At 41.1% G+C, this 230,686-nt stretch carries 220 protein-coding genes, 1 tRNA gene, 1 other RNA gene, 2 riboswitches and 5 other annotated features (1 of these 229 cut by a window edge); of the genes, 26 read left to right on the plus strand and 196 right to left on the minus strand.

What is annotated here, in order from left to right:
* Window positions 1-255: 255 nt before the first annotated feature.
* Together JOC77_RS05650 and JOC77_RS05655 are read right to left on the minus strand one after the other, a co-directional pair.
* A complete protein-coding gene (locus tag JOC77_RS05650; protein WP_204539971.1) occupies window positions 256-1,149 on the minus strand; it encodes a deoxyribonuclease IV in 894 nt (297 codons plus the stop codon).
* A gap of 23 nt (window positions 1,150-1,172) precedes the next feature.
* On the minus strand, window positions 1,173-2,489 hold the full coding sequence (locus JOC77_RS05655; protein ID WP_204539974.1) for a DEAD/DEAH box helicase: 1,317 nt from the start codon (window positions 2,487-2,489) through the stop codon (window positions 1,173-1,175).
* A gap of 254 nt (window positions 2,490-2,743) precedes the next feature.
* Here JOC77_RS05655 and vrrA point away from each other — a divergent pair, with 254 nt between their 5' ends.
* Together vrrA and JOC77_RS05665 are read left to right on the plus strand one after the other, a co-directional pair.
* A complete protein-coding gene (vrrA, locus tag JOC77_RS05660; RefSeq protein ID WP_239558621.1) occupies window positions 2,744-3,367 on the plus strand; it encodes a VrrA/YqfQ family protein in 624 nt (207 codons plus the stop codon).
* 171 nt (window positions 3,368-3,538) lie between these two features.
* Entirely contained in the window at window positions 3,539-4,492 is a 954-nt protein-coding gene (locus JOC77_RS05665; protein ID WP_204539977.1) for a 4-hydroxy-3-methylbut-2-enyl diphosphate reductase, read from the plus strand.
* A 135-nt stretch (window positions 4,493-4,627) separates the two neighbouring features.
* Here the strand turns inward: JOC77_RS05665 and JOC77_RS05670 are convergent, their stop codons facing one another.
* The 11 genes from JOC77_RS05670 to glyQ all read right to left on the minus strand — a co-directional run bounded on the left by JOC77_RS05670 (window position 4,628) and on the right by glyQ (window position 16,568).
* A complete protein-coding gene (locus JOC77_RS05670; RefSeq protein ID WP_204539995.1) occupies window positions 4,628-5,746 on the minus strand; it encodes a Nif3-like dinuclear metal center hexameric protein in 1,119 nt (372 codons plus the stop codon).
* Entirely contained in the window at window positions 5,733-6,455 is a 723-nt protein-coding gene (locus JOC77_RS05675) for a tRNA (adenine(22)-N(1))-methyltransferase TrmK (RefSeq protein ID WP_204539998.1), read from the minus strand. Before JOC77_RS05675 ends, JOC77_RS05670 begins: the two co-directional genes overlap by 14 nt.
* 131 nt (window positions 6,456-6,586) lie before the next feature.
* Entirely contained in the window at window positions 6,587-6,952 is a 366-nt protein-coding gene (gene cccA, locus JOC77_RS05680; protein ID WP_204540001.1) for a cytochrome c550, read from the minus strand.
* Between the two features lie 209 nt (window positions 6,953-7,161).
* Entirely contained in the window at window positions 7,162-7,683 is a 522-nt protein-coding gene (locus JOC77_RS05685) for a hypothetical protein (protein ID WP_204540004.1), read from the minus strand.
* A gap of 157 nt (window positions 7,684-7,840) precedes the next feature.
* A complete protein-coding gene (gene rpoD, locus JOC77_RS05690; RefSeq protein WP_204540007.1) occupies window positions 7,841-8,974 on the minus strand; it encodes an RNA polymerase sigma factor RpoD in 1,134 nt (377 codons plus the stop codon).
* A gap of 36 nt (window positions 8,975-9,010) precedes the next feature.
* On the minus strand, window positions 9,011-10,813 hold the full coding sequence (gene dnaG, locus JOC77_RS05695) for a DNA primase (protein ID WP_204540010.1): 1,803 nt from the start codon (window positions 10,811-10,813) through the stop codon (window positions 9,011-9,013).
* A gap of 149 nt (window positions 10,814-10,962) precedes the next feature.
* Entirely contained in the window at window positions 10,963-11,439 is a 477-nt protein-coding gene (locus JOC77_RS05700; protein WP_204540013.1) for a YaiI/YqxD family protein, read from the minus strand.
* 265 nt (window positions 11,440-11,704) lie between these two features.
* A complete protein-coding gene (locus JOC77_RS05705; RefSeq protein WP_204540016.1) occupies window positions 11,705-12,517 on the minus strand; it encodes a pyruvate, water dikinase regulatory protein in 813 nt (270 codons plus the stop codon).
* A 14-nt stretch (window positions 12,518-12,531) separates the two neighbouring features.
* Window positions 12,532-13,170 carry a transcriptional regulator CcpN gene (ccpN, locus tag JOC77_RS05710; RefSeq protein ID WP_338047193.1) on the minus strand — a complete coding sequence of 213 codons (639 nt, stop codon included), beginning with the start codon at window positions 13,168-13,170 and terminating at the stop codon, window positions 12,532-12,534.
* Window positions 13,171-13,615: 445 nt separating this feature from the next.
* The gene (glyS, locus tag JOC77_RS05715) at window positions 13,616-15,688 is read right to left on the minus strand and encodes a glycine--tRNA ligase subunit beta (RefSeq protein WP_204540021.1); all 2,073 of its coding nucleotides are present in this window, start codon (window positions 15,686-15,688) and stop codon (window positions 13,616-13,618) included.
* A complete protein-coding gene (gene glyQ / locus JOC77_RS05720) occupies window positions 15,681-16,568 on the minus strand; it encodes a glycine--tRNA ligase subunit alpha (protein WP_204540024.1) in 888 nt (295 codons plus the stop codon). Before glyQ ends, glyS begins: the two co-directional genes overlap by 8 nt.
* A 46-nt stretch (window positions 16,569-16,614) precedes the next feature.
* Between glyQ and JOC77_RS05725 the strand changes: the two genes are divergently transcribed.
* Window positions 16,615-16,851, plus strand: coding sequence for a hypothetical protein (locus JOC77_RS05725; RefSeq protein WP_204540027.1), 237 nt, complete (start codon window positions 16,615-16,617; stop codon window positions 16,849-16,851).
* Between the two features lie 232 nt (window positions 16,852-17,083).
* Window positions 17,084-17,265 (minus strand) — a binding site (T-box leader).
* 72 nt (window positions 17,266-17,337) lie between these two features.
* Here the strand turns inward: JOC77_RS05725 and recO are convergent.
* The 15 genes from recO to rpsU all read right to left on the minus strand — a co-directional run bounded on the left by recO (window position 17,338) and on the right by rpsU (window position 29,185).
* On the minus strand, window positions 17,338-18,090 hold the full coding sequence (gene recO / locus JOC77_RS05730) for a DNA repair protein RecO (protein ID WP_204540030.1): 753 nt from the start codon (window positions 18,088-18,090) through the stop codon (window positions 17,338-17,340).
* A 38-nt stretch (window positions 18,091-18,128) separates the two neighbouring features.
* A complete protein-coding gene (locus JOC77_RS05735) occupies window positions 18,129-18,272 on the minus strand; it encodes a YqzL family protein (RefSeq protein ID WP_204540033.1) in 144 nt (47 codons plus the stop codon).
* 148 nt (window positions 18,273-18,420) lie between these two features.
* Entirely contained in the window at window positions 18,421-19,347 is a 927-nt protein-coding gene (gene era, locus JOC77_RS05740; protein WP_239558623.1) for a GTPase Era, read from the minus strand.
* Window positions 19,340-19,738 (minus strand): cytidine deaminase, encoded by a 399-nt coding sequence (locus JOC77_RS05745; RefSeq protein ID WP_204540036.1) that lies wholly within the window; start codon window positions 19,736-19,738, stop codon window positions 19,340-19,342. Before JOC77_RS05745 ends, era begins: the two co-directional genes overlap by 8 nt.
* 38 nt (window positions 19,739-19,776) lie before the next feature.
* Window positions 19,777-20,181, minus strand: coding sequence for a diacylglycerol kinase family protein (locus tag JOC77_RS05750; RefSeq protein WP_204540039.1), 405 nt, complete (start codon window positions 20,179-20,181; stop codon window positions 19,777-19,779).
* Complete coding sequence (ybeY, locus tag JOC77_RS05755) at window positions 20,156-20,626, minus strand: rRNA maturation RNase YbeY (RefSeq protein ID WP_204540042.1); 471 nt, start codon at window positions 20,624-20,626, stop codon at window positions 20,156-20,158. Before ybeY ends, JOC77_RS05750 begins: the two co-directional genes overlap by 26 nt.
* Window positions 20,627-20,639: 13 nt before the next feature.
* Complete coding sequence (locus JOC77_RS05760) at window positions 20,640-22,805, minus strand: HD family phosphohydrolase (protein WP_204540045.1); 2,166 nt, start codon at window positions 22,803-22,805, stop codon at window positions 20,640-20,642.
* A gap of 173 nt (window positions 22,806-22,978) precedes the next feature.
* Window positions 22,979-23,941 (minus strand): PhoH family protein, encoded by a 963-nt coding sequence (locus JOC77_RS05765; RefSeq protein WP_204540048.1) that lies wholly within the window; start codon window positions 23,939-23,941, stop codon window positions 22,979-22,981.
* A gap of 3 nt (window positions 23,942-23,944) precedes the next feature.
* Complete coding sequence (yqfD, locus tag JOC77_RS05770) at window positions 23,945-25,132, minus strand: sporulation protein YqfD (protein WP_204540051.1); 1,188 nt, start codon at window positions 25,130-25,132, stop codon at window positions 23,945-23,947.
* 15 nt (window positions 25,133-25,147) lie between these two features.
* Window positions 25,148-25,432, minus strand: coding sequence for a sporulation protein YqfC (gene yqfC, locus JOC77_RS05775; RefSeq protein WP_204540054.1), 285 nt, complete (start codon window positions 25,430-25,432; stop codon window positions 25,148-25,150).
* Window positions 25,433-25,495: 63 nt separating this feature from the next.
* Window positions 25,496-25,987 (minus strand): hypothetical protein, encoded by a 492-nt coding sequence (locus JOC77_RS05780; protein ID WP_204540058.1) that lies wholly within the window; start codon window positions 25,985-25,987, stop codon window positions 25,496-25,498.
* A 33-nt stretch (window positions 25,988-26,020) separates the two neighbouring features.
* Window positions 26,021-27,016 (minus strand): flotillin-like protein FloA, encoded by a 996-nt coding sequence (gene floA / locus JOC77_RS05785; RefSeq protein WP_204540075.1) that lies wholly within the window; start codon window positions 27,014-27,016, stop codon window positions 26,021-26,023.
* A 13-nt stretch (window positions 27,017-27,029) separates the two neighbouring features.
* Window positions 27,030-28,340 carry an NfeD family protein gene (locus tag JOC77_RS05790; protein WP_338047185.1) on the minus strand — a complete coding sequence of 437 codons (1,311 nt, stop codon included), beginning with the start codon at window positions 28,338-28,340 and terminating at the stop codon, window positions 27,030-27,032.
* Window positions 28,341-28,541: 201 nt separating this feature from the next.
* On the minus strand, window positions 28,542-28,997 hold the full coding sequence (locus JOC77_RS05795; protein ID WP_204540080.1) for a GatB/YqeY domain-containing protein: 456 nt from the start codon (window positions 28,995-28,997) through the stop codon (window positions 28,542-28,544).
* Window positions 28,998-29,011: 14 nt separating this feature from the next.
* Window positions 29,012-29,185 (minus strand): 30S ribosomal protein S21, encoded by a 174-nt coding sequence (gene rpsU / locus JOC77_RS05800; protein WP_026692851.1) that lies wholly within the window; start codon window positions 29,183-29,185, stop codon window positions 29,012-29,014.
* Between the two features lie 211 nt (window positions 29,186-29,396).
* On the opposite strand from rpsU, the gene JOC77_RS05805 reads away from it, so the two are divergent.
* The gene (locus JOC77_RS05805) at window positions 29,397-30,326 is read left to right on the plus strand and encodes a Na/Pi symporter (protein ID WP_204540085.1); all 930 of its coding nucleotides are present in this window, start codon (window positions 29,397-29,399) and stop codon (window positions 30,324-30,326) included.
* Between the two features lie 35 nt (window positions 30,327-30,361).
* On the opposite strand, the gene deoC is transcribed toward JOC77_RS05805, so the two are convergent.
* From deoC to gpr, 13 genes are all read right to left on the minus strand, one after another.
* The gene (deoC, locus tag JOC77_RS05810; RefSeq protein WP_204540090.1) at window positions 30,362-31,033 is read right to left on the minus strand and encodes a deoxyribose-phosphate aldolase; all 672 of its coding nucleotides are present in this window, start codon (window positions 31,031-31,033) and stop codon (window positions 30,362-30,364) included.
* Between the two features lie 89 nt (window positions 31,034-31,122).
* Complete coding sequence (gene mtaB / locus JOC77_RS05815; protein WP_204540105.1) at window positions 31,123-32,472, minus strand: tRNA (N(6)-L-threonylcarbamoyladenosine(37)-C(2))-methylthiotransferase MtaB; 1,350 nt, start codon at window positions 32,470-32,472, stop codon at window positions 31,123-31,125.
* 5 nt (window positions 32,473-32,477) lie between these two features.
* Complete coding sequence (locus JOC77_RS05820; RefSeq protein ID WP_204540107.1) at window positions 32,478-33,230, minus strand: 16S rRNA (uracil(1498)-N(3))-methyltransferase; 753 nt, start codon at window positions 33,228-33,230, stop codon at window positions 32,478-32,480.
* A 109-nt stretch (window positions 33,231-33,339) separates the two neighbouring features.
* The gene (gene prmA, locus JOC77_RS05825; protein WP_204540109.1) at window positions 33,340-34,275 is read right to left on the minus strand and encodes a 50S ribosomal protein L11 methyltransferase; all 936 of its coding nucleotides are present in this window, start codon (window positions 34,273-34,275) and stop codon (window positions 33,340-33,342) included.
* A 24-nt stretch (window positions 34,276-34,299) separates the two neighbouring features.
* Window positions 34,300-35,421, minus strand: coding sequence for a molecular chaperone DnaJ (gene dnaJ / locus JOC77_RS05830; RefSeq protein ID WP_204540110.1), 1,122 nt, complete (start codon window positions 35,419-35,421; stop codon window positions 34,300-34,302).
* 788 nt (window positions 35,422-36,209) lie between these two features.
* The gene (gene dnaK / locus JOC77_RS05835) at window positions 36,210-38,033 is read right to left on the minus strand and encodes a molecular chaperone DnaK (protein WP_204540119.1); all 1,824 of its coding nucleotides are present in this window, start codon (window positions 38,031-38,033) and stop codon (window positions 36,210-36,212) included.
* 35 nt (window positions 38,034-38,068) lie between these two features.
* Window positions 38,069-38,662 carry a nucleotide exchange factor GrpE gene (grpE, locus tag JOC77_RS05840; protein ID WP_204540122.1) on the minus strand — a complete coding sequence of 198 codons (594 nt, stop codon included), beginning with the start codon at window positions 38,660-38,662 and terminating at the stop codon, window positions 38,069-38,071.
* Window positions 38,663-38,804: 142 nt separating this feature from the next.
* Window positions 38,805-39,836, minus strand: a complete 1,032-nt coding sequence (gene hrcA, locus JOC77_RS05845; protein WP_204540125.1) for a heat-inducible transcriptional repressor HrcA — start codon at window positions 39,834-39,836, stop codon at window positions 38,805-38,807.
* 95 nt (window positions 39,837-39,931) lie between these two features.
* Window positions 39,932-41,068 (minus strand): radical SAM family heme chaperone HemW, encoded by a 1,137-nt coding sequence (gene hemW / locus JOC77_RS05850; RefSeq protein ID WP_204540128.1) that lies wholly within the window; start codon window positions 41,066-41,068, stop codon window positions 39,932-39,934.
* A 71-nt stretch (window positions 41,069-41,139) separates the two neighbouring features.
* A complete protein-coding gene (lepA, locus tag JOC77_RS05855; protein WP_204540131.1) occupies window positions 41,140-42,978 on the minus strand; it encodes a translation elongation factor 4 in 1,839 nt (612 codons plus the stop codon).
* Between the two features lie 407 nt (window positions 42,979-43,385).
* Window positions 43,386-43,715 (minus strand): YqxA family protein, encoded by a 330-nt coding sequence (locus JOC77_RS05860; RefSeq protein ID WP_338047186.1) that lies wholly within the window; start codon window positions 43,713-43,715, stop codon window positions 43,386-43,388.
* 27 nt (window positions 43,716-43,742) lie between these two features.
* Entirely contained in the window at window positions 43,743-44,936 is a 1,194-nt protein-coding gene (gene spoIIP, locus JOC77_RS05865) for a stage II sporulation protein P (protein WP_204540134.1), read from the minus strand.
* A gap of 67 nt (window positions 44,937-45,003) precedes the next feature.
* Window positions 45,004-46,122 carry a GPR endopeptidase gene (gene gpr, locus JOC77_RS05870; RefSeq protein ID WP_204540137.1) on the minus strand — a complete coding sequence of 373 codons (1,119 nt, stop codon included), beginning with the start codon at window positions 46,120-46,122 and terminating at the stop codon, window positions 45,004-45,006.
* Between the two features lie 271 nt (window positions 46,123-46,393).
* Here gpr and rpsT point away from each other — a divergent pair, with 271 nt between their 5' ends.
* The gene (rpsT, locus tag JOC77_RS05875) at window positions 46,394-46,660 is read left to right on the plus strand and encodes a 30S ribosomal protein S20 (protein ID WP_204540140.1); all 267 of its coding nucleotides are present in this window, start codon (window positions 46,394-46,396) and stop codon (window positions 46,658-46,660) included.
* 73 nt (window positions 46,661-46,733) lie between these two features.
* Here the strand turns inward: rpsT and holA are convergent, their stop codons facing one another.
* The gene (gene holA / locus JOC77_RS05880) at window positions 46,734-47,747 is read right to left on the minus strand and encodes a DNA polymerase III subunit delta (RefSeq protein WP_204540143.1); all 1,014 of its coding nucleotides are present in this window, start codon (window positions 47,745-47,747) and stop codon (window positions 46,734-46,736) included.
* Between the two features lie 337 nt (window positions 47,748-48,084).
* Here holA and JOC77_RS05885 point away from each other — a divergent pair, with 337 nt between their 5' ends.
* Entirely contained in the window at window positions 48,085-48,216 is a 132-nt protein-coding gene (locus JOC77_RS05885) for a YqzM family protein (RefSeq protein ID WP_204540146.1), read from the plus strand.
* Between the two features lie 126 nt (window positions 48,217-48,342).
* On the opposite strand, the gene JOC77_RS05890 is transcribed toward JOC77_RS05885, so the two are convergent.
* From JOC77_RS05890 to JOC77_RS05900, 3 genes are all read right to left on the minus strand, one after another.
* Complete coding sequence (locus JOC77_RS05890; protein ID WP_204540149.1) at window positions 48,343-50,637, minus strand: DNA internalization-related competence protein ComEC/Rec2; 2,295 nt, start codon at window positions 50,635-50,637, stop codon at window positions 48,343-48,345.
* A 21-nt stretch (window positions 50,638-50,658) separates the two neighbouring features.
* A complete protein-coding gene (locus JOC77_RS05895; RefSeq protein WP_204540152.1) occupies window positions 50,659-51,090 on the minus strand; it encodes a deoxycytidylate deaminase in 432 nt (143 codons plus the stop codon).
* 70 nt (window positions 51,091-51,160) lie between these two features.
* Entirely contained in the window at window positions 51,161-51,799 is a 639-nt protein-coding gene (locus tag JOC77_RS05900; RefSeq protein WP_204540155.1) for a helix-hairpin-helix domain-containing protein, read from the minus strand.
* Between the two features lie 93 nt (window positions 51,800-51,892).
* On the opposite strand from JOC77_RS05900, the gene comER reads away from it, so the two are divergent.
* Window positions 51,893-52,726 carry a late competence protein ComER gene (comER, locus tag JOC77_RS05905; protein ID WP_239558624.1) on the plus strand — a complete coding sequence of 278 codons (834 nt, stop codon included), beginning with the start codon at window positions 51,893-51,895 and terminating at the stop codon, window positions 52,724-52,726.
* Window positions 52,727-52,803: 77 nt separating this feature from the next.
* On the opposite strand, the gene JOC77_RS05910 is transcribed toward comER, so the two are convergent.
* From JOC77_RS05910 to JOC77_RS05945, 8 genes are read right to left on the minus strand one after another with little or no spacing between them, the layout of a single operon-like run.
* Window positions 52,804-53,553: a class I SAM-dependent DNA methyltransferase gene (locus tag JOC77_RS05910; RefSeq protein ID WP_204540157.1), complete on the minus strand. Its 750-nt coding sequence runs from the start codon at window positions 53,551-53,553 to the stop codon at window positions 52,804-52,806.
* Window positions 53,550-53,909: a ribosome silencing factor gene (gene rsfS, locus JOC77_RS05915; protein ID WP_204540159.1), complete on the minus strand. Its 360-nt coding sequence runs from the start codon at window positions 53,907-53,909 to the stop codon at window positions 53,550-53,552. The genes JOC77_RS05910 and rsfS overlap by 4 nt, the downstream gene beginning before the upstream one ends.
* Complete coding sequence (gene yqeK, locus JOC77_RS05920) at window positions 53,909-54,481, minus strand: bis(5'-nucleosyl)-tetraphosphatase (symmetrical) YqeK (RefSeq protein WP_204540161.1); 573 nt, start codon at window positions 54,479-54,481, stop codon at window positions 53,909-53,911. The genes rsfS and yqeK overlap by 1 nt, the downstream gene beginning before the upstream one ends.
* Window positions 54,471-55,040: a nicotinate-nucleotide adenylyltransferase gene (locus tag JOC77_RS05925; RefSeq protein WP_204540163.1), complete on the minus strand. Its 570-nt coding sequence runs from the start codon at window positions 55,038-55,040 to the stop codon at window positions 54,471-54,473. Before JOC77_RS05925 ends, yqeK begins: the two co-directional genes overlap by 11 nt.
* Window positions 55,041-55,044: 4 nt before the next feature.
* On the minus strand, window positions 55,045-55,338 hold the full coding sequence (gene yhbY / locus JOC77_RS05930; protein WP_204540165.1) for a ribosome assembly RNA-binding protein YhbY: 294 nt from the start codon (window positions 55,336-55,338) through the stop codon (window positions 55,045-55,047).
* A gap of 2 nt (window positions 55,339-55,340) precedes the next feature.
* On the minus strand, window positions 55,341-56,177 hold the full coding sequence (gene aroE / locus JOC77_RS05935; protein ID WP_204540167.1) for a shikimate dehydrogenase: 837 nt from the start codon (window positions 56,175-56,177) through the stop codon (window positions 55,341-55,343).
* A gap of 13 nt (window positions 56,178-56,190) precedes the next feature.
* On the minus strand, window positions 56,191-57,297 hold the full coding sequence (gene yqeH / locus JOC77_RS05940) for a ribosome biogenesis GTPase YqeH (protein WP_204540170.1): 1,107 nt from the start codon (window positions 57,295-57,297) through the stop codon (window positions 56,191-56,193).
* Between the two features lie 2 nt (window positions 57,298-57,299).
* Window positions 57,300-57,815, minus strand: a complete 516-nt coding sequence (locus JOC77_RS05945) for a YqeG family HAD IIIA-type phosphatase (RefSeq protein ID WP_204540172.1) — start codon at window positions 57,813-57,815, stop codon at window positions 57,300-57,302.
* A 478-nt stretch (window positions 57,816-58,293) separates the two neighbouring features.
* Here JOC77_RS05945 and sda point away from each other — a divergent pair, with 478 nt between their 5' ends.
* On the plus strand, window positions 58,294-58,434 hold the full coding sequence (sda, locus tag JOC77_RS05950; protein ID WP_204540175.1) for a sporulation histidine kinase inhibitor Sda: 141 nt from the start codon (window positions 58,294-58,296) through the stop codon (window positions 58,432-58,434).
* 50 nt (window positions 58,435-58,484) lie between these two features.
* On the opposite strand, the gene JOC77_RS05955 is transcribed toward sda, so the two are convergent.
* Entirely contained in the window at window positions 58,485-59,291 is an 807-nt protein-coding gene (locus JOC77_RS05955) for a phosphatidylserine decarboxylase (RefSeq protein ID WP_204540178.1), read from the minus strand.
* Window positions 59,292-59,417: 126 nt separating this feature from the next.
* Here JOC77_RS05955 and pssA point away from each other — a divergent pair, with 126 nt between their 5' ends.
* On the plus strand, window positions 59,418-59,957 hold the full coding sequence (gene pssA / locus JOC77_RS05960) for a CDP-diacylglycerol--serine O-phosphatidyltransferase (protein ID WP_204540181.1): 540 nt from the start codon (window positions 59,418-59,420) through the stop codon (window positions 59,955-59,957).
* 75 nt (window positions 59,958-60,032) lie between these two features.
* Here the strand turns inward: pssA and JOC77_RS05965 are convergent, their stop codons facing one another.
* Entirely contained in the window at window positions 60,033-61,829 is a 1,797-nt protein-coding gene (locus JOC77_RS05965; protein WP_204540184.1) for a M3 family oligoendopeptidase, read from the minus strand.
* 257 nt (window positions 61,830-62,086) lie between these two features.
* Here JOC77_RS05965 and sigK point away from each other — a divergent pair, with 257 nt between their 5' ends.
* Window positions 62,087-62,800, plus strand: coding sequence for an RNA polymerase sporulation sigma factor SigK (gene sigK / locus JOC77_RS05970; protein ID WP_204540187.1), 714 nt, complete (start codon window positions 62,087-62,089; stop codon window positions 62,798-62,800).
* Between the two features lie 60 nt (window positions 62,801-62,860).
* Here sigK and JOC77_RS05975 read toward each other — a convergent pair whose 3' ends face one another.
* The 9 genes from JOC77_RS05975 to JOC77_RS06015 all read right to left on the minus strand — a co-directional run bounded on the left by JOC77_RS05975 (window position 62,861) and on the right by JOC77_RS06015 (window position 68,861).
* Window positions 62,861-63,691 carry a GNAT family N-acetyltransferase gene (locus JOC77_RS05975; RefSeq protein WP_204540190.1) on the minus strand — a complete coding sequence of 277 codons (831 nt, stop codon included), beginning with the start codon at window positions 63,689-63,691 and terminating at the stop codon, window positions 62,861-62,863.
* Between the two features lie 121 nt (window positions 63,692-63,812).
* A complete protein-coding gene (locus JOC77_RS05980) occupies window positions 63,813-63,953 on the minus strand; it encodes a YrzI family small protein (RefSeq protein WP_204540193.1) in 141 nt (46 codons plus the stop codon).
* A 201-nt stretch (window positions 63,954-64,154) separates the two neighbouring features.
* Entirely contained in the window at window positions 64,155-64,295 is a 141-nt protein-coding gene (locus JOC77_RS05985; RefSeq protein WP_204540196.1) for a YrzI family small protein, read from the minus strand.
* Window positions 64,296-64,332: 37 nt separating this feature from the next.
* Entirely contained in the window at window positions 64,333-64,473 is a 141-nt protein-coding gene (locus JOC77_RS05990) for a YrzI family small protein (protein ID WP_204540199.1), read from the minus strand.
* Window positions 64,474-64,952: 479 nt separating this feature from the next.
* Window positions 64,953-65,210, minus strand: coding sequence for a YrhC family protein (locus tag JOC77_RS05995; RefSeq protein ID WP_204540201.1), 258 nt, complete (start codon window positions 65,208-65,210; stop codon window positions 64,953-64,955).
* Window positions 65,211-65,313: 103 nt separating this feature from the next.
* Window positions 65,314-66,447 (minus strand): bifunctional cystathionine gamma-lyase/homocysteine desulfhydrase, encoded by a 1,134-nt coding sequence (locus JOC77_RS06000; RefSeq protein ID WP_204540204.1) that lies wholly within the window; start codon window positions 66,445-66,447, stop codon window positions 65,314-65,316.
* Window positions 66,448-67,371, minus strand: a complete 924-nt coding sequence (locus JOC77_RS06005) for a PLP-dependent cysteine synthase family protein (RefSeq protein WP_204540207.1) — start codon at window positions 67,369-67,371, stop codon at window positions 66,448-66,450.
* Between the two features lie 135 nt (window positions 67,372-67,506).
* Window positions 67,507-68,205 carry a 5'-methylthioadenosine/S-adenosylhomocysteine nucleosidase gene (mtnN, locus tag JOC77_RS06010; RefSeq protein WP_204540210.1) on the minus strand — a complete coding sequence of 233 codons (699 nt, stop codon included), beginning with the start codon at window positions 68,203-68,205 and terminating at the stop codon, window positions 67,507-67,509.
* 17 nt (window positions 68,206-68,222) lie between these two features.
* On the minus strand, window positions 68,223-68,861 hold the full coding sequence (locus JOC77_RS06015; protein WP_204540213.1) for a methyltransferase domain-containing protein: 639 nt from the start codon (window positions 68,859-68,861) through the stop codon (window positions 68,223-68,225).
* Window positions 68,862-69,001: 140 nt separating this feature from the next.
* Here JOC77_RS06015 and JOC77_RS06020 point away from each other — a divergent pair, with 140 nt between their 5' ends.
* Complete coding sequence (locus tag JOC77_RS06020) at window positions 69,002-69,208, plus strand: DUF2536 family protein (RefSeq protein WP_204540215.1); 207 nt, start codon at window positions 69,002-69,004, stop codon at window positions 69,206-69,208.
* A 60-nt stretch (window positions 69,209-69,268) separates the two neighbouring features.
* Here the strand turns inward: JOC77_RS06020 and JOC77_RS06025 are convergent, their stop codons facing one another.
* The 18 genes from JOC77_RS06025 to cymR form a co-directional block, all read right to left on the minus strand.
* Complete coding sequence (locus JOC77_RS06025) at window positions 69,269-69,907, minus strand: YrrS family protein (RefSeq protein WP_204540218.1); 639 nt, start codon at window positions 69,905-69,907, stop codon at window positions 69,269-69,271.
* Window positions 69,908-70,033: 126 nt separating this feature from the next.
* A complete protein-coding gene (locus JOC77_RS06030) occupies window positions 70,034-71,746 on the minus strand; it encodes a peptidoglycan D,D-transpeptidase FtsI family protein (RefSeq protein WP_239558625.1) in 1,713 nt (570 codons plus the stop codon).
* A gap of 288 nt (window positions 71,747-72,034) precedes the next feature.
* Entirely contained in the window at window positions 72,035-72,511 is a 477-nt protein-coding gene (gene greA, locus JOC77_RS06035; protein WP_204540225.1) for a transcription elongation factor GreA, read from the minus strand.
* Between the two features lie 258 nt (window positions 72,512-72,769).
* Complete coding sequence (gene udk / locus JOC77_RS06040; RefSeq protein ID WP_338047187.1) at window positions 72,770-73,501, minus strand: uridine kinase; 732 nt, start codon at window positions 73,499-73,501, stop codon at window positions 72,770-72,772.
* An 81-nt stretch (window positions 73,502-73,582) separates the two neighbouring features.
* The gene (locus JOC77_RS06045; protein WP_204540231.1) at window positions 73,583-74,242 is read right to left on the minus strand and encodes an O-methyltransferase; all 660 of its coding nucleotides are present in this window, start codon (window positions 74,240-74,242) and stop codon (window positions 73,583-73,585) included.
* Window positions 74,243-74,390: 148 nt separating this feature from the next.
* Complete coding sequence (mltG, locus tag JOC77_RS06050) at window positions 74,391-75,521, minus strand: endolytic transglycosylase MltG (RefSeq protein WP_204540234.1); 1,131 nt, start codon at window positions 75,519-75,521, stop codon at window positions 74,391-74,393.
* Window positions 75,522-76,141: 620 nt separating this feature from the next.
* Window positions 76,142-76,429, minus strand: coding sequence for a DUF1292 domain-containing protein (locus JOC77_RS06055; RefSeq protein WP_101640564.1), 288 nt, complete (start codon window positions 76,427-76,429; stop codon window positions 76,142-76,144).
* Between the two features lie 13 nt (window positions 76,430-76,442).
* On the minus strand, window positions 76,443-76,865 hold the full coding sequence (gene ruvX, locus JOC77_RS06060; RefSeq protein WP_204540237.1) for a Holliday junction resolvase RuvX: 423 nt from the start codon (window positions 76,863-76,865) through the stop codon (window positions 76,443-76,445).
* Window position 76,866: 1 nt separating this feature from the next.
* Entirely contained in the window at window positions 76,867-77,136 is a 270-nt protein-coding gene (locus tag JOC77_RS06065) for an IreB family regulatory phosphoprotein (protein ID WP_204540239.1), read from the minus strand.
* A 343-nt stretch (window positions 77,137-77,479) separates the two neighbouring features.
* Window positions 77,480-80,113, minus strand: coding sequence for an alanine--tRNA ligase (alaS, locus tag JOC77_RS06070; RefSeq protein ID WP_204540242.1), 2,634 nt, complete (start codon window positions 80,111-80,113; stop codon window positions 77,480-77,482).
* 365 nt (window positions 80,114-80,478) lie between these two features.
* Window positions 80,479-81,570 (minus strand): AI-2E family transporter, encoded by a 1,092-nt coding sequence (locus JOC77_RS06075; protein WP_204540245.1) that lies wholly within the window; start codon window positions 81,568-81,570, stop codon window positions 80,479-80,481.
* A 331-nt stretch (window positions 81,571-81,901) separates the two neighbouring features.
* Window positions 81,902-82,096 carry a hypothetical protein gene (locus JOC77_RS06080; RefSeq protein WP_204540248.1) on the minus strand — a complete coding sequence of 65 codons (195 nt, stop codon included), beginning with the start codon at window positions 82,094-82,096 and terminating at the stop codon, window positions 81,902-81,904.
* Between the two features lie 20 nt (window positions 82,097-82,116).
* The gene (locus tag JOC77_RS06085; RefSeq protein ID WP_239558626.1) at window positions 82,117-82,575 is read right to left on the minus strand and encodes a PRC-barrel domain-containing protein; all 459 of its coding nucleotides are present in this window, start codon (window positions 82,573-82,575) and stop codon (window positions 82,117-82,119) included.
* A gap of 56 nt (window positions 82,576-82,631) precedes the next feature.
* Window positions 82,632-85,046 (minus strand): SF1B family DNA helicase RecD2, encoded by a 2,415-nt coding sequence (gene recD2 / locus JOC77_RS06090; protein ID WP_204540251.1) that lies wholly within the window; start codon window positions 85,044-85,046, stop codon window positions 82,632-82,634.
* Between the two features lie 30 nt (window positions 85,047-85,076).
* Window positions 85,077-85,748: a tetratricopeptide repeat protein gene (locus JOC77_RS06095; protein ID WP_204540254.1), complete on the minus strand. Its 672-nt coding sequence runs from the start codon at window positions 85,746-85,748 to the stop codon at window positions 85,077-85,079.
* 186 nt (window positions 85,749-85,934) lie between these two features.
* Window positions 85,935-87,050, minus strand: a complete 1,116-nt coding sequence (mnmA, locus tag JOC77_RS06100) for a tRNA 2-thiouridine(34) synthase MnmA (protein WP_204540257.1) — start codon at window positions 87,048-87,050, stop codon at window positions 85,935-85,937.
* A gap of 25 nt (window positions 87,051-87,075) precedes the next feature.
* Window positions 87,076-88,218 (minus strand): cysteine desulfurase family protein, encoded by a 1,143-nt coding sequence (locus JOC77_RS06105; protein ID WP_204540260.1) that lies wholly within the window; start codon window positions 88,216-88,218, stop codon window positions 87,076-87,078.
* A 39-nt stretch (window positions 88,219-88,257) separates the two neighbouring features.
* Window positions 88,258-88,677 (minus strand): cysteine metabolism transcriptional regulator CymR, encoded by a 420-nt coding sequence (cymR, locus tag JOC77_RS06110; RefSeq protein ID WP_204540263.1) that lies wholly within the window; start codon window positions 88,675-88,677, stop codon window positions 88,258-88,260.
* Window positions 88,678-89,269: 592 nt separating this feature from the next.
* On the opposite strand from cymR, the gene JOC77_RS06115 reads away from it, so the two are divergent.
* The gene (locus JOC77_RS06115) at window positions 89,270-90,559 is read left to right on the plus strand and encodes a replication-associated recombination protein A (RefSeq protein ID WP_204540265.1); all 1,290 of its coding nucleotides are present in this window, start codon (window positions 89,270-89,272) and stop codon (window positions 90,557-90,559) included.
* Window positions 90,560-90,609: 50 nt separating this feature from the next.
* Here JOC77_RS06115 and JOC77_RS06120 read toward each other — a convergent pair whose 3' ends face one another.
* The 5 genes from JOC77_RS06120 to JOC77_RS06140 form a co-directional block, all read right to left on the minus strand.
* Window positions 90,610-91,386 (minus strand): tRNA threonylcarbamoyladenosine dehydratase, encoded by a 777-nt coding sequence (locus JOC77_RS06120; protein WP_204540268.1) that lies wholly within the window; start codon window positions 91,384-91,386, stop codon window positions 90,610-90,612.
* Window positions 91,387-91,913: 527 nt separating this feature from the next.
* Window positions 91,914-92,099: non-coding RNA, 6S RNA (gene ssrS, locus JOC77_RS06125), on the minus strand.
* A gap of 62 nt (window positions 92,100-92,161) precedes the next feature.
* Window positions 92,162-93,937 (minus strand): aspartate--tRNA ligase, encoded by a 1,776-nt coding sequence (gene aspS / locus JOC77_RS06130; protein WP_204540271.1) that lies wholly within the window; start codon window positions 93,935-93,937, stop codon window positions 92,162-92,164.
* A 12-nt stretch (window positions 93,938-93,949) separates the two neighbouring features.
* The gene (gene hisS / locus JOC77_RS06135) at window positions 93,950-95,221 is read right to left on the minus strand and encodes a histidine--tRNA ligase (protein ID WP_204540273.1); all 1,272 of its coding nucleotides are present in this window, start codon (window positions 95,219-95,221) and stop codon (window positions 93,950-93,952) included.
* A gap of 103 nt (window positions 95,222-95,324) precedes the next feature.
* Window positions 95,325-95,561, minus strand: a binding site (T-box leader).
* 64 nt (window positions 95,562-95,625) lie between these two features.
* Window positions 95,626-95,802, minus strand: coding sequence for a hypothetical protein (locus JOC77_RS06140; RefSeq protein ID WP_204540276.1), 177 nt, complete (start codon window positions 95,800-95,802; stop codon window positions 95,626-95,628).
* A gap of 194 nt (window positions 95,803-95,996) precedes the next feature.
* Here JOC77_RS06140 and JOC77_RS06145 point away from each other — a divergent pair, with 194 nt between their 5' ends.
* Window positions 95,997-97,775, plus strand: coding sequence for an N-acetylmuramoyl-L-alanine amidase family protein (locus JOC77_RS06145; protein WP_204540278.1), 1,779 nt, complete (start codon window positions 95,997-95,999; stop codon window positions 97,773-97,775).
* A 429-nt stretch (window positions 97,776-98,204) separates the two neighbouring features.
* Here JOC77_RS06145 and dtd read toward each other — a convergent pair whose 3' ends face one another.
* The 7 genes from dtd to JOC77_RS06180 form a co-directional block, all read right to left on the minus strand.
* Window positions 98,205-98,651: a D-aminoacyl-tRNA deacylase gene (gene dtd / locus JOC77_RS06150; RefSeq protein WP_204540280.1), complete on the minus strand. Its 447-nt coding sequence runs from the start codon at window positions 98,649-98,651 to the stop codon at window positions 98,205-98,207.
* Between the two features lie 27 nt (window positions 98,652-98,678).
* Window positions 98,679-100,874, minus strand: a complete 2,196-nt coding sequence (locus JOC77_RS06155; RefSeq protein ID WP_204540283.1) for a RelA/SpoT family protein — start codon at window positions 100,872-100,874, stop codon at window positions 98,679-98,681.
* Window positions 100,875-101,147: 273 nt separating this feature from the next.
* Window positions 101,148-101,660: an adenine phosphoribosyltransferase gene (locus tag JOC77_RS06160; RefSeq protein WP_204540286.1), complete on the minus strand. Its 513-nt coding sequence runs from the start codon at window positions 101,658-101,660 to the stop codon at window positions 101,148-101,150.
* Window positions 101,651-104,014 carry a single-stranded-DNA-specific exonuclease RecJ gene (gene recJ, locus JOC77_RS06165; RefSeq protein ID WP_204540290.1) on the minus strand — a complete coding sequence of 788 codons (2,364 nt, stop codon included), beginning with the start codon at window positions 104,012-104,014 and terminating at the stop codon, window positions 101,651-101,653. The genes JOC77_RS06160 and recJ overlap by 10 nt, the downstream gene beginning before the upstream one ends.
* A gap of 75 nt (window positions 104,015-104,089) precedes the next feature.
* Complete coding sequence (locus JOC77_RS06170; protein ID WP_204540293.1) at window positions 104,090-104,410, minus strand: lipopolysaccharide assembly protein LapA domain-containing protein; 321 nt, start codon at window positions 104,408-104,410, stop codon at window positions 104,090-104,092.
* A gap of 125 nt (window positions 104,411-104,535) precedes the next feature.
* A complete protein-coding gene (secDF, locus tag JOC77_RS06175) occupies window positions 104,536-106,791 on the minus strand; it encodes a protein translocase subunit SecDF (protein WP_204540296.1) in 2,256 nt (751 codons plus the stop codon).
* A gap of 234 nt (window positions 106,792-107,025) precedes the next feature.
* Window positions 107,026-107,325, minus strand: coding sequence for a post-transcriptional regulator (locus JOC77_RS06180; protein WP_204540299.1), 300 nt, complete (start codon window positions 107,323-107,325; stop codon window positions 107,026-107,028).
* A gap of 208 nt (window positions 107,326-107,533) precedes the next feature.
* Here JOC77_RS06180 and spoVB point away from each other — a divergent pair, with 208 nt between their 5' ends.
* Both spoVB and JOC77_RS06190 read left to right on the plus strand, forming a co-directional pair.
* Entirely contained in the window at window positions 107,534-109,096 is a 1,563-nt protein-coding gene (gene spoVB / locus JOC77_RS06185) for a stage V sporulation protein B (protein WP_204540661.1), read from the plus strand.
* Window positions 109,097-109,238: 142 nt separating this feature from the next.
* Window positions 109,239-109,619 carry a TIGR04086 family membrane protein gene (locus tag JOC77_RS06190; protein WP_338047188.1) on the plus strand — a complete coding sequence of 127 codons (381 nt, stop codon included), beginning with the start codon at window positions 109,239-109,241 and terminating at the stop codon, window positions 109,617-109,619.
* A 568-nt stretch (window positions 109,620-110,187) separates the two neighbouring features.
* Here the strand turns inward: JOC77_RS06190 and yajC are convergent.
* From yajC to JOC77_RS06220, 6 genes are all read right to left on the minus strand, one after another.
* Entirely contained in the window at window positions 110,188-110,478 is a 291-nt protein-coding gene (yajC, locus tag JOC77_RS06195; RefSeq protein ID WP_204540302.1) for a preprotein translocase subunit YajC, read from the minus strand.
* 27 nt (window positions 110,479-110,505) lie between these two features.
* Window positions 110,506-111,645 carry a tRNA guanosine(34) transglycosylase Tgt gene (gene tgt / locus JOC77_RS06200; RefSeq protein ID WP_204540304.1) on the minus strand — a complete coding sequence of 380 codons (1,140 nt, stop codon included), beginning with the start codon at window positions 111,643-111,645 and terminating at the stop codon, window positions 110,506-110,508.
* Between the two features lie 33 nt (window positions 111,646-111,678).
* Window positions 111,679-112,707: a tRNA preQ1(34) S-adenosylmethionine ribosyltransferase-isomerase QueA gene (gene queA / locus JOC77_RS06205; protein WP_204540307.1), complete on the minus strand. Its 1,029-nt coding sequence runs from the start codon at window positions 112,705-112,707 to the stop codon at window positions 111,679-111,681.
* A gap of 203 nt (window positions 112,708-112,910) precedes the next feature.
* Complete coding sequence (gene ruvB, locus JOC77_RS06210; RefSeq protein ID WP_204540310.1) at window positions 112,911-113,909, minus strand: Holliday junction branch migration DNA helicase RuvB; 999 nt, start codon at window positions 113,907-113,909, stop codon at window positions 112,911-112,913.
* Window positions 113,910-113,921: 12 nt separating this feature from the next.
* On the minus strand, window positions 113,922-114,533 hold the full coding sequence (ruvA, locus tag JOC77_RS06215) for a Holliday junction branch migration protein RuvA (protein ID WP_204540313.1): 612 nt from the start codon (window positions 114,531-114,533) through the stop codon (window positions 113,922-113,924).
* A gap of 336 nt (window positions 114,534-114,869) precedes the next feature.
* Window positions 114,870-115,406 (minus strand): intercompartmental signaling factor BofC, encoded by a 537-nt coding sequence (locus JOC77_RS06220; RefSeq protein ID WP_239558627.1) that lies wholly within the window; start codon window positions 115,404-115,406, stop codon window positions 114,870-114,872.
* 176 nt (window positions 115,407-115,582) lie between these two features.
* Between JOC77_RS06220 and JOC77_RS06225 the strand changes: the two genes are divergently transcribed.
* Window positions 115,583-116,248, plus strand: coding sequence for an SIMPL domain-containing protein (locus JOC77_RS06225; RefSeq protein WP_204540317.1), 666 nt, complete (start codon window positions 115,583-115,585; stop codon window positions 116,246-116,248).
* 54 nt (window positions 116,249-116,302) lie between these two features.
* On the opposite strand, the gene JOC77_RS06230 is transcribed toward JOC77_RS06225, so the two are convergent.
* The 6 genes from JOC77_RS06230 to nadB all read right to left on the minus strand — a co-directional run bounded on the left by JOC77_RS06230 (window position 116,303) and on the right by nadB (window position 124,494).
* Window positions 116,303-116,962: a YhcN/YlaJ family sporulation lipoprotein gene (locus JOC77_RS06230; RefSeq protein WP_204540320.1), complete on the minus strand. Its 660-nt coding sequence runs from the start codon at window positions 116,960-116,962 to the stop codon at window positions 116,303-116,305.
* A 79-nt stretch (window positions 116,963-117,041) separates the two neighbouring features.
* Window positions 117,042-118,031: a phosphotransferase gene (locus JOC77_RS06235; protein ID WP_204540323.1), complete on the minus strand. Its 990-nt coding sequence runs from the start codon at window positions 118,029-118,031 to the stop codon at window positions 117,042-117,044.
* Window positions 118,021-120,552 (minus strand): SafA/ExsA family spore coat assembly protein, encoded by a 2,532-nt coding sequence (safA, locus tag JOC77_RS21565; RefSeq protein ID WP_204540326.1) that lies wholly within the window; start codon window positions 120,550-120,552, stop codon window positions 118,021-118,023. Before safA ends, JOC77_RS06235 begins: the two co-directional genes overlap by 11 nt.
* 404 nt (window positions 120,553-120,956) lie before the next feature.
* Window positions 120,957-122,063: a quinolinate synthase NadA gene (gene nadA / locus JOC77_RS06245; RefSeq protein ID WP_204540331.1), complete on the minus strand. Its 1,107-nt coding sequence runs from the start codon at window positions 122,061-122,063 to the stop codon at window positions 120,957-120,959.
* Between the two features lie 21 nt (window positions 122,064-122,084).
* Entirely contained in the window at window positions 122,085-122,921 is an 837-nt protein-coding gene (nadC, locus tag JOC77_RS06250; protein ID WP_204540336.1) for a carboxylating nicotinate-nucleotide diphosphorylase, read from the minus strand.
* Window positions 122,908-124,494: an L-aspartate oxidase gene (gene nadB, locus JOC77_RS06255; protein ID WP_204540341.1), complete on the minus strand. Its 1,587-nt coding sequence runs from the start codon at window positions 124,492-124,494 to the stop codon at window positions 122,908-122,910. The genes nadC and nadB overlap by 14 nt, the downstream gene beginning before the upstream one ends.
* A gap of 113 nt (window positions 124,495-124,607) precedes the next feature.
* Between nadB and JOC77_RS06260 the strand changes: the two genes are divergently transcribed.
* The gene (locus tag JOC77_RS06260) at window positions 124,608-125,747 is read left to right on the plus strand and encodes an IscS subfamily cysteine desulfurase (RefSeq protein WP_204540345.1); all 1,140 of its coding nucleotides are present in this window, start codon (window positions 124,608-124,610) and stop codon (window positions 125,745-125,747) included.
* Between the two features lie 56 nt (window positions 125,748-125,803).
* Window positions 125,804-126,340, plus strand: a complete 537-nt coding sequence (locus tag JOC77_RS06265; protein WP_204540349.1) for a transcription repressor NadR — start codon at window positions 125,804-125,806, stop codon at window positions 126,338-126,340.
* Between the two features lie 101 nt (window positions 126,341-126,441).
* Here the strand turns inward: JOC77_RS06265 and pheA are convergent, their stop codons facing one another.
* The 26 genes from pheA to JOC77_RS06395 form a co-directional block, all read right to left on the minus strand.
* Complete coding sequence (gene pheA / locus JOC77_RS06270) at window positions 126,442-127,326, minus strand: prephenate dehydratase (RefSeq protein WP_204540354.1); 885 nt, start codon at window positions 127,324-127,326, stop codon at window positions 126,442-126,444.
* A gap of 392 nt (window positions 127,327-127,718) precedes the next feature.
* Window positions 127,719-128,168 (minus strand): ACT domain-containing protein, encoded by a 450-nt coding sequence (locus tag JOC77_RS06275; RefSeq protein WP_204540358.1) that lies wholly within the window; start codon window positions 128,166-128,168, stop codon window positions 127,719-127,721.
* 59 nt (window positions 128,169-128,227) lie between these two features.
* Window positions 128,228-129,523, minus strand: coding sequence for a GTPase ObgE (gene obgE / locus JOC77_RS06280; RefSeq protein WP_204540363.1), 1,296 nt, complete (start codon window positions 129,521-129,523; stop codon window positions 128,228-128,230).
* 50 nt (window positions 129,524-129,573) lie between these two features.
* Window positions 129,574-130,107, minus strand: coding sequence for a Spo0B domain-containing protein (locus JOC77_RS06285; protein WP_204540368.1), 534 nt, complete (start codon window positions 130,105-130,107; stop codon window positions 129,574-129,576).
* Window positions 130,108-130,247: 140 nt separating this feature from the next.
* Window positions 130,248-130,538 (minus strand): 50S ribosomal protein L27, encoded by a 291-nt coding sequence (gene rpmA, locus JOC77_RS06290; protein ID WP_101641318.1) that lies wholly within the window; start codon window positions 130,536-130,538, stop codon window positions 130,248-130,250.
* A gap of 12 nt (window positions 130,539-130,550) precedes the next feature.
* Window positions 130,551-130,886 (minus strand): ribosomal-processing cysteine protease Prp, encoded by a 336-nt coding sequence (locus JOC77_RS06295; RefSeq protein ID WP_204540373.1) that lies wholly within the window; start codon window positions 130,884-130,886, stop codon window positions 130,551-130,553.
* Between the two features lie 10 nt (window positions 130,887-130,896).
* Complete coding sequence (gene rplU / locus JOC77_RS06300; RefSeq protein ID WP_204540376.1) at window positions 130,897-131,205, minus strand: 50S ribosomal protein L21; 309 nt, start codon at window positions 131,203-131,205, stop codon at window positions 130,897-130,899.
* A 16-nt stretch (window positions 131,206-131,221) separates the two neighbouring features.
* Window positions 131,222-131,300, minus strand: a sequence feature (ribosomal protein L21 leader region).
* Window positions 131,301-131,380: 80 nt separating this feature from the next.
* Window positions 131,381-132,859: an Rne/Rng family ribonuclease gene (locus JOC77_RS06305; protein WP_204540379.1), complete on the minus strand. Its 1,479-nt coding sequence runs from the start codon at window positions 132,857-132,859 to the stop codon at window positions 131,381-131,383.
* A gap of 64 nt (window positions 132,860-132,923) precedes the next feature.
* A complete protein-coding gene (locus JOC77_RS06310; protein ID WP_204540382.1) occupies window positions 132,924-133,790 on the minus strand; it encodes a M50 family metallopeptidase in 867 nt (288 codons plus the stop codon).
* Complete coding sequence (locus tag JOC77_RS06315) at window positions 133,783-134,541, minus strand: M23 family metallopeptidase (protein WP_204540385.1); 759 nt, start codon at window positions 134,539-134,541, stop codon at window positions 133,783-133,785. Before JOC77_RS06315 ends, JOC77_RS06310 begins: the two co-directional genes overlap by 8 nt.
* A gap of 473 nt (window positions 134,542-135,014) precedes the next feature.
* Entirely contained in the window at window positions 135,015-135,821 is an 807-nt protein-coding gene (minD, locus tag JOC77_RS06320) for a septum site-determining protein MinD (RefSeq protein WP_204540389.1), read from the minus strand.
* A 2-nt stretch (window positions 135,822-135,823) separates the two neighbouring features.
* Window positions 135,824-136,504 (minus strand): septum site-determining protein MinC, encoded by a 681-nt coding sequence (minC, locus tag JOC77_RS06325; protein ID WP_204540392.1) that lies wholly within the window; start codon window positions 136,502-136,504, stop codon window positions 135,824-135,826.
* Between the two features lie 112 nt (window positions 136,505-136,616).
* Window positions 136,617-137,129 carry a rod shape-determining protein MreD gene (gene mreD, locus JOC77_RS06330; RefSeq protein WP_204540395.1) on the minus strand — a complete coding sequence of 171 codons (513 nt, stop codon included), beginning with the start codon at window positions 137,127-137,129 and terminating at the stop codon, window positions 136,617-136,619.
* Complete coding sequence (mreC, locus tag JOC77_RS06335; protein ID WP_204540398.1) at window positions 137,126-138,007, minus strand: rod shape-determining protein MreC; 882 nt, start codon at window positions 138,005-138,007, stop codon at window positions 137,126-137,128. The genes mreD and mreC overlap by 4 nt, the downstream gene beginning before the upstream one ends.
* Before the next feature lie 116 nt (window positions 138,008-138,123).
* Window positions 138,124-139,149, minus strand: coding sequence for a rod shape-determining protein (locus tag JOC77_RS06340; protein ID WP_204540400.1), 1,026 nt, complete (start codon window positions 139,147-139,149; stop codon window positions 138,124-138,126).
* A 154-nt stretch (window positions 139,150-139,303) separates the two neighbouring features.
* A complete protein-coding gene (gene radC, locus JOC77_RS06345) occupies window positions 139,304-139,990 on the minus strand; it encodes a RadC family protein (RefSeq protein ID WP_239558628.1) in 687 nt (228 codons plus the stop codon).
* Window positions 139,991-140,050: 60 nt separating this feature from the next.
* Window positions 140,051-140,608, minus strand: coding sequence for a Maf family nucleotide pyrophosphatase (locus tag JOC77_RS06350; RefSeq protein WP_204540403.1), 558 nt, complete (start codon window positions 140,606-140,608; stop codon window positions 140,051-140,053).
* Between the two features lie 251 nt (window positions 140,609-140,859).
* Window positions 140,860-141,846 carry an SPOR domain-containing protein gene (locus JOC77_RS06355; protein WP_204540406.1) on the minus strand — a complete coding sequence of 329 codons (987 nt, stop codon included), beginning with the start codon at window positions 141,844-141,846 and terminating at the stop codon, window positions 140,860-140,862.
* 87 nt (window positions 141,847-141,933) lie between these two features.
* Window positions 141,934-142,938, minus strand: coding sequence for a LysM peptidoglycan-binding domain-containing protein (locus JOC77_RS06360; RefSeq protein ID WP_204540408.1), 1,005 nt, complete (start codon window positions 142,936-142,938; stop codon window positions 141,934-141,936).
* Window positions 142,935-143,531 carry a PilN domain-containing protein gene (locus tag JOC77_RS06365; protein WP_204540411.1) on the minus strand — a complete coding sequence of 199 codons (597 nt, stop codon included), beginning with the start codon at window positions 143,529-143,531 and terminating at the stop codon, window positions 142,935-142,937. Before JOC77_RS06365 ends, JOC77_RS06360 begins: the two co-directional genes overlap by 4 nt.
* Window positions 143,532-143,540: 9 nt before the next feature.
* On the minus strand, window positions 143,541-144,515 hold the full coding sequence (pilM, locus tag JOC77_RS06370; protein WP_204540413.1) for a type IV pilus biogenesis protein PilM: 975 nt from the start codon (window positions 144,513-144,515) through the stop codon (window positions 143,541-143,543).
* A 16-nt stretch (window positions 144,516-144,531) separates the two neighbouring features.
* The gene (locus JOC77_RS06375) at window positions 144,532-145,287 is read right to left on the minus strand and encodes a prepilin peptidase (protein WP_204540417.1); all 756 of its coding nucleotides are present in this window, start codon (window positions 145,285-145,287) and stop codon (window positions 144,532-144,534) included.
* Window positions 145,288-145,395: 108 nt separating this feature from the next.
* Window positions 145,396-145,833 (minus strand): type II secretion system protein, encoded by a 438-nt coding sequence (locus JOC77_RS06380; protein ID WP_204540419.1) that lies wholly within the window; start codon window positions 145,831-145,833, stop codon window positions 145,396-145,398.
* A gap of 153 nt (window positions 145,834-145,986) precedes the next feature.
* Window positions 145,987-146,070, minus strand: a riboswitch (cyclic di-GMP riboswitch).
* 86 nt (window positions 146,071-146,156) lie between these two features.
* Window positions 146,157-147,368, minus strand: a complete 1,212-nt coding sequence (locus JOC77_RS06385) for a type II secretion system F family protein (RefSeq protein WP_204540421.1) — start codon at window positions 147,366-147,368, stop codon at window positions 146,157-146,159.
* The gene (locus JOC77_RS06390) at window positions 147,368-148,408 is read right to left on the minus strand and encodes a type IV pilus twitching motility protein PilT (protein WP_204540424.1); all 1,041 of its coding nucleotides are present in this window, start codon (window positions 148,406-148,408) and stop codon (window positions 147,368-147,370) included. Before JOC77_RS06390 ends, JOC77_RS06385 begins: the two co-directional genes overlap by 1 nt.
* A 12-nt stretch (window positions 148,409-148,420) precedes the next feature.
* Window positions 148,421-150,064, minus strand: coding sequence for a GspE/PulE family protein (locus JOC77_RS06395; RefSeq protein ID WP_204540426.1), 1,644 nt, complete (start codon window positions 150,062-150,064; stop codon window positions 148,421-148,423).
* Between the two features lie 132 nt (window positions 150,065-150,196).
* On the opposite strand from JOC77_RS06395, the gene JOC77_RS06400 reads away from it, so the two are divergent.
* On the plus strand, window positions 150,197-151,642 hold the full coding sequence (locus tag JOC77_RS06400; protein ID WP_204540429.1) for a hypothetical protein: 1,446 nt from the start codon (window positions 150,197-150,199) through the stop codon (window positions 151,640-151,642).
* Window positions 151,643-151,665: 23 nt separating this feature from the next.
* Here JOC77_RS06400 and JOC77_RS06405 read toward each other — a convergent pair whose 3' ends face one another.
* The 10 genes from JOC77_RS06405 to JOC77_RS06450 form a co-directional block, all read right to left on the minus strand.
* Entirely contained in the window at window positions 151,666-152,178 is a 513-nt protein-coding gene (locus tag JOC77_RS06405) for a prepilin-type N-terminal cleavage/methylation domain-containing protein (protein WP_204540431.1), read from the minus strand.
* Window positions 152,175-152,606, minus strand: coding sequence for a type IV pilus modification PilV family protein (locus JOC77_RS06410; RefSeq protein WP_204540434.1), 432 nt, complete (start codon window positions 152,604-152,606; stop codon window positions 152,175-152,177). The genes JOC77_RS06405 and JOC77_RS06410 overlap by 4 nt, the downstream gene beginning before the upstream one ends.
* Window positions 152,603-153,925 carry a VanW family protein gene (locus JOC77_RS06415; protein WP_204540436.1) on the minus strand — a complete coding sequence of 441 codons (1,323 nt, stop codon included), beginning with the start codon at window positions 153,923-153,925 and terminating at the stop codon, window positions 152,603-152,605. Before JOC77_RS06415 ends, JOC77_RS06410 begins: the two co-directional genes overlap by 4 nt.
* 15 nt (window positions 153,926-153,940) lie before the next feature.
* On the minus strand, window positions 153,941-154,780 hold the full coding sequence (locus JOC77_RS06420) for a hypothetical protein (RefSeq protein WP_204540438.1): 840 nt from the start codon (window positions 154,778-154,780) through the stop codon (window positions 153,941-153,943).
* A 101-nt stretch (window positions 154,781-154,881) separates the two neighbouring features.
* On the minus strand, window positions 154,882-156,597 hold the full coding sequence (locus JOC77_RS06425) for a sensor domain-containing diguanylate cyclase (protein ID WP_204540441.1): 1,716 nt from the start codon (window positions 156,595-156,597) through the stop codon (window positions 154,882-154,884).
* 139 nt (window positions 156,598-156,736) lie between these two features.
* Window positions 156,737-158,038 (minus strand): bifunctional folylpolyglutamate synthase/dihydrofolate synthase, encoded by a 1,302-nt coding sequence (locus JOC77_RS06430; RefSeq protein ID WP_204540445.1) that lies wholly within the window; start codon window positions 158,036-158,038, stop codon window positions 156,737-156,739.
* Between the two features lie 233 nt (window positions 158,039-158,271).
* A complete protein-coding gene (locus JOC77_RS06435) occupies window positions 158,272-160,899 on the minus strand; it encodes a valine--tRNA ligase (RefSeq protein WP_377336571.1) in 2,628 nt (875 codons plus the stop codon).
* 81 nt (window positions 160,900-160,980) lie between these two features.
* Window positions 160,981-161,234, minus strand: a binding site (T-box leader).
* A 525-nt stretch (window positions 161,235-161,759) separates the two neighbouring features.
* Window positions 161,760-162,800 (minus strand): spore coat protein YsxE, encoded by a 1,041-nt coding sequence (gene ysxE, locus JOC77_RS06440; protein WP_338047189.1) that lies wholly within the window; start codon window positions 162,798-162,800, stop codon window positions 161,760-161,762.
* Window positions 162,801-163,003: 203 nt separating this feature from the next.
* Window positions 163,004-164,524, minus strand: coding sequence for a LysM peptidoglycan-binding domain-containing protein (locus JOC77_RS06445; RefSeq protein WP_204540475.1), 1,521 nt, complete (start codon window positions 164,522-164,524; stop codon window positions 163,004-163,006).
* A 275-nt stretch (window positions 164,525-164,799) separates the two neighbouring features.
* Window positions 164,800-165,273 carry a hypothetical protein gene (locus JOC77_RS06450; protein ID WP_204540477.1) on the minus strand — a complete coding sequence of 158 codons (474 nt, stop codon included), beginning with the start codon at window positions 165,271-165,273 and terminating at the stop codon, window positions 164,800-164,802.
* A 108-nt stretch (window positions 165,274-165,381) separates the two neighbouring features.
* Here JOC77_RS06450 and JOC77_RS06455 point away from each other — a divergent pair, with 108 nt between their 5' ends.
* The 3 genes from JOC77_RS06455 to JOC77_RS06465 are packed head-to-tail and all read left to right on the plus strand — an operon-like array spanning window position 165,382 to window position 167,381.
* Window positions 165,382-165,720, plus strand: coding sequence for a hypothetical protein (locus JOC77_RS06455; RefSeq protein WP_204540479.1), 339 nt, complete (start codon window positions 165,382-165,384; stop codon window positions 165,718-165,720).
* A gap of 3 nt (window positions 165,721-165,723) precedes the next feature.
* Window positions 165,724-166,971, plus strand: coding sequence for a glutathionylspermidine synthase family protein (locus JOC77_RS06460; RefSeq protein ID WP_204540481.1), 1,248 nt, complete (start codon window positions 165,724-165,726; stop codon window positions 166,969-166,971).
* Window positions 166,972-166,994: 23 nt separating this feature from the next.
* A complete protein-coding gene (locus JOC77_RS06465) occupies window positions 166,995-167,381 on the plus strand; it encodes a DUF350 domain-containing protein (RefSeq protein WP_204540677.1) in 387 nt (128 codons plus the stop codon).
* A gap of 41 nt (window positions 167,382-167,422) precedes the next feature.
* Here JOC77_RS06465 and JOC77_RS06470 read toward each other — a convergent pair whose 3' ends face one another.
* The 12 genes from JOC77_RS06470 to hemA all read right to left on the minus strand — a co-directional run bounded on the left by JOC77_RS06470 (window position 167,423) and on the right by hemA (window position 181,038).
* Entirely contained in the window at window positions 167,423-168,466 is a 1,044-nt protein-coding gene (locus JOC77_RS06470; RefSeq protein ID WP_338047190.1) for a potassium channel family protein, read from the minus strand.
* A gap of 506 nt (window positions 168,467-168,972) precedes the next feature.
* A complete protein-coding gene (locus tag JOC77_RS06475) occupies window positions 168,973-169,875 on the minus strand; it encodes an ABC transporter permease (protein WP_204540485.1) in 903 nt (300 codons plus the stop codon).
* Window positions 169,876-169,887: 12 nt separating this feature from the next.
* Window positions 169,888-170,892: an ABC transporter permease gene (locus JOC77_RS06480; protein ID WP_204540487.1), complete on the minus strand. Its 1,005-nt coding sequence runs from the start codon at window positions 170,890-170,892 to the stop codon at window positions 169,888-169,890.
* Between the two features lie 75 nt (window positions 170,893-170,967).
* Complete coding sequence (locus JOC77_RS06485) at window positions 170,968-172,572, minus strand: ABC transporter substrate-binding protein (RefSeq protein ID WP_204540489.1); 1,605 nt, start codon at window positions 172,570-172,572, stop codon at window positions 170,968-170,970.
* 48 nt (window positions 172,573-172,620) lie between these two features.
* The gene (locus JOC77_RS06490) at window positions 172,621-173,589 is read right to left on the minus strand and encodes an ABC transporter ATP-binding protein (protein WP_204540491.1); all 969 of its coding nucleotides are present in this window, start codon (window positions 173,587-173,589) and stop codon (window positions 172,621-172,623) included.
* The gene (locus JOC77_RS06495; protein WP_204540494.1) at window positions 173,570-174,574 is read right to left on the minus strand and encodes an ABC transporter ATP-binding protein; all 1,005 of its coding nucleotides are present in this window, start codon (window positions 174,572-174,574) and stop codon (window positions 173,570-173,572) included. The genes JOC77_RS06490 and JOC77_RS06495 overlap by 20 nt, the downstream gene beginning before the upstream one ends.
* 239 nt (window positions 174,575-174,813) lie before the next feature.
* The gene (gene hemL / locus JOC77_RS06500; RefSeq protein WP_204540497.1) at window positions 174,814-176,103 is read right to left on the minus strand and encodes a glutamate-1-semialdehyde 2,1-aminomutase; all 1,290 of its coding nucleotides are present in this window, start codon (window positions 176,101-176,103) and stop codon (window positions 174,814-174,816) included.
* A 34-nt stretch (window positions 176,104-176,137) separates the two neighbouring features.
* Window positions 176,138-177,127, minus strand: coding sequence for a porphobilinogen synthase (gene hemB, locus JOC77_RS06505; protein WP_204540500.1), 990 nt, complete (start codon window positions 177,125-177,127; stop codon window positions 176,138-176,140).
* A complete protein-coding gene (locus JOC77_RS06510) occupies window positions 177,127-177,903 on the minus strand; it encodes a uroporphyrinogen-III synthase (protein WP_204540502.1) in 777 nt (258 codons plus the stop codon). Before JOC77_RS06510 ends, hemB begins: the two co-directional genes overlap by 1 nt.
* Window positions 177,903-178,838: a hydroxymethylbilane synthase gene (gene hemC / locus JOC77_RS06515; protein ID WP_204540505.1), complete on the minus strand. Its 936-nt coding sequence runs from the start codon at window positions 178,836-178,838 to the stop codon at window positions 177,903-177,905. The genes JOC77_RS06510 and hemC overlap by 1 nt, the downstream gene beginning before the upstream one ends.
* Before the next feature lie 12 nt (window positions 178,839-178,850).
* Complete coding sequence (locus JOC77_RS06520) at window positions 178,851-179,684, minus strand: cytochrome C assembly family protein (RefSeq protein ID WP_204540508.1); 834 nt, start codon at window positions 179,682-179,684, stop codon at window positions 178,851-178,853.
* A 13-nt stretch (window positions 179,685-179,697) separates the two neighbouring features.
* Entirely contained in the window at window positions 179,698-181,038 is a 1,341-nt protein-coding gene (gene hemA / locus JOC77_RS06525; RefSeq protein WP_204540511.1) for a glutamyl-tRNA reductase, read from the minus strand.
* A 200-nt stretch (window positions 181,039-181,238) separates the two neighbouring features.
* Between hemA and JOC77_RS06530 the strand changes: the two genes are divergently transcribed.
* Window positions 181,239-181,727 (plus strand): LiaI-LiaF-like domain-containing protein, encoded by a 489-nt coding sequence (locus JOC77_RS06530; protein WP_204540514.1) that lies wholly within the window; start codon window positions 181,239-181,241, stop codon window positions 181,725-181,727.
* Between the two features lie 580 nt (window positions 181,728-182,307).
* Here the strand turns inward: JOC77_RS06530 and yihA are convergent.
* From yihA to JOC77_RS06655, 25 genes are all read right to left on the minus strand, one after another.
* Window positions 182,308-182,889 carry a ribosome biogenesis GTP-binding protein YihA/YsxC gene (gene yihA, locus JOC77_RS06535; protein ID WP_204540517.1) on the minus strand — a complete coding sequence of 194 codons (582 nt, stop codon included), beginning with the start codon at window positions 182,887-182,889 and terminating at the stop codon, window positions 182,308-182,310.
* Window positions 182,890-185,211, minus strand: coding sequence for an endopeptidase La (gene lon / locus JOC77_RS06540; protein WP_204540520.1), 2,322 nt, complete (start codon window positions 185,209-185,211; stop codon window positions 182,890-182,892). It abuts the gene before it with no gap.
* 337 nt (window positions 185,212-185,548) lie between these two features.
* On the minus strand, window positions 185,549-187,213 hold the full coding sequence (lonB, locus tag JOC77_RS06545; RefSeq protein WP_204540523.1) for an ATP-dependent protease LonB: 1,665 nt from the start codon (window positions 187,211-187,213) through the stop codon (window positions 185,549-185,551).
* A 475-nt stretch (window positions 187,214-187,688) separates the two neighbouring features.
* The gene (locus JOC77_RS06550; protein WP_239558631.1) at window positions 187,689-187,955 is read right to left on the minus strand and encodes a YwqI/YxiC family protein; all 267 of its coding nucleotides are present in this window, start codon (window positions 187,953-187,955) and stop codon (window positions 187,689-187,691) included.
* The gene (locus JOC77_RS06555; protein ID WP_204540526.1) at window positions 187,955-188,383 is read right to left on the minus strand and encodes a YwqH-like family protein; all 429 of its coding nucleotides are present in this window, start codon (window positions 188,381-188,383) and stop codon (window positions 187,955-187,957) included. Before JOC77_RS06555 ends, JOC77_RS06550 begins: the two co-directional genes overlap by 1 nt.
* A gap of 243 nt (window positions 188,384-188,626) precedes the next feature.
* Complete coding sequence (locus JOC77_RS06560) at window positions 188,627-189,271, minus strand: response regulator (RefSeq protein ID WP_204540529.1); 645 nt, start codon at window positions 189,269-189,271, stop codon at window positions 188,627-188,629.
* Window positions 189,268-190,404, minus strand: a complete 1,137-nt coding sequence (locus JOC77_RS06565) for a GAF domain-containing sensor histidine kinase (RefSeq protein ID WP_204540532.1) — start codon at window positions 190,402-190,404, stop codon at window positions 189,268-189,270. The genes JOC77_RS06560 and JOC77_RS06565 overlap by 4 nt, the downstream gene beginning before the upstream one ends.
* Before the next feature lie 464 nt (window positions 190,405-190,868).
* A complete protein-coding gene (gene clpX / locus JOC77_RS06570; RefSeq protein WP_204540535.1) occupies window positions 190,869-192,137 on the minus strand; it encodes an ATP-dependent protease ATP-binding subunit ClpX in 1,269 nt (422 codons plus the stop codon).
* Window positions 192,138-192,550: 413 nt separating this feature from the next.
* Window positions 192,551-193,834: a trigger factor gene (tig, locus tag JOC77_RS06575; protein ID WP_204540538.1), complete on the minus strand. Its 1,284-nt coding sequence runs from the start codon at window positions 193,832-193,834 to the stop codon at window positions 192,551-192,553.
* Between the two features lie 156 nt (window positions 193,835-193,990).
* A complete protein-coding gene (locus tag JOC77_RS06580; protein ID WP_204540541.1) occupies window positions 193,991-195,022 on the minus strand; it encodes a tetratricopeptide repeat protein in 1,032 nt (343 codons plus the stop codon).
* Between the two features lie 187 nt (window positions 195,023-195,209).
* Window positions 195,210-195,797 carry a 3-isopropylmalate dehydratase small subunit gene (gene leuD / locus JOC77_RS06585; protein WP_204540543.1) on the minus strand — a complete coding sequence of 196 codons (588 nt, stop codon included), beginning with the start codon at window positions 195,795-195,797 and terminating at the stop codon, window positions 195,210-195,212.
* 21 nt (window positions 195,798-195,818) lie between these two features.
* On the minus strand, window positions 195,819-197,246 hold the full coding sequence (gene leuC / locus JOC77_RS06590; protein ID WP_204540546.1) for a 3-isopropylmalate dehydratase large subunit: 1,428 nt from the start codon (window positions 197,244-197,246) through the stop codon (window positions 195,819-195,821).
* Between the two features lie 110 nt (window positions 197,247-197,356).
* A complete protein-coding gene (gene leuB / locus JOC77_RS06595; protein ID WP_204540549.1) occupies window positions 197,357-198,469 on the minus strand; it encodes a 3-isopropylmalate dehydrogenase in 1,113 nt (370 codons plus the stop codon).
* Window positions 198,470-198,493: 24 nt separating this feature from the next.
* The gene (locus JOC77_RS06600; protein ID WP_239558632.1) at window positions 198,494-200,029 is read right to left on the minus strand and encodes a 2-isopropylmalate synthase; all 1,536 of its coding nucleotides are present in this window, start codon (window positions 200,027-200,029) and stop codon (window positions 198,494-198,496) included.
* Complete coding sequence (gene ilvC / locus JOC77_RS06605) at window positions 200,016-201,053, minus strand: ketol-acid reductoisomerase (RefSeq protein WP_204540552.1); 1,038 nt, start codon at window positions 201,051-201,053, stop codon at window positions 200,016-200,018. The genes JOC77_RS06600 and ilvC overlap by 14 nt, the downstream gene beginning before the upstream one ends.
* 42 nt (window positions 201,054-201,095) lie before the next feature.
* Window positions 201,096-201,614: an acetolactate synthase small subunit gene (gene ilvN / locus JOC77_RS06610; RefSeq protein WP_204540555.1), complete on the minus strand. Its 519-nt coding sequence runs from the start codon at window positions 201,612-201,614 to the stop codon at window positions 201,096-201,098.
* A gap of 3 nt (window positions 201,615-201,617) precedes the next feature.
* A complete protein-coding gene (gene ilvB / locus JOC77_RS06615) occupies window positions 201,618-203,327 on the minus strand; it encodes an acetolactate synthase large subunit (RefSeq protein WP_204540558.1) in 1,710 nt (569 codons plus the stop codon).
* An 86-nt stretch (window positions 203,328-203,413) separates the two neighbouring features.
* Window positions 203,414-203,671, minus strand: a binding site (T-box leader).
* A 389-nt stretch (window positions 203,672-204,060) separates the two neighbouring features.
* Entirely contained in the window at window positions 204,061-204,387 is a 327-nt protein-coding gene (locus JOC77_RS06620; protein ID WP_204540560.1) for a hypothetical protein, read from the minus strand.
* A 206-nt stretch (window positions 204,388-204,593) separates the two neighbouring features.
* A tRNA-Arg gene (locus JOC77_RS06625) sits at window positions 204,594-204,667 on the minus strand.
* 309 nt (window positions 204,668-204,976) lie between these two features.
* The gene (locus tag JOC77_RS06630; RefSeq protein ID WP_204540687.1) at window positions 204,977-205,486 is read right to left on the minus strand and encodes a metallophosphoesterase; all 510 of its coding nucleotides are present in this window, start codon (window positions 205,484-205,486) and stop codon (window positions 204,977-204,979) included.
* Window positions 205,486-206,094 (minus strand): XTP/dITP diphosphatase, encoded by a 609-nt coding sequence (locus JOC77_RS06635; protein ID WP_204540563.1) that lies wholly within the window; start codon window positions 206,092-206,094, stop codon window positions 205,486-205,488. Before JOC77_RS06635 ends, JOC77_RS06630 begins: the two co-directional genes overlap by 1 nt.
* 6 nt (window positions 206,095-206,100) lie before the next feature.
* Window positions 206,101-206,844 carry a ribonuclease PH gene (gene rph, locus JOC77_RS06640; protein ID WP_204540566.1) on the minus strand — a complete coding sequence of 248 codons (744 nt, stop codon included), beginning with the start codon at window positions 206,842-206,844 and terminating at the stop codon, window positions 206,101-206,103.
* Window positions 206,845-206,960: 116 nt separating this feature from the next.
* Window positions 206,961-208,013: a GerMN domain-containing protein gene (locus tag JOC77_RS06645; RefSeq protein ID WP_204540570.1), complete on the minus strand. Its 1,053-nt coding sequence runs from the start codon at window positions 208,011-208,013 to the stop codon at window positions 206,961-206,963.
* Window positions 208,014-208,183: 170 nt separating this feature from the next.
* Window positions 208,184-208,984 (minus strand): glutamate racemase, encoded by an 801-nt coding sequence (gene racE / locus JOC77_RS06650; RefSeq protein WP_204540573.1) that lies wholly within the window; start codon window positions 208,982-208,984, stop codon window positions 208,184-208,186.
* A 10-nt stretch (window positions 208,985-208,994) separates the two neighbouring features.
* Entirely contained in the window at window positions 208,995-209,444 is a 450-nt protein-coding gene (locus JOC77_RS06655; RefSeq protein ID WP_204540576.1) for a MarR family winged helix-turn-helix transcriptional regulator, read from the minus strand.
* A 127-nt stretch (window positions 209,445-209,571) separates the two neighbouring features.
* Here JOC77_RS06655 and JOC77_RS06660 point away from each other — a divergent pair, with 127 nt between their 5' ends.
* Window positions 209,572-209,763 carry a hypothetical protein gene (locus tag JOC77_RS06660; RefSeq protein ID WP_204540579.1) on the plus strand — a complete coding sequence of 64 codons (192 nt, stop codon included), beginning with the start codon at window positions 209,572-209,574 and terminating at the stop codon, window positions 209,761-209,763.
* Complete coding sequence (locus tag JOC77_RS06665; protein ID WP_204540582.1) at window positions 209,760-210,077, plus strand: hypothetical protein; 318 nt, start codon at window positions 209,760-209,762, stop codon at window positions 210,075-210,077. The genes JOC77_RS06660 and JOC77_RS06665 overlap by 4 nt, the downstream gene beginning before the upstream one ends.
* Here JOC77_RS06665 and JOC77_RS06670 read toward each other — a convergent pair.
* The 5 genes from JOC77_RS06670 to JOC77_RS06690 all read right to left on the minus strand — a co-directional run bounded on the left by JOC77_RS06670 (window position 210,074) and on the right by JOC77_RS06690 (window position 214,664).
* A complete protein-coding gene (locus tag JOC77_RS06670; RefSeq protein ID WP_026693730.1) occupies window positions 210,074-210,298 on the minus strand; it encodes a helix-turn-helix domain-containing protein in 225 nt (74 codons plus the stop codon). The genes JOC77_RS06665 and JOC77_RS06670 overlap by 4 nt on opposite strands.
* A gap of 203 nt (window positions 210,299-210,501) precedes the next feature.
* Window positions 210,502-210,966 (minus strand): acyl-CoA thioesterase, encoded by a 465-nt coding sequence (locus tag JOC77_RS06675; RefSeq protein WP_204540585.1) that lies wholly within the window; start codon window positions 210,964-210,966, stop codon window positions 210,502-210,504.
* Window positions 210,967-211,457: 491 nt separating this feature from the next.
* Window positions 211,458-212,216, minus strand: coding sequence for a succinate dehydrogenase iron-sulfur subunit (gene sdhB, locus JOC77_RS06680; protein ID WP_204540588.1), 759 nt, complete (start codon window positions 212,214-212,216; stop codon window positions 211,458-211,460).
* 3 nt (window positions 212,217-212,219) lie between these two features.
* A complete protein-coding gene (gene sdhA, locus JOC77_RS06685) occupies window positions 212,220-213,977 on the minus strand; it encodes a succinate dehydrogenase flavoprotein subunit (protein WP_204540591.1) in 1,758 nt (585 codons plus the stop codon).
* A gap of 78 nt (window positions 213,978-214,055) precedes the next feature.
* Entirely contained in the window at window positions 214,056-214,664 is a 609-nt protein-coding gene (locus tag JOC77_RS06690) for a succinate dehydrogenase cytochrome b558 subunit (RefSeq protein WP_204540594.1), read from the minus strand.
* Window positions 214,665-215,025: 361 nt separating this feature from the next.
* Between JOC77_RS06690 and JOC77_RS06695 the strand changes: the two genes are divergently transcribed.
* Entirely contained in the window at window positions 215,026-215,535 is a 510-nt protein-coding gene (locus JOC77_RS06695) for a YslB family protein (protein ID WP_239558633.1), read from the plus strand.
* Window positions 215,536-215,598: 63 nt separating this feature from the next.
* Here the strand turns inward: JOC77_RS06695 and JOC77_RS06700 are convergent, their stop codons facing one another.
* From JOC77_RS06700 to JOC77_RS06755, 12 genes are all read right to left on the minus strand, one after another.
* Window positions 215,599-216,816 carry an aspartate kinase gene (locus tag JOC77_RS06700; RefSeq protein WP_204540597.1) on the minus strand — a complete coding sequence of 406 codons (1,218 nt, stop codon included), beginning with the start codon at window positions 216,814-216,816 and terminating at the stop codon, window positions 215,599-215,601.
* Between the two features lie 129 nt (window positions 216,817-216,945).
* Window positions 216,946-217,122, minus strand: a riboswitch (Lysine riboswitch).
* Between the two features lie 65 nt (window positions 217,123-217,187).
* Window positions 217,188-218,960 (minus strand): excinuclease ABC subunit UvrC, encoded by a 1,773-nt coding sequence (gene uvrC / locus JOC77_RS06705; protein WP_204540600.1) that lies wholly within the window; start codon window positions 218,958-218,960, stop codon window positions 217,188-217,190.
* Window positions 218,961-219,350: 390 nt separating this feature from the next.
* Entirely contained in the window at window positions 219,351-219,665 is a 315-nt protein-coding gene (trxA, locus tag JOC77_RS06710) for a thioredoxin (RefSeq protein ID WP_204540602.1), read from the minus strand.
* A 426-nt stretch (window positions 219,666-220,091) separates the two neighbouring features.
* Window positions 220,092-221,072, minus strand: a complete 981-nt coding sequence (locus JOC77_RS06715) for an electron transfer flavoprotein subunit alpha/FixB family protein (RefSeq protein ID WP_204540606.1) — start codon at window positions 221,070-221,072, stop codon at window positions 220,092-220,094.
* A 40-nt stretch (window positions 221,073-221,112) separates the two neighbouring features.
* The gene (locus JOC77_RS06720) at window positions 221,113-221,886 is read right to left on the minus strand and encodes an electron transfer flavoprotein subunit beta/FixA family protein (RefSeq protein WP_204540609.1); all 774 of its coding nucleotides are present in this window, start codon (window positions 221,884-221,886) and stop codon (window positions 221,113-221,115) included.
* 58 nt (window positions 221,887-221,944) lie between these two features.
* A complete protein-coding gene (locus JOC77_RS06725) occupies window positions 221,945-222,718 on the minus strand; it encodes an enoyl-CoA hydratase (RefSeq protein ID WP_204540612.1) in 774 nt (257 codons plus the stop codon).
* 121 nt (window positions 222,719-222,839) lie between these two features.
* Entirely contained in the window at window positions 222,840-223,442 is a 603-nt protein-coding gene (locus tag JOC77_RS06730) for a TetR/AcrR family transcriptional regulator C-terminal domain-containing protein (protein WP_204540614.1), read from the minus strand.
* A 156-nt stretch (window positions 223,443-223,598) separates the two neighbouring features.
* Window positions 223,599-225,296 carry a long-chain-fatty-acid--CoA ligase gene (locus JOC77_RS06735; RefSeq protein ID WP_204540618.1) on the minus strand — a complete coding sequence of 566 codons (1,698 nt, stop codon included), beginning with the start codon at window positions 225,294-225,296 and terminating at the stop codon, window positions 223,599-223,601.
* 262 nt (window positions 225,297-225,558) lie between these two features.
* Window positions 225,559-225,966, minus strand: a complete 408-nt coding sequence (locus JOC77_RS06740; RefSeq protein WP_204540621.1) for a DUF350 domain-containing protein — start codon at window positions 225,964-225,966, stop codon at window positions 225,559-225,561.
* Between the two features lie 15 nt (window positions 225,967-225,981).
* On the minus strand, window positions 225,982-228,336 hold the full coding sequence (locus tag JOC77_RS06745) for an endonuclease MutS2 (protein WP_204540624.1): 2,355 nt from the start codon (window positions 228,334-228,336) through the stop codon (window positions 225,982-225,984).
* Between the two features lie 39 nt (window positions 228,337-228,375).
* Entirely contained in the window at window positions 228,376-230,094 is a 1,719-nt protein-coding gene (gene polX, locus JOC77_RS06750; RefSeq protein WP_204540627.1) for a DNA polymerase/3'-5' exonuclease PolX, read from the minus strand.
* Window positions 230,095-230,398: 304 nt separating this feature from the next.
* Window positions 230,399-230,686 carry the 3' portion of a CvpA family protein gene (locus JOC77_RS06755; protein ID WP_204540630.1) on the minus strand. 255 nt of this gene lie beyond the right edge of the window, so only the last 288 of its 543 coding nucleotides appear in the window; the start codon falls outside the window, past its right edge — the gene reads right to left on this strand; its stop codon occupies window positions 230,399-230,401.

Below are 230,686 nucleotides of genomic sequence, written 5' to 3' on the forward strand. Positions count from 1 at the left end.
CTTTTCACACACAACTCCTATAGGGACCATGATCAACGCGTTTTATTGTAAACACTTCTTTCATAGAAAAGCAGACACCTGAAAGGCATAAGAAAAAGCGTCATCAAAAGGCTATTCTTGCCTTTTGATGACGATTGGCTTATGACCAAAGGTGTCAGGCCGCAGCTGGACACCAGGACAATTATCATACTCAAATTTTTATACTTATTCGTTTTTTTTAAAAAACTGCAGGCTCTCTTTACAGCCTGCAGTTTCTTACTGACTTAGAACTATATCTAAAAGATTATCATTAAATTCCCGGTTTTTTAACATTTCTATTTCAAACTTGTATGGCGATTTTTTATTCTTTTTATCTTCACCAACAAAAGGAGTTTCCAAGATTTTAGGTACTTCCATAAGCTGGGGGTGATGGACAATATAATTAAGAGCCTGAAAGCCAATTCGCCCAAAACCAATATTTTCGTGGCGGTCTTTTTTCATTCCCCGCTCATTTTTGCTGTCATTAATGTGAAGCACTTTTAACCGGTCAATGCCGATTATTTTATCAAATTGCTCCAGCACCCCATCAAAATCCTCGACAATATTGTAGCCGGCATCATGAGTATGGCATGTATCAAAGCATACGGAGAGCTTATCACTTAAATGAACCCCATCCATAATCATGGCAAGTTCTTCAAAGTTTTTCCCACATTCGGAACCTTTTCCAGCCATTGTTTCGAGAGCGATCTGTACCTGCTGCTCTGGGACAAGAACTTCATTTAAGCCTTCTACGATCTTTTTAATCCCCGCTTCTGTTCCAGCCCCGACATGAGCCCCTGGGTGCAGGACAATTTGTTTTGCGCCGAGAGCTTCTGTTCTTTCAATTTCAGATCTTAAAAATCGGACTCCTAAATCAAAAGTATCCGGATTTTGCGTATTTGCTATATTAATGATATAGGGGGCATGTACGACAATTTCTTCAATGCCGTTCATCTCCATATGCATTCTTCCTTCTTCAATATTAAGGTCTTCGATCTTTTTTCTCCTGGTATTTTGAGGGGCACCTGTATAAATCATAAAGGTGTTAGCGCCATAGGAAACTGCCTCTGAGCTTGCAGCAAGCAGCATCTTGGCTCCGCTCATGGATACATGAGAACCAATCTTTAACATACTTCATTCTCTCCCCTAATGCTTTATTTCTTCTTTCTTTCAATCCGTCTCTGGCGTTTTTTAATGTTTTCCATTTCGTATTGCATTTTTTTCTTATACCCCGGCTTAACCTTAGACGGTTTTTTTACAAGGCGTTTAGCAGTTTCCACGATTTCATCAGTCTGCTTCTTCCTTTTCTTTCTCTTGTTTCTGTCTTCCGTCTTGATCATCTCACCGTTTTGTAAATCAGCGTTATGGAAGGTTACTCCCATTTTTTCCAGTCTGTTCAACGCATCTTCGTTTGAAGGTTCGTAAATGGTCGCGGCAATACCAGAATAACCAGCTCTTGCCGTTCTGCCTGTACGGTGGATATAAAAATCTAAATCAGGCGGAAGTTCAAAGTTGATAACATGGCTTACCCCTTTAATATCGATGCCTCTTGCTGCAAGGTCTGTAGCCACGATATACTGATACTCCAGGTCATTAATCTGCTTCATCATTTTCTTACGTTCTCGAGGAGTCAAATCTCCGTGTATGCGGCCTACTTTCAATCCTTGTTGACTAAGGGAAATAGCAACTTCTTCAGCCTTCTTTTTCGTATTGGCAAAAATAATAGCAAGATAAGGGTTATATGCAATCAGCATGTCATGCAATAACTGATACTTATTCCGATGCTTTAAAGGAATTAGAATATGTTCGATCTGCTGAGCAGTAGCATGCTCAGGTGATACCTGCACATACTTAGGATTTTCCATATATTTCATTAAAAATGGTTTCAATTTTTCCGGGATTGTAGCCGAAAATACAAGCATCTTCGTTTTTTCTGCCATCTTTCCGGCAAATTGGTCCACATCTTCGATAAAGCCCATATCGAGCATCAAATCGGCCTCATCAACCACGAGAATCTCTGCTGAAAATACATGCAGGGCATTTTCATTAACAAGGTCTTTAATTCTTCCAGGTGTCCCAATTACAAGCTGAGGCTGTTTTTTCAGCTTATCAATTGTTCTTTGCTTGTCAGTCCCACCCATAAATAGCTTAACCGTAACAGGATGCTCCTCCGGAAAGTGTTCAGCAATTTTCACGGCCTCCAAATAAATTTGGTTGGCAAGCTCTCTTGTAGGTGCAGATATAACCGCTTGTACTTCTTCTCTGTCAGGATCAATCTTGTTCATAATCGGAAGCAGATAAGCATGTGTTTTACCTGTTCCTGTCTGCGATTGTCCAATCATGCTCCAGCCATTATTAATGGCTGGTATAACCCGCTCTTGGATCTCGGTCGGCTTGTCAAAGCCTAAGTCATTAATAGCGTCTAATATGTAGTTTTGAAAGCCAAATCTTTCAAAATTATTTTTATTCATAGTTTGTCTCCTTAATAAATCAGCATATTTCATAATTTTTCACGCAGTATACATCCTGTTATCATAATATATTTTATAAAGAAAACGCAACCCCGGGAGCAGACAGCCTTAAGATTCGGAACCCTTTTTTCTCGAGGAATGGTTTTAACCACCCCCTGCTCTCATTATTCCTCAAACCTTTTTAACTTACTTGCATATTTTAATAAGAGTTGAAGAAAAATTATATATTTCTTTGTTCAGAAAGGAGTGAATGTATGCCTCCAAGACAGCCGCAAATACCATTTGGCCCCGGACCGTACGGGCCTCATCATTATGGAATGGGTGCCCCGAGAACCCGTTACCATCACCCGCATATGCCATTTAATCCATATCAAGGCGGAACTTCCCCAGCTCGTCAGGCCCCTATCCACAATGTTAGGAAGCCTAAACGAGGAGGCGGAGGACTGATCTCTAAATTGCTTGGCAAAAAAAGCAGGGGTCCAGCCCCTCAGGCTGCCTCTCCCTTTACCCTCCCAGCTCGTGCTGCTTCAAACTCAGCAGCTCCAGGAAGCGGAGGAATAATCCAGAGCTTAACGCAGGGCGGCGGTCTTACCGGTATTTTAAATAATACTCAAAAAGTGCTGCAGACCGTTCAGCAAGTAGGTCCTATCGTTGAACAATATGGCCCTTTAGTAAAAAATCTCCCCGCGATGTGGAAGCTTTATAGAGGACTTAAATCAGCTGATACACCACCAGATTCTGACTCAGAGGCGGCAAAAACAGAACCTGAAACTGAAAAGGAATTCAGCCGCAATGACAGAGATGAGCTGCAGAAGGAACATGATGAGGACGTTAATCATGAAGAATCCGGAATCTCAAGACCCAAGATTTTCTTTTGACTAGAATGCAGCTTCCCTGCATTCTTTTTTAGTTAAGGGAACCCAAAATAGCTGCCAATTCAAGAGCTGTACATATAAGCTTGCTTTGTAATTCCACCAGAGGTCATATATAATAGAAGGGTAGATTAGGATATCAGTCCTGATGCCCGTTTGTAAGGAGGACTTTAGTCAATGAATGTTTTAAAAATATCACCTCGCGGCTATTGCTACGGCGTGGTCGATGCTATGGTTATTGCACGCAATGCCGCTTTAGATAAAACTCTGCCGCGGCCTATATATATTCTAGGAATGATAGTACACAATAAACATGTTACAGACGCTTTTGAAGAGGAAGGCATCATTACACTGGATGGCAGCAATAGAAAAGAAATACTCGAAAAAGTAGATACAGGCACTGTAATATTCACCGCTCATGGTGTATCACCTGAAGTAAGAGAAATAGCTAAGCAGCGTGGTCTTGTTACACTTGATGCCACATGTCCAGACGTGACAGCCACACATGATTTAATCAGAGAAAAAAAAGCACAGGGCTATCAGGTTATCTATATTGGCAAAAAAGGCCATCCTGAACCAGAAGGCGCTGTTGGAGTAGCACCTGAAATTGTCCACTTAATTGAAAAGCCAGAAGAAGTAGAGAATTTAAAACTTGATTCTGAAAAGCTGATTGTTACGAATCAAACCACAATGAGCCAATGGGACGTCTCCGAAATAATGGAGGCAGTTCAGAGAAAATATCCTCATTGTGAAATTCACCGTGAAATCTGTATGGCTACCCAGGTACGCCAGGAAGCGGTAGCTGAACAGGCTAAAGAAGCAGATTTGCTGATTGTTGTCGGCGATCCAAAAAGCAATAACTCTAACCGGCTCGCACAGGTTTCTCAAGAAATCGCTGGAACTAAAGCCTATCGTGTAGCAGATGTTACAGAAATCCAGGTGGAATGGCTGTTAGAAGCAGAAACTGTAGGCGTTACTTCAGGAGCTTCTACTCCGACTCCCATTACAAAGGAAGTCATTACTTATCTGGAGCAGTTTGATCGTCACGATGAATCCACATGGTCAAGGGAGCGTAAAGTTCCTTTAAACAAAATTCTGCCAAAAGTAAAAAAAGCAGCAAAGGCTCATTAATGCCCTGCTGCTTTTCTTTTATATATAGGTCCTGTGTATTGTTGCTGCAGACCATCTGAGTAACTTGAAAGAACCAACAAAAGGACCCCAAAGGTCCTTTTGTTGGTTTTACCATGATTAAACAGAAAGCCTGGATTATAAAAAGGTAAAAGGGTCAGTATGAATGGATGAAGCCAGGAACTCTGCCGCATAACCTTTTTCTTTACATAACTCAGTTAAAACGTCGGCAACACCCTTCTTCATTACTTTCTCAATGTTATGTCCAGGATCAAGCAGATTCAGCCCCATCATCCTTGCATCATGTGCTGTGTGATAATAAATATCTCCTGTTACGAAGCAATCTGCTCCATGGTACTTTGCGGCCTTAATAAATTTGTTTCCATCTCCGCCTAATACAGCCACCTTTTTAATAACAGCATCCTCGCTTCCTACAATTCTGACATGCTCAACATCAAGTGCCTTTTTTACATATTCGGCAAACTGGACAAAATTCATTTCTGTTTCCAGGGTTCCGACTCTTCCAAGCCCCAATATCTCTCCCTGAGTTTCAAGCGGATAAATATCATATGCGACTTCCTCGTATGGATGCGCACGGAACATTGCTTGAAGAACTTTTTTCTCAATTTCTGCAGGATACACGGTCTCAATTCTTACCTCTTGGACGGCTTCCAGCTTCCCTTGAGTTCCTATATGAGGATTCGTTCCTGCTTCAGGGAGGAATCTGCCAGTTCCGCTTGTACTAAAGGAACAGTGGCTGTAATTCCCTATATGACCTGCACCTGCTTTCCCCAGAGCATCAAGCAATGCTTTCTCGTCCTCTGCAGGACCATATACAACGAGCTTTTTAAGCTTTTTCTCATAAGTATCTGCCAGTACTTTTATATTCTGAAGCCTTAGGGCATTTGCCAGCAGGTCATTCACTCCGCCTTTTGCTACATCCAGGTTGGTATGGGCTGCGTATACAGCAATATCGTGTTTAATCAGTTTCTCGTAAAGTGCTCCCGAAGGCAGATCTGTTCTTAAATTTTTTAACGGCCTGAAGATAGGCGGGTGATGAGCAATAATTAGTTCGGCACCAGCTTCTATTGCTTCCTGAATGACCTCTTCCGTCACATCAAGCGCAATCAAGACTTTGGTTACAGGCTTATTCAGCCTTCCGACTTGAAGTCCTATAGGATCTCCTTCAACTGCATAGGCTTTTGGTGAAAACTGTTCAAATAACTGGATAATTTCATGCCCGTTAGCCTGCTTCATGATTTAGAATCTCCTCCACAAGGTTAATATTGTCCCGAAGTTCTGTTTTTTTAGCTGCAAGTTCTCCGCCTTGCCCGGACTTTTCAATCTGATTAAGTATTCTTCGCATATGAGCTAATTCTAAAGCCCACTTCTTTTCAAAAATGCTGTTCTTTTCCTGAATTAAAAAGGGACCCATTAAGAGCGATGCGTCTTTGTTGCAATGCTCATAAGGAATCATTGAATTTCCGGGTTCTGCTACAAGAATCTCATAAATTTTTTGATCCTCTTCCAGGATTTCCTCTTGTATAAGCTCCCAGCCATTTTCTAAAAGCCAGACACGTACATTCTTAGCTCCAATATTCGGCTGGAGTATTAATCGTTTTACACCAGAGAGCTTCTCTTTACCATGCTCTAAGATACTTGAGATCAGTGTGCCGCCCATTCCCGCAATCGTTATACAATCCACTTCATATGGTGAAATAACCTCAAGGCCATCCCCCTTGCGGACCTCAATGAAATCGTTCAGTCCAGAAGCCTGAACTTGGCTCCGTGCGGAATTTAATGGCCCCTGGCTTACCTCCCCGGCTACACCCTTTCGTATGATCCCTTTATTTAACGCATAACAAGGCAGGTAAGCATGATCTGAACCTATATCAGCGAGTGTGCTGCCAGGCGTAATATAGCCTGCTACAGCCTCTAAACGCTTTGAAAGTTTATCTATATTCACTTAAGTCATCTCACTTTTATGTAAAGTAAAACCCGCTGCCTAAAGCGAGTCCTGTGGTCTAACTATAATAACATAATTTCAGTATAGAAAAAGTCCTTTGCATATGCAAAGGACCCAATCATATATTCTTATTATTTCAAAGTTTCCAGCCATTTAGCCATTTTGTCTGCATTCTCAGCTTTAACTAAACCAGGAGGCATATTCCCTTTACCCTCAGTAATGATGGTTTTAATTTCATCATGGGAATAACGGCCTCCGACACCCTTAAGTGCGGGCCCTGCTCCGCCTTCATATTGATTTCCATGGCAGCCTGCACAAGTCTGCTTGTAGACATCCTCAGGATTTGAAGCAACTTCTTCCGTCTTCTTTTCTCCGCCGCCTTTTTTCTCATCTGCCATTTCTTTACTATTATCGAGCCCCATAAAAGATAACATAAACATAAGCCCGATACCTAAAACCATAATTAAAATAAATGGAACAATCGGATTGCGATTCACAGTTTTACCTCCCTATGTATGAACACTATCTGTCTATAATAAATCCCCACAACAATTTTTATTTTACTTGAAAATACTTTCAAGGAAAAGCCCTAATTGTATATCTTTCCTAAATTCTCAAAATTGACAAATATTTACCTGCTTGGGTGAGGACAAAGTACATCACTGCTCCATACATATCCATATTTTACATTTTTAAACTTTTACAGCTATATCATAGTATAATTTTTAATGAGAAAATAAGCAATAAAACAACTCCCCAGCACCCCAGCCAAAATAAAGTAAATCATTTTGAGCCTTTTTCCAATGTACATCCATATCAGGCAATGAATGAGCAGGATCGGATAAAATACCTTACTATGACCCGGAAATGCATATTCCGCCAGCTTTACTGTTAACAGTAAAAAAGTAAAGGCCAGGCACACCAGCGCAATTTGTAAAGGAATCTTTTCGTCACGTATTAGGAATAAAAATCCTGCTGCCAGTATCAAAAAAATAATTGTAAGGAGTATTTGCAAGTTAAAACTCAGTTCTGTAAAATAGTTTACATATAATGTTAAGCAGACACTTAAGAAGGCACTTACAAGGGGAACGGCTTTTTTGTTTTTGTTTACTGTAAGCGGTTTCTGTGAAACGCCGGCCTCTTCATCTCCCTGGTATAAGGCGAGCAAATAATCGCAGTATTGTTCAGGCAGCATTTTGTTATTTTTCCAATAATGAACTTCATTCATTATTATTTTCCTTCTCGTCTCGTTCAAAAAGAACACACCCTATAGAAGATTATCTATTTGTAGTATAATCTTTTCATTTATAGGAAGGAAACAAAATTTTTAAAATAAAAAATAGCCCACCCTTCAAAGAGTGAACTATTTCAACATAATGGTAATTCTATTCTAAGAAATCTTTCAGACGTTTGCTTCTGCTTGGATGTCTCAGCTTGCGAAGGGCTTTAGCCTCTATCTGACGGATACGCTCACGAGTTACTCCAAATACTTTGCCTACCTCTTCAAGAGTCCTTGTACGGCCATCATCCAGACCAAATCTTAATCTTAAGACGTTTTCTTCACGGTCCGTTAAGGTGTCAAGAACATCCTCAAGCTGTTCCTTCAGCAGCTCATATGCGGCATGTTCTGAAGGAGAAGTGGCGTCCTGATCTTCGATAAAGTCCCCTAAATGGGAATCATCTTCTTCACCGATTGGAGTTTCTAAAGAAACAGGCTCCTGAGCAATTTTCAGTATTTCCCGAACCTTATCAGGAGTAAGATCCATATCCTCCGCTATTTCTTCCGGCGAAGGCTCACGGCCTAGATCCTGAAGCAATTGCCTTTGAACACGGATTAGCTTATTAATAGTTTCGACCATATGAACCGGGATACGAATCGTCCGTGCCTGGTCAGCGATAGCTCTCGTTATAGCCTGGCGGATCCACCATGTAGCATAAGTACTGAACTTAAAGCCTTTACGATAGTCAAACTTTTCTACAGCTTTAATTAACCCCATGTTACCTTCCTGGATTAAGTCAAGAAACAGCATTCCACGCCCCACATAGCGTTTTGCAATGCTCACTACAAGCCGCAGGTTAGCTTCTGCCAGACGTCGCTTAGCCTCTTCATTGCCCTGTTCAATTCTATGGGCCAGCTCTATCTCTTCTTCACCGGACAGGAGGTCAACTCGGCCAATCTCTTTTAAATACATGCGAACCGGATCATTTATCTTAACTCCCGGCGGGACACTTAAATCGTTTAGGTCAAACTCTTCTTCTTTCTCAAGCTCTTTAATATTGGGATTTTCTTCATCGTCTTCCTCTTCGCTTTCAGCAATTACTTCTACTCCCTGATCGCCAAGATATTCAAAGTACTCATCCATCTGCTCCGAATCTAATTCAAAATTAGCTAAACGGTTTGCAATGACTTCATAATTAAGAGATCCTCGTTTTTTCCCGATTTCTAGTAACTGCTCTTTTACCTGTTCAAGGGTCAACTCACTATCAACTTCTCTGGAACGTGCTGATTTTTCAGACATCTGTTCCCCTCCTTCCAAAACTGTACAACGGCCTTGCTATAATAATTTCGTTAATTGAATAATTTCCATCGCAATTTTTGCAGCTTTTAAATGATCCTTTTGCAGCTCTGCTTTTTTTCGCTCTGCCTCTTTTTCTTTTATCATTAACATTTTTTGATACTTCAACACCTGATTGACACAATCTCTTATTTCCTGATCCGAAAATTCATCATTAATCGTCATCATTTCGATATCCGAAACGATTTTCCGGAGATTTACATCTGCCAGAAAAGATAAGAAACGGCTTGTATCAGATTCATGACCTTCTTCATAAAAAGCATAGAGGTACGTGATAATTTCCTGGTGCTCATCTAAATTAAAAAAATGACCATCCATTAAATCCTGTATCTTAAAAGCTATATCTTTATGCTTAAGCATATGGGCTATAAGTGTTCTTTCCGCATTATGATGTGCCGGCTTCAGCTTCTTTTCATATTGAAGGGTTACAGGTCTGTCAGTCCTTGGTGCGGCATTTCCCTTTTTATTTCCGGCAAAATAGATTTGTTTCAGCTGTTTTTCCAGAGCGTCCAGAGAAAGTGAAAATTCAGAGGCTATCTGCCGGAGATAATGATCCCTTTCCACAGCATTAGAAAGCTTAGAAATTTCCTTCAACACGGCTTCAAGATACTGAATCCGGTCTCCTTCATTATTTACATTTTTTCCTCTGCGAAGAAATTGCATCTTAAAGGATGTATAAGTCAGGCTTGCCCCTATTACTTCATGGAGGAACTTATCCGCTCCATGCTTTTTAATGTAGTCATCAGGGTCCATATTATCGGGCATAAGGGCCACCTTAATGGTAAATCCTGAATCAATAAGCAAGCCCGCTGCCCGGTTTGCTGCTTCTAATCCGGCTGAATCGGAGTCAAAGCAGATAACAGCTGTATCGGTATTTCTTCTTAAAAGCTGAATATGATGATCGGTTAATGCAGTCCCCATTGTGGCTACACCATTATCTACGCCGGCAGTGCTTGCGGAGATGCAGTCCGCAAAACCTTCAAAAAGTATGACTTGTTCCTTTTTTCGTATGGAAGGCCTGGCTTTTTGAAAATTATATAGAATCCTGCTTTTATTAAAAATTGCTGTTTCCGGGCTGTTCAAATATTTAGGATTATCGTCCCCCATTGCCCTGCCGGAAAAAGCAACTGTATTTCCTTGGTGGTCAGTAATAGGAAACATAATTCTGTTCCTAAATCTGTCAAAATAACTATTTGTTTTATCACTTTTTATGATTAATCCTGACTTTTCGAGAAGGTCCTCGGAAAATCCTCTTTTAATCAAAAATTTATAAACAAGATCCCAGCTGTCTAAAGCGTAGCCAATCTGGAATTTATTTATTGCCTCTTCAGTAAATCCCCTGCCCTGTAAATATTCCAGGGCATCTTGGCCCTCTTTTGTGTTTACTAACAAATGGTGGTAGAATTTCCTTAGAAGATCATGTGCTTCGACCATTGAACTTTCAATTGGGGATTGTCTTTTTTCACCCACATTCTGCATGTCAATATCTAAAGTAATATTTGCCCGGTCGGCAACTTTCTTCGCGGCTTCTATAAAAGAGATGCCTTCTATATCCATTACGAACGTAAAGCTGTTTCCGCCTGCCCCGCAGCCAAAGCAATGGAAGATCTGCTTGTCAGGAGAAACTGAAAAGGATGGCGATTTTTCACCGTGAAAAGGACAAAGGCCGAAATAATTTCGCCCTTGTTTTTTAAGCTGGACATATTCGCTGATAATATCAACAATATCAACAGCAGCCCGAATCTCACTAATTTTCTCTTCTGGTATACGGGTGTTTGACATTTTATCACCTATACATACACATAATTTCCATCCGGAGCGAACCAGATCAAGCAGAATGCTGAATGTGCAGGAGATTTCACCTCTTTTATCATCAGTAATTTTCTAAGAAAACTCTTAGTGATGATATGTAATTAATTCGTGAAGAATTTTTATTTTCCTGCAAGGTTCGACAACATTTTTGAAAGATTCATGAGAAAATTATCTCTATCTTCTTTTCTAAAAGGTTTTGGACCTTTTGTATATTTACCCTGCCGGCGCATTTTCCCGGCGAGATAACGCATTTCAAGCATTGAGCCTATATTGTTTTCCGTGTATTCCATTCCCCTGGGAGAGAGTACGTAAACGTTTTTTGGCAGAAGAGTACCAGCAAGCCCTATATCCCCGGTAATCACAAGATCACCTTTTTTTGCGTGGTTAAGAATATAAAGATCTGCGGCTTCTTTTTCATTTTCAACGTATACCCAATTCCCTTCAGAAGGGCTGTTCATCATGTTATTGACGGAAGTAACAAAACAAACCTCTAAATTATAGTGTTTAGCTTCCTTGGTTATTTCATCTTTAACCGGACAAGCATCAGCATCCACATAAATAATAGTACCTTTTTGTAATTCTACATTCTTCTTCATTATCCTTCTTATACAGCCTTTTCTTTTAAAAAGTATAATTCATTGTCGAAAAATTCCATCAGGTAAAACTTGACATCTCACATTTCTTAGTTTATTCCTTATTTACCAAGTCTAAACCTTAAAAATACTTTTTTATCACAGCTTTTTATTATAGTACATTTTATAGTGAAAATCTATTATTTTAACTTGTGTCAAAAATATGAATTTTTCCAGCTAAGATTCATCGTCTATATATAGTTTCAAAAAAAATAGCACATGGTATGTGCTATGCTTCTGTACCTTTTTGAATGATATTAATAATGGTGTTAGCTGTTTCTTCCACCGCTTTATTCGTTACATCAATGACTGGGCAATTTAATTTCGCTACTATTGTCTCAAAGTATGTTAACTCTTCTTTTATTCTCTCCATATTAGCATAAATGGCATGGTCATTGAGGCCGAGTGTTTTCAGGCGTTCTTTTCTGATGTTGTTCAGCTTTTCCGGGCTGATCTTTAATCCTATGCACTTATGAGGGGCAACAAGAAACAGCTCTTCAGGCGGATCTACTTCCGGAACAACTGGTACATTCGCAACCTTTAGCCTTTTATGTGCGAGGTATTGCGACAGAGGAGTCTTAGATGTTCTAGATACACCTACTAATACAATATCAGCTCTTAATATGCCTCTTGGATCACGGCCATCATCATATTTAACTGCAAATTCAATGGCTTCTACTCTCTTAAAGTAGTCCTCATCCAATTTTCTGACCATCCCAGGCTCATATAGCGGCTGTGAATCAAAGCTTTGCTGCAAATTATCCACTAAGGGGCCGATAATATCGTAGGCAAAGATATTTTCGCTCGCTGCCCTTTCTGTCATATAACTCCGGACATCTGGTTTTACAAGGGTGTACGCAATGATACCGGAGTTTATCTTAGCCAATGAAATGACTTCATCAATATTTTCATGAGTTTCTACGTATGGAATTCGTTTAATAATAATTTGATAGCCTTTAAACTGGCTTGCTGCAGCTTTCGTAACAAGTTCAGCCGTTTCCCCCACTGAATCAGAAACTACATAAATTATTTTACTGTTCATTTAGTTTCCCTCTCCTATATGCCATCGTCAGCTAGAGCAACAAAGGCTTTCGCTATATTTGTCTTCGTAATTCTTCCTGTTACTTCATAGCCCTTTTCTGTTTCTTTTACAACTGGGACGGCATCTATTTGCTTATCTATTAGTCTTTTGGCCACATCAATCAGTAAATCTTCTTTTGTGCACATAGTTACATTGGGCATGCGCGTCATTATTATATTTACCGGAATGGATGTTAGTTCCTGCTTTCCAATACTTGCTCTAAGCAAATCCTTCCGGGAGAGAACCCCCTTAAGAATAGCTTCCTTATCAACCACAAATAGAGTGCCGACATCCTCGAGGAACATTGTACAAATAGCGTCATAAACAGAAATGCTGTCGTTCACTACAACTGGGATAGACTGATAATCTTTCACAATAATTTTTTTCAGGTTATCCGTTAGCAGTTGTGTTTCACTTTTGCCCGAAAAAAAGTATCCAACCCGGGGTCTTGCATCCAAATATCCTGCCATCGTCAGGATTGCTAAATCTGGACGGAGAGTTGCCCTGGTAAGATTCAATTGGTCAGCAATGTGTTCGCCTGTTATTGGCCCATTTTGTTTTACAATCTCTAAAATGTGCTGCTGACGTTTATTAAGTTCGATTTTAAACACCACCCTAATGAAAAAGCGATTAGCACCATCCCGTAGATGTGGATGGTACAAACATCTTTTTAATGTTCCTCTCGCTTAAGCTGGATACCTGCCTTAAGCACGGCTCCTAAGCCCGCAAGATTGGATTGTCTTTTAACCCTATGTAATTCCATAAATGAGTTATACTGTTTTCTATAATTATATACTATTATCTCGAATTCACAAACTATGGATTTATAAGAAAAGCCGTTTAGTGAAATACACTAGTCGCTGGGCTGCTTCCGCCTCACAACAAGAAAAACGGAAAGCGGTGCCTCCTACACTAAACAAAACGATGAAGTGTTAACTAATTAAATACTAAGAAGATAATTCAGACAGGGACAAAGCCCTGCTTACGTCCTGCTCGTCTTATGCATTTCGGGGGTACAAGAAAAGACCGGTCATTAGGATAGACCGGCCTTTCCTGGCTTTAACCTGTGATAATTTTGTTAAACTCAGCATATTTCCGAATGACAGAGGTGATTTCAGATAATAATGCCAGGCGGTTATTCTTCACTTTCTCATCTTCCGCCATGACCATTGTATGATCGAAGTATTGCTCAATTTCTTTTTTCATGGAAACCAGCAATTCAAACTTTTCTTCTTCACTTTGTTGTTGTTCATATGAGTCTGCCACGATTTGATATTTAGTAAATAGGCTTTGCTCATATTCGTTTTCGAAAAGGCCAGGATCTGGAGTTACATTTGCAGAAGCCTTACTAGAAATATTCATCACGCGGCTTAAGGCTTCTATTGAGCCTTTAAAGGCCGGCTCGTTCTTCTTATCTTCCAATACTTGCGCTCTCTCCACCAGGCTTGAAATGGCGCCTGCATCACTTTCTAAAACAGAATCAATCAGATCGTAGCGTATGGCCTTTTCATTTAATAGATGTTTAATTCTCATCTTAAAGAAGCTCCTTAAATCTATACGTATATCTGCTCTTGATTTCTTAGCAAAGCCTTCTTCCTCAATAATGTCTAATGACATGTCAAGTAAGTCTTCTAACGGAAGATTCCACTTTGTTTTTTCCAGAACGGCTACAATACCGCTCGCCTGCCTTCTTAGAGCATATGGATCCTGCGAACCTGTAGGTATAATGCCAATTGAGAAACAGGAAGCTATGGTGTCCAGCTTTTCGGCAATAGAAAGAACGGAGCCGATCACAGAAGGCGGCACAGCGTCTTCTGCATTCCGCGGCATATAATGCTCATTAATGGCAGCCGCTACTTCTGCATCCTCACCTTTTAAACGAGCATACTTCTCACCCATAAAACCTTGTAATTCAGGGAATTCATAAACCATATGAGAAACAAGGTCAAACTTGCCAATTTCAGCCGCACGGTCTGTCTGGCTCTGTTCCTTCTCACTAAGATTTAATTCCTTAGAAATTTGAGCGGCCAGCCTTCTTACACGCTTTACTTTATCGGCTAAAGTTCCTAATTCTACCTGGTAAACAATGGTCTCGAGCTTCTTTAATGATTCCTCTATTGTTGTTTTTTGATCTTCTTTGAAGAAAAATGAAGCATCTGCAAGACGGGCACGCAATACTTTTTCATTTCCCTTTGCCACTGTATCCAGATGCTCTTTATTGCCGTTTCTTACGGTAATAAAGTAAGGAAGAAGACTGCCTTTTTTATCTTTTACTGGAAAATACCGCTGGTGCTCTTTCATAGAGGTGACCAGGACTTCTTCAGGCAGTTCAAGGAATTCTTCTTCAAATTTACCAAACAAAGCAGACGGATATTCCACTAGATTATTAACTTCTTCAAGCAAATCTTCATCAATTGGAATTTCCCAATTCTGTGTTTTTTCAATCGCTTTGATTTCAGTAATAATTAACTGTTTTCTTTCTGCAGGATCAGAAATAACAAACTGCTCCTTAAGTAATTTTTCATACTGCGCTGGGCTTTGTATCAATACGTCACTGCCAAGGAAGCGATGCCCGCGGCTTTTATTACCGGTTTTAACATCTGTAATTCCAAAAGGAATAATTTCTTCCCCAAATAGAGCAATAAGCCATTTAATAGGCCTTACAAAACGGAGATCTTCATCTGCCCATTTCATATTTTTAGGGAAATTCAAGCTAGTAATAATATCTTTGAGTTCAGGAAGAAGATCTCTTGTCGGCTTTCCTTTTATAAACTTATTCACATATACATACTCAATTCCATTAAGCTCTTTAAAGAATATATCCTCTACAGACACTCCCTGGCCCCGGGCAAATCCAACCGCTGCTTTTGACCAGTTCCCTTCACCATCTAAAGCGATTTTCTTAGCTGGTCCCTTAGCTTCCTCATTGATGTCTTTTTGAGATTCGGCTGCACCTTTTACCCAAACAGCCAGCCTACGTGGTGTAGAAAACGCAGTGAGTTCACTAAACTCTATTTGTTTCTCATTCAGCCAGGCGTTTATCTTATCTTTCAGCTGGTTCATGGAGGAAGTCACAAACCGGGCAGGCATTTCCTCAAGCCCGATTTCTAATAAGATATCTTGTTTACTCATGAGTAAGTCCCTCCTTTTTTAAAATTGGGAAACCAAGCTTTTCTCTCTCATCATAAAATGTCTTTGCGACTTTTCTAGCAAGATTTCTAACTCTCGCCAAATACCCGGTACGTTCTGTAACTGAAATGGACCCTCTTGCATCCAAGACATTAAAGGTATGCGAGCATTTTAAAACATAATCATATGCAGGATGAACGAGTCCATTTTCCATCTGGCGGTGCGCCTCTTTTTCATAGATATTAAAAAGCTGGAAGAGCATATCAGGATCAGAAGTTTCAAACGTATATTTCGAATGTTCGTATTCTGGCTGGTAGAAAATATCTTTCACTGTAAAACCATTAGTCCACTCTAAATCGAATACATTTTCTTTGTCCTGAATGTAAGATGCAAGGCGTTCTATTCCGTAAGTAATTTCTACCGAAACAGGCTTACATTCTAAACCGCCTACTTGCTGGAAATAAGTGAATTGGGTAATTTCCATCCCATCAAGCCAAACCTCCCAGCCTAAACCCGCACAACCAAGCGAAGGGTTCTCCCAGTTGTCTTCCACAAAGCGGATATCATGCTTCAGGGGATCAATGCCTAGTGCTTTCAAAGAATCAAGATAAAGCTCCTGAATGTTATCAGGAGAAGGTTTCATGATGACCTGAAATTGATGATGCTGATAAAGTCTGTTGGGATTTTCCCCATAACGTCCATCAGCCGGTCTCCTTGACGGCTCAACATATGCAACATTCCAAGGTTCTGGACCTATTGCACGGAGAAACGTGTAAGGGCTCATTGTGCCAGCCCCCTTTTCGACATCATACGCCTGCATGAGAATACAGCCTTGTTCTGACCAATGCTTTTGAAGAGTTAAAATCATGTTCTGAATATTCATATTGCACCTCCATATTTTTTAACGGATGAAAGAAAAGCGGAGAACGGTGCTTTTCAAATCCAACTATTTAAAGAGTTGGATTTTAGACCAGACAATGCTGACGGTCAGTTCATTTGAAAAGCAGCCATCCGAGCAGCATAAGACGAGGACTGCTGGAAGGCGCTCATTGCCTTCTGGCAGGGCTTGGCTTATGACGGGAGACGGGAGGATGGCAGTTCGGAGCTGGACAGACAGAAAAGCGGAGATCCGTTTTTCAAGTCTTTGGTATTTAATAGCTGGATGAGAAACTGACAATCGTTTACGATCAGTTAATATGATCGTACCCCATAATGCCTTTTATTTGGCCAGCTCCAAGCTGCAGCCCTCGAGTCATAAGCCAACCAGTCCATGAGAAGAAAATCGCTTCTCACAGCCTGCTCGTCTTATGCTTGTCGGGCGGCTCCTTCGCTCTCGCTCAGGACCGCTTTCCGCTTTTCTATTTGTACAAACAAAAAACTCCCGTTCCTATGCTTTCGCATAGGGACGAGAGTTTACCCGCGGTTCCACCCTATTTGCCGATAAATCGGCCGCTTTTGCTGGTATTCCAGCCTGCTCTGCTCGGGACTGCCTTCCCTAAAGTCTCTTTTCCCGGCTTTCACCGACCCGGGCTCGCTATAAAAGAGTAATTTCAGGTACTACTTTCCTTCAACGCATCCATATAATTAAACAAATTTTATAAGATTGCATGATAATTTGTCAATAGCTTTGTATCTTTTAAACGCTTTTATGTTTAAAACTGCTGTTTGAACTTGTCCATCTGGTCCAGGAATTTTTTTGATTTGAGCTGAAGTCCTGAGTATTCCTCGTAATACGTATGAATTACATGCTCCAGTTCTTTTTTAGTTTCGGGCTTTACCGAAATGCTGCCAAGCCTGCTTAAATCAAAATAATAAAACACTCTTAACAGTTTCACTGCTGCAGGAGATATTTTCAAATGGTAAGGATCTTTTTCAATACATCGATGGCAGATAAATCCGCCCTCACGGATTGAAAACGAAAAATTCCCTTCGGCTGAGCCGCAGCTGGCACATTGATTTAAACTAGGATGCAGCCCCAATACATCAAGCATTTTCATTTCAAAAATAAACTTGATGATTTCACTGTCATAGCCTTCATTTATGTAATTAAGGGATTGATACAGCAGTTCAAATAAATAAGGATTGGGTTTTCTATCCTCCACACTCTTATCGAGCAATTCAACAATATAGGAAGCATAGGCCGTTGAAATGATATCCTCCCTTATAGATCTCATAGAGGAAAATGTCTCTCCCTGCTGCAGACCGCCCATTCCTTTAGAAGACTGCACGAGGTAGGAGCCGTAATTGAATAATTGGGTGACAGAAGAGAACCTGCTGCTCGGTTTGCTTGCGCCTCTTGCCATCACCGCAATTTTCCCCCATTCACGGGTATACAGTGTAATAATTTTATTATTTTCTCCGTAATTGGAACGTCTTATTACTATTCCCTCACATTTTTGGAGCATGATAAGGTACCCACCCTTCAGAGTGGAAGCAAGACATTCTACGAGATAGGGAAATCTGTTTCTGCTAGCTCAGTTTCTGCCATTTCGGGTTTATCGCCATGATCCAGCTCCAATTCTTTAAACAGGAGATAGGTATCAATATTACCTGTACTGCTAAATACTCTCCAGGTAAAATCCAACATTATAAGCCCACCTTTCAAATGTATAAACTAGCATTCATAAATACTATCCCAAACCTTAAGATTATCTTGACCATTCTGTCCGTTTTCATGTTAAACATTTTTTACTACGTATAAATTCAGTAATTCCTGAAATTGCATGGGTATGAGCTTAATATTCGTCTTCCCGGAAACCATAGTCCCTTAGCTGTCCAGCCTTATTTCTCCAATCCTTCTGCACCTTCACCCAGAGTTCCAGAAACACCTTGGACCCTAGAAGATTCTCAATGTCAAGACGGGCACGCTGGCCGATTTCCTTAAGCATTTTCCCTTGTTTTCCAATAACAATTCCCTTTTGTGAATCCCTTTCGACAATTACAGTCGCCATAACATGTACGGTCTCACTGTTTTCTTCCCGTTTTATAGAGTCAATCACAACAGCTATTGAGTGAGGAATTTCTTCTCTTGTTAAGTGCAGAGCCTTTTCCCTTATTAATTCTGAAATAATGAATCTTTCCGGATGGTCTGTAACCTGGTCGGCTGGATAATATTGAGGACCTTCCGGCAGAAATTCCTTAATTTGATTCAGAAGTGTATCAACGTTATTTCCCTGCAGGGCTGATATGGGAACAACTTCTTTAAACTGCAATTTTGAGGAGTATGTTTCTATCAGCGGCATTAACTCATCTGGGTGTATCTGGTCGATCTTGTTAATCACTAAAAATACGGGAGTGGTTATGGTTTTAAGCTTTTCAATGATAAACTCGTCGCCTCTGCCAAAGCCTTCCTCCGCATTAATCATAAACAATACAAGGTCTACACCTTTTAGTGTATTTTGTGCAACCTTCATCATAAAATCACCGAGCTTGTGCTTCGGCTTATGAATTCCCGGAGTGTCAATGAATATCATTTGAGCATCATTAAGAGTAAGAACTCCCTGAACTTTGTTTCTCGTTGTTTGAGGCTTATCGCTCATAATGGCAATTTTCTGCCCGATAACCCTATTTAAATACGTTGATTTTCCAACATTCGGGCGTCCAATAATGGATATAAAACCTGATTTGTAATTCTTTGATGTATTCTCATTCATATTATTCATGTAAATCCTCCGGTGAAAAAGCTCCTGGTAATAATTCTTCCACAGTTATTTCCTTTATTTCCCCTTTTAAATTCGTTAAAACTACTTTCATATCTTTTGGACAAAATTCTGAGATAACCTGCCGGCAGGCTCCGCATGGTGAAACAGGCCCGTCCGTATCGGCGACAACAGCAAGCATCGCGAAGTCCTTGTCTCCTTCTGAAATAGCTTTAAAAAAGGCAGTTCTTTCAGCACAATTCGTCATGCTGTAACCTGCATTTTCTATGTTGCATCCACCATAGACTTTCCCATCTTTCGTGAGAAGGGCGGCTCCTACTTGAAAATTTGAATAGGGAACGTAGGCTTTTTGTCTAGCTTCTTTTGCTTTTTCAATAAGTTCCTGAATGTTCATAAAATAACTTCCTTTCCGATTGCTGTCCAAAAATTGAATCAGCTTTTTAATAATTTTAAAATCTCGATCAGCCTGGGTAAAAAAATGACTGCACCAATGATGATTGAGATCAATGAAAAAACGAGTACCGCCCCGGCTGCCATATCTTTTGCCTGTTTAGCCAGCAGGTGATACTCTTCCGTTGCAAGATCAACCGCCCGCTCTAGAGCAGAATTGATCATTTCAAGGGAAATCGTTACACCTATCGCGAGTAGAACAAATAACCATTCAGTATAAGTCAGGTTCAGGACCCACCCCGAGATAAGAACTAAAATCGATACTACAGCATGGATCCGTACATTTCTCTCCGTTTTTAAAGCCGTATAAATTCCTATGGCAGCAAAATATATACTTTTATAAAAAGGGTGCTTTCGTCCCTTATGACCGTGTAAGCCCATATTCATCCAATATTTCCTTTTGCTTGCCAAACATTATTTTTTCTTCTTCATCTGTCATATGATCATATCCAAGCAGATGGAGAAATCCGTGCAATGCCAGGAATCCAAGCTCTCTTTCAAAAGAGTGTTCATAGTCACCCGCCTGTTCCCTTGTTTTTTCTACAGAAATAATAATGTCACCAAGAACTCTTGGCATGTCTGCCCCTTTGATTTCGACCTCATCTTCGCCCATCTCTTCGAGTGCGAACGATATAACGTCGGTCGGTTTGTCTTTGCCTCGGTATTCCCGATTTATTTCCTGAATTCTGTTATTATCCACAAACGTGACAGATAGTTCCGTCTGCGGCTGGATGGAAAGCTTTTCTGAAGCAAATTGGAGCAGTTCTTCTACAAGTCCCTGCTCTCGTTCTGTTGTTTCGTTGGTTTCATCAATAAAGTCAATACTTAGCATCGTTTTTCACCTGCTATTTTGTTTTTTTGAAATCCGGGTATTCTATGCGATTATGGAATATTCCCTTAAGAGTCTCGCTCAATGATTTATTCACCATATCCAGCTCTTTCATTGTTATATCACATTCATTAAATTGCCCATCCTGAAGACGTTCTACAATTATGCTTTTTATTAATTCGTCAATCTTGTCGGAAGTGGGATTACCCATCGACCTAACAGCTGCCTCAACGCTGTCAGCAATGCTTATAACCGCCGTTTCCTTTGTCTGCGGTTTCGGTCCCGGATACCGGAATTCTGCTTCTCTTACGTCTTCTCCCTGCTGTGCTGCTTTATGGTAGAAATATTTTAGCAAAGTAGTACCATGGTGCTCTCTTGCAATAGAAACGATTTCTTCCGGCATCCGATATTTCCTTAAGGATTCTACACCGTCAGATACATGAGCAATAATAATGTCTTTACTTATTTCAGGGTCGAGCCGGTCATGCGGATTTTCTATATTCATTTGATTTTCAATAAAAAATTGCGGCCGCTTTGTTTTCCCTATATCGTGATAATAGCAGCCTACCCTGGCCAATAATCCATTCGCTCCTATGGACTCACAGGCAGACTCTGCCAGGTTTGCTACCATAATACTATGATGATATGTTCCCGGCGCTTCGGTTAAGATTCTCCTCAGCAGAGGATGGTTTGGATTCGATAACTCAATCAGCCTTACGGTTGTCAATATTCCAAAGCCAGTTTCAAAAAATGGCAGTACACCCATTGTGAGTATTGAGGATGAAAGCCCTGAAACCAATGAGGAAATGATGTAAAAAATAAATTCTATTTTAAGTGAACGGACATCCATAATAAACAAAAGGGCTAATATGAGCAAGAAGTTAAGCACTGATAAAAGTAATCCTGCTTGAAGAATTTTCGTTCTATAGTTTTTAGTGTACAAAAGGATAATTCCAGCAGTACCGCTGAGCAGTATATACAGCCCGGCAGCGATATGTAAATTAGATGCAGAACCATCGTTAAAGATAATGGTTCCATACGATGCTAATACAATTGTTATAGCTATAGCAAGTCTTTCATTCAACAGAACCTTAATCAGCATAGCCGCAAATGCTGCAGGGAAAAAGTAGACCATATCAATATATTCTGCTCTTTGAAACAGAGAAACAGTTTTCATGATTAATAAAGCAAGAAGGTATACAAAACTGAAGAGCAAGATCTGGCTTTGCTTTTTGTCGGTATTCTCATTAATAAGCTGAAAGTAATAATACAATCCGCTCATAGTCAACAGAATAAGCAGTCCCAGGCCGATAAATGGAAGATATGAAGTCTGCTCTTCGAGGAACCCTGCCAGCTTTAGCTGGCGGTAAATATCCCGGTCTACCAGCTGCCCTTCCTCTACGATTACCTCACCTTGCAATATCTTTACTGGTTCAACGCTTTCTACTGCTGCCTGCACCTTTTCTTCAGACTTTTGGCTGTCATAAAATTCATTCTGGATAATAGCGAAACGGGCTAATTCAATTGAGGCTTGCTTAATCTCCCCTGGCAGGCTTGATGCCTTAAGTTGTTCTTCTACTCTGTTCTTCGCAGGCTCAACTTCTCTGGCTGGTATTTTGGTGCTCATAACATTATGTATGGCGGTCAAGGTAAGATCCCTTGCCATGACAAAATTTTCATCATCTGCTTTTAAAAGGGCAGAAAATACCGAATCTGACAGTTCTTTTGTTACATCTCCAGTCAGCTTTTGTTTGGCTAAGGTTACGTGAGCTGGAATACCTTCTGATACTTTCTTTGATGGGGGACCATCAATCTGGCTTTCCTCATTATCTACTTGTTTAGTTTCCAGTTCTTCCTTTACTTCTTTAACAGAATCAAAAATAGAAGATATAAGATCAACACGGTTTTGGGCATACTCCTTTTTGAGAGTAAATACATCTTCAACATCCTTCGCAGCTTCCTGCTTGTCTTGTTCTGTTTTCTCTTTATCTACAACGGTTTGAGGTGCACGAATCGTCTTGTCTGACGGGGTAAGCAATGACACATTTATTTTTTCTGGCTTGACATTATCGAACATAACGAAATACGAAATTAACCCCAATAGAATAAAAAGCAAAGCCTGAAAAACCTTCATTCTCAAAAGTTCTTTTAATTTAGCAATTGCTTTATGCACTCTGCTCATTTCCAGCCCCCCTGAACAAAACAATGATACAGCTAATTCTATTTATAATCTATGTACGTAAAATAATATCAGTTTTCCAGTGAAGTTTCATCCTAATTAAGAATAGCCATGTCTTTGTCATTTCGTATGCCTTAAAAAAAGCCTACCAATTGGCTTGGCAGGCTTATCTTACCTTATTGATTCGCTTTTTCGTATGCGCCAATAATTTTTGCAACTAGTGGATGTCTTACAATATCACTCTGTTCGAGTATAACAAACGACATGCCAGACACATTTTTTAAGATTTCTTCAGCAGTTAGCAAGCCAGATTTCGCTCCCTTTGGCAGGTCAATCTGTGAAGGGTCTCCGGTTATTACCATCTTTGAGCCGAAACCAAGGCGTGTTAAAAACATTTTCATCTGGGCTTGTGTAGTATTTTGTGCTTCATCAAGAATGACAAACGCATCATCCAGGGTTCTTCCTCTCATGTATGCCAGAGGCGCGATTTCAATGGTGCCCCGCTCTATCATCCGCTCTGTATGGTCAGGGCCTAAAACGTCGTGCAGAGCATCATAGAGAGGCCGTAAATAAGGATCCACTTTTTCTTTTAAGTCACCCGGTAAAAAACCGAGGCTTTCACCAGCTTCTACAGCCGGCCTTGTAAGAATGATCCTTTTTACACTTCCATTTTTCAAGGCATTGACCGCCATAATCACAGCAAGATAGGTTTTACCGGTACCTGCCGGGCCAATGCCAAAAACAAGATCATTTTTTCTTATTTCCGAGATATATTGACGCTGGCCAAGAGTTTTAACCCGGATTGTTTTCCCCTTGGCATTCTTCATAATTTCTTCATTGTATAATTCCAAAAAATATTCTATAGTCCCTTTTTGAGCCATTTGTACAGCGTACATTGTATCCCGCGAACTAATATTGATGCCTTTTCTAATTACTTTTAATAACGATTTTAGAACGGTTTCTGCCTTTTCAGCAGAAGTCTGGCTGCCTGTAATAGTAATGTCCTCACCACGGGTAACGACAGACACAGCTAATTCTTGTTCAAGTATTTTTAAGTTAGAATCTGAATTTCCCAGCAAAGCAAGTGCTTCGGCAGGAGATTCGAGGTGTAAGTTGACTACTTTTGCTTCTTCTGACATTCGTTAGTCTCCTTGAATAATTGGTTGTCCTACAGCTATGTTTTCTATAACTTGGTAATGTAATGATAGTTTTACTTTACCATTGTCGCTTGTCTGGTGCAAAATTTTCTCCCCAACAATCTTAGATTCCTCAGGCAAAAGTTTCATTAAATCTTTTTTTCCCATCTCTCTTGCTTTTGAAACTGCCTCTTTCACACTATACTCTCGGGTAACGTCTTCTTTTTCTCGATGAGTCGCCGTATTATAATAAATTGGCAGCTCCCATTTGAGAAACTTCAGAGGCCGTTCAGACATTTCCGTTTCAAAGTTTTTATATTTCGTCTTTTTGAAATTCCAAATAGGGATCGAATACTTAGCTATTTTTATATAATGTTTCACGTTTTCTCTTCCATTAAACACAGAAAAATTGGTTGATAGTGGTACCTCTACCTGTGATTGGTACCAAGTCTCTCCCCACACCTCGCCATCTGCTGCAACAATCTTAGGTTTATCAGGATTTCCGATGCTGCCGGATACAAGAAGCTGTCCTTTTTTTACATAATCATGAACAGCAACCATCGACTGTCCTTTAACCACAAAAACTTTTGAGATTACAGCTTTCTTTCGGGCCACAAGGTTTCTCGGCGACAGCTTCACCTGTTCTTCAGGCTGTTTTTTTTCAACAACTTGAAAATGATAAGTTGTCCCTTTAAGCTCTACACCTATCCAGGTTAAAGCAGAAATATTAGTGGTCAGCTTCCGCTGGATATCATCTGCATCATCTAACAAAAATTGAATTTTCCCTATCTGCACACCCATCTTGTCCAATTCCTTGCGGATCAAATGCTCGGTTTCTGGCTTAGCCCCTTTGACCTCGATGCCCCATACCATATTAGACAGAAGGAAAATAAGTGTTAGGAAAGCGAGAAAACCTGCTAAAAAACCGCTGTTCTTTAGCAGACGTTTGAATAAAAAAGGCCCTCCCCTTCCTTCTAACAAAGAGAGCTTGCACTCACTATTCCTTACAGCCTTCCGAAAATTATGCAAATCCCGCAGATGAATATTAAAAAGGATGGAATCGGTTTCGGCCTTTTTCACATCCCATATATAAATATTCTGCTTAACCATTTTGTTGATTACTCTCTCCGTGCCGCGACCATCTGCTTTTACTCTTACATAGCCAGATAAAAAGTTTGTCCATTGATTCTTCATGGGTTTCCCCCCGTATTATTCATTAATAAAAAAGACATGTTCTATTTTCCCTTCCAGAAGGATCTCTTCAGGGAGGATAGCTTTTATAGAAAAAGAGCTTCCCTTAATTAACAGCTGGCCGTTTTTTAACATCAATCTCAATTCAGTATCTGTGAAGGTCAGTAATCCTCTATGATTTTCAATATATATATGTAATTGGCCAATCATTGTAATACGGGGCAGGTCCATTATTACATCCTGTGGAAGGTCCATTGAATTCATCATAAGCTGCCGTAATTTTTGTCCCCACTTTTGAGCCATAAAAAAAGAACCCCCTTTTATCTCAAATGTATGAGGTAAAAGGGGGTTCTAGCACCGAAATTTCTATTTTTTCAATACAGCTGCAGATTTAGCCCGGCGGTAACGAGAGGTATGTCCTTTTGGCTTTCCGAGAATTTCAGCCATCAATATTCCATGCACAATCTGATCCTGCCCGAATTCGAGTCTTTTGGGTTTTTCCTGATGTATGGAAGTTTTTTTACTGTTCACCACAGCGGATCGAGCAGCCGTAAATCTCCTTTCAAGCTCAATTTCTCTTTTCTCGCTGTTAATTGCTTGCTCAAGTCCTAGATCATGGTATACCCCAGTCTTGGCCGGAATAACATCCAGCACATCTGTTTGTAAAATATCCTGCCTAGACATCGATGAAGCGGCACGGGCTGAGGTTCCGCCAAAAGGGTCTGTACCTTTGTAATCCTTCTTGAGATTACCTGGTCTTGCATCTGTTTTAAACCTTTTAAAAAGGGAGGAAACGATTCCTATAATTAGGATGATAAAAAAAGCATTCCCAAATAATAAGTCAAACAATGTCTCCACAGAACTCCCACCTTTCAATTAGGCATGTGAGCGTTAATCTCGGTCGCCATCTTTAGGATCTTTGGACATTCTGCCAATAGAGTCTCTCATTTCGGTATCAGCCGTAATATTCTGGAGATTAACATAGTCCATTACCCCTAAATTTCCCGATTTTAAGGCTTCTGCCATAGCCAGCGGAACTTCTGCTTCGGATTCCACTACTTTTGCCCTCATTTCTTCGACACGAGCTTTCATTTCCTGCTCGTAAGCGACTGCCATTGCCCGGCGTTCTTCAGCTTTAGCCTGAGCAATTTTCTTATCAGCCTCAGCCTGTTCAGTTTGAAGATTTGCACCTATATTGCTTCCGATGTCCACATCCGCTATATCAATAGACAGAATTTCGAAAGCAGTCCCGGAATCCAATCCCTTTGATAAAACAGTCTGCGAAATCATATCAGGGTTTTCCAATACTTTTTTATGACTGTCAGACGAACCTATTGTTGAAACAATTCCTTCCCCTACACGGGCAATGACTGTTTCTTCCCCAGCTCCTCCTACAAGTCGGTCGATGTTAGCCCTCACCGTAATTCTTGCCTTAGCTTTTACTTCAATCCCATTCATGGCCACCCCGGCAATAAATGGAGTTTCAATAACTTTAGGATTTACACTCATCTGCACGGCTTCCAGCACATTTCTGCCCGCGAGATCAATGGCTGCACTGCGTTCAAAGGAAAGTTCTATATTCGCCCTGTGGGCTGCAATCAATGCATTTACAACTCTATCCACGTTACCACCTGCAAGATAATGGCTTTCGAGCTGATTGGTTGTCACATCAATGCCTGCTTTATGTGCCTTAATTAAAGGATTAATTACCCTGCTGGGAATAACACGTCTAAGCCTCATTCCAATCAATGTAAATATACTTACCCTTACACCAGCAGCGAGTGCTGAGATCCAGAGCATGACCGGGACAAACGTTAGCAAAACTGCGAAAACAATAATACCGGCTACAACCGCGATTAATAATATGATCGAGCTTGTCGATAACATGAATTCTCCTCCTTTATTCTACAGCTTCCCTGACAACTATTCGTGCACCCTCTGCTTTCATAACTTTAATTTTTACCCCGCTGGCAATAAAATTGCCTTCAGATACAACATCAACACGCTCATTATCAATTAAAGCAATACCTGAGGGCCTCAAAGCAGTCAAAGCAAGCCCTTCTCTCCCAATTAGATCAATTCGATTCTTATTGGAAACATAGCCTTTATCGGTTGCGGTCGAGTCATTTAAAATAATTTTATTTAACATCCTCATTTTTTTGCCATACACCTTTATCATTAAAATGGCCGTGCCAATAGAAACCGTAAGAGCTATAAGCAGGGATACTGATGTTAATATAAGATTTCCCGTAGCTAAATATAAACTTCCTGCAATACAGGCAAAGCCAAGCACCCCGGCAATAGCCCCCGGCAGGAACAGCTCTAAAATAAGCAAGATTATTCCGATACCGAAAAGAAAGATGGATTCATAGCCTGTTAATCCTGCAACCATGTGGCCGAAAAAAAATAACAAAAAACTAAAAAAACCAATCAGCCCTGGAAGTCCGATTCCAGGTGTAAACAGTTCAATAACAATTCCGAGACAGCCTATCGTAAGAAGAATCGGAATAATCGCAGGATGTGTCAGAAATCTGGCCGCTTTTTCGGCAAAGGTTTCATTTATAGACGTAACTTTGGCCCCAGCAAGATTCAACGCACTTAATAATTCCTCTTGATCTTTGACAGTTCCTTCACTGTAGCCGGCTGTCCTGGCCTGCGCTGCATTCAGCGTAAGCAATTTTCCATTTCCAGCTCCATACGCATCTAATTCATTTTTTTCACTGGCCATAGCTAATGCAAACTTTGGATCGCGCCCATTGTTTTCTGCCGCTGTTTTCATGGCAGCGAGCCAATAAGACTGTGCTTTCTTTGATGCAGCATTCCCAGCAGAGTCTATAATTGCAGCTGATCCAATGGTCCCGCTTGGCACCATGTATATTTCGTCAGCATGAAGCGATATATACGCACCCGCAGACAAAGCTTTATTATTTATAAATGCTATTTTCTTTACTGGTGTTTCATCCATTAGTTTAGCGATCTTTTCAGCTGCTGCGACAACTCCCCCCGGAGTGTTTATTTCAAATATGATGGCGCTTGCACCCTTTTTCAAGGCGGTATCAATTCCACGCTCCAAAAAAGCATATAATCCATTCTCAACGGTTTCGTTAACAGGAATGACAAACACTGTCTTATCAGCTGCCATAGGCTTATTTGGTAATATACACAACAGGAGCAGCAGTAAAGACCATACTGTAAGCAGCCATTTTCTCACCTGAACACCCCCCTTTTCCCAATAATTACAATACGTATGAGTTCCAAAAGAGTTTCACTTTGCCAGAAATAAACAGATCCGTGCTGCACTGCTTAGTACAAGAATATGTATAATCGTTTTATTATAACTCAGGTCTGCACCAATAATAATTTTACACAGTAAAAAACCGCAAGCAAATAACTGCTCGCGGTTTATAGTTAGTTAGTTAGTTTGAGATAAATGCTGCTGTACTAGCTTGTTAACCAAAGAACCATCAGCTTTGCCTTTAACTTTCGGCAGGACAGCTCCCATTACTTTTCCCATATCAGCTTTTGAAACAGCGTTAACTTCTGTAATTGATTGTTTAACAATTTCAGATAACTCTTCTTCAGAAAGCTGCTCTGGCATATATACCTCAACGTAATTAATTTCGGTAAGAACTTTGTCAGCAAGGTCCTGGCGACCTGCATTTTCAAATTCTTGAAGGGAGTCTTTGCGTTGTTTAAGTTCGCGAGAAAGTACTGTCAATTCTTCCTCATCTGTTAAATCTTGCTTCTTATGCTTAATGGCTTCATTTTGAAGAGAAGCTTTCAGCATTCGAATAACAGAGAGTTTGTCTTTGTCTTTGTTCTTCATCGCTTGTTTCATATCATTATTTAAACGCTCGAGAAGACTCATATTTCCACCCTCTCTTACCATTTACGTTTTCTAGCTGCTTCTGACTTTTTCTTGCGCTTTACGCTAGGCTTTTCATAGAATTCGCGCTTTCTAGCTTCTTGCAGTGTACCTGTCTTAGATACAGTACGTTTAAAGCGACGAAGAGCATCTTCAAGCGATTCGTTTTTACGAACGACGGTTTTAGACATCTCTTTCCCTCCCTCCGAACACAACACACTAACTCATAATGCATATATACATCATGTACTTAGCAATTATAATATAAGAGGATTACAAGGTCAACTAGTAAAGAAGAATTATACTCTCACATAACTAGTTTTTATTCATTTTATTTTTCTAAGCATTTTTATAGGCATGTCCTCCCCAGCTTCTCCATATGATGTGGCGAGGGGGATCATAATGAGAGAATTACTATATTTCATCATATATCTGGCCATATTCCTGGCTGGCATGGCAATACTGCGTATTGGATTGTTTAATGTGTCTGGTGATAAATTAAAGCGGTTCTTAAAAAGAGTCACACACACACCAGTTAGAGGCTTTTTCGTGGGGATAATCATTACTGGCATCCTTCAGAGCAGTTCGGCTGTAATGGTGATGACTATCGGCCTTGTTTCGACAGGGAGCTTAAATTTCACTCAAACAATCGGTATTATCCTGGGAACAAATATTGGTTCTACATTTACAACAGAATTTATGACTATTCCTTTAGAAAGATGGACTGTCCCCGGCGCCGTGTTTGGGGCTATATTATGGCTGGTTCCTCATATACTGGCCAAAAGTGCCGGAACCTCACTTATTGGCTTAAGCTGCGTTATTGCTGCTATTAATGGATTTAAAAAACTTGCAGAACCTATATCTTCCTTTGACTCTGTTCAGCATTTATTAACAAGCATGGAAAGCAACCTGTTCATCGCCCTTTTTACCGGCATGGCCGTTACGGCAATTATACACTCTAGTTCAGCCATGACTGGTATTGCCATGGGTTTTTTAGCTGCAGGAGAGATGTCTGTGCCTGCAGGCATTGCCATTATGCTGGGATCCAATATCGGAACCTGTGTAACTGCGTATATGGCAAGCTTAGGGGCTGGCAAAGAAGCTCGTTTTACATCTTATGCACATATTTGGCTTAACCTTATCGGTGTCGCGATTTTCTTCCCCTTCATAAGCTCCCTTGAAAAATTAGCAGCTTTGTTCACAGTCCAGAAAGATGTCCAGCTGGCTCATGCCAGTGTTATATTTAATATCCTATCATCTCTGATCGCCCTGCCTTTTACAGAGAAATTCACCAAGTTCATCATGTTCATACATAACAGGAAATCAAAATAAAGGCTTATCCTTTTAAGTAAGGATAAGCCTTTTCTTCAATAATCAGTATCAGCCGTTAAGCCCTTTACTATGGATACACCTGCGCTTGCTCCAATCCTGGTTGCTCCCGCCTCGATCATTCTACTCGCACCTTCTGTATTTCTAACACCGCCGGATGCTTTAACACCTATATCAGGACCAACCGTTTTTCTCATTAATTCAATGTCTTCAAACGTAGCCCCGCCTGTAGAAAAACCTGTAGATGTCTTGACAAAATCAGCTCCTGCCTGAACAGCTATTTCGCAAGCCCGGACTTTTTCCTCGTCTGTCAGAAGGCTGGTTTCAATGATTACTTTTGTCAGCGCCTTGCCTTTAGCTGCTTCTGTCACTGCTTTAATGTCACGCAGCAGCAGAGCATCATTTTTATCTTTAAGAGCTGCGATATTAATTACCATATCAACTTCCTGCGCTCCATTTTTTATAGCATCAGCCGTTTCAAATGCTTTGGTTTCTGGGGTATTTGCTCCTAGAGGAAAACCGATAACCGTACACACTTTAACCTCTGTGCCTTCTAAAAGTTCTGAACACAGCTTAACCCACGCCGGATTCACACATACTGAAGCGAAGCTATATTCTTTAGCTTCTTCACAAAGAGTTCTTATTTCCTTTTCAGTTGTCTCTGCTTTAAGTACAGTATGATCAATCATTTTAGCAATGTTTACGCTCATTTAAATTCTCCTTTTAACTATGTATTGTTCTTACATTATACCAGGTAAAAACACAACATGAAAAACCGGGGCTGGAGCCCCAGTTATCATTAGACAATCACAGATTCAAGTTCATCTATATCTTCTATAATCCGCAAAAATTGACCTTCGTTATAAGGATAACCTGCTTTTGTAATTTTTACTCTTACAATTTCGCCGATCATCTCTTCGGTAGCAGGGATAACCACTTTTAAGTAATTGTCGGTATATCCTACATATAAGCCGCTGTCTTCATCTTCTTTAAACTTTTCCTCTGGGATAACTTCAAGAACCTCATTTTCAAACAATGAAGCATATTCTTTCGCAAGCTGGTCAGATAGAGTAATAAGTCTATGAACACGTTCATTTTTCATTTCCTCATCCACTTGATCTTCCATTCTTGCAGCTGGTGTGCCTGTACGTTTAGAGTATGGAAAAACATGCAATTCTGAGAACTTATGCTCTTTAATAAAATGATAGGTTTCCATAAATTCTTCTTCCGTTTCCCCCGGGAAACCTACAATAACATCGGAAGTAAGCGCTAATCCCGGAAGAGCATCTCTAAGCTTTTCTAAGCGTTCTGCAAATGCTTCCATCGTATATTTACGGCGCATTCGTTTCAGAACTGAATTGGACCCCGATTGAAGAGGCACATGCAGATGACGTACCACTTTTTTAGAACTGCGAAGCACTTCAATGACTTCATCCGTTATTTGGCTGGCTTCTATCGATGAGATCCGGATTCGTTTTAAACCTCTGACATTTTCAAGATCGCGCAGCAGCATAGCGAGATTGTAGTCCTTCATATCCTCACCATAGCCTCCAGTATGGATGCCTGTTAAAACAATCTCTTTATAGCCGGCATCTACTAATTGCTGTGCCTGCTTAAAAACTTCCTTAGGATCTCTGGAGCGCATTAAGCCGCGGGCCCATGGAATAATACAAAAAGTACAGAAGTTATTGCAGCCTTCTTGAATCTTTAAAGAAGCACGAGTACGATCAGTAAAGGCTGGAACATCAAGCTCTTCATAGACTCTTGATTTCATAATATTTCCCACACCGTTAATAGGCTGGCGCTCTTCTTTAAATTGTTCAATATATTGAAGCATTTTGACCCGGTCCTGGGTTCCAACTACCACATCAACCCCTGGAATCGCCATGATTTCAGCCGGGGATGTTTGGGCATAACAGCCTGTAACACATATGACTGCATCAGGATTTTTGCGGATCGCACGGCGAATTACCTGACGGCTTTTTTTATCTCCCGTGTTTGTTACTGTACATGTATTTATCACATAAACATCAGCTGTAGATTCATAGTCTACACGGTCGTAACCTTCTGTTTTAAACAACTGCCAAATTGCTTCTGTTTCATAATGGTTCACTTTGCATCCTAAAGTATGAAAAGCTACTGTTGCCAAATCACTCACCTCAATAATTCAGTATGATAGGAAATTGCAGATAGAGCATACAGCGGTGCGGTTTCGGTTCTTAAAATCCTCGGTCCCAGCCCGCAGGAGGCAAACCCGTTTTCCTTAAGTTTTACTATTTCGTCTGAAGAAAGTCCGCCTTCAGGTCCAAATACAAATAACACCGATTCTCCGTATTTAAGTTCTTTGAGGACGCTGGCAAGAAGGCTTGATTCCCCAGTCTTTGCATCTTCCTCATAAGCAATGAGCTTATAGTTAAATCGGTCTGACAGCTTAATTAATTCATGGATTCTGACAGGAGTGGCTACAGAAGGGATTAACCCCCGATGAGACTGTTCTGCAGCTTCTTTAGCTATTTTCTGCAGCCTCTCTATTTTCTTAGCTGCTTTTTTCTCATCCCATTTTACAATGGAGCGAGCTGCAATAAAAGGGATAAATTCCGCTGCACCAAGTTCTGTGCCTTTTTGAATAATATAGTCTAACTTATCCCCTTTTGGCAGACCGCTGGCTATCGTAATTTTTATAGGCATTTCCTTACTTTCATCTATCCATTCTATTACGTTTCCGTGAACCGCTTCATTAGTAATTTCTGTTATTTCCACTAAAGCCGTCTTTTCTTGTTCGGCCACACACAAGATTTTTTCGCCTGGCTTTGCTCTAAGAACATTAGCCAGATGGTGAAAATCGCTGCCAGTTATGGTAATGGAAGAAGCTTCGATGCTTTCATTAGAAATAAAATAGCGCTGCATGATTTGTAAACCCTCTTTTCGCATGTAAGGTAGCGTATAATCACTATACTATACTGGACTCTACTAAATAAAGAAAGGAGGGAATAAATTCCGCTCCACCTGTTCTTTATTACTTTTTAGCAATAATTGCAACCCAGTCTTCCATGAGAATGGTTTCTTTAATTTCAAAACCGCATGAAATTAATTCTTCTTTTACTTCTTCCTTCTTCTGTTTTATAATCCCGGAAGCAATAAAGTAACCATCTGGCTTAACCACTTTACTCACATCTTTTGCAAAACGGATAATCACTTCTGCAAGAATATTGGCCACAACAACATCCGCCTGCTCCAAAACTCCGTCTAGTAAATTGTTCTGGCTGACCGATACAACTTCCTGTACTTTGTTCAGCTTCACATTTAATTTGGCAGACTGGACAGCTACTTCATCCAAGTCCAGTGCTTGAACCGATTTTGCTCCAAGCATAGCCGCCGCAATACTGAGAACCCCTGACCCTGTGCCTACATCCACAACCAGGTCACCGCTCTTAACGGTACGTTCCAGAGCCTGAATACACATAACGGTAGTCGGATGTGTGCCCGTTCCAAAGGCCATTCCCGGGTCAAGTTCTATAATTAATTCATCGGTGTGGACTGGTGTATAATCCTCCCAAGTTGGAACAATCGTGAATCTTTCAGATATCTTAACGGGATTATAATATTTTTTCCAGGCTGTTGCCCATTCTTCCTCATTGACCTCACTAATTGAAATGTGATTTCTTCCTAAGTCAATGTCGTAGAGCATTAAACTATTAATTGCCTCTTTTATTTCATCAACTGTTTCGCCTAGAAAGCTATTAACCGGTAAGTAAGCCTTTACTATGACTCCTTCTTCTGGGTAATCATCTTTATTGAGCTGGTAGATTTCACCGAATCTGTCTTCGCGCTCTTTATATAATTCGGCAGGATCTTCTATAACTACACCGCTTGCACCTGCCTCATGCAATATATTAGACACAGGTTCCACTGCTTCGTTTGTTGTATGAATTGCGATTTCAGACCACTTCATTTTACTACCAGCTCCTAAATAAAATTAATCTCCCTTTATAGCACGTTTTACCTTAGCAAAAAAGCTTTCTTCCTGTTCATCAGGTGAATTTTGGCCGCTTAATTCAGCAAATTCCCTCAACAGCTGTTTCTGTTTATCGGTCAGTTTAGTTGGCGTAACCACTCTAATCGTAATATGCTGATCTCCCTGTCCATAACCCCTGACATTTGGTACACCTTTTCCTTTAAGACGGAATGTCTTGCCATTCTGAGTTCCTGCAGGAATCTTCAGATTGACCTTCCCGTGTATGGTAGGGACCAGTATTTCATCACCTAATGCAGCCTGCACAACTGTAATTGGCATTTCACATTGAATGTCGTCTCCATTACGATTAAAAAATTCATGAGATCGTACTCGGAATACGATATATAAATCTCCAGGAGGACCTCCGTTTATCCCAGGTTCACCCTGACCAGAAACACGAAGCTGCTGGCCGTCATCAATTCCGGCTGGAATGTTCACATGAATTTTTTTCCGCTTTGTAACGGTTCCAGTACCGCCGCAGGTAGAACATTTATGAGGAATGAATTTTCCTGTTCCATGACAATGATTACACACTCTTCGGTTGACAATTTTACCGAAAGGTGTGTTTTGTTCTACGTTAAGCTGGCCAGATCCTTGACAATGTGAACAGGTCTCTGGTTTTGTTCCCGGCTTAGCACCTGTTCCAAAGCACGTTTCACATTCTTCATCACGAGGAATTTCTATATCCGTTTCCTTGCCAAATACAGCCTCTTCAAATTTGAGAGTCATTGTATATTGAAGATCAGAACCCTGGCGCGGCGCATTAGGATCTCTCCTGCGGCCTCCTCCGCCAAAGAAGGTGCTGAAAATATCGTCAAAACCACCGAAACCTGCAAAATCGCCTCCGCCGAATCCGCCGCTATTCGGATCAGTATGCCCAAATTGATCATAATGGGCTTTCTTCTGGTCGTCGCTCAAAACTTCATAAGCTTCTTTAATTTCTTTAAATTTATCAGCGGCATCCGCTTCCTTGTTAATATCAGGATGATACTGTTTGGAAAGCTTCCGATACGCTTTTTTTATTTCGTCCTTCGAGGCACCTTTGCCAACCCCGAGTACTTCATAATAATCACGTTTACTCATTTTACATTCACTCCAGATTCTTTCACATAAAGATCATTTTATCACTCAGACAGATATATACGCAATAACGAAAAACGGAAGCGCCTTGCTCTGACCCGACTAGCACAAGACAAGCAGGCCGTAGGAAGCGGTTTTCTTCCTATGGACTGATTGGCTTGTGACCTCGAGGGTCTAGGCGCTGCAGTTAGACATAACGAAAAGTCGAAACCGGTGCCTGGCGGTCTTCCAGGCAGATACCCGATAAAGTAAACTTGCCGACTGGCTAGCGTTAGCGACGACAGAGGCCTAGTTGCCCTTATGCGCTAGTCAAGCACAAGACGAGCAGGCTGTGGAAAGCACTCTTCTTTCCATGGACTGATTGGCTTGAGTCTCGAGGGTATCAGGTTTAGACTAGACAACATGAAAAACGGAAGCGCCCCCGGAGAAAGCGATCTTGTATGTGTCATTTGGTCCTTCATCAACCGTATGAAGGACATTATTTTAGTTCATTTACTAACTTTAGTCCTTTATCAGCGAATGAAGAACTTTTCTCTTTCTGATTCACTGAATTCTATCCCTCATTCTCTAGCTCATTGACTAAAATTTTGTCGCACCCTTTATACTTTATAGCCGCACTAGTAAGACATACAAGCCATGCTTCCTTAGGCAAAACCCCAATACATAAACGAGACTATCACAATGTCATCATCATATATTCCCAATCCAGACGTGCATTTCCTTCTGGTCCGAACTGCAAAAAAAGCCAAAGCCAAGATAACCTGACTTTGACTTTTTTACGAAGTTAGTTATTATTCTTTATCGTCTTTTACTTCAGTAAACTCTGCATCAACGATATTGTCATCGTCTTTCTGCTCGCCTTCTCCTTGGGCTTGTTGAGCTTTTGCAGCTTCTTCATATAATTTAACAGTTAGATTTTGAACGATTTCCTGTAAGGCATCCTTTTTCTCACGGATTTCGTTTAAGTCGTTCTTTTCGATCGCAGCTTTAAGGGCTTCTTTAGCTTCTGTTGCTTTAGCTACCTCAGCTTCGTCCACTTTGCCTTCTAAATCTTTAACTGTTTTTTCAGTTTGGAAAACTAACTGGTCCGCTTCGTTGCGCAATTCAACTTCGTCTTTGCGCTGTTTGTCCGCGTCAGCATTTTCTTCAGCTTCACGTACCATACGTTGTATTTCTTCGTCTGTTAGACCTGAAGAAGATTTGATTGTGATGGTTTGTTCTTTATTCGTGCCAAGGTCTTTAGCTCGAACACTAACGATACCATTCTTATCAATATCAAATGATACTTCAATCTGAGGAACTCCGCGTGGTGCTGGCGGGATATCGCTCAATTGGAAGCGTCCTAGTGTTTTATTGTCATTGGCCATTGGGCGTTCACCTTGAAGCACGTGAATGTCTACAGCAGTTTGGCTGTCAGCTGCAGTAGAGAACACTTGTGATTTACTTGTGGGAATAGTTGTATTTCTATCGATTAACTTAGTAAATACACCGCCCATAGTCTCGATACCAAGTGACAATGGAGTTACGTCAAGAAGAACTACATCTTTAACATCCCCTGTTAATACTCCGCCCTGGATTGCAGCACCCATAGCTACAACTTCATCTGGGTTAACCCCTTTGCTTGGCTCTTTCCCGATTGCTTTGCGGATTGCTTCTTGTACCGCTGGTATACGAGTAGATCCACCAACAAGGATGACCTTGTCGATTTCAGCAGGAGTTAATCCAGCATCTTTTAATGCCTGACGAGTCGGCCCCATTGTACGCTCTACAAGATTAGCTGAAATTTCATCAAATTTCGCACGTGATAGAGAAACTTCCAAGTGCAGCGGACCAGCATCACCAGCTGTAATAAATGGCAATGAAATTTGAGTAGAAGTAACACCAGAAAGATCCTTTTTAGCTTTTTCTGCAGCGTCCTTTAAACGTTGAAGGGCCATTTTATCTTTGGAAAGATCAATTCCATTTTCTTTTCTGAATTGCTCTACTAAGTAATCAATAATAACCTGGTCGAAATCGTCTCCGCCAAGCTTATTGTCTCCAGCAGTTGCCTTAACTTCAAATACTCCATCTCCAAGTTCAAGAATGGAAACGTCGAATGTTCCGCCGCCAAGGTCAAATACAAGGATGGTCTGATCTTCATCCATTTTATCCAAACCGTATGCCAGCGCTGCTGCAGTAGGCTCGTTAATAATACGTTCAACATCTAAGCCCGCAATTTGTCCAGCGTCTTTTGTTGCTTGTCTTTCAGCATCGTTAAAATAAGCTGGAACTGTGATAACAGCTTTAGTAACTTTTTCACCAAGATAATCTTCTGCATAAGATTTTAAGTATTGAAGGATGATGGCAGAAACTTCTTGAGGAGAGTATTCTTTGCCTTCAATCTCTTCTTTATATGAAGTACCCATATGGCGCTTAATAGAAATAATAGTGTTTGGATTTGTGATGGATTGGCGTTTTGCAACTTCCCCCACCTGACGCTCTCCGTTTTTGAAAGCTACTACTGAAGGTGTTGTACGATTACCCTCTGGATTTGGTATAACTTTTGGTTCTCCGCCTTCTAAAACGGAAACACATGAGTTTGTTGTTCCTAAGTCAATTCCGATAATTTTGCTCATGTCTAACTTCCTCCCTGAAATGTATGTAGTCTAATTTACTGGTTTACTTTTACCATAGAAGGGCGAATAACTCGGTCTTTCAGCATATACCCTTTTTGGAATTCTTCAACCACAATGTTTGACTCATATCCCGCATCATCTACCTGCATCACTGCCTGGTGAATATGGGGATCAAATTCCTTGCCTACTGCTTCAATAACTTCGACGCCCTCTTTTTTCAATGATTCTAAAAGGCCATTATGAATCATCTGCATTCCTTGAATCAGAGTTTTCGTCTGGTCATTATCAGCTTCGATGCCCATAGCTCTTTCTAAATTGTCAAGGGCTGGCAGCAAATCGGTAACTAAGTTTTGGGCTCTATACTTGTGTGCTGCTTCAATATCAAGGCGTGCACGTCTTCTTGAATTATCGAAATCCGCTTGCAAACGAAGGTAACGGTTATCCATTTCTTCTATTTTAGCTTCTAGCTCGCGTATTTTATCTTGTGCAGCTTTTAACTCGTCCTGAGATTCTGCATCATTTCCCATTTGAGCCTCTTCAGATACCTCGTCAAAAATCACTTCTGATTGATTCTCGGCATCCATTTCAATATTGTCTTGTAATTTAGTATTTTTTTGTTCTTCTGTCATGGATTTCACCTCCCTACAAGATTAACATATCTGTGATTTTATACAATCAAAGGGGCCAGCTCCTAAAGTTGGAGCCAGACCCATTCTATCTCTTTGATGAATCAAGCGGCCTTTTTGCCGCCCTTACTCAATATAACCACCGTTATTTATTCTGATACAGCCTGGTTAAAACAGATGACAAATCATGTGAAAATAAATCAAGAAGACTTATAACCCGTGAATACTGCATCCTTGTTGGCCCCAAAATAGCAATCGTCCCAACCTTCTCCTCGCCAATGGAATAGGAGGCTGTAATAAGACTGCAATTCTCCATTGCACTAATTTGGTTCTCCCGCCCTATCTTTACATGGATTCCAGCTGGAGATTTTTCTAACAAGTCGAACATACCTTTTTCATGGTCAATCATTGATAAAAGAGTTCTGATTTTATCAATATCATGAAACTCCGGCTGCTGAAGCATATTTGTTTTACCGCCAAAAAACATTTTCTCATGGCCTGGAAGCTTGAGAGATTGAACCAATATTTTAATAACCTCGTCATAGCTTTTTATATGCCGGCTTAGTAAAAAGGCCACTTCCCGGTATATTTTATCCGTCAGTTCAACAAGTGGCACACCAATTAATTGTTCGTTTAGGATGTTAACCATCTTTTCAATTTCATTTACATCCACTGACGGCGGGATGGTGATCATTTTATTTTCAACATGGCCGGTGTCTGTCACTATAATAGCAATTGCCGTTTCCTTGTTTAACGGAACGATCTGCAGCCGGCGAAGCTTATTTTCCAGCACTCCAGGACCTAAAACGATTGTTGTATAACTTGTAAGCTCTGAAAGTATTTTCGCCGACTTTTGCACGATTTTTTCTAATTCATAGATCTTCTCGGCAAATACGGATTTCACAAGCTCAATATCGTGCATTTTTAAAGTATGCGGTGACAACAAGTGATCCACATAGTACCTATATCCTTTTTCGGACGGCACTCTCCCTGAAGAAGTATGTGTTTTTTCTAAAAAACCCAAATCTTCCAGGTCAGCCATTTCGTTTCGGATAGTAGCCGAGCTAAAAGTAATTTCTTCCTTTTTGGACAGGCTGCGGGATCCTACTGGCTGAGCAGACCGGATAAAGTCATCTATAATTACTTGCAGTATTAATAATTGACGATCCGTTAACATCTTGACCACCCCTGTTAGCACTCTTTGTTATTGAGTGCTAATTCTAAATAATAAATTATCAAATCATACAAATGATGTCAACGTTTTAGATTTAATCATTTAAGAAATGCTTGAAACACTTCATTTCCAAGAAATTTCCCTTGCTTAGACAGCTTTAGGAAGCCTTCTTCAAGCACTAATCTCCCTAGTTCAATTTCTCGCTTTATTTCTTCCCCGAAGACTTCCATTAAAGGACGATGGAATTTGCTTTGAAACCCGCTTAAAGATACACCTTTTGTCTTCCTTAAGCCCAAAAACATTTCTTCTTCCATCTGTTCTTTCACAGTCACTGTATTTTCTTCAATGACGGGCAGATTCCCCTCTAACAAAGGAGCAAAGTATTTTTTTAGAGGTCCGTGGTTCGCTCTTCTTTTATCTGCTAAATAACTATGAGCACCTGCACCAAAGCCATAATAGTTCTCATTATTCCAGTATGTCAGGTTATGCCTGCTTTCATAGCCTGGTTTAGCAAAATTGCTTATTTCATATTGAGAATATCCGTGGAGCTCCATCTGTTCCATTAGCATTTCAAACATGGCGGCTTCTGATTCCTCAGGAGGAAGTGTAAGTCTTCCTTTTTGCAGTAGATTATAAAAGACAGTTTTCGGCTCGATAATCAATGAATATCCTGAAAAATGAGGAAGCTCCAGTGACATGGCCGTTTTCAGAGTATCGCAGAAATCCTCAAGCGTCTGGCCCGGCAAAGCATATATCAGATCGATGCTGATATTCTCAAAGCCTGCATCCCTGGCTTTATCTAGTGTAGTAAATACATCCGCAGCCCTGTGAGCCCGTCCAATTTTTTTTAGAAGTTCATCATTGAAGCTCTGAACACCAAAGCTGAGCCTGTTCACCCCGTATTCCTTCAAGATTGCAAGCTTTCTCTCGGAAAGATCCCCCGGGTTGGCTTCAAACGAATATTCTACATTTTCACGGTCATATGGGAGTGTCTCATTTATAGACAGACATAACTGTTCCAACTGTTCTTCATTTAGAGCAGTAGGTGTACCTCCCCCTACGTAAATTGTTTTCAGCTGGTCGGTTTTGTATTGATGTAAGGTTAATTCCATCTCCTTTTTAAGCAAACTAAGATATTCCTCAACCGGCTGGTTTTTTAAGAACACCTTATTAAAATCGCAATAATGGCAGATATGTTCGCAAAAAGGAATGTGTATATATGCTGAAGATATCATGAACCGCACATCCTTTTATATGTGATAGTAAAAAGAGGCTAGATGGGCATGCCCACTAACCTCTGCTAAAATTATTTCTTGGAATTACCGCTGTCATCCATTTTCAGGACAGCCATGAAAGCCTCTTGAGGAACTTCTACAGAACCTACTGACTTCATCCGTTTTTTACCTTCTTTTTGTTTTTCAAGAAGTTTTCGTTTACGAGATATATCTCCGCCATAACATTTCGCTAAAACGTTCTTACGCATAGCGCTGATGGTTGAGCGGGCAACAATCTTCTGGCCGATTGCTGCCTGGATAGGCACTTCGAATTGCTGTCTTGGGATTAAACTCTTCAGCTTTTCTACAATAACCTTACCGCGTTCATAAGCAAAATCGCGGTGAACAATAAAGCTGAGTGCATCAACCGTTTCAGCATTAAGAAGGATATCCATTTTAACCAGCTTGGATTCTTTGTAGCCTATTAATTCATAATCAAAGGAAGCATACCCTTTTGTGCTTGATTTAAGCTGATCGAAGAAATCATACACGATTTCGGACAACGGAATTTCGTAAACAATACTTACCCGGTTTTGATCCAGATATTCCATGTTCATAAAATCGCCGCGTTTAACCTGGCAAAGCTCCATGATAGCACCTACATAATCTTTCGGAGCCATCATAGTTGCCTTGACATATGGTTCTTCAATCCGCTGTATTTTTTGCGGATCAGGCATAGCAGAAGGGTTATCCACCTTAAGCTGTGATCCGTCAGTCATGATCACATCATAGATAACGCTTGGAGCAGTAGTAATCAGATCGATCTTAAATTCCCGTTCTATACGTTCTTGAATGATTTCCATATGAAGTAGTCCTAAGAATCCGCAGCGGAATCCAAAGCCCAATGCCTGGGATGTTTCGGCTTCAAATTGAAGAGCGGAGTCATTAAGCTCCAGTTTTTCAAGGGCATCACGCAAGTCGTTAAATCTTGCAGAATCGATTGGATAAAGCCCGCAATATACCATAGGGTTCAGCTTACGGTAACCAGGCAGAGGCTCCGCAGCTCCTTTTTTTGCATAAGTAATCGTATCCCCTACTCGAGTATCACCAACATTTTTAATAGCCGCTGCCAAATAGCCTACATCGCCTACCGTTAGTTCATCCCGAGGGGTAGCCTTAGGTGTTGAAACCCCGATTTCAGTTACTTCAAATTCTTTGCCGGTGGCCATCATTCTTACCTTATCACCGACTTTAACCGTTCCTTCAACAACCCTTATATACGTAACAACTCCGCGATACGGATCATATAAAGAGTCAAAAATCAACGCTTTTAGAGGCGCATCTGGATCGCCTTCCGGAGCAGGAACCTTTTCTACAATCTGCTCAAGAATGTCCTCAATCCCAATACCGGCTTTAGCAGAAGCCAGAACCGCCTCAGAAGCATCTAGCCCAATAACATCTTCTATCTCGCCACGCACACGCTCGGGATCAGCACTTGGCAGGTCTATTTTATTGATAACCGGAACAATTTCCAGATCATTATCAATGGCTAAATATACGTTTGCCAATGTTTGTGCTTCAATTCCCTGCGCAGCATCGACAACCAGTATAGCCCCTTCACAGGCTGCAAGGCTTCGTGATACTTCATAAGTGAAATCCACGTGTCCCGGGGTGTCAATCAGATGGAAGGTATAAACCTCTCCATCCTTCGCTTTATAATTAAGCTGTACTGCATTTAATTTAATCGTTATTCCACGCTCACGCTCTAGATCCATTGAATCCAACAGCTGATCCTTCATTTCACGTGAAGTCAACGCATTTGTTTTTTCTAAAATGCGGTCAGCAAGTGTTGATTTCCCATGGTCAATGTGAGCAATGATGGAAAAGTTACGTATCTTAGATTGTCTTTTCAGCTTTTCTTCTCTGTTCATCACTTTCACTCCTGTTAATCGACAGAAATACACTATTTTTGATTATATCAGCCAGAAATACAAGATACAAGGAAAAGCGCAGAACGGTGCCTTTCAAAACGTAATTAATAAAAGCGCCCATTGATAGTTTCATTTAGTTTAACAATTAATCTTAAGAAGAAAAGCAGACACCTGACAGGCATAAGGTAATCCCGCAAATCACCTTAAAAATGCCGCAATAAAGTTTGAATATCCCGCAATTATCACGAGACTTCCCGCGTCTAAGTAACTAAAATCCCGCAATTATATTAAAATATTTCCAGGCTGGGCACTCAGTTAGAACCGGAGCGTTCGATCATATCTAATTTCTTATCCAGGTGAATCATAAAGTAAAAAGCCCGCCCAATAGTCTATTGAACGGACTGCCATTATTCTGCTATTTTTTTCATCAGTGTATTAAACCCGCCTGATATTCCATCGGATACTTTCTTCCCTGTCTGGGAAAAAAAGTTATAAGCCTTCATGTTTTCGAGCTGCTGCTTTTTTTCCTTTAGGTCATGGCTTGTTACTTTTTCTCCAAGTATGGAGGCTTCTTTTTGTCCTTTTTCTGTTTCATTTATAGCTAATGCACTATATAAAGCAGGGTCATCGAAGCCCTTCATTTTTTTCATAGATTGATTTGCATGCTGCATTCCGATTAGGACTCCGAAAAATAATACCATCATTAATAGGAAACATTTGCCGGTGAACTTAACCACTTCTACTCCTCCTCGTACTATTAGTGGTTATTGGGCTTCTTTTTTGGATCCAGGGGAACTTACTTCGTTTGCATTCCAGTAGATTCCGCTAAAGGCGTCAGCAAAGGCATCTAAAGAGGCATAGAGTTCTTCAAAGGTATTATCGACTCCTCCAGCTTCAATTAACAAGGCATTCCCTGAGAGATCCTGATTATATTTCCCATTGTTGCCGCTTCCCTGCTTTTTAAATACACCTCTGCTTAATTTAGGGTATTTCTGGTCCAGGGCTTTATGGATTTTTTCGGCTAGGGCATAATTTTTCTCAAAGTTTGCATTATCCCCTCCAACGACAAAGGCCAGTTTGGCATAAGACTTGCCTTTTATGGAGACTGTCGTAAGATTTTTCCTGCTTGCATCGCGGTGTATATCAATTAAGTAGTTTATATCCCGGTTTTTTGCCATCGCTTCCTGAACGATCGGGCGTGATTCATCGTATGCCTGCCAAAACTTTTTATTTTTTTTGTCCAAGATGCCCATTACATCGGTAGTGCTGACAGAGGTGCCGATTCCCTTTTTTTCGAGGGATGATTGAAGCTTTTCAGAGAGCCTGGTCACATTAATCTTTGAACTGTAAGCAGAATCAGGGTTTTTCACCCCTTTTAGGTAAGGGAGATAAGATTCCCTGGAATGCGTGTTATAAATATGGACGACTTTTTTCCCATTAGTACTTAGTGGCGGACTTGGCGGATTCTCTTCTTTTGGTTCTTCTTTTATATTCTCAACATTATGAACGTCAGCCTCTTTCCCGTTAGTTTCGGGCGGAGCAGATTCATATGGCATATTTGTGTAATTGGTTCCTTCTCCTGCCAGCAGGATTTCATTATCATAAGCAAAAAATCCGGGTAATTCTCGTCCGAGAAGACTTCTCGGATCATCAAACGATATATTTGTCGAAAGTTTGAATAGCTGCCCGGCAAGTGAAGGTGCTTCATTTTTTTTAGGCAATGACTGTGCAAAATAATGATTTTCTCTGCTAAGCAGGGCATATAGCAGCTCTCCAGGGAACTGAATGGCCGCTGAGTTAACCGAATCCGATGTAATTCGATATTTCGGTTTAATCGAGGTCAAGAGACCGCTTAAAGAAAAAATAAAAAGTAACAGCACAAGGATAAAAATGAGAGATTTAATCACAGTGCCAAGCTGAATAACGGCAATTGTTCCTGCGTATCGGCTTCGTTTCATGGTTCCACCCTTTCCAAGCTTGTCTAGTAAAATTTATGACAATGCTAGATAAAGTAGAACCAGCTTTTTATCTCGTATAAAAACCTGTATTATCTTGATTTACGGCCTCATGAAGGGCAGCATTTAAACCATTGGCAATAAGGTTAGACATATCCTCGATAAATACATCTACTTCCTTTGGTGTAACCATCAGATTGTGCCCGATCGGCGCCAGCACTTCGTAGATTAGTTTACGCTTTTCTTCATCTCCTAGAGTACCGATAATACCGAGGAATGCTTTCCGTTCTTCTTCACCGGGAAGGTCTTCATCTGTCAGCTTCTTCTTCTCCCCCATAGAAAAACCGGCCGGGACCAGGGAGCGCGAGGGGGTGTCTCCTTCTTTCATTTCCCTTCCAAAATGCTTAAGGATAAAATCAATCGTATCGCTTGTAATAGATACCGCATCCACCACGGTAGGCACGCCGATGGCAATAACAGGAATACCAAGAGTTTCCTGACTTAATTCTTTTCTCTTATTTCCTACCCCTGATCCTGGATGAATCCCAGTATCAGAAATTTGGATCGTCGAATTTACTCTTTCTACAGAGCGGGCGGCCAATGCATCAATTGCTATAAGAAAATCAGGCTGGGTCTTTTTAATAACACCGTCAATAATGTCGCTGGTTTCTATGCCAGTAAGCCCCATCACTCCTGGTGAGACAGCACTCACAGGTCTATATCCTTGTTCAACCTGCCCGGGCTGCAATTCAAAAAGATGTCTGGTAATGAGGAGGTTTTCTACTACTGAAGGCCCAAGCGCATCCGGTGTAACATTCCAGTTTCCAAGTCCAACAACTAAACAGCTGGCATCAGGGGCAATGTTTAATTTTTTAAGATATTGGCCAAATTCACGTGCAAATACAGTACTCACTTTTTTTTGCAGAACTGTATCCTGCTCGCGGATTCCTTGAACCTCTAAAGTTAGATAACTCCCTTTTTTCTTGCCTATTACAGACTCCCCTGCTTCTGTGACCTCCACAAGTGATATTTGAATACCATCTATCTCTCTTTCCTTAATAACGACGCCTTCAATATGGGAGACGTTTTTTTCATCATGGACTACTCTATTTGCCAGGGCCATTTCACTGGCTTCAATAGCCAGATCTGTTCTTACGGAATACATGCTTAAATCTAATTTTTTTTCCATAGCTTCCTCCAGCTTCGCAACTTTTTTCACGTATTTCTATTTTTTCCATAATTTTGCCGCCTCATTCTAATAAATTTTACTGACACAGATCTCAAGCCGTGATAAACTAGTAACAGACTGTCCCATAACAAATAAAAGCAATTTAGTGTATTCTTCTTAAAGAGTATTGCATTATAAATTTAAGTTTGATAAAATATCCTTTGTTGCGAATTGTTATGTATTTGATAAATCGAGTCCATATAAATCTCGGTTTTTGTAGGAGGTGAACGGAATGCCAAACATTAAATCTGCTATTAAACGTGTGAAAACTAGCGAAACAAGCAAAGCTCAAAACATCGCTGTTAAATCTGCAACGCGTACTGCTGTAAGAAACGCTGAAGCATCACTTGCAGGTAGCGACGCAAACGCTGCTAAAGAAACACTTGTTACAGCTGTTAAGAAGTTAGACAAAGCTGCATCTAAAGGACTTATCCATAAAAATGCGGCAGCCCGTAAAAAATCTCGTCTGACTAAGAGACTTAATTCTTTGAACGCGTAAAATAAACGATCCTTATGGGTCGTTTTTTTATATGACCTAAAAAAAGAAACCAGGCAATTAGCCTGGTTTCTTTTTAGGTTCCCATCTTTAACAATATCAATTCAATGGCTAATCTTTTTTCCGCCTGGCCTGTCTTCATTTGATAGTCAGCTTCAGCCAGCTGATAAATAAGCCTAATCAATTCTTTTTCACTAAAGCTGCCAGCCTTTTCAAGAGCCAGCTTCACTCTATATGGATGCACTTTCAGTACAGAAGCTATTTTTTGCTGGCCATATCCTTGTCTGACTAATTCTTTTACCTGATAAAGCATTCTAATCTGGCCTGCCATTACTGATAATATTTTGATCGGCTCTTCATTCTGCCTTAAGAGCTCGTAATAAATTGTTAAAGCGGGCTCTATTTTCCGCTGAAGAATTTTATCTATTAAAGTAAATATATTCTGCTCAAATGATTTAGCAACGAGCTTCTCTACCATTTCCGTATTAATCAGCTTTTCTTCAGCGTATAATGAAAGTTTTTCTATTTCATTCGCTAAAAGCATTAAATTGGTTCCAGATATCTCCATCAGCAGGTTGATGGCTGCTTCCTCAATCTGAACGTTAGATGCGGCAGCCCGCTCTCTTACCCACACCCTTAACTCCTGTTCATTTAATTTTTTAGCTTCCAATATCGTGGTTTTGCGCTTGAGCTCTTTCGTAATTTTCTTTCGTTCATCCAGCTTTTCGTAAGGAGCGGTTATTGCAACAATTGAATAAGGCGCCGGATCTGCTAAATAGGCCTCTAATCTGCTAACTTCATGTTCAACCTTTGACTTGTTTTTCTCAGCGGTTAAGAAAAAGGCATTTTGCAGAAAGACCAGTTTTCTTTCTCCTAAGAAAGGGAGTGTTTCCACATCTTCCAAAGCAGCTTCTATCGGAGTTTCTTCTAAATCAAATACAGACAGATTAAAATCTATTTCATCCTCCGACAACACATGCTTTGTTAGCAGCTGTTTGGTTTCATTTATCAGGAAAGCCTCGTTCCCATATAATAAATAAACAGGTGCAAATTGCTTTCTTTCAATACTTTTCCATATATCCAATATCAAATTAGTTCGCCTCGATTATGTAAATAAACTAAACTTTCTCCTTTATGGTATATTGGCAAAACCAATTTGACAAGCTAAAGGGGAATTAGCCCATAGGCCAATTCCCTATCTATATGAACGTATGCAAGAGAGGGCCTAGGAAACCTTTCCAACATACAGGGATCTGGAACAAGGCTAGCAAGAAAATATTTGCTGGTTAAAAGCTTTGTACTCTTATTTTTGCCCTTCAATTTCAAAATATTTGTGACAACTCTTGTCAGTAAAGGAAAACAAAAAGGGAGTTGTAGATTTTTTTGGAAACATAGCTTATACTATTAGGGAAACAGGAGGGGTAGAAATGAACGAATTTGAGAAAAACATTATCAGCAAGCGTAATGATGCTGTTGACTCTGGTGTTGGATTTGCCGTATCCTTTGGATTTTTTGCGGTTATGTTTATCATTGCTACCGTTTTTAAATTTATCGGATAAGCCTGGGCTCATACATATAACCATGGCAGCAGGAAAATGACAACGTTTTAAATTTATCATTGCAAGGTTGGGGCTGCTTTTATTGGCGGCCTCATTTTGTTTTTTAGTGCTTTATTTGCTGATATATTATGGCAGCATTTGTGAAAAGGTTCCTTCCCTCTTTGAAAACCTAAAACTAACCGCCCCAGCTTTGTCGGTACGATAAATAAATACGTTATGGGCTTCTAACACATCCAGCGCTTCTTGATTCGGATGTCCATATCTGTTGCTCCTCCCAGCTGATATAATGGCATACTTTGGTTTGATCTGCCCTACAAATAAATCTGAAGTTGAATTTTTGCTTCCATGATGTCCTGCTTTAAGAAAATCTGCTCTTAGAGCCGGATATTTTTTAGCTATACGCGCTTCTCCTTCCTCTCCTAAATCCCCCATAAACAGCCACTTTTTGTCCGCTATCTGGGCTAGAAGAACAATAGATGCTTCATTAGAATCTTTTGAGGTTTTCTGTGGATTCAATATAACAAACCTTTCTTCACCTGTTGTCCAATAGTGTCCTTGTCTCACCGGGACCACAATGCTATTCTTTACATTTGTGAAAACCTCCTTCTCAAGATATTCCTTTATAACTGCTTGGCTGATCATAATTTGATCTGCTTCTATATCCTTTAAAACATTGGCTGCCCCGCCGATGTGATCCATATCCGGATGGGTCAGGATTAATTTATCCAGCCTGGTGATTCCTTTCCCTTTTAAGAAAGGTGTTACTATATCTTCTCCCACTTCAAACGTACTGCTCTTCATTTCCCACTTTTCCTGATTAAATTCCAGCTGACCTCCAGTATCAATTAAATAAGTTCCCCTTCCAAAGGGAAGCTGTATGAAGATTGAATCTCCCTGTCCTACATCCAGAAAAGTTACCTCGCCAAAAGGTGTTATATATTCAGCAAAATATTGATAACAGAGCAGCATGCCTATTAAAAGCCCCAAAACTTTGGCATTTTTCAGCATCTTAGCTTCCCAATAGTAAAACACCCCCAGTATGAATCCAGTCAGCATAATTAGGACAATAAAAGGCGGTTTTCCAAACACAATGGAGGAAAAGGGTACTTCTGTGAGCTGATCTAGTATTCCATATAAAAATTGCAGGATTAAATGAAAGAAGTTTATTAAAATTTCTGCAGCAGGAGCATGAATTATTAGAACACTAAAGGAGAGTATTGCCAGTGGTAAAATGATGAAGCTATACAAAGGAACAAAGACCATATTGACCAATATCCCTGCTGAAGAAATTTCAAAAAAATGAAATAACATAATTGGAAGTGAACAAATCGTGCAAATAAAGCTTATGAGAAAGGACTGAATCAAATAGTTTGGATAGCGGGAGATTATTTGTGAGGAAAACAATAAGGAAGAGGTTACTGTAAAAGAAAGTTGAAAGCCGGGGTCAAACAGGATATAAGGATTTAAGGCAGTATAGCATATATTAGCGATACAAATCGTTTGAGCACCTGATATCCTTACATTAAAAATTTGAAGGCAGAGATAAATCACAGCCATGCCGCAGGCTCTAATCACTGGAGGAGAAAGGCCTGTCAGAACCGCATATAGCGGCAGAATAACCAAGAGAATCCCTTGCATCTTTTTTCGTGTGAAACCGCATCTAATCCCTAATAAGAAGATACCACCTGCTAATATGGTAACGTGCAGGCCTGAGATGGAAAGCAGATGCACGATCCCCAGCACCTGGTAGCTGCGTAACATTTCTTCATGGATAAAGCCTGCTTCTCCAAATAGAAGAGCTGAGGCAATCCCTCTTGATTCTTCTGAAAACTGTTTTTTTATAAGCTTTAACCCTTTATAGCGGATATTTATTAATTTGTAAATAAAATTATTTTGATGTTCAATTTTACAGCTTTCAAGCTTCTGCACTTTTAATATCCAATGTATTTTTCTATTATGTAAATATTTTTGGTAATTAAAACTGTTTGGATTCCTTGATGAATCTGGTTTTTTAAGAATCCCTGTAATGCGGCACTCCATTCCAGCCAGATAATTGTCCTCAAAATGCCGTTTATCTTCTAAGTCATCAAATTTCTTCTTTAATAGGAGCTTTTCACCGCTGTCTGTTTGTGCTATGGTCTGCATAGAATTCCCATCTACCTCTGGGACATTAGTAAAAACGATGTTAAAATGGGGCTGTTCTCGTTTAAGATGAGTAACATTCATGTCTGCTTGAAACACATAAATCATTCCAAATACAGACATCACGCACAGCTGTATAAAAAGCGATGCTGGACCTTTCATGATGAACAGAAAGCTTAAATAAACAGCTAAAATACATAATGCTTTCCCATTCCATAAAGAAAAAGCCGTTACGGCTGCAGCAGCTGAAACGGCAGACAAAACAAGATTCACTTTCATAGGAACCTCCACTGCTCCAATCTATAGATTCGGGTTATTTTCGCTTATAAAATGAACAACATCAATATCCTTCAGAAAATAACTATTCCATTTATTTGGGTATGAATTTCTGTAAACAATCCTCTTAATACCCGACTGTGCGAGTGTTTTAGAGCACTTCTCGCAAGATTCGTGTGTAATATATGCTGTTGCTCCTTTTAAGTCATCTCTTTCTGCATGCAGCACCGCATTCTCTTCGGCGTGGACACAGCGTATACAGCGGCCGTTATCATCTTTTAAACACCCTGCCTCATCACAATGATCATGACCGTGAATGGAACCATTATATCCAGTCGATATTATATGCCTGTCCTTAACAATAACGCAGCCTACCCTTAGACGCTGGCATGTTGATCGTGATGACACCACTTCGGCAATATCTAAAAAGTATTCATCCCAGCTTTTCCTATCCATAATAAATCCTCCCGGCAATAAAAGTCTTCTCTAGAGTTAGTTTACCTTTTCTCGTCCGTTTTGTGCTAATTTATTGTACAAGCACTCTGTCCTTAATTTTCTCAAACGTCTTGTCTCCGATTCCGCTGATATTTTTTAGCTCATCAGCATTTTTAAATCCTCCGTTCTGCTCTCGATATTCCAGTATCGCTGCTGCTTTAGAAGGGCCAATCCCAGTTAGAGTCTGCAGATCTTCCTCTGTAGCAGTGTTGATATTTACCTTTGAACCAGCTGACTCTGAGCTTGTTTCTGGAGGCATAGTCCGAGCTGGAGCAACTCCCTGTTCACCTTCAGCCGGTACATAAATGACCATCTGGTCCGTTACTGTCTGGGCCAGGTTTACCTTATCCTTGTCAGCTTCATCTTTAAAACTCCCCGCCTTATTGATCAAATCTAAAACTCTCTGTCCGGGAGCCGCTTTATAAACACCCGGCTTTTTTACAGCCCCTTTAATATCAACGAAGATATCCGCTGGAGGCAGAGAAGCCTTTTCTGCTTGATCCGAAGAAACTTCGGCATCAGCTTTTTTCTCTTCAAGACCTTCAATGATAACTGGCTTTGGTTCCGATTCCTTATCGAAATTGAAACTTAATAAGAGTATTAGTACAGATACAATGAAAACTCCGCAAACAATTGCTAACGCTCGTTTATTAGCCAGTAGTTTCTCCATTTAGATAAAGCCTCCTATTTTTTGTGTCATATACAAAATGCCAAAATCATAAACTTTTATGAAATGCTATGTCCAGGAAGGGTGATAAAAAGGATGAAAATTGGAATGATTGGGACAGGGAATATGGGAACTATTCTAATCGAGGCTTTACTGGATGCTAGAGTGGTTTCTCCCGAACAGTTTACGATTACAAACCGTTCCCTAGCGAAAGCGAACTTAATTAAGGTACGATATCCTGACGTTCAAATAGTCGCTTCTGCCGAAAGTGTAGCTGCAAATGCCGATCTAATTTTTGTATGTGTAAAGCCTTTAGACATTTACAATGTACTTCAAAGGATTAAACCAGTATTGAATAGAAATCAATGTCTGATTTCTATTACCAGCCCCATTTCAGTTGACCAGCTTGAGTCTTTAATTGATTGTTCCTGCGGCAGGATGATACCCAGCATTACCAATCGGGCGCTATCAGGGGTTTCTCTTTTAAGCTTCGGAAAAATGTGTACAGCTGAATGGGAGGAAAAGGTAAACAGTCTGGCTGGCAGTATATCAAGACCACTTGCGATCTCCAATGAAATAACAAGAGTGTCCTCCGATATAGTAAGCTGCGGTCCTGCATTTTTCAGCTATCTTGCAAGAAGGTTTATAGAAGGGGCTTGCAAAACAACCTCAATTGATGAAAAAACAGCAACAGTATTAACGGAAAATATGCTGATCGGACTTGGAGATTTGTTAAAAAAGGGGTTTTATACTCTGCCGGCCCTGGAAGAAAAGGTATGTGTTAAGGGCGGAATAACCGGGGAAGGTATACAAGTTTTAGAAAATGAATTGGGGGAAGTGTTTGAGCATTTGTTTGAAGCAACTCACAGAAAATTTAAACACGAGCTGGAAAAAACTGAGGAGCAGTATGAGGTTCCTTATTTAAACTAAATTCTACATTCACTATGTAATATCCTTCTTTATATTAAAAAAGGCTTTCCTTAAGGTTAAGGAGAGCCTTTCTTTTGTTATTTTTTTCGAGCGATAAATAATAGCCTCTCAGCTTCTGATTCATCGTCGTTGTTTTCTTCTAAATCAGTGATAACATCGAGAAGTTCAAATCCAGATTCCTCAAGCCACTTATGATAGGTCTCTTGAGTAAATGTCCTTTGAAAATGCACCTCTTCAAAGCGGTCATATTTACCGGAGGCAGAGTCTAAAACAAAAAAACTTAGCTCATGCTCAACACTTAGAGGTTCAGCTGCCGGAAAGCTGTTCCATATATATGAAATTTCCTCGTCATCATGAGCAAAGGTTGCATTATTAAAGATCTGTTCCATTTTGAAAACAGAATGGACGTCGAACATAAATAGACCATTTCTTTCAAGATGCTTGGAAACCGAATGAAAGGCAGCTTTAACATCTTCCGGCGACTTCAGATAGTTGAGTGAATCACAGAAAATGGTAACAGCATCAAATGTACCTAGCCCACTAAGATCTGTCATATTCTGCTGAAAAAAAGGAACTGCCAGACCCTCACCAGCTGTTTTCGCTTGGGCCACAGACAGCATTTCCTCCGATAAATCTACTCCGGTCACCTGAAGTCCTTCCCTTGCTAAGCGTACAGAAATTTCGCCAGTTCCGCACGCTAAATCGAGAACCTTTTTTCCGCCTGACGAATATTTATCCATCTGTTTTTTAAACAGATCCACCCATTTAGCGTACGGCACATCCTTCATCAATTCATCGTATAGGTAGGCAAATTGCCCATAGCTCATTGAGGAGAAAGCTCACTCTCAATATTTTCTCTTGGAGCATCTCCCCATAGCCGCTCAAGGTTATAGTAGCCTCTTTCATCCCGGTGAAACACATGTGCTATTACATCTCCAAGATCGACTAAAATCCACTTTGCTTCATCAAAGCCTTCCATTCTCTTTACAGTGTAGCCATTTTCTTCTGCTTTCTCACGCATTTCTCTTGCAATAGCCTGTACTTGTTTGTCAGAACCGCCGTGGCAGATCAAGAAATAATCTGCTACTAGAGAGATGCCTTTCATGTTGAGCACCAAAATATCCTCTGCTCGTTTATCGTCTGCTGCTCTAGCTGCTGTAATGAGAAGCTCTCGTTCATTCATTAAGCTGACTCCTCCTTGTTCATAATTAAATAGTTGTATGCTTTAAAAGTAGCTGGGTAAATAGATTGATTTCTATTCATTAAAAAGATTATCGTGTTCCGCATCGCTTCCGTTAATGCACTGTCCAGCTGTTCTGACGCGGTCTTCCGCACCTCATCCACTCCTGGAAAACTTCTGCCCGGTTCTATATAATCGGCAAGGTAAATGACCTTTTCCAGCAGTGACATGTTTTCTCTGCCGGATGTATGATATCTGATAGCATTAAGTATCTCGATGTCTTTTATTCCTGCTTCTTTTTCCACTAAATAGGCTCCAACAGGCGCATGCCATAGTTCCATATTATAGTCCAGCAAATCCAAAGGCATGCCTTCCGCAGCAATAATCTGTTTCATTTCATCTTTCGGACGGAATTTGGCGTAGTCATGGAAAATTGCAGCGAATTCGGCTTTATCCCTGTCAGCTCCATATTTATCTGCAAGCCAGATTGCTGATTCTACAACTCCAAGGGTATGCTTATACCGCTGTTCAGTAATCTGCTTTTTAACCAGCTCCAGTGCTCGGTCACGATTCATATAATCTGTTCACCTCGATATACTTCTGCACTTCTTCATGGACCAAATATTTGATCGACTTGCCCTCTTTCACCCTTTTTCTGATAAGGGATGAAGAAAGATCTATCTGAGGTATATCTACCATGATAACAGGAAACGAGGTTTCCTCTTTGTAGGTAGGCCGCTGCACTCCTACAAACTGGACCATTTCCATCAATTCGTCTACCTTATACCATTTAGGTAAATACTCTATCATATCTGCGCCAATAATAAAATAGAACTTCGTATCAGGCTCCTGTTCCTGCAGCGCTTTAATTGTATCATAGGTGTATGAAGCTCCATCCCTGCCAAGCTCAATCGTTTCAGCTGTCAGTTTTGGATTGGAGTTTACAGAAATCCGGACCATTTGAAGCCGGTCATGTGATGTGACCTTCTCATTTTTCTTTTTATGCGGCGGGGTATGGTTCGGCATAAACCTGACCTCATCCAGGCTTAAGGCTTCTAATACTTCATTGGCCACAATTAGATGGCCTATGTGCGGCGGATCGAATGTACCGCCGAGAATTCCTGCTCTTTTCATAAGATTAAGACGGCAGCTGCAGTTGTTTGTTTTCTCTTGATTCTTTATAAAGCACAATGGTATTGCCAATGATTTGAACCAGTTCCGAACCCGTTCCCGCAGTAAATGCTTCTGCTGCCGTTTCCTTATCTTCTTCACTATTTTGCAGAATGCTTATTTTAATAAGCTCCCTGGCCTCTAGCGCTTCACCTATTTGTTTAATCATATTTTCATTAACTCCGCCTTTCCCTACTTGGAAAATCGGGTTAAGATGATGTGCTTTAGAACGTAAAAATCTTTTTTGCTTTCCTGTGAGCATAGTTATCCTCCTAGCTTAGTTACCACAATATTTCTCATCATTTCTGTATCAGGAGTTCGTCCTGTCCATATTTCAAAGGCAAGGGCCGCCTGATAAACAAACATATCAATCCCATTATGTGTCATCGCACCTTTTTCTTTTGCCTGTTTCAAGAATTCTGTTTCGAGAGGATTGTATATGATATCACTTACAAGAGCCGATGATTGTAAACTGCCCCTTATTTCAAAAGGCAGACCGCTGATATTAGGGCTCATTCCAGCTGATGTGGTTTGAACAATCAAGTCATATTCCGCTATTTTTTTTAGGGCCTCTTCAAAGCTCAAGGCTTCTGAAGCTACCTGATAAGGACATTGTTTTATTAGAGACTTGGCATTTTCTAGAGTTCGGTTGCAGATATCTATCTGCGTGACGCCTTCCTTCACAAGGGAAAAATAAATTCCTCTTGCGGCCCCTCCAGCTCCAATAATGAGAGTTCTTTTGTTTGTTAATGGTGTTCCTAATTTTTCATATATGCCTCGAACAAACCCAGGTCCATCGGTATTATAGCCGATTAGACGCCCATTCCTGTTCACAACCGTATTAACAGCACCTATAGCTATTGCTAATTCATCGATTTCATCCAGGAAAGGCATAATCTTTGTTTTATGGGGGACTGTCACATTAAAACCGGATATTTTCAGGGCTCTGGCACCGTTTACGGCATCCTCCAATTTTGCGGGGATAACGTGAAAAAGATGGTAGTCTGCATTAATGTTCATCCGCTTAAACGCATCATTATGAATATCCGGGCTCATTGAATGCCTGATTGGGTCCCCCATTACCCCGTAAAGTTCCCTCACTTGCTTCACCACTTTATATTAAAGATTTCCGCAGGATTACATTAACACCCTTTGGTACATGCGCAACAATCTTAGCGCCTGGTTCATTGACAGTAACCCAGCCTAATCCTGAAAAAACTACATCCGTTTTCGCTTCCTTAATAGAAAATTCGTGTGGTACAAGCTCTGGGAATTCATCCATCTGATCTTTTCTCGGAGGAGTAAGCAGTTCACCGGCATGATTCTTGTATAGATCATCTGCCTTCACAAGCTTCGTCCTATGGATATCTAATTCATTAGATAAATAACAGGTAAAAGCTCTTCTGCCTCCGCTTAGATAATCAAATCTGGCTAAACCGCCAAAAAACAGTGTCTGCTCTTCATTTAATTGGTACACCCGCGATTTAATTTCTTTCTTTGGCGTTATATATTTAAGATCTCTTTTATCAATATGATGAGCCATTTGATGATGGTTTATGATTCCTGGAGTGTCTGTCAGGTTCTTCCCATCGTCAAGCGGAATTTCAATGATATCCAGTGTTGTCCCAGGAAAATGTGAGGTAGTAATAATATCCTCTTCACCCGTCACTTCTTTAATCATCCTATTAATAAAGGTGGATTTCCCTACATTTGTACATCCAACCACAAACACATCTTTTCCATTCCGGTAATGTTCGATGGCTGCAGCTGCTTCTTTCATATTGTGCCCTTTAGACGCACTGACTAATAAAACGTCAATGGGCTTTAATCCAAGCTCCTTTGAGGATGCCTGCAGCCAATTGATTAATTTATTGTGCTTAACAGATTTAGGAAGCAGATCAAATTTATTGGCGATCAGCAGGACATCGTTACCGCCTGCAAAACGCTGCAGGCCAGGCAGCCAGCTGCCATTAAAGTCGAAAATATCAACAATTTTTACGATAAGAGCATCTTTGCTTCCTACACCGTTTAAAATCTTAAGGAAATCATCATCCGTTAAAGATACATCCTGCACTTCATTATAGTGTTTTAATTTGAAGCAGCGCTGGCAGATCACGGCATCTTTTTCTAATGCGGATGCCGGCGCATACCCGAGTCCTTTTGGATCCTCTGTCTGCACTTTGATACCACAGCCGATACATACTATGTTTGTTTCGCTCAATTCTAATCCTCCCAATTAATCATACCCTTCCGTCTGAACCACGAAAGAATTCTTCGTTCAATTTTCCTGTTAAACCTTGTCACTAGTCCATCAGTCTGCGCAACAGGCACAACAAGGATGGTTTTAAAGCCATTTCTATTGCCTCCAAAAACATCCGTGAGAAGCTGGTCTCCAATTACGACCGTTTCTTCCCTTTTAATCCCCATTTGGTTTATTGCTCGAATGAAAGCTTTTCCCATAGGTTTTCTCGCTTGAAAGATAAACGGAATTTTCAATGGGTCTGCGAAGCTATGGACCCTTTTTTCATTATTATTCGAAACAATGGTCACAAGAATTCCATGATCCCTCATATTATCAAACCACTTGATAAGCTGCGGTGTGGCACTTGGCCTGTCCCATTCTACAAGAGTATTGTCCAAATCAGTGATAATCCCTTTGATACCCTGCTCCTTTAATCTCTCAGGCGTGATATCCAGAATGCTTTTCGAGTGTTCACTGGGAAGAAATAATTTTAGCAATGTCTTTGCACCTCTATATTTTCCATGAAATTTTCCTTATCCATCATACCTAATATTAACGCTCCTTTCAAAAAGAATTTTCCGATGGAGAATGATTCAGCTGCAAGGAGAAACGGATGAAAACATATTTGGCTGCTCTTTTTGCCTTTGAAGTATTAGTAAGTAAAGCTACCAACATGAAAAACAGCATGTAAAATAAAAAACTTTTCGACAAAAACCTTTACCTTCCTATCTTGTGGATAAAACTATTCACATTATACCCTTTGTACTATATACGTAAATATTACTTTTCAACAAGTTAATCACAACTTATCCACTATTTCTTGTGGATAACAGAACGATTGTTCTCTGCGTTTTATTTTGATAGAGTAGTGGTACATCAAGTTAAAACTTATAATTATATGCGTAAATCCATGAAAACATAACATACATTCTTAAAAAAATCCGGGTGGAGGTGAAAAGGCTTAAGGCCTGTTATATGAACAAGCTTTCAGACGACTTATTAATTGAATCCTACCATAAAGCACGTGAGCTAAAGCTCAGTCCGGAATTCATCCGCCTCATAGAATCTGAAATTGACCGGCGTACTCTCACACATAAGATAAGACTATATTCATGATGGATGATCGGCCCTGGAAAACAGGGCTTTTATTAGTTGCCACTGCCTTGTTAGCGTACAGGAAGCTTTACTTCATTTTTTATATACCCAATTTCCTCACCCACATGTACGTTTAGAGGGAAGCTGTTTCCTACAGCTGGTGTGAAAGTTCCCTTCTCGAATAAGAGGACAACTGTGGAGCCAAAGCTGAAGTAAGCCAGTTCCTCGCCCTTTCCTACTCTTTTCTCCGAATGTGTAACGACAATCGAGTTTACAAACATAGCCCCGACCTTTACCAGTGAGATATGCCCTCCTTCGTGTTTGAGCTCAGTAATAAGGCGATAATTTTTGGAAAGAGGGTCTCTCCCAAACTTCATTCCCCAGGCATTGACGGGGTATGATTTTTTCCCGAGCAGCCACCGCTCGGTTACCTCTCCGCTGACAGGACTGTGAATACGATGATAATGGCTTGGACTCAGGTACATAACCATATAACTCCCGCCAATATATTTTTCTAAAACAGCTCCATTGTTTAGCATTTCTTCTATTGAATACTCTTTTCCTTTTACTGTAATCCGCTTATCTGGGCGTATTTCCCCTATATCCTCAAGTACTCCATCTACAGGACTAACTACTGAACTGCTGTCAGGATGAATATTCCGGGCCTTTTCTTTCAGCTTGCGGACAAATAAATCGTGCAGTGTAGGAAATTCATTTATACCGCGTTCTACTTCATCCAGGTTCAATTTATATAATTTTACGTATGATGGTATCAAGAACCGGCTGGCTTTCGATTGTGCGAAACGCTTGAGAGCTCCCGATGTAATACGTCCATTTGTCAGCTCGATCAATGCTCTGTAAAAAGATTGTAGTAGCAATTATAATTCCTCCATTTAAAAATAGTCCTTTACGAGTTAGCATAAAAAGAATAAAATAAAATATTATTATATAACAAATACTAGAGGGTTTTCCATTATCCTGCAAGTATTCAAGGAGTGAGGAAATTGTTTTTGTCCAGCGTGCTAGATGTAACGTTAAAAAAAATTAAATCCCAAACTGCTAATGTGATTACTCTTATTAACTTATCCCTTGGTGGATTTTCGATAATTTCATGTATCAAAGGCGAATTGAATCTTGCTCTTTTATTAATTTTTTTAGCTGCTCTTGCCGACCGGTTTGATGGTATGGCTGCCAGATTGCTTAATTCGGAATCCGAGTTAGGTAAACAGCTTGATTCCATGTGTGATATTATATCCTTTGGAGTAGCCCCAGCCCTGCTGCTTTATCAAGGAATCATATTTGATTTCGGGGCTCCAGGAACATTCTTTACCGTTTTCTATATCGGATGTGGAGCGGTTCGCTTAGCTAAATTTAACATTACTGAAAACAACGGATATTTTACAGGGCTGCCAATTACGGCGGCCGGCTGCTTATTAACTTTAAGCTTTTTAGCTATACCCCATTTGGCGTCGGTATCTTTTCTGTTCTTGATGATTATATTATCATTCTTGATGGTCAGTCCTTTTAAACTTAAAAAAGTTTAAAACACGGCTGTTACTTCAAAAATCGTGAAATATAAAAACAGACTCCATATATAAAAAGGAGTCTGTTTTTATATTTTATTGAACTTTTACTTTCGTCAATTCCAAAAATTCTTCTACGTCCTTCATGCACATAGATACAGCTTCATCCCAAAAGTCTCTTTTGGTTAGATCTGCTCCTAAGTGTTTCATTGCAAGCTCCTCGACCTTCATTGAACCCGTATCCTGAAGCAGCTTAATATATTTTTGCTCGAAGCTTTCCCCTTCTTCAATAGCCTTTTTGTATATACCCAGTGAAAATAAATAGCCAAATGTATAAGGGAAATTATAGAAAGGAACTCCTGTAATAAAGAAATGAAGCTTTGAAGCCCAGAATAGCGGGTGATACTCTTCAAGAGCATCGCCATAAGCCTCCTTTTGAGCCTCTTCCATCAGTTCATTCAGCCGCGATGCACCAACAACACCCTGTTTTCGTTCTTCATAATAATTAGTTTCAAAGATAAATCTTGCATGTATGTTCATTAATAACGCCACAGAACGCTGAACTTTATCCTCCAGGAGAGCCAGCTTTTCATCTTCATTTTTTGCTTCCTTTACAGCCGCATCAGATACTATTAATTCTGCAAAAGTGGAAGCAGTTTCAGCGACATTCATGGCATAGCCTCTGTTTAAGTAATGCGATTCCTTTAATACATAAGAATGAAAGGCATGGCCCAGTTCATGCGCAAGCGTGGACACATTGGAAGGTGTTCCTGAATAGGTCATAAAGATTCTTGACTGGCCGCTCTCGGGAAATCCAGTACAAAAACCTCCAGGAGATTTGTTATCTCTATCTTCGGCTTCAATCCAGCTGTCCTTGAATGCTTTTTCTGTGAATCGGGTAAGTTCTTTGCCGAATTTGGAAAACTGATTAAGTATGAACTCGGCACCTTCCTGGTATGGCATCACACCTGCAGATTGGGTAACAGGAGCATCCAGGTCAAACCAGCTTAGTTTTTTCACGCCTAACAGTTCAGCTTTGCGGTTCAGATACTGTTTCAGCGGCCCTTTTTGTTCTGCAATTGCACTCCACATACTATGTAAGGTTTCTTTGCTCATTCTATTAATATCAAGAGGTTCTTTTAGAACATCATCCCATCCGCGTCTGCCATATACACTTAGTCTGAAACCGGATAGATGGTTTAAAGTATTTGCAAATAAATCAGCCTTTTCACCCCATGCTTTTTCCCAATTTCTAAACAAATCCTCCCGTACTTTTCGGTCAGGATCGGAAAATTTATTTGAAGCCTGGCCGACAGATAATTGTTTTAATTCACCCTGATCCTGAACAGGGATCTTAACTGAGCTGACTAAAACATCATACATTTGTCCCCAGCCGTGATAACCGTCAACAGACAACTGGTTGATTAACGATTCCTCTTCTACAGAAAGCTTTTCCATGACTCTTTCTCTTCGCTCTTCAAGAACAAATCGAACTTCCTTTAAATCATTGTCTTTTAGAATAGCCTGGAAAAACTGTTCTTCCAGCTGTGCAAGCTTTACATCAAAAGCATTTAAGGCGCTGGAGAATTCGGCGCTAAAGCCTGTAACTTTTCCTCTGTGCTCTCTTGCCCTGGTATCCGTAGTATCCTGCGCTTCCAAACAGCTTATGAAAGCACCTGCCTGGCGCAGTTTAGCTCCAACTAAAGCAAACTGTTCTAATATATGAATAATAACGTCCTTGTCTGTCGGCTCAGATGTGACATTCCAGCTGTTAATAAGCTTCTTAAATTCTGAAAGGTCTTGTTCTACCCCAGATAAATGAGCAGCAAATTCTTCTGAATGGCTTCCGCCTTGAAAAAACACATCTAAATCCCATCTCAAAGAATAATTCATCTTCTTTTACCCCCTTTTTCTACATATATTATATGGCTTTTTTTAAATTTTTTCTATTTTTAAACAATAGTGGATCACACTGGAAGGATAAACTGAACTCTAACAGGTTATAGCCAGCGGCAGCCTGGATTTGCGGACCCATTTGTCCAAAGCTGGACAGCCATTTGAAAAAAATAAAATCCGTACAGACACAGACAAGGCCTTTCAGACATACACATGTTTAATAGGCGTGTGCCTAAAACAACGGAGGTGTAGCGATGCCCGGTATTTTTACTGCAATAAGCTATATGGTAAAGGAACTCTTTTTATTAGTTTCTTATGTAAAAAACAATGCTTTTCCTCAGCCCTTGTCAGCACAAGATGAACGTAAATACCTGCTTCTTATGGCGGAAGGCGACAGTGAGGCAAGAAATATTCTTATAGAGCATAACCTTCGGCTTGTGGCCCATATTGTCAAAAAGTTTGAAAATACAGGGGAGGATACAGAAGATCTCATCTCCATCGGCACCATCGGCCTGATAAAAGCCATCGAAAGCTATTCTGAGGGCAAAGGGACTAAGCTGGCTACTTATGCAGCCCGCTGTATTGAGAACGAAATTTTGATGCACCTGAGAGCAACTAAGAAAACAAAGAAAGATGTTTCACTCCATGATCCAATTGGACAGGACAAAGAAGGAAATGAGATTAGCTTGATTGATGTTTTAAAATCTGAGTCGGAAGATGTGGTCGACACCATTCAATTAAACTTGGAAATTGAAAAGGTTAAGCAGTTTATTGATGTATTAGATGATCGAGAAAAAGAAGTTATAATAGGCCGGTTTGGACTTGATCTGCAGAAAGAAAAAACACAGAGGGAAATTGCCAAGGAGCTGGGGATATCGAGGAGTTATGTTTCACGAATAGAAAAACGCGCCCTCATGAAAATGTTCCACGAATTTTACCGGGCAGAAAAAGAAAAAAGGAAAGGCTGAATTGCCTTCCTTTTTTTCTTTTCATATAATTTAATAAATTCATTTCATTCATCCTGAGTTCTAATCAATCGAATACCTATAATATTCCTGTGTATTGAACGGCTGAAACCCACATGAGGTATATAACCGTAATGCATGCTCGTTCTTTGCTTCTACCTCAAGGTAAATATCATGGCCTGATTCCCGCTCCTGTAAGATGACAGTTTTCAGGACCTGGCGCCCAATCCCCTTACCCTGAAATTCTGGAAGCACTGAAAAACCATAGATCCATGAATCTTTTTGGTTGAAGCATGAAACTCTTATCTTTCCCACAGCTTCCTCTTCATGTTCAATTATATATGAATGCTGATTTCTTTCTTTCCGGGTTTCCATATTAAACCTGGCTGCTTCTTCCCTTCTTAAACCAAAGCATCTGGCATCCAGTTCAATTTCCAGCTTAGTGTCTTCCTCAGTCCTAGGCCGTACCACCACATCCATTTCGATGTTCAATACAGCTTCCTGCCACTTCATTTGGTATTCAGAGAAAGCATAATTAAAAGGGACTCTTTTCAAAAACTGCTTTCCCGACTGTGAATTTACAGGAGCATTGAATAAAATCTCACGGAAATGTTTAGCTTTAATCTCTTCCAGTGCGTTTTGATACAAAGAAGTGAAAATACCTTTACGGCGGTATTCAGGATGCACCAGGCCGCATAGTTCAACTTTGCTGCCGAAATCATAAACACCAATAAAGCCGATAAGTCTGCCTTGATCAAAAAAAGAATGTTTATTCAGTTCATCTTCACTTTTTTGCTCAAGCGTCTCCCAATTCAATTTTAATTGAATATGCTCCTCTTCCTCGCATAGTTCCTGTAATTGTTTTAATTCTGCTAAATGCTGTACAGCCTTCACCTCATTTCCCCCTTTTCCCGTAAATTATCGTTCCTTAGCCGGTATCTTTATAAAACCATAATAGTCCTTTTCGATTTAATAATTTAGTCATAAGAATCTCCACCTTCTTTGGAATTTTGAATTACATGATATTTCCGATTTGCAGCGATTTATCGATGTTTTTTTCATGCCACTCTTTTATAGATTCCTGATGCAAAGCTTCTTGGCGGCTTAATCCTTTTTTCTTGATAATAATGGTAAAGAAAAGCATATGGATGGTCATACAATCACCTCCTGAAATTTCGCACTAAGGACTTTCTCTCTTACATCACGTTGTTCATTTCTGCCCATTTGTATAGATTCCGCTCATGCCATTGCTGAATCTGTTCCTGGTGCTCGGTCTTGTTTTCTGCTCTTTGGCTTTTGTTTAATAAAAATGGTTAAGAAGAGCATTTGAATCATCATACTATCACTCCTTGCTAGCTTAAATTACGTTTTGAAGCTGGACGATGCGGTTCATATTAGCATCATGCCACCTCTTAATTTCTTCCTGATGAAAAGCTTCTTCTCTGCTTATTTTAGTCTGCTTAATAATGATCGTGAAGATCAGCATATTTATAGTCATATAATCACCTCCATTATTATTAATAAAATTCAGCCTGCTACATGATAAGGGGAACCTGGAGCGTCCTGTCGAGATTCCGGTCATGCCATTTTTGAATCTGTTCCTGGTGGAATGCTTCTTTCCGGCTTATTGCTTTTTGTTTAATGATGATCGTGAAGAAAAGCATATGGATTGTCATACAATCACCTCCTTTACAATATTTAAATGCAGGCATAAAAAGGCCGCAGAAAACTTCTGCGGCCTGAACACAACCGCAGGAAATTTATCCATGCGGCGCAAAAAGGCCGCACGGAATATTCTCCCTGCGGCCATATAGTATGATTGCATTCATAAACATAGAAATTATGAGTTCATCGAACCAGCCAGGTCGAATATATAAACATGACATATTAAATTGTAAGTCTTTACAGCTGCTTGAGTATATAACATGTCATTCGACCTCCCTTAGTTAATTTGCTCTTAGAAAGAGCTTACATTGGTAAGTATATCCAAATTGCTACATTTTGTAAACCAGTTTTTGGCCTAAATTTTCTACATCATTCGATAAATGGATATTTGACCCAGGTATAAATCTTTATACTTACATATAGGCCGCTTAAAAATTTCAGCTAATAAGCAAAAAAGCCGGACCTTATAAAGGCCGGCTTAATCAATGGTTTATACATCGGTTTTCTCCGATTGAGATAAAAGAGATTTATATTTCGCAGAAAGATAGAAGAACACTCCTGAAAGAGAAATAAAAAGAATAGTTGCTCCCATCATTAAGTAATCAGGGTTTAATCCTTTTCCATGTGAGGAAATAAGGACTCCTAGATAAAAGAACACGCTCGCACAAATAAGGGAAAAAGCAAATCTTTTGTAATCTACCATTTTTTCGCGATAAATAGTCTCTAACGATTTCTTTTTAAAGTTCACTTAAATCCCACCTGCACTTTCTAGTAAAAACTAATTACAACCATAACATAAAAGCCAGATTATAGAATTAGTAAATTACTGTAAATACAGAGGATTCAGCAGTTTATTTTAAAGCATTCGCAAGATCTTCAATTAAATCTTCAGCATCTTCCAGTCCTACAGAAATACGAATCAAACCGTCTGTTATGCCAAGCTCTGCTCTTCTTTCCTGTGGGATGGAAGCATGAGTCATTCTCGCAGGGATAGAGATAAGGCTTTCTACAGCTCCAAGGCTTTCTGCAAGCGTGAAGTATTTCAGTTTACTGAAAACCTCATCGGCTTTTTCGGCGCTTCCTACATCAAATGAAACCATTCCACCAAAGCCTGCTGCTTGTTTCTTAGCAATTTCATGGTTAGGATGAGTTTCAAGCCCTGGGTAGAACACTTTAGAAACAGCCGGATGATTTTGCAGAAATTCTACAATTTGGGCTGTATTGCTTTCCGTTTCTTCCATTCGAATCCCCAGCGTCTTAATTCCTCTGATCAGCAGCCAAGAATCTTGAGGGCCAAGTACTCCGCCTGTTGAATTTTGGACGAAGTGAAGATCCTGGCCTAACTGCTCGCTATTCACTACTACAAGCCCTGCTACCACATCACTGTGTCCGCCGATATATTTGGTTGCACTGTGAAGCACGATGTCTGCACCTAATGAAATAGGATTCTGCCAATACGGCGTACTGAAGGTATTATCTACAATGGTCAACAGACCGCTGGCTTTAGCCAGGTCTGCAATAGCCTGAATATCAGAAATCTTCAGCAATGGATTAGTTGGAGTTTCTAGATATATAGCTTTCGTTTCAGGGCGTATCTCATTCTTGATGTTATTCACATCACTTGTATCAACAAAGGTTGCTTCAAGGCCAAAACGGTTAAGTACCTTTGTCATCACTCTAAAGGTACCTCCATATACATCGTCTGTCATGATGATATGGTCGCCTTTATTAAAGAGCATCATGACTGCAGTAATGGCTGCCATTCCGGAAGCAAATGCAAACCCGCGCTCTCCGCTTTCGAGATCCTTAATTAGTTCCTCAAGCGCAAATCTTGTAGGATTTCCCGTTCTAGAATATTCAAAGCCCTTATGCTTCCCTACTTGTTCCTGTTTATATGTGCTTACCTGATATATGGGCGTAGATACGGCTCCTGTTGTTTGATCGCCGAAGATTCCGCCATGAATGAGCTGGGTTTTCTTTTTCATTTAAATTCCTCCCTGATATATCTTTTTGCTTAAATATCTTTCACTTGAATCTGGGAAAATAACAGCAATATTTGTACCGGCTTCTGCCCTTTCTGCTTCTTTTAGTGCTGCATAGAATGCTGCACCTGAGGAGCTTCCGACAAGCAAACCTGACGTTTGTGCCAATTCTTTTACCAAATCAAAAGCACTCTTGTCACTTACCGTATAAATCTCATCAAAGTAGCTTTCGTCCATATAACCTGGAAGAAACTCCATGCCAATTCCCTCCGTTTTATGAGGGCCAGATTTCCCGCCGTTCAAAATGGAGCCTTCAGGTTCAACAATAACGGTTTTAAGCGACTTTTTTTTCTCTTTTAAGTATCTTGCTGTGCCCATGAAGGTTCCGCCCGTACCTGCACCTGCAACAAAGATATCTACCTTACCATCAAGCTGGCTCCAGAGCTCCGGCCCAAGTGTTTTATAATACGTCTCGGGGTTCGAAGGGTTTGAGAATTGGGCCGGTGAAAAAGAGCCCGGAATTTCTTTAAGAAGATCCTCAGATTTTCTGATAGCCCCCTTCATTCCCTCTTCAGTAGGTGTATGGATAATCTCAGCTCCGAGTGCGCGCATGAGCTCCTGTTTTTCCTGGCTGAATTTTTCCGGTACACAGAAAATCACATTGATTCCATGTTTTTGTGCGGCCAGAGCAAGACCTATACCTGTATTTCCGGCCGTAGGCTCTATAATGGTGCCATTTTCTCTTAACTTGCCGCTTTCTAGAGCGGTGCGTATTAGTTCTTGGCCTAATCGGTCCTTTACACTTCCGCCTGGATTAAAAAACTCCAGCTTAGCATATATATTTACGCCTTCTGGGATGCCGAAACCTGTAATCTGGACCAGCGGTGTATTTCCCACTAGTTCATGTACACTGCGGAATACATTCATACTTAATCTCCCTTTAATTTTAATGCAGAAGTTGAATCTAAGTAGTTCGCATAGATTAAGCTGTTTTCATTTAACATTTTTACCCATAAACAAACATTCACACGGTACCGCTGTGAATGCCTGCTGCTCTGTTTATTAACGGTTTATTTTGTCTACAATCTTGACTACCAGCTCAGAAGAATTCTCTGCTGCTTTCACAAGGAACTTTTCAAATGATATATCAGATTCCTTGCCTGCTATGTCTGATAAGGCACGGATTACGACAAACGGCACATTGAACTGATGAGCAACCTGAGCAATTGCTGCTGCTTCCATTTCCGCTGCGTAAAGATCCGGGAATTTTCCTCGGACAAACTCTACGCGCTCCTTATCATTCATAAACGAGTCACCGGTTGCGATCAATCCTGTCACAACCTGAATTCCATTGATTTCAGCAGCCGATTCCTGCGCTGCAGCTATGAGGCTTTCATCAGCTTTAAAGGCGGCAGGAAGCTGCGGCACCTGTCCGTATTCGTAGCCAAATGCCGTTACGTCTACATCATGGTGGCGGACTTCTGAGGAAATTACAACATCCCCTACATTTAGTGAAGGGAGGAAGCCCCCTGCTGAACCCGTATTGATGATAACATCCGGTTTATATTTTTCAAGCAATACAGCCGTGGACAGGGCAGCGTTCACTTTCCCAATTCCTGACTTGAGCAGAACCACTTCCGTTCCGTTTAGTGTACCCATATTAAACTCACAGCCAGCTACGGTTTCCTGTGTTAAGTTCTCTATTTTATCTCTTAAAATGGTTACTTCTTCTTCCATTGCTCCGATAATTGCTGCTTTCATTGTACAACCTCTTTCTATTACTGTTTAATTGCCTCTAGGATCCATACAAATCCATTGCACTTCTCAAAGGTTACTAAAAAACCATTAGAAGTTAAAGCTTTTTCTAAAAACGGAATCGTTGTATAGTATTCCGAACGCAAATCTGCCGCCAGGTTTAGATATCCCGCGTCTTCTGCATCGGCAATTGCCCTCTCGTAAGCCATTACGGATTCATACATCGTATCTGCAAAAATTATTTTACCACCTTTATCTAATAAACTGTTATAAAGTTTAATAGCCCTTTCTTTTTCCTCATCGGTTAGATGATGAAAAGCATAGGTGCTTACAAAGGTATCAATTTTTCCAGAAACTTCGAACTCTAGGAAATCGCCATCCTTAATTTCAGCCCTGCTGCCCAGCTTTTCCTCAGCTTTTTTTCTCATGGAAGGGGAGGGCTCTATTCCTGTAACCCTTAATCCTGACTGCAGCAATTTTTCAGTAAGATTCCCAGTCCCTACTCCAAACTCGACAACATGTCCCTGTGATTTAGAAGCAGTTAAATTAAGTATTTCATTGTAATTCTTAAATACTTCACGATATTCTATATCATGGCCAACTACGGTATCATCATACGTTTCAGACCAATCATTAAATAATTCTATAAATTCTCTGCCCACAAATATGCGCCACCTTTAAATATTTTATTATTCCTATGAGCATACTATGATTTAAATATGAAACAGTTCTATAAATATAGCAAGTGATTTATTCTTTCTGGTAAAATATAACGAAGAGGACAATATTGGAGGATAAGCAATTGAACTTTCACTTAGATATCATTGAAGACAAAATCGAATTTTTTGAAGCAGAGAATATAAAGGACCTAGAACATAAAATACAGGCACAAATTGAGATTAATAAATCGATTTTGCTTCAGGTTGCTTCTGTTTCACATCAAATGCATGTTTCCGAGGAAGGCAGGAGATTTTATAGCGCTGTAGTACATTTTAAGGCTAAAAAATAAAAGGGAGCAGTCTGCCGCTAGAATAGCCGGACTGTCTCCCTTTTATTTCTTTTAAAAATTTTACTTTTTATCATTTACCTTAAGTTCCTGAACTTTTACCGGTTTCCATCCCTGGCCATTTACCCATTCTATGTGTACCCGGTATGCTTGGTCATTGTCCTTAGCTGATACAGTACCTACCGCACTGTTTGGAGAACCGCCATTCTCAAGCCACCATACAGTCAAGTTGGCCGGGGCAATTTTGGCCCCATATGCCAGCGCTTTTTCCATTTCGGACCAGTCTACCGATCCTTGATCATATGTTGCTGTATGTTCTCCCTGCTGCGTGGTTCCAACAGGCTTCCAGGATTCGTTTTTATAGGACTTTGCTACATTAGGATCCTTATCAGGTATTTCAACAACCTTGTCAGGGTCGCTCTCTTCTGCTCCCTCAAGATCCCGTCCGCTAAGGTCTACTTGGCCTTCGTCATCCTTTTCAGCCTGCTTCTCCTTTTTGTCAGCTTTCTTTGATGTTGCCTCTGTTTTAGGAGTTTTACTTTCTATCTCTTTAGAAGCTTCATTGTTTCCCCCAAGAAAGATAAATCCTGCAACAGATATAATAAGCACCGAAACAAGTACAATCAGGAAGTTATAAATGCGGTTAGCTTTCCTTTGTTTTGTTTTATCAATACGTGTACTTTTATTTAGGTCTCGTTCCATCCAATCCCCCCATTATCAAACCAGCATTTCATCGCTTATATAGTAACACGTCAGCACTCTTCAACTGAAGAAAAATGCCCTTTCCATTATATTCTGACAGCATTATGACAAGCTTTCCATGGTGAATTAGTCATTTTTATTCTGATCATGGCGGTAGACCTCCATAACCATTTTGTGAAACAACGGATTAATGCCTCCGCTGTCCTCTGGGACCTCAAGGTTTACAGCTACTAAGGCATACCTTGGATTTTTGTAAGGAAAATAACCAGCGAACCATTTATTATAAAGTTCTTTGCCATCCTTCATTTTTCCCGTCTGCGCTGTTCCTGACTTTCCTGCAACCTCGTATGGCAGTCCCTGGAAGACCCTGCCTGTTCCCTTTTCTTCTATTACTACTTTTCTTAACATGGTTTGAAGCTTCATTGCTGTATAAGGAGATATAGAGTCAGAGTCAAGCTTTTTATTTGGAAATTCAACCACGGTTGATCCGTTTTTAAATGTTACCTTGCTTACAGCCTTAACCATTCTCGATTCGCCGCCTCTCGCAATGGTTGCCATCATATTGGCAGCTGCGAGCGGTGTCACCTGTACATCCTGCTGGCCTATCCCTGTATGGGCTGCCAGTCTTTTATCTTTTTTATCAGTGTTTTGATCCCAGACCTTCCCCTGCTCCTCGTTAAAAAGCTGCTTGATTTCAGAATGAAAGACCTGGCCTTGCCATCCGGATGGACCAATAATGTTTAACTTGCGGGCATAATTTTCGAGGATGTCTGGATTAATTTGAGTTAATTGTATGGCCAGATCCCCAAAAGTCCGGTTACAGCTCTGTGCAAAGCTTTCTTCAAAGTCTAACGTTCCCAGTCTCCTTTTTTCATCAATTGCCCCATTGATGGTCACATTGCAGTCAAACACCTGGCCTGGTTTAACAAGCTGATAATCTATAGCAGCCGCCGCAATTACCGTTTTAAAAACAGAGCCAAGCTTCGCCTGGGAAAACATATTATTTTCTGAGCCGATATTTGGATTTTTTTTATGAATAGCCGGCCTTGAAACAAGTGCCCGTATTTCACTGGTCTCAATATTCAGCAATAGCAGACCCCCATTATGAATCTGGAGTTTATCGGTTAAATCTTCTGCTGCAGCCTGGAGTTCTTTATCTAGAGTAGTTATAACACGAACGGGATATAACGGGTTTGCCGGCTCCACATATTTAACATCCACCCCGAATAAAGGCCCTCCAATTCCATCCACGTGAAAAACCAGCTTGGACTCTCCTTCAGATAAAAGAAACTCATCAAAGGCTGCCTGAAGACCTGTATTCCCCACGTGAGCTTCTGGAGATAAATTTTGGCGGGGATAGAGCTGCTTTTTACGGCTCTCCCACTTTGTTAATGTTCCAATAAGCTGTTCTGCAGGCATCTTCTTTGCCACACTCTGCGAGATTGCGAAAACGCCCGGAATCTTTAATGAGTTGATTTCATCCATTTGAGTATCAGTGAGATACAGCGGTGTTTTACCTCCATATGCGAAAGGCTTTTGAGCCTTATTTACGGCAGAAAGAAGATCGCTTTCGCTAATTCCTGCCGCTTGGGCAACCTTTTTAGAGGGCCAGTCCATACCTTTAAGAAAGGGAAAAAGAACCAGCGCTGGAACTTCCTCATGTCCAAGCGGTTCGCCATTTCTGTCGTAGAACTTTCCTCTTCCGCTGTCTATAGATAGTACTTGTGTACGCTGGTTTACACTTGATTGAATTAAATTGATATGATGTTTAGTAAATGACTCACTGCTTACTAGCTGAATCTGAACCAGCCTGCCGATTAATGCGAATAATAATATCATGAGCAGACCTGCTAGGATCTTAATTCTTTTCAATGGCATAATAAAAACACCTCATCCACAGTGTTGACGAGGTGTTTTTATTTAAACGTATATTTGGTAGGATGACTTTATTTATTTAGCTCTGTTAAACTAGTCTATTGACTTCCGCTACAGGCACTCGCTTTCCGCGGGCGGTCGGGAGCCTCCCGCCTGCGGGGTCTCCCTTGACCTGCTTTTCCCGCAGGAATCTCGTACCTGAAACGAAGATCAACTTAGTGAGAAAATCAACATTGTACTTTAACATTGCCTTTATTTAATAGTCACAATGCGGACGAACATATCTCCGCCAGGCGTTTGAACCGTAACTTCATCGCCAACCTTTTTGCCGATAAGGCTCCTTGCAATAGGAGAATCATTTGAAATTTTACCTTCAAACGGATCTGCTTCTGCGCTGCCGACAATTGTATAAGTTTCTTCTTCACCGTCAGGCAGCTCAACGAATGTGACAGATTTACCAAGAGAAACCGTATCAGAATTCAATTCATCTTCTTGAATAATCTTAGCGTTACGGATCATATTTTCCAAAGTAGTGATACGGCCTTCAACAAAAGCCTGCTCTTCTTTTGCAGAATCGTACTCGGAGTTTTCTGATAAATCCCCAAAGCTTCTGGCGATTTTTATCCGCTCAACAACTTCTTTTCTTCTTACACTCTTTAAATATTCAAGCTCTTGCTCAAGCTTTTCTTTTCCCTGCTTTGTCATTGGAAATACTTTTTCTATAGCCAAAATCCTTCACTCCTTCTAGTCTTTCACCATTCCCCTAAAGATCGATCAATTGGTGAGGTCAAATATAACGTATGTATGAAGATTTCCTTCATAAAAAACACAACCTGCGCGTCCTTTTGGAAAGGGCGCGCCTTTGTCTCTCATTTGTAAGATTATTTCCTTTTTTAAGATTTGTCCACCTTTTTTGCAAAATTTTCTAAGAAATGATCCAAAGTAAAGGCTTTCAGCCGGGACTTAATCTTTATTTATGCAATAGTATTATAAAAATGACTTTTCTTCAAGGATTGTTTTAATTTTTGTTACCATTAAATCAATCGCAACGTGGTTTTGGCCGCCTTCAGGAATAATGATATCAGCGTACCGCTTTGTAGGTTCAATAAACTGGTTGTGCATTGGCCTTACCACACTTAAATATTGATCAATAACAGATTCAATGGTCCGTCCCCGTTCGTTAATATCACGCACCATCCTGCGCAGAATCCGGATATCAGCATCAGTATCGACAAATAACTTCATATCCATCAAGTTACGTAATCTTTCATCCTCTAATACCAGAATTCCTTCTAGTATGATAACATCCTGCGGTTCCACAGCAATGGTTTCCTTTGAACGCGTGTGAATTGAATAGTCATATACCGGCTTTTCAATCGGTTCATATTCCAACAGTTTATTTATATGCTCGATCAGCAGCTCGTTATCAAATGCAAGCGGATGGTCGTAGTTGGTCTGTAAACGCTCCTCAAAGGGCAGCTCGCTCTGATCCTTATAATAGTAGTCCTGCTCAAGCATAAGAATGGAGTGCCCCTGGAAACTCTTATAGATAGCTTTAGTTACACTGGTTTTTCCTGAGCCTGAACCTCCTGCAACACCAATTACTACCGGTTTTTTACTCATTTCATTTCTCCTTTTCTCTTCATATGCACTTAGGCATAATAGGGAGGAAACAGGTTTATTTGGTATCAAAGCGTGTCTTTTTGCTATGGTACCCAAACATTTACTGCTTATACCCTTTTACTGCACAATATATGCTCAAAAGCACCATCCACTGTAAAGGTAAATGGTACAGGTTTATTAAGCTTCCCTGCGTTTAACTGCTTTTTTACTAATGGCCACTCCATCCCCAATAGGGAGAATAACTGTATGGTACGAGGGATTAGACATAAGCCATTCATTGAAATCTTTTATCTTTCTCACCAGGCTTTTTATTCTTCTCTGCTCAAACTGGGCTTCCTCTGCGGCAACAAGTCCCCTAAAAAGAACATTATCAGTAATGATGATCCCGGTTTGAGCCAGCAAAGGCTCATAGGTTTCAAAAAATTTGCGGTATTGTCCTTTAGCAGCATCAATAAAAATTGCATCAAAAGGCCCCTCCTTTTCCACTTCGTCAAAAGTGAGAAGAGCATCTCCTTCAATCAAACGTATGGCGTTCTGTTTCTCGGCCGCCGCTATATATTTATGTGCCCATGCTATTCTTTCCTTGTCACGCTCAAGTGTAACAATTCTCACACCAGGCAAAGCGTCAGCCATCCTTAATGCGGAATAGCCGATCGCCGCCCCTACCTCGAGAATTCTAGAAGGCTGGTGGAGCCTGAGAAATTGAAGCAGTGCTTCCATTCCAAGCTTGTCCATGATCGGGACGTTATGAACAGCCGCAAACTGCTCCATCTGATTGAATAAAGCAGAAGTATTTGGTATTAAGGACTGAAGATATTCTTCAACCTTATCATTCATTATATTTCCTCCTAAACCAAACTTCGGTTTTGATTAACTGAAGATTGACATAGTAAGCATGCAGGATACTCTGTCCATTTTCACTTCGAATATTTTAACATAAAAGAATGGGGAAAGTGAATGATACTCTCCCCATTGTCTTCTTTTACTATTTTTTATTAGTTATATGTTCGGCTTTCAGCCTGTTATGTTCATCTAAACTTTTCGAAAAATAGACCTTGCCATCAGAGGCTGCCAGGAAATACAGATATTTTGTATCAGAAGGGTTCAGGGCTGCTTCGATCGAACTGGTTCCAGCGTTAGCAATCGGCCCTGGCGGAAGCCCCTGGTTCTGATACGTATTATACGGCGATTTTATTTCTAAGTCTTTATATAAGACTCTTTTCTGATGGCTTCCTTTAGCATATAAAACTGTAGGATCCGTCTGCAGCGGCATGCCTGTTTCTATCCGGTTGTAAAAAACAGAGGAAATAGACTCTCTATGGGTTTTTTCCGTGGCCTCTTCCTCAATTAGTGAAGCCATCGTTAACAGCTTATGAGGGGACAATTTCTTTTTAGCCATAGAATCACTATAGTGAAGAAGGACCTCGTCCTGCTTTTTCAGCATTGGACTGATTAAATCTTCAACTGTAGGGTTTTTCTCAAAATAAGAGTAAGTAGCAGGAAAAAGATAGCCCTCAAGCGGATACTTAATGTTCTTGCCGTAGATATCCTGTTTTAGAAGATTAGGATATTGCGACTGCATCTTTTTAATAAATGCTTTATCGTTCAGGGTCTTCCAAACAACTTCCTTTTTAAGCTCCGCTTTCTCTGCAAGAATGCCCGCTATTTGATCTAGCTGTTTCCCCTCAGGAATAGTTATTTTTAAAGCCACACTTTGCATCACTTTTCCAGTTTTCAAACTGGCTGTAATCTCGCTTAATTTCATCGATGGCGAAAATTTGTATTCGCCTGCCTGAAATCCTGCTTCATTTTTAAATTTAGTATAATAGCGGAAAACTCGCGCATCCTTAATGATCCCTTTGTCCTCAAGAATATTCGAAATACCCGATACACTTGAACCAATTGGTATTGTAACCTTGGTTATTTTTTCATTCTCCGGATCCACAGGCTTTAACGCAGACTGAATGTAAAAATACCCGCCCAAAGCTAAAGCTAAAAAAAGCACTAGAAAGGACAATACGGAGATTAACACAATCTTGCGTACGGTCCTCGCTTCACTTTCCCGCTTTAAAAGCTGCTCTTTTATGTATTGTTTTTTTGTATCTTTGTCACTCATTTTTTCCCCTCCAAGAAACCAGTCAAGAAGTGATAATATACATTTATGAATTCATTCACTCGAATCATTATACTATAAAGGCTGCCTCCAGACATACAAAATACCCAAATAAATTACAGGATGCAACATAATATCCGTCCAACCGACTTTTGGTGATGGCTTATTTCTTAAACCTGGAGCTTCTGGAAAAATGTATTTTGATACATTAGCTATGAAACGGGGTACATGTTTTTTATAAATAAGACAATGCCGCCAGCCCCAAACTCCCGCAACAAGGGATGCCATTGCTCAAGTACCAGGGCCTAAGACCTTGAATAGGAGGGCTAGAAAAGTAAAAAAGGGCTCTTTTTTTGGAGTGAATGATTGGAATTTAACGTTATAGAGTACATCTCCGTTTACCTTTTTTGCAGGTCCAGGACATTTATGGGGGGGGGGTTCAGGGTTAACGGGGGTAAATTTAAGTTTTCGAGGGGTAAATGAAGTTTTATGGGGTGTTTCAGGAATTTACGAGGGCTTTTTATTTTTTATGGGGATTTGATATTATCGACATTGCCCTTGAAAGAAAGATAAAAAAATCCTGCCAAACAAATTTGGCAGGAAATCAGTTAATGAGCAGACGATTATTCTTCGTCTCCTTCTTCAGCAAGGAATGTATTCAGCATTTCCTCAACCATTTCCCATTCCTCTTCGGTTTCAATTGGCTGAAGCTCGCCATCTTCGTTGTCAGCGCTTGGTACAAAAGAAGAAGCATGAATTTCTATATCCTCTTCATCTTGGTCGCTTCCAATTGGATAATATAACACATAGGATTTTCCTGTTTCGTCAGATTCAAAGGTAAATAATACTTCACACAACTGCTCATTGCCATTTTCATCTACTACTGTAATATTCTTTTCACCGTTTTCCATTTAAGTACACCTCTTATAAGTTAGTTTGTCTGTCTAAATACCCTTGTAAAATCATAACCGCTGCCATTTTATCAATAAGCTTCTTACGCTTGCTTCTGCTGAGGTCAGCCTCAAGCAGTACTCTCTCTGCAGCCATTGTTGTTAGGCGCTCGTCCCACATTTCAACGGGCAGTTTGAACTTAGATTCAAGAGTGCTCGCATAAGATTTACTTGCTTCGGCCCTTGGGCCAATCGTATTATTCATATTTTTTGGCAGACCCACTACGATTTTTGAAACTTCATATTCCTTAATAAGTTCTCCAATTCTCTTAAAGCCAAACATATTTCTATCTTCGTCAATCTTAATTGTTTCAATCCCTTGAGCGGTCCATCCCATGGCATCACTAATGGCAACGCCCACGGTTTTTGATCCCACATCAAGCCCCATTACCCGCATATTATTTTCCCTCACGCTGATGCTTCAGGTATGATTTCACTAATTCTTCAATGATTTCATCTCGTTCGAGCTTACGAATTATGCTTCTTGCATCATTATGTCTTGGAATGTAGGCTGGATCCCCGGACAATAAGTACCCTACTATCTGGTTAATTGGATTATATCCCTTATCCTGGAGTGCATTGTGCACCTGGAATAAGACCTCTCGCACATCCCGTTCAAAAGGCTCTTCCGGAAAGCTAAATTTCATTGTTTTGTCAAAGGAACTCATACTCGCACCCCTTTATTGATCCACGATAACCGTCGATTTTCTTCGTCAGCTTCACTCTTTCACATCCTCATGTATGTCTATATACATTCCGGTGTTCAATCGTTTCACTTCCTCGAATTTCTCGGTCCTCCTGAATCACTATTTTCCTGAGAACCGTCGGATTTCTTCGTCAGCTTTGCTCACTCGCATCCTCATGTATGTTTAGATACATAGGGGTGCTCCCTCACTTTGCTTCCTCGAACTCCTCGGCCCTCTCAATTACATTCTTATATTTACATATTCAATTGTGATACTATTTTTCCCTGCTCGAGCCGCATTAAAGATCGTACACTTGTTGGGTTACTTAAATAGATTTTACCCATTCTTCAACATAGCTAAGCGCAGAATCCAGCTTATCGGGATCTTTGCCGCCTGCCTGGGCCATATCAGGACGGCCTCCGCCGCCTCCGCCGCAGCGTGCAGCTATTTCCTTGATTAATTTACCAGCATGGTATCCCTTATCCATTAAATCATTTGTTACACCAGCAATCAAGTTTACCTTATCACCTTGAACTGAGCCTAATAGAATAATGGCTGAACCAAGCTTTTGTTTTAGATCATCTGCCATGGAGCGCAGGTTGTTCATATCTTGAGCCTGTACTTTGGCCGCAAGGACTGGCACCCCATCGATTTGTTTAACTTGATTGACCAGATTCCCTGCTTCTATGTTACTTAATTTTGCAGTTAAAGACTCGTTTTCCCTCTGAAGTTCTTTCATCTCTGCTAAAACAGATTCAATTCTTCCAGGGAGTTCTTTTGGATTGGACTTCAATTTAGCAGATGCATTTTGCAGGATACCAATCTGTTCTTTTAACTGTCCATAAGCTGCTGCGCCTGTTACTGCTTCAATACGTCTAGTGCCTGCACCTATTCCGCTTTCCGAAATGATCTTAAATAGTCCTATAACTGATGTATTTGGAACATGACAGCCCCCGCATAGTTCAAGACTGTATTTTCCGACTTGAACCACTCTTACAATATCGCCATATTTTTCGCCAAATAGTGCCATCGCACCCATTTCTTTAGCTTCACTTAAGTTTTTGAAATCAATCTGAACAGCTATGCTTTCCCATATTTTTTGATTGACTATTTCTTCAATCTTCTCAAGCTCGTCCGGTTTAACCTGTCCGAAATGGGAGAAGTCAAAGCGCAGGCGGTCATTTTGCACAAGAGATCCTGCCTGATTAACGTGCACTCCAAGTACATCTTTCAAAGCCTGATGCAGAAGATGTGTAGCCGTATGGTTCTTAGTGATTTCAATCCGATTTGCAGCGTCTACAACTGAGTGAACACTATCACCCTTTTTAATCGTTCCCGATTCAACAATGGCTCTATGAATATTTTGTCCGTTTGGAGCTTTTTGAACGTCTTTTACGGAAAATTTTCCGTCTCTGCTTACGATAGTTCCTATGTCAGCAGTTTGTCCGCCGCTCTCAGCATAGAAAGGTGTTTCACTTAAAATAATTTGAATTTCCTCTCCAGCGTCCGCTTCATCCACAAGTTGTCCATTTTTAACGATAGCTTCAACAGTTCCATCAGCTTCAAGATGATCATTACCAACGAACTTACTCTCTACTGTAATATCCCCAAGAACGCCTCCTTGAACCTGCATAGAGCCGACATCCTGGCGGGCAGCACGTGCACGCTCCCGCTGAGCCTCCATAGCATGTTCAAATCCTTCATGGTCAAGCTTCATGCCTTCTTCTTCTGCATATTCCTCAGTAAGCTCTACAGGGAAGCCGTACGTATCATATAAACGGAAAACATCTTCCCCAGGAATTGTACTGCTGTTTTTCTCTTTTTCTTTTCTTATTACTTCTGCAAGAATGCCAAGGCCGTCATTTAATGTCTCATGGAAGCGTTCTTCCTCATTTTTCACAACCGTTTCAACGAATTCCTGCTTTGCTTTTACTTCCGGATAGAAATCTTTCATGATTTCCCCAACAACTGAAACTAATTCAAACATGAAAGGACGGTTTATATTGATTTTTTTTGCATATCTAACTGCCCTTCTCAAAAGCCTGCGGAGAACATAGCCGCGCCCTTCATTAGACGGAAGTGCACCATCGCCTACAGCGAAGGAAACAGTACGGATATGGTCGGCGATCACCTTGAACGCCATATCTGCTTCTTTCCCTGACCCGTATTTCACTCCTGAAATTTCTTCAGTAGCTCTGATGATTGGCATGAAAAGGTCTGTATCAAAGTTAGTCGGTACTTCCTGCACCACGCAGGCCATTCTTTCAAGGCCCATTCCTGTATCAATATTCTTCTTAGGAAGCGGTGTATAGCTTCCATCGGGGTTATGATTAAATTGAGAGAAAACTAAGTTCCATACCTCTAAATAACGTTCATTTTCTCCACCTGGGAATAACTCAGAATCATTCGGGTCGTCTCCATATTCAGGACCTCGGTCATAAAAAATTTCTGTGTTTGGACCGCTCGGGCCTTCGCCGATATCCCAGAAGTTTTCCTCTAAACGAATAATCCGTTCGCTTGGAATACCTATTTTTTCATTCCATAGCTTAAATGCTTCTTCATCCTCAGGATGGATAGTTACGGACAGCTTTTCTTTAGGGAAGCCGATCCACTTTTCATCCGTTAAAAATTCCCATGCCCATATGATCGCTTCTTCCTTGAAATAGTCGCCAATGGAAAAGTTTCCAAGCATTTCAAAAAATGTATGGTGGCGGGCAGTTTTACCGACGTTTTCGATATCATTTGTTCTGATTGATTTCTGGGCATTTGTAATTCTAGGATTATCAGGAATCACTCGTCCATCAAAATATTTCTTTAATGTAGCAACTCCTGAATTGATCCAGAGCAGAGAAGGATCATCATGGGGAACAAGTGAAGCACTCGGTTCGACGCTGTGTCCTTTCTCCTGAAAGAAGTCTAAATACAATTGGCGGATTTGAGCTCCGGTCAGTTTCTTCATTTTTATTTCCTCCTTTTATTATCAACCAATATTTTTAGACACAAAAAAACCCTCATCCCTTGACAGGGACGAGAGTTAACTCGCGGTACCACCCTGATTATGAATGCCTACATTTAAAGCATTCATCACCTCATCAACAGCCTTAACGCGGCAAACGGCAGGAATTAGCTGCACTTAGGAGTAGCATTCTGTTAACCTTCATTTAGAATCTCTTTCAGCCTTGGAGATTCCTCTCTTATGTGCACTCTGCACTCAAATGGGCTTTAACATACTCGATCCATCATTGATTTCATTATTTTGAGTTTTCCTTAATTATTCCTGATTATATTAATATGAAAAGTATTTGTCAATGCTTTGTCCCTTGTTTATTTTCGCTCCGAGCCTGGAATTCCAACGGTTTTAGTCTTCGCAAAATGCTCTTTAGCATGAATCACTGCCACCTTAAGTACAGCTAACAAGGGAACAGCCACGATTAATCCAGGAATCCCCCCTATTTCGCCGCCGAGAAGAAGTGCAGCCATTATAACCAGCGGATGCATAGCCAGACTTTTCCCAACAATCAATGGAGATAGAACATTTCCTTCTAAAAACTGCAGCCCGAATACGATTAAGGCCACTGTAGCAACCATTTTCATCGAGGTGGTAGCTGCAATCAGCATGGCTGGGACAGCTCCAAAAATCGGCCCAAAATACGGAATAATATTGGTTACTCCTATGATTACACCAAAAAGCAAGGGGTACTTCATCCCGATGAACCAAAAAATAATAGAGGAAAGGCCTCCGATCGTTGCACACACTATAAATTGGCCTCTAATATAGCTGCCAAGAGAATTATCAACATCTTTTAGAAAGGATATCCCGTTCTGGCGCCACTTCTTAGGAGTAAAATACCATACCATTCTCTTGATGCTTTCAATATCTTTTAGAAAGTAAAAAGCTACAAAAGGGATAAGGGCAATTAACAGAACAAAGTCCAGCATGCCCATGATCCCATCCATCACCATATCAAAAAGGCTGTCCAGCTTTTGTTCTAAAAACAAAATTCCTTCTTCGAGCCGCTGATGAAGTCCGAAAGGCCAGGAAGCCGTTTGTTTATGCATACTGCTAAACCACTCTCTATATTGCTCAGCAACTGCAGGTGCACTCTCCGACAGCTCCCTGATCTGGCCGATAATCGCGGGAACTCCTTTATATACCGCATATCCGGTTCCCCCAAAGAATATCAGATAGATGATGAGGATAGACAAACCTCTCTGCAGGCCCTGGCCATGCAGTTTTTCTACTACAGGGTGCAATAAGTAGGCAATGAATCCTCCAATTAAAAAAGGGAGAGACACGGCAATAAATATCCTGAAAATAGGCATCCATAGCGGTCTTAATATAAAAAAAACATACATCAATATAAAAACCAACAGCAAAAAGCCCAGCCGGTAATACCACTTAAGCTGAATATTCAACTCCCGTCCTCCTTTTTCCATATGTTTTGTCTTTTTAAATAAATCCATACAGAAAAAGCTCCAAAAGGCATTGGATTTCCTCTGTGTGCGTGAAAGAAGAGCAGGGTGAGGAACAAGTTTTTGAACTCTTATAGATTTTAAATGAGGTTTTGGGAATATAAGAGGGTTTTTAGGATTTTAAGTGGGGTTTTGAAATTCAAGAGTATTTTTTACAATTCACAAAGGATAAGGCTGTAATAGATCGTAAGGGTAGAAAAACTTATAGGGAGTTCGAACAAGCGTTTAAAAACTCGAACCGCCACAAAAATGCAGCGGTTCGGGTTCTATCATACTAATATTCGCCGCTGATACGCCGATTATCTTCTTCAAATAAGTCGTCGAGGGAGCTTAAGGATCCGTCCTCTTCAACTTGATGAGTGTATATCAGTCCTTTTGAAACGGATAATTCAATAAAACAATTCCAGCAGTAAAATTGATTCACTCCAATTTTACCTATATCTTTGCTCGAGCAATTTGGGCACTTCATGTGCAAAGTAAGACACCTCACTAATTTACATTTATAATGATGGCGTCTTTCCCTATCGCAGCAGGCAGAATGGTGCGGGCTATATGTTTTCCTTCAGTTATGTCTGAAAAGAAGCCATCCGAAAATTCATACCCTACGATTGTGCCCAGATCCTCCTGAAAATATACATCTTTTACAATCCCTAAATCTTCGCCCTGATGGGTTATCAGCCTTTTCCCATTAATATTCTCGTGATAAGAAAATGGCATTTTTTCATGGCCTGTTTGCTCATCTGCATTCTTGACCAGAATTCCATTGGGCCCATAAGTGAAAATTTGATCCAAGGAAATGGTTATTGCTTTCTTAAAAAAGTGCTTTTTACTTAAGACCACTTTATGAACCTTCCCGCTTTGTGAAATCATGAGGTCACAAACCTCACCGAGTTTTTCACCCTGTTCTGTGTAAACTGGCAGGTTTTTCAGAATAGAAAATGTTCGCAAGAGGATGACCACCACCCTTCTTAAGGAAGCAACACAATCCATGAACATTACTAGTATTATTCTTCGGTCATGAAATCATAAGGTGAAACGTTTTCCATCCCTATCATCGGATTAGAATTCATCAGCTTTGCAATCAGGCCTTTTTCATCTTCCCCTAAAGGGAGAGAATCGGCTTTTCCATGATCTCCGGATAGTGCTGTTTGGATTTTTTCATACAAGGTGGTTTTTCGTTCCAGTTCATTGTTTCTTTCGACTCCAAGACGGAGAGCCTCTTCTTCCCCGCAGAGAATCAAAAATTTTTTGCTTCTTGTAATGCCGGTATAGATTAAGTTTCTCCTGAGCATCCTGTAATAGCTTTTTACCACAGGCATAATGACAATCGGAAATTCACTTCCCTGTGATTTGTGGATGGAGCAGCAATATGCCAGCGTTATTTGGGAAAGGTCTGTTTTCGTATAGGTAATTTCAAGCCCATCGAATGAAACAATCAGCATATCCTGCTTTTCTGTATTTTCCTTAGCATAGATAATGGATACAACCTGCCCAATATCCCCGTTATACACACTGCTTTCCGGCTGATTTACAAGCTGAAGAACCTTATCTCCAACCCGGTAGGTTACATCGCCGAAGGACAGCTCTCTTTTTTTTCCATCTGAATTCGGGTTGAAAATTTCCTGGATCAATACGTTTAGTTTGTCAATCCCAGCAGGTCCCCGGTACATAGGAGCCAATACCTGAATGTCTTTTGCTGAATAGCCCTTCTTCTTGGCATTTTCCACCACTTTTTTCACTACTTCAGCTATCTGGGTGGTGCTGCATGGAAAAAAGGAACGGTCTGGCTGCTGTTTGCGGATATCAACAGGCACCTTGCCCTGTTTAATTTCATGGGCTAAGCCAATGATGGAGGAGCCATCTTCCTGCCTGTAAATATGCTGCAGCTGTACGGTCGGAATTCTTTTGGAACGCAAAAGATCTTTAAGAACCTGACCCGGTCCTACAGAAGGCAGCTGATCTTCATCTCCTACCAGAATCACCTGGAAATTTTCCGGTAATGCCTTGAATAGCTGATTAGCAAGCCATGTATCCACCATAGACATTTCATCAACTATCAATATTTTACCAGCAATGGGATGATCCTCATTATGCGAAAATTCACCGCTGCCATTCCAGCCAAGAAGCCTGTGTATTGTTACAGCCGGCAACCCTGTGGATTCTGTCATCCTTTTGGCAGCCCTTCCTGTAGGCGCAGCAAGGACAAATGGAAATGGATCGTCCTTCTTATAATCCTTAGGGTCGAGCGAAACACCATGAAGCTCAGAAAATAACTCAACGATTCCCTTAATAACAGTTGTTTTTCCAGTGCCGGGTCCTCCCGTTAAAATAAGCATAGGGGAAAGCAAAGCTGTTTGAATAGCTTCCTTTTGTGCAGGAGCATATTCAACGCCCAGTCTTTCTTCAAGGCTGCCTAACGCCAGTAAAAATTCTGATTCTGGAAATTGATCTTCATATTCTCTCTGCAATAGTATTTTTTCTATTTTCGCAGCAAGCCCTTTTTCTGAAAAAAATAACGATGGAGTGTAAACTCGGTTATCTTCAATGATTATTTTGCCTTCTTCTCCAAGCTTAATCACTTCATTGGAAATATTCGAATAATCGATCACATCCCGCTTATTTTCTTCGAGAAGTGTTTTTACACTTTTCAGAAGCTGCTCGGTTTCCAGAAACACATGCCCCTCCTGGAGGCAGTCCTGCTCAAGCGTATAAAGGCAGGCTGCTTTAATCCGGTCTTCATGATTTCCGGCAATTCCAACTTGAAAGCCTAATTCATCTGCCCGGCCAAATCCAATTCCCTCGATATCCTCAACAAGCTGGTAAGGATTTTTTTGGATGACCGTTAGTGTTTCCTGCTTATATACCTGGTAAATCCTCATGGACAGCTGCGGCCCGAAACCAAATTGATTGAGCGTGATCATCACTTTTTCTAGACCTTGATGCTCCATTAGATTGTCATAAAGATCTTTTGCTTTTTCGGGGTTTAACCTGGGGATTGTGTCTAAAAGGGACGGTTTTTCAAGAATCAGGGAAATTGCATTTTCTCCTAATGTATCCACAATGCTTTCTGCCGTTTTTTTTCCGATTCCCTTAAAAAGCTCGGAAGAAAGATAGTTAATAACCCCGTCCCTTGTATGAGGGATATCTTTTCTAAAATGCTCCACATGGAACTGAACCCCAAATTTAGGGTGATCCTTCATCTGGCCAAAAAATATATAGGATTCATGTTCATGAATTCGAGGGAAATAGCCTGTTACAACTGCTTCTTTTTCGTCATAATTCAGATTTGTAGAATCTAATCGAATTCTTACTACTGAATACAAATTTTGCTCATTATGAAAGATTGTAACTAAATGACGGCCCTTCATAAACTTCTTGTCTTCTTCAGTGAAAAGGTCTAAAGAATCTTGCTGCAGCATACATTTCCCTCCCTTCATGATTTGGATATCCTATTTCTTCTTTTCTTCCTCTAAAATAGCTTCCATCTGTTTACTCCCATGAGCTGCCAGCATATGGTCCGGCTGGACTTCAACTGCCTTGTTCATTTGTTCAAGTGCGGCAGGGACGTTATCAGTCAACGCATAGGCAACCCCTAGATTATAGTACGCATCTCCATGCTCAGGGTCTTTTTCTATCACTGTTTTCAATTCCTTAATAACCTCTTCATATAGCTCAGCGTGAGCTAAACAAAGTGCATACTGAAATCTTGCTTCAGCATCTTCAGGATTTAATTCAACACTTCTTTGCAGGTAAGGCATCGCCAGCTTTGGCTGATCCAGCTGCATCAGCGTTAACCCAAGCATGAAGAATGCGTCTGCATTATCAAGGCCTGTCTTAACAGCCTTTTCATACATATCTTTAGCTTCCATAAATTTATCTTTTTCAAAGTAAAGATTCCCCAGTGAGTAATAGGCAGCTGAAGCACTTTTATCGATTTCTAAAGCTTTGTTAAAGAAACTAATTGCTTTTTCATTTTCACCGACAGCTGTCAAAACGTTACCAAAGTTAATATAACCCACAGGATCTTTCGGGCTTTCTTCAATCACCTCAGAAAAAAGCTTTACTGCATCTTCATATTTTCCTTCTTGCATATATTGAATGCCTAGCATGTTTTTATCCATCGATTTACCACTCTCCAATAATTCTACAAAAATTATAACATAATTCATAAAAGCATTGCCTGCGTCGCTAATCCGAGAGACTTATCAAGGCAGCACTCCGCATTCATTGTCTCAAGCTGTCTACTCCCTTTGACTGCTTGAGATAAAAACAAAACGGGCAGACCTTAAAAACGGCCTGCCTGGTGGTTATCCTACATAAGTTAATCTATTGCTGCCTTTATATACCTCATCAATGGTGCCTCCGCCCAAACATTCATCGCCATTGTAAAAAACGACTGCCTGTCCTGGAGTAACAGCGCGAATTGGTTTTTCAAAAACCACTTCTGCTGAATTCTCCCCTGTGATCCGGACAGTTACTTCATTGTCTTCCTGACGGTATCTGAATTTAGCTGTACAGCTAAATTCCTGAGTTCTTTCTTTAGCAGATACCCAGCTGACATTTACAGCAGATATAGAGGTTGAGTACAAGCTTTCATGGTCAAATCCTTGTTCAACGTATAGAATGTTCTCAGCTAAATCTTTTCCTACTGCGAACCACGGTTCACCGCTGCCGCCAATGCCAAGTCCATGGCGCTGTCCGATCGTATAATACATTAAGCCATCGTGTTTACCTTTTATTTCTCCACTCAGGGTCTGCATCGTTCCAGGCTGAGCAGGCAGATAGTTTCCAAGGAATTCTTTAAAGTTTCTTTCACCAATAAAGCAAATGCCTGTGGAATCTTTTTTGGCGGCAGTTGCCAGATTTGCTTCCTTAGCAATTTCCCGCACCTTTGGTTTATCGATTCCGCCGAGAGGAAACATTACTTTTTCAAGCTGGTCCTGTGTCAGCTGATTCAAGAAATAAGTTTGATCCTTGTTTTCGTCGATCCCTCTAAGCATTTTATACTCACCATCACGGAATTCGACCTGCGCATAATGGCCAGTCGCCAGATAATCTGCACCTAGATTCACCGCATGCTCCAGGAATGCTTTAAACTTAATTTCTTTATTGCACATTACATCAGGGTTCGGCGTTCTCCCTGCTTTATATTCATCAAGGAAATAGGTGAATACTTTATCCCAATATTGTTTTTCAAAATTAACGGCATAGTATGGGATGCCGATTTGGTTGCACACCCGGATGACATCATTATAATCTTCTGTTGCGGTACAAACGCCATTTTCGTCTGTATCATCCCAGTTTTTCATGAAAATACCGACTACATCATATCCTTGCTGCTTTAACAATAAGGCAGCCACAGAAGAGTCTACTCCTCCTGACATACCCACGACAACACGGGTATCTTTAGGTGATTTATTCATGGTTTCACCCCTTTATGAATTTACCTTAAGCGGTAAGTCTTTTAATAATTTTAGCTGTCTCTCTGGCAGCTCTTTCTATATCTTCATCTGTATTAGTAAATCCAAAACTAAAACGGATGGAATTGGCAGGCCTGTCTGAATTTTTACCAAACATAGCGACTAAAACATGTGAAGGGTCAATGGAACCTGCTGTACAGGCAGAACCGCTGGACACCGCGATGCCTGCCAGATCAAGATTTACCAGCATAGCTTCAACATTGGTTCCTTCAAAACTAATATTGAATACATGTGGAAGAGCATACTCTTCTGACCCGTTAATTGCAAATGTCACGTCTTCATTATGAAGAATTTCTTTCAAGATCTTTTTAAAGGCAGTGTATTTGATTCTTTTTTCATCGGCAGTGCCTTGAGAAATCCGGACCGCCTCTGCGAAGGCAGCTATACCTGGAACGTTTTCCGTCCCTGCGCGTCTTTTTCTCTCCTGTTCCCCGCCATAGGAATAAGGAGTGATTTTTAATCCATCCTTTACATACAAAAAACCGATTCCTTTAGGACCATTAATTTTATGGGCAGAAACGGACAATAAATCGATGCCCATATCCTTCACATCAATCTTTTCCATTCCATATGCCTGGACTGCATCCGTATGGAAAAAAGCCTGATGGTCTTGTAAAAGTCCAGCGATTTCTTTAACTGGCTGTATCGTGCCTACTTCGTTATTTCCATACATAATGGTAACGAGGATCGTATCCTCTCTTAATTCCCTTTGAAGATCCTCTATAGCAATCCTTCCATCCTCATTAACAGGCAGGTAGGTCACTTCATAGCCCTGTTTTTCAAGGTTCTGGCAGCTATGCAATACGGCATGATGCTCGATCTGCGTGCTGATAATGTGCCGGCCTTTTTGGCTGTGGGCATGAGCAATACCCATAATGGCCAGATTATCTGCTTCCGTTCCACCGCTCGTAAAAATAATCTCCTGCTCTGAAGCATTTATACTTCTAGCGATAGCAGCCCTTGATTCATCTAAAATGTGCCTTGCTTCACGGCCAAATGAATGGATGCTTGAAGGGTTGCCGAAATGCGCCTTCATAGCTTCTGTGTATTTTTCTATAACTTCAGGATGCATGGGAGATGTTGCTGCATGATCCAAATAGATTTTTACCAAAACAAGCTCCCTCCTATCAGGGTTTTAAAGGCAGAAGCCTTATATATAGAACATGTAAGAATCTGTATTTCCATCATCTTTGTAACTGGCGAGGTCTTGTAGTGTAGTATTATCTAATACATTTTTTACTGCATCGCGGATTCTTATCCACAATTCCCTCTTAGCCGGCTCCTCATCTTCAATGCCTTCCACCGGGCTGATCGGGCCTTCTAGTACGCGGATAATGTCTCCAGATGTTATTTGTTCAGGCTCTCTCCCCAGCAGATACCCGCCATAAGCTCCGCGGATGCTTTTTACAAGACCTGCATTTCTAAGGGGCGCAATCAGCTGTTCAAGATAATGCTCGGATAAATCATGTGTCTGTGCTATTGCCTTCAGTGACGTCGGCCCCTCACCATGCTTCCGTGCCAATTCAATCATGATGGTAAGTCCATAACGGCCTTTTGTCGATATTTTCATATCCTACACCTCTATCAAAAAATAAGTTATATGTATCCCACTATAAGTTAATCCGTCATGTAATCATGGCGAAAATAGTTTAGAATTCTTCTCGCAAATGCTTTTGAAATTATAGCATATTCAAGAATTCAATGCATTTTAAGTTTACCATATTGTATGTTAAAGTAAGGAAAACAACTAAGTATTATCGGTTTTTCTTAATGGACAGGCTAATTTCCGCACTAATGTTGTTGCGGAAGGCGGGAGACTCCTGCGGGAAAAACGGTATTGTCTAGCTGCGGACTGACACCTTCGGTCATAAGCCAATCGCCATCAAAAGGCAAAAAGCGCCTTTCGCTTGCGCTCGTCTTATGTCTGTCAGGCGTCTGACTTTCTATATAGTAGTTTTTTAAACGAGTTTATTCATCACAATTCTCTAAAAAAAAGTACCTTAAAAGTCACCGTCCTCCGCTTTTCTATTAAGGGAGACCCCGCAGGAGTATTACGCCGAGGAGGCTCCCGGACCGCCCGCGAAAAAGCGAGTGTCTGCAGCAGAAATCAACAGACAAATTAAACAAAGCTTTATGACAATACATGTTTCGGAGAGATGTTAATGAATATAAAGCCTCTGGCGTTTCGAATGCGCCCAAAACATATAGATGAAATAATCGGCCAGAACCATCTGGTGGGTGAAGGGAAAATTATCAGAAGAATGGTCAAGGCTAAACAGCTTGCTTCCATGATTTTATATGGCCCCCCGGGTATCGGGAAAACGTCAATAGCCAGTGCTATTGCCGGAAGCACAAAGTTTGCTTTCCGTAGTTTAAATGCGGTCACAAACAATAAAAAGGATATGGAGATTGTAGCCCAGGAAGCAAAAATGTCAGGAAAAGTCATTTTACTTTTGGATGAAGTCCATCGCCTGGATAAAGCTAAACAGGACTTTCTCCTGCCTTTTCTTGAAAACGGGATGATCACTCTTATTGGGGCGACAACAAGCAATCCATACCACGCGATCAACCCGGCAATAAGAAGCAGATGCCAGATTTTTGAATTGAAGCCGCTCGAACCAGGGGACATCGTGCTTGCTTTAAAAAGAGCGGCATCTGATCCAGAACGGGGACTCGGCGGCCAAAAAACCAACATTCTTGAAGAAGCTTATCTTCATCTCGCTTCAGCCTCAAACGGTGATGTGCGCAGTGCTTTAAACGCCCTTGAGCTTGCAGTTCTGTCAACTGAGCCAGACCAAGACGGCGTCATTGTCATCGATGTGGCAGCAGCCGAAGAATGCATCCAAAAAAAGAGCTTCTCTCACGATAAAGATGGAGATGCCCATTATGATGTTTTATCGGCCCTCCAAAAGTCAGTCCGCGGCAGTGATGTAAATGCTGCAATGCATTATTTAGGAAGACTGATAGAAGCGGGAGACCTGGTAAGCATCAGCCGCCGGCTTGTAGTTATGGCCTATGAAGATATCAGCCTGGCTAATCCTCAGGCTGGACCTCGCACCCTGGCAGCCGTGGAAGCTGCAGAAAGGCTCGGCTTTCCCGAGGCGAGAATCCCGCTTGCAAACGCAGTTGTCGAGCTATGTTTATCTCCTAAATCTAACTCAGCTTATATGGCACTGGATTCTGCCCTTGCTGATATTCGCAGCGGGAATTATGGAGATGTGCCTGATCATTTAAAGGATGCCCACTATAAAGGAGCTAAAGACCTGGGGAGAGGAATTGGCTATCTTTATCCTCATGACTATGAGAATGGATGGGTTAAGCAGCAATATCTTCCCGACAAGCTTGCAGGAAAGAAATATTACAAACCGAAATCTACTGGAAAATTCGAGCAGGCGCTCTCAGCCGTTTATGAAAAAATAGAAGGTTCAGGCAGCATTCCTAAAAGGAATTAAGCCTGAACCTTTATTAAATAAATCATATAATCAACTTTTTTCGCAGCATATTACCGGCGGGATTTTTCTTCATTCACTCTATGGATGTGGATATCCCTGACAATATCCCGTATAACCCAGCTGGCTGCAATCAATCCTGCCACCGATGGGACAAATGCATTGGAAGAAGGAGGCATCTGTGCCTTTCTTATCGGAGCTTTATCATTCCCAACCTCTTTCCGTACCTCTTCTCGAATGACTATAGGACTCTCATCAGAAAATATTACAGGAATTCCCTTTTTAATTCCTTCTTTTTTTAATCTTGTACGAATTACTTTTGCAAGAGGATCTGTATGGGTTTTGGAAATATCAGCAATTTGGAACCGGGTTGGATCCATTTTGTTGGCTGCACCCATGCTTGAGATTATTTTAATATTTCTGTTCAGGCATTCTTTCATTAAATGAATTTTATAAGAAATGGTATCGGAAGCATCTATTACATAGTCCAATCCATAGCTGAAGAATTCTTCATACGTTTCTTCTGTATAAAACATTTTTAAGGAGATTACTTCACATTCAGGGTTTATGTCTTTAATTCTTTCTTTCATTAAATCCGCCTTGAATTTTCCCACAGTAGATAAAAAGGCAATATTTTGTCTGTTAATATTCGTTATATCTACATCATCTTTGTCGACAAGAATTAATCTGCCAACTCCAGACCGGGCTAGTGCTTCAGCAGCAAATGAACCTACTCCGCCGATTCCAAGCACGGCTGCTGTTGTATTTTTTAATGTATCCAATCCCTCTTTGCCGATTGCCAGCTCATTCCGGGAAAATTGATGAAGCATTTGTCTCACTCCAATTATCATGATCTTTTCTTTTGGCTGTTTTCGTAAACTTTTTTGCTATCATCCAACAAATTGAGTTGTTGATATCAGCGAAAGCATGCTCGCTTTTTCGCGGGCGGTCCGGGAGCCTCCTCGACGTTACACGTCTGCGGAGTCTCCCTTAATAGAAAAGCGGAGGACGGTGACTTTTAAGGTACTTCTTTTTAAAGAATTGTGATGAACAAACTCGTTTAAAAAAACTACTATATAGAAAGTCAGACACCTGACAGACATAAGACGAGCGTCAGCGAAAGGCGCTATTTGCCTTTTGATGGCGATTGGCTTATGACCGAAGGTGTCAGTCCGCAGCTAGACAATACCGCTTTTCCCGCAGGAGTCTCGCGCCTGCAGTGAAGAATCACCATAGTGCCAACATCAACATATCATTTCTTCTAGTAAAATATATCATATCTATTTAATTACACAAAAAACAACATAAAAAAACCTGTGCGCATTTGACACAGGCATTGTCTGGCTTATGTAGGTGTAAGAGCCCCAATTGTGCCGTCAGTGCCATAGTTTTGAACCCGCTCTCAGCAGGTGGGTGCCCTGTTCTAGGCATTAGTAAGTCCTCTTCAAAGAAAGGCTTGTACGCAGCTTGGAAACTCAGGCTCCCGAAACTATAATTGTTCGGTCAAAACGTATAGAGGATTAAACGAACACATCAGGACTCTTACTTATTGATGTTATTCTAACACAGCTTACACACTCATTTCAACAAAAGAGAAATAGGTCTTTATTCGCTTTTTTCTGTCTTCAAAGCAAGGTGCAATTCGTCCAGCTGAGCTTTGCTTACTTCTCCCGGTGCCTTTGTTAACAGGTCACTTGCACTGGCTGTTTTAGGGAAGGCAATGGTATCTCTAAGGTTTGTTCTTCCCGCAAGAAGCATCACTAAACGGTCAAGCCCAAGAGCAATTCCGCCGTGCGGAGGAGTTCCATACTCAAATGCTTCTAACAAAAAGCCAAATTGCTCTTTCGCTGCTTCTTGAGAGAATCCAAGAGCTTCGAACATTTTCATTTGAACATCTCTTTCAAATATACGGATAGACCCTCCGCCTAATTCATATCCATTCAACACAAGATCATAAGCCTGTGCTTTCACGCTGCCTGGGTCCGTAACAAGCTTATCCAGGTCTTCCCTGAAAGGCATTGTGAACGGATGATGAGCTGCAAAATATCGGCCGGATTCTTCGTCGTATTCAAGCAATGGCCAATCTGTAACCCAGAGGAAGTTAAACTGTTTTTCATTGATCAGGTTTAACTCTTTGCCAAGCTTTAATCGTAACGCTCCAAGTGAATCGGCCACAACACTCTTTTTATCTGCAACAAAGAGCAATAGATCCCCAGGCTCTACAGAAAGAGCTTCTCTTAACTGCGTTTGTTCTGCTTCACCAAAGAACTTGGCGATCGGTCCTTTTAACCCGTCTTCTTCTGCTTTAAGCCAGGCCAGGCCTTTCGCTCCGTAAATCGCTGCGAACTCACCAAGAGCATCAATGTCTTTTCTGGAATATTTAGAAGCTGCCGACTTTGCGTTAATAGCCTTTACTTCTCCACCTGAAGCAACAGCCCCTGAGAATACCTTAAAGCCGCTTTCTTTCACCAGCTCAGAAACATTTATCAATTTCATTTCGAACCTTGTGTCTGGCTTATCTGAGCCATATGATCCCATCGCTTCCTCATATGTCATACGCGGCAGCGGGTGATTTAATTCGATGCCTTTTACTTCTCTCATTACTTTATTCATCATTTTTTCTGTCAGCTCGATGATATCTTCCTGACTCATAAAGCTTGTTTCAATATCAATCTGTGTAAATTCCGGCTGTCTGTCAGCACGAAGATCTTCGTCACGGAAACAGCGCGCAATTTGATAGTAGCGCTCAAAGCCAGAAACCATCAGCATCTGTTTAAATAGCTGGGGCGATTGTGGAAGAGCATAAAATTCCCCGTCATGAACACGGCTTGGCACAAGATAATCACGGGCTCCTTCAGGAGTGCTTTTTGTCAGAATTGGTGTCTCAACATCCAAAAACCCTTCGCCGTCCAAGAAATTCCGGATTGCCTTTGTGGTCTGATGACGCATTTTAAATGTTTCATACATCACTGGGCGGCGAAGATCTAAATAGCGGTATTTAAGCCGCACATCTTCAGAAACATCCGTAGTATCTGACAATACAAAAGGAGGTGTTTTCGCTTCATTCAAGATTGTTACCTGCTCAGCCTGCACTTCAATTTTGCCTGTTTTTAGGTTGGGATTGATCGTGCCTTCTTCCCGAGCGACTACAGTTCCTTCAATATCTAAAACATATTCGTTTCTAATCCGTTCTGCTAGATCTAATGCTTCCTTAGAATGACCTGGATTGAATACAACTTGAACAATTCCTGAACGGTCACGAAGATCGATGAAAATCAGGCCGCCCAAATCGCGCCTTTTTTGAACCCAGCCTTTAAGTGTTACTTTTTCTCCAATTGCTTTTTCTGTTACTTCTCCACAGAAGTAGGATCTTCCAAACATCTCTTTTCCCCCTTAAGCCTGCAGTCTGCTAAATTCTTCTACAAATGAATCAAGGCTGACTGAAGTCTGTTCTCCGGTTGTCATGTTTTTCACACTTATTTTATTTTCAAGAAGTTCATCGTCACCAAGCACTGCAACGAATTTTGCGTTAAGCCTGTCAGCTGCTTTAAACTGAGCTTTGACTTTACGGTTTTGATAATCACGGTCTGCAGAGAATCCCTGAAGGCGAAGCGCCTGAGTCAATTTAACGGTATAATCCTTAGCTGCATCTCCCATAGCTACGAAATAGCAGTCAAGCTGTGTATCTACCGGCAATGTAATGTTCTCGGCTGCAAGTGCCGAAATTAACCTTTCAATGCTTAAACCAAATCCAATTCCAGGGGTTTCGGGCCCCCCCAGCTCTTCAACTAAACCATTATACCTGCCGCCGCCGCAGAGTGTTGTGATAGCGCCAAATCCTTCAGCATCACTCATAATCTCGAATGCTGTGTGATTATAATAATCGAGGCCTCTAACAAGTGTTGGATCTACTACAAATTGAATATCCAGGTCGGTCAAGTATTGTTTAACTTTATCGAAGTAGGCGGCTGACTCATTGTTTAAGTATTCCAGGATAGATGGAGCTGTCTTCATAAGCTCATGCTCACGATCTTTTTTGCAATCTAGAATTCTCATCGGATTTTTCTCAAGCCGGTTCTGGCAGTCAGAACAGAATTCATGAATCATTGGTGAAAAGTGGGCCATCAATGCCTCTCGGTGTGCTGTTCTGCTATCTTTATCGCCCAGACTGTTTATCACGAGTTTAATTTTTCGAAGGCCTAATTCCTTATACAGATTCATAACAAGCGATATGACTTCTGCATCTATAGCCGGGTCGGAACTTCCGAGCGCTTCTACCCCGAATTGTACAAACTGGCGGTACCTTCCTGCCTGCGGTCTTTCGTAACGGAACATTTGCGCAAAATAAAACAATTTTACTGGCTGATTCGGCAGCCCAAACATTTTATTTTCTACATAAGACCGAACAACTGGTGCTGTGCCTTCCGGACGAAGCGTCAAGTCTCTTCCTCCGCGGTCCTGAAAGGTATACATTTCTTTTTGGACGATATCCGTCGTATCTCCTACTCCTCTTAAGAACAATTCAGTGTGCTCGAATAAAGGGGTGCGGATTTCTGAATATTGGTATCTTCTGCTTAAATCTCTGGCTTTACTTTCGATATACTGCCAAATCTCTGACTGGCCGGGCAGAATATCCTGTGTACCTCTAGGAATCTGAATGGACATACAACCATTCCTTTCTCTTCAATATAAATCTATAATTTCAGGTTAAAGACCAATAGGGAAGCCTAAAAAAACTAAAAAACCCCCGTCCCCTGTAAACTTAATTACAAGGGACGAGAGTTTGGAATTCCCGTGGTGCCACCCTGGTTGAAGTATAACAAAAATACTTCCACTTTTAACAGTTAACGCCTGTATACGTTCATCTCCTACTATGGATACCATTTCAGAGCGAAGCCTACGGAGTGTTCTTTCATCAAGCCATCAGTAGAAATGCTTTCAGCCTAAGGACATTTCCTCTCTATTCATCCGGTTCTTAATTACTCTTCCCCATCATTGGTTTTGCGATAAATATGTATTTTCATTTATTTACTAATAATACGTACCGAGGTTTACATTGTCAAGGAAATTCAAGATCTTTCAATACGTTTTTTTAAGTGTTTAACTTCTCTCACATTCAAGCCGAATTCTGAAGCCAGCTCAACCATAGAGGAGCTTTCCTCTCTCTGAATGAAGTTATGAAAGTCTACACCGAAAATCTGGCTGCTTCCGTTTGCACTTATCATACCTTTATCACTAAATCTCAATGGAAACCCTCCTTATTATTTTATGCAAATAAATGAGATTATACATTCCTGTCAATTCACTATTCACTCTTACTATCCTGTCCAATTTTAAGAATTTATTTCGCTGTTAGGAAGGGTTTTTACGGGTGCTTACCGAATTTCCTTACTTATTCGCATGAACCATATTTTTTTAGCTTAATAAGGTGGAATGGTTGATGGAAAAATCCATAATTTTATGTCTTATCAGTATCCTGCTGATCACGGCCAGTTTTTTTCCGGCCGAACTTAAAGCAAATGCTGAAAAGGGACAGATACAGGTTATAACCGACGTTATAAATGTACGGGAAGCTCCGGATTTAGCCTCTCCGATCGTAACGGAAGTCTCTTATGGGGAGATCTATCAAATAACAGCTGAACGGAGCAACTGGATTCAGATTACTCTTGAGGGCGGCAAAAAGGGATGGGTTGCGGGGTGGCTGATCAGCAGGATAAGACAAAAGGAGAACAGTAATTCTGAATTAACCCCTTTAGCCCATGCCGTGGTGTCAGCGGATACTTTAAGAATTCGAAATGGCCCCGGTAAGCAGTTTCAAATAATCGGCAGTCTTACTGGAGGCAAGGAAGCTGCCATACTCGAAAAAAATGAGAACTGGGTTAAAATTAATACAGATGAGATTACAGGCTGGGCAGCTGCCGAGTTTTTAACCGAAAAAAAAGAAGAGAAACCAAAGAGCAAAAAATCAAAAGAAAAAAAGCAGGACTCTGTCCATAAAATTGCAGAGGTTACTGCAGATGGATTAAACATCAGGGAGACTCCTGCAATGGATGGCAGGGTCATTGGGAAAGTCACTAGAGGCACAAGCCTCCCTTTTCTAAAGGAGAACGGCGACTGGATAAAAATTGAATACCAAGAAAGCACTGGCTGGATTAATAAAGACTTTGTGAATATAAGCCCTTCCTCAAGCACCGATAAGAGCAGGGTTCCTGAATCAAAGAGTGGCACCCTTGCAACTATTACTGCCCAAAGCTTATATATTAGAGAAACGCCCTCTTTGAATGGGAAAGTCGCCGGAAGAGTTACAAAAAATAAAACCTTTACCATTTTAGAAGAAAGAAACAGCTGGGTAAAAATTGAGTTTCTAGAAGGGAAAACAGGATGGGCTGCCAGCTGGTTCTTAGAGAAAACCTCAAATAAGGAACAGAAGCCAGCTCAAAAGGATATCAAGGGAAGCAAAATCAAAATTTTATATAACGGAACAAATTTAAGAGAAAAAGCGGATGCAAATTCCACCATCATGAGAAGAGCTAAGGAGGGAGAGATTTTTACTGCCGCATCCATTCAAAATAATTGGTATCAGCTCCAATTAGGAAAAGGAAAAACAGCATTCGTAGCCGGCTGGATGGTTTCTGTAAACGGCAGTGGACCCCAAATTCAAAAACCTGGAGCAGAAAAGCATTTAAAAAACAAAGTCATTATTATTGATCCAGGCCATGGCGGCAGGGATAACGGGACAACAGGAACACAAGGAAACCTTGAAAAAAACATTACTCTCAGAACAGCCTTATTATTATATGACAAATTAAAAGCAGCTGGAGCAAATGCTATTCTCACAAGAAATACCGATACATACATATCTTTAGAATCCAGAGTAAGGCTTTCCCATCAATACAATGCAGATGCGTTTCTCAGCATCCACTATGATGGCTCTGCTGAAAACAACGCAAGTGGAATAACCACTTATTATCTGCACGGCTATCAGGAAAGTCTTGCAAAAGAGCTGCATCATTCTCTTAGCGGGCTCGTAAAACTGACTGATAGAGGTACAAGACAAGGAGATTACCATGTACTGAGGGAAAATAAACGCTCTGCAGCTTTATTGGAATTAGGCTACCTGAGTAACCCAGCAGAGGAGCAGACCATAGTGAGCGGCAAATACCAGGAAGAAGCCGCAGCCGCGTTATATAACGGCTTAGCCTATTATTTTAACGAATGATAGGAATGCGGCCGCTGATGCGGCAGGAACGGAAGCCGGATGATGTACTAGATTTTAGAGTGAGGTGGAATTCTGCAAAGATTGCAGCAATAGATACCATGACTCAACACGCTATAGAGTTTGTAAAAATAATGCGCTGTTAGTCGAATATGAATTTATTTGAGCTGTTATTTTTCGAAATGATATGAGCCGGTTTTCGAATTTTTTGCGCTGTCTTTAAAATAAATGCGCCATTAGTTAAAATTTATGCGCCGACTCTAATCGAAGTGAAAATTTTTGAGAGACTTGGAACAGAAACCGTCATTTTTAATGTAAATGCGTCAACACGCTCCGGATTGCATATCTCTGAACTCATGCCATTTAAATATTCACAACCTCCTCAAAGACTACAGCAAAAGGCCAGGTTCCTAAGAACCTGGCCTGTGTAAATTATCTATCCTTGCTATCAACGATCAGTGTCACCGGGCCATCATTGATCAGGCTGACTTCCATCATGGCTCCGAATTCACCTGTTTCAACGTGGAATCCTTTTTCCTGAAGCAGTGTGTTAAAGATCTCGTATAATCCTTTTGCTTCATCAGGCCTGGCTGCAGCCATAAAGTTCGGCCTTCTTCCTTTTCTGCAATCACCATATAAAGTGAACTGCGATACAGATAGGATGGAACCTCCTGTATCTTTTAACGAAAGATTCATTTTTTCATTCTCGTCTTCAAAAATGCGGAGATTTCCGATTTTTTCTGCAAGATAGGCTGCATCTTCCTTTGTGTCGCCGTGAGTCACTCCGACAAGCAGGACGAGGCCTTTATCGATCTGGCCGATTGTCCTGTCATTTACTTTGACAGAAGCTTTTCCCGACCGCTGTAAAACGACTCTCATAAAAAAGCTCCTTCTTCAACATGATGTTTAATTCATGATTCTTCGTACTGCATATATGTCATGAATCTGTTTAATTCTTTCGACCACCTTCTGCAGGTGGTTTACATTATTGATGGAAATGGACATGTGAATGGTGGCTACTTTGTTCCGGTCAGATTTGCCCGAAACAGCTGATATATTCGTTTTCGTTTCATTTACAGCCTGAAGCACCTCATTTAATAGTCCGCTTCTGTCATAGCCGTTTATTTCAATATCTACATTGTACTCTTTGCGTTCATTGAGACCGCCTTCCCATTCTACAGGAATTAAGCGGTCTTCCGCTTCTTCACTCTGCAAATTGGTGCAATCAGACCGGTGGACGGAAACTCCGCGGCCCTTTGTAATAAACCCAACGATATCGTCACCCGGAACCGGGTTGCAGCATCTGGATAGACGAATCAAAAGATTATCAATATCCCTTACCCGGACACCTGATTCTTTTTTCCTGCTGTTAGGGAACGTTCTAAGATCCGCTACGGTATCTTTTAGTGTTGTTTCCTGTTCTTTTTCTTTCTGTTTCCGCCATTTTTCAGTCAGGCGGTTCGCTATTTGAGCAGCCGTAATTCCGTTGTATCCGACAGCAGCATACATATCTTCTTCATTAGAAAAATTAAACTTATCGGCCACTCTTTTAATATTGTCCGAGGTTAGAATCTCTTTAAGATCAAAGTCCATGCTGCGGATTTCTTTTTCCACAAGCTCTTTTCCTTTTTCGAGATTTTCATCGCGTCTTTGTTTCTTGAAGAATTGCCGGATTTTATTCTTGGCCTGAGAGGTTTGGGCAAGCTTAAGCCAATCCTGGCTGGGTCCATAAGAATGCTTAGAAGTTAAGATTTCAATAATGTCCCCGGTTTTAAGCTTATAGTCGAGCGTGACCATTTTCCCATTAACCTTAGCGCCAATGGTTTTATTTCCTATTTCCGAGTGAATTCTATATGAGAAATCAATTGGAACTGACCCTGATGGAAGTTCTATAACATCACCTTTAGGAGTAAATACATACACCATATCTGAGAATAAATCGATCTTCAGGCCTTCCATGAATTCCTCTGCGTTTGTTGCATCATTCTGGAATTCTAATATTTCTCTAAACCAGCTTAATTTATTTCCAAGCTGTGTCGGTGTATCTGCTTTTTTATCTTCCTTATAAGCCCAGTGCGCAGCAATCCCAAATTCCGCTATTCGATGCATCTCCGTTGTACGAATCTGCACTTCTAAAGGATCTCCCTTTGGACCGATAACGGTTGTGTGCAGGGATTGATACATATTGGGTTTAGGCATGGCGATATAATCCTTGAAGCGGCCAGGCATTGGCTTCCAGCATGTGTGAATAATGCCGAGTACGGCGTAGCAGTCTTTTATATTGTTCACCACAATCCGGACTGCAAGAAGATCATAGATTTCACTGAACTGTTTATTCTGCAATGCCATTTTACGGTAAATACTATAGATATGCTTAGGACGGCCGGAGATTTCAGCATGAATGTTTACGTCATTAACTTGATTTCGCACTTCTTCGATAACGTCATCCAGATATTCTTCTCGTTCTGCACGTTTTTTCTTCATTAGATTAACAATTCGGTAATATTGCTGTGGATTTAAATATCTTAATGCGGTATCCTCCAGCTCCCATTTAACCTTTGAAATCCCGAGACGATGGGCAAGCGGTGCGAATATTTCTAACGTTTCATTAGAAATCCGGCGCTGCTTTTCAAGCGGCAGGTGTTTAAGCGTCCGCATGTTATGAAGCCGGTCTGCGAGTTTAATTAAGATAACCCTGATATCCTGAGCCATGGCTACAAACATTTTTCTGTGGTTTTCAGCTTGCTGCTCTTCCTGAGATTTATATTTGATTTTCCCCAGTTTCGTAACTCCGTCAACAAGCATGGCTGTTTCCTTGCCAAAAGCATCCTTAAGATTATCTAACGTTATATCTGTATCTTCCACCACATCATGCAAAAAACCGGCAGCAATTGTAGACGCATCCATTTGCAAATCTGCCAGAATGCCTGCTACTTGTACCGGGTGGATAATGTATGGTTCTCCTGATTTACGGAATTGGGTTCTATGAGCGTTCTCAGCGTATTTAAAAGCTTTCTCCAAGAAATCGACATCTTCCGCACTTAAGTAATCCTTTGCCTTGAGTATCACCTGATCTGCACTTAATATTTGTTCATTTGCCATTCAATCACCTTTTTATATATAAGAATTATCCGTACAAAGATAAGTTGTAGTATACTCTATTCTCTAAAATCTGGTTCGCTTTATTTAACCTAATTGTAACTATTATCAAAGTAAAAGTTCAATCTGTAAAGGGAAAATAACCTGTTTTGCCATTCTTCTCATAATTTCCCTGTCAAATTCGGACAATTTTTGAAAAAACTGCGTATATTTTATCAATTGTAACAGAAAAGGCACTCTATGAGCCAATAGAGTGCCTTTTCCGTTACAATCTTATTAATATTTCATAAGTGTTAAAATATCATAGTCATTCAACTTACTTCTTCCATCCAGGTAAGAAAGTTCTATAAGGAAGGCTATTCCAGCCACTACGCCGCCTAATTCCTCTACAAGTTTAATGGTTGCTTCAATTGTTCCGCCAGTTGCCAGAAGGTCATCGGTAATTAATACGCGCTGCCCAGGTTTGATCGCATCTTTGTGAAGCGTCAGCACGTCACTGCCGTATTCAAGGCCATACTGTACTTTAATCGTTTCACGAGGGAGCTTGCCTTCTTTTCTGACAGGTGCGAAACCTACTCCAAGAGCATAAGCCACTGGGCACCCAATGATAAACCCTCTGGCTTCAGGTCCCACGACAACGTCAATTTGCTTTTCACGGGCATATTCAACCATCTGGTCTGTTGCATACTTATATGCTTCACCATTATCCATCAGGGTTGTAATATCTTTAAATTTAATTCCCGGTTTCGGCCAATCTGGAACGATTGTAATATATTGCTTTAAATCCATTGTTTATTATCCTCCTCAAGGAATACGGTTTCCTCTATTAATTGATTAAACTTATCATATAATTCACGGTAAGAGGAATAAAGTAGTGCTTGTTCCAATTCAAATTGCTCCTGCTTTTGGCGATATGTATCTGAATCGCTCAATTCCCGTTTTTTCACATTTTTATTTAGTGTAATCAATCCATTGTCTATTCTAACAAATTCTAATTCAAAAAACACCTGTGACATAAATTCAACAGTTTCTTTTGTCCATCCTCTGTATTTTGCCAGCTGATCTCCGTGTGTTTTTAAATTAAAGGTTTCCCTTTTAGCCAAAAAGGCATAAAACCACTTAAAGTGCTCCCGAGTCGGCCTTGTGCTGAAAAAATGGTTTTGCACTTGATGAAAATGAGCATAAATCCGTTCGGGCTGCCTGCCCTTTAGTAACTTTTCCAAAGCGGCACTGCTTTTCGGCATATCGAACAAAACTAGATTCATTCCATCCAGGGCATCCATGTTTTCAGTGGTTTCTTCAAGGAGAACAGCCTTACTTTTTAATTCATCGTTTAAGCCATTTAATGTACTTTCATTAAACACGATTAGTCTTAATGTACCTTCGGGAATATGGTCAAGCCATTTAGAAACAGGCCGTACTCCCCGGCAGTCAAACAGCTGCCAATCTGATACAGACAAATCAGCCAGAAAGATCTGTGGTTTCCTGACATTATTCCATTCATTAATGGAAAGCTCACCTATTACGGATACCCTGGAATAAGGGGAAATATGATCATAATGAACACCCAGTCCGAATCCTACACCATCAAGTTCTGCCTCCCCGTTATCAAGGATGATCTTAAGATGCTTTTGATCAGCTCCTATTTTTTTAATGGAATCCATCGGAACTGATTCAATTAATATAAGCGGCTTTGGGTTGCCCATTCCAAAAGGGGCAAGCATTTCTAATTCCTCAATGGCCGATAAGCTGATTTCTTCCAGAGTAATCTTGCTGTCGAGTTTTGTAATAGGAGTATAATCCTCCTCAGACAGCTGCTCGCCTGCAAGTTTATTCAGCCTTGTTCTCAGCTCCTGCACATCTTCGAGATTCAAAGTCATGCCCGCTGCCATTGGGTGGCCTCCGAAATGCGGCAGGATGTCACGGCACTTAGATAAATTAGCAAACAAATCAAAGCCTTCGATGCTCCTTGCAGATCCCTTGGCTATCCCTTTTTCTTCATCGAAACTAAGAACGATTGCAGGGCGGTAAAACTTATCAACGAGCTTGGAAGCTACTATGCCGACGATTCCTGGATTCCAGCCTTCTTTTCCGATGACGAGAATTCCATTGCTGTCAGGCGGATAATGGTCTTCTACTTCCCTTATAGCCTCTTCGACCGTTTCACTTACGATTTTCTGCCGCTCTTTATTCATTTCATTTATTTCAGATGCAATGATTTGTGCTTCCTCACTGTCATTAGAAAGCAGCAGTTCAACAGCAGGATAAGCACTGTCAAGCCTTCCAGCCGCATTGATTCTAGGTGCAAGGCCGAAGCCAATAGATTCTTCATTAATTTCTCTTTGCTTGATATTCGCTGTTTTAAACATGGCCAAAAAGCCAGGGCGGCTTGTGTGCCTCAACTTCTTAATGCCTCTTGCTGCAATCAGTCTATTTTCTCCAAACAGCGGCACCAGATCAGCAATTGTTCCAATACTTGCAATATCTAAGAGTTCTTCAGGAAGCTCTCCCTTCAGTGCATGGGCCAATTTAAAGGCGACACCTACTCCTGCCAGATCCTTATATGGATAATTGCTCCCGGGCAGCTTCGGATGAATAATAGCCAGCGCTGCAGGAAGCTCGGCTCCTGGTTCATGATGGTCTGTAATAATATAGTCCACACCAGCATTTTGCAAGAACTCAGCTTCTTTTACGGCAGAAATGCCCGTATCCACGGTAATGATTAGACTGACTCCATTATTTAAAGCCTGTTCAAAGGCTGGAATATTAGGGCCGTATCCTTCTGTAAACCGGTTGGGAATATAGTATTCTACCCTTGCACCTAATTCTTTTAAAGTAATCATGAGAATGGCAGTACTGCTGACACCGTCCGCATCATAGTCACCGAAAATTAAAATCTTTTCTTTTTTATCAATTGCTTTATATATTCTGTCGACTGCCTTCTGCATGTCATTAAAAAGAAATGGATCATGAAAAGGTTCATCGTTATTAAATAAAAAAGTCCGTGCCGATTCTGCGCTTGCTAGTCCACGGTTTACCAATAACTTTGCAGCCAGAGGTGTTATATTTAATTGCTGTACAAGGTCATTAACTGTCTCGCTGTCTGATTCGTTCACGATCCATCGAGTTTTTGATTTAAGCATAAATTCACCCCTTAACCTTCCTTATTATACAAAAGTGGCTAAGGGGTTTCAATCTGTATTAAAAATCAGGGCTGATCACAATGTTTGGTCGCTTCCCTCTACATTTGGAGCAGCTGTATCCATCGATCTTTCAGCCAGCTCAAGCTGGACTTCTTTTTCATCCCTGTCTCTTTTAAGCTTTCTTATATCCCTTCTTAACGAAAAAACCTTAAGGAGCCCCAGGCATCCGACTATGATTCCTCCCATTAAAGCAGAACTTAGAATAACTACAATAAGAGGCAGCCTGGATGTTCCAAAAAAATAGTCCACTGTTACATTGTCTACATTTATGACAGCAAAGGCAGATACAAGAAGAGCAAATGCTAACGCTATAATAAACATCCCCTGTACTTTCACTATGATTCCCCCTTTCATCCAGTTCGACACGACTAATTTTCCCTAATAATGATAGATAAAAACTAGATCCTTCTGAAAATAAAAAAACCTGCAGAACGGATGGCCGTTTTACAGGTTCATAATGTTTATACTTGTGGTTCAGAGCTGCTCTTTTTCTTTTCTACAAAAGTAATAAGGCTTCCTTTTTGTTTAATTTCCTTTTCTTTTAAGTCAAGCCAGATTTGTGAGGCAATGAAAAGGGACGAGTATACGCCGCATATTAAGCCCATAAGCAAGGCAAAAGAGAAGTTAAACAGCGATCCGCTTCCAAAGAACAGAAGAGCAATAACAGGGATGATTACCATTAACACTGTATTAACCGAACGGCCAAATGTCTGCCTTAAGCTCAGGTTAACAATATCTTCAAGCTCTTCGATGTTTTTAATCTTTCTTTTCTTTTTCATATTTTCTCTAATCCGGTCAAACGTAACGATTGTATCGTTGATTGAATAACCGACAATCGTTAATACTGCAGCGATCAAAGTGATATCTACCTCTAAACGCAAGAGGCTGAAAACGGTTATGATAAAGAATGCATCATGCAGTAAGGCCAGAACAGCAGGGAAAGCCATTCTCCATTCATAGCGGAAGGTCACATAAATGATAATGCCTATAGACGCTATGATCAATGCAAAGAAAGCATTTTTGGCCAATTCCTTGCCTATAGTAGGAGACACCGTACTGATGGAAGGCTCTGAGCCGTATTTATCATCAAAGTGGTCTTTCACCTTGGAGATTTCTTCCTTGCTGAGAACTCCCTGTAATCTTGCTACAGCGATTGTGTTGTTATTTCCGGATAATACGACGTCGTCTGCCTCAAAATCAAGGCTCTTAAATTCTTCTTGAATTTCTGATGTGGTAAGAGCTTTATCCGATTGAACTTCAACACGTGTACCGCTGGTAAAATCAATAGCCAGATTTAGTTTAAATACCAATAGGAAGATGATTCCTATTACAGTCAATGCTATTGAAAAAATATAGAATTTTTTGCGGTGTTTCACAAAATCAATTTTATCAAATCTAGTCGGCATGCTAAAAGGATCAGCAGACTCTTTAAGGTCGTGAATGTCTTGCTTTCTTACTCCAAACCAGCCGGCTTTTTTATTCAAGAAGCCGCTTTGAACCCATAGTCCAAGCAAGATTCTTGAAAAGAATACGTTGGTCACAAAGCTTAATAGAATAGCGATGATTAACATAGTAGCAAAACCTTTTACAGAGCTTGTCCCATAGACAAAAAGAACACCGGCTGCTAGTAACGTGGTTAAATTCGCATCAAGAATGGTAAGGAATGAATTCTTATTTCCTGCAGCAAACGCGGATTTAATAGTGCGCCCTATCTTAATCTCATCTTTAATCCGTTCATAGGTGATGATATTAGTATCTACCGCGATACCTACTCCAAGCACTAAAGCTGCAAGTCCAGGAAGCGTCAGTACACCCTGCATTAACTGGAATATTAACAATGTCAGGTAAATGTAGGCAGCAAGTGTAATGACTGCAAGGAAGCCCGGAAAGCGGTAATAAGCAATCATAAACAAAAATATAGCTGCTATCCCGATTATTCCTGCTTCAATGGTCTTATGCAGTGCCTCTTCACCAAATTTTGCACCAACGGAAGTTGAATATTTTTCCTCCAATTCAACCGGCAGTGCACCGGCATTAAGAAGATTTGCAAGCTCTGTAGCTTCTTCCATTTTGAAATTACCTGTAATAAAAACAGTGTTTTGATCAATAATTTTCGTAACGGATGGTGCCGAAATCATATTGTCATGCGTAGCCGTTTTTTGGAAAGAATCTTTTCCTTCCTCAAAATCCAGCCAGATCGCAAGAACATTTGTAGGCGGCGCCATTTGAGCTATGGTCTGAGTAATTTCCTTAAACTTATTTGCATCCTTTAAAGTGACTTCTACAGCCGGAGTATTTTCATAGAATGACTGTTTTGCCCCGTTTGCTTTTAAATCTGCTCCGCTCAGCATGACCTTATCATTAAAGTCCCGGAAAGTAAGTTTTGCCTGGGTAGATAAAATTTCCCTGGCTTTATCCTGGTCTTTCACACCTGCTAACTGCACACGGATGCGGTCTTTTCCTTCTATTTGGATATTAGGCTCGCTGACACCCAATACGTTTACGCGCTTTTCTAAAGCACCGGCAGTGCTTTTAAGTGTAGCCTCGGTTACTTTTTGTCCTTTTTCAGGCTTTACTTCATATAAAACCTCAAAGCCGCCCTGTAAGTCCAATCCAAGGTTAATCTTGTTTAAAATACCTTTTGATGTGGTTCCTATAGTTGCTATTAATGCAAGCAACAAGATAAAAAAGGCAACGATTCTAGCTCTTTTTACCATTCTGCTTTTGCCCCCTCTTTACTTTCTATATAGTCTCACTTGCTGATGAAACAAAAAACTATTCCGCATCACTCCTAACATCCAGTAATATCTCATTATTAAGAAACCTGGCATTTGCCAGGCATGTTTTTTGCGGCATATACCTCATTCTTATAAATGGCAGGAAAAGCCATACAAAGACCATTATGAGTTAATTTAAAAGTACTGTCAATTTGGTTTAGCAGGCCTTTAGGATCAGAATAACAGCTCTTTCAGTTCCTTCTTCCCTTCTTCACTTAATAGTGTAGGCTGTTTAAACGCCTCGATCGTGGTGAAATTCATATATTCACTTACCGTTAAGGAAAGGATATCCTCCACGACTTCAAAAAGAAAAACCTCTTCTTTAGGGCGTTTCCATTTTTTATTCGTTAGAAACAGCCAGAGCTCATCTTCTTTTACATCACCATAGCCAAGGAGGGAAAACTCATCCAGCTTACATTGAAGTGCAGGCTGTACCTTTTCTTTAAAGTGCTGGTATGGATGCTCGTTCTTCATGGGAAGCGCCCCTATCGATTATTATTTTGCCTTTAGGAAACTATGTACTGCATCAAAGCCAATCTATCCGCTAAAGCGGACAGACGGAATATGAGGAGCTGTAGTGCCTGTATGATCTTTTTCCCTGGACATGTCATGCTTTGTCCACCTGCTTGCATATAGTTAATTGTATATGAAATGACTATTTTTGAGAAGGCAGGGATTCATGTTGTCAAAGTTTCTAAAAGGAACCATGATTCTTTTGGCCGCTGGCTTAGTTACAAGAGTTCTAGGATTTATAAATAGAATTGTTGTCGCTCGTTCTATAGGAGAAGAAGGTGTAGGCCTATTCATGATGGCATTTCCGTCTTTGATCCTTGTAATATCCATCATTCAGCTTGGCTTGCCGGTCGCTATTTCTAAATGTGTTGCAGAAGCTTTATCGAACAAGGATGAAAAGAAGGTTAAGAAAATATTGGTTGTTTCGTTAAGCGCAACGGTTGGGTTATCCATTATCTTCACACCGATTCTCCTTTTTCTAGCACCTTTGCTCTCTAAACACTTGTTTACTGATTCTAGAATTCTATATCCCCTCGTGGCCATGGCTCCCATTATTCCGGTTGTGGCAGTTTCATCCGTTTTAAGGGGTTACTTTCAGGGCCGCCAGAATATGAAGCCTGCCGCTTATTCACAAGTACTAGAGCAGGTTGTCCGCATTTCGCTTGTAGCATTTCTAACCGCTAAGTTCCTTCCTTATGGCGTAGAATATGCCGCAGCCGCCGCTATGTTTGCTAATGTAGTAGGGGAATTAATTTCGTTGTTGTACCTATTGACCATGTTCAAGATGAAGAAGCATTTCCGATTCCGTAAGAACTTCTTTCAATCTGTTAAATCCGGAAAAAGCACGTTCGGCGAGCTTATGGAGGTTGCTCTGCCTACAACAGGCGGAAGGCTGATAGGATCGCTCTCCTGGTTTGTCGAACCAATTGTGGTTGCACAGAGCCTAGCCATTGCTGGTGTAGCTTCCTCCCTTGCCACAAAGCAATACGGGGAATTAACAGGCTTTGCCCTGCCGCTTTTAATGCTGCCATCTTTTGTTACCTATTCCTTATCGACTTCGCTGATACCGGCAATAAGCGAAGCAAATTATATCGGAAACACCAGGCTGGTGGAACACCGGCTCCAGCAGGCTTTAAGGTTTTCCTTTATTACAGGTGCCTTGTCAGCTTTAGTTTTATATATATTAGCTGACCCGCTGATGGAAGCACTTTACGGGACATCACACGCTGCTGTTTTCATCAAATTTCTCGCTCCGTTTTTTATCTTCTCCTATTATCAGGCGCCGCTGCAGGCTACCCTTCAGGCTCTAAATTTAGCTAAAGCAGCCATGTACAACAGCTTGATCGGGGCTATTTTGAAAACAGCTGTCATTTTCATTTTTGCATCGCAGGAACAATTTGGGATTATGGGTGCAGCAGCAGGCATTGCGGTTGGTACAGTGCTTGTAACGATGCTCCATTATGCAACCATCATGAAGAGAATTAATATGAGCATACATATCCGCCCTTATTTCTTTACCTTTTTAATAATGGTTCCAGCCGGGTTCATCGGACATTATTGTTATTATGAACTTTTGGCGGATATGGCACCTAACCTAAAACTTATTCTTGCCGTAGTGATCATGACTGCCATATTTGTCAGCCTGACCTTTTTCTGCAAATTAATCAGCAAAGAGGAAGCCAGGAGAATCCCCCTATTTGGCAGGCTGCTGCTGCTTGTTTTTTTTAGATAAATTCCGCCTTAATCTTGTTCTACATGACCGCTGTGGAGAATATGCTTGTACTGACCATACAGTAAGCAAAAATCGTTATATCTGGGGCTGAATATTTTCTAAAACATTTCCATTATAGTAACCATAAAAGGAGTGGAATCAGGTGGAATCAAGGAAAATGGGGAGTGCGTTACTTTATGGCGTTAGTTCTATTTTTATATTAGCGATTGTATCCAGTTTTATTTTTTCTATCTTGCTGCGATTTACTTCACTGACAGAATCTTCACTAACGTACCCTATCATGATCGTTTCATTTATATCTATGTTCGTTGGCGGTTTTATCAGCGGAGGAAAAGGAAAAAAGCAGGGCTGGCTGCTTGGAGGAGGTACGGGGCTAGCTTATGCAGCAGTCGTCCTTCTCTTCCAATATCTTGGCCACGATTCTTTATTTTCTATCAAACAGCTGGTCTACTACATTTGTTTTATGCTTACATCGATGATGGGGGCTATTCTTGGGGTTAATTTAAGCGGCGGTTCCGATTAAATATATAAAAGCGGCATCCCTGAGAGGAATGCCGCATTTTTAGTATAGAGAATTGAGCTTATATACAGGCACCGTTCTCCGCTTTTCTTGTTGTCCAGCTCCAAGCTGAGACCCTCGTGTCATAAGCCAATCAGTCCATGAGAAGAAAAGCACTTCTCACAGCCTGCTCGTCTTATGCAAGTCGGGTCTCTGCCTGCCTTATCCGCTTAGTTGTATATTCATTAACACTTCATCATTCAGTTTACAATTAGTTAGTATAGGCAGGCACCGCTTTTCGCTTTTCTTGTTGTCCAGCTCCAAGCTGAGACCCTCGTGTCATAAGCCAATCAGTCCATGAGAAGAAAAGCACTTCTCACAGCCTGCTCGTCTTATGCAAGTCGGGTCTCTGCCTGCCTTATCCGCTTAGTTGTATACTCATTAACACTTCATCATTCAGTTTACAATTAGTTAGTATAGGCAGGCACCGCTTTTCGCTTTTCTTGCTGTCAGTGAAAAAATAAAAAAGGCTGAGCACTAAGCTCAGCCTTTCTACATGTATAAGTGCAGAAAAGCACCGTTCTCCGCTTTTCTATTTGTCTAGAGAAACGCTTTTCTCTTGAGCTTTTTCCGTTACTTCACGGACAGCAGCTCTGTCGTATGTAAGTCTGCTTCCGTCTCCGCAGCGGATGACCATTTTGTTTTCATCAAGAGAATCCACGATACCGTGAAGCCCTCCGATGGTAATGATTTTATCCCCTTTAGCTAAACCGCCCTGCATACTCTGAACGGCTTTTTGGCGTTTTTGCTGTGGACGAATTAATAAGAAGTAAAACAAAACAAACATCAGCAGCAATGGTATTAGAGAACCTAAAGAACCCATGTTAATTCCTCCTTTCTTTTTTTACTATTAAAAGTTTTTAGCATCAGGTTTGTTAAATCCATAACGCTCGAAAAATTCTTCTCTGAAGTCTCCAAGGCGGTCTTCTCTGATAGCCTGTCTGACTTGCTCCATTAAGTTTACCAGAAAGTGAAGGTTATGGTAAGTCGTTAAACGAATTCCCAGTGTTTCTTCACAGCGGATAAGATGGCGGATGTAAGCTCTTGAATAATTCTGGCACACATGACAGCTGCAATTTTCATCAAGAGGTCCAAAATCTTTAGCATATTTAGCATTTTTAATAACGACACGGCCATTGCTGGTCATTAATGTGCCGTTTCTGGCAATCCTTGTAGGAAGCACACAGTCGAACATATCTATTCCTCTGATTGCACCGTCAATTAACGAGTCTGGTGAGCCGACACCCATCAAATATCTTGGCTTATCAGCAGGCAATAATGGAGTAGTAAATTCGAGCACTCGGTTCATTACGTCCTTTGGTTCACCTACAGAAAGGCCGCCTACTGCATATCCTGGGAAGTCTAGAGATGTCAGGTCCTGTGCACTCATTTTTCTTAGGTCTTCATATTCGCCGCCCTGGACGATTCCAAATAACCCCTGGTCCTGCGGGCGGTTATGGGCCTGCAGACAGCGTTCAGCCCATCGCGAAGTGCGTTCAACCGACTTCTTCATATATTCATGGGTAGCAGGGAATGGAGGGCATTCATCAAACGCCATCATGATATCAGAGCCCAGGTCATTTTGAATGTGCATGGCCTTTTCAGGCGATAAAAATAGTTTATCCCCATTCAAATGGTTTCTGAAATGGACTCCTTCTTCTTCGATCTTGCGGAACTCACTTAAAGAGAACACCTGAAAACCGCCAGAGTCGGTTAAAATGGCCTTATCCCAATTCATAAATTTGTGAAGGCCGCCAGCCTCCCTTACTATCTCATTTCCCGGCCTTAACCAGAGATGATACGTATTGCTTAGGATAATGCCCGCCCCGATTGCAGTTAATTCTTCAGGCGACATCGTTTTAACGGTGGCTAATGTTCCTACTGGCATAAATACCGGTGTTTCAAAGGAACCGTGCGGGGTATGCACAATACCCAGACGGGCTCCGGTTTGTTTACAAGTTTTAATATGTTCGTATCTTATAGGATTCAAGTGGTGGATCTCCTTCCAAAGGGTGCAAGTCTATCAGCGGATAAACATGGCATCTCCAAAACTAAAGAAACGGTATTTCTCTTCTACCGCTGTATTATAAGCTTTTAATATAGGTTCTCTCCCAGCAAGCGCACTTACCAGCATGATCAGGGTCGATTTTGGCAGATGAAAATTTGTAATCATGCCATCAATTGCTTTAAATTCATACCCTGGATAAATAAAAATATTCGTCCAGCCGCTGTCTTCCTTAAATACTCCTCCGCTTTTTAAGGCAATAGATTCAAGAGTTCTGGTCGAAGTGGTTCCAACCGTTATTATTTTTCTTCCCTTATCTTTTACATCATTTAAGAGACGGGCAGTGCCTTCTGTCATTACATAATATTCCGAATGCATTTCATGCTCATCAATATCCTCCACACTGACAGGCCTGAATGTACCAAGACCTACATGGAGAGTAATAAAAGCGACATGGACTCCCATTTCCTGAATTTCAGCCAATAATTCCTCTGTAAAATGAAGACCTGCTGTCGGCGCGGCTGCTGAGCCTCTTTCTCTGGCATAGACGGTCTGGTATCTGTCTTGATCCTCCAGCTGTTCTTTTATATATGGAGGGAGAGGCATTTGGCCTAATTCTTCCAGCACTTCATAAAAAATGCCTTCATATTGGAAATCCAGAATTCTCCCGCCATGCTCGCCCACATCCTCACAGACAGCCTTTAATTGTCCGTCGCCAAAAAGAATTTCAGTTCCCTCTTTGATCCTTTTAGCAGGTTTAACCAGTGCTTCCCATTTATCCCCTTCCTGCTGCTTAAGAAGGAGTACTTCAATTTTCGCACCAGTATCTGCTTTAATACCAAATAACCTGGCAGGAAGGACCTTCGTATCATTCAGAACCAATACGTCTCCTGGCGTTAAGTAATTCTTGATATTTTTAAAAATTTCGTGAGTGATTTCCCCGGTTTCCTTATCAAGTACCATTAATCTGCTTTCTGTTCTCTGCTCAAGCGGTGTCTGGGCAATCAATTCTTCCGGTAAATGAAAATCAAATAATTCTACTTTCATCCTTACAACTCCGTTCTTTCAAAGCTGCCTTCTATCTTAAATTATGGAAAACATATTAAATGACGGGCAGTAAATACTGACTAGGATTTTCTACGATTGAGATTTAAAGGCGGATGCTCCCCTGCCGACTTTACTATAGCATGAAGAAGCCAGGCTATTAATAAAATGGCACCGGTATGATCAGCATGCTGGAAAAATCGTCATCATGATGGAATCTCCATATTGAAATGTTCATACACCAGATGTGTGGCAATTCTGCCGCGTGGAGTTCTTTGCAAAAATCCTATCTGCAGCAGATAAGGTTCATATACATCTTCAATGGTATGCGATTCTTCACCAATCGTCGCTGAGATCGTATCGAGGCCTACAGGACCACCCCGGAAGCGTTCAATAATCCCTTTAAGTAATTTATGGTCAATATGATCTAATCCTAAACGGTCAACCTGCATTAATTCAAGCGCATGGTCAGCAAGTACAACAGTGACAAACCCATCCCCTTTTACCTGCGCAAAATCCCTTACACGCCGCAATAGACGGTTGGCTATCCTGGGTGTCCCTCTTGACCTTCTCGCTATTTCATCTGCCGCCTCATCGGCGATATCTGTATCAAGTATTTCTGCGGTTCTGATTACAATCTGTTTCAGCTGTTCTACTGTATAATATTCCAGCCTGCTAAGTACACCAAAACGATCCCGAAGAGGCGCAGACAGCGAACCCGCACGCGTCGTTGCACCTACCAGCGTAAATGGCGGAAGGTCAATTCTTACAGATCTGGCTGATGGCCCTTTTCCAATTACAATATCCAGGCAGAAATCTTCCATAGCTGGATACAGCACTTCTTCGACGGTTCTCGGCAGCCGGTGAATCTCATCAATGAATAGAACATCACCAGGCTGCAAGGCACTTAATATAGCCGCCAGATCGCCGGGCCTCTCTATGGCGGGTCCGGAAGTAGTCCTTAAATTAACTCCCATTTCATTGGCAATAATAGCCGCGAGCGTCGTTTTCCCAAGGCCCGGAGGTCCATACAATAGAACATGGTCAAGCGTTTCTTCGCGGATTTTAGCAGCTTCAATAAAGACTTCCAGGTTCGATTTTACCTTTTCCTGTCCAATATACTGCTTTAAATTCTGAGGACGCAGACTTAATTCATAGGAAATTTCATTGAGATCAGCTTCCTGTTTAACAATTCGATCCTCCATGCCGATTCCCCCCTATTTTAGCAAGGTCTTTAACGCCCGCTTAATATACTCTTCGGTAGACAGATTTTCTTTGCTAAGCTCTTTCGCCGCTTTCTGTGTTTCCTTATCTGAATATCCCAGAGCCTTAAGAGCGAGAAGCGCCTCTTCCAGCTCTTCAGAAAAACTGCCTGATGAGTAGGAATGAGATCCTTCATTGAACAGATTAGGAAAGAATTCGGGAACAATGTGTTCAAGCTTTCCTTTCAGGTCTAGAATCATTTGCCGGGCCGTTTTTTTACCTACTCCCGGAAATTTCACCAGGAATTTTTCATCTTCATTTTCAATTGCCTGGACTACCTGCTGAACCTGCCCTGAAGCCAGGATAGCGAGCGCTCCTTTAGGTCCTATTCCGGTAACGTTCAAGAGCTTTGTAAATAAAGCCTTTTCTTCTCGGGATTTGAATCCGTAAAGCGCCGCAATATCTTCTCTTACATAATGATAAATATAAACGGTTACACTCTCACTGCCTTTATTCGTAAAAACAAAAGGATTAGGTGTCATGATTTGATACCCGATCCCATTATTCTCAATAACTATGTATTCTGGCGCAATATAATCAACCGTACCTTTTATAAAATCGTACAAATACTTTCGCTCCTCTGATTTGCTGTACACCATTTTACCATACAATTCAGAAGAAGTTTATAAAAACATGGACAATCCATGAACATTTGTTCGATATAAATTACAGCAGAAACTTATTATTGCCAATGGGGCTGATCAAGCGTCTGCTTCAATGCGCGATAGTCGGGCCTCTTTGGGCGGAAAATTTGCTTCTTCGCGCGATAATCCGGCTCCTTTGCGCGGAAATACTGCTTGCGCGATAAAAAGTGCGGGTTATTGCTGGTTCTTTGTGAAAAGACCGAACTTTTCTGAAATATTTCCCCAATAAGAAAGGCTGCCCATTAGCAGCCTTTAGTATTATTTGGTATATGATTTGAATGTCTCAAGAACATCATCATATTGTTTCTTGTCAGATATTTTGATTCCGTCATAAAGCTTTTTCTGTGTTCTGCCTTCAAGCTTCTTAATATCAAGCTGAAAAAAGGATTGGATGATATGGGATTCACTGGGCCTGCCATTGAAAATGGATAGTGTTCCATCATCACTTAAACCAAAATATCCATTCGTTTTTAAAAGAGGAGAAATGTCATTAAGGTGTTTTTGGAAAATAACCTGTTTATTATTCTGAGAAATCAGCTGCCAGCCGGTGTACTGCGCCCAGAAATCTTCCATTGACCAAATGGTTTCCGTCAGAGATTCTTCACTGATATCTCCATCCACATAAACCCGCTGTAATATAACTTCCCTTATGATAGGGGGGCCGCTATGCTTCGAAATCAATATCTGCGCAGACTTGATTCCAGGTGTTTTCTCTCGAACTATCTCAGCCGAGGCTGTTTGTGAAAAGCTTATTAGAATGAACATACAGCTTACTATTATAGTATACATTTTCATAGAGATCACCTTTGCACATAGGACTTTTATGTGTATTCTCTCCCTTTTTGCAAAAAATATCCATTCTTCCACAAGATTTATTACGAAACATAAAAAATTGCTGATGCACGAATTTCGAATCTCCTTGCCCAGCTGCACATATATTGTTACAGATACAAAGAGAGGAGGGCCTAAGGATGCAGCAGTCGGACAGAAGAAGTGAGAGATACCCTTCAATTAGAGTAACCGGGTTTGGCTCTGTTAGTGTACAGCCGGATAAAGCTTCTTTAATAGCTGGAGTTATTACGGACGGAAACTCTGCAGCAGCGGCCCAGGCTGAGAATGCTTCAAAAATATCTGCCGTAATCGCAGCCATTATTAAGGCAGGTGTACAACGGCAGGACATACAAACAAGCGAGTACAGAATTGATATCCTCTATGACTATGTTGAAGGGAAACAAGTATTTAAAGGCTATAGAGTAACCCATTTGCTCAGCATTTCTTTCCTCAATACAGCGCTGACTGGATCCGTTATAGATGCTGCGGCAGCGAATGGAGCCAATTCTATTTCTAATGTTTCCTTTCAAGCTTCCAATCCCTCTGCGTTTTATCTCAAGGCTCTTTCACTTGCAGTACAAGATGCACAGAATAAAGCAGTATCAATCGCCATTTCTGTACATTCAAATATCATGCCAGAACCTCTGGAAATAATTGAACTAACAGATATGGAACCTCAGCCAAGAGTGCTTGGGCTTCAATCAACCTCTTTGCCGGCAGCTGCTACACCTATTGAACCCGGCCGAACGCAGATTACAGCTAAAATATCAGCCCTTTTTCGTTATGGGCGGACTCTGAAGCCATAAACATAAAAGAGCAAGGCTCCTTAGCTTTGCTCTTTCTAGTTTAAAGCACTTCTGTCATTTGCGGACATTTTGGAATAAATCCTTTAAATCAGAATCAACAAGAGTCCTCGGACCTCCGTCTCTTAATTCGTTATCGAGGGTATCGATCCGGTTGTACGTACCCGGGTCTGTTACAACTGTAACTTCTTTGCCTCTGGCTGAATTTTCCAGTGTCCTTTCCAGCTCTTTACTCGTTTTTTCTTTATTTTTATTCTTAAACAGAATCACAGCGACTATGGCTCTGTCTTGATAGACCGCCGCTCTCGCTGTACTTACATTATGATTTTGGATCGCCGCTCTTTCAAGCCGTTCTGTCAATTTTCCATCATAGGCCGTGTAATAAGACGAACGAACATCCATGGCCCCTCCCTGCTTATTGTTTTTCCCCAAATGGTCGTGATAATTTTGATCTCTTCTACTGTGACCATCTCCCTGGTAGACCGCATTATCGGGATGTGAAGGATAGTCTTCTTCGTTAGCTCTATCTCTTTTACCAGTACCTCCATACAAAAGACGGGGAATAATACCATCCTTGCTATTGGTTACGAAATCTTTTTCAGTATTATAAACCGGATGGTTTCCAGCGGCTCCATATTCTGTGTTATTCTCTCCACCGCAGCCGCTGAGGAACAGCAAAACGAAAGCTGCTGCAGCCAAGCTGTATTTTTTGATCAACAGAAAAACCCCCTTTATAGACACCGAGCACTATGCTCACTAATAGTATCTATAAAAAAGGGGAATTTACTAAAAAATTTCAGCGCTGCTGTGGAAGTTTAGCAATCCGTTCTTTTAGGTGTTCCTGGAATAAGATCCTCTTTTCAAAGCCCTCCACTGTCAGCTTCCAGACTGAATGGACATGCGCCTGGCTTCCAAGCAGATTTTCTCTTACAAGCCTGTTCCATTCTCTGAAGATATCAGAAGGAAATCCTAATCCATAAACAAATGCAGGGTTATTTTTTAGGTTTCTAAATGCCGTGTAGGACCATAATTCTTTATAAGAATACTTGATGGATGGGAGAATCCTGTTGGCGAACTGTAAATAGTCAATTATAGGCGGAGCCTTGGAAATCAGGTCCCAGTCAATTAAATATACTTCTCCGGAATGGACTCTTAAAAAATTGTGATAGGCAACATCTCCGTGAGTAATAACAGCAGGTTCTTTATATAAGTGGCTTTCATGTTCTTTGACTCCCCGCAAAGCCCAATGGCCCCACATAATTGCCTGTTTTATTACCTGCTCCGGGACATAATTTGCAACTATATGGGAAATGCTCTCAAATTCTTCAAGCCGCTGTTTCCATTTTGCTGTCTGATTGTATCTAGGAATGGCATAATAAAATCGCCGATCCTTTACTATGTTCCCTGTCGCCCGATGCAATTCTCCAAGAAGCCTTAATCCTTCTGCCCGATTTTTCCTGGTATTAAAACGGAATTCTTCTCTATGAGGTTTCAAATATTCAATGAACCCATAGTAATATCCTTCATGTTCGAAGGGCTGTATATCAAATAAAAATTTATAGGTTTTATAAAATCCATATTGTCTCAGAAGTTTAGTCAGAGCTTTCTGTGTCTGATATTTTTTTAAACTGGAAAATCCTTTAAAAAAATATGTCCTTCTGCGAGTGTGAATCATAAAAACATTATTTCGGATTTTATTAATCTTTTTTACTTCAAATCCGTAATTCGCCAAATAAGCAAGGAGACGAGCGCGGAATGCACTGTCTCCTTTAGGCTTACCGCCCATAGTCCGCGCTTTCATCAGCATATTTTGAAGAACTAAAGGGTTTTTGCTGAATAAAGGGACTGATCTGTGAAAAATCTAAAGAATTCCCATATTGCTGGCGGTCTGGCTGGGCAGTACTATACCCCTGCATGTCTTCTGGATTCAATTCAGTTTCACCTTGCATTGCTTGAGGCTGCTGGCCGTATGGTGCCCCATACTGCTGCTGTGTTCCAAAAGGCTGGGCTCCATAGCCCGGCTGGCCCTGGCCTCCGTAAGGTTGTGCTGGGAATCCCGGCTGACTCTGGCCTCCATAGCTTTGCGAAGGAAATCCCGGCTGACTCTGGCCTCCATAGCTTTGCGAAGGAAATCCTGGCTGACTCTGGCCTCCATGGCTTTGCGGAGGAAATCCTGGCTGAACTTGGCCTCCGTAGCCTTGCATTGGAAAACCTGATTGACTTTGGCTTCCATAGCCTTGCGATGGGAACCCGGGCTGGCCTTGCCCTCCAAACTGCTGCGTTGGAAAACCTGATTGGCTTTGGCCTCCATATTGCGATGGGAACCCGGGCTGGCCTTGCCCTCCAAATTGCTGAGTTGGAAAACCTGGCTGGCTTTGGTCTCCATATTGCGATGGGAACCCGGGCTGACCTTGCCCTCCATATTGCTGCGTTGGAAAACCTGGCTGGCTTTGCCCTCCATATTGCGATGGAAACCCTGGCTGGCCTTGCCCTCCATAGACTTGCGCTGGAAATCCGGGCTGACCTTGCTGGCTTCCATATGGCTGTGCCCCATATTCTGGCTGACCATGCTGGCCTCCTAATGGCTGGCCTCCATATGACTGCTCTCCATATCCTGGCTGGTTATACTGCCCAAAAGGCGGCTGAGCACTGGATCCCGGCTGGCTATATTGACCTCCAAATGGCTGTGTTCCGTACCCTGGCTGATTCTGCATCATTTCATACGGGTTTTGTCCGTAACTTGGCGATTCTGGCATATAGTCCTGCTGGCCTTGCCCTCCATAACCCCCTGCTTGAGAGGATTCTTCGGTTGGAAAACCCTGTTGCGGAAAGCTTCCCGGAGGCTGCTGTCCATAATATTCTCCAGCACTTTGCGGAACTGAACCCTGGAAACTTTCAGGCTGGTGATAACCCGCTGGCAATTCCTGAAAGCCCTGAGCTTGAGGGGCTGTTTGTGCTGCATGCCCGTAATATGGCGCTGATGGGTGAAGTGGTATAGGCTGCTGGCTGCCTCCGCATCCGCAGTCATCTGCAGCCTGCAGAGAAGGCTGCTCTCCATACTGCCCCATTACTTGCTGAGGGGCATTGGCAGGCAGACCCCATTGCGGGCCAGCATGCATTTGATGTCCATAAACCATGGAGTGCGGAATGCTGCTCGATGCCCCGTAAGGTAAACTGGATGATTCAAAGGTTCCCGCGTATGGCTGCCCTGCACCAGGGTACTGGGCAAATGGCATCTGCTGGCCTCCATAATAAGGGTAATTCTGCTGACCATATCCAGCTGCAGGAAATGGCTGCTGAGTACCTTTATATGATGATGACTCGAATAATGAACCATCGTCATGTGTCATAAACGGCTGCTGAGCGTACATCCCTTGTACCTGCTGGGGGAGAGGCTGCTGCATGTATGTTCCCTGTACCTGCTGCGGGACAGGCTGCTGCATGTATGCTCCCTGTACCTGTTGCGGGACAGGGGGCTGCATATATGTTTCTGGTGCTTCTGGCACACAAGGCTGCTGCATATATGTCCCTTGTTCTGGCATAAATTGCTGCTGCGGATAAAAAGGCATTTGAGGAAACATTGGTGCAGTCGGAAATGGTATATTCGGCATGTTTATCGGTTCTCCATAGCCGGTCCCTGGCATAACAGGTGATATCGGAATACATTGCTCCTGCGCTGGAACAGCCGCTCCTTCAACTTGAGGGGGTGCTTCTTGTACGGGTGCTGCCTCTATAGGTGCTTCCTGTATAGGTGCTTCCTGTATAGGTGCTTCCTTCACTTGTACTTCCTTTTTTGGCATCTCTATAATAGGCACTTCCTTTACTTCCTCCATCATTAAGCCTGGAAGAACATTTTTTGGTTTTTCTGGAATAACCGGTTGCTGAATAGGCACTTGTGCAGACATCTCTGCCATATTAGCCATATAGTAATTAGTGATATCAGCCTCAGGTACATCTGGCTGGGCAGCTTGAGTTACTGCTGGCGGGGCTTGCGGAAGTTCCACGGGCTGCGGCTGTTCTGCTCCTGACGGGGCTGCAGCGATCGGAGCTTCCTTAACTGATTCTTTTATAAATGGCAGAGGCTCTCCTTTAGGAGCTTCCTTTGCACTATAGGTAATTTTTGCTCCAGATCCTGCATCTGTTTTTATGGGCTTAGCAGTCCCAGGAATTTTAATCTTCATCCCTGGCATGATCATATCCGGATTGCTTAACTGTGAATTAAGCTTTTTCAACTGTTCAAAATTCACGGCATATTTTTTAGCCAGATTCCAGAGAGTTTCCCCTTTTTTCGCTATATGAATTTTCACGCTGTCTTCCCTCCTATGCAAATGTCCTTATATCCTATGAAGGTGTGGGCAAAGTGCTAACCTTTTTTTCATCAAAACTTATGCCTAAAACGGAATATTTAGAAGGGAATGCCAGAAATAATATGTAAAATTCCTTATTTAATTCTGTCTTTATAGATTTTGCTTTTTTAAAAAAGGTTGTACAATTGCTCCCCTTATTCGGCAGGTATCATAAGAAAGCATATTCTGCCCGTATTAAAAGATGTCGTGATGCCTGCTGCGACAGCACAATATAATATGGATCATCTTCGCCACGCAAAGCAGTCTGCACGAGGCGCTTATCGAATTAGAATAAACAGCGGGCTTTAGTTGGTTTAATACGCAAAAAAAACCCCGCTCCTAGGAGTAGGGGGACAATAATTCATTTAAACAATAGCCAGCATCCTATCAAGGGCAAGAATTGCCTCCTCAGCGGTTTCCCTGGCTACTTTGATCCGGTTAATAGGATTTCCTTCCTCTATGCATTCTAAAGACCATAATAAATGAGGCAGGTCAATTCTATTCATAGTGAGACATGGACACATTTGAGGATTAAGCGATATGACTGTTTTATCATTATGTATCTGTGCCAGACGATTAACGAGGTTCATTTCTGTTCCAACCGCCCATTGTGTGCCAGGCTCTGCTTTTTCAAGCATATTAATAATATATGAAGTCGAACCGCTGTAATCTGAAAGTTCTACTACTTCACGGGAGCATTCAGGATGGACAATAATTTTCATGTCCTTCTTCTCTGAACGAATCTGGATAATATTTTGAACCGTGAAGTTTTCATGTACCGAACAGTGGCCTTTCCATAATAAGATTTTTAAATCCTGAATATTTTCTTCTGTAATAAGTTTTTTGGCAAAGGGATTCCAGACCGCCATCTGCGACAGGGGAATTCCGAGATCATAAGCCGTATTTCTGCCTAGATGCTGATCGGGCAGAAAGAGAATTCTTTCTTTCTGGGTCAATGCCCATTCTACTATATGTTTAGCATTTGAGCTTGTTACTGCAGCACCGCCATTCCTGCCGACAAAAGCCTTTATATCTGCTGTTGAATTCACATAAGTCAACGGGATAATAGTATCACCGTATATGCTTTGCAGCTCTTCCCAGGCCGCCTCTGTCTGGGCAATATCAGCCATATCGGCCATTGAGCATCCCGCCCTCATATCGGGCAGATACACGTTCTGAGTGTCTTCAGTAAGAATATCTGCTGTTTCCGCCATAAAGTGGACTCCGCAGAAAACAATATGCTTGGCAGCTTTATTCCGAGCTGAGATTTGAGCCAGCTGAAGGGAATCTCCAGTGGCATCAGCAAATTGGATGACCTCATCTTTTTGATAATGGTGGCCTGGGATAAACAACGACTTTCCAAGCTTCTGTTTAATTTCGCGAACTCTTTGTTCCATTTCATCCTTAGACATCTGCAGGTATTTATCCGGAATCATTTGATGCCGTTCTCTAACTGCGTCAAGTATATTCATCATAATCCCCCTTTTGAAATTCTACTTGGCCAGAACCTTAACGCTAATGTCAAGAGCCTGGACGGAATGCGTTAAACATCCTAAAGAGATGAAGTGAACGCCGGTATTACGGTATTCGGCAAGATTATCGAAAGAAATGCCACCTGAGGCTTCGGTAATGATTCCGTCTGGGACAAGAGAAATTAATTCTCTGATTTCTTCTGGCTTCCTGTTATCGAACATGATGATATCTGCCCCGGCAGCAACAGCCTCAAGCACCTGCTCCTCTGTTTCCGTCTCTACTTCCACTTTGACCGTATGGCCGATTTTTTCTTTTACCTTATGAACTGCTTTTGCTATAGAACCAGCAAAAGATATATGATTATCCTTAATCATGACTGAGTCGGACAGGCTCATCCTATGGTTGAAGCCTCCTCCGCACGTAACCGCATACTTTTCAAGCATACGTAGGCCGGGAGTGGTCTTACGCGTATCACATATTTTAATCCCGGTTCCTTTTACAATCTCAGAAGCTTTATGTGCATTTGTTGCAATCCCGCTCATTCTCTGAACAAGGTTTAGAATCACTCTTTCGCCTTTTAGGAGACTGGCAATGTCACCCTGAACGACTGCAAGAATGCCCCCCTTTTTTATCTCCTGTCCATCCTGTTTACATATATTTATCTCTGCTGTTTCATCCATCAGTTTATAACCTGTTTCAATGACTGCTTTCCCACAAAAAATTCCGTCTGCTTTTGCAACAAACGTAATTTCTCCACGGCTGTTATCTTGAAACAAGATATCACTTGTAAGATCCCGCTCACCTATATCTTCAATATAAAACTGCTGCAATGCCTGCATCAACTTAATTTTGTTCAACATACTCACTCCTTTTTAGCTTGTTCGTCAGCCTATTCACATTCCAGGAAATCATTTTCCCTTCCCAATCCTCTTTCTCGTGCGGGAAATCTGACCGGCAGTGGCTCCCTCTGCTTTCCAGCCGTTCAATGGCTGATCCTGCAATCATGTAAGCAGTCAAGAGACTCAACATCTGATTGGTTTCTTCCAAAGGCATAATTTCATAATTAGCATGCAGAATGGAATCAATTGAAAAGCTTTCCAGCCAATTTATCAAGCAGGTTAAATCATGATCATTCCGCATAATACCTGCATGTTTCATCATCTTGCTTTTTAATTCAGAAATGTCAGGCAAACAGGGGGCCCTTAAAGTTTCTATTACTTCCTCATCATGGATCTGAAATGTATACTGAGGTCTTAGTGTCTGCTGGCCCAGCAGCATCCCCAGGTTTTTACCAATAACAAGGCCTTCAAGTAACGAATTGCTTGCCAGGCGGTTAGCACCATGCACCCCAGTACAGGCTGCTTCCCCCACAGCATACAGGAACGGGACGGCGGTTCTGCCTTTTAAATCCGTTTTGATTCCCCCCATTAAAAAATGAGCCCCCGGAGCAACGGGAAGTCTTCCACGGGATACATGTATTCCGGTGGACTCACATAATGCCGCAATGCTTGGGAATCGAGTCTCGAAATCAGTAATTGCTGCTATATCCAAATATACCGGTATGCCATCCTCCAGATAACTGAAAATGGTTTGAGCCACTATATGTCTTGGAGCAAGCTCCCTTAAAGGATGGACGTTATTCATGATTTCATAGCCTGTATCGGTAACCAGTCTAGCCCCTTCGCCTCTCACTGCCTCCGAAATGAGCCCCTTTGTTTCTCCATCCACAAATAATAGGGTAGGATGAAACTGGATAAATTCCATATCGGCAAGCTCTGCACCTGCTTTCAGAGCTAAAGCCAGGCCTGAACCTGTAATCTCCGGAGAATTCGAGGTATATTCATACAATGCACCACATCCGCCAGCAGCGAGAACAGTATGGTGCGCAAAGTAACGGAATGCAGTATCTTCACCATCCTTGCACACTGCCCCAATGCATTCTCCATGTACATTTTTTAATAGCTTTATAGCCATTTGGTTTTCTATTATTTTAATGTTTGGATTCTGTTGGACTTTATTTAATAGGTGTTCAATCAGTTCTTTTCCGGTTGAATCTCCTTTACTGTGCAGAATACGCCTTTCACCATGAGCCCCTTCCAGGCCCAATGCAAGCTTTCCTTCGGCATCATAATCAAATGTAAATCCGGACTCGATCAGGTCTTGTATAGCGTCAGGTGCTTTTTCTATAACCTCGTACACGGCCTGGCTATTATTATGCCGGCATCCGGCAGCCAGCGTATCCTCCACGTGATTGTCGACCGTATCCATCGGGGCCACAGATGCCGCAACACCACCCTGCGCTAAATAGGAATTGCTGTTTCGGACTATAGACTTTGTGATGATTATCACATTTTTTTCAATGGCTGCTTCTAAAGCTGTTTGGAGCGCAGCTATCCCGCTCCCAATGATTAAAACATCGGTATGGACCATATGTATTTTCCTCCTGTTTTAACAGGTGTCTTGACACTTATATTTGCATATTATTAAACTAATGACAAGGGTTTTTTCATTAAGCCGGGAACTTATGATAGCGAGGAAACTTTATGATTTATTTTGATTATGCAGCAGCCACTCCAATGGATAAGGATGCATTACATGTTTTTATGGAAGCTTCTAAGGATTTTTACGGAAATACCTCTAGTCTTCACAATCTGGGTGGAATGTCTTCTAATCTGCTATCTGCTTGCAGGAAGGAGATTTCAATGCTGCTTAATGTTTCGGAACTGTCGGTTATTTTTACAAGCGGCGGCACTGAAAGCAACATTTTGGCTATCCAGACCCTGTTATCCGCTCTTTGTCGTAAAAAAACGATTTTATCAAGCAGGACAGAGCATTCTTCGATTTCGAATTATTTAACTATGCTTGAGAAGGAGCGCAGGAAAGTAGTTTATCTACAACATACTTCTGATGGTCAAATTGATCTGCAGCACTTTGAATATCTTATAAAAACAGAAGATATTTCTCTTATAACGGTTCAGCATGTTAATCCTGAAATAGGGTGCATTCAGCCTATTGAACAAATACGCTCCATCTTGGGCGAGAGAAAAACTTGGTTACATGTAGATGCTGTGCAGTCGTTCGGGAAGTTGGATATGGAAGCAGTAATGAGGTCAGCAGACAGCATATCCATATCGAGCCATAAAATATACGGTCCAAAAGGTACAGGTGCGCTTATATTTCCAAGGACTCTTCCAACCCCCTTTTACGAGCATGTTTCTCATGAAGCTGGGTATCGTCCGGGAACCGTGAATGTTCCGGCCATAGCTGCATTTATTACAGCGGCAAAAAAAGCCTTTGAAAACCGGGAAAATGAATTAATGAATCTGAAGAAGCAAAGAAAAGATTTCATTCAATTCCTAAAGCAAGAAGACATACCCCATACCATTTTTAAATCCTGTCAGCAGGCACCCTATATCATCGGCCTTTCATTTCCAGGCATTCAAGGCCAATACATGATGCTGGAACTAAACAGAAGAGGCTTCGCAGTTTCCACGGGCAGCGCCTGTCAAATCGGAAAGCAGGCCCCTTCCAAAACCATGATCGCTATGGGAAAGAGTCCGGATCAGGCGAAGGAATTACTTAGAATTTCACTGGGGAAGCATGTGAAAAAAGAGGACATCCGTGCTTTAAGCCAGGCGGCTGCAGACATTGTCCGCCAATCAGGAATCATTATAAATATTTGAATTCGTATGGTAAAATGGTTAAAATAATTTCCTCTAAGACTAAGGAGCGTCGAAGCATGAAAGAAGAAAAAAAATTGCTTGGAGAAAGCAGGAGAAACCGGCTGCTCGACCTGTTAAAAGAAAGTAATGCCCCTATTACAGGATCAGAGCTGGCCCGTCTGACAAACGTAAGCCGGCAGATCATTGTGGGAGATATAACATTACTAAAAGCAAGGAATGAACCTATTATCGCAACAAGCCAGGGGTACTTATTTTTACATACTCCTGCTTCACCTGCATTATCTGAACGAACAATCGCCTGCCAGCATTCACCCGGACAGGCGAAAGAAGAGTTATACATACTCGTCGACTTGGGGGTTACTGTCAAGGACGTTAAAGTTGAGCATCCTGTGTATGGCGATTTAACCGCATCCATCATGGTTTCCAACCGACATGAGGTTGACCAGTTTCTTGAAAAGATTAAACAAACGAATGCCGCCTACCTTTCTGAACTAACGGAAGGCATTCACCTGCATACCATCTCTGCATCAAATGAAAACACTTTGAATCAGGCAGTAGCGGCGTTAAAAGATGCAGGCTATTTAATCCACTAATAACCGATAAATTCCCCGTGCTATAGTCCCTGCGCAGGAACGTGAAAATCAATAACTTTTTCTAAAATATGAAAAGGCCTGACCCTTGGTCAGACCTTCTTTTAGGTTTCACTGAAAGTTTTCGATTGATTTGAAATTAAAAAACTTGGATAGCTGCCCAGAATTTTGACGGTACAACCCAGCGTTTCAAGTTCAGAAATCGTGCTGGGGATTAGAACTTCATCCATTTCCATATTAATATCAATAATAAAAAAATAATTTCCGAGCCCTGTCTTCATCGGCCGGGATTCAATCTTAGACAAATTCAGCTTTCTCCACGAAAAGGCGGAGAGAACTTGGTGCAGAGCTCCAGGGTGATCCGCAGGCAATGTAACCATGAGGGTCGTTTTCGAACCATTCTCCTTTTCCGAATGTCCTCTAAAACGGATGGCTTCCTTTGAAACAGCTATAAAGCGAGTATGATTATGGGCGAAATCATGAATATTATGACGTACAATTTCCAGGCCATATTCTTTTGCAGCCAGTTCATTGGCAATTGCAGCAATCCTAAGTTCAGGATGTGCGAAAACATATTGAGCAGCCGCAGCCGTTGAAGTCACGCTCTCACTAACAGATCCTTTTAGTTCCTTATGCAAAAACTTATGACATTGAGCGATCGCATGGGAATGGGAATAAATAGTTTCAATGTTCTCCCACTGCTCTTTATGATTCGGATGCACCATCAAATGCTGGCTGATAGGCGCCACTACTTCTCCCTGAATCGGCAGTTCAACCTCATGGACCAAATAATCTAATGTTATATTAACCGATCCTTCCAGCGTATTTTCGATCGGAATCAGCGCAATATCTGCCTGGTCCTCCTGTACAGCATCCAGACATTCCGGAATGGTCAGAAGAGGTATCCTTTCCTCATCAGGAAACAGCTTTGCTGCCGCCAAATCCGTAAATGTCGCTTTAGGTCCCAGAAAAGCTACTCTATATCCCAAGTCCGTCTCTCCCCTACAATAAAAATTACTGTTAATCTTAGTCTATTTTTTTGACAATTACAACAAATTTATAAATTTATATTGGAACGGCTTGAAGGGAAACTTTGAGCTGTCGCATACCGGCCTGACTTTTGCTGCTTTCGGTTATAAATTACCTGATTTGCCTCCACTATTACAGCCTATGGAGTTCATGTCCACAGTAAAATATGGCTAAATTCACATTTTATGTGGCTAACCCAATGTTTTATGTGGCTGTCACACTCTTTTATGTGGCTTGCACACTCTTTTATGTGGCTATTTCTGCTTTTTATGTGGCTGACACCACCAAATAGTTTGGCATTCCGCCCTTTACAATAATAAAGCGCACAGCCACTATCAGCTGCGCGCTTCTTTTATGCTCCTGTTCCCAGGATCTCAACTTTTTCTACAAATTCAAGTTTTCTCAGCTGGGACAAAAGATCATCAATATCTGATTTCATGCCGTTTGTATTCAGAGAAAGAGTCACGTTTGCCCTGTTCTGCAAAGGTATCGTTTGATGGATGGTTAAAACATTGCAGCCGGCGGAGGCAACAACACCCAATAACTGCGAAAGCGTTCCAGACCGGTCTTCAAGGTGGAAAAACAAAGAAATAATCCGTTCTTTTACGATTGTATGAAACGGGAAGACAGTGTCTCGGTATTTATAAAAAGCACTTCTGCTGATATCCACATGGTGAACAGCTTCAAGGACGGATTCGGCTTTTCCGCGATCCAGCAATTCTTTGGCCTCTAGAGTCTTTTGCATGGCCTCAGGCAGGACATCTTCACGAACCAAATAAAATTTCTTATCTGTTTTATTCATGTTCTCCCCCAAACATTAATGGCCTAATTGGAATTATGCCTTAAGACCTCACCCGCCTGTTAGTCAATAAATTCAAATTCATAGTCAAGAAGCCTGATGACATCTCCATTTTCCGCGCCTTTTTCCCTGAGTGCTTCATCAACACCCATTGAGCGAAGCTGTCTTGCAAACCTTTTTATGGATTCATCTCTGGTAAAGTTCGTCATCTTAAACAATCTTTCTATATTGAATCCGGAGATAACAAAGGTTCCATCCGGGTCACGTGAAATGACAAAGTCTTTATCCGGTGTTTCATGCTTGTACATAACCCGGTTAACTTGACCTTCTTCAGCTTCTTCTTGATGCTCAAGAGGAAACTCAGGTGTGGTTTCTAATTTATCCGCTACTTCAAATAATAGATCACGTATTCCTTCTCTCGTTACTGATGAAATTGGGAAAATCGGCAGATCACTGCCTACTCTTTCTCTAAAGGAATTCAAATTTTCTTCAGAATCCGGCATATCCATTTTATTTGCAGCAATAATCTGCGGACGCTCGGTAAGCCTTAGATTGTATTCTTTCAGCTCATTATTAATGGTTACATAATCCTCGTAAGGATCGCGTCCTTCGAGTCCTGACATGTCGATAACATGGACAATAACCCTGGTTCGTTCAATATGCCTCAAGAATTGGTGGCCAAGGCCTACCCCTTCAGATGCTCCTTCAATAAGTCCAGGAAGATCTGCCATAACAAAGCTTCGGTTGTCTTCCGTCTCCACTACACCCAGATTCGGAGCAATCGTTGTAAAGTGATATTCAGCAATTTTTGGTCTTGCAGAAGAAACAACAGAAAGCAAAGTGGATTTACCAACGCTCGGAAACCCTACAAGCCCTACATCAGCAAGTAATTTGAGCTCCATGATGATGTATCTCTCCTGGCCGGGCTCCCCGTTCTCAGAGATCTCAGGAGCTGGATTGGCTGCAGTAGCAAAGCGGCTGTTTCCGCGTCCTCCGCGCCCGCCCTTTGCGATTACGGCACGCTGGCCATGCTCCGTTAAGTCAGCAAGCACTTCTTTTGTATCTTCATCCATTACAACCGTACCCGGAGGAACTTTTACAATCATATCCTCAGCATTTCGGCCATGCATGTTTTTAGACATGCCATGCTCTCCGCGAGGGGCTTTAAAATGCCTTTGATAACGAAAATCCATGAGTGTGCGCAAACCCTCTTCTACTTCAAAAATAACATTGGCACCGTTACCGCCGTCTCCGCCAGCCGGTCCTCCCTTAGGAACATATTTTTCCCTGCGGTACGCGACTAATCCGTTACCGCCATCTCCGCCTTTTACATAAATCTTGACCTGATCGACGAACATTCCATCACTTCCCTTTCATATATGTATAACTAAGCTGTTTTAGTCTTTCTTCAGGAATCTGCAGTAATTTCTATAGATAACTCTCCGCTTATCATACGTAACAGGTTTATTTGAAAGCCCTGCTGCTTTTTTAAGATAAAGGACATTATTTTCTCTTCTGATGTTATATTACCCTGCAGCTCATAGAGAAACCGTATATTTTTGCCTTCTTTAAAAATGGTTATGATTAGTGTACTCTCCATAAACGGTTCAATGCTGGACTCAATTTCTGAAAACAGATCTTTTGTCCATAAAGTGAGAGGCTTGTCCAGCTCCGGGTATACTCCCTCACTCCCAATGACTTCATATTCGATCTTAAATGAATAGCCATTCCAGTTTCCGGTAAGCATCAGTTCAGAAAACTGCGGCATATTTAAAGAAGAAAGCATCGCTTCACTTTGTGATTCAATAATAATCTCTTCTATTATAGCTTTTGCCCGATCGAGCTTATTTAAATCTAAATTACCCTTGATCAGTTGAATTTTATTGAGCCAATCATGTCTGGAGTGTCTCATGACGTCATTAACATTCCACTCTTTTTCCATCTGAAAACTCCCGTTTTTCATAAATATTACAAACAGCAGGGAACTTGATCCTGCTAATTGCTTCCTTTAAGTATAACAGAAAGTAAAGCTAAAAAAAGAAAACTCCAACCAGGAGGTTAGAGTTTTCTTAGATGCAAGTTTTAAGCTTCTTGAGCAGCTGGATATACGCTAACTTGTTTACGGTCACGGCCTAAGCGTTCGAAACGAACTACGCCGTCAACCTTTGCGAATAGAGTATCGTCTCCACCGCGTCCAACGTTTTGACCTGGGTAAATTTTTGTACCGCGCTGACGGTAAAGAATTGAACCACCAGATACGAATTCACCGTCTGCACTCTTAGCGCCAAGGCGTTTAGAGATAGAGTCACGGCCGTTCTTTGTAGAACCTACTCCCTTTTTGGAAGCGAAGAACTGAAGATCTAGTCTTAACATATGTTCCACCTCCTATTTATTAAGTGTGATTTTTATATATGTTTCATAATCTCTTTCAATCGTCTGCAGTGAAATAAGCATGGCTTCCAGAAGCAGCTGAACTTTCTCAGATGTCTCTGTTGGCATAGACCGAGGCATTACACATTTAAGGTAACCACCATCGCCTTCCAGCTCAATTTCAGGATCAACACCGGTTAGCGCCATGATGGCGTTAACTGTTCCAAATGAAACAGCCGATGCACCTGCACAAACGATATCCAGACCTCGTTCTGCAAAATTAGCATGCCCACTCATGGTAAAGGAATGAACCTTACCATCATGGGAATAATCAAATGTAACTTTTATCATTCGTTTAGCCTTACGCGTTGATCGCGTCGATAACTACTCGAGTGTATGGCTGACGATGACCTTGCTTTTTGCGGTTGTTTTTCTTCGCTTTGTATTTGAAAACGATGATTTTCTTAGCGCGGCCGTGTTTTTCAACTTTAGCAGTTACAGTAGCTCCCTCAACAACAGGGCTTCCTACTTTCACGTTGTCTCCGCCTACGAATAAAACTTTATCAAAAGTTACAACTTCACCAGCTTCAGCGTTTAATTTTTCAATAGTGATAGCTTGGCCAGCTTCAACTTTGATTTGTTTCCCGCCAGTTTCAATAATTGCGTACATATACTTGCACCTCCTCTAATTAACTCAGACTCGCCATCACAGGCGTCCTGCTATTAGCAAAATCTTTAACCTGATCTGCGCGGTTGTAGCACGGGTGCTACAAACATAACATAAAAAATAATAACATATATCAGGACTATGTGTCAATACTATTTAAGAAACTGATTATGCTTTTCTATTTGCCTGCGATTCTCAAATGGATTTCTTCCAAACTCCCCATGTGGCGGATCTGATAGGCCGGTATCGGGGAATTACATTGTGTGAAAATCAGCTTTTTGCCGGCCAGCTCTTCAACGAAAGGTAAATGTTCATTCTTAGGGCCAGCCAGAGCCTCGATAACACTTGTTTCTGCCTCAATCCAGACAGCCTCTGACTCACTTCTCCTAGCTTCTAGAAGATCTCTCTCCAGCCGGAAGGCAATCGTCTCAGCACTTTCTATACGTCCGCTTCCGCTGCAGACAGGGCATGATACCATAAGCTTATCACTAATGGAAGGGGACCCTTTTTTTCTTGTAAGCTGGAGCATGCCAAGACCTGTAAATCCATCTATATGTGTCTGCATTTCATCAGAAGCAAGCGCTTCTTTTAATGCTTGGATCACTTTTCTTTTATTATGCTCTTCCTGCATATTAATAAAATCGATTACAACTATGCCGCCGATATTCCGCAGCCGGAGCTGAATGGCTATTTCCTTTGCTGCAGCTATATTGGCTTTTGTAAGAGTAGCTTCCTTTTCTGATTTCCCCGTATAACTGCCGGTGTTTACATCGATTACGGTACAGGCTTCTGCTGCCTGAATGATGAGATAGATTCCCTCATCAAGCATAACGGTTTGTTTTAACGCAGCCGAAGCTTCCTTTTCAATGTTGAACGAAGAAAAAATATTTTCGGTTCCCCTCTCCCATATAACCTCAGCCGCCATAGGCTGTAATCCTTCGCTTACAGATTGATAGAAGGGAAAATCATCGATTATGATAGAATCAAGCCCGCCCAATGCTTCGTTCAGAACGGCCTCCATGAATGAATCCGTTTTATGAAGCAGACCTGGCTTCTTCATCGATGATGCCTTAGACAACAGACCGTCCCACCGCTTACGTAATTTTTCCAGCTCCGCAGCAAATTCTTCCTGGGCTGCTTTTTCCATTGATGTTCTTATAATAAAGCCTTCTCCCGGCTTTTTTTGCGCAAACGCTATTTGTCTCCAATATTTTTGAATATCCGAACTGGACATTTTTTTGGAAACACCAATATAGTTCGTTCCAAACATAGCAACTATTTTCTCTGCCCCAAGCTCGATCACACCAGTCAGCTTGGGTCCTTTTGTTCCGTTCCCGTCGCGGACCGCCTGTACGGGCATTTTTTCTCCCTGCCTGATAAAATGGCCTATCGGCAAACTTTTTTTCTTTTCATACTTTAATTCAGAAAGCTGAAAGGAAGGAAGCTGGTCTCTATGCAGAAAACCCTGCTTTTCCTCGCCAATATCAACAAAAGCGGCATCCATGCCAGGAAGCACTTTTGTAACGGTGCCCCAATAAATATTTCCTGCCATACTTTCTTGTCCCGGCTGATGCACTTCAAGCTTTACTACTCTGTTGTCTTTTATTAACACAAATCTTTTTTCCCTGCCTTTTGCATTCACAATTAATTTCTTCATAAAAAAACCCCTTCTTCGAGAGGAGCAAGCAAAGCTGGCTCTACCTGAAGAAAGGATACCATAGTTAATAAGAGTATAACAGGTCGCCCATTTTAACATTTGTCAGCTTGTCGGTAAAATAGGCATGAAGAATTTCATTTTCATCAAGCACTCCGCGTTCTTTGCCTTCTTTGGAAACAATGATTGGATGTTTACACCCTCTTTGAAACTTTCCTAAAACTGCCGTAATGCTTTCGCTGACGTCAGCATGAATAGGTTTTAAGGTTTGAAAGCGTTCATTCCGACCATAATGCCTTTCTAAAAGGAACCGTACAAATACGAAATGCCGCTGCTTCCATTCCATCAGCAGGGAAAATAGAATAAAAAGAACCATCACCCACATGTTAAGATTATTAGGCGCTAAAAAAGAAAAAGCCAGCAGCCCTATACCTGCTATAACTGTTGATGCAGCGATTGTATGTCTGTGTGCATCTAAAAAAGGAAACTTAAGGGATAACAAGACAAAAATCACCTTTCCCCCATCCAGGGGCCAAATAGGCAAGAGATTAAACAGGAAAATCACCGCATTCATATAGAAAAACTGATAAAAAGAATCCTGAGTGATAAGCTGCGCCTGCATTAAGGCATATCCTAAAATACACAGCCAAATATGCTGGGCAGGACCTGAGAGGGCAACTATTAAATCTTCCTTCAGTCCCCTGTTTCCATGTTCCTCCGTTTCTAAGGCACCGCCAAAAGGAAGAAGTTTAATGGATTTAATCCTCCATGAATAAAACTGGGCCGCAATGGCATGACCAAGTTCATGTATAATAACGATAAAAAAAAGCATACATAGCGGGATAAACTGAGCAGTTATTACGCCTATTCCTAAAACAAGCCAAAAAGTGGAATGAATTCTAATCTTCGTAAGCAGGCGGAAATATTCATTCAAACTCTATCACCTGTTTCGGGTCTACAAATTGCGACCCTTTTTTTATAGCAAGATAAAAAGTGCCTTTTGCCCCATCTTCCGTATTGGAAACTTTCCCGATAATTTTCCCTTTTTTCACCGTTTCATATAGGCTGACATCAATAGAACCTAAATGACCATACCATGATTCACTTTTATCACTATGCTGAATAACCACCGTATTGCCAAGCTTATCCTTCTTACCGGTAAAAATGATTACGCCCTCCTTTGTTGATTCAACAGGAGATTCTTTATCTGTCTCAATCATTAACCCCTGCCCGTTTGCCTGAAAAGACTCAGAAATTTTCCCTGCAGCAGGTTGAGCAAATTCCTCATTTCCCTTTTTTGCAGTAACTTCGGGTTCTTTGTCTGAAGGAATAAATACAAGAGGCTTGCCAAATGTGTCCTGATACCAATCTTTAGCAGCCGCAAACTCAAATTCTTTTTTCATATAATGGCTGACTAAATTTCTAGCTTCTTCAAACCTGGGAACTGGGATTCTAAACATAATGGCAACCATCAGGAACAGGACAATAGACGCGAGAATTTTAAAATAGAAAACTTCTTTTCGAAATAAGGGGTGATCCGTTTCCGGGGGAATTTCATAGCTGGCTGTACCATGGAACCCATCCTCTTCCTTCTTATAAGTAACCGCCCAGCTGCCTTTTTTCTGTTCTTGCATTTTTCTTCTTTTGGCAATTCTATCCCTGATTTCTTTTTGCCTGGTATTCATATAAAAAACCCCCTCCACACAACAATTCCTGTAAAAAATGTATGAGACACTTGTCCCATATATTCCTGTGTTTTTGGAGAGCCTGGCAAAGTCCGGCGAGGAATTCTTATAAAAGGCCTTTGTTGTTACATAAACAAAAACTTATCATTACTAAAAAGAGGCAGTATGTAAATTCTGGTAGTAGTGACGAGAGAATAACAATCGGGCAGCAGCGCTTTAAGGTTCTTTAAATGGATTTTTGTTCAATCCGTTATTTGGAAGGTTACCCTTGGAGCAAAATTGATTGTTAGGAGGAGGGAAATAAGATTTTACCTGCATTGAAAGAAAACAGGTAGAAGAGTTGTTATTGTCCTTAACATCCAGCCATATCACCCGGTAAAGGTCTCCCCTAGTTTATTTATCTTTTCGCTGTTATATCAAGAGTAGCGAATAAAGCCAAAATAAAAACAGCCTTTAACAGGCTGTTTCAAAACTCATGCACGGACTCCAAAGAATTTTTTGATTTTCGCAACAAATCCTTTTGGCTCTTCATCCAGGGGTTTTAAAGGAACGGTTTCACCGAGGATTCTGCGTGCAATATTCCGATAAGCAACAGACGCTCTGTTATTAGGATCTAAAGCAATCGGCTCTCCCTGATTCGAGGCTCTAATTACCTGGTCATCATCCGCCACAATCCCAATTAAATCAATGGACAAATGGGAAGTAATATCATCGATATCAAGCATTTCACCGCTTTTAACCATATGGCTTCTAATCCGGTTAATAACAAGCTTAGGCGCTTCTACATTTTCTTCTTTTTCCAGGAGACCGATTATCCTGTCTGCGTCTCTAACAGCGGATACTTCAGGAGTGGTAACTACAATCGCTTTATCGGCACCCGCTACTGCGTTTTTGTATCCCTGTTCAATACCGGCTGGGCAGTCAATGATAATGTAGTCATAATCCTGCTTAAGACCGTTAATCAGCTGCTTCATCTGATCCGGAGTAACAGCATTTTTGTCACTTGTCTGAGCGGCTGGGAGCAGGTAAAGAAGATCATCAAAGCGCTTATCCTTCACTAACGCCTGGTGAAGTTTACAACGTCCCTCCACTACATCCACAAGATCATAGATAATTCTATTTTCCAGGCCCATAACCACGTCTAAATTTCTCAAGCCGATATCTGTATCTACCAGACATACTTTTTTGCCAAGAATCGCCAGGGATGTTCCCAGGTTCGCTGATGTAGTAGTCTTACCTACCCCGCCTTTGCCAGACGTGATCACTATAGCTTCTCCCACGATTAGAAACCCCCTTCAAATTTATTTAAGTGTGGTCTTTTTTGTTTTAAAACTTGCAATCTATCAATTATAATCTGCCCATCTTCGACAAAGGCACATTCCATTTCATGTGCCTCCTGCATAAAATCTTCAGGTGCTCTATTCATTATGCCGCCTATTTTAATCATAGCCGGCTTTAAGACAGATGCAGCAACTACAGACTCAAGTTTCCCGTGCCTGCCTGCATGAGCTATTCCTTTTAAAGTACCAAGAACGAAAATACTGCCCCCGGCAGAGACTTCACCGCCCGGATTTACATCTCCAATCAGCAGTAAATCCCCCGGTACTTCAATGATCTGGCCGGACCTGATGATGGCACAAAGGGAAGTGATTTCGGATTCCTCTTTCATCCGTTTCGCTTCCTCTAGAGTGATTACATTTGACTTTATTTCTTCAATATCAAATATTTTCTTTTTTAATATAACTTCTTTTAGTTCTGTTTCCTGCTTATCAATTAAATATCGATTGCCGGTATGTACCCGCACCTTGATGGATGGGCTGTTTTCCGGAGTCCTGATGTTAGCAGATAGTTTGGTATCCAACTCCTGCATGAGCATCTGAAATGAACATGAATCATCGAGATGGAGCGTCAGCCCTTCTTTGGTTCCTTTTATTATAACGTTTTGCAGCAATTTATTACTCATGGCGGTCAATTTTCACCTCAATGATTACATATTCGACATTGTTCTTCATAATCCTTTTCTCTGTAAGGCGGCAATTTTAAAAGATTCTGCGCTATAAGGAATTGGACCTGAGTCAATCACTTTCAAAATTCGCTTTTTCGATAATCCTTTTGATCGGGAAAGCTAAAATGATGATGAAAGCGAAATTCAACAGCAGAGTTGGCAGGAGCCTGATAGTGGCAAATTCAGTAAAATTCATTCCTGTATCTTTTATTAAGCCGTTAGCTTCGTATACTAATATTTCTAACGCAGCAATAGCAGCTGTTGAGATTAAAGCTGCTATAAAAATGTTCGAATGAACCAGCTTCATCAGCCTTGAGACAACTAAAGCTAAAAAGGCAAATAGAAAGGCATATACTCCTAAGATCTCGGTATAAACGACATCAAATAAAAAACCGAATATAAACCCATAAATAATGCCATATTTAGTGGATCCAAATATCGTCAAAAAAAGGATAAAGATAAATAAAAAATGAGGAACGAAGATACGAGAACTATTAAAATGCTCTCCCGAAAATAAGTCGGCGTACGTACTTTCAGCCATAAAAAAGAAAAAGGCGGAGAGCGGAATGATTAATCGACTCACAAATCATCCCCCTCTGCACCAGCTCCACTTGATGATTCAGTTGTAGATATCTTTCGTTTTACCACGATTACATGATTTAAATCATATAGTTCGGCAGATGGTTTCACATAGGCAACCTGAGTTAATCCATATTGATCAGATTCAACCTTCTCCACTTTCCCAACTGGAAGTCCGCGCGGAAAAACTCCGCCTAGTCCTGATGTTACAACCTCCGAACCCTTTTTAATTTTTACATCATAAGGGATTTTTTTCATTAACAGCAGCCGTTCTTTTTGATCAAACCCTTCAATAAACCCATAAATAGTTCCTTTGCCATAGATACCGACAGAAATACGGTTTTTTGGGTCCATTGAACTCAGCAGCTGAACAGTGGAAGTAAACTGGGTTGTAATTTTTATCTTCCCAATCAGCCCTTTAGAGGTAATAACAGCCATGTCTTTTTGAACGCCATGGATTTTACCCCGGTTAATGATGGTCTTTTCATGCCACATGTCTGGATTGCGGGCAATGATTGTAGCCTGTATAGGGTCAAAATCTCTTAAACTTTCTTTTTTATCAAGTATGTCTCTTAATTCAACATTTTCTTTTTCAAGTTCCTGGACTTCAGTTTTAAGCTTTACATATTCGTCCAGACGTGTTTTTAATCGTTTATTTTCCTGGTATGTATGCTGAAGATCATTTACATTTTCAACAAAACCTGCAACAAACTGAACGGGCTGATGGAAAATATTTTGAACAAAACCTGTGGTATCCTTTAGAAATTGCTCCGGCCAGCTGAGCTTTTCCCGTTCCCTAACAGAAAATCCTATCAATGCCACCAGGATGATAATACTAACCAGCAGCACAATCAGCCTTTTGTTCAGAAAGAATTGCGGCATGACTTCACCTCTATTTATTTCGGTCTATTGCGGCCCTGGCACTCCATCTACACAGCATCAGGGCTGGCAATAGTAACACTTTTTATGGTTTTAGCTAGTGATAAAAGATTAGAATTTTAGTATCGGGACTCTTTCGTTCTTCCCTTGAATAAGTGAATATGATCTAGAGCTTTTCCAGTTCCAATGGCCACACAATCGAGCGGATTTTCGGCAATAAGCACAGGCATTTTAGTTTCATCGCTGATTACCTTATCAAGATTCCTAAGAAGCGCTCCGCCCCCAGTAAGGACAATTCCGCGGTCCATGATGTCAGCTGCTAGTTCCGGCGGAGTTTTCTCAAGAGTGTTCTTGACAGAATCCACAATCGCATACACCGTATCATTCAAAGCTTTAGAAATTTCACCAGCAGTGATTTCAATCGTTTTTGGAAGACCCGTTAATAAGTCACGGCCACGGATTTCCATATTTTCAATACCTTCAGGATCGCCTGCAGAGCCTATTTCCATTTTAATGCTTTCTGCTGTCCGGTCACCGATCATCAAGTTATAATTTTTACGGATATAATTAATGATGGCATCGTCCATTTCATCACCGGCTATACGGATAGACTGGCTTGTTACAATCCCGCCAAGTGAAATGATAGCGACTTCTGTTGTTCCTCCGCCAATATCCACTACCATGCTTCCGGTTGGTTCCCATACTGGAAGATTAGCTCCGATTGCAGCAGCAAACGGTTCCTCGATTGTATAAGCATCACGTGCCCCAGCCTGTCTTGTAGCATCGATAACCGCTCTCTCTTCAACAGCTGTTATGCCAGAGGGAACACAAACCATTACATAAGGCTTACGGGAGAAGATCCCTTTATTTTTTGTAGCCATTTTAATATAATATTTCATCATTATGGCAGTGGTTTCATAATCAGCAATGACTCCATCTTTCATAGGGCGGAGTGCAACTACATTCCCAGGTGTACGGCCGATCATATTTTTCGCATCATTTCCTACAGCCACGATCGACTTTGTATCAGTCTGAAGGGCCACGACGGAAGGCTCTCTTAAAACAATGCCTCTTCCTTTTACATATACAAGCGTATTGGCAGTTCCTAAATCTATTCCCAGATCTCTTGTTCCTATTCCTAACATTTCTGTATCTCCCTTTCCGAACACATGCATTTTTATAGTAAGATTGAATTAGGTTTCAATGGTCTATTTTTTATCACTCAGTTAAAATAGGACTATAATATCCCTTAAAAATCATAAATTATATTATATCTTATAGCTAGTAAATTTCCTAGCATCATACATATCCTTTTTCCTTTAAACTGACATATTTCTTTTCCCCAATAATAATATGGTCCAGAAGATCGATTCCAATTATTTTTCCGCATTCAGACAGCCTCTTTGTTACTTCTATATCCTCTCTGCTCGGAGTCGGATCTCCGGAAGGATGGTTATGGACGCATATAATGGAAGCCGCTGAACGTCTAAAAGCTTCTTTGAAGACTTCGCGGGGATGGACGATCGAGGCGTTCAAGCTCCCGATAAAAATGGTCTGCTTATGAAGAATCTGATTCTTTGTATTCAAATAAAGACATACAAAATGCTCCTGAGTTAAAAAGCGCATATCGTTCATACAATAGTTAGCGCAATCCTCCGGAGAACGAATCACATATCTTTCATCAAAGCACAGGTTGCTGATCCTTCTTCCAAGCTCTACAGCAGCCAGAATTTGAATAGCCTTAGCCTCTCCAATTCCCTTGAGCATCATCATCTCGTCTAAGGACGCGTCTGTAAGGAGCCTCAAACCCTCAAACTGGGTAAGCAGCCTGTTAGACAACTGAAGAACCGATTCATTCCTTGTTCCTGTTCTTAGCAGAAGGGCAAGAAGCTCCTGATTTGAAAGGGCTTTTGCTCCTTCCTGAATGAAGCGTTCTCTTGGTCTTTCCTCAACTGGATAATCTCTAATTAATATTTTTTCAGTCAAACATGATTCCCCGCTTTCCATATTTCCGAAGGTAGGGGACATCACAAAAGTACTGCTGTACTATATAAACTTTTGAAGCTCTCTTGATAAACGGGCAACAGGCAGCCCTACCACTGTAAAGTAATCTCCGTGAATCTCTTTCACAAGCAGGGAGCCATAACCCTGTATGCCGTAAGCGCCAGCCTTATCAAAAGGCTCACCGCTATCTAAATAGCTTTCTATCTGATCTTCAGTGAGATCCCAAAAAGTCACTTCGGTTTTTTCATAAAATGTTATTTCTTTTTCATGATTTTTTATACACACACCAGTCAGTACTTGGTGAGCACTGCCAGACAACAGCTCGAGCATTTCTTTCGCCTCTTGCCTGTCCGCAGGTTTTCCAAGGATCTTCTTGCCGGACACAACCACCGTATCGGCACCGATGGTACAGAATTCAGGGTGATTATCAGATACAGCACTGGCTTTTAATCGGGCCAGATTTGTTACCGCCTCTTCAGGAGATATCTGTTTGGGGAGCGTTTCATCCACATCACTCACGATTATGCGGAATGGGATTTGCAATAGCTGCAGAAGTTCTTTTCGCCGGGGAGAAGAAGAAGCTAAAATTAGAGGTTCCACTTTCATTCACCTTACCTTTTTAATCATGCATATTAGGGAGATACAGCTTAATCGTATCAAAATACAACAAATGCTACAACAATTCGACAAATATATTTTTTTGAAGTTATTATGCCTGGGTTAATTCCTTGCTTAATATGCTCCTGCGGTGCTATAAGTATAAATCTGACTGCTTCTCTGGACAAAAAAAATAAAAGGCTGTTTCGCCTTTTATATATATTTCCCGGAAAATACAAAATTCGCCTATTTACTTATAAATTCGAATACAGCACAAGGAAATCCAGGAGTATTGACTGCGTTTTATATAATGATTCTGTCCCGGTAGATGAAAGATAGAGTGAAGAAGCTTCTTTAATCGCCTTCTCCATTTGAGCCAAATTTTTATGTTGAATTTCCCCATGCTTTTCTACTTTTTCAATGCCGCTCTTTAATTTATCGCCCTTAGTAGAGGAAGTTGCCTCCATAATGTTACTAGCAGTTTTTTCAGATAGCATTTGATATACAGCGGTTAAATCCTTTAAGTATGATGCCTCTTTAGACGTCAGCCCCTGTTTAGATTTACCAGACACATTCATCTCTTTCCAAAACGAGTCTATTTTCTTTTCTTTCATAAAAACGGCTAGGCTTTTAGCATGCTCGATACTGTCAGCAACTCCGAGCAATAATACATACTTATCATCATGCTCAGTAATTTTCACAGGTATCCCACTGGCGCTGAGAGAGTTCTGAACCGTTTTCGCGGATTTTTCTGTACTATAAATACCTCCCTGTACCACAAAAGCCTTGAGAGGAGGAGGTTTAGACCGGCCAGTTGATGCACCGGCACTTTGATCTTTAAGTGATACAGAATCTGACAGACTGCTTGCAGGCACAGCTCCCTGCTCTTCTGCCGAGTGCTTGCCAGTAACAGTTTTAAGCACGATGAACCCAAGACTTGTCCCAACAACCACAGCTAAAAGAATAGAAATCCACATAGAAGGAATAAATGCAGAACCCTTGAAACCTTTAAACTTCGAAGTACTCTTCGTTTTTTTCGTCTTAATAACATAGGGAGACAATGAGTTTTTTTCGTTGCTGCTGCCGGGCTCAGGCAGGATCCAGTCAAAACTCTCTTCTGCTGATTCTGAAGCAGCAGCCGTTTCATCCATAGATAATACCGCCTCATCTGCTTCAGTGAAAATATGCTTTTCTCCCCCGTTAAACTTAATAACAATCTTATTTTTTTCCTCTTCCTTCATATTCTCTGCACCTCCTTACATTCAATTTTTTTCCATCCTATCATATTGGCAAAAAAAAATAACAAGACTTTTGTCGTCTTGTTATGATTAGGTTTCGTCATTTCCTGCGTCTAATAGCACTGGAATTTCAACGATTGTTCCATATTTAAGCGTATCAATATCATTCCAGCTCTTCATGATTTCCTCGCCGCTGCGGCTATTATAAAATTGCACGGCGAGAGAAAATAGAGTATCACCCGGCTGGACTTTATAACTGTAAACTCGATATTTTTTTCCGTCTTTTACTTCATTTTTATACAACCCTTCCTCAGCCTGTCCAGCTGATTCTTTGGAGGCTGCAGTTTCCTCATCACCCCGTTCAGCTTGTTCAGCTGGATATAAAGGATCCGTTCTATTCCCAGCTGGTGGTGTATCAAGTTTTGGCAGCTCTTCTGCTAAGTCCTTAAGGTCAGGATAATAAAAAGCTGATACAGTTAAATTGTACTGAAGCTTTTCAAAGTTCTCTTCGCCCTCCTGTGGACCGGTAAACGTTACATTCTCGATCCGAGTCAAACGCTGGAGCTTTTCTATTTCTTGAACAAAAGCTGATAGTTCCTCGTATGTGTCTGATTCGACATGGATTTCTATTGTCAGCTTTTCAACTCCTTCAGGAAGCGGAGCATTTATTGCAGTGCCGCTTTTACTCGCTTCACTAGTTTGAACCCTCTCTTTCTGCCCTCCAGGCAGAACTGTTTCACTGTCAGCCGCAGCTAACTCTTTAACAGCTTCATCACCGAAAGACATACTATTTATTAAGCTGCCGGATGCTACCTCCGCTTTTTCCAGATCTAAAATAAATTGTTCAGCAAGTTCCTCAACTGGAAGTTTGAGCTGCAGGGATGCCGCCTGGTTGCCATCAACCCTCGGTTTCACGGTTTTCTTATTTTCTATATTTTCGAGAAGCTTTTCTTCCTCGGTAAGAGACCGTTCCAGCAGTCCTATAGCGTTTTGCACAGGGGTAATCTTAAACCAGTATAAGAATCCAACTGCCAGCATCAGAACGAATACGATTACCCCTAATAGAGCAGACCATTTTTTCGGAGAAGTAATCATGAAGGATTCTCCTCCTTATGGGCTTTTATAAGATTATCCCTATTAATTGTTATTACATATTGTGCGATATATCTTGGAATCGACGTACTTTCTATTTCGTCACCGTCTTCTTCTATTTCTCTAGTATCGATTCTATTGATTGCAGCTTTTGAAATGATCTCTGAACTTTTTAACCGTTTTAAGAAAAAAGCCGATTCCCTGCTTGAATCAAACTGGACCGATAATTCTATCGAGCTCTCGCCCTGCATCTGAAAAGAAAGGATATAACCCCTCTCAGGCAGCAGGGCGGTCAGGTCTTTCATTAACGCTGAAACAGGAAATGGGTAATCCTCTGCCCATTGAATGGCTTCAGTTAACTTTTCCACAGACGAGCCATCCTCCTGGCTGACAGTTTGCTGTTCCAGCTTGCCCCGAACACTCTGAGTATTATGCAGCTGCTCCTTGAGCTGATCTCTTTCCAGAATCTGTGCGCTGTATACATACCAGGTCAGAACAGCAAGCACAATTAAAACAGCAAATATACTAGAAAGTAATATTAATTGAAGTGGATTTCTTTTTTCTTTTTTCGGTAAAAGATTTATGTCAACAAGCATCTGATCCACCTACCTCAATGCGAGCCCAATGCACTCAGCATATACAGGCGGAATATTGGTTTTCTTTTTAGTTTGAAACAGCGGCTTCAGCAATGACTCAAACTGGAGATCAACGGTGCTGACAATTTTTTCTTGAAAAGAGGTCATATGGGGATGGTCTCCTGCAATTAATAGTTTGGTAACCTCATGACTTCCCTGTGTAAAATTAAACTTATAATAGGTCATGAACCTTTCTATTTCTACCAGAACCTCGGCAGACAGAGTATCGAATTGATCTCCTTTGCCATTCCATGTAAAAAATTCCTGGCCTCTTCTATTTCGTATAATTTCATACTGACTGCCATCAAAGGGCAGTTTAAACTGACTGAGCAAAAGCGGCTTTCTCTGATGGAATACAGACAGCAGCATATTATCCAGACCAATTTGGATCATGAGTAAATGTTCTTCCTCTTTTGATACATTCAAATGATAATACAGCCGGTACAAGGAAAGCATAGATAAATCCGCTATCTCAGGCTTTAATGAAACACTTTCGAACATTTCCGTATATTCATTTAAAATCGATTCTTTTGAAGCGATCAGCAAAACTTCCCTTTGTGTTCCTTTTATTCCTAAGTCAACTGCTTCTATAACTGGGTCTTCAAACGGCAGATGTATGGTTTCCCCCAGCTCCATATAGAGATAACCGACTATTTCTTCCTCATTTATTTCAATAGGAACGGAAACCAGCCTTAAAATGATATAAGAATCAGGCACACTAAAAGAAAGCTTTTTTCCTTTCAGCTTATTTTCCATAATTAACTCTTCCATCATCATTTGCAGAATTTCCGGCTCCTTGATTAAGCCTTCTACAATAATTCCCTCGGGAAGACATTTTTGGCCGTACCCTATGAAACTATTATTTTTACCGGATTCGACAAAGCGAATAAAACGGTCATTAATCGTAAAATGAACTCTGTTTATTCCGTTTTTAAAGATATTCATCCGCCCGTACTCTCCTTTATTTCAGCAAAAGATTCATATAAATCGAAAGAAGGTCCCAGCCATAAAAATAAGCTGTCAGGGAACCAGCGACTATAAATGGTCCAAATGGAATTGGCTGCCGCTTCTTAACCCTTCCTATGATGATACCCGCTATCCCCGCTAGAGCACCAAACAGAGTTGATAGAAAAAAGGCGAGCAGTGTAAGCTTCAACCCAAGAACGATCCCAATTAAAAAAAATAATTTGATATCTCCTCCACCCATTCCTCCCTTGCTTACAATGGCAATAAGGAGAAGCAGGCTAAAACCAAACACCGCACCCCAGATACTATCCCACCATGGGGTGAGTGGAACCAGCATTCGTTCAATGGCTAAAATGGGAAGGAAAAACAGCAGCACCTTGTCAGGAATCACCATGTATGTAATATCAGATACCAAAATGATAACCAATAAAGAAACAAAGGTTAATGCTACGAATAACTCATAATTAAATCCCCACTTATAAAAACAATAGGCAAATAAAGCCCCCGTTGTAAGTTCTATTAAGGGATACTTATAGTGTATGGTACTGCCGCAACGTCTGCATTTTCCTCTTTGCAACAGGTAGGAAACTACCGGTATTAGTTCATGGGGTCCGAGTGTTTTTGTGCAAAACGGACACTGGGAACGCGGTTTTACTATGGACTTTTTTAGTGGAATTCTAAGGCCGGCTACGTTGTAGAAGGAACCTAGGACTGAACCAATTGTAAAGAAGTAGACAATAAGAAAGAACATAAGGTACCTGCTTTACGTTTTCTTGTTTTTCAACAATTATACAAAAAATTTGTGCAATAGGAAGATATAAATAAAACTCGCCAGGGGCGAGCTTTACCATGTGAAACCTTATTCAAAATCGGGAGAAGCTTTCTCATTAATATAAGGAGTATTTCCAGTCGCCGGCATCAATGTTAAAGTATACACTTTTTTTCCAGTAGTAATATCATTTTTAACACTTACTTTACTTTTTGTTGCATTATATGTTGTACCTTCTTTTTTAGGATCTTTTGGTGCATCTTCTAAGTAACCTTGTGTTATTAACTCTTGAATTGTTACTATTCCATCTGTAATTATCGCATCGTTAGTCGATAAAGCTAAACGAGTTGCATCCACTATTTGTCTTGCATTGGCTAACTGAGCATCTTCTTTACTTTTATCGATGATTTTGCCAATACTTGGCACCGCAATAGCCGCAATAATCCCCAAAATTACAATAACAGCTAACAACTCTACTAATGTTAACCCCTTTTGATTCTTTAAAAAAGCCTTCATCTTTTTAATCATGTTCTTTTCTCCTTATTTTTCATTTTCTATAGAAAGCTGGAAACAGAAGTTTAGTAGTTTGATATGTATAATATCGGCTTTTTCACCCCATTTTTAATAATTACATATAAAAAGCCAACTTTTATATGAATTTTTAAAGATGAAAAATTGCATATAAAAATTGGCGGGTTGCACTACTCACTCCAAATCATTCAAGTGCCCATTTATAAATGATTTATCATCGTTTCCAATTTTACTATTAAATTACAAAAATGTTATTAATTTATTATAATAGCAAAACTGCTGTAAAAGAAAGCAGAAGTTTGTCTGTTTGTAATATTTTTTTATTGAATCTGCTGAAAGATGCTGAACATTGGAACGGCGATAGCTGCCACTATTCCTCCAACCATAAAGGCGAGCAGAACAATCATGATCGGTTCAATCAGAGATTTAATCTGCTCCGTAGCATTTTCTACCTCAGCTTCGTAAAAGCTTGCGATCTTTTCCAGCATCACATCGATGGTACCCGACTTCTCCCCTATCGAAATCATGGATGTTACCATGGGTGGAAAAGCCCAGTGACTTTCCATTGGCCTGGAAATAGACTGACCTTTTTCAATAGAGAATTTTGCTTCATTCAGCACTCTGGCATGGACTTCGTTTCCTATAATGCGCTCCACAATCGTGAGGGATTGAAGGATGGGGACTGAGCTGGAAAATAAGGAAGCCAGCGTACGTGCCATTCTGGCAATGGCCGCTTTTTGAAGCAGCTTGCCGAACAAAGGAATTCGAAGCAGCACAAAGTCTAAATAGTATTTGGAGTCTCTATTTTTTCGAATAAAATAAACTCCAATATAAAGGACTAATGCCAGCAGCAAGAACACCCACCAAAACTGCTTAAAGAAATCGGCGAGATGGATGACAATTCTCGTAACCAGCGGCAGTTTTCCTCCAAAAGATGAAAACATATCTGCAAAGGCAGGAACCACTGTTGAAAGTAGAAAAATGACGATAGCAATTGAGATGACACCCACGAATGCAGGATACATCAAAGCAGATTTTATTTTTTGTCTGGTCGCGTTTTGTTTTTCGTAGTAATCGGCCATTCTTTCTAATATTTCATCTAGATTTCCGCCAGCTTCACCGGCTCTCATCATATTAATATACAGGGGTGGGAAAATCCTTCTGTGTTCTTCAGCTGCTTCTGTATATGGCTTTCCCTCACGGAGACTTTCACCGATGTCCCCTAGAACCTTCTTAAGAAGTTTGCTTGAGGTTTGATGGGCAAGAATCGAGTTGGCTTCCACTATTGAAATACCGGCCTTTAAAAGAGTAGAAAACTGCCTGATATAAATCACTAGATCCTGATATTTGATCTTTTTTGCAATGCCAATCTGTATTTCTTTATATAAGATGCCTTTTAGTTCTTCAATCGAGATAACGGCTATTCCTGACTCGCGGACCTTTCCCACCGCTTCTTTTTTATTCAGTGCAGTGACTCTGCCTGCCCTCTGTTTGCCGGTACGGTCCCTGCCCTGGTAGCGAAAAACAGGCATTAATGTACACCTTCCTGTAGATAAGGGGCAATGGCCTGCTCATCGACTTTGCTCTGGTCAGCCAGATCCCTGATGGACATTTCAAGGGTCTGCATGCCTGCTGCCTTGCTTGTCTGCATCACGTTATGAATCTGATGAATCTTTTCATTGCGGATCAAGTTGCGAATAGCCGAATTATTCACCATTATTTCTACGGCTGCCACCCTGCCATTTCGGTCTGGAGCAGGAAACAGACGCTGAGATATAATAGCTGAAAGAACAGATGCAAGCTGAATACGGACTTGCGGCTGCTGGTTCGGCGGAAACACATCAATAATACGGTCGATCGTTGAGGGCGAATTTGTCGTATGCAGGGTCCCCAATACTAAGTGGCCGGTTTCTGCTGCGGTAATGGCGGTAGAGATGGTTTCAAGATCCCGCATTTCCCCGACTAGAATAACATCAGGATCCTGCCTCAAACATGCACGCAGGCCATTGGCAAAATTGTTCGTATCAAAGCCAACCTCCCGCTGGTCTATTATGCTTGTCCCATGTTTATGTAAATATTCAATCGGGTCTTCAAGCGTGATAATATGGTTTTTCATCTCTTTGTTCATATAGCCAATCATAGAAGCGAGAGTCGTTGATTTTCCGCTCCCAGTAGGACCGGTCACCAATACCAGGCCCTGCGGTTTTTTCGTAATCTCTTTTAGTACCTCAGGCAGCCCAAGCTCCTCAATTGTTGGTATTTTAGTAGGGACAACACGGATGGCAAGACTGATGCAGGAGCGCTGATGATAGGCATTCACACGGAATCTGGATATACCCGGGATTCCATAAGAGAAATCCAGCTCCCCCTTTTCTTTAAAAGTCTCCCAAAGGGTTTCGGGAATGATGGCCCTCGCCATTCCCTCCGTATCAGAGGGACGCAGACTTTCCTTTCCATACTGCTTTAATTCACCATGAAGTCTCATCACTGGCGGTACTCCTACAGTCAGATGAATGTCGGAAGTTCCCAGTTCGTATGCAGCCGTTAGAATATAATCCAGTCTTTCTTTCATGTCAGTCTCCTCCTATTCATTTAAGGCAACACGGAGAACTTCCTCTACAGTTGTCACTCCAGCTTTTGCTTTTAAAAGCCCATCGTCCATTAAGAAAATCATTCCGGAACGCATGGCATAATCCCTTATTTCCGATAAAGGCTTATGATTCATCATCATCCTTCGAATTTCATCATCCACATCTAATACTTCATGTATGGCGGCACGGCCTTTATATCCAGTGTTCTGGCAGCTCACACATCCTTTTCCTTTATAAAGGGTTCCAGCCTGAATTCCCCGGTTTTCGAATAAGTCACGTTCCATTTGGGATGGTTCATATGGAACAGCGCATTCACGGCAGATTTTTCGGATGAGACGCTGGGCAACCACTCCGGTTAAGGAAGAAACGACAAGATATGGCTCTACCTCCATTTCAAGAAGGCGTGGGATTGTTGTTAACGCACTATTGGTGTGCAGCGTGCTAAAGACTAAATGTCCTGTAAGTGATGCACGTACCGCAATTTCTGCCGTTTCGCTGTCCCGGATTTCGCCGATCATGACAATATTGGGATCCTGCCGCAGAATAGAGCGAAGTCCTTGTGCAAAAGTTAACCCCACTGCCGGGTTTACCTGTACCTGGTTAATGCCTGCAATCTGATATTCAACTGGGTCTTCCACCGTAATGATATTTACTTTTTCCGTATGCAGATGATTTAGAGCCGCATACAGTGTAGAGGTCTTTCCTGAACCAGTCGGCCCGGTCATCAATATCAGCCCCGAAGGCCTCTCGATCATATTTATGAATTTTTGTAGATTGATTTTATTAAAACCAAGCTGCGGCAGTTTAATCAGTGCACTGGATAGGTCTAGTATCCTAATCACTACCTTTTCTCCGAACACCGTAGGCAGCATGGATATCCGCAGGTCCACTTTCGTGTAATTTATATCAAGTGTAAGCCTCCCGTCCTGCGGAAGCCTTGTTTCGGTAATATTTAAATCTGCCATAATTTTGATCCTGGCAATTAACAAGTTATATATATTCTTCGAAATCTTTCTTTCCGTCCTGAGAACTCCGTCAACGCGGTAACGAACAAGTATCGAGGTGTCCTGGGGATCCAGATGGATATCACTTGCCTTAAGCTGAACCCCCGTTGCAAGAATCTGATTAACCAGCCTTACAGCTGGAGCTTCATCCCCTTCACTTCCGTCATCACCACTGTTCTCATTGATATTTTCGAATGTCTCATTCATATTGTAATATCTATGAATTGCGCTCAGAATATCATCTTTTGTAGCGATGACCGGAGAAATTTGAAAACCAGTCGAAAGTCTCAGGTCGTCCAGCGCAAGATAATCCATTGGATCATTCATGGCAACGACAAGCTGGCTGTTATCCTTCTTAATAGGAATCAATACCTGTCTAAGGGCAAATTCTTTAGAGACAAGGCTTAATAGATTTGTATCAACTGGGTATCTGTATAGATTGATATGGGGAATGCCTAATTGCATTTCTAATACTTCCAGCAATTGAGTTTCGCTGATGAGACCTCGATCAAGAAGTGCATCCCCCAGCTTTTGGCCGTTTTTTTTTGATTGGAGTGTGTACTGAAGATTCTCTTCTGACAACAGGCCGGCCTCTACAAGAATATCTCCTAATCTTTTTCTTTGAGTTGGCATTTCTCTCACACCTAATTAGTAAAATAGTAAAAATATGTATGAATTGGTTACTATTCTATTTTATACTAAAAATAAGGTAAAAAAATAGATGTTTCTGTTGGAGTTTGTAGAATCATATCAGGAGGCCGATTCATGAACAGGTTTTCCTCGCAAGAAGGAAACGCATTGATAAATGTACTCATTATATTTACTCTGCTGACTGCAGGTGCAGCCTTGCTGTATCCGCTTATCATTCAAAATGCAGACGACCAGACACGTTCCTATCACCAGCTGCAGACTGTGAAACTAGCTACAACCACGATGCAGGCTTACTTTGATGATAAAGATTCAATTATAGAAAACTTATATACGGAGTCTTCTCCCCAGAAGATAAAACTTGCTGACGAAAGTATAGTAGATTTATATTCTTATGCAAGCGACTCAAACGGAGTAGTGCCAAGAGATAAGTTGCCTGAAACAAAAGCATATGATTTTAACGTAGCCGCATATTATGGAGATACCGATTCAGACAGGGAAAAGGATAGCGGAGAGAAATATTTCTATGAAAAAAAACTGTCTACAAAGAGTGAGCAAAAACAGGATCAAAAGACGGTAAAGCCTGAATTATCTTTTTACTGGGACACCGGCAGCATTAACGCATGCAAGAATTTTGAAAACATAAGACTGTATTTAATCATAAAAATGCAGGACAGGGATTCTAAAATAAGAATTTACCAAAAGACAAAAAGCACTCTTTTAACTATTAACCCGGTAAAGGTCGATGACACTACCTATAAAGTAAATGTATTACAAGGACTGCTGTATGGTAATCTCCAGAGCTTCGATCTGAATTTTTTGGTAACTGCCGAAGGGCCTTATAAAAGCGAAAGTGAACCAAGTCTTATAGATGCGAACAATATTTACCGGGCATTAGGATACTGGAGTCATGATAAAAATAGCAATGGAGGCTTCGCAGAATATCTTGACAGCGGCATTAAAATTTTCCTTACAGACAGTTTAAAGAAACCATTAGAAAGCGAAGGGGAAATAGAAGTTTTTCCTTGTACTCAATTCGTTTCCGACAAGCCAGAAATCATAGTCCAAGCAAAAAATGGCATTCAATTAGATCAATTTGCGAGCCTCACTGCAGAACAAAATGGTCAGGGGCGTGTTAAGTTACTTTCCAGCAGCGGAAATATTATTCTTAAAAGTGGTTCATTGATTGAAGGAGATGCAAATTCCAATAAGAGTATTGTACTAGAAGCTGAACAGGGGACTATTTTTTTGGAGCCTAATTCAAATGTATTAGGTGCAAAAGAAATTTTCTTCAATGGTAAAAGCATTATAGTTGAACATGCGAATTTCGAAACAAAGCATGGTAAAGCCAATATTGATTTGTATTCTAAGAATCGTGTATATGTTAATGGGCTGAATTTATCGTATGAAGAAAAGAGTAATGGTAAGAGCAGCAAAAAAGTATTGAACGCAGAAACGACACTTCCGAATTTTGATACCTTTTGCGGCAAGTTTGATGAAGGCGCAATTGACGGAAGATCTGTATTCTCTAACTCATGTCCAAAACCACTACTGGTAAATTAGTAAAAAGCGGTGATATCACCGCTTTATTTTTTGTCTAACATTTCAAAAGCATATTCTAATGGGTTCTGGTTCCGAAATTCAATTTTTATTTTGTAGCTCCGGCCTTTTAGATTATTCTGGTCCGGCATTGGTGTTTCACCATTAAACAGCGCAAAAGAAATTACCTCGCCAGCTAATGCCTCCCCTGTTCCCGCTGTAAATTCGTCGAGGCTTTCACAAGCGCTTTTATCTAAGTAAAGCAAATTATCAGCAGAATGGTAGCTCAGGGCTTTACATTCCCCATCCAGTGATCGCCATTCTACTGATTCCCCGCTGTTATAATTCATTTCCACCGGGTCTGCCAGCTGGTCCTGTAATACCATTTCCACATACCGGATATCCGACTTCTTAAAATAATGGTTTTTGGTATCGGTCAGGAAGGTTTGGACCTGTGACGAGTAGGAACCGATAATCCCAATAAAAATAAGAAATATAGCAAGTGCCGCTAAAAGCTCTATCAAGCTCATTCCACGCGGGTTATCAAGATATTTCCTCATGGCTTCCACCGGACTGTAACCACTAATTTTCTTGGAACTATATTGTCACCATCTGATAATAGTGTGATTGCAGCTACACTTACATATTCGGATTTGCTTCCGGACGGCGGCGGTACATCTTGTTCAGGCGAAGTTTCATTTATAAGAATACTCATTCCATTAGAACCGGTTTTATTCTCATTCTGTGAGCCTGCAGCCGGCGTGTTCTCAGCGGCAGATATCGAAGCTAATGTCTCTTGCAAAGTTTCATTAGCAAGCTGAATGGCTCCATCCTTTCTCGATTCCCTGTCTTTAGACAGCGCGGTAAAACCGACTAGCTGATAAAAAATAACAAAAATGATTCCTAATAAGACAATAGAGGCAAGAACTTCAATTAAGGTGAATCCATTTGGATGCTCCGAAACGTTTCTTGGTTCCAACTTTATCATTCACCTTCTTCTGTTTCTTGTGATAAATTTTTATCAGATTGACCTTCTTCTTCAGCGGTGCTTGAATCTAAAGAGTTCTCATCATGGGTACTTTCCAGCTCTTCTGGCAGGGAATTTTCCGACGCATCCTCGTTTATTCCACTGTCTGTCACATTTTCAGGGATCGATGGCCTTTTATTTTTGACCATGATTTTATTTACAGGGAGATAGAAATCCTGAGACATCAGCTTAGATTCAAGTTTTTTTCCATTAGAATCCAGGACATCCCTATATATAAAGATCCTGTACCCTGGCTTTCCGGGATTAATGACTTGCTCATTGATTACTCCTGTTTTGAACTGGATGATTTGTTTAGGTTCAAACGATTGATAGCTGCCGCTTCTAGCTTTATAAGTCCATGCAGAATCATCTTTTCCAAAAACCTCAACTATCAGCTTTCTTCCGTTCTGTGTTTGCAGTTTAATTTTGTAAGGATAAATAGATTCATTGGCAAGGACTAAATCACTTTCATCCCTCTTTATTTTAGCTTCATATCCTGGCTTGATTCCGTCGGGCAATACCGTGCTGGTATGCCTCTCCTTGACTTCGAGGCCTGAAGATAGAACAGCTTCATAGATAGCTGATGCAATCAGGCTGCTCTCATCATCAGCAAGTACATGATCGTTATCAGACATGACTAATTCTAGAAATGAAAAAGATTTGCCTGGCTGAATGGTTAGGATATGGTTATTGGAAATCCATTCATCAACAGACCTCCCGCTTTTCAGACTCAGCTCAGACCGGGAGAGAAAACTTTCTTTCCCCTGATGATTCTTTACCAGCATATCTTCCAGATATATGATTTGGTTTGATTGTGCTAATGTGCCAGCCCAATTTTCGATTTCGGTTTTTAGCCTTTTAATATCAATCTGGCTGACAAGTTCTTCCTCGCCTATGTCTTGCAGCATTTCTATTAATCTTGTTTGATTAACATCTGTATAGAGTTTATTTTCAATACCCTGATCTGCCGTGGCTACTGATTCGCTTATGAGAAAATGGATATCTCCCATCGGGAACTCCACTTCTTGATCGAATAAAGTTAATGTCAGGCTTGAATTTCCCTGCCACTGAATCATTTTTTCCTTTATTTTGGCAGCCGCTTCTTTATTGGATTGTTTGGATACATCAATCCCGGCAATGCTGGTATTCTGTTTAAATCCATTTGTTTCTAGAAAAACATTTTCATAGGCATACGTACCGGCCTTAGATAAGAAAGTGACCATAATCGCTGAAATCAGCAAAAGGAGGAAGACTCTATAAAAATTATGTGATAACCCCATGCTCTTCCCCCTCTGTTAACGTTTAACAGCTTTCTTCTTTAGATACAATTCTTCAAGATCGTCACTGTCATTTTTATTATTTTCCCGAGGTTTTGGGTCTTCTTCGTCATGAGCCGGCTGTTCTAAAGGCTCAATTAAGTCATCCCAATTTCTCTGGACATTTAAAGTCGGCGGCAGGCTGCCTGGTTTAGTTATTTCTGTTTGCTTCAGCCTCTGCATTCTGGTCCTTATCAATTTCTCAGCTTCATCAAGTTCTGTTTCAGATGCCGATTCTTCTATGTAAACCGGCATGCTTTCAGCCGCTGACTGCACAGCATGAGAATGTTTGGTGTCCTTATCTGTTAAAGTCTTCTCTATATTATCCTGCTTGTCTTGGGTATCTTTGAGATCAGCCGGATCGGCGGCAAAATGGCTCTGGTCTAAGGAAGCATCCTCCCATACTGATGCTTCTGAAGGTTCATTATCTTTTTGAATCATTCCATAATGATCTGTCTCCGGGGGATTTGTGTAATACTCGCCATTAGTGTCAAAATTTAGTGCAATTTCTTCAAGCTGGCGTTTATCGAACATGGGTGTAATCAACTGTGCAGCCCCTGAATCCCCATACTGTTCATCATCCAAAAAAATGTTATTTTTTTTATGTGCCAATATTGCAAATAATGTTGATAGCAGGACTTCAAGTAAAAATATTTCCCACCAGGAAAGCTTAACCGTCATTGACAAACCAGCCAATGCAATGAACGTGCTCATCGTTATGATCATAACTTTTCCTTTTCGTGAAAGGCTGAGCGGCATCAATAAAAAAGCAAGGCAGAAAATAACAACAGCCAAAATTGTCGAAAAAACAGTTACCATGGACGATACCTCACTCTAGTTAGACAAATTCTACTAAAAACATCATATAACAAAAAAAGAAAAATGTAATGACCATAATAGAAAAAACTCCCATTCGGGAGTTATTTCACATACTCAGCCACTCGATTTCTCCCCGCTTTTTTTGCACCCGTATACATGGCTCTGTCTGCATGCCGGACAAGCGATAGCGGATCCTCTGAATCTTGAGGGGCTGAAGCCACCCCGATGCTTGCTGTAATATACACTTCGAGCTTCGTTCTGATGTCATTCAGATCAGAGTGGAGGTCAAAGGGTTTCATTTCAATGTTTTCCCGTATGGATTCTGCCAGCACATATGCTTCACTTTTTACGTATTCCGGGAGAAGGATTACAAATTCCTCGCCTCCATAACGGGCAACGGTGCCGTTTGAGCCTATAATTTCCTGCAGCCTGCGGGCCATCTGATATAAAATATCATTTCCGCTTTGATGTCCATATGTATCGTTGACCGATTTAAAGTGATCTAAATCTAATAAAATAAGACTTAGATTTTGTATCTCCCTTAAAGCGATTCTATCATATTCCTTATGCAGCAATTCTTCAAAATAGCGATAATTGTACACCTTTGTTAAAGCGCAAATTTCACTGTTCTTCTTTGTTTCTTCATGAAGCCGGGCATTTTCTATTGCGACGAATAAGTGAGAACTTAAAATATCTACCAGTGTGAGGTGATACTTTTCAAATGCTTTTTCCTGATTCGATGCTAATGTAATAACCCCGCAGGGCTTATTCTTTCTCATAATGGGAACAGAAAGAATACTTTCTACTGCGGTTGGAACATAGGAAGTTTCCAATTTATTAGATTGAGACCGGGAGTTTAAGATTAAAGACCTGCCTGATTTGTATACTCTGGAGCTGACTCCGTTATAAGGTTTTAAAGTCAGGCTGCTATCATTCTTGGAATCTTCACTTTCTAGAGAACAGATCAATACTAGCTCATTAGCTTGAAATTCATACACAAAAGCATAGTCAATCGGAATGAGATCAGAAATTTTCTGCAGAAAAATATCCAGCACCTTATCTACGTTAAGAATTCCTGTGATCTGACGGCCAATATCACTTGTTTTCTGCAGGGCTCTGTTCATTTTTCCAGTCGAATTATACAGCTTCAATACGGCTGTCAGGCATATATACGGAATACCAGCCAGCAGGATCGATACGATCCCAAGCTCTTCGTAAAGCATATAAAGTGCCAGGCCTATCGGAAAAGCTACAGCGGCAGAAGTGACAGCATCCCATATGAAATCACTTATCCCGAATATCTTTCTGTCCTCAAACACAAAAAATAGAATACATGAGAGAAAAATCTGGTTTAAGATAAAAGCTGCCGCTTCATAGGCCGTTATTGGCAGGAATCCTCCTATAGTCTCGAAATCAGGCTGATGGTTTCCGCCAAACAAATAAAAAGTCACTGCGCTGCCTAAAGATATAAAGAAAAACATAAGCGAGTTTAAGGGGTACCGATAAATAGATTCACCCCGGACTTTTAAGTTAATCAGCATAACCATAGTAGCAATCTGGGTCAGAACGAGTTCTGTAACTAAACCAAAAATCAGGAATACCGCCAGTGAAACTCCCTGTGAAGCGATTACTGGAATTTTATTAATCATGATCGGAATACAGGAGACTATGCTCATTAAAATAAGAAACGCAATAACATCAATTTCTCTTCCCGTTACTTGTGGAGGAAATGCAGCATAAACAAGCGAAAAGCTTGCAGGTATCAGCAGAAACCACAATAGCCATATGATCATTCTTTTTCTTTTTGGTACCTGCAACTCTTCTCCTCCTATAAACATATATTCTAACACTATATTGCACTTTTTTAGGAAATTAGTCTTAATTTTACAATTATTTTAGCAAATTTTCTCAATTTTGTCATATATGTTTATTAAAATATAGTTAAAAAGTTGCATTTTATTTTCCTGCGGCCTTTTCAAGTAGATAGCCTCTAGCTTCGGCGATAAAATAAAGAGAGCCAGTTATAATGACGGCTTCATCCTGAGCCAGCTTAATATAGGAAGAATCTATTGCCTCTTGCCAATTCAGGCAGACCTTTTTTGCACGATGGCTGCTATGTGAAAACAGCTCCTCAGCGGCTAAACTTCTGTACATCTCTATCTCAGTAAAAACGAGCTCTGCCGCAGCAGGCTCAATTATAGAAAGCATTTCTTGATAATCTTTATCCTTCAATACGGCCATAACGAATGTAAACCGTTTTTCAGGGAATGTTTTGCTTAGTGTTTTTACCAGAACCTTCATTCCATCTGGGTTATGGGCTCCATCAAGGATCACCAGAGGAGCATGGCTGATTACTTCGATCCTCCCCTTCCATTTAGCCTTTTCCAGCCCTGTCCTCACTGCCTGTTCACTAATCATAAAGCCTTTCTCTTTTAGCAGCACACAGGCAGCAAGTGCAAGAGATGCGTTGTTGATCTGATGCTCACCAAGCATGCTGATTTTCAAGGAAGTCCATTCTGTTTCGGCAAAGGCATAGGAAAAGATTTGTATTTCATTTTCAGTACTCATTCCCCGGGCCTCAAAGTCCTGGTTGAAGGAAAACATTTTAGCTTGGCAGTCAGCAGCTTTTTTGGAAATAACCTCATAAGCGTCCGGGGCCAAGTCCCCTGTTATGACTGGAGTATCCTGTTTAATAATCCCCGCTTTTTCAAATGCAATTTTATCAATTGTGTCACCTAAAAAATCTGTATGTTCTAAAGAAATGTTTGTAATGATAGAAATCAAAGGATGAATAACATTTGTCGAATCAAGCCTTCCTCCTAAACCTGTTTCAAAGAGCACAATTTCAGGCTTTTCGTCAGCAAAATACATCATCGACAACACAGTTAAAACTTCAAAGTAGGTTATATGATCTTCTTCACCGCAAGCTTGCAGGGCAGGCACCAGTCTATTCATTAAAGCTACTATTTCCTGGTCCGCAATCTGCCGGTCGTTGATCATGATTCTTTCATTCAGCCGTTCGATATGCGGAGACGTAAATGAACCAACTGTAACTCCTGCATGCATTAATATTTCTTTTAAGTAATTGAGTGTGGAACCTTTTCCATTTGAGCCGGCAATATGTATGGATGAAAATTCTTTCTCCGGATGACCAAGCGTTTTTATTATTTTTTCCATCCTGGACAACCCAAAATCCATGCCCAGCTTCATTTCTTTATTTTTAAAGAAGGTCTGTACTTCTGTGTAATCCTTAAACATGGTAATATCACTTCCTATTTATATTCGTTCATAAACTTCTATTATCTTATCAAAGTTTGGAGACTTGTTAAATAAGGGACTGCCACAGTTAGATGCTAATCCTGAGGAAGTTAATTCAAACTGTTTTTGGCGATGCCGCACCTGCATGCAAAATTCAAAGCTGTCCGACAGCTCTCGCTCTTTTGTTATGAAAAAAGCCGCCTTGCACATTCATGCAGGCGGCTTTTCATTCATTACATTTGCTTCAAATCATCGATGCGGCGGATCACCGCGTCACGTTTTTCGCTGTAATCTTTTTCTTTTGCTTTTTCTTCTTCGATTACTTTTTCCGGTGCTTTGGCAACAAAGCCCTGGTTGCTTAGCTTTTTCTGAACTCTCTCTACTTCTTTATTAAGCTTCTCGAGTTCTTTATTCAGACGTTGAATTTCTTCGTCGATATTAATTAAGCCCTGTAGAGGAAGAATTAATTCCACTCCAGTTACAACAGCGGTCATTGCCTTTTCAGCAGGCTCAGCGTCTGTTGCGATTGTTAATTCTTCCGGGTTGCAGAATCTTTCAATATAAGCAGCATTTTTATTTAGCGTTGAAGCGATGTTTTCATCCTTCGCTTTTAAAATAAGCTTAATTTTCTTGCTTAATGGTGTATTCACTTCTGCACGGATATTCCGGACAGAACGAATAATTTCAACTAACAGCTTCATTTCTTCAGCTGATTGTTCGTCCGTCAGCTCACCTTTAACCTCTGGCCATGCAGCCGTTGTGATCGATTCACCAGAATGCGGAAGGTTCTGCCAAATCTCTTCTGTGATAAACGGCATAAATGGGTGCAAGAGACGCATTGTGTTATCCAGTACATAAGCAAGGATGGAACGGGTTGTTTTCTTAGCTGCTCCATCTTCACCGTAAAGCGGAAGCTTCGCCATTTCAATATACCAGTCACAGAAATCATCCCAAATGAAGGTATACAACGCGCGGCCCACTTCACCGAACTCGTATTTATCAGCAAGCCTTGTTACCGTTTCAATCGTTTGATTCAAGCGGGTTAAAATCCATTTATCTGCAACAGATTTTTCTCCTGTAAGATCAATCTCTTCATAGGTCAGGCCTTCCATATTCATTAAAGCAAAGCGGGAAGCATTCCAAATTTTATTGGCAAAGTTCCATACAGCTTCTACTTTTTCAGTTGAGTAGCGGAGATCCTGGCCTGGCGAGCTTCCCGTTGTCAGGAAGTAGCGGAGTGAGTCGGCTCCGTATTGGTCGATAACCTCCATTGGATCTACACCGTTTCCTAGTGACTTACTCATCTTGCGGCCGTCAGCTGCACGAACTAATCCATGAATCAGCACATCTTTGAATGGACGCTTCTCAGTAAACTCCAGCCCTTGGAATATCATACGGGAAACCCAGAAATAGATGATATCATAGCCAGTTACAAGAGCACTTGTCGGATAGTAGCGCTTATAATCCGAAGCAGTTTCATCCGGCCAGCCCATTGTTGAAAATGGCCATAATGCTGAGCTGAACCATGTATCTAGAACATCCTTATCCTGCTCCCAGTTCTCGATATCTGCTGGAGGTTCGCTTTCAACCAGTATTTCACCGGTTTCCTTATGGTACCAGGCAGGGATGCGGTGGCCCCACCACAGCTGGCGGGAAATACACCAATCACGGATGTTTTCCATCCATCTCATGTACGTATTTTCAAATCGGTCTGGAACGAAGTTTACTTTTTCGTCTTCTTTTTGCTGAAGTTCAATCGCTTTTTCAGCAAGAGGCTGCATTTTTACAAACCACTGTGTAGATAGATACGGCTCAACCACCGCATCGCTTCTCTCGGAGTGTCCTACAGAATGCATATGTTCTTCAATTTTGAAAAGAACACCCTGTTCCTGAAGATCCTTTGTAATCTGCTTTCTGCAATCAAACCGGTCCATACCTTCATATTTTCCGGCTTTTTCATTCATGGTGCCGTCTTCATTCATAACCAGAATCCGTTCTAGATTATGCCGGTTTCCAATTTCAAAGTCGTTCGGATCATGTGCAGGTGTAATTTTAACCGCTCCAGAACCAAACTCCATATCTACATAATCATCGCCGACTATCGGTATCTCTCTGCCGGTGATCGGCAGGATAACCGTTCTCCCGATTAGATGCTTATAACGGTCATCTTCCGGATGTACAGCAACCGCCGTATCACCAAGCATCGTTTCCGGTCTTGTAGTCGCAACTTCAATGTGGCCGCTGCCATCGCTTAAAGGATATTTCATGTGGTAAAAAGCACCCTGAACATCCTTATGGATTACTTCAATATCAGAAAGAGCCGTTTTTGTAGCCGGATCCCAGTTAATGATATATTCGCCTCTGTAAATGAGCCCTTTACGATAAAGACTTACAAATACTTCGCGAACGGCTTTAGAAAGTCCTTGATCAAGCGTAAATCGTTCTCGGGAATAATCTAATCCAAGACCAAGTTTAGCCCATTGCTTACGAATGTGATCTGCGTATTCTTCTTTCCATTTCCATGTTTCTTCAAGAAACTTTTCCCGCCCAAGATCATATCTGGTTGTTCCCTGCTCGCGGAGTTTTTGCTCAACCTTCGCCTGGGTAGCAATACCGGCGTGGTCCATTCCTGGGAGCCATAATACATCATAGCCCTGCATCCGCTTCATTCTTGTTAAAATATCCTGAAGAGTCGTGTCCCACGCATGACCTAAATGCAGCTTTCCTGTTACGTTCGGTGGCGGGATCACAATCGTATAAGGTTCTTTCGTTTCATCTGGCACAGCTTCAAAGAACTTGCCTTTTAGCCACCATTCATAGCGGCCTTTTTCAATAGACTGCGGATCGTACTTTGTAGGCATAGATAATTGATTTTCTTCCAAAGTCTTTTCCTCCTTCGTATTACCTTGTAATTTTACCCAAAATAAAAACTCCCTTCGCCTGAAAAGGACGAAAGGAGCTGATTTCGCGGTACCACCTTTTTTCCGGATAGAAAAATACACCTTATCCGGCTCTTATAGTTATATAACGGCTCTCCACCGGTTTTCACTACTCTGACAAAGTACCAGGACTTGTCATTTGGCAAAAACAGCTCAAGGGTGACTTCCAGCGGGTACTTGCTTAAGAAACCTTTCAGCAGCTGGCTTCTCTCTCTAAAAGCAGTTATCCATGTACTTTTCCCTGTCTATGCTTTTTCTATTTTTAATTACTCTTTATGTTACAAAAAAGGGATAGATATAGTCAATATTCTTTTCCGATATTTAATAAAATTATACGGGATTTTAAAAAAATGCTTGATTAAGTCTATTATATGGCGGACTGGAGTTCACGTTCTGGGAATCCGCACAATTATCGCCCTTTAGTCATAAAATAGGGCGAATTTTATATTTTATATAAAGCACCCATATTTATATGTCTCGATAAGGGAGGGTTCCTTTTTGAAAAGGAGATATAGCCCATATGCCTTGCCGCCCTGGCTTAGGACTTTGCGGGGAGGATGCAGTCAGTTAATTTTGCCTTTCAGTATTTTTCAGGGAATAAGGACTTTTCTTATCCCGACCACCTTCGATGTTTTTTTTCTGGCCCTTTTAATACTCCTGGCCATTGCTTTGCGCCTAGAATGGATCTAGCTTTAATGTTTTTGTTCCAGAGAGCAGCCTGCGGCCAGTACTGGCAGAAACAAAACACAAAAATATCCCGTACTTTTCTAAATGTACGGGATTCATGTTTCGGCCTGCTGGTTCTCGGCGGCTTTTTTTTGCTGTTCAATCTCCTCTATCCTCATAACTACATATTCAGTATTTTTCAGCTGCCAATAATTACTTTGCAAGACCTGCAGGTAATGGATTTCTTGTTTGCTTCCCTTTTTTTCATGAAAATGCTTAACTGATTGAATGATATGAACAGGATGAGACAGATAGGCCATGAAAAGTTCCATCTCTCCATCTCGAAACGAAAAATATTTAAAATACGTATACAGCCATTCGATACAGTCTGAATTCATAACAGGGTACGTTTTTGAAGAGTTAACCACAAAAGGCAGCAGGTCAGCATGGGGAGGGGCTATCCTCGAATTTTCAAAGTTTATGAAATATCCATAACCACGGTCATCATAAATAAAATGTTTTGTGGAAACCTTTCCATGGGCAATTACGGTCCGCACCTTTTCCAGTTCCTTTGTATTATTAAACCACTGTTCCAATTTTTTTATGGAAAAATCCAATGCTTGTAAAATATCAAAAAAATAAAGGCAGTACATAAGTTCAAAAGGTGACATATATGTTTTCCGCTCACAGGCTGTCAGAAATTCCTCCGCAAATTCCTTGTTCTTTTTCCACTCATCTATTGTTTGCTCATAATGATCTTTTCGTTCATCCTTCTTTACTTCCATATCTTTTACCGAAAGAGAATGAAGCCTTGCCAGCTCCCGGAACATTTGTTTATGCTTTTCATTCCTTTCACTGTTTGCTTCATTTGGAAGCCAAGGCATTAAATAATACAGATTATTCTTATGCAGCACAGCATGTCTCCCATCACTGGATGGAAAGATGGGTACTATGCGGTTATAGCCCCGCTGGTATACCCGCTGCACATTTTTTATAAAATCCATTCCATGCTGCGGTGGTATGGTTTTCAGGGCAAATACTCCATTATTGGTATACACCTTTAGGAGTCTGCCGAAATCTTCAGCATAGTGAACGGTTAAGTGATAATGACTCATGATTTCTTTTATTTCTTTATTTGAATTCTCGCTTATAGTCACGAGATTCACACACCCTTCTTTATCACAACAAAAGCATCAGCGCTTATTTTTCTTTATGATCAAAGGTTTCGTCTGGCCTAATAAAGCTCTCAGAAGGTGACATGCATGCGGGACACTCTAAAGCCAGTCTCCTGCCCTAAATTTCTTTAAAAGGAACAAAGGCAGGGCAGGGATTGTTCCTCTGCACCTGCCAGCTCTGTTCATTATCTCTTTTGGGTTACTGGTTTTGACGGAATATACAGAACCTGGCCTTCCGAAATTTCGCTGGCTGAGTCCAGCTCATTTAAGGCAAGAATCGCATTTGCACTAATATCATAACGGCTTGCCAAGGAGTTCAGAGTATCTCCCTGCTGCACCAGACAAACCTTCACTCTTGTATGTCCCTGCTCCTCTTTCTTGCCTAAGAAATCGGTTAAGGAAACATGCTCCCTGCTGCCCTTAGATGCCTGGTTTTCATGTTCCTGTACTGCCTGTGAGCGCTCGCGAACTAATGGTGCCGGCTCAACCGATTCTTTTTTTAGTTTCGGAACAGATGAAACCTCCCCGGCATCATTCCCTTCTGTCCGTTCCTGCTGATAAAGGGCAGCAGGTTTCTGTGTGTCTTCTTCCTTTTGCTGTACCACTACCAGATCAGGCTGTTTATTAACTGGATATTCTCTATTTCGTTGTTCTTCAGATCCCTGTTTGAGATCGGATACTGCCCTCTGCACCGATGTGTCATTATGATGGTCAGCCTTTTCTTCCTCTATATATAGGACCGCCTGATCCGTTGTACGCTCATCCTGCTCTGGTGCCTCTTCTGTTGGAAGCTCACTCTGGCCTGGTGCCTCTTCTGCCAGCAATGCAGGCTGACTCAGTTCTATTTGTGATTCAGCCCTCTCTAGTGATTCTTCTGATCGCAGTTCAGTTTGTTCAGGCGCTTCTGCAGATCTTAGGAACTCAGATCCCGAAGCCTCCTCTGTCTGAAGTTCAGCGGCCTCTGGTACCGTATCCGTATGGAAAACAGTTGTTCCATGTAATTGTGCCTCTGGCTCCGCTTGTTCCTCCCGTTCAAATAAAGGGGATAAGGGTTCAGGCGAAGCTTCTTCCTCTGGAATTTTCTTTGCTTCCGCTTCAAAAGGAATAAACAATTCTCTGTCCGGAGGAGCAAAAATGGAAGATTCATAGTAATATGGACTGCTATGGCTTTCGGCTTCGGCTTCGGCGATTTCAGAGGGTGCTGAACGATATAAGAGCCCGGCTTCCTCTTCCCTGAACAATTCCGGCTGTGGCTCTGGTGCATTCTGCTGCTCTCCGTATATTCCAGATATCATCAGCTCTGCACAAAGCGTCAGACAGTTTCTTTCTGGCATTGAATAATCAAAGGAAGAGATGGCAACCGATACATCCTCGAGCGAAGATATTCGATTCGCTGGAATGGTTATATCTACAGGAAAACTATGCTGAAATTCAAACAACCCATTTTCTCTTTCCTCAAAGGACCGAATCGTCTTAGGGGAGACAAAAGAAAAACTTTCATCTTCTTCCCGAATGCTTGATTGTTCCCTTTTATATTCACCCGCTAAAAATAACTCCCCTTTTATAACTACATATTGGTCCATATCCTGAACGGTTACATTCGGATCTAAGGATAATGAATATAACTCTTCAACTTCCTGTCCCTTTTGAAACCATATGGATTCTTCCACTGAAAATCGCAAAAGTGAATTATGATCACTGGCCATCATCTTTCCTCCCTTCAAAATTACAAGGCTTGCATATATATCCCTACCAATTTATGAATTTAAAAGGATAAATATGACTCATCTGTATAATCTAAAAGGGAAAATCTTGATAAGATATTCTGACTTCTGGCCAAAAATCTTTCCCAGAGATTTGCAGAGGTACATTAGAAATTTTATCATTCTGGCTTAGTCACGGTGTTATAAGCAGTCTCTAAGAAAGAGGGATGAAAAGATTCAAGATTAATTCAGAGGCACATTATAGAAACTGCCTTGGATTATCTATTTACCTGAACTCCTGTACGCTTGCCATAGAACACATAATTTCCTCTATCTTCATCAATCTCCGTACAGACTAATTCCATTTCGTTAAATGTTCCCTTTTTCCCGATTTCTCTAGTGTATATAAAGTCGCTTTGAAGATATTTCAGTGCTTCAGTATGATAATTCAATTCAAGAACATCAAGAAGAGGCGAGTTATCTTTACTAATAAACTCCCGAATTTCAATCGTTATTCCCCTATACATTTTTTCGTCTGGGTAAGGGTGGTTGCTTCCTTCTTTTTCTACGTAAAGAACACAGTTTGCATGTGGCTCTACAGCAGAGGAAACCACTCTATAGACCTCTGCATTTTTTATGTAGTATTCACACGACATGCGGCATGCTAACTCTGCTGTATCTAGATTTTGATATTGAAATAAAGCTGGATAGCCTTGAAAGTTATCATTCAGCCGATATTCTAAATTCTCCATGTTTTTTTCTCACTTCCTTTTGTAAAAATTGTATGCCATAGTTAAAATAACTAATTTATTTCTTATTTAAGAAATATAATAAATGTAATCTTCATTGGAGGGAAGTCTATGGCTCAAAACAATAAAACCGAAAAACTGGTAAAAGGGCTGTTTGCTGGTTTGCTTGGAACGGCTATGACGGGCTGCTCTTCCGATCCAGCTGACCGTCCGCCAAAACCGGATACAGAAGAATGCTCTGATTGGGATTGGGACAGTGAGGAAGGTGTTTATTCATGTGATGAACGCAACTCCCATTATTATGGACATTATTGGTATGGCGGATTCTTCTATGCATCCAGAAGTGCGCTCCATTCCAGCTCTGCCTATAACAAATACAAATCTGGGCCGTCCTTTAAAGGCGGAAGCACCGGTTTTGGCAGCGGCAGAAAAGGCGGCTTTGGAGGATAGTACATGGATAATGTGGAAAAATACCGCTTAAAACGCAGCCAATTTTACAATAATATGGATGATTTCTGGCCTGATTTATATGAAAAGGAATATAGCCTGTACGGTACATATTCTATAGCTCATTCAGAAGTTCTTGAAATTAATCGGATAACAGCCAGAATTGGACAGATTTTTTCAAAAATGGCGTCTAATCTGCGAGCTGCAGATGATGCAACTCTTCGGGCATTAGGAATCCCAGTAGAATCATTTTCAGTAATTAGAATGAACTCTATTGGAATAGACAGCGTGATTGCCAGACTGGATTTAGTAAAAACTGCTGATGGCTATAAATTGCTGGAAATTAATAGTGATACGCCCACTTTTATTGTTGAATGCTTTAGAGTGAATCAATTAGTTTGTGATCATTTTAACTTGGAAAATCCTAATCAAAGTACCGAAGCCGATCTTGCCCAGGCTTTACGGAGAGGGATTATTGAAAGTGCTAAAAGTATAGGTTCCAAATACCCGCATGTCGTTTTTACAGCACATGCCGAAAATATAGAAGACTGGAACACCGTTTCCTATCTTAAGGAGATTTCTCAATTTCAATCGTCTTTATGTTCTTTAGACAAACTAGTAATAAGCGAGGACGGCTTATATGATGATACAGGCAGCAGAATTGATGTCTTATACAGACAAACCTATCCACTTGAGCATTTAGTTCAGGATATCGACCCTGAAAGCGGTGGAAATATTGGGATAGAACTCCTTAATCTTGTTAAAAACAAGAAGCTGGCCATTATTAATCCTCCATCTGCCTTTTTATTACAATCAAAGGCTCTGCAAGCATTAATATGGGGCATCTATGAAAGTGAAGCTGGTACGAAAATCTTCACTACAGAAGAATTAGCCTGGATAGGTTCGTACATGCTTCCCACCTATTTAGAGGCTGATCCCTTCTTAAACGGCAGAGCTTATATACGAAAGCCAAGTTTTGGGAGAGAAGGCGACACGATCGAAATATTCGATAAACACGGAACCTCACAATATAAAGAAGCGCTGCAGACCTATGATATGGAGCTCCCTGTTTACCAGGAACTAGCTGATCTGCCCCAGGCTGAAATTATGACAGAACAGGGCCGCGAGAAGCTGCAATTATTAATAGGAAGCTTTCTTATCTGCGGAAGGGCCAGTGCAATTGGAATCCGGGCGGGCAAAGGCGTTATCAATAATGAATCCTATTTTTTGCCGGTAAGCTTAAAACATAAATAAAGGGGATCTCAGTCATGGAACTAATTCTTAATTATTTAGCGTATTTTGGAATAGCCATAGTCCTGTTAGGAGCAGGTATCGTTTTATTTGAAATAACTACTAAAGTGAAGGAATTCGAATTAATTTCCAAAGGCAATAAAGCTGCAAGCTTAGTTCTGACAGGTAAGATTCTAGGGCTTTCTGTAGTTTTATATTCCTCTATTTCCAATTCAGTTTCCATCTATGATTTGATTCTATGGGGTGCTATAGCCATCATCACCCAAATCGCTGCCTATTATTTGGCTGAACTTCTCTTGCCAAAATTTAATATTCATAATGCGATCAATCAAGATAATCAGGCAGTCGGCCTTTTTTTGCTCGCTCTCTCGGTAGCAATAGGCTTGATTGTTGCTGGATGTTTAACCTACTAAAGAAGATGGCTGACCAGCCATCTTTTTTCAATAAGTGCAAGCTATTTAATTTTTTCAAAGGTATCCTTGTCGTATAGGACAATGAGTTTTGCCTTATCTGGCATTTTTTGATTTAATTTCCGCGTAATACTCAAATCTTTGCCATCAGCAATTAAATTGGCACCCTGAGATGATAAATAGTCATCCGCATCTTTATACGTTATCCATTCCTTTTTCCTGGAAATCTCCCATATGTCTTCATTGTCTTGTGAACTTAAGAGCTGTTCAAATATCCTGCTTGATCCTTTTTGAATGGAGGACTTGGCCATCAGATGGGAAACAGAATCCTCAGACAGAATGAAATCATCTACTTTGGCATGGATAAAATTCTTCTTGTGAGTATGCTTTAAGATTTCAACCACCGTATATATCTCTCTTTTATGAAGAGTTCCATAGCTTTCAATGGACGAGGCAATCAACAGTGTATGCCCATCTGCAAGTACAGCATCATCAATTTGAGGAGGAGCCAGGATAAGCACTGAATCAGATTCTATTAAATTAGCATAGTCAAAGGTCTCATAATCAGTCGGATCTCCCTGGATGTAATGAATTCTATCACCCTTTATTGGAGATTTTTCCAGCTTTTCTATCAGCACGATGTCTCTTTCAGTAGAATGCAGGACTTCATCGATGACTTTTTTCGTCTTATTTGACCAGCCTAGTAAAACGACATGATCTTTGCCTTTATATTTCAATTTCCCTTCCTCCTTTAAACGATGATAGGTGCCAAATAAGCTGATCACATTGCCAATGACCACAGAGATTAAGCCAATCCCAAAAATATATAATAGAACCCCAAATATTCTTCCTTCCACTGACTTTGGATAATAATCTCCGTACCCGACTGTAGTGACTGTAGTCATCACCCACCAAAAGCCTTCAAATATAGTAGGAAAGGTCTCCGATTCAATTAGATGAATCACAACTGAACTCAGGACAATTAAGGAAAAGCTTAGCATTCCTATCGTATAAAAGTTCGCTTTTATCCTCCCCAGCAGTCTCAGCAATACGTGCATCTGTCTCACCTCCCGCAGATTTCTTTTCATTTTTTTTATACATATATATTAAACTTTTCCCTGCTCTATACGATTGGATTGAGGCTAATCATTAGAGCCGCGCCAGAAAACCATCACTTCTTTTTTCCCAACATGTTAAAGTTCGTTGTTGATATTTAGCACTTTGTTGATCTTCGCTGCAGGCGCAAGATCCTCGAAAATGCATTCGCATTTCCTTCGTGCGGTGAGAATTCGAGGATGCTAATTCAATGTCCTGCGGGAAATGCGGGTATTGTCCAGCTCCAAGCTGAGACCCTCGAGTCATAAGCCAATCAGTCCATGAAAAGAAAAACCGCTTTTCACGGCCTGCCCGACTTATGCTATTCGGGTCTCTGCCTTCCCTAAGACTTATTTGTTATAAAAAAAAGCTTTTCATGAGAGTCCTTAAATAGTGCTAAGGGGGAAGGCACCGCTTTCCGCTTTCCGATATCAACAGGGAGTTTAACAGAGCTCTTCCCATAAAAAAACAGCAGGTAAAATGCTGTTTTTTTTATCTATTAGTTTTTCATTCTTGGATCCAAAGCATCCCTTAAGCCGTCGCCCATTAGGTTAAAACCTAAAACTGTAAGCATAATAGCCAGTCCTGGAAATAATACGGTCCACGGGGCATCAAGAATAAATTCACGCGAGTCCGCCAGCATTTTCCCCCATTCTGGCGCAGGCGGCTGGGCTCCCATTCCTAAAAACCCAAGAGCAGCTGCTTCAATGATAGCTGTTGCTATGGCCAGGGTGCCTTGCACAATAATTGGAGCAAGGCTGTTTGGGAGGATGTGATGAATCAATATCCGGCTGTCAGTCATCCCTATCGCTTTTGCAGCGGTTATGTATTCTTCTTCTTTAACTGTGAGTACCCTGGACCTAAGCAAGCGTCCAAAGGTTGGAACATTAATAATAGCAATCGCAATTAATGCATTTCGCAATGACGGCCCAAGCACTGCCACGACTGCTATAGCAAGAAGGATACTTGGGAAAGCAAGAAGAATATCAAAAAAGCGGGAAATAATCGTATCAACCCATTTTCCGTAATACCCAGCAATTATGCCGAGGAATGAACCTACAATTACAGATCCAGCGACAGAGATAAATCCTACTCCAAGCGATATCCTGGCTCCGTAAATAACTCGGCTCAGGATGTCTCTCCCAAACTGGTCTGTACCAAACAAATGCTCAGAGGATGGAGGAAGATGCTTGTCCGCCAGCTTCTGATCCGCAAATTCATATGGTGCAATGAAATCGGCGAGCAAAGCAATTAATATAAAAAATAGAACAATAGATAAACCGACTATGGCCAGCTTATTTTTTCTAAAGCTTTTCCATGCCTCTTTCCAGGGGGATACTGCTTGTTCCTCAGCTATTTGAGGAGGAACCATGGGAGGTGTGCTGTGTGCAAGTTCTGCCATCTTTATTCCCTCCTATTTATACTTAATTCTTGGATCAATCGCTGCATACAGCAGGTCAACCACCAGATTGATTAGTACGAATATGGCAGCCACTACAAGAATCCCAGATTGTATCACGGGATAGTCACGGTATGATATTGCCTCGTATATATAAGTTCCTATTCCTGGCCACCCAAATATCGTTTCGGTTAATATAGCCCCTCCAAGAAGAAGCCCCGTCTGCAGTCCTATTACTGTGACAACAGGAATTAATGCGTTCTTTAATGAATGTTTGTACACTACCCAGAACATTTTCATTCCTTTTGCACGTGCTGTCCGAATGTAATCCGATCTCATAACCTCAAGCATGGAAGAACGCGTCATGCGGGCAATAATTGCCATCGGGATGGTTCCAAGAGCAATACCCGGGAGAATTAAATGTCTAATAACTTCAATAAATTGGTCAAATCTATTATTTAATAACGAATCAATTAAATACAAATTAGTAACAGCCTCCACAGGATCTCGAATATTATCTCTTCCTGTTGTTGGCAGCAGGTCCCATTGAATGGCTACTATATATTGCTCCATTAATCCCAGCCAGAAAATCGGCATGGAAACACCAATCAGTGCCACGACCATAGCGACATAGTCAAACCAGGAGTTTTGGAACCAGGCGGAAATGATTCCCGCATTAACCCCTATTATGATGGCGATTACCATTGCTACTAATGACAGTTCAATTGTAGCAGCGAGATATGGCCATATTTCCTCTGAAATCGGTACTCTTGATTTTAATGATACACCTAAATCACCCGTAATAATTCCGGTTAAGTATTCCCAAAATTGCGTGGGCCAGGGCCTGTCCAGGCCAAGCTCCTTAGTTAAGGCCGCCATGGCTTCTTTTGTTGCCTGCTGGCCTAAAATAATTTGGGCTGGATTTCCGGGAATAGCACGGATCATCATAAATACTATGAAAGTCATTCCGAGCAGAACTGGAATAAGTGCAGTCAATCGCCGTATAGTGTAAGAGAACATATCCGCTCACCTCTTCCTAAAAACATCATAAGATCAGGGAGCATGAGCAAATCCATACTCCCTGATCTACTATAATCAGTCCACAGAAACGTCCACAAATGATTGAGATCCAGTCGGATGCGGAACAAATCCTTTAATGCTGCTCGAACCAGCCAGCTGCGGCTTAGAATGAACAAGCGGAACCCATGGTGCATCTTCATGAATAATGACTTGTGCCTGTTTGTACAGTTCATTACGTTTATTCTCATCTGCGGTAGACTGCGCTTCTACCAGTAATTTATGAACTTCTTCATTGCTGTAGCGGGAATAGTTATTTGATCCGATTGTATCTTTATCAAGTAAAGTATAAAGGAAGTTATCGGCATCCCCGTTATCGCCTGTCCATCCAAGCATGAATGTTGGTGCTTCTCCTGCTTGAACTTTTTCAAGATAAGTACCCCATTCAAAAGTTACAATCTTTGCATCAATATTTACTTGTTTAAGGCTGGCCTGTATAGCTTCAGCAACTTTTTGGCCGGAAGGCATATACGGTCGTGGAACTGGCATAGCCCAAAGGTCCATTTTAAACCCGTTTTCTAGTCCTGCTTTTTTCAGTAGTTCTTTTGCTTTTTCTACGCTATATTCATAATCTTGAATTTCTTCATTATAACCGCTGACTGAAGGAGGCATTGGATTTTTAGCCGGTTCTGCTGTACCTTCAAAGAAGTTTGTAATAATATCCTGTTTATTGATTAAGTGGCTGATCGCCTGGCGAACCTCTTTTTTATTAAACGGTTCTTTCTCTGTATTAAATCCGAAATAGCCGACGTTCATAGACGGACGCTCAAATAACTGCAGCTTGCTGTCCTTTTTGACTTTAGGCATATCACTCGGATTTAAGCCATCCATCAAGTCAATTTCACCTTTAATGACTGCATTTAAGCGGGCTGAGTTATCCTTTATTACCTTAAACTTAACACCCGCAAGCTTAGGCAATCCCTTTTTCCAATACTTATCGTTCTTAACCACTTCTATAGTGTCATTCTTCTTCCATGACTTGAATTTAAAAGGACCTGTACCAACAGGATTTTTTGTAAAATTGTCCCCATCCTTCTCAAATGCGGTTGGACTTGCAATCGCGAAAGGGCTCATAGCAAGATTCTTTAAGAAAGGTGCTTGAGGGCGTGTCAGGGTAAATTCAACTGTTTTTTCATCAACTGCCTTTACTTCTTTAATTACGTGGCCTTCATCACCTTCAAATCCACCGAACATAGAAGGATAATAAGCAAATTTTGCCTCATCCTTGCTTTTTGCCCAGCGCTGAAAGTTTTTTACTACCGCCTCGGCATTAAAATCGGTTCCATCATGGAACTTAATTCCTTCATTTAAGGTAAAAGTATAAGTCAGGGCATCCTGGGAAATTTTCCAATCCTTTGCTAGGGCTGGTTCTATTTCTGTATTATCTTTCCCATAGGATACTAGATTTTCGTAAATTTGTTCTGTTACGATAAAGGATTCTCCCTCTGTTGTGACAGCCGGGTCAAGAGCTGTAGAATCTCCACCCCGTCCATAAATAAGGGTATAGCCCTTTTTTCCGCTTTCGCCCTTTTCCCCGCTGCTGCTATTTGATGAATTGCAGCCCGAAAGTACCAGCGAAAGAGTAAGCAGACAGGCAAATACATACCATAAACTCTTTTTCATGTTTTTTCCCCCTTTAAAATGATGTTACTTTAATATATATACTTACTGTCATTCATATAAATGACAGGCTGTATAATGACCGGGACTAACTGCCTTGAAAATCGGCCTTGATGAACTGCATATATCCATAGCTTTCGGACATCTAGTATGAAAGGGGCAGCCTTTTGGCGGGTTTGCAGGACTTGGCACATCCCCTTGCAGAAGGATTCTTTCTTTCTTGTGATCTACATCCGGTATAGGAACCGCTGATAACAGGGCTTGTGTATAAGGGTGCTTAGCGCTGCTGTAAATATCCTCACTATCTGCAAGCTCCACAATATGGCCGAGATACATAACACCCACTCGGTCGCTGATATGCCGGACTACTCCAAGGTCATGAGCAATAAAAAGGTAAGTAAGGTCGAATTCTTTCTGTAAATCCTGCAAAAGATTCAGAACCTGCGATTGAATAGAAACGTCCAGAGCAGAAACAGGTTCATCGGCGATGATTAATTTTGGGTTAACTGCCAGCGCACGGGCAATTCCAATTCTCTGCCGCTGTCCGCCGCTGAACTGGTGTGGATAACGGCTGGAATGATAGCTGCTCAGGCCTACGATTTCAAGTAATTCATTCACCCGCTTTTTACGCTCAGCTTTTTCCTTAACTCCGTGAACGATTAATGGTTCCTCCAATATTTTCCCCACAGTGTGCCTTGGATTTAGCGATGCATATGGATCCTGGAAAACCATTTGCATTTCTCGCCGCATCTTTCTCATTTCAGCAGCCGAGAGCTCCGTAATATCCGTACCTTCAAAGAAAATTTTCCCTTCACTCGGATCCAATAACCTAAGCAGCATCCTGCCGGTAGTAGATTTGCCGCAGCCGCTTTCACCCACAAGCCCCAATGTTTCACCTTTATTGATGAAAAATGAAATTCCATCAACAGCTTTTACTTCCCCAATTGTTTTCCCTAGAAGCCCGCCTCTAATTGGAAAGTGTTTCTTTAAGTTTTCTACCTTAACTAATGGCTGTGTCATGCAACTTTACTCCTTTTCCGTCCTCATACAGCCAGCACCTGACTTTCTGGCCATTGTTTAAACTTTTTAGCGAAGGGGTTTTTGTCACGCACTTGTCCATTGCGTGGGCACAGCGGGGTGCAAATTGGCAGCCCAGCTGGTGAGCCCCAGGCTTTGGTACATTGCCGGGTATGGAGTATAATCGTTCCTTTTTGTCCCTCATATCTGGGACAGACTGAATGAGCCCGATCGTATAGGGATGCTTTGGATCTTGGAAAATAGTTCTGACATCCGCTTCCTCCACTATCCGGCCAGAATACATCACTACAACACGTTCACAAATTTCAGCAACTACACCGAGATCATGGGTAATCATCATGATGGCGGTCTCTGTTTCTTTATTTAATTTCTTCATTAACTCCAAAATTTGAGCCTGTATCGTTACATCAAGTGCGGTCGTCGGTTCATCTGCTATTAACAGTGCTGGGTCGCAGATCATAGCCATAGCTATCATCACGCGCTGCCTCATTCCTCCTGAAAGCTGGTGGGGGTATTCCCTTATTAAATCCTCGGCCCTTGGCAGTCCCACAAGCTTGAGCATTTCTACAGCTCTTGCTTCAGCCATTTTTTTATTCCATCTTCTATGTATTCTAATAGACTCTATTAACTGCTCACCAATTGTAAATACAGGATTTAAGCTGGTCATTGGTTCCTGGAAAATCATCGCAATATCATTTCCGCGAATTTTTCTCATTCGGGATTCAGATGCACGGGCAAGGTTTTCTCCCTTGAAGAGGATCTCACCTTCAACCTTTCCAGCGGGAGAATCTACAAGCCCCATGATGGAAAGGGAGGTAACGCTTTTTCCGCATCCAGATTCCCCCACGATACCCAGAATCTCCCCGGGATTAATGTGGAAGCTGATTTCGTTTACTACAGGTATTTCTGAATCATCTGTTCGAAAGCTGGTCTTCAGCCCTTTCACTTCTATAATTGGTTTGTTCAAGGACTTCAATCCTTTCTCTTGGGGATATATGTAATTTTCTCGTTGAATATGATTGAATTATGACATTTTTCTGATAAGTTAACAATATCTAATTTGAATAATTTGCAAATTCTGCTACTTATTTGAATATTAATTTCGTTTTTTACAGAAAAAGACAAAAAAAGAACAGTTGATTTCCAATTGAAATCAACTGTTCTTTTTTATTAATAGCAATTTTACTCAGGATAACCAAAAAAGCTTCATTTATTTAATGTAGAAAAAGCTTTTTCAGCCGCCTGTATCGTGTGTGCTATATCCTCATCTGTATGAGCGGTTGATAAGAATAAGCCTTCAAATTGGGAAGGAGGAAGGAATACACCCTCCTCAGCCATCTCACGATAATAAGAAGCAAAGAACTCCAGATTAGAGGATTTCGCTTTTTCATAATTCACAACGTTATCATTAGTAAAGAAGAAGCCAATCATAGAACCGGCTCTATTAAAGGTAACAGGTATATTATGCTTTTTGGCAGCCTTGCTGATGCCCTCTTCCAGCATATCACCTTTGCGGTTAAACTCTTTATAATCCTCAGGAGTCAGCTGGCTCAGTGTCTCATAGCCTGCCGTCATAGCTAGAGGATTTCCGGATAATGTGCCTGCTTGATAAATGGGACCGCTTGGAGCAATTTGGTTCATGATTTCAGCTTTGCCGCCATAAGCTCCTACAGGCAGTCCGCCGCCTATTACTTTACCAAGGCAGGTGAGGTCCGGAGTAATGCCAAAATAGCCTTGGGCACAATTATATCCAACACGGAATCCAGTCATTACTTCATCAAAGATAAGAAGAGTGCCATATTTTTCTGTGATTTCACGCAAACCTTCCAGGAAGCCATCAAGAGGAGGAACAACTCCCATATTGCCTGCCACCGGTTCAACTATGACGCCAGCCAGATCATCGCCATACTGCTCAAATGCAAGCCTAACACTCTCAAGATCATTATAAGGAACAGTTATTGTATTTTTAGCAACACCTTCAGGTACACCCGGGCTGTCTGGCAGTCCAAGGGTGGCCACACCAGAACCAGCTTTAATTAAAAGTGAGTCGCCATGTCCATGATAGCAGCCTTCAAACTTCAGGATTTTGTTTCTTCCGGTATATCCTCTTGCAAGACGGAGTGCACTCATGGTAGCTTCTGTTCCTGATGAAACCATTCGAATAACCTCAATGGATGGAACTCTATCGATTACAAGCTCTGCAAGCTTATTTTCTAAAAGTGTCGGAGCACCGAAGCTGGTGCCAGTTTCAGCCACTTCTTTAATAGCTTCAACAACCCGGTCATTCGAATGCCCCAGAATGAGCGGACCCCATGACAGAACATAATCAATGTATTCGTTACCGTCTATGTCATAAATTTTCGATCCTTTTCCTTTTTCCATGAAAATAGGATCCATTTTTACCGATTTAAACGCACGTACCGGACTGTTAACGCCGCCAGGCATCATTTTCTTTGCTTCTTTAAAAGCCTGCCTGGATTTTTCATATGAACGCATCGCTATTCCCCCATTTTGAGAGTGTTTGTTTAAGTTATTGTTCTTCTTTAATCCATCTAGCTGCATCTTTTGCAAAGTAAGTAATGATTAAATCTGCACCAGCACGTTTCATGCTTGTCAGAGTTTCCATTACGATACTTCTTTCATCAATCCATCCATTGATGGCCGCAGCCTTTATCATGGAGTACTCACCGCTTACATTATAAGCTACCACCGGCAGATTGAAGTTATTTTTCACATCGCGCATAATATCCAGGTAGCTTAGGGAAGGCTTCACAATTAAGAAGTCAGCTCCCTCTTCCACATCCGATTCTGCTTCACGAATTGCTTCAAGACGGTTGGCAGGATCCATTTGATAGGTCTTTCTATCTCCAAATTGAGGAGCACTGTTTGCTGCATCTCTAAACGGACCATAATAAGCCGAAGAATATTTCACCGCATAAGACATAATGGGAATATCTGTGTATCCAGCCTCATCCAGTCCGGCACGGATAGCGGCTACGAATCCATCCATCATATTTGAAGGCGCAATAATATCAGCGCCGGCTTCAGCCTGGCTGACAGCTGTTTTCGCAAGCAGCTCTAGTGATTCATCATTCAGAACCTTTCCATTTTCCACTACACCGCAATGACCATGGCTTGTATATTCGCATAAACAGGTGTCTGCAACAACAATAATATCCGGATGGCTTTTCTTAACGGTACGTGTGGCTTCCTGTACAATTCCGTTGTGTGAGTATGCTCCAGTGCCGCATTCGTCTTTATGATGTTCATCCGGCACACCAAATAAGATAACAGATTTGATGCCCAGACTTGCCACTTCATTCATTTCAGCTTCCAGCAGATCAAGGGAAATCTGGAATACCCCCGGCATTGAATTGATTTCATTTTTCACATGAGTGCCTTCTACTACAAAAATAGGATAAATAAAGTCTTCAGCGCGCAGAAAGGTCTCTCTCACTATGGCTCTCATATTTTTGCTTGTACGCAGACGGCGGTGCCTGTTAAATTGTAATTCATTCATTATAGCTTCCTCCTGCTCTCATCATTTTTATTTAAAAATGTAATAATGGCCTGCAGCATGCTCGGAGCGGTATACGTATCCGGGCAAATATCGACGGTCAGCCCCAAAGATTCGGCCCTGCATTTTGCAGCGGGGCCAATGCAGGCTACTATACTGTTTTTAATGGCTGTATTCAGGTTGTTCTCCCTGACTATTTTCATAAAGTTTACAACCGTGGAAGCACTTGTAAATGTAAGAATATCAGCTTTATTAGTCCCCAGAAAATCAATCAATTTCCGCTCGCTTGAAGAAGGCATAATATTTTCATACACAATGAGTTCCGTACATTCATGGCCTTCTTTCCGAAGAGACTCCGCGATTATATCTCTGGCAAGATTTCCTTTTGGCAAAAGAATTTTTGAAGGAGCTGTTAAGCAGCAGTTAAACTCCTCAATAAAAGCTTCAGCCACAAAACTCCCGGGAATAAAATTAATCGATAAACCCAGGCTCTCTATTGCTTCTTTTGTTTTTTCCCCAATGGCTGCAAGCTTTGGATTACCCATTTGGACTAAGCTGTCTTTCGTTAAATGAAAGTATTTTAACGCATTTACGCTGGTAAAAATGATCCAGTCAAACTTGCCGTCCAACGGCTTTCTTTCCACCCTCTTAAAATTGATCATTGGAATGGAAATAGGAGTGCCTCCCAGTGTTTCAACGCTTCTAATCAGCGGTTCAGCCTGGCTTTCCGCTCTCGTTATTAGAATTTTTACTCCCTGAAGCGGTTTTTCAGCTGTCATTAGCTCTGTTCAAGTTCCTTTTTGACTGCGTCAATCAGGTCTTTTCCACCTTTAGCTGATAAGAGGGCTGCTGCTTCAATGCCGAGTGATGCAGGATCGCTCCCTTTAAGAGTTTCTTTTAAGATAACAGTACCATCTGGTTTAGCCACAAGAGCAGTTAAAGAAATTTCGCCTGAGGAGTCTAGAGCGGCATAGCCTGCAATAGGCACCTGGCATCCGCCCTCCATTTTATCAAGAAAAGCCCGTTCAGCCTTTACTGTTTTTTCAGTAACGGCGCAAGTCAGCTTCGCTAAACCATCTAGCAGCTCTTTATCATCTTCCCTGCATTCAATGGAGAGAGCCCCTTGACCAACAGCAGGAAGACAAAGATCCGGTTCAAGATATTCAGTCACGACTTCGGACTTCCAGCCCATTCTTGCTAGACCTGCCGCAGCAAGGATGATAGCATCGTAATCTTCATCCTTCAGTTTTTGGAGGCGGGTATCTATATTGCCTCTAATCCACTTAATTTCAAGATCTGGTCTGCTGGCAAGAAGCTGGGCGCTCCTGCGGAGACTGCTCGTACCAATCACTGCGCCTGAAGGCAGATCACTAAGTTTCAAATTTCCTTTAGAAATTAAAGCATCCCTATGGTCTTCACGCGGGGGGACACATCCGATTGTTAATCCATCAGGAAGAACGGCGGGCATATCCTTCATACTATGTACAGCCATATCTATTTCCTTATCAAGCATAGCCTGCTCAATCTCTTTTACAAAGAGGCCTTTTCCGCCTACTTTTGATAAGGTAACATCAAGGATTTGGTCTCCCTTGGTAACAATTTCCTTTATTTCAAATTCAAAAGGAAGTCCCAAGCCTTTCAGCTGATTGATAACCCATTTTGTTTGAGTGAGAGCCAGCTTGCTCCTTCTAGATCCTACAATAATTTTTCTCATAAAAGCCTCCTGTTAGGAATACCAAAAATGAAATCCTGATAAACTGCCGAATAATAAAAAGTTAACAAGAACAATCAGAAAGGAACCCAGATTCCACAGGGCCAGTGTTTTTCCATACACCTGTCTTCTAACCTTGTAATATAAGTAAATGCTGTAAGCAATTAATACTATAAAAGACCCGATTATTTTAGGGTCTGCCCATGGTATGGCCGGGAGTTTTATATGAGCCCACTGCAGTCCCAGGATTAATGAAAGGAGCAGCAATGGCACCCCAATAACATTTAAAATATAGGAGGTTTTTTCAAGCTTTGATAAATCACCTAAACGGGTCAGCCGTTTTCCCCATTTTTTCCTTTTTAATAAATCATACTGAATTAAATATAACAAAGAAAAAACAAAGGAAAGGGTAAAAGCTCCATATGACAAAATTGCCATCGTTATGTGAATAAGCAGCAGCTCCGAAACTAACCTCTCGGCAAGAGCGTGTGATTCTACCTGCACCGGGGCAAAAGTATGGACCGCCATCACAATGAACCCTAAAACATTCGTAAAGAATACTGTGAAATCTACTCTCAATAGCCTATTAATTCCTAAAGAGAGAGTAATTAATACCCATGCGTAGAAATATAATCCCTCAAAAATAGTCAAAACGGGAAATCTGCCGGTTCTTACAACATAAAGACATAAAAAAATTGTTTGAAGGAGCCAAACAATTGCAAGTAACCAGAAGGCAATCCGGTTCGCCTTCCGGTCATTATTAAGAAAGTCTATGAAGTATAAGAGCACGCTTAAAGCATATATAACAACTGTAGCCTCATGAAGCCTGGTCATGGATAATTCAAGCATGAAATTCCCTCACTTACCCTTGAACCGTTACCGGTTTAAGCTCTATTGAATTTCCTCTGCTTGTTCCGCTGTCCGCCTGTTTTTTTACTTCTTCACTAATGTTAAAGATTTTCACAAAGCTGTCTAGAGCCTCGGAGGAATTCTGATTTCCTGCCAATTCCTTCGCATATGAAATAGGATCCTTTAACATCTGGTTAATGATGCTCTTTGTATGCTTGCTAAGAAGCTTCACTTCCCTATCAGACAGTTCAGGAAGCTTCCTTTGAATGCTTTCCATGGTTTCAGCCTGGATGGCCAATGCTTTTTCCCTCAGAGCCGAAATAACCGGCACCACTCCGAGCATGTTAATCCATTGATTAAAGCCGGAAATTTCTTCTTCAACCATAAGCATTATAGTTTCCGCTGCTGCTTTTCTCTCTTGAAGGTTAGCCTGGACAATTCCTTCTAAATCGTCTATATCGTATAAGAATACATTTTCTAAGACTGCAATGGCTGGCTCAAGATCCCGTGGAACAGCAATATCCACCATAAAGATAGGACGTCCCTTGCGCATTTTGACCACTTGTTCCATCAATTCCGCCGTAATGACAAAATCCTTCGCACCTGTAGAGCTTATTAGAATATCCGCTTCCACTAAGGCACATTGAAGCTCCTGCAGCCTTTTAGCCTCTCCCTTGAATCGTTCGGCAAGAGAGACCGCTTTTTCAAAGGTACGGTTGATAACCGTAATCTGTGTGGCTCCGCTTCCATGGAGGTTTTGGATAGCTAATTCACCCATTTTTCCAGCTCCAAGAATTAATACATGTTTCCCTTTTAGAGATCCAAATATCTTCTTAGCAAGCTCAACTGCTGCATAGCTTACAGAAACAGCATTCGTGTTAATCTCTGTTTCAGCATGTGCTTTTTTAGCCAGTGTAAGGGCTTGTTTAAATAAACGGTTAAAAATAGACCCTACCGTATTTTCAGCCTGTGCGAGCAAAAAGCTTGAGCGTACTTGTCCAAGAATTTGGGTTTCCCCAAGCACCATGGAATTCAGCCCGCATGCAACCTTGAATAAATGCTCAATGGCCCCCTCTTGCTCATAAATAAACAAAAAAGGTGAAAATTCTTCTTTTTCTATATTAAACCATTCAGCTAAGAATTCTTTTATATAGTAACGGCCCGTATGAACCTGGTCGACTACAGCATATATTTCAGTTCTGTTGCATGTAGAAACAATCACATTTTCTAATATGCTTTTTTTATTTTTAAGTGCTTTCATTGCCTGATCAAGCTCTGATTCATTGAATGAAAGTCTTTCTCTTATCTCGACAGGGGCAGTTCTAAAGTTAAGGCCGACTGCTAATATATGCATAATCCTGCGCACCCCCAAAAAGTTTACAATTTATAGTATTACTATACACTATTAAACATTATAGCATGTATTAAAAGCTTTATCGCGATATAATTATGAACAGATGATGAAATCTTAAGCTGTCATTTCCGCATAATCTTTTTAGTTTTCTACCATCATGAACCATCCATCTACCACATAAAAACATAAGGGAGGAAACCATGAAATCACAGCGATTATTTCCCGGAATTATCTTAATGGGATTTGGACTATATTTCTTTCTTGAACAATCTAAAATGGAACCTTTCCAGGGCTTTTTCACATGGCCTACATTATTAATGATCGTAGGCATAGCTTTTCTTGTACAGGCTTACGGAGGAAGAGATTACGAAGCCATAGTGCCGGGGGTGACCCTGACAGGGTTTGGGATTCATTTTCATATTGTGGCAAAGCTCAAAATCTGGCCGGATCATATCGGCATCTTTATCCTCATTATCGGACTTGGCTTCATACTTCGTGCCAGGGAGACGAAGTCCGGAACATTTCAAGGAATATTACTGCTGATCATCGCTGTTATGCTGCTTTTTTATGACCGCATTACGGCTTGGATGGGCCTGTTGGAATCAAGTGCAGCCGCAGCCTGGAAATTCTGGCCCTTCATCCTGATAGGAGCTGGACTTTTTTTCATGCTTCAGAAGAAAAGGAAATAGTTGAAATACTTAACATACCTTTAATTCCCAAATATTAGCGGATTATGTCTATTTCTCTAAATATTAAGCAGAATGTATTCGCCAGGGTTTTATAGAAACTCCTTGCTGCGAAATGCAATAATGATAGAGACTCAATCCAAGAACAATGTACAGAAATTGTCGCTGCTCAGGCGGTCTGCGTTCTATTACAGAAGAATAGAGGGCGCAGTGAAGCATAAAACCTTTTTAACAAAAAGCATACACAAAAAGTTCAGCATACATTCTAAAACTCAAGCATACACATACAACACTTAAGCAAAAACTCTAATAGGTTAAGCATAAACGTAACTTAAGCATAAATCTCTAGAAGATAAGCATAAACGTAACTTAAGCATAAATCTCTAGAAGATAAGCATTACATTTTATAATCTATACATAGCCGCTTAATCCGAGATTTTATTTTTCACTTTAGCATTCTAAAAGCTATTTAAAGTACAAGACTTATATTAGTGTAGTAATTTTCAACCAAAAAAGTAACAAAAACACCTTAAAAAAGGGCGGCTTCAATGTCTAAACAGACATTCAGCCGCCCTTTCCTCTTTTACATCATACTTTCCAATACAGCCCAAGCCTCTTCTTTTCCAAGACCGGTCTCTGATGAAAATAAAACGATGTTATCGTCTGGATCAAAATCCAGCGTTTGTTTGGTAACTTTTAGATGCTTCTGCCATTTTCCTTTCGGAATTTTATCGGCCTTTGTAGCAATAACTACACAGGGAATTTCGTAATGCTTTAGGAAATTGTACATCATAACATCATCATTGGTTGGAGGATGACGTAAATCGACAATTAAAAGGACTGCTCTTAGCTGCTCTCTCGTCGTAATGTACGTTTCAATCATTTTTCCCCAGGCTTCCCTTTCTGACTTGGAAACCTTCGCATAGCCATAACCCGGAACATCCACAAAATGAATAGCTTCATTTAATAGATAAAAATTCAGTGTCTGGGTTTTCCCAGGCTTTGAAGAAATTCTCGCAAGGGCCTTCCGATTAATCATTTTATTAATGAAAGAAGATTTGCCAACATTAGACCTTCCTGCGAGTGCAAACTCTGGAAGGTCGCCCTCCGGGTATTGAGCAGGCCGTACTGCGCTGATGACGATTTCTGAGGAGGTAATATTCATTTACTTTTCACCTGCCAGTGCATGTTTCAAAACCTGATCCACATGGGAAACGAGTACAAATTCCAGCTGACTGCGGACACTTTCAGGTATATCGTCGATGTCTTTTTCATTATCAGCTGGTAGAATAATCTTGGTTAAACCAGCACGGTGTGCACTTAAGGTTTTTTCCTTAACACCGCCAATTGGAAGAACCCGGCCTCTTAAGGTGATTTCTCCTGTCATTCCCACTTCACGTTTTATCGGCCGGCCAGTCAGCGCAGAAACGAGAGCTGTCGCAATAGTGATACCTGCTGACGGCCCGTCTTTTGGAACGGCACCTTCTGGCACATGTATATGGATGTCATTTTTTTCATGGAAGTTTTCATCAATGGACAATTCTTTTGCCTTGGATCGTACATAGCTGAACGCTGCCTGCGCTGATTCCTTCATCACATCACCAAGCTTACCGGTAAGCACAAGCTTTCCTTTTCCAGGAGCCAGGCTGACCTCGATCTGAAGGGTGTCTCCTCCAACCGTTGTGTAGGCAAGACCGGTAGCGACACCTACCTGATCCTCAAGCTCTGCCTGCCCATAGCGGAATTTTCTTTTTCCAAGGAAGTCCTCTAAATTTTTATCACTTAAAATGACTTTCTTCTTTTCGCCCGACACGATTATTTTTGCCGTCTTTCTGCAGATCGTGGCAAGCTGGCGTTCAAGGCTTCTAACTCCTGCTTCTCTCGTGTAATACCGGATTATGCTCATTAAAGCATCATCTTTAACCTGAAGCTGAGATTTCTTCAGACCATGTTCTTCAAGCTCTTTAATCAGCAGGTGTTCTTTAGCGATATTTATTTTTTCTAGTTCTGTATAGCCGGCTATTGAAATAATCTCCATACGGTCTCTAAGAGGGCCAGGGATGGTTGCAAGATTATTAGCTGTAGCTATAAACATGACTTTTGAAAGATCGTAGGTTTCTTCAATATAATGATCACTAAAACTATGATTCTGCTCAGGATCTAACACTTCCAGCATGGCCGCTGACGGGTCTCCCCTGAAATCATTGGACATCTTATCGATTTCATCCAGCAGAAACACAGGATTAACGGTGCCTGCCTTTTTCATTCCCTGAATGATTCGTCCGGGCATGGCACCTACATAAGTTCTTCTATGGCCTCGGATTTCTGACTCATCTCGCACCCCGCCAAGGGAAACTCGGACAAAGTTGCGGTTTAATGAGGATGCAATCGATTTTGCAAGACTCGTTTTCCCCACTCCCGGAGGGCCCGCAAGGCATAAAATTGGTCCTCTTAAGGAGTTAGTGAGCTGCTGAACGGCCAGATATTCCAATACTCTTTCTTTAACCGTTTCAAGTCCATAATGGTCGCGGTGAAGGATTTTTTCCGCTTTGGCGATATCTAAGTCATCCTTCGTAGTATTTGTCCAGGGCAGAGACACAAGCCACTCGATATAATTCCGGATTACAGCGCTCTCTGCGGAGCTTGCAGGAATCTTTTCATAGCGGTCTAATTCCTTGTGGGCTGTTTCCTTAACATGATCAGGCATCCCGGCGTTTGCAATTTTCTCTTGAAGAGCTGCTATCTCACCCGTTTTGCCTTCTTTATCTCCCAATTCCTTCTGGATGGCTTTCATCTGCTCACGCAGATAATATTCCTTTTGTGTTCTTTCCATGGAACGCTTTACACGCTGGCCGATCTTTTTCTCTAAGTTCAATACTTCTTTCTCGTTATTGATCGTTTCGAGAACTTTAGCAAGCCTCTCTTTAACATCAATCGTTTCGAGTATTTCTTGCTTCTCCTTCAGCTTTAACGGAAGATTGGACGCAATTATATCAGCCATTCTTCCCGGCTCTTCAATATCCGCTGCCGATGAATAGGTTTCAGAAGATATTTTCTTGGACATTTTTATGTATTGCTCAAAATATTCAAGAAGTGATCTCATTAAAGCCTGATGTTCAACATCTTTCTCTATGCTGTCCTCAAATGTCTCAAGCTTGGCAGAAAAATGGGTTTCTTCATCATAAAAAGTTAGAATACGAGCCCTTTTTAATCCTTCTACAAGTACACGGATCGTCCCATTTGGAAGCTTCAGCATCTGCTTAACCTTCGTCAGAGTTCCCATTTCGTAGATATCCTGTTCCGCAGGCTCATCTATTGATACATCCTTTTGAGTTGTCAAAAAGATTAAATGGTCATCCACCATTGCTTTTTCCAATGCATGAACGGATTTATCCCGCCCTACGTCTAAATGCAATACCATTGTAGGGTATACTAGCAATCCTCTAAGCGGAAGGAGGGGGACGAGAAGTTCATTATTATTCGCCATTATTACTGACACCTCCTGTAAAATCACAGATTTATTTTCTTGGTAAACTTACCTTTTAACTCAGCTTTTAACAATTCTATCTTATTTAAATAAATGTGTCTATGCGCGAGATAGGTGCTTATATTATCTCCAAAACGGCCAAGAAAAGCACGCAATAAGTAATAGGTATTTTTCCTTCGTCCAATCAGGCTTATACGTCACTGCCGCTATTTCTATATTATATACTTTCCCTGATTTATACCCCTTAAGCTGCTTCTTCCAGACAAATTAAAAAACCGGCCGTTACGGTAAACCAACGCTCACGGTTCGCGTTAAATTTACCGGCAGCCGAATTTTTTTATACACTTTCTTTTTTATTCAAGTTAGGGCGGGGCAGTATGTCCTCAGGTATTATCTCTTTTAGAAGCGAGTGATCAAATACCTGTGATAAGTGCTTGACTGGAATAACTTCGATTCCTTTTACTTCTTTTAATATGCCCTGCATGTTCTCTTCGGGAATGATCACTTTCTCTGCTCCAGCTTTCTTCGCCGCCTTTATCTTAGGCAGCACACCGCCTATAGCTTTGACATTGCCATGGATGCTTATTTCTCCCGTCATTGCCACTTTATGATCCACAGCAATTTTATAGACCGATGAATAAATGGCTGTTGCCATCGCAATTCCAGCTGACGGGCCATCAATCGGAATACCGCCAGGGAAATTAACATGAATATCATATTGATCCGCAGGCACACCCATTGACCGCAGTACGGTAATTACATTCTCGATAGATCCTTTTGCCATACTTTTTCTCCGGATGGATTTACCAGAGCCGCCTATGCTTTCTTCTTCTACAATTCCTGTTATATTAATGGAACCCTTGTCAGATGCAGGAAGGACGGTCACTTCGATTTCTAGGAGGGCACCGCTATTTGGTCCATACACCGCTAAACCGTTAACAATGCCTACTTTAGATTTACTTGAAATTTTCTTTTCGATTCGTGGGGACAGCTGGCTAGAATGAATGACCCATTCCATATCCTCATCCTTTATGTAATTTCGGTCCTCTGTTATCGCAAGGCCTGCAGCAATCTGGATTAGATTGACTGCTTCCCGGCCATTTCGTGCGTAATTAGCCAGAGTGGATAGTCCGTATTCACTAATTTTCAGGTTCACTTTTTCGGCTGCATTTTTACCAACAGCTGAAATTTCCTCTTCATCCAATTCCCTGAAAAAAACCTCCATGCATCTCGACCTGATTGCAGGCGGTATTTCGCTTGGCGTCCGGGTTGTAGCTCCGATTAAACGGAAATCCGCCGGCAGACCATTTTTGAATATATCATGAATATGAGCCGGGATTTGCGTATTTTCCTCTTGATAGTAAGCACTTTCTAAATGCACTTTTCGATCCTCCAGAACCTTTAACAGCTTGTTCATTTGAATGGAGTGCAGCTCACCAATTTCATCAATGAATAATACGCCGCCATGGGCATTTGTTACAGCACCCTGCTTCGGCTGTGGAATTCCAGCCTGTCCCATTGCACCGGCTCCTTGATAAATGGGGTCATGAACCGACCCAATCAAAGGATCAGCAATTCCCCGTTCATCAAAACGAGCCGTGGTTGCATCTAATTCGACAAATACAGAATGTAACTTAAATGGGGACTTAGGATTTCTTTTAGCATCTTCCAGCACAAGTCTTGCCGCAGCTGTCTTCCCGACTCCGGGAGGGCCATAAATAATCACATGCTGCGGATTTGGTCCGCAAAGAGCTGCCTTTAAAGATTTAATTCCATCCTCCTGGCCGACTATATCACTAAAACTTTTGGGCCTGACTTTCTCGGCCAAAGGCTCAGTAAGCTTAATGGATCTCATCTTCCTGAGCTGATCCATTTCCTTCCTTGATTCCCGGTCTATAGACACCTTTTGAGTGCGCTGCCCTTTTAGAAGATTTAAAAAATACATGCCAATAATGACCCCAAAAACTAATTGGATTACCAATGCAATTCCTGTCCAACTCATCCTTTTCCCTCCCGCAAATACACCTTGCTGATTTGTATTGCTAGTATCTCCCTCATTGAAAAGGAATAAACCAATTATTTGAGGTTCATCGGCAAATAGAAAGACAGCTCCTGTCACACTTAAAGCATGGAAAAAACACCTGCTCGTTTGGCAGGTGTCAAATATTTTTATAAATGTCCTTTTTGAAACTTGCCAATTTTAAAAAGCGGTGTTTGTAAAGCGGTTTGTTACAGACACTACTAATCTACTATGCTTCCCGAATGAATAATCTCTATATATTTAGAAGGGAATTATTTTATATTACCGGAAAGCTGGCATAAGTAAAAAGTACGCATTTACATGATAAACGATCGTACTTTGATTTAGCTTCATACCTTTTCTGCAGCCATTTGTTAAGAGGGACATCCCGACAAGAGTAAAAGAAAGTAAATTAGAATAGACACACTTTTCCCATGTACTTTGCAGCGCCATCCTATTACTTATTTACAATCGCCTCATCCTGTTTCTTCAATAATTCGACATTTGCCCGCGTATCCTCTATATTCTTTTGAACTACCTGGATATACTCAGTCATAGACTTATGGATTCTTGCTTCACGCTCTAAGTAGGTGGCTGTAAATTCCAGCTGGTTTTGTCCCAGCGAACCTGCTGAAGGGCCTGGAAGGTTAAGAGCACCCAAAGCATGTTTTATATCATCCAGCTGCTGCATGACTGCATCAAAGTTAAGTTTGATTGTTTGCATCAGAATAACCGCCTTTTGAGATCATTAATTTTATCATTAAGCTGTCCAAACGCATCTTCTCCGATATCTAGCAGCTCACTCGCTTCGTGAGCTAAGCTGCCCGCCAGGCTTAATGCCATTCTTTCTGCCTGAAGCATCATGATTTTTGATTCTATGCTTTGACTACAATCGTCATAATCCTGATGCACAATATCTGACATCGTCCGAAAGGCTTCCTGCCGCGCTTCGTCAAAGGTTTCTGCCCTGCTGCCAGTCCATGATTGTCCTAGCACCGGCTGGACTATACGGCGTATTTCTTGAAGGCTTTGGGATTGTTCAGAATCGATTCCTCCTTTTGCCCGCTGCAGGCGTGCTATTTTTTCATCTATATCTGCTGATCTGCTTGAGATTGCGCTGTAAATCTGATTAAGTTCCTCACCAAGTTCCATGTGGTACCTCCTGTAAAGGCTTATAGGTTTAACAAATATGTATTAATCTATCATTTAAGTATAAAAAACCTTGAGCTGCATATTAATGAGCTTTATTACCTGTAATTAGTTAGATATTGCAAAATGAAAAAAGTTGATTAGTAAAAAATTCCCATAAACCCTATACCCATTCTTCTTCTATTCAAACTATGAGTATAAGTAATTGTTAAACGAAAGGGAACTGGATACCTGAATACCCAGCCCCTACGCCTTCGTCCATCCATTTCTAACTGCATATAAAGCGGCCTGTGTTCGATCAGCCAGCCCAAGTTTAGATAAAATATTTGATACATGTGTTTTCACTGTTTTTTCGGTAATGAACAGTGCAGATGATATTTCTTTGTTGCTCTTCCCACTGGCTATTTCCAATAACACTTCACGTTCTCTTTTCGTCAATTCATGGAGCATCGGTTTTTTATTTGAACTGCTTCCTGAAAGGGCAGATATGAGCAGGGAGGTCGCTTTTGGATGAATCTGATTCTCCCCCGCTAAGACCTTTTTAATTACAAGCACTAGTTCATCTGGTTCAATATCCTTCAATTGATATCCCGATGCACCAGCTTCAAGTGCAGGCAGAACATGATCCTGGTCGGAGAAACTGGTCAGGATCAGGATGCAGGATTCAGGCTGATTTTGTTTAATTAACTTAGTTGCCTCAATTCCATTAACTGCTGGCATATCCAGATCCATTAAAATAATGTCTGGCTTCAATTCCAGAGACATCGCAGCTGCTTCTGCACCATCTTTTGCTTCACCTGCTACCTCAATTCCTTCCTGAGTCTGAAGAAAAAGGGCCAAGCCTCTTCTTACTACATGGTGGTCGTCTGCAATAAGTACTCTAATGCTCATGTTTTCCCCTCCTGAATCGGTATCTCTGCAATAATGCGTGTTCCTTTTTCTTCCATGCTATCGATTCTGAAGGTACCATTTAAAGATCGAGTTCGCTCTTTCATGGTTTCCAGTCCCATGGATGGCAGCTCATCCATGCCTGGCAAAAGACACCCTTTGCCCTTATCCCATATTTCAAGATGCAAGGTCAGTTTATTTACACGAATTCGAACAAAAACTTCTTTCTGTCCTGAATGTTTTTTACAATTATTGAAAGCTTCCTGACCAATCCTCCAGATTGCTTCCTCCACTTTAGATGGAAGGGCTATCAGACCCTGAATTTCACTATGGACTTTCAGGCCAATCATATTTCCATAGCTGGTTAACGCATGAACAACCCCGTTTTCAAGCCCCTTCGGACGCAGCTGCCATATTAATGCCTTCATTTCAGCTAGGGCTGTTTGAGACATTTCTTGTATGTATCCAAAAGTCTCTTTGATCTCCGTTTCCTTAGACATTTCTTTTCCTGCCCGTGCTGTGAGTGAAACGGAAAATAGCAGCTGATTCACGGAATCATGCAGATCCCGAGCCAGCCGGTTTCTTTCAGCTGCAATGGCTGTTTCCTGTTCTAAAGCATGCAGCTGAATCCTTTTTATGGCCGTTCCAATTTGATAGGCTACTGATTCCAGCAAATCTAGTTCATTCTTATTAAATTGTGATTTATGTGGTGAAGCTACATTGAGAAGGCCAAATGCTTCATCACCTGCTCTTAATGGGACGGTTGCATGATGTGTTAAACCGAATGTTTCCCCAGAATTAAAGTGTATGGCATCTTCAAGCCTCTTACACTCCATTATATTTGTGGCTCGATCCAAAGTGCCTCTCATAAATTTACTCACACACCAGCAGTTGTTAGAACACATTGGTTTAAAATCATCCCTTGTTAAGGCTGAGGGAAGATTTTCATATGCGGCAAGCTCGTTTTTCCCTTTTTTATCTATTAAAAAAATCCAGCCGGTTTTAAACTCCGTAATACTCAGGAGCATAGTCAGCACATCATGAAGTACACCGCGAAGATCTGTCCCCTCGTTTAATTTTTCTGCAATATCCTTAAGAATTTTTAATTTAGAAAACCGGTCTTCCACTGCCACCATCTGCCTTCTTTGAACACTATATTTATTCTATTATCTGAAATTTCAGGGAAATTGTGAAGGAGTGAATTTCGTAAAAATGCAGGTGCGGGCGGATCACTTATGAAAGGAGAGATTTTGCCGCAGTTTTTCACTTAGTGTAAGTCTAGTTCTGGCCTGGGGACCGCAGATTTTTACTGTATTTGGTCTTCTGCGAGAGTTTTGGAACTTATGCAGGATTTTGGAGATTATTGAAGGATTTTTGAGATTTATGCAGGATTTTTGAGATTATTGAAGGATTCTCGGAACAATTGCAGGATTTTTAAGATTTTTGCAGGATTCACATATCATCACTTGGAACAGACCTAAGCACTCGTACCCTGCCTCAGCTTATTAATGATAACCAACAAAAAAGCCGCCGACTCGAATTAGCCGGCAGCTGCTATTTAGACCCTAAAAGAGCTTGTCTCTTTCATAAAGGTTTCTGATTATGCAGAAGTTTTCTTTTCTTTTCCTGTTACAAGTGTTCCGTCTGTAAGAAGCAATTTAGGCGGCTTGTTTTCAGTAATGGTTTCTGCTGTAATGATGCATTTATCGATATCATCACGGGACGGCAGATCAAACATTACTTCAAGCATGATGCCTTCGATGATAGACCGAAGACCACGGGCACCTGTTTTGCGCTCAATTGCTTTCTTAGAAATTTCGTTTAATGCTTCTGGCTCGAATTCTAGATCTACATTATCAAGCTCAAGCATTTTTTGATATTGCTTAACCAGCGCATTTTTTGGCTTGGTAAGAATTTCAATAAGTGCTGCTTCATCAAGCTGTTCCAATGTAGCGATTACTGGCAGACGGCCAATAAATTCTGGAATTAGTCCAAACTTCAGCATATCTTCTGGAAGGACCTTTGTAAGAAGAGATTTTTGGTCTACATCTTCTTTTTTCTGGTCTCCTCCAAAACCGATTACTTTTTGCCCTAAACGGCGTTTAATAATCGGCTCGATGCCATCAAATGCACCGCCGCATATAAACAGGATATTTGTAGTGTCAATCTGGATGAATTCCTGATGCGGATGTTTGCGTCCGCCTTGAGGTGGTACGCTTGCAGTCGTGCCCTCAAGAATTTTAAGCAGGGCCTGCTGAACACCTTCACCTGAAACATCACGTGTAATAGATGGATTTTCAGATTTCCTTGCTACCTTATCAATTTCATCGATGTAAATGATTCCTTTTTCCGCTTTTTCCACATCATAATCTGCAGCCTGGATCAGCTTTAAGAGAATATTTTCAACATCCTCACCTACATAACCAGCCTCAGTCAAAGAAGTAGCGTCAGCTATAGCAAAAGGTACGTTTAATAATCTTGCAAGGGTTTGAGCAAGAAGGGTTTTACCGCTTCCTGTCGGCCCGATTAAACAGATATTACTTTTTGAAAGCTCTACATCATCAATTTTGCTATTAGAATTGATTCGTTTATAGTGATTGTAAACGGCAACTGCAAGAGATTTCTTTGCCTGCTCCTGCCCGATTACATATTCATCTAAGATCTCACGGATTTCTTTTGGCTTTGGAACGTCCTTGAACTCAACTTCTTCTTCCGTTCCGAGCTCCTCTTCCACGATTTCCGTACATAATTCTATACACTCGTCACAGATATATACTCCAGGCCCAGCAACCAGCTTACGAACCTGTTCTTGAGTTTTGCCGCAAAAAGAACATTTCAGCTGTCCTTTTTCATCGTTAAATTTAAACATGAAAATTTCACCCCTTTAAATACTATCCCTCAAAAAAAGCTCAGATGCATCAACTATACTCAGGAAAAGGGTCTACATTTGCTATCAGCATTTTTCTCTATGTAAAGTAAATATTATCATACTTTGCATCTAAAGAAGAAATAAAAATGCTCAGCCCTTAAACTGGCATGGCCGAAAGAGCCAATAAACTTTAATATGTATATTGCCCTTTACAAGCATTTCCAAACTAGGCAATTTCAAACCGGCAATAGTTAGATTGTAATATGTATATGCATTATTAGAATTAATCTACACTGATTCGGGCAAAAAATCAATTCTAAACCCAAGGACCAATATGTAATGAAAATCGATTATGTAATGTGTGGATAGTATAAAACAAGGCACGAGTAAGTCGTGCCTTGCAGTTATGGAAATTAAACTGTTTTGCTGTTTTCTACTAAGAAGTCAATTGCTTTACGGTTTTTAAGGTCACCCTTAACTCCTTCAAGACTTCCAAGAGCCTGCTTAATGCTTTCAACATCCATATTGTACATTTCAGCCATTTTGCTAAGCTCTTCATTTACTTCATCTTCTGATACTTCGAAGTTTTCAGCTTTGCCGATCGCTTCAAGAGTCAAGTTAACGCGAACTCGTTTTTGTGCTTCTTCAGTCATTTGGCCGCGAAGAGCTTCTTCGTCTTGACCAGAGAATTGGAAGTACATTTCAAGGTTCATACCCTGCATTTGAAGACGCTGATCAAACTCGCTCATCATGCGGTCTACTTCGCTGTTAATCATCACTTGAGGAACTTCGACCTCAGCATTTTCAGCAGCCTTTTCAACTACAGTATCGCGGACATGATGTTCTGCTTCATGCTTTTTGCTTTCAGCTAGACGAGTTTTTGTTTTTTCTCTTAGCTCAGCTAATGTTTCAACTTCTTCGTCTACGTCTTTAGCAAATTCGTCATCTAATTCTGGAAGCTGTTTAGCTTTAATTTCGTGAACCTTTACTTTGAAAACAGCTGGTTTTCCAGCAAGCTCAGCCGCATGGTACTCTTCAGGGAAAGTAACTTCTACGTCCTTTTCAGCTCCTGTTTCAATACCAACTAATTGCTCTTCAAACCCTGGAATGAAAGAACCTGATCCTAATTCAAGAGAGTAGTTTTCACCTTTTCCGCCTTCAAAAGCTTCATTATCAACGAAACCTTCAAAATCGATCACTACTGTATCACCGTTTTCAGCTTGTCCTTCTTCTTTTACAACAAGCTCAGCCTGGCGCTCTTGAAGACCTTTGATTTCATTGTCAACTTCTTCATCAGTAACGTCAGTATCAAATTTATCCACTTCAAGGCCTTTGTATTCGCCTAGTTTAACTTCAGGCTTTACAGTAACAGTTGCTTTAAAGATAAATTCTTTTCCTTTTTCAAATTGATCTACATCAATTTCAGGACGGTCGATTGGCTCGATTCCTGCTTCTTCAACAGCGCTGCTATATGCTTCTGGAAGAAGATAGTCAATAGCATCCTGATATAAAGATTCTACACCAAAACGTTTTTCAAACATTTGGCGAGGCATCTTTCCTTTACGGAATCCTGGAACGTTGATTTGTTTTACAACTTTTTTAAATGCAGCGTCAAGACCTTCGGTTACTTTCGCTGAATCTAATTCAACTGTAAGAACACCGCGGTTCCCTTCTAATTTTTCCCATTTTACAGACATGCAGTTCCCTCCAAAAAATCTATATTACTAACTTTATTAACATCTGGATGAATATAAAGTCTTTTTATTTACAAGTCATCCTAAACAAGGCCCTATAAAGCCTGATTACAACCATTATATTATAACATAGGTTATCTTTCTTTCAACAGCGATAGCTTAAATAATAGGATAAGAAATTTCTTCAAACTCTCTGATCCTTTTTATTATGGTATTTATGTTATCAGGATCTCCGGAATATTTCTCTGCCAAATGAGCTAAGGGGGCTGATTCACCTTGATACTCCGCTATTAGAAAATGGTAAGCTGCCGCCCAATCGTGAAAGCCTTGTTCTGACGGCTCAAAAGGGTACAACAGAAAATTATGCCGTTCAATCAGACTCTGTGCAAATTCCATAAGGGTCGGATTCTCATGTGAAAGCCTAGACTCCAGCTCGTCTAAGGTGTGAATCAAAAAGTCAGTGTGCATCACATCAGGCAGGTGTTCCGGATTCACCTTCATGCTCCTGCTAAACTTTTGAATCTCTGTTTCTTCGTGAACGGACTGTTCTTTCAAAATGTTAATCAATAATGTTTTTAAGAAAGGATGGGCATCCGGATTGCGCAGAAATCCCTGCACTTCCCTTAAATATGGACGTATATTGGCATGTGCCAGCTGCGAAATCAAAAGCAGCTGCTCCTGCTCAGGTTTTTGAGCAAGGAAATCTATTTCCTCTGTCAGCACCGCTTCATCCTGTTCCGTAATGACATCTTGGATTTCAGTCTCTTCAAGTGACCTCTCACAAAATTCAAGCATTTTATAAAAGTGTTCTTCTTTATCAGGAGGAACTTGTTTTTCTTCAAGCAGTGCTTTTATGGTATGAATCATTTCTTGGTGTTCATTTAGGTTCAGAAGAATCATTAAATAGATGTTTACCACCTGGAAGTAGTCTCCGATACCCTTTAAAAGCAGCTCTCTGCATAAAGCCTTTGCTTCTCTGTAATTTCCGAGCTCTACCCATGACACAACTAACCCTATATTCAGTTCTGGATGATCAGGATCAAGCTCTCTTGCTTGACTGAAGTGTTTCGCTGCTTCTTTAAATTCTTTCTCTCTTAAAGCATCCAGACCCAGCTCAATTAACCGGTTTGCTAACCCTGGAAAAGGAATAACCTTTCGATCCCTTTCAGCCTTTTTATTTTTACCTCTCATAAGTGAAACCGCCTTAGACGTTTATCGTTTTATTGTGAATCAGTGTAGCATGTAATGTTTGTAAAAACAAAAATTTACAGGTTCTAGAAATAATATTTTACTAATAAGGCTAAGGGATCTTTTCCTATTAGATTCTATTTTAAACATATGAAAAGGGATCCCTTCTTTCGAAGGGATCCTGTTCGTTTTATATGCCTGAAGCTTTTTCAAATGCTTCGATCTTTGAATCATAACGCAGTGTGATAGATATTTCATCCCAGCCGTTAACCAAAAGCTCTTTCCAATACGGGTGGATATCGAACTCTGTTCTGAATCCATCTCCGGCCTTTACAAGCTGGTTTGGTAAATCAACTGTTATCTCCTGCTTTCCATCCGTACATACAGACATTAACAACGCTGTTTCTTCATGAGTTAATTTAATTGGAAGAATCCCATTTTTAAAGCAGTTTTGATAAAAAATATCGGCGAAGGATGGAGCGATAATAATGTTGAATCCATAATCGAGCAGCGACCATGGAGCATGCTCCCGAGACGAACCGCAGCCAAAGTTTTCACCAGCAATCAGGATTGAAGCACCTTTATTTTGGGGGTGATTCAGCTCAAAATCATCCCTTTCGGCTCCTTGTTCATCAAAGCGCCAATTATAAAATAAAAATTGTCCAAATCCTGTTCGTTCGATTCTTTTTAAAAATTGCTTGGGGATGATTTGATCTGTATCCACGTTTGCTCGATCAAGAATCGCTGCTTTTCCTGTTACGATCGTTATAGGTTTCATAAAATCTCTCCTATATCATATTCAATACGAATTTACGGCTTCAGTCCGTGAATACTCTTCTTTTCTTATATCTACAAATCTCCCATATACTGCTGCGGCAGCTGCCATTACAGGGCTGACAAGGTGTGTCCTGGCACCCGCTCCCTGCCTTCCTTCGAAATTGCGGTTTGAAGTGGAGGCACAATGTTCACCTGAAGGAACATAATCCGGGTTCATGCTTAAGCACATACTGCAGCCGGAATCTCTCCACTCAAAACCTGCTTGTGTAAAGATTAGATGGAGGCTTTCTGCTTCTGCAAGTTTTTTAATATTTTGAGAGCCGGGAACGACAATTGCCCTTACACCGTCTTTCACTTTTTTGCCTTTGACCCATTGGGCTGCTGCACGTAGATCTTCCATTCTAGAATTAGTACATGAACCTATGAATACATGCTGAACAGGTATCGCTTCTATTTCCATTCCCTCATGCAGCCCCATGTATTGAAGAGCTGAGGCAAGAGACTTTTTATCACTAGAAGATTTTGCTGCCTCCAGTGTGGGAATATTTTCATCGACAGGACTGCACATGCCCGGATTAGTGCCCCAGCTTACCATTGGGGAAATCTCTGATCCTTCAATCACCAGTTCTTTATCATATTCTGCGTCAGGGTCACTGGCAAAGCTTCTCCATCTGTCTGCTTCTCTTTCAAATTCAATACCCGCCGGTACGTATTTTCTTCCTTTTAAATAGGAGAAAGTCGTTTCATCCGGGCTGACAAGGCCTGCCCGGGCTCCGCCTTCAATAGACATATTGCATACAGTCATTCGTTCTTCCATACTCATGGAGGATATGACATCTCCGCAATATTCAATTACATATCCCGTTCCAAAGGTTACGCCAAATTTAGATATAATGTATAAAATCAAATCTTTAGCCGTTACCCCATCTTGAAGAGTGCCATTAATCTGCAGTTTCAATGTTTTAGGTCTTGTCTGCCAGAGAGTCTGTGTCGCAAGTACATGCTCAACTTCACTTGTCCCAATTCCAAATGCGAGAGCACCAAAAGCTCCGTGAGTTGATGTGTGGCTGTCTCCGCAGACAATCGTCATACCAGGGTTTGTAAGACCTAGTTCAGGACCGATCACATGCACTATTCCCTGTTCTTCACTATCTAAGTCAGCCAGCCTGATTCCGAACTCCTTGCAGTTCTTAGCCAGCGCATCCAGCTGGTTTCTCGCTGTTTCATCCTGGATAAAATAGCGGTTATAAGTCGGAACATTGTGGTCCATCGTAGCAAATGTGCGATCAGGCCTGCGCACACTTCGCTCCTTTAATCTCAATCCCTCAAAGGCCTGCGGGGAAGTAACTTCATGGATATAATGAAGATCAATATAAAGTAAATCAGGTTTATTTTCTTCCTGCACCACCTGGTGGGAACTCCATATTTTTTGAATGATTGATTTCCCCATATTATCCTTCCTCTCGTTCATGAGTCAGGGTTAAGCCCTTCCCCTGTACTGAAAAAGGCATACCTCCCGCTGAAAACTTAGGAAAATATGCCTCACACTAGAATCAACAATTACGCATATGCTCCCATTATCTGTGTAATGGCTTCATGTCCAAGCATGGAAATTTTAATTTCTTCAGCCATCTGCTCAGTCGATAAAGTGTTTGTTCCACTTCCTGAAAGATCTGCCGTTCTAAACCCGGCTTCCAAAACAGCTTCCACAGCTGCCTCAACTGCCTGGGCCTCCTGCTCCAGTCCGAAACTATTACGCAGCATGGAGGCAGCGGACAAAATAGCTGCAATAGGATTTGCTTTGTTTTGGCCTGCAATATCTGGAGCTGAACCGTGAATAGGCTCATATAAATTAGGGCCTTTCGAAGAAATGCTTGCAGAAGGAAGCATTCCCAGAGATCCAGTAAGAACGGATGCTTCGTCACTTAATATATCTCCAAACATATTCTCCGTTACGACAACATCAAACTGCCTTGGATTTCGGATCAGCTGCATGGCTGCATTATCAACAAGCATATGCTCTAAAGCCACATTCGGGTAATCCTTCGAAACCTCTTCGGCAACTTCTCTCCACAATTTGCTCGATTCCAATACATTCGCTTTGTCAACAGAGGTTACCTTCCCTCTTCTTTGCTCGGCAAGCGAAAAGGCTAATTCAATAATTCTCTTAATCTCGTATCTATGGTATAGAAGAGTATCCACGACTGTTTCTTGTCCAGATTCCATAGTTCTGCCGCTTGGCTTTCCGAAATAAAGGCCGCCCGTTAATTCTCTTACGATCATAAAATCAGCATCTTGAATGATTTCCTTACGTAAAGGGGAAGCTTCGCTTAAACTGGCATAAAAGGATATGGGTCTAAGGTTAGCATATAAGTTTAACTGCTTTCGTATGCCCAACAGACCCTTTTCAGGCCTCAAATGAGAGGGATTGCTATCCCATTTCGGGCCGCCGACCGCTCCTAGCAGAACGGCATCGCTATCCTTGCAGAGAGAGATTGTATCCTCTGGCAATGGATTGCCGGTTTGGTCTATCGCCGTTCCGCCGATCAAGCCATATTCAAATTGAAAGTCATGGCCGTATCTGTCAGCTACAGCTTTTAAAATCTCCACAGCCCCTCTTGTCACTTCTGTTCCAATTCCGTCACCAGGTAATACAGCAATCTTCTTTTGCATATATGCCAGCCCCTCTCTGTAATTTTATGCGTTCAATACGGCCGTTTTTTCGTTCATATAAACCACTCGGTTCACGGCATTTAAATAAGCCTTTGCTGAAGCTTCCAGGACGTCCTGGGCTAAACCTCGTCCGCTTGTTGCTTGATCCTGGTATCTCATCTTCACATATACCTGTGCTAAAGCATCTCTTCCGGCACCAACAGATTGAATTCGGTAATCCAGCAGGTTTACCTCTCCATCGACACATTTTTCCAATGTGTTATATAAAGCTTCAATGCTTCCTGCTCCTGTTGCCGCTTCCTGTATGTTTTCATTTTGGAAGCCTTTTAGTGTGACCGTTGCCGTCGGAACCTGGTTTGTACCATATTGGACCTGAATAGAATTCAGCTGGAGGAAGTTCTCTCCCTCGGATAATGTTTCTTCAAGGACGAGCGCCACCAGATCTTCATCCGTCATTTCCTTTTTCTTATCAGCAAGTGCTTTAAAGGTAACAAATAGTTTGTTTGCTTCCTCTTCAGAAACCGACAGTGCAAGCTCCTGGAGTCTGTTCCGAAATGCATGCCTTCCTGAATGCTTTCCTAAAACCATTGAGTTTTCACTTACTCCTACTAAGTCCGGAGAAATAATTTCATACGTTGATTTCTCTTTTAATACTCCGTCCTGATGGATCCCAGATTCATGGGCGAAAGCATTTCGTCCTACAATTGCTTTGTTAGGAGGAATAATCATTCCTGTCAGCTTGCTTACCAAGTCACTCGTTCTTTTAATTTCATTTAGGTTAAGGCGTGTTGCTGCCTGGTAATGGTCCCCTCTTGTATACAGCGCTACAGCTACAGCTTCTAAGGCGGCATTGCCTGCCCGTTCTCCTATGCCGTTGATCGTTCCTTCTATTTGATTGGCTCCTGCTTCAACCGCCGCAAGTGAATTGGCTATAGCCATACCGAGATCATCATGGCAGTGGGCTGAGAGCTGTACTTTTTCAATGGAAGGTACATGTTCTCTTAAATATTGAAAAATATTCCCATACTCTATCGGAGTAATATAACCCACTGTATCTGGGATATTAATTATTTTCGCTCCTGCGCGGATCACCTGCTCAACAATATGGGCTAAATAATCCAATTCTGTACGGCACGCATCTTCTGCAGACCATTGCACAATAGGAAATCTAGAGGCTGCATATTTTACAGCGCTGACTGCTGTTTCTACTACTTGTTCTTTTGTCTGCTTTAATTTATACTGCCTGTGAATCGGTGATGTAGCCAGAAAAACATGGATCCGGGGCTCTGCACCATCCTTTAGCGCCTCCCAGGCAGCATCCATATCCCCCTGAACGGATCTAGCCAATCCTGTCACTGATGAATTCCGCACAGTCTTCGCGATTTCAGCGACAGAAGCAAAGTCACCCTTTGAAGCTGCAGGGAATCCAGCTTCAATGATATCCACTCCCAGTTTTTCCAGTTGTTTAGATATTTCTATTTTTTCTGAAAAATTCAGATTGACTCCGGCTGACTGTTCTCCATCCCTAAGTGTAGTGTCAAATATTTTAATTTTTCGCAAGTGCAGCCACTTCTTTCTTTTCTGCTTGCTTTGTATTCTGATTTACGAAAGGCATCATCGCACGGAGCTCACGGCCTACTTTTTCAATTGGATGTTCTTTCTCGCTTTCGTTGATGGCATTAAAGACTGGGCGGTTCGCCTGATTTTCTAAAATCCATCCTTTTGCAAACTGGCCCTGCTGAATATCGGTCAAAACCCTTTTCATCTCTTTCTTAACTTCTTCATTTACGACTCTAGGGCCAGAAACAAAGTCTCCCCACTGTGCTGTATCAGAAATCGAGTATCTCATTCCTTCAAGGCCGCCTTCATACATCAGGTCAACAATCAATTTCAATTCATGCAGACATTCAAAATAGGCGAGTTCTGGCTGATATCCAGCTTCTGTCAAGGTTTCAAAGCCCGCTTTTACGAGTGAGGTTAATCCTCCGCAAAGAACTGCCTGTTCTCCGAATAAGTCGGTTTCCGTTTCTTCCTTAAATGTTGTTTCAAGGCCTCCCGCACGGAGCGATCCGATTCCATATGCGTAAGCAAGGGCCAGCTCTCTAGCATCTCCGGTTACGTCCTGATGAATGGCAAACAGTGCCGGCACGCCTGCTCCCTGTTCAAAGGTTCTGCGGACAAGATGCCCCGGCCCCTTTGGCGCTACCAGAAGTACGTCTACATCCGCCGGCGGTACGATTTGATTGAAGTGAACATTAAATCCGTGGGCAAACATAAGTGCGTGCCCTTGGCGGAGAACGGGCGCAATTTCTTCGTTGTAAACCGCTGTCTGCCTTTCATCCGGCAGAAGAATCATAATCACATCAGCCTGTTCTGCTGCTTCCTTGACATTGTATACAGAAAAGCCATCATTTACGGCGTTATTCCAAGACCTGCCTTCCCTAAGCCCGACCACAACCTCAACTCCGCTGTCACGGAGGTTCTGTGCATGTGCATGTCCTTGTGATCCGTAGCCGATTACCGCAACCTTCTTATGATTAAAATATTGTTGATTAGCATCCCCATTGTAATAAACCTTTGCCATTTTTAATTCTCTCCTTTAATCTTCTATTTTTATTGGTATGAGTTAGACAATTGAAAAATTTTTAGCTGTTCCCTGTGTTTTCTGGGTTCCTCTCAGAAAGGCAGTCGTTCCTGTCCGCGTGAGCTCTTTAATTCCATAAGGTCTCAAAAGCTCAATAAACGCTTCAATTTTTTCAGCCTCACCTGTTATTTGAATCACCAGGCTGTCCTTGCTTATGTCGACAACTGATCCTCTAAAAGGCTCAATCAGCGAATATATTTCACTCCTTGTCTGTGTTGCGGCCGTCACTTTAACTAATGCCAGCTCTCTTGCAACGATCGCCTGGTTCGTGATATTCATAACCTTAATAATGTCGATCTGCTTATTAAGCTGTTTTGTGATCTGTTCCAGCTCTTTGTCATTCTCAACCTGTACGACAACTGTAATTCTTGAGATATCTGGCTGCTCAGAGCTGCCAACGGTAATGCTTTCAATGTTATAGCTTCTTTTTGAAAATAAATTGGTGATTCTGTTTAATACTCCCGGTCTATTCATGACTGTAAGTGTAATAATTCCCTTCATTCCTTACACTCCCTCCATTTCATGAAGACCTTTCCCAGGCGCTACCATTGGGTAGACATTTTCTCCCTGCTCTACGCGGAAGTCTAAGAGCACTGGTTCATTTAGGGCAAACGCTTCTTTCATTTTTTCCTTGGCTTCTTGTTCTGTATGGATTTCGAAAGCTCGGATTCCATAGGCTTCTGCCAGTTTTACAAAGGATGGCTGAGAATGGAGCAGGCTATGGGAATAACGTTCATTATAGAAAGTCTGCTGCCATTGTCTAACCATTCCAAGTGCATGATTATTAATGATAATAATCTTGATCGGAAGTCCTAATTCAGCAATAACCCCCAGTTCTTGAAGGGTCATCTGAAAACCTCCGTCTCCTACGATTGAGGCGACCACTGCGTCTGGTTTAGCAAGCTGAGCTCCAATTGCAGCAGGAAGCCCGAACCCCATGGTGCCTAGTCCTCCGGAAGTAACCCATGCATGAGGTTTATTAAACCCGTAATACTGAGCTGCCCACATCTGATGCTGCCCTACATCTGTTGTTATAACAGCTTCACCCTTTGTTTCTTGATGCAGAAGCTCTAGAACATATTGGGGTTTTAAGCGGTCCTCCACCCGTTCATACTTCAAAGGGAACTCTTTGTTCCAGTCATGTAACTGTTTGATCCATTCCTCTGATTCTGCTTTTTCACTATTTTGTTCGATCAGCATTTCAAGAGCTTCTTTTGCATCTCCGACAATCGGGATCTGGGTAGGAACGTTCTTCCCAATTTCTACCGGGTCAATATCGATATGAGCCACTGCTGCCAGAGGAGCAAAGTGATTTAAATTCCCTGTCAGCCTGTCATCAAATCTTGCTCCAATGTTTATGAGTAAATCACACTTTGATAAAGCCATATTTGCTGCATATACGCCATGCATTCCAGCCATCCCAATAAAAAGGGGATGATTCGCCGGGAACCCGCCGAGGCCAAGAAGTGTATGTACAACTGGGATGTGCTGCTGCTCGGCAAAGGTTTTTAGCTCCTCATGTGCTTTAGAGATAAGAACACCGGCACCTGCAAGGATCAACGGTCTTTTCGCTTTTGCGATCTCTTCACCCAGTTTCTTGATCTGCAGATAATTAGGGGTAAGTTTAGGCTGATAGCCAGGAAGATTTACAACCGGGTCTTCATCCACTTCCGCTGCCAGAACAGCCATATCTTTAGGAACATCTATTAAAACAGGACCCGGTCTTCCACTTGATGCAATATAAAAGGCTTCCTTAATGATCCTTGGAAAATCTTTTGGATTTCTAACCTGGTAATTATGTTTAGTAATCGGAGTAGTAATCCCCAAAACGTCAGCTTCTTGAAATGCATCAGTTCCAATGACTCCTGTGGCAACCTGCCCGGTCAACACTACAAGCGGAATGGAATCTATTAATGCATCTGCCAGGCCTGTTACAATATTAGTTGCACCCGGACCCGAAGTTGCGATCACGACTCCTGGCTTTCCGGTGATCCTTGCATACCCTTCAGCTGCATGAATTGCTCCCTGTTCATGCCTGGCTAAAATATGAGGGATCCCTGCATCGTAGAGGCTGTCATAAATGGGAAGAACTGCTCCCCCTGGATATCCGAAAATAACTTCAACGCTTTCTTTCTTCAAGCTGTCCATAAGTATGTCCGCACCGCTTTTCATAAGTGCATCGCCTTTACGTTCCGCAAGAGCCGTTTTTTGCATCCCTACTCCTTCCTCCTAATCAAAAATCTATTTTAAAAAATAAAAAGCCTTTCCACCACTCACTCTCCTGGTTCTCCACAGAAGAATAAAGGGGTGAAAAGGCATAAATCCCTATCCACGGTACCACCCTAATTCGCACAGACAAAACGTGCGCACTTTTCGGAAGCTAAGCTCCGGTTTTTGGTAACGGGTAATGGCTATTACCCGTCCAGCTCTACTTGGATATGATCTTTCAAGCTGAAGCTCTGAGGTGAGTTCATCAAAAGAGCAGTGCCGGCTCCCAGCTACCCGGCTCTCTGTACCTGCTTTCACTCATGACTACTTATCCTCATCTACGCGTTCCATATTTTTTTGTATGTTTATTTTCAACATTCTGGTAAATATTTGGGCAGCCTTTTAAGTTGGCTGACCAAGTTATATTTGTGATTATATTACGCCCTCTTCCAAATGTAGTCAATCCCTATTTTTTAAATTTTTAGATTATTTAGACTAGTATAAATAATTGTATCCGCTTACATAATTGATACGTAGGGATTTTAAAAAATAAAAGATTTTTTAAATTTTTTTTCATGTTTGTGTAAGAAGAGAAGTCCTTAGGAGGAATGGTAAGGATAATTATTTAGAATTTGATACCGGTTAATAATTGTTGTAATGCTCTTCGAATGATTAAGTCTTAACAAAGTAAGAAAGGGGAAGGCGATACGCCTTCCCCTTTCTTACTTTAAACTTTTTATTACTGTAATTGTGATAATGTACCTGGTCTTGTTTGGAAGTTAGAACCTGCCATAGATGTTTGTCCAGTCATTTCCTGCTGCAGCTGATTACACATATTCAAAACCTGCTGACATCCTTGTAATGCAATTTCATGAGCATGCATAGACTGCTGCAGGTTACGAGCTGCCTGCTGTTCACGTGTAGCCAGCTGCTGCAGCATTTGAGCATTCTGCTGTTCCTGGCGAAGCATTTGGCTGTACAACTGATTGCTTTGCTGAGTTTGCTGCATAAGTTGACTGGCGATCTGGCGGCATTGATTAATCATTTGAATGCTGTTTGAATTCATAACTTTATCCCTCCAGGCACTTTTTTGGAATTACTCGGTGGTCACAAGTTAAATTCCTATCTTAATGTGTGAATTTAAACGTAAAGTCATGTAGCTTGTGATGCTTTACATATATTTACCGAAGGGATCTTGATCTGCCTGAAATGCATCTACATACAAAAAAAAGAGCAGATATACCGGGCGGTATATCTGCTCTTTTTAGTTAGCGTCCCAGGAGAGATTCGAACTCCCGACCGTACGCTTAGAAGGCGTATGCTCTATCCAGCTGAGCTACTGGGACATTATTAGAAGTTAATATAAGATATGCTGTCAAACTTTGTTTTTCTCGCCCCTGCCTCAGAATGCTTATGCAAGCAGCGTCTCGGCATGTGCGCTGTGGTATCCCTTCGAAGCTAACTCGATCGTGCTCTATTCAGCTGAGCTACTGGGGCATTTTAAATGTAAAATTTCTTGTTAAATTTTTCTCTGCTTTTCTTGAGGACATTTTTTATTATAGTGCCATAGCAATCAAAAGTCAACACTCTTTTTTAAAAAAATGAGGGAGAAAATATTTTCTTTATGTTTTCTCCCTGATTTATTATACACAACTCTATTCCAAATGATAAGTTTTACTTAAACTTTTTAATAAATTTCCTTCAAGGCTGTAAAATTGCACCTTTATTTCGCGATTCTGTACTTCTAGCAATACATAAGTTTTTTCATGTATTCCTTTTGGCAGCCGAATGCTCCCAGGGTTAATAAACAGCCTGCCTCCGATCATTTCTGACCCAGCTATGTGGGAATGCCCGAAGCAGACGATTTCAGCCTGTTCTTCTTCAGCCTTGTACGCTAGATTCATTAATGTCATTTTTACATTATATAAATGTCCATGCGTAATAAAGAACCTTAAACCTAATAATTCTTTAGTTATCGCATTCGGAAATTGCGGATCAAAGTCACAGTTTCCCCTCACTAGTTCAAATGACGCCAGGGACTCATGGCTAATATCCAGCTCCGAGTCGCCGCAGTGGATACATACATCCACATCCGTATGCTTTTTTTTCAGGATGATAAGCTCCTCAGTCAATCCATGACTGTCGCTTATGATCATAGCTTTCATCATAATTTTTCTCTTTCTAAAAAGGTATCAAGAAGGCTCTCTAATTTCTTTAAAGCTTGAGCTCGGTGGCTGATTTGATTCTTTTCGTCAGATGTAAGCTCAGCCATTGACTTTCCTAAATCTTTCACAAGAAATACCGAATCATACCCAAAGCCATTTTCTCCCCGGGGCTCGTCCAAAATGATGCCCTCAACGCTTCCTGAAACGGTTATCGTTTCCTGATTAGGAGAGGCAAGTGCCAGTGAACAATAAAATCGGGCTGTCCTTTTAGCTTCCGGAACATCTTTCAGCTCAGCCAGAACTTTTTCAAGGTTAGCTTTGTCACTTTTTTCCTCTCCGGCATACCTTGCTGAATAAATTCCAGGTCTTCCATCTAGCGCGTCCACAATAAGCCCTGAATCATCTGCGATTACAAAATGCCCTGCCTGGCTGGAAATCGTCTCTGCCTTAATGACTGCATTCTCTTCAAAACTGGATCCTGTTTCTTCTACATCCGGAGCCTCCGGAACATCTAGCAGAGTAAGCACCTTGTATCCTTTTAAAGCAAACAAACTTTCAAACTCTCTTGCTTTTCCTTTATTTTTCGTAGCAATTAATACTGTTTTCACCGTTCTTCACCCTTTACCGATTTTACCTGCTATTTCACCTAATGCCTCCCGCTGTATGCCAATCAGGTTTTCAATGCCTTCACGGGCAATACCAAGAATCGTTTGCAGCTGATCATAGGTAAATGTCGCTTCTTCGCCGGTTCCCTGTAATTCGACAAACTCTCCTTTTCCAGTCATGATCACATTCATGTCCACTGATGCGGAAGAATCTTCGTGATAGTTCAAGTCTAACACAACTTGATCGCCAGCAATAATGCCGGCGCTGGTTGCTGCCAAAAACTCTTTAATCGGAAATACAGGCAGCTTTTTATCGGTATAAATCTTATGAACAGCAAGAGCCATGGCTACGAATGCACCAGTAATTGATGCTGTTCTTGTTCCTCCATCTGCCTGAATAACATCGCAGTCTATCCAGATTGTTCTTTCTCCTAATGCCTCTAAGCTTACGACTGCCCGTAATGCCCGGCCAATAAGTCTTTGGATTTCCATCGTTCTTCCTGTGACTTTTCCTTTCGAAGACTCACGGATATTCCGCTGTTCAGTTGCGCGCGGAAGCATGGAATATTCTGCATTAACCCACCCTTTTCCCTGGTTCCGTAAAAAAGGAGGAACTCGTTCCTCTATGCTTGCTGAGCAAATGACTTTCGTATTTCCAACGGAAATAAGCACAGAGCCTTCTGGGTGCATGATATAATTCTTTTCTATATGTATAGGTCTCAGTTCATTACTTTTTCTTCCATCTATTCTCACAATTTGTGCCTCCTGGAATTATGCCTTTTACGTAGTGCGTGTAATTCACAAAATAAGAGGCGGAATGAGTCCCGCCTCTCTGCCTTATATTATATAGTATATCAAAAAAAGCACTTTTAAAAACTTCCTGTGTTCACTTTTTCCGGTCTAGTTACGGGCGCTGTAAGAGTTTTTCCATTATCAGTCGTAAGTTTTTCTTTGCCGTCTACCAATACCTCAACGCTTTTAATCTCTTTTTGTTCGGTCAGCGAAAGTACTAATGAATCGAGCAGATAGCTGGAAATTTGATTATTTTTAGTACTGTTCAGAACAGACTTATTGAAGTTTAAAGTAACCTTTCCTTCATCTACTTTCGGACTGTCTAGCAAAGCTATTTCCGGTACAAATTCAGAAATCAACTTGGACGCAAACGCTGGTCCTTTAATCAATTCATTAACCGCAGCAGTGACAGGATCTGCCTTGGTATCTGTTATTCTGCGGGTAACAGGCACATAATAATACTCACCTTCCTCACCGCCTAGATAATAGACCGTAATAGCCTTTGTGTTTGAAATGTCAGTGATGCCTGAAGTATCCAGATTAATTCCCACAGTTCTTGTCAAATTCTTAGTAATGGGAGTATGATTAACCGGCATTTGAGTTAACACTTTTCCATTCATTCTAATATTTACCTTCTTGATAGAATCAAACTGTGTAAGGGTCCAGGTTATAGACTGAAGAATCTTCTTTTCATCAGCAGCCTTATAGTTTTTGAATTCATTTGAAAAATCAGCTGTGGCGACTCCATCTTTATTAATATTTAAGTCTACCTTGGTATCAGCGGGCAGGACTGCTCTAAATCCATTGGGCAGCAGTTCCTGTACAGGACCTTCCGAAACAAGATACTCCAGCGCTTGTTTTGCGACTCCTTCAGAAGAAGGCAGCTGTAGTGTCTGCGGTACAACATATCCATTTTTATCTATTAGATACAGTTCTGTCTTAATTTCTGCTTTAGCCTCTTTAGCTGGAGCCTTGCTTTTTTCTTTCAAACCGGAAGCATCCTTTAGATATGTTACGTCCTGCGGTGGATCTATTTTCTTATCCCCCCCGCCTAATAGACCGCAGCCTGAAAGCATAACAGAGGAAGCAAGAACCGTGAAGCAAATTGCTTTTTTTGCATTTTTAGACATTTCAATCCCTCCAAAGACAGTTTGTACTACTATTTATACGAGCCCGCTTTTAAAATAGACCGCTGTTAAAAATTAATTTTGGACAAACAAATGCCTTTAGGATAATAAATGTCTCACGCATTAAAAAAAAGCCTATTCCAACGGAGAAATCACTTTCTCCTGGAATAGGCCTATTGATCAATTTTTACTGTTTCAACTTCATGAATCGTTCTTTCAAGCCATTCAGAAGCAATTTTTTGAAATATACCTTTTGAGCCAGTTGTATAAAATTTATAAACAGGCGGTTCAGAACTCTTATTCATGTGACCGTTATAATGAAGAATTACGCTTGCTTCGCTTGCTGTTTCCTCACCAGAGGATATAACCTCTATGTTTTTTCCCATATAACTGCTGATGACCGGCCCCAGCAGCGGGTAATGCGTACAGCCTAAAATAAGGGTGTCGAGTTTTTTACTTTTTAATGACTTTAACGTTTCGGCTACTACTTTTTTGGCGATCGGACTGTTAAACTGACCACTCTCTACTATCGAAACAAACTTAGGACATGCAAGACTCTCAACTCTCGTCAGCGGATTGATATTTTTTAATGCCGTTTCATACGCACCGCTTTTTATGGTACCTGCTGTCCCGAGAACTCCGATATTTAAATTACGGGTCAACTTAAGTGCAGCCCGTGCCCCAGGATAAATGACACCCAGAACAGGTATCGAAAGTTCATTTCTTATTTCATCTAAAACAGCGGCTGTAGCCGTATTGCACGCAATAATGAGCATTTTGATATTTCGGTTTAGCAAAAACCTCGTCATCTGCCATGTAAATTGCTTAACCTCGTCCATTGGCCGAGGACCATACGGACAGCGTGCCGTATCCCCAAGATATATAATATTTTCATGGGGGAGCTGTCTCATTACTTCTTTGGCAACAGTCAAGCCGCCTACCCCTGAATCAATAATCCCAATTGGATGTTTCAAAGTATCCGCCTCATTCTTGTTTCATTTCTTGATGCAGCTTGCTTAAGCTGGACTTTAACTGCAGCACTTCATGATCTGAGAAATGCTCAAATATATCTTTTAAATAACCCTGCCGCATTACGATCACTTCATCTATAATTTGCTTTCCCTTTTCGAGGAGGTGGATTCTAACCACTCTGCGGTCATTTGTATCTTTGACCCGCATGACAAGTTCATTCTTTTCCATGCGGTCTACTAAATCGGTTGTTGTGCTGCAAGCAAGAGCAAGCTTGTTGGAAAGTTCACCGATTGTCATGTCACCATCTTCAAGCAGCCACTGAAGAGCGTAAAATTGCGGAAGCGTGATCGGATAATGATTTAATATCTCTCTGCCCTTTTGTTTGATTATAGCAGAGATATATCGCAGATCTTTCTCTATATCAACGACAAGTCCATTGTTTAATTCATTTTCAACCTTCATATATTTACAGCCCCCACCCTTAGAACATAACAAGCTTACACTATCATTTATTGTCTATCAAATAAAAACAAATTTCAAGAAGAAAAGCGGAGGACGGTGCTTTTCAATAAATTCCATTCATAGGCGAATGAATATCCGTTTACGTACAACCTTAAAACTTATAGAAAAGCAGACACCTGAAAGGCATAAGACGAGCGGCAGCGAAAGGCCGCTCTTGCCTTTTGATGGCGATTGGCTTATGACCGAAGGTGTCAGTCCGCAGCTGGACAGCAGGAAAAGCGGAGGACGGTGCTTTTCAACAAATTCCATTCATAGGTGAATGAATATCGATTACGTACAACCTTAAAACTTATAGAAAAGCAGACACCTGAAAGGCATAAGACGAGCGGCAGCGAAAGGCCGCTTTTGCCTTTTGATGGCGATTGGCTTATGACCGGAGGTGTCAGTCCCAGCTGGACAGCAGGAAAAGTACTTTCCTATCACCAAAAAAATAAGCAGTCCGTGAACAAGGCAAAGAAAAGGAAGCGCTTTTTCCTTTCTTCTGCCCATATTCACTTCACTGCTTTTAGCGGTATTTCTATTAAGATAGTGACAAGCTTGCAGAGGCCGGCAGCTCATGTAATGTATGGTTAAAGTTTTAACTCACCCATACGCAAGAGCTCAACTACAGCTTGAGAACGCCCTTTAACTCCAAGCTTCTGCATGGCATTCGAAATATGATTTCTTACAGTTTTCTCACTAATGAATAACTCACCTGCGATTTCTTTGGTCGTCTTATCCTGCACTAACAACTCGAATACTTCTCTTTCTCGTTTGGTGAGCAATGGCTTATGAGTATATTCGTTCTCCTTCAAGTATGGTAACCCTCCTTGCCTTTACCAGCTATCACCTAGGAATGGGTATATATTTAGTCACCATATCTTATGATATGGATATTACGAAAGTGACTGGTTTTAAAGGAAGAAGCAATAAAAAAATGAACTGTTTTAATACTATGACAAAAACTAAAAAGTTAAGCCATTTAGTTTAAGATTTTTACAGCAGAAAAACTTCCTTGTCAGGCTGTCTGAACCTTCTCAGTTAGTAATTTTTTCTTATGCTGTTCTGTCCAGGGAATCGCTTTTCCATTATGCCGGGAAATTTGAACCATCGCACCTCTTCCGGTAAGTACCAGAGTCCCATCCATTCTTGTTCCCTTATAATGGATATCTACTGACGAATTTCCAACCGTATGAACCTTTACATGAATGAGAAGTTCTTCTCCGAAATATATCTGTGCGAGAAAATCGCATTGGAGATCAGCAACAACAGGGATGCTCTCCCGCTCCGGGTTCAGCCAGTCAGCCATAAAGCCAACTGCTTTAAGGTACTCAATCCTTGCTTCTTCAAAATAAGTAAAAGGCACTGTATTGTTCAGATGTCCAAACATATCGGTTTCTGAAAAGCGGACAGTCACTTTATGTGAAAAGCGGAAAGAATCGCTCCATTCTTCCATGTTTTGAATATAAGCTATGCGGGGCATTCTTGTTCCTCCTGTAAAAATGAATAGTTATTCATTTAATTTTAAAGCAATTCTGATTTTTTATAAAGCGATAACTTCAATTAGACTCCATGCGGACTAGATAAATACTCGCTGTCCATACGAAAATTCATCAGATCATCATATTGATTCACTTTTACTCAATCAATCTAAAAAGCATAAAGGGCTATAACTTGGGCATAAGATATTGAAGATTAGCATAGATAAGCATAAAGTTCTAAAAGTTAAGCATAAATCTTGGCTTCATAAGCACAAAGTTCCAAAAGTTAAGCATAAATCTTGGATTCATAAGCACAAAGTTCCAAAAGTTAAGCATAAAAGAACAGAATAGAAGCATAACCCTTTGGATTCACTTCTAATTTCAAAAATGAACGTGGATTATGACATAAGCCAGCCAAAATACAGCAATTACAACTTCATTTAAGCTAAATAAAAGGGATTTAAAGCTTAACAGCTTTAAATCCCTTTTTTTCTTATTGATCGCTTCCAAAGAAGTTTCGGAATGATTGAATCGTGGTATCTCTGTTAAGAGCTGCAATGGATGTTGTCAATGGAATGCCTTTAGGGCAGGACTGAACACAGTTTTGCGACATACCGCAGCTTGCAATGCCTCCATCGCCCATGATCGCATTCAGGCGCTCGGGTGCATTCATAGCACCTGTTGGATGAGCATTAAATAGTCTTACTTGGGAAAGTGACTGCGGGCCAATGTAATCAGAATTGCTGTTTACATTTGGACAGGCTTCCAAGCAGACTCCGCAAGTCATACATTTTGAAAGCTCGTACGCCCACTGGCGCTTCCTTTCCGGCATCCGCGGCCCAGGTCCAAGGTCATAAGTTCCATCGATCGGAATCCATGCTTTTACCTTCTTTAAGGAATCGAACATTCTGCTTCTATCCACTTGAAGGTCACGGACTACAGGGAATGTTCTCATTGGTGCCAGCCTTATAGGCTGTTCAAGCTGATCAACCAATGCCGTACATGATTGACGGGGTTTTCCGTTAATAATCATGGAGCATGCGCCGCATACTTCTTCAAGGCAATTCATGTCCCAGTTTATTGGTGTTGTTTTTTCTCCTTTAACATTAACAGGATTTCTGCGGATTTCCATTAAAGCAGAAATAACATTCATGTTTGGGCGGTAAGGAAGTTCAAATTCTTCCTGATAAGCGGCTGATTCAGTATGATCCTGGCGGGTAATAATAAAACGAACTGTTTTGTTCTCAGCCATACCTTAACTCTCCTTTTTCTTAGAATAGTCTCTCTTACGAGGTTTGATCAGAGATACATCAATTTCCTCATAATATAGTTCAGGAGCAGAGCCGGCTCCAGTAAATTTGGCCATAGTAGTTTTCATGAATTCCTCATCATTACGTTCTGGGAAATCAGGCTTGTAGTGTGCTCCGCGGCTTTCGTTACGGTTATACGCTCCAAGAGTCACAACGCGGGCAAGCTGGAGCATATTCTGCAGCTGGCGCGTGAAGGAAGCCCCCTGGTTGCTCCATCTTGCTGTATCATTAATATTAATATTTTTATAGCGTTCCAGCAGTTCCTGTATCTTTTGGTCTGTTTGAAGAAGCTTATCGTTGTAACGCACTACTGTTACGTTATCTGTCATCCATTCGCCAAGCTCTTTATGAATGATATATGCATTCTCCGTACCATTCATAGACATGATTGAATTCCACTTTTCCTCTTCTTGTTTAACATGATTGTCAAATACTGAAGTAGAGATATCCTCAGAGCTCTTATTCAGCCCATTCACGTATTTAAGTGCATTAGGTCCTGCTACCATTCCACCATAAATAGCAGATAGAAGGGAGTTCGCTCCCAGGCGGTTTGCACCGTGCTGTGAATAATCACATTCACCTGCAGCAAATAATCCAGGGATGTTAGTCATCTGATCATAGTCAACCCATAGTCCGCCCATGCTGTAGTGTACAGCCGGGAATATTTTCATAGGTACTTTTCTTGGGTCATCGCCCATGAATTTTTCATAGATTTCTATGATGCCTCCAAGCTTGATGTCAAGCTCTTTAGGATCCTTATGGGAAAGGTCCAGATATACCATATTTTCTCCATTAATCCCGAGCTTTTGGTTCACACATACATCAAAAATTTCACGGGTTGCAATGTCGCGGGGTACAAGGTTTCCGTACGCTGGATACTTTTCTTCAAGGAAGTACCAAGGCTTTCCGTCTTTATAAGTCCAGACACGTCCGCCTTCCCCGCGTGCAGATTCGCTCATTAAGCGCAGTTTATCATCGCCAGGAAGCGCTGTTGGATGAATTTGGATAAATTCGCCGTTTGCATAGATAGCGCCCTGCTGGTAAACGATTGAAGCGGCAGAACCGGTGTTAATAATAGAGTTAGTTGATTTGCCAAAGATAATTCCAGGCCCGCCTGTTGCCATGATAACAGCATCAGCAGAGAATGACTTGATCTCCATTGTTTTTAGATCTTGTGCAGTAATTCCGCGGCAGACTCCTTCGTCATCAATAACAGCACCAAGGAATTCCCAGCCTTCATATTTCGTAACAAGGCCTGCCACTTCATGGCGGCGTACCTGCTCATCTAGAGCGTAAAGCAGCTGCTGTCCGGTTGTAGCACCAGCAAATGCAGTACGATGATGCTGAGTGCCTCCGAAACGGCGGAAATCAAGAAGACCCTCTGGTGTACGGTTAAACATTACACCCATACGGTCAAACATGTGAATGATCGATGGTGCCGCCTCACACATTGCCTTAACAGGAGGCTGATTTGCAAGGAAATCGCCGCCATAAATCGTATCGTCAAAATGTATATATGGAGAGTCCCCTTCACCTTTTGTGTTAACAGCTCCATTTATGCCGCCCTGCGCACAAACAGAGTGGGATCTTTTTACGGGAACTACTGAAAAAAGATCTACTTTATGCCCTTTTTCAGCAATTTTTATAGTCGCCATTAAGCCAGCCAAACCGCCGCCGACTACAATGATTTTGCCATTGCTCAAGTCTGTCACTCCTTTTCAATATCCAAGCCTTTAAGATCCTGCACAGCCTGACACCTTATATCCAAAACTGCGATTCTATTAAATAAATGCAAGTATAGTTCTAATTCCAACATAAGACAGTGCTACAAATATCCCCATAGTTACATAGGTTGTGATTCTTTGAGCACGCGGTGAAATAGTTAATCCCCATGTTACTAAAAATGACCATAAACCATTTGCGAAGTGGAATGTAGTTGAAATGACACCCACTAAATAGAAAGCGATCATAAATGGATTATCCAGAATGTTAGACATCATTTCAAAATTTACTTCTGTCCCTCTAGCTGCGGCTATGCGCGTTTCCCAGATATGCCACGTAACAAAAATAAGTGTGATGATCCCAGTCAGCCGCTGAAGCATGAACATCCAGTTACGGAAGTAACTATATCTGCCTACATTGTTTTTAGCCGTAAAAGCTATATAAATTCCATAAATCGCATGGTAAGCTAAAGGAAGAAAAATAATGAATGTTTCTAGAAAAATCCTGAATGGGAGTCCTCCCATAAAATTAGCCGCTTTATTAAATGATTCAACACCGTGTGTAGCGTATTGGTTTACGACTAAATGCTGAATAATAAAGATTCCAAGCGGAATTACCCCTAGTAACGAATGCAGCCTCCGATTGGCAAACTCCCGATTTCCTGCCATAAAATTGTTATACCCCCTTGAGATTTGGCTGTACCTGCACAAAAAGTAAAATATATCCTTACCAAAGGATATTCGCTACAAAACTACAAAAAAAACTATTTTGTAACATTTAATTAACATGTTCATTTTACTCCTCCCAAGATTTAGCGTCAAGAAAACGGATACACAAATTATTTGGCAAATATAAAAATTTTTATAAAAATTTCAAACTTTTAATCTTATACTCTAATTCTTAAGATTTATTCGTTCAGTTCAGGAATTATTTTGACATAATTAATAAAATGAAAGATTAGATATATTTAAGGGTGTTTGTAACGGGAAAAAATTGTTTATAATAGATTTAAAGAAAGAGGGGAGAATTTTGGGTAAAGAAGTCATGAATGAAACACCGGTAGAAACAGCCTCAGAACAAAGCCTGAACGAACAGCCGCTTGTAGAAAATGAGAATCCGCACACTGATGCGCAGCAGATTCCTGTTTTTGGCTACGACCTAATCAGAGAATACCTTTTAAACGAAATCCTTGGTCAGGATGCAGCTCAGCTTCTTTATTGGGGAGGGAAACAATTAGCAAGGAAGTTCCCTTTACATTCCGTGGAAGACATATGCGTTTTTTTTCACAGCGCCGGCTGGGGAACACTTACCCAAAAGAAGCTTTCAAAAGATGAATCCATATTTGAATTGTCTGGTGATGGAGTATCAAGACGGCTTTCTATAAATGAAAAGTGCCACTTTCAGCTGGAAGCAGGATTTTTGGCTCAGCAGTTTGAACTTCAGAAAAAGGTATCTTCTGAAGCAATTGAAGAATTAAAAAAGCGGACAAGCAAAGTAACTTTTATTGTGAAGTGGGACCCAAAGGATTCTATATATTAATAGAATCATAAATAAGAAACCAGCAGGCGTTTAACTCTCTGCTGGTTTTTTTTGAAATTATTTTTATTTAATGGCAAAAGCATCAGACAAATTAAATGCTTCATGCAGGGCATTGACTGCTTCAAGCATTTTATCCTGAGAAACAACTGTAGACACTTTAATTTCCGAAGTGCTTACCATTTTGATGGAAATTTCCCTTTGTGATAATACTTCAAACATTTCTGCTGCAACCCCAGGGTTTGAAACCATGCCGGACCCAACAATTGATACCTTTGCCAGATTACTTTCTGTTTCAATCGTTTCGAAAAGTATGGATTCTTTATGGCTGTTTAAAACTTCTAATGCCTCTTTAACGTCTTCAGTTTTCACAGAAAATGAAAGACTTGTTTCATGTTCTTGTGTCATGCTTTGAATAATGATATCTACGTTAACATGGCTCTCTGCTAAAGCAGTAAAAATGGAGGAAATACCTTTCTTGAGGCCAAAAATAGATATTCTAGTGATGCTTTCTTCAAATGCAATTCCTCTGACAATTAGGTTTTGTTCCATAGATACTTCCTCCTCAATGATGGTTCCTAATACTCGTTCTATGCTTGAACGCACTTCAAGCGGCATTTGATAGTTTTTCGCAAACTCCACTGCTCTTGGATGAAGGACGCCGGCACCCAGATTCGCTAATTCCAGCATTTCATCGTATGAAACCGATTTTAGCTTTCTTGCTCCTTCAACAAATCGCGGATCTGTTGTGTACACTCCTGTTACATCCGTATAGATATCACATTTATCAGCATGTAATGCTGCTGCAAGCGCTACGGCCGTTGTATCAGATCCGCCTCTTCCAAGAGTGGTAATATCTGCTCCTGCAATCCCCTGAAATCCTGCTACTACAGCAATCTTTCCGGAAGCTAGTGCTTTTTCGATTCTGTCAGTCTCAATATTGGTAATTCTAGCATTTCCATGAACGGACTCTGTCTGTACTCCGGCCTGCCATCCTGTCAGAGATATCGTTTCAAAGCCTCTTTCATTCAGTTCCATGGAGAGAAGGGCTATTGTAATCTGTTCTCCCGTTGTCAGCAGCATATCCATCTCTCTTTTATTCGGAAAAGGAGAGATTTCCCTTGCCATGTCTACAAGATGGTCAGTCGTCTTCCCCATAGCAGAAACAACCACCACTACTTGATTTCCCTGATTCACTTCTTCAAGAACGCGATCCGCTGCATTTTTAATTCTCTCTACACTGCCTACTGAAGTTCCTCCGAATTTCTGTACAATTCTCCCCAATGTTGTTGCCTCCCTGTTATGGTTTCAAGTGAATTTGCCTTACAAATCTGTTAAGAACATACAAAAAGGCAATGAGAATAATCTCATTGCCTGTGAAGGACGTACTAAAAAATGCATAATACGCTAACACAGTGAGATAGCTCTCCAAGAATAAGATCTTGACAATCCTGCACTTATTCAATGCAGAACCAGCCAAACAAGTCCTGAGCCTTGTTCCGCTTCGGCAACTTCCCCTTTCAGGACTTTTCCTTGAAGCTCAAACTTCTCCAAGTCCTTACTAATGAAACTCGCACCTCTATCATCACTTTAACTTAGTAAAGTAATTTTTAATTTATTGATGATTATAGCATAACATGTTCAAGCCAACAATGCTAGTCTTGCAATTTCTTAAAGAATTCTTCAGCTACACCTTTAGGAATTCCTATTTTAATGAATTCCTCCAACGGTGCTTCCTTCATCTTTTTAACGGAACCGAAGTGTTTAAGCAGCATTTTCTTTCTCTTTTCTCCAATTCCCTGAATTTCGTCAAGAAGGGATTGAAATACGTTCTTCCCTCTAAGCTGCCTGTGAAAAGTAATGGCAAACCGATGCACTTCATCCTGAATTCTTTGCAAAAGATAAAATTCCTGGCTGTTTTTTTCCAGCGGTACTATTTCCAATGGATTACCGATCATTAATTGTGAAGTCCGGTGTTTCTCATCCTTCACAAGTCCGGCAAGCGGAATTTCCAGGCCAAGCTCATTTTCAAGCACATCCCTGACTCCTTCCACATGGCCTTTTCCTCCATCAATGATGATAAGATCAGGCATAGGCAGACCTTCTTTAAGAACTCTGCTGTATCTCCGCCTTACAACCTCACGCATGGATTCATAGTCATCCGGTCCTTTTACCGATTTAATCTTATATTTTCTATATTCCTTCTTTTCCGCTTTGCCGTCTATGAAAACAACCATAGCAGAAACCGGGTTTGTCCCTTGAATATTTGAATTATCAAACGCTTCGATTCGGTGAGGAGTGTAGATGCCTAATTGAGTACCTAGATTTTCTATGGCTTTAATCGTTCTTTCCTCATCCTTTTCAACAAGCGCAAATTTTTCAGAAAGAGCGATTTTGGCATTTTTGTTTGCCAGCTTTAACAGGTCTTTTTTCGGGCCGCGTTTTGGCTGAAGAACTTTTACTTCCAGCAGCCCCTCGGCCATTTCAGCATTTACTGAATCTGGCAGGAGAATTTCCCTCGGTTTAAAGTGATTGACCTTGGAATAAAATTGTCCCAGATATGTTAAAAATTCTTCATCCGGCTCATTATAGAGGGGGAACATGGAAACCTCACGCTCTATAAGCTTACCCTGCCTGACAAAAAACACCTGTACACACATCCAGCCTTTGTCATATGCGTAACCAAAAATGTCTCTGTCTGTAAAATCCGTCAGAGTCATTTTTTGTTTTTCCATCGTAGTTTCGATATGGGCAATCTTATCCCTGAATTCCTTGGCTCTCTCAAAATCCAGCTCCTCTGCAGCTGCTGTCATTTTTTCAGTAAGATCCTTTTTTATTTCCTTATAGCCGCCATTCAGAAAACGGGTAATTTCTTCTGTAATATTTTTATATTCCTGTTCATTGATGTCATTCACACAAGGCGCAAGACATTGGCCAAGATGATAGTATAAGCAGACACGGTCCGGCAGCGTCGTACACTTTCTCAGCGGATACAGACGGTCAAGCAATTTTTTCGTTTCGTTCGCTGCAAATACGTTCGGATAAGGCCCAAAATATTTCCCTTTATCCTTTTTAACATTCCGGGTTGTAATCAGCCTTGGATGCCTTTCGGCCGTAAGCTTAATAAATGGGTAGCTTTTATCATCCTTCAGCATGACATTATATTTAGGGTCCCACTTTTTAATTAGATTTAACTCTAGAATCAGCGCTTCCATATCCGATGAGGTCACTATATACTCAAAGTCTTCTATTTCCTGCACCAGCCTGAGTGTTTTACCATCATGAGAACCGGTGAAATAGGATCTGACCCTATTTTTAAGCACCTTTGCCTTACCTACATAGATAATGGTACCCTGCCTGTCCTTCATGAGATAACAGCCTGGCTGATCAGGCAGCAAAGCAAGCTTATGCTGGATATTTTGGTTCATGTACGATTCACCTCGTTTCTAATGGAAACTTTTAAAATATAGCTCTTTTACTTGCCTGTTGATTGCAGCGAGAGGCACTCGCTTTCCGCGGGCGGTCCGGGAGCCTCCTCTCACGTTATACGCCTGTGGGGTCTCCCTTGACCCGCTTTTCCCGCAGGAGTCTCGCGCCTGCAGCGAAGATCAACATAGCGGTAAAACTATGATGAACTTTAGAATAGCCTAAAATATAAAAACCCGCCCGCGGCGGGATCTGTTCAAGTAATGTATAGATAGATTATAAGTTCTATATATACAGTATAAAAAATATCCCTTCTCCAGGCAACTGGCTAGTATTACTAACCTGTTTCCCGAAGAAGGGATATTTGTAAACAGGGCTATAAACCCTCGTTATTACGCGTGCTTATTAATAAGCTCAGCTAATGCCTCTTTCGGCTGGAAACCTACTACTTTGTCTACTGGCTCGCCATCTTTAAACAAAATTAAAGTTGGAATACTCATAACACCATATTTACCAGCAGTTTCCTGATTATCATCTACGTCTAATTTTACGACCTTAACTTTTTCACCTAATTCAGCATCCAATTCTTCTAAAACTGGTGCAATCATTTTACAAGGTCCACACCATGGTGCCCAGAAATCAGCTAAGACTAATCCTTCGCCAGTTTCAGCTGCAAAGTTTTGATCAGTTGCATTTGTAATTGCCATGTCAAATCCTCCTAAAATTACTAATGAATTACTGCACACAGTATAGCACTATTTTAAATACATGCGTTAATACTTTGCCTCAGATGTAATTTACCCTCATAAATAAATAATATTCCACAAAAAACGAATAGTAACCAGGGGACAGTCCCCATTTCCCGAAAAAAGTTCAGTATAACTTCCCTAAGAATCCAGCCTCTTAAATTCTTCTCCCTAAACCATTGTTCCAGGCTTTTTCTCGAAATGTAATGGGAGGACTTAGCCCTCTTGTGACCAAATCTTATTCCTTTTATACATTCCTCATCAAAAACAGACCATAAGTTTGTTTCCTTTACCGATAGCCATACATCCACGGGCAGCCAGCACTTCATTTTCACCACAAAAAAACGGCCGGTTTTCAGTTCCGGCCGTCTGTGCCCTGCTTGTAATTTAGTTAGCTCCAACTTTGAGCTTTTTAAATTCTTCAGTAAGCAGCGGCAATACTTCAAACAAATCACCAACAATCCCGTAATCCGCTACCTTGAATATATTAGCTTCTGGGTCTTTATTGATGGCTACGATTACTTTAGAATTCGACATTCCAGCTAAATGCTGAATGGCTCCAGAAATACCGCAAGCAATATAAAGATCAGGTGTTACAACCTTACCGGTCTGCCCAATTTGAAGTGAATAATCACAATAATCAGCGTCACAGGCACCGCGGGAAGCTCCTACCGCTCCTCCCAGAACGTCCGCCAGTTCCTTCAGTGGACCAAACCCTTCTTCGCTTTTCACGCCGCGGCCGCCGGCAATAATCACTTTTGCCTCAGATAAGTCGACACCTTCGCTGGCTTTGCGAACAACATCCTTTATGATGGTACGAAGATTTTTTATATCTACGGAAAGAGAAGTCACTTCTCCAGTCCGGCCGCTGTCCTGCTCTAAAGATTCAATGTTATTCGGACGAATCGTCACGAAAATCAAGCCGTCTGTAATGACCTTTTTCTCAAACGCTTTTCCTGAATAAATCGGGCGGGTAAACACAAGGTTACCGCCTGCTTCTTCTAAGGATGTTACATCAGATATAAGACCAGAATTCATTTTCCCTGCAATTCTTGGGGCCAGGTCCTTTCCAAGCGCAGTATGTCCTAACACAATTCCTTCAGGATTTTCTGATTCAATCACTGCAAGAAGAGCCTGCGAGAATCCATCGGACGTATATTGTTCAAGGCTGTCGTGCTCCACTGTAACTGCACGGTCAGCACCGTATTGAATGAGAGCCTCAGCTAAACCATTAACCTCTTTGCCTGCAACCACTCCAACAACTTCTCCGCCTTCTGAAATCGTTTTTGCTGCCGCAATTGCCTCAAAAGAAACATTACGTAATGATCCGTCACGAACTTCTCCTAAAACGAGAACTTTTCTAGCCATTTATATTCCCTCCTGAGCTTAATTAGATATGCAATGCCGATTAAATTACTTTTGCTTCTGTTCGCAGTAAGCCAGTTAATTCTTTTACCTGGTCAGCCAGATCTCCCTGCAGCACTCTGCCTGCTTCTTTCTTAGGAGGAAGGAAGATTTCAATTGTTTTTGTTTTCGCTTCAACATCGTCTTCTTCCAGATCCAAATCATCCAGCTCCAGCTCATCAAGAGGCTTTTTCTTAGCCTTCATGATTCCAGGAAGAGAAGGATATCTAGGTTCGTTTAATCCCTGCTGAGCTGTAACAAGTAAAGGAAGCTGAGTTTCAATCGTTTCTGAATCTCCTTCAACATCTCGGACAACGCTTACATTTTGTCCTTCAATCGTTAATTTAGTGATGGTTGTGATGTATGGGATGTCCAAAAGTTCTGCTACTCTAGGCCCTACTTGTCCGGATCCTCCATCAATGGCTACATTACCGCCAATAATTAAATCAGCATCCTTATCCTTTAAGTATTCAGAGAGGATTTTAGCCGTAGTATACTGGTCTCCATTTTCTACATCATCTTCAATATTAATTAAAACAGCTTTATCTGCACCCATTGCAAGCGCTGTCCTCAACTGTTTTTCTGCTTCTTCATTACCAACAGTTACAACCGTTACTTCACCGCCATGTGCATCTCTAACCTGGATCGCTTCTTCTACAGCATATTCGTCATAAGGGTTGATGATAAATTCGGCACCATCTTCGTTGATTTTCCCATTTGATAAGGTTATTTTTTCTTCAGTATCAAATGTTCTTTTTAATAAAACATAAATATTCATGGTATTCCCTCCATTTGTGAATTATTTAAAAGATTAAGAATTTTCATTTGAAAAAAATTTATTTACCTTTGAATTGAGGTTCTCTCTTCTCAATAAAAGCGGCTATACCTTCTTTGGCATCTTCGCTGACAAAAACAGTTCCAAAGGACTCTGCTTCTTTCTCCACGCCTTTGTAGTAATTTTCATGCTTTGAATAGTTTATGAGGGTAATAGCTGTTTTTAAGGCAATAGGACTTTTCTTTGCAATCTTGGAAGCCAGTTCATTCGCTTTTTGGAATAATTCTTCCTCTTTATATGCATGATTTGCTAACCCCAGAGCTGCTGCTTCGACACCGGTTATAGGCTCGCTTGTAAACAGCATTTCTGCCGCTTTAGCGCTTCCTACATAACGAGGCAGCCGCTGTGATCCTGCGAAGCCAGGCACCAATCCGAGCTGGAGCTCAGGAAGCCCGAGTTTTGCAGTCTCAGATACCAGCCTAATATGGCAGGACATAGCCAGTTCAAGCCCGCCCCCGAGTGCTGCTCCATGTATAACAGCGATAACCGGTTTTGGGAATTGTTCGATTCTTTCAAACAGTTCCTGGCCGCGTGCTGCTAATTTTGAAAATTCTCCGCCGCTCTCGATACTAGTAAACTCTTTAATATCAGCTCCAGCCGAAAAGAATCTCCCTTCTCCCTTGAGGATGACTGCCCTTGCATCATCATTCACTTCCAAATCATCCAGCAGGGTTGAAAGTTCCTGCAGTACTTGAGAGGAAAGAGCATTAGCCGGAGGTTTATTGACGGTAATTACGGCAACGCGTTCTTCAACGGAATAAGTTAAAAACCCCATAAAAACGACCCCCAATATGTATAATTACATGAGAGTGAGTGAGGCTAAGAAAGCCGCCTTTCTTAGCCTGCTGGATAGAAAGGCGCTATGATGGCCAGCCCGCTCTGCATGAATAATCTTATTATACCTTCTTTTCAATATTTTGGCTTCCACAAGCTCTAGCCATCATAGTATGAATCGGCACTGCCATCTGCGTGAGACTGTATTTTTGCTCGTTCATAACCCATGTTGTGACAGTTTCATCAATTGTACCAAAAATCATCTGGCGCGCAAGCTTCTTATCCAGGTCTTCGGAGAATTCTCCATTAGATATGCCTTCGTCGATAATCTTTTCCATTAGTTCAAGATATCCTTTTAGAACATCGTTGATTTTGATACGGAGTTCTTTATTGGATTGCCTAAGCTCTAATTGAGTAACAATTGCTAAATGCCGGTCATCCGAAAGTTGTCCAAAATGCTGCTGAATCAAAACCAGCAGCTTATCAGAGGCATTATCCGCCTGCTTTAGCTCTGCTTCAATCGTCTCTACAAAAGTCCCCATTTTTTCTTGAAATAAAGAAATGAGGATGTCCTCTTTATTTTTAAAATACAGGTAAATGGTTCCGTCTGCGACTCCTGCCTGTTTGGCAATTTTTGAAACTTGAGCCTGGTGGTAGCCATTTTCTGCTATTACTACAACAGCAGCATCAATAATTTGTTTAAATTTTGGCCTATTGCGTTTCACTGATGTTCCCCTTTCAGGAAAAAATGAATGAATCGTCATTCATATTTCTATCATAGTTAATGGCCCTTTTTATGTCAAGCAAAAGCCAGCAATTCTTATTCTGAAACTTGTCCAATTTATTTCAAACAAGAGCCAGGTTCGGCTCAGGAGATTAGACTATGCATTTTTCCGGTCATCTATTTTTTTCTTCTCCTCATCAACAAGCGCGCGTCTGAGAATCTTTCCTACAGCTGTTTTCGGCAATTCATCTCTGAATTCGTATATTCTAGGAACCTTATAGGCTGCAAGATGCTTTCGGGCAAAATCATTCATATCTTCCTCTGTGAGCTGTTTTCCTTCCTTAAGCACCACGTATGCTTTAACCGTTTCACCGCGATAAGGGTCAGGAATACCAGCAACCACTGCTTCTAAAACCGCTTCATGCTCATATAATACCTCTTCGATCTCTCTTGGGTATATATTAAATCCTCCAGCTATAATCATGTCTTTCTTTCTATCAACTATATAAAAATACCCCTTATCATCATAATATCCTATATCACCTGTCAATAGCCAGCCATCCTTAAATACCTGCTCTGTTTCTTCAGGCCTGTTCCAATAACCCTTCATGACCTGTGGGCCTTTTACTCCTAACTCCCCAATTTCATTCGGCCCTAGTTGCTCACCTGTTTCCATAGACAGAATAGCTGCATCTGTATCTGGCCATGGTACACCTATGCTTCCTTTAATCCTTGGACGGTCCCAAAGGAAATTTGAATGTGTGACCGGTGAGGTTTCAGTTAATCCATAGCCCTCCACAAGCTTTCCACCTGTAAGCTTTTCAAATTTTTCTTGAACTTCAACCGGAAGAGGAGCTGAACCGCTTATACAGGCTGTTATGGAGGAAACATCAAATCTGTGCAAATCCGGATAATTAAGCAGCGCTATATACATCGTAGGCGCCCCAGGAAAAAGCGTCGGTTTTTGCTTTTGAATGGTCTTTAAGGTGGTTAATACATCAAATTTCGGAAGCAGGGTCATCTTGTGGCCTTCCATAATCGAAAAAATCATGACAGTAGTCATTCCAAATACATGAAAAAAAGGAAGTATTCCTAAAATGTTATGGCCCTTCTCTTTGTCCTTATAAAGCCATACTGAACACATTTCGGCATTGGCAACAAGATTTTTATGTGTAAGCATAACACCTTTTGGAGATCCTGTAGTCCCACCTGTATATTGCAAGAGAGCGAGATCTTGCTCCACATCTATATCCACTTCTACTTCTTCAGGAACTCCCATTTTCATGATTTCAGTAAATAAGTGCTGGCTGCCCTCATGTTCAACCGTAACAACGAGACCATATTGCTTTTTTTGAATAAAAGGGTAAATTAAATTTTTTGGGAAAGGCAGATAATCCTTTATAGCGGTTACAATGATATGCTGCAGACTAGTGTGAGGCTTTACCTTCGCTGCTCTTGGATAGAGAATATCCAGAGTCAGAATGACTTTGGCTTCTGAATCCTTCATTTGATATTCCAATTCACGTTCCATATACAGCGGATTAGTCTGAACCACAATGGCCCCGGCCATCAAAGAGCCGAAATACGCAATCACGGACTGCGGAGTGTTGGGCAGCATAATAGCGACCCTGTCTCCTTTACTAATACCAAGGTTTTTTAAATAACGGGCAAATTTCAGAGCAGATTCATACACTTCTTTATAGGATAATTCTTTTCCCATAAAATGAATGGCACTCTTTTGTGGAAACTTAGCTGCAGATTGTTTAAGATAATTCTGCAAAGGCTCCCTGCTATACTCGAGCTCAGCAGGTATTTCTTCAGGATAATGCTGTAGCCATAATTTCTGATCGTTCAAATAATTTGCCTCCTCTTTAACTTAAATTCTTAAAATTTTCTAACTTTTCTATCTATAATTATATTATATCGTTCAATTGAATGACAATTGTTTGAGGATTTTTACCTATAAAAGCAAAAAATCTCCCCTGATCTTATAATAGATCCGGGGAGTTCATGTACCTATTTTACAAAAAATAGAATATATATAATTCCAATCAGCATAAATGTTCCGCAAAGAATAAGCAAAATTCTTGCAAGCTTCTCCAAGTGCTATCTCCCCTTTATGATATGCCAGCACCAATCACATAAGATAATCCTACAGAAATGACCATTGATATGAGTCCAACGGCACGGTTGTCCTTTGCGATTTCTTCATCAATATTGAAGCTGGGGGTTAGAAATTCAAAAATGAAATACCCAGCCAGCAAAAGAAGAAAGCCAAACACACCCCAGCCCATCATAATTAATAACGAATCATTCTGCAGGATGGAATGGCGGAAGATGTTAGCAATCCCAAAAATTTTGCCCCCGGTTGCCAGTGCAACGGATAGATTTCCTTTTTTAATTTCTTCCCAATTCTGGTACTTCGTTACGAGTTCAAAGACTGCTAGAAAAACGATACAACATAATACTACAACACTATAGTATGCAGTTAGGTAAACAAACTCATTGCCCCATAATTTGTCCATCAGTATATCTCCTGGTTATTTAAACTCAACAACAGTTACTCCGCTTCCGCCTTCACCAGCTTCTCCAAATCTGATTCGTTTTACTGAGCGGTGATTTTTCAAATATTCCTGGACTCCCTGTCTTAAAGCCCCGGTTCCTTTTCCGTGAATGATAGAAACTCTTGGATATCCGGCAAGAAGGGCATCATCGATGTATTTTTCTACCCTTAACAGGGCATTCTCATATCGTTCGCCGCGCAGATCAAGTTCAAGGCTGACATGATAATCTTTTCCTCTTACCGTAGCGAGCGGTTTCGTCTGTACCTGCTTTGGAGTACCAAGATATTCAAGATTAGCTTCACTCACCTTCATTTTCATTATACCTATCTGAACCTGCCATTCATCAGCCGAAATCTTTTCAACCAAGTGTCCCTTTTGGTCAAAAGTCACTACCTTAACTTCATCACCTGGCTGGAACTCCTTTTTCTTAGAAGGTGCTGCAGCCTTTTTAGATTTCTTGATTACTGGAGCAGCTTCTTCAAGGCGTTTTCTGGCGTCGATCAATTCATGCTCTTTCACTTCCGCATTCTTTTCAAGTCTAAGCCTGCGAAGATCACTCAAAATCTCTTCTGCTTCCGCTTTTGCTTTATTAACCGCTTCTGCAGCTTTCTGCTGTGCCTTTTCCTCCAGCTCATCTTTCCGGCTGTAGTATTCGGCCATTTGCTTTTGAAGGTCTTTATGGATCCTTTCAGAATCCTTCAGGAATTCATTTGCTTCCTCTCGATCTTTCTCCGCCTGTTTACGGCTTTCTTCAAGAGAGGCAATCATATTCTCCACTTTGTTCGTTTCAGTTCCAATATATCCTCTTGCCTCGTTTATAACTTTTTCATCCAGTCCAAGCCGCTTTGAGATCTCGAAAGCGTTGCTCCTTCCGGGAATTCCTATTAAAAGCTTATAAGTTGGGCTTAGAGTCTCAACATTGAATTCTACACTCGCATTAACAGCGCCTTTTCGATTATATCCATATGCTTTCAGCTCCGGATAATGGGTAGTCGCAATCACTCTTGCTCCCTTTTCATATACGGTGTCCAGGATAGAAATAGCAAGCGCCGCCCCTTCCTGTGGATCCGTTCCTGCTCCCAATTCATCGAAAAGAACAAGACTCCGGTGGTTAACTGATTTCAATATATCCACTATGTTCACCATATGGGAGGAGAAAGTACTCAAGCTTTGCTCAATGCTCTGCTCGTCACCAATATCAGCAAATATCTCTTCAAAAACAGAAGCTTCAGAGCCATCAAGAACGGGAATTTGCAGGCCAGATTGAACCATAAGTGTGCACAGTCCTATTGTCTTTAACGTGACTGTTTTACCGCCCGTATTTGGCCCTGTTATCACAATGGAAGTATAATCTTCTCCTAAAATAATGTCATTCGGAACCACTTCTTTAGGGGAAATAAGCGGATGCCTCGCCTTAAAGAGTTTTACCCTTCCCTCATTATTAAGCTTAGGCTTAGAGCCTTTGATCTCGCTGCTGTACCGGGCTTTTGCAAACATAAAATCTAAGATGGCAAGTATCTCAACATTTGCAAGCAGCTCTGCGGCGAACTCTCCTGTCAGCACGGAAAGTTCGGAAAGAATTCTTTCTATTTCCTGCTGCTCTTTAATCCTGATTTCCTGGAGGCCATTATTCAGGTCTACAACTGATTGGGGCTCGATAAACAAGGTCTGCCCTGAAGAAGATTGATCGTGAATGATGCCGCCATATACACTGCGGTATTCCTGCTTTACAGGAATAACAAAGCGGTCATTTCGAATGGTTATAATAGCATCCGACAGCATTTTCTGTGCACTTGATGATCGAATCATGCTCTCTAGCTTTTCCCTTACCCTTGATTCATTCGTTCTCAGCTGTGTTCTCAGTGATTTCAGCCTATCGCTTGCTGAATCCATCACTTCACCTATGTCGCTTATAGCATTTACAATGGGCCGTTCAAGATCAGGCAGAGGCGTGATTGATTCAATATAACCCGCTGTATGAGGAAGCTCCGTTCCATTGTCGAGCATTTCTTCGATAAACTTTGTGAGTATCCTGCCGGCTCGGAGCGTGCTGGCTATTTCATTCAGCTCTCCCGGGCTGAGCATTCCCCCGATTTGTGCACGCTTCGCATGCGGTTTTATGTCAAATATTCCACCAAGCGGAACATTGCCTCTTAACCTTATAATTTTCGCTGCCTCATCTGTTTCTTCATGCAGTCTGACTACTTCCTCAAAATCGGAAATAGGCAGCAGTCTGCCTGCCTTTTCTTTCCCTAAAGAAGACGAAGCAAATTTAGCAAGCTGTTCTATTATCTTATGAAACTCCAGGGTTTTTAACGCTTTTTGATGCATGGAGTTTATGCCCCCTCCTATATTTCTTTATTATATTTCTTAATCATTTCTTTTTAAAAATGCCAGCAATTCTTCAGAAGTCTTAGCATTCAAAATGGTATCCTTTTTTAGCCAGCCCTTAATGGCAGCTGATACCCCGATCTCCATGTCCTCGAGCATCTCAATGTTATGGGCATCGGTATTTACAGCAATCGTAACGCCTGCCTGTTGAGCCTTCTTCAGATGTTCGGCAGCAAGATCAAGCCTGTTTGGGTTTGCATTCAGCTCGAGCGCTGTATTCGTTTCCTTTGCTAATTGAATCAGCATGTCCATATCAACTTCATAGCCTTTTCTCCGGCCGATTACTCTTCCCGTAGGATGAGCAATTAAATCAATATGAGGATTCATCAAAGCCGTTTTAAGCCTTTCCATAATCTTTTCCTTAGGCTGCGAAAAGATGGAGTGAATGGATGCTATAACAAGGTCCATCTCACTTAGAAGGTCATCATCATAGTCAAGAGTGCCATCCGGCAGAATATCCATTTCTATTCCTGAGAGAATCAGGATATCATCATATTTGTCATTTAATTCACGGATCGTTTGTTTTTGCTCTCTCAGCCGTTCGGGAGTCAAACCGTTTGCGACCTTTAAATATTGAGAATGATCTGTAATGGCCATATACTTGTAACCTTTGGCTCTGCAGGCTTCAACCATTTCCTCAATAGAATGACCGCCGTCACTCCAGGTAGAATGCATGTGAAGATCTCCTCGTATATCTTCAGGACTGACTAGGCCATATCCTTCTTTGTAAAAATCGACCTCCGTTCCATCTTCACGAAGCTCTGGGGGAATAAAAGGCAGTCCAAAATGGTGATAAAACTCCTCTTCTGATTGGAAGGTCAATACTTTACCAGTTTCAATTATTTCGACTCCATATTCACTGATCTTTTCACCTCGATCTTTTGCTAGCTGCCTCATCCGAACATTATGGTCTTTTGATCCTGTGAAATGGTGGAGTGTTGTGATGAATTCCTCTGGTTTAACCAATCTGAAATCAACAGAGATTTCATACTGGTAGGACAAAGTTACGGATACTTTTGTATCTCCTGCCGCTATCACACTCTTTACCTGCGGCAGAGCTAAGATCTGCTCCTTAACGGACTCTGGGTTATTTGTAGCGATAATAAAATCCAAATCTTTTACGGTTTCTTTCACCCTTCTAATACTGCCCGCTTTTGAAAATCTCTCAATCTCTTTCATATTTTGAATAGCAATTTCAACGTCTTCAACGATTGGCAGCATCATGGCCAGCGGCAACCGTTCAGGCCTTGTCCCAAATTCAGCAATCGCAGCAAGTATTTTTTCCTCTGTTTTCTTTCCAAAACCGGCCAAATGCTGAACCTTTTTTTCTTCACAGGCTGCTTTCAAATCCTCTATATTTTCTACATACAGTTCTTTATAGAGCTTGGCAATTTTTTTACCGCCCATTCCTGGGAGCTGCAGCAGCGGTATTAATCCTTTTGGCACTTCCTCCTGAAGCTCCGCAAGTACAGCCGACTTTCCGTCCCTGATAAATTCTTCAATTACAGCCGCTGTGCCTTTTCCAATTCCTGAAAGCGCTGTAAAATCACCAATTTCAAAAAGGCTCCTATCATCTGTTTCCAGGGCGCCCGCAGCTTTTCGGAATGCAGCCACTTTGAACTGATTCTCGCCCTTAAGTTCCATATATATAGCAATCGTTTCAAGCAAATGAACAATATCTTTTTTATTAATAGTCATAAAAATCACCTCAGAATTAGTAGGGATTGTTAATGGATGACCCCCTATCAGCCAGGAGCCTGGAGGCCGTGTTTTTCAATCTTACTTCCTTTATAAATGATGCCTCTTTAAAGATACATTTTATTTGTACACCAGGCAACATAACTGCCGCATGCATCATAGGTATGACTAGAGTATTCTGCTTTTTAGTTAAGTTATCTAGATTTAAAGCCCTTTGGACTTTTTTTAGTAATAGGTCCTGATGGGAGACTCAGTAATGGAACGAAAATCTTCATAAAAGAAAAACTTCCCCTTAAAAGAGAAGTTACATTGGAATGTATTTAAACCAGAGATCTTTAACTGTTGCAGATAGAACGGGTGTATTTTTAACCATAGCATTTGCCATAAATGAATCATTCAGGGGTCCCTGTACGGTTTGTATTGGCAGGAGTGCTGCAATATAAAGGAGAATAAATAGGATTAAATATACCTCTACAAATCCCAAAATAGCTCCGCCCATTCTATTCAGCTGTTTTAAAATAGGAATATGAGAAATAAAATCCAGCATAGCGCCAATTAGCTGCCAGACGATTTTAACTCCAAAGAATATAAT

The sequence above is a fragment of the Peribacillus deserti genome, assembly GCF_016909175.1.
GTDB classification, from domain to species: Bacteria; Bacillota; Bacilli; order Bacillales; family DSM-1321; genus Paraperibacillus; species Paraperibacillus deserti.

Excerpts from the sequence above, each read along its gene's own strand:
- era (WP_239558623.1), bottom strand. The coding sequence starts at position 19,347 with ATGAATAATATGAATGAGAATACATCAAAGAATTACAAATCAGGTTTT.
- ruvX (WP_204540237.1), bottom strand. The coding sequence starts at position 76,865 with ATGCGGGTAATGGGGCTTGATGTGGGATCAAAAACCGTGGGCGTTGCC.
- JOC77_RS05670 (WP_204539995.1), bottom strand. The coding sequence starts at position 5,746 with ATGAAGCAGGCTAACGGGCATGAAATTATCCAGTTATTTGAACAGTTT.
- sigK (WP_204540187.1), top strand. The coding sequence starts at position 62,087 with ATGCCCGGTATTTTTACTGCAATAAGCTATATGGTAAAGGAACTCTTT.
- yihA (WP_204540517.1), bottom strand. The coding sequence starts at position 182,889 with ATGAATATTACCTCCTCAGAAATCGTCATCAGCGCAGTACGGCCTGCT.
- JOC77_RS06235 (WP_204540323.1), bottom strand. The coding sequence starts at position 118,031 with ATGGGCGGTAAGCCTAAAGGAGACAGTGCATTCCGCGCTCGTCTCCTT.
- aspS (WP_204540271.1), bottom strand. The coding sequence starts at position 93,937 with ATGTTTGGAAGATCCTACTTCTGTGGAGAAGTAACAGAAAAAGCAATT.
- deoC (WP_204540090.1), bottom strand. The coding sequence starts at position 31,033 with ATGAGCGTAAACATTGCTAAAATGATTGATCATACTGTACTTAAAGCA.
- secDF (WP_204540296.1), bottom strand. The coding sequence starts at position 106,791 with ATGGTAAAAAGAGCTAGAATCGTTGCCTTTTTTATCTTGTTGCTTGCA.
- JOC77_RS06645 (WP_204540570.1), bottom strand. The coding sequence starts at position 208,013 with ATGTCTAAAAATGCAAAAAAAGCAATTTGCTTCACGGTTCTTGCTTCC.
- JOC77_RS06275 (WP_204540358.1), bottom strand. The coding sequence starts at position 128,168 with ATGAATAAAACAGATAAGAAATTTTATTTGGTTCGTGAAGATGTCCTG.
- JOC77_RS05980 (WP_204540193.1), bottom strand. The coding sequence starts at position 63,953 with ATGACCATCCATATGCTTTTCTTTACCATTATTATCAAGAAAAAAGGA.
- JOC77_RS06315 (WP_204540385.1), bottom strand. The coding sequence starts at position 134,541 with ATGAATACCAGGCAAAAAGAAATCAGGGATAGAATTGCCAAAAGAAGA.
- JOC77_RS06095 (WP_204540254.1), bottom strand. The coding sequence starts at position 85,748 with ATGGATAAAAACATGCTAGGCATTCAATATATGCAAGAAGGAAAATAT.
- mnmA (WP_204540257.1), bottom strand. The coding sequence starts at position 87,050 with ATGAATAAATCACCTAAAGATACCCGTGTTGTCGTGGGTATGTCAGGA.
- JOC77_RS06180 (WP_204540299.1), bottom strand. The coding sequence starts at position 107,325 with ATGAAGAACGAGCATCCATACCAGCACTTTAAAGAAAAGGTACAGCCT.
- ilvB (WP_204540558.1), bottom strand. The coding sequence starts at position 203,327 with ATGCAAAAAACGGCTCTTGCGGAACGTAAAGGCGATGCACTTATGAAA.
- JOC77_RS05820 (WP_204540107.1), bottom strand. The coding sequence starts at position 33,230 with ATGCAGCGCTATTTTATTTCTAATGAAAGCATCGAAGCTTCTTCCATT.
- tig (WP_204540538.1), bottom strand. The coding sequence starts at position 193,834 with ATGTCTGTAAAATGGGAAAAATTAGAAGGGAACCGCGGTGTTCTTACA.
- leuB (WP_204540549.1), bottom strand. The coding sequence starts at position 198,469 with ATGCAAAAGAAGATTGCTGTATTACCTGGTGACGGAATTGGAACAGAA.
- floA (WP_204540075.1), bottom strand. The coding sequence starts at position 27,016 with ATGTTATCGACAAGCTCGATCATATTATTAATCGCGGTTGTAGCCGGT.
- yhbY (WP_204540165.1), bottom strand. The coding sequence starts at position 55,338 with ATGCTCACAGGAAAGCAAAAAAGATTTTTACGTTCTAAAGCACATCAT.
- mreC (WP_204540398.1), bottom strand. The coding sequence starts at position 138,007 with ATGCCGCAATTCTTTCTGAACAAAAGGCTGATTGTGCTGCTGGTTAGT.
- rpsT (WP_204540140.1), top strand. The coding sequence starts at position 46,394 with ATGCCAAACATTAAATCTGCTATTAAACGTGTGAAAACTAGCGAAACA.
- JOC77_RS06305 (WP_204540379.1), bottom strand. The coding sequence starts at position 132,859 with ATGAAGAAATTAATTGTGAATGCAAAAGGCAGGGAAAAAAGATTTGTG.
- lonB (WP_204540523.1), bottom strand. The coding sequence starts at position 187,213 with ATGAGTTGGACAGGAATTGCATTGGTAATCCAATTAGTTTTTGGGGTC.
- JOC77_RS06055 (WP_101640564.1), bottom strand. The coding sequence starts at position 76,429 with ATGGAAAACGGTGAAAAGAATATTACAGTAGTAGATGAAAATGGCAAT.
- JOC77_RS06660 (WP_204540579.1), top strand. The coding sequence starts at position 209,572 with ATGAATATCCGTTTACGTACAACCTTAAAACTTATAGAAAAGCAGACA.
- JOC77_RS06655 (WP_204540576.1), bottom strand. The coding sequence starts at position 209,444 with ATGAAGGTTGAAAATGAATTAAACAATGGACTTGTCGTTGATATAGAG.
- JOC77_RS06365 (WP_204540411.1), bottom strand. The coding sequence starts at position 143,531 with ATGCTTGTTGACATAAATCTTTTACCGAAAAAAGAAAAAAGAAATCCA.
- cymR (WP_204540263.1), bottom strand. The coding sequence starts at position 88,677 with ATGAAAATATCGACAAAAGGCCGTTATGGACTTACCATCATGATTGAA.
- yqfD (WP_204540051.1), bottom strand. The coding sequence starts at position 25,132 with ATGAAGAATCAATGGACAAACTTTTTATCTGGCTATGTAAGAGTAAAA.
- JOC77_RS05985 (WP_204540196.1), bottom strand. The coding sequence starts at position 64,295 with ATGACTATAAATATGCTGATCTTCACGATCATTATTAAGCAGACTAAA.
- JOC77_RS06620 (WP_204540560.1), bottom strand. The coding sequence starts at position 204,387 with ATGAATTCAAACAGCATTCAAATGATTAATCAATGCCGCCAGATCGCC.
- hemC (WP_204540505.1), bottom strand. The coding sequence starts at position 178,838 with ATGAGAAAAATTATTGTAGGATCTAGAAGGAGCAAGCTGGCTCTCACT.
- hemL (WP_204540497.1), bottom strand. The coding sequence starts at position 176,103 with ATGCGTTCATATGAAAAATCCAGGCAGGCTTTTAAAGAAGCAAAGAAA.
- vrrA (WP_239558621.1), top strand. The coding sequence starts at position 2,744 with ATGCCTCCAAGACAGCCGCAAATACCATTTGGCCCCGGACCGTACGGG.
- JOC77_RS06560 (WP_204540529.1), bottom strand. The coding sequence starts at position 189,271 with ATGAGCATTAGAGTACTTATTGCAGACGACCACCATGTAGTAAGAAGA.
- polX (WP_204540627.1), bottom strand. The coding sequence starts at position 230,094 with ATGACTATTAATAAAAAAGATATTGTTCATTTGCTTGAAACGATTGCT.
- recD2 (WP_204540251.1), bottom strand. The coding sequence starts at position 85,046 with ATGCTGCAGCAAGATTCTTTAGACCTTTTCACTGAAGAAGACAAGAAG.
- JOC77_RS06160 (WP_204540286.1), bottom strand. The coding sequence starts at position 101,660 with ATGGATTTAAAGCAATATATTACAATCGTTCCAGATTGGCCGAAACCG.
- JOC77_RS06030 (WP_239558625.1), bottom strand. The coding sequence starts at position 71,746 with ATGATATTATTATTCGCATTAATCGGCAGGCTGGTTCAGATTCAGCTA.
- rplU (WP_204540376.1), bottom strand. The coding sequence starts at position 131,205 with ATGTACGCAATTATTGAAACTGGCGGGAAACAAATCAAAGTTGAAGCT.
- JOC77_RS06555 (WP_204540526.1), bottom strand. The coding sequence starts at position 188,383 with ATGGAACTTGGTGAGGAACTTAATCAGATTTACAGCGCAATCTCAAGC.
- JOC77_RS06065 (WP_204540239.1), bottom strand. The coding sequence starts at position 77,136 with ATGAGTTCCTTTGACAAAACAATGAAATTTAGCTTTCCGGAAGAGCCT.
- JOC77_RS06410 (WP_204540434.1), bottom strand. The coding sequence starts at position 152,606 with ATGATAAAGTTGGAACCAAGAAACGTTTCGGAGCATCCAAATGGATTC.
- JOC77_RS06675 (WP_204540585.1), bottom strand. The coding sequence starts at position 210,966 with ATGCCCCGCATAGCTTATATTCAAAACATGGAAGAATGGAGCGATTCT.
- lon (WP_204540520.1), bottom strand. The coding sequence starts at position 185,211 with ATGGCGAATAATAATGAACTTCTCGTCCCCCTCCTTCCGCTTAGAGGA.
- hemW (WP_204540128.1), bottom strand. The coding sequence starts at position 41,068 with ATGATATCTTCAGCATATATACACATTCCTTTTTGCGAACATATCTGC.
- JOC77_RS05900 (WP_204540155.1), bottom strand. The coding sequence starts at position 51,799 with ATGGAGAAACTACTGGCTAATAAACGAGCGTTAGCAATTGTTTGCGGA.
- dnaJ (WP_204540110.1), bottom strand. The coding sequence starts at position 35,421 with ATGAGTAAACGTGATTATTATGAAGTACTCGGGGTTGGCAAAGGTGCC.
- dnaG (WP_204540010.1), bottom strand. The coding sequence starts at position 10,813 with ATGTCAAACACCCGTATACCAGAAGAGAAAATTAGTGAGATTCGGGCT.
- JOC77_RS06565 (WP_204540532.1), bottom strand. The coding sequence starts at position 190,404 with ATGGTGGCAGTGGAAGACCGGTTTTCTAAATTAAAAATTCTTAAGGAT.
- ilvN (WP_204540555.1), bottom strand. The coding sequence starts at position 201,614 with ATGAAGGGAATTATTACACTTACAGTCATGAATAGACCGGGAGTATTA.
- nadB (WP_204540341.1), bottom strand. The coding sequence starts at position 124,494 with ATGGTCCATACCGATGTTTTAATCATTGGGAGCGGGATAGCTGCGCTC.
- alaS (WP_204540242.1), bottom strand. The coding sequence starts at position 80,113 with ATGAAGAAACTGACCGGAGCTCAAATCCGCCAATTGTATTTAGACTTC.
- JOC77_RS05965 (WP_204540184.1), bottom strand. The coding sequence starts at position 61,829 with ATGAATTATTCTTTGAGATGGGATTTAGATGTGTTTTTTCAAGGCGGA.
- JOC77_RS05735 (WP_204540033.1), bottom strand. The coding sequence starts at position 18,272 with ATGTTGGATTTTACCTGGAGAGTATTTAGCAGTACAGGTAATATTGAT.
- JOC77_RS06740 (WP_204540621.1), bottom strand. The coding sequence starts at position 225,966 with ATGGACAAATTATGGGGCAATGAGTTTGTTTACCTAACTGCATACTAT.
- JOC77_RS06295 (WP_204540373.1), bottom strand. The coding sequence starts at position 130,886 with ATGATAAAAGTTACATTTGATTATTCCCATGATGGTAAGGTTCATTCC.
- JOC77_RS05925 (WP_204540163.1), bottom strand. The coding sequence starts at position 55,040 with ATGAAAAGAGCAGGAATTCTCGGCGGTACATTCGATCCGCCGCACATA.
- rpsU (WP_026692851.1), bottom strand. The coding sequence starts at position 29,185 with ATGTCTAAAACCGTCGTTCGTAAAAACGAATCGCTTGAAGATGCTCTT.
- JOC77_RS06340 (WP_204540400.1), bottom strand. The coding sequence starts at position 139,149 with ATGTTAGGAATAGGAACAAGAGATCTGGGAATAGATTTAGGAACTGCC.
- obgE (WP_204540363.1), bottom strand. The coding sequence starts at position 129,523 with ATGTTCGTCGATCAGGTCAAGATTTATGTAAAAGGCGGAGATGGCGGT.
- rpoD (WP_204540007.1), bottom strand. The coding sequence starts at position 8,974 with ATGTCTGAAAAATCAGCACGTTCCAGAGAAGTTGATAGTGAGTTGACC.
- mltG (WP_204540234.1), bottom strand. The coding sequence starts at position 75,521 with ATGAGTGACAAAGATACAAAAAAACAATACATAAAAGAGCAGCTTTTA.
- recJ (WP_204540290.1), bottom strand. The coding sequence starts at position 104,014 with ATGCTTAAATCAAAAACTCGATGGATCGTGAACGAATCAGACAGCGAG.
- JOC77_RS06385 (WP_204540421.1), bottom strand. The coding sequence starts at position 147,368 with ATGCCTGTTTTTCGCTACCAGGGCAGGGACCGTACCGGCAAACAGAGG.
- JOC77_RS06630 (WP_204540687.1), bottom strand. The coding sequence starts at position 205,486 with ATGAAAGCTATGATCATAAGCGACAGTCATGGATTGACTGAGGAGCTT.
- JOC77_RS06745 (WP_204540624.1), bottom strand. The coding sequence starts at position 228,336 with ATGCATCAAAAAGCGTTAAAAACCCTGGAGTTTCATAAGATAATAGAA.
- JOC77_RS06155 (WP_204540283.1), bottom strand. The coding sequence starts at position 100,874 with ATGGCAAATGAACAAATATTAAGTGCAGATCAGGTGATACTCAAGGCA.
- ybeY (WP_204540042.1), bottom strand. The coding sequence starts at position 20,626 with ATGCTAAGTATTGACTTTATTGATGAAACCAACGAAACAACAGAACGA.
- hrcA (WP_204540125.1), bottom strand. The coding sequence starts at position 39,836 with ATGTTAACGGATCGTCAATTATTAATACTGCAAGTAATTATAGATGAC.
- JOC77_RS05910 (WP_204540157.1), bottom strand. The coding sequence starts at position 53,553 with ATGAGCTATGGGCAATTTGCCTACCTATACGATGAATTGATGAAGGAT.
- JOC77_RS05890 (WP_204540149.1), bottom strand. The coding sequence starts at position 50,637 with ATGAAAGTGAATCTTGTTTTGTCTGCCGTTTCAGCTGCTGCAGCCGTA.
- JOC77_RS05745 (WP_204540036.1), bottom strand. The coding sequence starts at position 19,738 with ATGAACATTCAGGAACTTATTGAAAAAGCAAAAGAAGCTAGACAAAAA.
- queA (WP_204540307.1), bottom strand. The coding sequence starts at position 112,707 with ATGAAAGTAGAATTATTTGATTTTCATTTACCGGAAGAATTGATTGCC.
- uvrC (WP_204540600.1), bottom strand. The coding sequence starts at position 218,960 with ATGAACCAAAATATCCAGCATAAGCTTGCTTTGCTGCCTGATCAGCCA.
- JOC77_RS06715 (WP_204540606.1), bottom strand. The coding sequence starts at position 221,072 with ATGGCTAGAAAAGTTCTCGTTTTAGGAGAAGTTCGTGACGGATCATTA.
- minC (WP_204540392.1), bottom strand. The coding sequence starts at position 136,504 with ATGAGTAATAAATTGCTGCAAAACGTTATAATAAAAGGAACCAAAGAA.
- sda (WP_204540175.1), top strand. The coding sequence starts at position 58,294 with ATGAACAAGCTTTCAGACGACTTATTAATTGAATCCTACCATAAAGCA.
- hisS (WP_204540273.1), bottom strand. The coding sequence starts at position 95,221 with ATGTCCATTCAGATTCCTAGAGGTACACAGGATATTCTGCCCGGCCAG.
- JOC77_RS06285 (WP_204540368.1), bottom strand. The coding sequence starts at position 130,107 with ATGGAAAAAGAGTGGAATGTTAATGACGTCATGAGACACTCCAGACAT.
- recO (WP_204540030.1), bottom strand. The coding sequence starts at position 18,090 with ATGCTCCAAAAATGTGAGGGAATAGTAATAAGACGTTCCAATTACGGA.
- JOC77_RS06260 (WP_204540345.1), top strand. The coding sequence starts at position 124,608 with ATGATTTATTTTGATTATGCAGCAGCCACTCCAATGGATAAGGATGCA.
- JOC77_RS06400 (WP_204540429.1), top strand. The coding sequence starts at position 150,197 with ATGAACAGGTTTTCCTCGCAAGAAGGAAACGCATTGATAAATGTACTC.
- nadA (WP_204540331.1), bottom strand. The coding sequence starts at position 122,063 with ATGAATATACTTGACGCAGTTAGAGAACGGCATCAAATGATTCCGGAT.
- JOC77_RS06265 (WP_204540349.1), top strand. The coding sequence starts at position 125,804 with ATGAAAGAAGAAAAAAAATTGCTTGGAGAAAGCAGGAGAAACCGGCTG.
- JOC77_RS06120 (WP_204540268.1), bottom strand. The coding sequence starts at position 91,386 with ATGCTTCATCAATTTTCCCGGAATGAGCTGGCAATCGGCAAAGAGGGA.
- mtnN (WP_204540210.1), bottom strand. The coding sequence starts at position 68,205 with ATGAAAGCAGCAATTATCGGAGCAATGGAAGAAGAAGTAACCATTTTA.
- JOC77_RS06355 (WP_204540406.1), bottom strand. The coding sequence starts at position 141,846 with ATGAAGGAAGAGGAAAAAAATAAGATTGTTATTAAGTTTAACGGGGGA.
- ilvC (WP_204540552.1), bottom strand. The coding sequence starts at position 201,053 with ATGGCAAAGGTTTATTACAATGGGGATGCTAATCAACAATATTTTAAT.
- JOC77_RS05665 (WP_204539977.1), top strand. The coding sequence starts at position 3,539 with ATGAATGTTTTAAAAATATCACCTCGCGGCTATTGCTACGGCGTGGTC.
- JOC77_RS05795 (WP_204540080.1), bottom strand. The coding sequence starts at position 28,997 with ATGAGTCTTCTCGAGCGTTTAAATAATGATATGAAACAAGCGATGAAG.
- JOC77_RS06530 (WP_204540514.1), top strand. The coding sequence starts at position 181,239 with ATGAAATCACAGCGATTATTTCCCGGAATTATCTTAATGGGATTTGGA.
- JOC77_RS06435 (WP_377336571.1), bottom strand. The coding sequence starts at position 160,899 with ATGCCTACAAAGTACGATCCGCAGTCTATTGAAAAAGGCCGCTATGAA.
- JOC77_RS05990 (WP_204540199.1), bottom strand. The coding sequence starts at position 64,473 with ATGACAATCCATATGCTTTTCTTCACGATCATCATTAAACAAAAAGCA.
- JOC77_RS05885 (WP_204540146.1), top strand. The coding sequence starts at position 48,085 with ATGAACGAATTTGAGAAAAACATTATCAGCAAGCGTAATGATGCTGTT.
- JOC77_RS06000 (WP_204540204.1), bottom strand. The coding sequence starts at position 66,447 with ATGAAAAAGAAAACCCAGCTCATTCATGGCGGAATCTTCGGCGATCAA.
- comER (WP_239558624.1), top strand. The coding sequence starts at position 51,893 with ATGAAAATTGGAATGATTGGGACAGGGAATATGGGAACTATTCTAATC.
- JOC77_RS06395 (WP_204540426.1), bottom strand. The coding sequence starts at position 150,064 with ATGCCAACTCAAAGAAAAAGATTAGGAGATATTCTTGTAGAGGCCGGC.
- JOC77_RS06720 (WP_204540609.1), bottom strand. The coding sequence starts at position 221,886 with ATGAATATTTATGTTTTATTAAAAAGAACATTTGATACTGAAGAAAAA.
- dnaK (WP_204540119.1), bottom strand. The coding sequence starts at position 38,033 with ATGAGCAAAATTATCGGAATTGACTTAGGAACAACAAACTCATGTGTT.
- yqeK (WP_204540161.1), bottom strand. The coding sequence starts at position 54,481 with ATGAATCGTGACCGAGCACTGGAGCTGGTTAAAAAGCAGATTACTGAA.
- spoIIP (WP_204540134.1), bottom strand. The coding sequence starts at position 44,936 with ATGAAACGAAGCCGATACGCAGGAACAATTGCCGTTATTCAGCTTGGC.
- clpX (WP_204540535.1), bottom strand. The coding sequence starts at position 192,137 with ATGTTTAAATTTAACGATGAAAAAGGACAGCTGAAATGTTCTTTTTGC.
- JOC77_RS06025 (WP_204540218.1), bottom strand. The coding sequence starts at position 69,907 with ATGGAACGAGACCTAAATAAAAGTACACGTATTGATAAAACAAAACAA.
- JOC77_RS05650 (WP_204539971.1), bottom strand. The coding sequence starts at position 1,149 with ATGTTAAAGATTGGTTCTCATGTATCCATGAGCGGAGCCAAGATGCTG.
- JOC77_RS06475 (WP_204540485.1), bottom strand. The coding sequence starts at position 169,875 with ATGGCAGAACTTGCACACAGCACACCTCCCATGGTTCCTCCTCAAATA.
- lepA (WP_204540131.1), bottom strand. The coding sequence starts at position 42,978 with ATGAACAGAGAAGAAAAGCTGAAAAGACAATCTAAGATACGTAACTTT.
- JOC77_RS05705 (WP_204540016.1), bottom strand. The coding sequence starts at position 12,517 with ATGAACAGTAAAATAATTTATGTAGTTTCTGATTCAGTGGGGGAAACG.
- sdhB (WP_204540588.1), bottom strand. The coding sequence starts at position 212,216 with ATGGCTGAGAACAAAACAGTTCGTTTTATTATTACCCGCCAGGATCAT.
- JOC77_RS06690 (WP_204540594.1), bottom strand. The coding sequence starts at position 214,664 with ATGGCAGGAAATCGGGAGTTTGCCAATCGGAGGCTGCATTCGTTACTA.
- JOC77_RS06725 (WP_204540612.1), bottom strand. The coding sequence starts at position 222,718 with ATGGGGTTTTTAACTTATTCCGTTGAAGAACGCGTTGCCGTAATTACC.
- JOC77_RS06550 (WP_239558631.1), bottom strand. The coding sequence starts at position 187,955 with ATGCAAACAATCAAACTTAACTTTGATGCAGTCATGCAGCAGCTGGAT.
- glyS (WP_204540021.1), bottom strand. The coding sequence starts at position 15,688 with ATGAGTAAACAAGATATCTTATTAGAAATCGGGCTTGAGGAAATGCCT.
- JOC77_RS06360 (WP_204540408.1), bottom strand. The coding sequence starts at position 142,938 with ATGATTACTTCTCCGAAAAAATGGTCTGCTCTATTAGGGGTAATCGTA.
- JOC77_RS06405 (WP_204540431.1), bottom strand. The coding sequence starts at position 152,178 with ATGAGGAAATATCTTGATAACCCGCGTGGAATGAGCTTGATAGAGCTT.
- JOC77_RS05685 (WP_204540004.1), bottom strand. The coding sequence starts at position 7,683 with ATGAATGAAGTTCATTATTGGAAAAATAACAAAATGCTGCCTGAACAA.
- JOC77_RS06485 (WP_204540489.1), bottom strand. The coding sequence starts at position 172,572 with ATGAAAAAGAGTTTATGGTATGTATTTGCCTGTCTGCTTACTCTTTCG.
- prmA (WP_204540109.1), bottom strand. The coding sequence starts at position 34,275 with ATGAAGTGGTCTGAAATCGCAATTCATACAACAAACGAAGCAGTGGAA.
- yqfC (WP_204540054.1), bottom strand. The coding sequence starts at position 25,432 with ATGGCTCAAAAGTGGGGACAAAAATTACGGCAGCTTATGATGAATTCA.
- JOC77_RS06470 (WP_338047190.1), bottom strand. The coding sequence starts at position 168,466 with ATGAAAAGAAATCTGCGGGAGGTGAGACAGATGCACGTATTGCTGAGA.
- hemB (WP_204540500.1), bottom strand. The coding sequence starts at position 177,127 with ATGAATGAATTACAATTTAACAGGCACCGCCGTCTGCGTACAAGCAAA.
- JOC77_RS05895 (WP_204540152.1), bottom strand. The coding sequence starts at position 51,090 with ATGGATAGGAAAAGCTGGGATGAATACTTTTTAGATATTGCCGAAGTG.
- JOC77_RS06580 (WP_204540541.1), bottom strand. The coding sequence starts at position 195,022 with ATGAGAGGTAAAAATAAAAAGGCTGAAAGGGATCGAAAGGTTATTCCT.
- JOC77_RS05760 (WP_204540045.1), bottom strand. The coding sequence starts at position 22,805 with ATGAGCAGAGTGCATAAAGCAATTGCTAAATTAAAAGAACTTTTGAGA.
- glyQ (WP_204540024.1), bottom strand. The coding sequence starts at position 16,568 with ATGAATATTCAGAACATGATTTTAACTCTTCAAAAGCATTGGTCAGAA.
- JOC77_RS05655 (WP_204539974.1), bottom strand. The coding sequence starts at position 2,489 with ATGAATAAAAATAATTTTGAAAGATTTGGCTTTCAAAACTACATATTA.
- JOC77_RS06220 (WP_239558627.1), bottom strand. The coding sequence starts at position 115,406 with ATGAAAATGTATACTATAATAGTAAGCTGTATGTTCATTCTAATAAGC.
- JOC77_RS06225 (WP_204540317.1), top strand. The coding sequence starts at position 115,583 with ATGCAGCAGTCGGACAGAAGAAGTGAGAGATACCCTTCAATTAGAGTA.
- ruvB (WP_204540310.1), bottom strand. The coding sequence starts at position 113,909 with ATGGAGGATCGAATTGTTAAACAGGAAGCTGATCTCAATGAAATTTCC.
- JOC77_RS06445 (WP_204540475.1), bottom strand. The coding sequence starts at position 164,524 with ATGGCCAGTGATCATAATTCACTTTTGCGATTTTCAGTGGAAGAATCC.
- JOC77_RS05765 (WP_204540048.1), bottom strand. The coding sequence starts at position 23,941 with ATGTCAGAAGAAGCAAAAGTAGTCAACTTACACCTCGAATCTCCTGCC.
- JOC77_RS05750 (WP_204540039.1), bottom strand. The coding sequence starts at position 20,181 with ATGAATATGGGCTTACACGGTCATAAGGGACGAAAGCACCCTTTTTAT.
- leuD (WP_204540543.1), bottom strand. The coding sequence starts at position 195,797 with ATGAAACCTATAACGATCGTAACAGGAAAAGCAGCGATTCTTGATCGA.
- gpr (WP_204540137.1), bottom strand. The coding sequence starts at position 46,122 with ATGGAAAAAAAATTAGATTTAAGCATGTATTCCGTAAGAACAGATCTG.
- grpE (WP_204540122.1), bottom strand. The coding sequence starts at position 38,662 with ATGACAGAAGAACAAAAAAATACTAAATTACAAGACAATATTGAAATG.
- JOC77_RS05700 (WP_204540013.1), bottom strand. The coding sequence starts at position 11,439 with ATGAAGAAGAATGTAGAATTACAAAAAGGTACTATTATTTATGTGGAT.
- JOC77_RS05805 (WP_204540085.1), top strand. The coding sequence starts at position 29,397 with ATGAGAGAATTACTATATTTCATCATATATCTGGCCATATTCCTGGCT.
- pilM (WP_204540413.1), bottom strand. The coding sequence starts at position 144,515 with ATGAATATCTTTAAAAACGGAATAAACAGAGTTCATTTTACGATTAAT.
- JOC77_RS06520 (WP_204540508.1), bottom strand. The coding sequence starts at position 179,684 with ATGCTTGAATTATCCATGACCAGGCTTCATGAGGCTACAGTTGTTATA.
- JOC77_RS06115 (WP_204540265.1), top strand. The coding sequence starts at position 89,270 with ATGAATATAAAGCCTCTGGCGTTTCGAATGCGCCCAAAACATATAGAT.
- JOC77_RS06390 (WP_204540424.1), bottom strand. The coding sequence starts at position 148,408 with ATGAAAGAAAGACTGGATTATATTCTAACGGCTGCATACGAACTGGGA.
- JOC77_RS06145 (WP_204540278.1), top strand. The coding sequence starts at position 95,997 with ATGGAAAAATCCATAATTTTATGTCTTATCAGTATCCTGCTGATCACG.
- rpmA (WP_101641318.1), bottom strand. The coding sequence starts at position 130,538 with ATGTTAAGACTAGATCTTCAGTTCTTCGCTTCCAAAAAGGGAGTAGGT.
- JOC77_RS06510 (WP_204540502.1), bottom strand. The coding sequence starts at position 177,903 with ATGACAGCTGAAAAACCGCTTCAGGGAGTAAAAATTCTAATAACGAGA.
- JOC77_RS06375 (WP_204540417.1), bottom strand. The coding sequence starts at position 145,287 with ATGTTCTTTCTTATTGTCTACTTCTTTACAATTGGTTCAGTCCTAGGT.
- dtd (WP_204540280.1), bottom strand. The coding sequence starts at position 98,651 with ATGAGAGTCGTTTTACAGCGGTCGGGAAAAGCTTCTGTCAAAGTAAAT.
- JOC77_RS06380 (WP_204540419.1), bottom strand. The coding sequence starts at position 145,833 with ATGATTAAAAAGATGAAGGCTTTTTTAAAGAATCAAAAGGGGTTAACA.
- JOC77_RS06005 (WP_204540207.1), bottom strand. The coding sequence starts at position 67,371 with ATGAATGTATTCCGCAGTGTACATGAACTAGTGGGAAATACACCGCTG.
- JOC77_RS06480 (WP_204540487.1), bottom strand. The coding sequence starts at position 170,892 with ATGTTCTCTTACACTATACGGCGATTGACTGCACTTATTCCAGTTCTG.
- JOC77_RS06450 (WP_204540477.1), bottom strand. The coding sequence starts at position 165,273 with ATGGAGAATTTAGAATATCGGCTGAATGATAACTTTCAAGGCTATCCA.
- JOC77_RS06415 (WP_204540436.1), bottom strand. The coding sequence starts at position 153,925 with ATGGGGTTATCACATAATTTTTATAGAGTCTTCCTCCTTTTGCTGATT.
- hemA (WP_204540511.1), bottom strand. The coding sequence starts at position 181,038 with ATGCATATATTAGCAGTCGGCCTTAACTTTAGAACTGCCCCTGTCGAG.
- JOC77_RS06490 (WP_204540491.1), bottom strand. The coding sequence starts at position 173,589 with ATGACACAGCCATTAGTTAAGGTAGAAAACTTAAAGAAACACTTTCCA.
- JOC77_RS06045 (WP_204540231.1), bottom strand. The coding sequence starts at position 74,242 with ATGAATGATAAGGTTGAAGAATATCTTCAGTCCTTAATACCAAATACT.
- yajC (WP_204540302.1), bottom strand. The coding sequence starts at position 110,478 with ATGGGTTCTTTAGGTTCTCTAATACCATTGCTGCTGATGTTTGTTTTG.
- leuC (WP_204540546.1), bottom strand. The coding sequence starts at position 197,246 with ATGGGGAAATCAATCATTCAAAAAATATGGAGTTCCCACCAGGTGGTG.
- trxA (WP_204540602.1), bottom strand. The coding sequence starts at position 219,665 with ATGGCAATTACAAATGCAACTGATCAAAACTTTGCAGCTGAAACTGGC.
- JOC77_RS06430 (WP_204540445.1), bottom strand. The coding sequence starts at position 158,038 with ATGTTTAAGGATTACACAGAAGTACAGACCTTCTTTAAAAATAAAGAA.
- JOC77_RS06080 (WP_204540248.1), bottom strand. The coding sequence starts at position 82,096 with ATGAAGTGCCCAAATTGCTCGAGCAAAGATATAGGTAAAATTGGAGTG.
- rsfS (WP_204540159.1), bottom strand. The coding sequence starts at position 53,909 with ATGAATGAACGAGAGCTTCTCATTACAGCAGCTAGAGCAGCAGACGAT.
- JOC77_RS06460 (WP_204540481.1), top strand. The coding sequence starts at position 165,724 with ATGGATAATGTGGAAAAATACCGCTTAAAACGCAGCCAATTTTACAAT.
- JOC77_RS06420 (WP_204540438.1), bottom strand. The coding sequence starts at position 154,780 with ATGGTAACTGTTTTTTCGACAATTTTGGCTGTTGTTATTTTCTGCCTT.
- JOC77_RS06455 (WP_204540479.1), top strand. The coding sequence starts at position 165,382 with ATGGCTCAAAACAATAAAACCGAAAAACTGGTAAAAGGGCTGTTTGCT.